The following is a 230686-nucleotide window of genomic DNA, read 5'->3' on the forward strand; positions in this document are numbered from 1 at the left end:
TCACTCACCGCTGTTTGGCACCCTAACCGGGAATTTCGACGGCGCCATGCTGGATTGCGTCTATTTCTCCTTTACTAATTATACGTCGCTCGGGTTCGGTGATATCGAGCCTCACGGCGCCCTGCGTTTTACCGCAGGACTGGAGGCTTTGACCGGGTTGGTCATGATTACCTGGACCGCTTCTTTCCTGTTCCTGAAAATGCAGCGCTTTTGGACGAGGCAATTAGACGAGTAATCGAATGCCGCAAGGGTGCGGCATATCCTGCGATCAGGCGGCGCTGGTTGCGCCCAGGCGGGTAACCTCGATCGCGTGCAAGGTGTCGTGTACCAGTGCGCGTAATTGCGCTATTGCGGTCTCGTCCACCAGTTTGCCGTCGACAAATGCAGTCATCGATGAAGGTACCGCCAGCATGGTCGGGGCAATCCAGGTACCCAGTGGCTGCAGAATGTCGCGCAGGTGATTCAGTCCGCGCATGCCGCCGAGCCCGCCTGGCGAGGTGGCGAAGAGTGCCGCGCGGCGGCCCTGAAATACCTCGGCTCGCCCAAACTGTCCGTCCGGGCGGGAGACCCAGTCAATCAGGTTTTTCAATGCCGCGCTTACCGAACCGTTGTACTCCGGGCTTGCGATCAGCAAACCGTCCGCAGAAGCGAACAGGGCTTTCAAGCGGCTCGCCGCCTCGGGTATGGCCGCTGCCTCGATGTCTTCATCGAACAGCGGCAGCGGGAACTCGCGCAAGTCAACTTCGGTGACTTCGGCGCCGGCCTCGCGAGCCAGCCTGGCTGCAGCGCTAGCCAGCTGGCGGTTCCAGGAATCCTTGCGCAGACTGCCGGCCAGGGCCAGCAGGTGGGGTTTACGTGGGGTGCTCATATTCGTTCCTCCGAAAGGTGATCCCGCTTGGGTGCTGGGGTATGGGGCTATTCTGGGGAAGCCACAAAGGAACAGAAATGCCGTGAGCGCAATGTTTCTGTGCAAATTTGCACAGAAGTCCTGGTCGGGCTAGAGTCTGCCGTGAATGGGCGTTGGGCTGGATAACCTAGGGGGGCCGCTTGTGGCGGGGAACTCGGTCAAGGACTGGAACAATCTGCATTACGCTCTGGCCGTCGCCAAAGCGGGCACCCTGTCCGGTGCCGCGCTTGAGCTGGAAGTGTCCCACTCCACGGTGTTGCGACGTATCGATGCGCTCGAAAAGGCGTTGAAAACCCGCCTGTTTATCCGCCACCCGCGGGGCTATGTACCCACCGAGGCGGGGCAGATGCTAATGGGGGCTGCGGAGAACATGCAGGACCAGCTGGATCTGCTGGTGGGTAAAATGCAGGGCGCCGAGGAAACACTGCAGGGGTCTCTGGTAATTACCACGGTGAATACCCTGATTCCGCTGTTGATGCCGGTGATCCGCGGTTTTCAGCGGGAAAACCCGTACCTGCGCCTGGAGCTGGTGGCAGACCGGCGGCACCTGCGGCTGGATCATGGCGAGGCGCATATCGGAATCCGTCCAGGCGCCAGGCCCACCGAGCCCGACTATGTGGTGCAACCGGCCACTTCCCTGAACAGCGCACTATACGCCTCGGCCGAGTACCTGCAGGAGTGTGGGCCGTTCAATGGGTTGGACGACCTGGCCGGGCACCGGTTTATCGGGCCCACCGAAGCCTACGACTTTATCCCGAGCCTCCACTGGATTACCCGACAGGTTCCGGACGAGCAGATCGTATTTCGTTGCAATGAGTTCTCCGGTTTTGAAGATGCGGCTCGCTGTGGTGTGGGTATCGCTGCCCTGAACCACTGGTGTGCGGAAGCGCGCCCAGGACTGCAGCGGTTAATTGAACCGCCGCCGGAGTGGTGCACTAACCTGTGGTTGGTTACCCACCGGGATATGCACCGCACGCGCAAGGTGCAACTGTTTCTCGACTGGATCAAACAGTCACTCGCCGGGCTTTCGCCGGAAATCGGGCGGGTGGAATTGCAAAGATAAATCACCATGGGAAAGACTATTGTGGATAAACGAATCGGTGCCGCGGTTGTATTCCTGCTGGCCATTTTTCAGTTCGCCTGTGACGGCGGCACGGAAAAAAAGACATCGGAGCAGCATCCGGTGGAGGCTTCCGGAGCTGAAAAGTCAGAATTGCAACCGGAGTCGCACAGCGATGCCGCGCTGGACGCACTGGCGGAGCAGTATGTGCGCCTGGTCCTAACGCTCGGGAATCACGATAAAAGCTACGTGGATGCCTACTACGGCCCGGCCCCCTGGAAGGCCGAAGCGGCAGAGGATAGTGCCTCGCCGGCAGAACTGGCCAACCGTGCGGAGCGCCTGCTCGCCCAATTACCGGACAGCGTTGAGCCCGCGGGAGACCTGAACACCCTGCGCCAGCACTACCTGAAAACCCAGCTGAAGGCCGTCGTTGCCCATGCGCACCATATCGCCGACGCGGGTTTTCGGAATTTCCAGAAAGAAGCTCGCGCACTCTACGACACCGAGCCACCGGTGCAGCAATATGCAGACTTTGACCCGGTACTGGCAGCGCTGAATCAGGCGCTCCCCGGTGATGAGCCGCTCCATCTTCGTGTGCAGGCATTCCGTGAGCAGTACCGGATTCCCGAAGACAAACTGGACAGCGTGTTCAAAGCTGCGATTGACGAATGTAAAAAACGCACTCAGGCCCAAATCCAGTTGCCGAAGAATGAAAGTTTTCGGCTGGAATATGTTCAGGGCAAACCCTGGAGCGGCTACAACTGGTATCAGGGTAAGGCCCACAGTCTGATTCAGATCAACAGCGGCCTCCCCATTCATATCGATCGCGCCGTGGACCTCGGTTGCCATGAAGGCTATCCCGGTCACCATACCTACAATGCGCTTCTGGAAGAGAAACTGGTCAATGATCAGGGCTGGGTCGAATACAGTGTCTATCCACTATTCAGCCCCCAGTCGCTGATTGCCGAAGGCAGTGCCAATTACGGTATTGAACTGGCCTTTCCCGGGGATGAGAAAACCCGCTTTGAAAAAGAAACCCTCTATCCGCTGGCAGGGCTGGATCCCGCCGGTGCAGAAAAGTATCAACAGGTTCTGGATTTACTGGCGCAGCTGAAGTTTGCAGAGAACATTGTCGCCCGGGAATATATTGATGGTGACATCGACCGCGACGAAGCCATCGAACGTTTTCAGAAATACACCGCTATGAGCCCGGAAAAAGCGGCCCAGCGTGTGCAGTTTGTGGATACCTACGGTGCCTACGTTATCAACTACAACTGGGGCAAACAGCTGGTCATAGACTACGTGGAAAAAGATGCGGGCTCGCAGGAACAGCGCTGGCAAAAATTCTCCCAGCTGTTGTCCTCGCCCCGCCTGCCTTCCTCACTGAACTGGTAACAGGACGCAACAACCCATGTGCAGCGTATTCGATGTCGACGACGATGCGGGTATCGAGCGCTTTCTCGATGAGTACGGTGTACATCACCCGCAGAATATGATCTTCGGGCGCCGTCGGCGCCCCACCAGCAAGGTCAGTATCGTCACCGGGCGCCACGGTGAGCCGGAGGTGGAAAATGCCATCTGGCACCTGTATCTGGAAAAGTCCGGTGACGGCTGGAAGCCACACAAAAAATACTGGTCCATCAACAGCAACTGGAAAAAGCTTGGCCAGCGCCCGGAGTATCGCAAGTCCCGCTGCCTGATACCCGCGACCGCCTGGGTGGAAAGCCAGCGCGGCAGGAACCCGGTAGAGTTTCGTTTCGACCGCCCTTTCTTTTTTTGTGGCCTGTACAAAACTTGGGGAGATTTACTGAGCTGCTCGATCATTACTCTGGCTTCACATCCGGAGACCGAGCGCTTCCATGAAAAGAGCTTCCCAATGATCGCGCCACTGGACTCCGGGTTTGTTAAGCAGTGGCTATTCGGCGGAGAAGAGACCGAACCATTCGAGCCATATCTGCACCCGGATATTTGCCTTGGTCAATCGGAATTGTTGGTGCAACCACTTAAAAAAGCCATGCAGATGGAGTACACGGGCGACGCGCAGCGAGTGGATCAGTATGTTCCTCCCAAGGGGGCGCAGGGTGATTGAGCGAAAAGTGATCGGGAAGTGTCGGGCGGGAAGCGCAAACTTCCCGGAATCGGGTATCATGCGCCCATTTATGGTCGCCCCGGCTTTCGACTGAACCCTGCGACCCGACAGCAGAATACGAGGAGTAGACGTGGAAGAGTTTATCGTCGATGTGACGGCACAGAATGCGCAGCAGGTACTGATTGAAGAGTCCATGAAGCGCCCGGTGGTGGTAGACGTGTGGGCCGAGTGGTGTGAGCCCTGCAAACAGCTGATGCCGGTACTGGAAAAACTGGCCAACGAGTACGCAGGCCAATTCCTGCTGGCGAAGCTCAATGCGGATACCGAACAGGCGCTTGCAGGTCAACTGGGTGTGCGCAGCCTGCCCACGGTCATGGTACTCAAAGACGGCCAACCGGTGGACGGCTTCGCAGGCGCCCAGTCGGAAAAAGAAATCCGCGAGATACTGGACAAGTACCTGCCCAAGGCCTGGGAGCTGCAGTTCCAGAAGGCGCAGAAACTGGTGGGTGAGGGCGAGCTGGACGAAGCGCTGCCGTTACTGCGCCAGGCTTACGGGGATTCCGGTGAGCGCGCGGATATTGCCAAGCAATACGCCGCCGTTCTGTTGGAGAAAAACCGCACCAAGGACGCGGAAGAGATACTCGGCAAGATCCTGATGGCCGATCAGGATTCGGATTATCAGCAACTGATGGCACAGCTCGAGCTGAAGCAGGCCGCGGCTGACTCTCCCGAAATCAAGGCCCTGCAACAGGCACTGGCGGCAAACCCCGAAGACAGTGAGTCCGCTTACAAGCTGGCGGTGCAACTCAGCCAGGCGGATCGCCACGAAGAGGCGCTGGAGATTTTGCTGAACCTGCTGCGCAAGGACCTGGGTTTTGCCGACGGCGCAGCCAAACAGGCCTACCTGGATATCGTCAAGGCGCTGGGTGCCGGCGACCCGGTGGCGACCACTTACCAGCGCAAGCTGATGACCCTGATGTTCTGATCGTCAACGCAGGCGCCATGTACAAACTCTGTATCTACATCCCCGAAACCCATCTGGAGCCGGTCAAACAGGCGATCTTCGCTGCCGGCGCCGGGCGTATCGGTGACTACGACAGCTGCTGTTGGCAGGTCCTCGGCACCGGCCAGTTCCGCCCGCTGGACGGCAGTCAGCCCTTTATCGGGCAGCAGGGTGAAGTGGAAAACGTGCCCGAGTTCCGGGTGGAAACCGTGTGTGCGGATGAGGTGGTGGATGGAGTGCTCGCGGCGATGCGCGGCGCCCATCCCTACGAGGAACCGGCGTTTGATCTGTGGAAGCTGGACGACCGCTGTAACTAGCTTTCTGTCATCCCGTCATCCCGTCATCCCGGCGAAGGCCGGGATCCAGTTCCAGGGCGCAAGCTCACAGCTTGCGCTCAATCACCCCCCGGTGCAGCCCAAAGGCCCCTTTTTCCCGATCGCTGAAATAGTGTTTCAGCGTCTGCGTCATCACCGGAAATGCCATCTCGTCCCAGGGGATATCCCCCTCGTCAAACAGTGCCACCTCCAGTGATTCCGGCCCGGCACCGAAGTTGGTGTCGGTGAGTTCGCCACGGTAAATCAGGTACACCTGGTTGATATGGGGAATGTCGTAAACGGAAAACAGCTCGTCCACACGCAGGTTGGCGCGGGCCTCTTCCCAAGACTCCCTGAGCGCCCCCTGCTCGCTGCTTTCACCATTTTCCATAAACCCCGCAGGCAGGGTCCAAAGTCCGTGGCGGGGCTCAATGGCACGTTTGCACAGTAAAACCTGATCGCCCAGGTACGGCAGAGTGCCGACAATGACACGGGGATTCACATAGTGAATGGCACCGCAATCGTGGCACAGGTGGCGGGGGCGGTCGTCCCCGGCGGGGATCTCGAAAACAACGGTGTGGCCGCAATGGCTGCAAAATTTCATGGCGCAAGTATACCCGCGGTCGCAGTGAGCGCCAGTCTGCCAGCCATCTTCCTTCTATAGTGGTAAGTAGGATTTTTGTGCAGTAGCGATGGCTGGTTTTCCATGGCGCGTATTCTCGTTTTAGTAATTGCCATTCTGGCGATGGCCTGCAGTAAGCAAGAAGAGCAGGCCAAGCCCAAACCGCCGCCGGTTGAGGTCCTGGCGGTGCGCGCGCACCAGGTGGTACCGCGCTACGAATATGTGGGGCGGGTAGAAGCTACGGATGAATACAAGGTGCGCCCACGGGTGGAGGGGTACATCGAGACGCGCAATTTTGTCGAGGGGCAGCTGGTTCAGAAGGGCGAGCTGCTGTATCAGATTGACCCCAAACCGTTTATTGCCGCGCTGGATAACCAGCGCGCCAATCTGGCGCAGGCACGCTCCGCGCTGCAGGTCGCACAGCGCAACTACCGGCGCGGTAGCGAACTGATTAAAACCGGTGCCATCAGCAAAATGCAGATGGACGAGCTGACCGGCAATTTCGAAGAGGCGGAATCCAAAGTTGCCGCCATGCAGGCAGATGTGGAAACCGCCCAGCTCAATCTTTCCTATACCGAAATTCGCGCGCCACTCACTGGTCTGATCGGGCGCTCGGAATATACCGAGGGCTCACTGGTCGGCCCGGGAACCGACCCGCTGACTTCCATCGTGCGCATGGACCCGATCTACGTCACTTTCGAGGTGCCGGAAAATCGCCTGTTTGCGGTACAGGAGGAGACGGAGCGGCGTCGTCAGCAGGGCATGGCGCCGGTAAAGAGGGAAGTGCGTATCAAGCAGCCGGATGGAAAACTCTATCCCTATCCTGGCATCGTGGTATTTGTGGACAACCAGATCGACCAGGCGACGGGGTCTGCGCTGGTGCGTGCCCGCTTCCCAAACCCGGAGCGCCTGCTGGTACAGGGGCAGTTTGCCCGCGTTGTCATCAGTGTGTTTGCCGGTGCTGAAGCGATAAAGCCACTGGTTCCGCAAGCGGCGGTACTCGAAGATATGCAGGGGCATTTCGTGTATGTCGTCGACGACAAGAATATTGCCGAGAAGCGCTTCCTCAAGCTCGGGCAGCGGGAAAACGCCTTGTGGGCGGTGGAAGATGGACTCAAGCCCGGTGAAAGAATTGCCGTGAACGGCTTACAACGGGTGACCAATGGGCAGCCAGTCGCACCGCAGAATGTCGCTTTGGATCCCTATAAAGGTATCAAGACCGAGCGCCCCCCCGCGCAGACCAGCCCCGTCACAGAGTTCCGCGAAGGCGATGTCTCGCCCGAGGAGCGCCGTCAGTCCGGGGCCTCTGGTACCGGTTCCGATCTGGAGCAGATTGAGGCGGAAATGCACGATGGCAGCGGACAAAAACTGCCCGATCCCAATAGTGAGCGCGGCGAGCCCCTGGGCCAGGAAAAGGAACCGGATGCCTATTTTGATGGCAAATGATATCCGCGGTCCCTGGGTGCAGGGCGTGATGCGATGATCAGCGCGACGTTTATCCGACGGCCGCGTTTTGCTCTGGTGATCTCTATTCTGATCACCCTTGCGGGCGTGCTGTCCCTGCCGCTATTACCCATTGCCCAGTTTCCCGACATTACCCCACCGACGGTAGTGGTTACGGCTTCCTACCCCGGTGCCAGTGCGGAAGTCATGCGCGACAGTGTGGCGGAACCTATTGAGTCTCAGGTCAACGGGGTGGAGGGCATGAAATATATGTCTTCCACCAGCAGTAACGACGGCACCTATACCCTGACGGTGACTTTTGAAAGTGGCTATGACGGGGATATCGCTCAGGTGAATGTGCAGAACCGGGTGCAGCAGGCCACCCCGAGTCTGCCGGATGAGGTGACCCGCAGCGGGGTCACCGTAGAGAAGAAATCCAACACCATTTTGCTGGTGGTCAATCTGCTGTCGAAGGACGATAAATTCGACACTCTTTTTCTAGCCAACTACGGAGATATTTTTCTCAAAGACGAGCTGTCGCGCATCGACGGCGTCAGCGATGTGCAGATCCTCGGCGCCCAGGACTACGCCATGCGCCTGTGGCTGAATCCGGACAAGATGGCCGCGCTGGATGTCACCGCCAATGATGTGATCGCCGCGATTCGCGCGCAGAACCTGCAGGTGGCCGCGGGAAAAATCGGTGCGCCGCCAATCAAGCAGGAACAACAGTTTCAATACAGTATTCTCGCCCAGGGGCGCCTGGAGAGCGTGGAAGAGTTCGAAAACATCAGCATCCGCTCCCGGCCGGATGGTGGCATCGTACGCATGCGGGATATTTCGCGGGTCGAGTTGGGTAGCCAGAGTTACAGTGCCTACGGGGAACTGGATGGCCAGCCGTCTGCGGTGATGGCGATCTACCAGCTACCGGATGCTAACGCACTGGACGTGGCAAACAATATTCGCGAAAAGGTTGATCAGTTGGGGCGCCATTTTCCAGAAGGGCTGGAGTCGGAAATTATTTACGACACCACTGGTTTTGTAAAAGCCTCCATCGCAGAAGTCGTAGAAACACTGATCATCGCCTTGCTACTGGTGATTCTGGTGGTGTTCGTATTCCTGCAGGACTGGCGTGCAACTCTGATTCCGGCCATTGCCATTCCCGTGTCGCTGATCGGTACTTTTGCGGTAATGCTGGCACTGGGGATGACCATCAATACGGTCACCTTGTTTGCCCTGATTCTCGCCATTGGCATCGTGGTGGACGATGCGATCATCGTGGTGGAAAACACCCAACGGCTGTTGGGCGAGGGGCTGGAGCCCAAAGAGGCGGCGATGGAGTCTATGCGCGAGGTCACCGGCCCGGTAATCGCCACCACCGCCGTGCTGTTCTCGGTCTTTGTGCCGGTAATGCTGATGCCGGGGCTGACCGGAAAAATGTACCAACAGTTCGCCCTGACCATTTCCATCGCGGTTCTTATTTCATCGGTGAATGCGCTTACCCTGAGCCCCTCTCTCAGTGCAGTTCTGTTACGGCCACCTCAGGGAGAGGGAGAACACGGTGAAAAGCTGACCGGGGTATTTGGCTTTTTCAATCGCTTTTTGCAGCGTGCTACCGGTTTGTATATGAGCGTGGTGTGCTTTTTTGTACGTATTCCACTGCTCGGCCTGGCCACCATTATCGGCGTCGGCGCACTTTGTTTTGTTTTGTTCAAAGTGGTGCCCACGGGATTTATCCCCGATGAAGATCAGGGATATTTCATGATGAATGTTCAGCTGCCTGATGGCGCCTCGTTGAAACGCACTGCGCCGGTGGTGGAAAAACTGAGCAGTGACATCAAAAAACTGGAAGGTGTTGCCCATGTGATGGCGGTACCGGGATTCAGTCTGCTGTCCAACAGTCTCGCATCCAACACCGCGTTTATGATCGTGATACTGCATCCCTGGGAGGAACGGCTGACTCCGGAACTCGATCAGTTTGCCATTTTGAATAAGGTACAGAAACTTGGGGCTGCGGTCCCGGAAGCGCAGGTGCGGGCCTTCCCGGTGCCCGCGTTGCCCGGGCTGGGAACCATTGGCGGTTTTGAGTTTGTGCTGGAAGATCTGCAGGGGCGGGAAATTCAGGAACTCGCTGGAGTGCTGTATGCACTGCTTGGCGCGGCCAATCAGCGCCCGGAAATTGCCCAGGCATTTACCACTTATCAGGCGGCCTCGCCGCAATTGGAGCTGGAGCTGGATAAAGACAAGGCACATATCCTCGGCCTGCAGCTTTCCGATGTCTATCTCACTCTGCAGACGTATCTGGGCAGTTATTACGTCAACGACTTCAATCGTTTTGGCAAGGTATTCCAGGTGCTTGCCCAGGCGGATGCAGAGTACCGGGACAGTGAAGAAGACCTCAGCGGCTTTTTTGTACGCGCCAACAGCGGCGGGCTGGTACCGGTCAGCTCAGTTGCCGAGGTGAAGCCTATTGTGGCCCCGCAAACGGTGCAGCGCTACAACCTGTACAACAGCGTCACCATTAATGGGGCCGCGGCGCCGGGCTACTCCAGTGGTGAGGCCATGCAGGCGATGGAGCTGTTGGGAAACCATTTGCCGGAAGGATATGGTTATGAGTGGACCGGCGCCAGCCTGGAAGAAATCAGTGCAGGGAACCTGGCACCGATTTTGTTCGCGCTGGCCATTTTATTTGCGTACCTGTTTCTGGTAGCGCAATACGAGAGCTGGAGTATTCCCATCGCGGTGTTGCTGGCAATTCCGATTGCCATCGGCGGTGGCTTACTGGCCTGTTTTGTTATGGGGCGCGACAGTGACCTGTACACTCAGATTGGCCTGGTATTGCTGATCGCGATGTCTGCGAAAACGGCCATTCTAATGGTGGAGTTTGCGGTACTGCAGCGGGACAGTGGACTGTCCATCGAGGAATCTGCACTACAGGCCACGCGCTTGCGGTTTCGTGCGGTGTTGATGACCGCGCTGGCATTCGTGTTGGGTATTTTCCCGCTGGTAATTGCCTCCGGTGCCGGTGCCGCCAGCCGTATCTCCCTCGGCTTGGCAGTCTTTGGTGGCATGCTTGCTGCAAGTATTTTTTCCACCTTTCTGGTGCCCATCTATTACGCGCTGGTGCAATCCCTGCGGGAAAGAGTGAAAGGTGGCCATCAACCGATGGACAAGGGGGAAGCAGCAAGCAAACCGGAGCTGAAGCCGGATGCGACCTGATCCCCTGAACCGTTTTTGGAGAAGGTGTATAGTGAAACAGGTACCGTGAGCTGGAGGCAGCAATCAAACAGCCATGTTGGAAACCATAGAAAAGAAGTTCTCTGCAGTCAGAGATGAATTGCAGGCGCAGGTGCCGCAGGGCCCGGATTTACACGGCCACGCGGCGGTGCTGCTGGCGTTGACGGACGAGCCAGACCCTCAGGTCATTTTGACGCTGCGCTCGCAGCAACTGTCCAGTCACTCTGGGGAAGTTTCCCTTCCCGGTGGCCGTTGGGACGATACCGATCCCTCCCTCGAATACACCGCTTTGCGCGAGACCCACGAAGAAATCGGCCTGCCCGCGGACCAGGTACGCGTGCTCGGCCCCCTGTGGACTCGCACTACACGCTGGCAGGTGGAAGTGACTCCATGGCTGGGGATTGTGCCCGCCGATGCGCCGCTGACGCCCAACCCCGGCGAGCTGGACGCCATCTTCCGGGTGCCGCTGGCCTGGTTTTTCGATGATCCGCGCGTCCGCACAGACCGTATCACCATCGACCAGCGCCGTATCTATCTGCCCGCCTATGAGTACGAAGGTTACGAGATCTGGGGATTCACCGCCGGGGTGCTGACGGAATTCCTGGTCCGTGTTCTGGACGCACCGATCGGGCGCAGGGATGACGTTCCAGTCAGGGCGCTGTCCTGATCCGAACGGTCGGGTCTGCGATTTCCCGCGCAGGTAACTCGGTCTGGTCAGGTATACTGCGCACCTGATTCACCGAGATTGACCATGCCCAGACCCAAATCCGCCGTCGCTCTGGAAGATGTCCACTGGAGCGCCCTCAAAACCCTGTTTCCCTATCTGCTCGAATTCAAGCGCCCGGTAATTCTGGCTCTGCTGTGTCTTATCGGCGCCAAGGCCGCCAGTGTTGGCTTGCCGTTCCTGCTTAAACACATTGTCGATGATCTGGATCAGGCCGGTGGTGCCGCGGCGGCCATCGCCCTGCCACTGGGCCTGTTGTTGGCCTACGGATTTGTGCGTTTTTCCTCGGTGCTGTTTGGCGAACTGCGCGACACGATTTTCGGCCGGGTCACTGAACGCGCCCAGCGCAGAGTCGGGCTCGCGGTTTTCCAGCACCTGCACAAGCTCGATCTGGATTATCACCTCAATCGGCGCACCGGTGGCCTGTCCCGGGATATCGAGCGCGGCAACGCTGGCATCGGATTTCTGATGCGCTTTATGGTGTTTAACATCGTCCCGACCCTGGTGGAAATCCTGATGGTGGTCGGGTTGCTGTGGTGGAATTACAGCGTCAGTTTCGCACTGCTGGTGTTGGGCGCCGTGGCCGCCTATATCGGCTTCTCCGTGGTGGCCACCGAATGGCGCACCCGCTACGTTCGGGAGCTGAATCAGGCGGAATCCCAGAGCAGCAGCCGCGCGGTCGACAGTCTGCTGAATTACGAAACCGTCAAATACTTCGGCAACGAGCAGCACGAGGCGCAGCACTACGACCGCGAACTGGCCACCTGGGAACAGGCGCGGCGCAAAAATCGCCTGTCGCTGTTCGGGTTAAACGCGGGGCAGGCGGTGATCATCGCCACCGCCATGTGCGGCGCCATGGTGATGGCTGCGGTCAATGTGACCAGGGGCAGCATGACCATCGGCGACTTTGTGCTGATCAATGCCGTGATGATGCAGATTTTTATCCCGCTCAATTTCCTCGGTTTCGTATACCGGGAGATGAAAGGCTCCCTCGCCAATATCGAAAAAATGTTCTCGATTCTCGATGTGAAGCCGGCCATTGAAGATGCGGAGGCCGCGGGCACCCTGGGTATCAAGCGGGGCGCCATCGAGTTTCGCGATGTGCAGTTTGGTTACAGCAGCGAGCGGGAAATCCTCAAGGGCGTCAGTTTTTCTGTCGCCCCGAAGCAAAAGGTCGCCATTGTCGGCGCCAGCGGCGCCGGCAAATCCACCCTGTTCAAGTTGCTGTTCCGTTTTTACGACGTGAACGGCGGCAGTATCCGGGTGGACGGGCAGGATGTACGCGAGGTGAGCCAGGACTCGTTACGTGCGGCCATTGGTGTGGTGCCCCAGGACACAGTTCTGTTCAATCAATCCATTCTGGAAAACGTGCGTTACGGGCGCGTGGATGCCACCGACGCAGAGGTGATGGCGGCGATTCGCCACGCGCAACTGGACGGTTTTATCGCGCAGTTGCCCGAAGGTGTGCACACCACCGTTGGCGAGCGCGGCCTGAAATTATCCGGTGGCGAAAAGCAGCGCGTGGCCATCGCCCGTGCCATTCTCAAACACCCACCCATCATGGTGTTTGACGAGGCGACGTCCAGCCTGGACAGCCACTCGGAGCAGGGGATCCTGCGCGCCCTGCAGGAAATATCCCGGGAGCAGACCACTCTGGTGATTGCCCACCGTTTGTCCACTGTGGTGGATGCGGATCAGATTCTGGTGATGGATCAGGGGCGCGTGGTGGAGCAGGGCAGTCACCGGGAGCTGATTGCCGCGGATGGCCATTACGCCGGGCTGTGGCGGATGCAGCAGCAGGAGCGCGCGCGAGAAACTGGTACAGAAGATCCGCAGCTGCTGTCCTGATGCGTACTGCCGGCAGGTTTCTATACACTCTGGCGCGATTTGTTTTTTCTGGCCGGAATTGCACCGCGTATTTTTCTATCCTTGCCCATAATTGCAGTCAAATATCCGGCACGTCTTGCGCACTGCGGGGTATCTGGACATCTTTCGTGCCCGCAATTAATGTGGCTCGCGCTATTCAATAAAACAACAGGCAGGAACCTGAATGAAATCTGCACTCTTTGCCGTATCGGCTCTGGCACTTGCCATTGTTGCCGGCTGCTCTTCTGATGAAAAAACCACCATCAACTCAGAATCCGCGCCCGTCGAAAATACTGCGCAACCGGGCGCCGAGGCTGAGCAACAAACCGCCCAGCCGGCCACTGGCCCCCAGGCGGGTGGTATTGCAAAAGGTGTGGACCCATCCCGGTTCGATATCTATGCGCCGGTGGAGTTGAATGCAGACCTTTCCTCCCTGTCCGACAACCAGCGCCAGATGATCGGCAAGCTGATCGATGCCAGTAAAATTATGGATCAGTTGTTCTGGCTGCAATCCTACGGTCCCGCCCAGGAACTGTTGAGCGGAATCGATGACAGCGCCGCACGCAAGTTCGCCGATATCAACTACGGCCCCTGGGATCGCCTGAACGACAACAAGCCGTTTATCGAAGGGTACAGCGACAAGCCCCTGGGTGCCGAGTTCTACCCGGAAGACATGACCAAGCAGGAATTTGAAGCCTGGAAACAGCCGGGTAAAGAAGGTCTTTATTCCCTGGTGCGCCGCGACAGCGAAGGCAATCTTGAACTGGTGCCATACAGCGAGGCCTACAAAGCGCAGCTGGAAAAAGCCTCAGCACTGTTGCGCGAAGCGGCGGAGCTGGCAGAAGACCAGGATTTCGCTGGTTACCTGAAACTCCGTGCCGACGCCCTGCTTAACGATCAGTTCCGCGACAGCGATATGGCGTGGATGGATATGAAAGACAACCGCATCGACGTGGTGATCGGTCCTATCGAAAACTACGAAGACCAGCTGTTTGCCTACCGCACCGCCTACGAATCCTATGTGCTGCTGAAAGATATGGCGTGGAGCGAAAAGCTGTCCAAGTTCGCCGCCTTCCTGCCGGAACTGCAGCGCGGCCTGCCGGTGGGTGACAAGTACAAGGCGGAAACCCCGGGAACCGATTCCGATCTGAACGCTTACGATGTGCTCTACTACGCGGGCCACAGCAACGCCGGCTCCAAAACCATCGCCATCAACCTGCCGAACGACGAAGAAGTACAGCTGAAAAAGGGCACCCGTCGCCTGCAGCTGAAAAACGCCATGCGCGCGAAGTTCGACCAGATCCTGGTGCCCATCAGCGGCGTGCTGATCGCGGAAGACCAGCGCAAGCACATCACCTTCGATGCCTTCTTCGGCAACACCATGTTCCACGAAGTGGCCCACGGTCTCGGTATCAAGAAAACCGTTACCGACGGTGCCAATGTGCGTCAGGCACTGAAAGAGACTTCCTCCGCGCTGGAAGAGGGCAAGGCGGATATCCTCGGCCTGTACATGATCACCGAGCTGCACGGCAAGGGTGAGATTGAAGAGGGCGAGCTGATGGACAACTACGTCACCTTCCTCGCCGGTATTTTCCGCAGTGTCCGTTTCGGTGCCGCCAGTGCCCACGGTAAGGCGAACATGATGCGCTTCAACTTCTTCAAGCAGGAAGGCGCCTTCACCCGCGACGAAGCCACCGGCCAGTACAGTGTCGACTTCGACAAGATGCAGGCGGCGATGACCAAACTGTCGAACCTGATCCTGACCATCCAGGGCGACGGCGACTACAAAAAATCCAAAGACTTGCTCGACAATATGGGCGTGGTTGGCGCAGAGCTTCAGGCGGATCTTGATCGACTGAAAGATGCCAGTATTCCGGTGGATGTGACCTTTATCCAGGGTAAGGAAGTACTGGGTATTCAGTAATCGTACGATCCTAACTTTTCTAGAGCGGGCCCTCATGGCCCGCTTTTTCGTTCTCCGGGGGCGAATAGTCAGCCAGTTCCGAATATGACTAGTTTGGAGGATATCCGGTCCGTACACTGGAGGCAGTACAAGCCACAGATCACCTGAACGTGAAACCTGACCCCGATATCTGCCACTCCGCCCGTCTCGCCCGCGATAAGCGGTTTGATGGTCGTTTCTACACCGCGGTGAAAACCACCGGCATCTTCTGTCGACCGATTTGCCCGGCGCGTCCGCCGCTGGAGAAGAACGTCGAATACTTCGCCACCGCCGCAGAAGCCGCGGCCGCGGGTTACCGCCCGTGCCTGCGCTGCCGGCCGGACGCTGCTCCCGGAAGTCCGGCCTGGGGGCTGGTATCCACGACGGTTCAGCGCGCGGTGAACCTGATGCGCGCGGAGCGGGAAGCCCAATCCATTGAGCAGCTGGCAGACCGCCTGGGGATTACCAGCCGCTATCTGCGCAAGCTGTTTGCGGAGCATATTGGCTTGAGTCCGCTACAGGTCTGGCAGACCGAGCGGGCGCTGTTTGCGTTCAGCCTGCTGCGCGATACCAGCCTGCCGGTGGGGGAGATCGCATTCGCCGCGGGCTTTAATAGCCTGCGTCGATTCAATGGTGTTTTTAAAGAGATCTATCAGCGAACGCCTAGTGAAGTTCGCCGCGAGTCGGCGACAGCACAGCCCCATGATCGCGGTGTAAAACCCATTCGGATTTACCTGAGTTACCGGCCGCCGTTCGATTGGCCGGCGCTGCTCGCGTTTTTTGCTGCGCGCACCCTGCCGGGCGTGGAGCAGGTCATTGCCGGTGATGATCCAGAGCAGGGGGAATACCTGCGCAGTTTCGAGCTGCAGGGCCTGCGTGGCTTGTTGAGAGTTGCGCACGAGCCGGATAAGGGGCGCTTGCGTGTCAGCGTGTATGGAGACGGTTGTGGAGCGGTGCTCTACCCCCTGCGGGAGAAACTGCGCCGCCTGTTTGACCTGGATGCGGACAGTGATGAGATTCGCGGCCATTTGGAAGCCGATCCGCTGCTAAAAAAAGTATTGAAAGTAGCTCCCGGCGTGCGCCTACCCGGTGCCTGGGATCCGTTCGAGTACACGTTGCGTGCGATTCTCGGTCAGCAGATTTCGGTGGCCGCGGCCACCACCATTGCCGGGCGGGTCGCGAGCCGTTACGGCGAGACGTTTACCGGACCCGAAGGCGAGTCGCTGCTGTTGTTTCCGACCGCGGAGCAGCTGCGCGATGCGGACTTCTCCGATATCGGCGTTACCCGCACCCGCGCCAAGACGTTGCAAACGTTCGTTGCGGCCACGCTCAATGGCGATATCGACTTTGATGCAGCGGATCTCGAGAGCTTCTGTACCCAGATGACCGCTCTTCCCGGTATTGGCGATTGGACCGCTCACTACACCGCTATGCGCGGTCTTTCCATGCCGGATGCCTTCCCGGCGTCCGACCTTGGAATCCTGATCGCGCTTGGCAGGGAAGAGGGCGATGGCGAGCGCAAGGCAACCCCGAAACAGGCCCTGGCCCGCGCCGAATCCTGGCGCCCCTGGCGGGCTTACGCTGCGTTGTTGTTGTGGCAATCCCTGAAAACCAAATCTAAACCCAAGCCCAAACTCAAGAAGAGGTCGATCAAATGATCTGCTATGAAATTTACCCCAGTGCGTTTGGCGAACTCGGCATCGCTGCCAGTGAATCGGGGCTGGTGGGGATCGATCTGCAGGGGGGCAAACGGCCGCTGCCGGTGAAGGAAGATTGGGTGCGCGGCGCGACCGAACTGACGGACGCAGCGGCGGAGCAGCTCGCGGCGTACTTCGGTGGTGAGATACAGTCGTTTGATCTTTCTATGGATGCCGCCGGCACACCGTTTCAGCAATCGGTTTGGCGGGCGCTCTGCGCCATTCCGTTCGGGGAAACCCGCAGCTACCGGGAGCTGGCGGAGGCCATCGGTAATCCCAAAGCGGTGCGCGCGGTGGCCCGGGCCAACGGAGCCAATCCGCTGTCCATCGTGGTGCCCTGCCACCGGGTAATTGGCGCAGACGGTACGCTGACAGGCTATGCGGGTGGGCTGGAGATGAAGGCGCGCTTGCTGGCATTGGAGGGGGCGTTGATTGGCTGACCTGTCCGGCTGGTCAGGGTGGTTCTAGGGTGGCAATCGGGGGCCTTGGGCGGGATAATGCCGGGCTGAATTTCACCCTTTATCCGCTTTTACTCACACCATCCCTGGGAGGTCAAATGCTGTACAGGTTGGGCGATAAGCTGCCGACCCTTGAAGGCGAGGGCCATTACATTGCGCCCGGTGCCCGGGTGATCGGCGATGTGCGGATGCTGCCCCACAGCTCGGTATGGTTCAACGCGGTGATCCGCGGAGACAATGACCTCATCACCATAGGTGAGCGGGCGAATATCCAGGATGGTTCTGTGTTGCATACGGACCCGGGTGTGCCACTGACGGTGGGCACCGGGGTGACGGTGGGGCACAAGGTGACGTTGCACGGCTGCCAGATCGGTGAGTATTCGCTGGTGGGTATGAATGCGGTAGTTTTGAATGGGGCCAGGATTGGCCGCTGCTGCATTATCGGGGCGAATGCGCTGGTGACGGAGAATGCGGAGATTCCGGATTTTTCGCTGGTGCTGGGGAGTCCGGGTAAGGTGGTGAAGACGCTGGATGAGTCGACGTTTGAGTTGCTGAAGGCGAGCAGTGAGATTTATGTGGCCAACGGCAAGCGGTTTGCGGAAGAGTTGGTCGAGGTCTGATTGATGGCCGAGAGTGATTGGAGCAAGGTGAAGAACAAAGAGCCGGAGGCTGCATTTGAGTTTCCGGTGAAGTCGCCCTGTGTTTCCGTTTGTGCGTTGAATCGCGACGATATCTGTGAGGGGTGTTTCCGTTCCGGGACTGAAATCAGTCAGTGGGGGCGGATGTCTAATGCCGAGAAGAAACAGGTTTTGGCTCGGTGCCATGAGCGGGCTGTTGCTCTGAAGAGGGTGTGGTGGACCGATTAGGTCTCGTTTTGTGGCGGCGGAGCACCGGGTGGAGGTTTTCAGGACCACTGTGAACCCATCCCTGGGCGTTGCGGCGCAAACATCCTGTTTGCGACGCTCCTGAAAACCTCCACCCGGCACTCCACCTTCGCATTCGGCCGCACTACTTCGTAAGTAACAACGAGCAAAAGATCTCTCGGGCTAACGAAGTAAAATATTATCAGAATTGCACTAAGCACCGAGGGGCGGTAAGCCCTTCCGGGACCTTCGCCGACAGGGATGTCGGCGCAGAGCTACATGGATGTACTCGCCGCGTGTCCCGGAAGGGCTTACCGCCCCTCGGTGCGTTCCCGGAACAGAGCTCCATAAAACCTCCGGGCTAAAATTAAATAGAACAGAATATGACCCAACCCTTCGTACATTTAAGAATCCACACTGAATATTCCCTGATCGACGGCCTGGTGCGTATCAAGCCATTGGTGGCGCGCGTTGCCGAGCTGGAGATGCCGGCGGTGGCGATTACGGATCAGACGAATTTTTACGGTCAGGTGAAGTTTTACCGGGGCTGTATGGGCACCGGGGTGAAGCCGATTACCGGGGCCGATTTCTGGTTGAAGGAGGGGGGGAAGAGCAGCCTACGCTGCTGACGCTGTATGCCATGAACACCACGGGCTACCGCAATATTACCGAGCTGATTTCCCGCGCCTGGATGGAAGGGCAGTACCACGGGCACGGGTTTGTGGAGCGGGAGTGGATTGAGCAGGCTTCCGAAGGTGTGTTGATGCTTTCCGGGGCCAAGTATGGCGATGTTGGCCGTGCCCTGATTGCCGGGCGGAATTCGCAGGCGGAGTCATTGGCGCAGGAGTGGGAGCGGATTTTTCCGGGGCGCTATTACCTTGAGCTGCAGCGTACCGGTCGTCCGGGGGATGAGGAGTATCTGCATGCGGCGGTGGGGCTGGCGGGGAAACTGAATCTGCCGGTGGTGGCGACCAACGATGTGCGCTTTATTGAAGACAGTGAGTTTGAAGCGCACGAGGTTCGGGTTTGTATCCGTGAAGGCCGTGCGCTGGATGATCCGCGCCGCGAGCGCCGCTATTCTTCCGAGCAGTATCTGCGTACGCCGGAAGAGATGCAGGCGCTGTTCAAGGATATTCCGGAAGCCCTGGAAAATACGGTGGAAATCGCGCGTCGTTGTTCTGCGCCGATCCAGTTGGGTAAGTACTTCCTGCCGCAGTTCCCGATTCCTGAGGGGATGACGGAGAACGAGTTCTTCGAAAAAATTTCTTTCGACGGCCTTTACGAGCGCCTCGAATTTATCCTCGACAAGAATGCGCCGGATTACGAAGCGCGTAAAAAAGTGTACGAAGACCGCCTGCGCTTCGAGCTGGATATCGTTATCCAGATGGGGTTCCCCGGTTACTTCCTGATCGTGATGGACTTTATCCAGTGGGCCAAGGATCACGATATTCCGGTGGGCCCGGGGCGGGGTTCCGGTGCGGGCTCGCTGATTGCCTACTCGCAGAAAATTACCGACCTGGATCCGCTCCAATACGATCTGCTGTTCGAGCGATTCCTGAACCCGGAACGGGTTTCCATGCCCGACTTCGACGTCGACTTCTGTATGGAGAAGCGCGATCAGGTGATCAGTTACGTGGCCGACAATTACGGCCGTAACGCGGTGAGCCAGATTATCACCTTCGGTACCATGGCCGCGAAGGCGGTGGTGAGGGATGTGGCGCGGGTGCAGGGCAAGTCTTACGGCCTTGCGGACAAGCTCTCGAAAATGATTCCGGCCGATCCGGGCATGACTCTGGCCAAGGCGTTTGAACAGGAAGAAGTGCTGCGGGAATTCCTCGAGAACGACGAGGAAGGCCAGGAAATCTGGGAGATGGCGCTGCAGCTCGAAGGCGTGGCGCGGAACGTGGGTAAGCACGCCGGTGGTGTGGTAATCGCCCCTACCAAACTCACCGACTTTGCCCCGCTCTACTGTGATGAGACCGGTGCGGGCCTGGTGACCCAGTTCGACAAGAACGACGTGGAAGACGCGGGCCTGGTGAAGTTCGACTTCCTGGGTCTGCGGACCCTGACCATCATCGACTGGGCCAAAGCGATGGTGGACGAGCAGCGCGCGATCGAGGGCAAAGAGCCGCTGGTGATTGAAGCGCTGCCGCTGGACGATCCCGAAACCTACAAGATGATCAAGCGCGCCGAGACCACCGCGGTATTCCAGCTGGAATCCCGCGGTATGAAGGACCTGATCAAGCGCCTGCAGCCGGATAACCTCGAGGACATGATCGCCTTGGTGGCCCTGTTCCGTCCGGGCCCGCTGCAGTCGGGCATGGTGGACGACTTTATCAACCGGAAGCACGGCCGCGCGCAGGTGGCCTACCCGGACGCCAAATACCAGCACGAAAAACTGAAACCCATCCTGGAGCCCACCTACGGGGTAATTGTTTACCAGGAACAGGTGATGCAGATCGCCCAGGAACTCGCGGGCTATACCCTCGGCGGCGCGGATATGCTGCGCCGGGCCATGGGTAAGAAAAAGCCCGAAGAGATGGCCAAGCAGCGGGAAACCTTTGAGCAGGGCGCCAAGGAGCAAGGAGTAGACCCGGATCTCGCGATCAAGATCTTCGACCTTGTGGAAAAGTTTGCGGGCTACGGCTTCAACAAATCCCACTCCGCCGCCTACGCACTGGTGTCTTACCAGACCGCCTGGCTGAAGGCCCACTACCCGGCACAGTTTATGGCCGCCACCATGTCTTCGGATATGGACAAGACCGATAAGGTGGTGACCTTTATCGAAGAGTGTCGGGCCATGAAGCTGGACCTGGTACCACCGGATGTAAACCTGGGCACCTATCAATTCTCCGTGCCTGTCTCCGAGAGCGGGGATAATCGCATCATCTACGGTCTGGGTGCGATCAAAGGACTGGGTGAAGGCCCTATCGACAACATTATTGCCGAGCGCGAGGCGAATGGGCCCTTTACGGATCTGTTCGACTTCTGTTCCCGTATCGACCCGCGCAAGGTGAACAAGCGCGCGCTGGAAGCCCTTGTGCGCTCCGGTGCCCTGGACAGCATTGGCCCGGATACCAACAGCGCCGACGGTCTGGATTACTCCCGCGCGGTGCTGTTTAACGCGCTGGATGAGGCGGTGAAGTCCGCGGAACAGCAGAGCAAGAACGACAGCGCCGGCATGATGGACCTGTTTGGCGAGGTGGTGCGCTCCGCGTCCGATGGCGATGTGTACGAGGATTTCCGCAGCGCGCGCCCGTGGAGTATTCGCGAGCGTCTTGAAGGCGAGAAGAACACCCTCGGCCTGTACCTCACCGGGCACCCCATCGATGAGTACGAGGATGAACTCAAGCACCTGGTGAATGCGCGCATTGCCGATCTGAAACCGGGCCGGGAAAACCAGAAGGTGGCCGGCCTGTGTGTGGGCATGCGGGTGATGAAGACCAAGCGCGGCGATTCCATGGCCATTGTGACCCTGGATGACCGCAGTGCGCGGATCGAGGCGGCGGTGTTCAGTGAGGCATTCGGCGAGCACCGGGAAAAGCTGGTGAAAGACGCGCTGCTGGTGCTGGAAGGCTCCATCTCCCACGACGATTACAGCGGCGGCCTGAAGATGAGCGTGAACAGCGTATCCACGCTGGATGATCTGCGCAGTGGCAGCGTGATCGGGGTGACCCTGAAGATCGACAGTGCCCAGGCGTTGCCGAAGATGGGGCAGCGCCTGAGTGCCTGCCTGCGGCCGTATGTGGGCGGCTCCTGCCCGGTGCTGGTGGAAGTGGAGCGCAGTGACGCCCGCGGTACCTTCCGCCTGGCGGATGAGTGGAAAGTGGAGCCAAATGACCAGCTGATCCAGTCCCTGCGGGAGGTGATCGGCCGGGATCGGGTGCAGCTCAACTACAATCAACGGCAGTAATTTTTCACTTGAGTCATTCGGTGGCGGTGGCGCTGCCGGGTGCGGTCTTGCGAGACACGCCGTGCACCCATCCCTGGGGGCTCTGCACCGCCATCCTTGGCGGTGAAGGTCTCGCAAGACCGCACCCGGCATCGCCACCTTCGCTCGAGGCTACGCCAAGCGATTTGTATTGCGCGACCAGCCTCCCGATTCAGGCTTTCTGTACTGTCGGAATCTAGTCAAGTGAACGCATGCACTCGACTGAGTGGTCCTATCCCGGTAAGCTAGCCGCCATTTTCAGTAGACGAGGCCTGTTTGCGACCGTTCGGGGTAGTTTGGTCGCATTTTCCAACATTTGGCAGGCCCACAGATTTATCAAGGCGCGAATTAAATGAACTTCAGTTTTCTCGAGTTTGAACAGCCGATTGCGGAACTGGAAAGCAAGATCAAGGAACTTCAGCACGTCGGGGATGACAACGACCTGAACATTGCTGAAGAGATCACCCGCCTGCGGGAAAAGAGCGAGAAGCTCACCGAGTCTCTGTATTCCGACCTCTCTCCCTGGCAGATCGTGCAGGTGGCCCGCCACCCGCAGCGTCCTTACGCCAAGGACTATATCGAGCGGATCTTCACCGACTGGGACGAGCTGCACGGCGACCGTCACTTCGGCGACGACAAGGCGATTATTGCCGGTATCGGCCGTCTGGAAGGCCGCCCGGTAGCGGTGATTGGTGAGGAGAAGGGGCGCTCCGTAAACGAAAAAGTGAAGCGCAACTTTGGTATGCCGAAGCCAGAAGGCTACCGCAAGGCCCAGCGCGTCATGGAGATGGCAGAGCGCTTCAAAATGCCGGTGCTGACCCTGATCGACACTCCCGGGGCCTACCCGGGTATCGATAGTGAGGAGCGCGGTATCTCCGAGGCGATTGCGAAGAATCTCGCGGTGATGTCCCGTCTGCGCACGCCGATCATCTGTACGGTGATTGGTGAGGGCTCTTCCGGTGGTGCGCTGGCGATTGGTGTGGGTGACCAGCTGAATATGCTGCAGTACTCCACCTACTTTGTGATTTCGCCGGAAGGCTGCGCGAATATCATCTGGAAAACCGTGGAAAAGGCGCCGCTGGCGGCCGAGGCCATGGGGGTGACTTCCAGTGTGTTGGAAGAACTGGGTATTGTGGATGAGACACTGCCGGAGCCCCTGGGCGGCGCGCACCGCGATCCGGATCTGATGGCGGGGCGCCTGCGCGATCGTCTGTCCGAACAGCTGGACAAGCTGACCGCTGTTCCTCTGGATGAACTGCTGGAGAAGCGCTACCAGCGTCTGATGAGCTACGGTAACGTCGTAGGCTGAAGCCAACACTTTTCCAGGACATAAAAAAACCGGCGTCTGCGCCGGTTTTTTTATGTCCGCGCATTCTTTCTCGTCCTCAAATAACCAGCTTCGGGCCCGGGACTACTGGGTTTGAAGCTGTCCTTACGGCTAGACTAGCCATCGCTCAAAAACCGATCGAATCACTGCTTGCATTACTCGCAGCGCTCGAGGTCGGCGCGATAATAATCACTGTTCAAAGCGTGGGGGTAGTCCTTGGCGGAGTTGGGTTCGCTGTTAAGCCTGATGCCAGACCAGAGCCCCGGCCTTGCCCTCGGGTTGCTGCTGCTTGTCTGCGTGGTCAGTGCGTTTGTCTCCGCGGTGACTGGCGGCGCCGGCGGTATTCTTATGTTCGCTGCGCTCAACGTGGTGATCCCCCTGCGCGCCCTGGTACCGATTCACGGCGCGGTCCAGCTGATGAATAACCTCGCACGTGTGGTTTATGTGCGCGAGCATATCCGCTGGGACCAGTGCATGCCGTTCTTTATCGGCTGCACCCTGGGCTCCGCGGCCATGACGCTGGGGCTGGCCAATCTCGATTGGCAACAACTGCCACTGGTGCTGCTGGCGGTTTTGATTTTCTACACGGTGTTCAAACCGAAAAAGCTCCCGGAAATCCGCCTCAAGCCGCGCAATTTTTTCTGGGTAGGCATTGCCACTGGCACCCTGGGTATTGTGGCCGGCGCCGTAGACCCGCTATTGGCCGCGTTCTTTGTGCGTAAGGATATGACGCCCAAAGAAATCGTGGCGAATAAATCCGTCATGCAGGCCTGGTGTCACGCGCTCAAGGTGCCTGCATTTATTTATCTTGGCTTCGCCTTTTCCGAACACCTGGGGCTGATTCTGCTGCTGACCGTTGCAGCGGTGATCGGTACCCGCATCGGTATTGCACTGCTGAACCGGATCAACAGTGAAGTCTTTTTCAATCTTATGCGCGCGGCACTCTTGATCGCCGGCGCTCGCATTATCTATCAATTAATTGCCCACGCAATTTAAGACGAATAAAAGTAGGTAGACACCATGGCCGACTATCAGATTATCAACCCGTATAACGGCGAGCAGATCGAAGCCTACGATTTCCACAGTAAAGAACAGGTGGAGCAGGCCATCCAGACCCTCGTTGCCGGTCGTAAAATCCAGCAGGCCACGCCCGCGTTCGAGCGCTCCAATATCCTGATGAAACTTGCCCAGCTGATGCTGGAGCGCAAGGAAGACCTGGCTCGCCTGATTTGCGAAGAGACCGGAAAAACCATCAGTGACAGCCGCATCGAAATCGACCGCGCTTACAACACCGCGCTCGCCAGCGCCATGGAAGCCCGCAACATCAACGGCGAAGCCCTCGACTCCGACGCCTTCCCGCCCATGCGCGAGAAAATAGGCGTAGTCCTGTGGAAACCGCTCGGCACCGTCCTGTGTATCACTCCGTTCAATTTTCCGATCAACATCGCCGTACATAAAATTGGCCCGGCCTTCGCCGCCGGCAACACCATCCTGTTTAAGCCCGGCCCGCAAAACAAACGCTCTGCGGAACTTCTGGTAGAACTCTGCTACGCCGCCGGCATGGACAAATCCGTTTTGCAGATGCTGATCCCCGATATCGAAGCAACAAGCTACGCCGTCTCCCACCGCGAAATCCAGGCCATCAACTTCACCGGCGGCACCGCCGCCGCCAACGCCATCGCGAAGAATGCCGGCTACAAAAAAATGCTGTTCGAACTCGGCGGCAACGACCCCCTCATCGTAATGCCCGACGCCGACCTCGACGCCGCCGTCAACGCCACCATCAACCAACGCTTCGCCACCGCCGGCCAACGCTGCACCGCCGCCAAGCGCCTGTTCGTGCACAGCGACGTATTTGACTCCTTCAGCAACAAACTCATTATCGCCACCTCCAATCTCAACGTCGGCGATCCAATGCAGGACGACACATTTATTGGCCCACTGATTCACACCGCCGCTGCCGACGAAGTGGAAGCACGCATCGAAACCGCAGTGAAAGCAGGCGCACGGGTACTTTATGGCCACAAGCGCGAAGGCAATATCCTCTGGCCAACCATCCTCGACAACGTCGCCGACAACGCCGAACTGGTTGCGGAAGAAACCTTCGGCCCGGTAGTACCGCTGCGGAAATTCGACGATGAAGCGGAGCTGATCTCGCTGATCAACAGCTCTCCATTTGGCCTGCAGGCCGGTGTATTCACCCAAAACCTCGCCCTCGCCAAACGCCTCTACAACCAGCTGGACGTAGGCCTACTCGCCGTAAACGACGGCCCGGGTTTCCGCGCAGAGCACTTCCCCTTCGGTGGTGTAAAAGAAAGCGGCGTGGGCCGGGAAGGTGTGAGCTACGCCATTCGCGAAATGAGCTACCAGAAAACACTGGTGATCTAACCACTACGAAGCCAGATGGTGAAATCGAAGTCAGAAATCTGAATCGAAGGTCGGGCGCTGGGTAGTAGCTTTCAGGAGCGTCGGCGACATGGACGTCGCCGACGCAGCGTACAGGGACGTATTTACAGCGGTCCTGAAAGCTACTACCCAGTGGCCGGGCGCCACTAGAAGTGCTACGAAGTACAACGGACCTCCCTGCCGCGACAAACCTAATTCAGGGCGCAGAACCACACCTCAAATTCTCTAAGACTTGTTCTTCCGGTCAAATTACCACTATACTCGGCCCCAACTTGTCGGAGTGCCTTTGGGCTGAGATCGCTGTTGCGAGATCCGTTGAACCTGATCGGGGTAACCCCCGCGTAGGGAACAAGATCTGAATTCGCTACTTTTTCGCGCGCTTGTTAAATGTCTTTGCGCCCGAACGCCTCTCTCCTCACTGGTACCCCCGGCAATCCACTCATGGATTAGATCGTCAAGCAATGACGCAAGGGGTTAGCATGTCTCAAGTCGCCGAACCGCAAAATAAAAACAGCAAAGTCGATAAAAAAAGCCGCGCCGCCAGCCGCGACAGTGCAAAACAGTTTCTCGACAACCTCACTGCCCAACAATTTCCCAACTCCCGTAAGGTGTATCTGGAAGGCGAGCATGCAGGTGTAAAAGTCGGCGTACGCGAAATCTGCCTCGGCCAGAGCCTCGTCGGGGGCGACGAAGAAAACCCCATGTTCGAGCCCAACGAACCCCTGCAAGTGTACGATACCGCCGGCCCATACTCCGACCCCGACTACACACCCAACGTCCGCGACGGCCTGCCCAAACTGCGCCAGCAATGGATCGAAGCCCGCGGCGACACCGAAATTCTCGACACCCGTCAGGCCGCCTACAGCCAGAAACGCATGGCCGACCAGGGACTCGACCATATCCGCTTCGACAACCTGCCCGCCCCGCGCAAAGCCAAGCCCGGTAAAAACGTCTCCCAGATGCACTACGCCCGCCAGGGCATCATCACCCCCGAGATGGAATTTATCGCCATTCGCGAGAATATGGGCCGCGCACAGCTGGTCGAACAGCTAACGGACAAGGACTACCAAAAAGCCCGCGAAGGTATCTACATCCCGCCGCAAATCACCCCGGAATTCGTCCGCCGCGAAGTCGCCGAAGGCCGCGCGATTATTCCCGCGAACATCAACCACACAGAACTGGAACCGATGATTATCGGTCGCAACTTCCTGTGTAAGGTGAACTCCAATATCGGCAACTCCGCGATCACTTCGTCTATCGAAGAAGAAGTGGAAAAACTCGTCTGGTCGATCAAATGGGGCGGCGACACTGTCATGGACCTGTCCACTGGCCAGAATATCCACGAAACCCGCGAATGGATCCTGCGCAACAGCCCGGTCCCCATCGGCACCGTACCGATCTACCAGGCCCTGGAAAAAGTCGACGGCATCGCCGAAGACCTCAACTGGGACGTATTCCGCGATACGTTGATCGAACAGGCCGAGCAGGGCGTTGACTACTTCACCATTCATGCAGGTGTACTGCTGCGCTACGTACCGCTGACCGCCAAGCGCGTCACCGGCATCGTCTCCCGCGGCGGCTCCATCATGGCCAAATGGTGCCTCGCGCACCACAAAGAAAACTTCCTCTACACCCACTTCGAGGATATCTGTGAAATTCTAAAAGCCTACGATGTCAGCTTCTCACTGGGCGACGGCCTGCGCCCCGGCTGTATCGCCGACGCCAACGACGAAGCCCAGTTCGGCGAACTGCGCACCCTCGGCGAACTCACCGAAATCGCCTGGAAACACGACGTCCAGACCATGATCGAAGGCCCCGGCCACGTGCCCATGCACAAAATCAAGGAAAACATGGACGAGCAGCTCGAACACTGTCACGGCGCCCCCTTCTATACATTGGGCCCCTTGACCACCGACATCGCCCCCGGCTACGACCACATCACCTCCGGCATCGGCGCCGCCATGATCGGCAGCATGGGCTGCGCCATGCTCTGCTACGTAACCCCCAAAGAGCACCTCGGCCTGCCCAACAAAGAAGACGTAAAAGAAGGCCTCATGGCCTACAAAATCGCCGCCCACGCCGCCGACCTCGCCAAGGGCCACCCGCGCGCCTACAAACGCGACGACGCCCTCTCCAAGGCCCGCTTTGAATTCCGCTGGGAAGACCAGTTCAACCTCGGCCTAGACCCCGAACGCGCGCGCATGTACCACGACGAAACCTTGCCCAAAGAATCCGGCAAAGTCGCCCACTTCTGCTCCATGTGCGGCCCGAAATTCTGCTCAATGAAAATCACCCAAGACGTTCGCGACTACGCGGCAAAACAGGAAGCAGAAGCCAACAAAGGAATGGAAGAAATGTCGATCAAGTTCAAAGAGCTAGGCGCAGAGATTTACCACAAGGGATAAGGAATCACTGAAAAGCTACTGCGCGTGCGCCTGGCGGCGTCCGGCGGTGCTCGCAATCCTCACGTACTGCAAGTACGCTCCGGTTACTGCGCTCCGGCGGCCACCACCAGCCACCCGCTCGCTACGCTTTTCAGCGATTCCTTCCGAAATAGCAGAACTTGATGCGAAGGCAGTGATGCGGGTAAGCCTTTGCCAGACCTTCTGCGAGAGGGACCTCGCAGTAGAGCCCCCATGGATGGGTTCACGGCGTGTCTGGCAAAGGCTTACCCGTAGCGCTGCCGCCCCGAGTTGCCCGAGCACGAACCCCGGAATTAAAACGTGGCACAAGCCAAATTAAAGATTGGAATTGCAGGAGCCGGCCTGATGGGCCGCCTTCTAGCCTGGCGTTTGTCTGAAAAAAGCCACCAAGTAACCCTGTTCGAATCCGGTAGCCTGGAAAAACCTGCGGGCGCCTGCCACACCGCCGCCGGCATGATCTCGCCACTTTCCGAACTGTTCCACTGCCCACTCCCAATCTACCAACTGGGCATGCAAAGCCTGCAGCACTGGCCAAGCTGGGTAACGCAACTGGAACAAACCACCGGCACCAATGTCGATTACCGCGAGAAGGGCAGTATCCTCATTGCCCACCCACAAGACCGCAACGAACTCCTGCAATTCCAGCAGGAACTCAACGCAAAACTGGGCCCAGAAAACCGCGACCAACTGCAATGGCTAGACAATAACGCCCTGCGAAATCTCGAACCCGAACTAGACCGCTTCGACCAGGGCCTCTACCTCTCTTCTGAGGCCGACATCGACAACCGCAAACTACTGCCAGCGCTGCACAAAGCACTCCAGCAAAACAACATCGAAATCCGCGAAAACACCCCGGTAGACTGCACCCCCGAAACTATCCAAACCGAAACCGGCAGCGAACACTTCGACCTGGTCATCGATACCCGCGGCCTCGGTGCCAAAAAACAGATCAGCGACTTACGTGGCGTCCGCGGCGAAGTCATGGTTGTAGAAACCCCGGAAGTGCAACTAAACCGCCCCGTGCGCCTGCTGCACCCCAGATACCAACTCTACGCAGTACCCAGAGCCAACAACCAGACCGTCATCGGCGCCACCGAAATCGAAAGCGAAGATATGAGCCCCATATCCCTGCGCTCCACCATGGAACTCTCCAGCGCCCTCTACTCGATTCATCCCGCCTTCGCCGAAGCCCGCGTGATCGAAACCCGCGTCAACTGTCGTCCGGCAACCATGGACAATCTGCCGGTAGTCGAAAGCGAGCCGGGCCTGATTCGAATCAACGGACTCTTCCGCCACGGCTACCTGCTAGCTCCCGCACTGGTAACCCAGGCCGAAAACGAAATTTCCAAATTAACCCAAGCGACAGAACAGGTGATCTGATGCAATTACTGGTCAACGGCGAACCCATCACTTTTGAAAGTGATCAATCATTGTCAGATTTACTGCAACAACTGGGCTATAGCGGTGAGACCTTCGCCGTTGCTTTAAACGGCGACTTCCTCCCCCGCGCCACTTACGAGCAGACAGCGCTGAACGCCGGCGACAGCCTGGATATCGTTGCCCCGGTAGTCGGAGGCTGAAAGGAGAGAGCACATGGCCGATAAACTGAAACTCTACGGCAAAGAATTCCATAGCCGCTTGCTGGTAGGCACCGCACTCTATCCGTCTCCCGCGATCATGCGCGAATCCGTCGCCGCCTCCGGCTCGGAAATCATCACCCTGTCCCTGCGCCGCCAGAATCCGGCACAGCAGCAGGGCAAAATGATCTGGGATTATATCCAGGAGTCCGGCTGCCAGTTGCTGCCCAACACCGCCGGCTGTAAAACCCCGAAAGAAGTCATCGCACTGGCGGAAATGAGCCGGGAAATTTTCGGCACCGACTGGCTCAAGCTGGAAGTCATCGGCGACGACTACAACCTGCAACCGGATCCCTTCGGCCTGATCGAAGCCGCGCGGGAACTGGTCAAGCGGGGCTTCAAGGTTCTGCCTTACTGCACCGATGACCTGGTGGTGTGCCGCAAATTACTGGACGTGGGCTGCGAAGTACTGATGCCCTGGGGTTCACCCATCGGCACCGGTCGGGGACTGATGAACAAATACAATCTGCAGACCCTGCGCGAGCGCCTGCCGGATACCCCGCTGATTATCGACGCTGGTATCGGCGCACCGTCCCAGGCCTGCGAAGCCATGGAAATGGGATTCGATGCGGTACTGCTCAACACCGCCATCGCCAAGGCCCAGAACCCGGTACTGATGGCGCAGTCCTTCAAGCTCGCCGTAGAGTCCGGCCGCGCCGCCCGCAACGCGGGTCTGATGCTCCAGCGCCAGACCGCCAGCCCCAGCACACCGACGCTGGATATGCCGTTCTGGCAACAGACTGTCAGTGCCCAAAATGGTGAGAAAAAAGGCGAAGGGGAAAAGGCATGAGCGGTACGGAACAAAGTCGTCCGATTGTATGGACCATTGCCGGCAGTGATTCCGGCGGCGGCGCGGGCATTCAGGCCGACCTGCTCACCATGCACGACCTCGGTGTGCACGGTTGCAGCGCCATCACCGCCAATACCGCCCAGAACACCCTTGGGGTACCGGCGATCAATGCGGTACCCGACGAGGTGCTGCAATCGCAACTGGGTGCGCTACTTGCTGATCTCAAACCCGCCGCCATCAAGGTTGGCCTGCTCGCAAACGCCGGGCAGGTTCGCCTGCTGGCGAAATTCCTGAGCTCGCTGAAATCCGCAGGCGAGAGCATCCCGGTGATCTACGACCCGGTGGCCGTTGCCACCAGCGGCGCGCAATTGACCGAAGACAGCACCGGCGCGGCCGTGCTGACGGATCTGCTGCCCCTGTGCGACCTGATCACACCCAACAGCATCGAGCTGGAATGGCTCGCGGGAACTGACATTGACAGCGCCGAGGCAGTTCTCGAGGCTGCGTATAAAGTGCGAGGCAATCACAGCGCTGCACTGCTGGTGACCGGTGGCCACTTTGAAATAGAACCCGGCACCACCGCAGACCTGCTGTGCTCAGGAGCCGGTGAGAGCGCTAGCAATGACTGGCTGATCGGCAAAAAAATCGATACGCCCAATGCCCACGGTACCGGTTGCACCCTGTCTTCCGCCATCGCGGCGTTACTGGCGTTGGGTTATCCACTGAAAGACGCCTGTGTGGTGGCCAACGCCTATGTGCGCCGCGGGTTGCGCCTGGGCGACTGCGATCATATCGGTGCGGGCCCCGGCCCGGTGGGGCACTGCGGCTGGCCCGCAGAGCTGCAGGACTTTCCCCAAGTGCTGGTTGCCGGCAGCGAGCGCGCAAAATCATTCGGAGTCTTCGATGAGAAAGCGGCGGCGACTTATGCCGCCGAGTTCGCGCAACCGGATTCTCATCAGCTCGGACTGTACCCGGTTGTGGAAACCGTGGAGTGGATCGAGAAACTGGCGGAACAGGGCGTGCGCACCCTGCAATTGCGTATCAAGCACCCGGGCAGCGATCTGAAAGCACAGATTGAGCGCGCCGTCGCCATCGGCCGCCGCTACGACCTGCGGCTGTTTATCAACGACTACTGGCAGCTTGCGATTGAGTGCGGTGCCTACGGGGTGCACCTGGGGCAGGAAGATCTGCAAACTGCAGACCTCAAGGCGGTCCAGCATGCGGGGCTCAAACTCGGCATCAGCACCCACGGCTTTTTCGAGCTGCTGTACGCTTACCAGTACCGGCCGAGCTACCTGGCCATCGGCGCCATCTATGCCACCAATACCAAGGATATGAGCGGCCAACTTCAGGGGCCCCAAAAGCTGGCGCGTATGGCGGCACTATTACCGGATTATCCGTTGGTGGCCATCGGTGGAATCAATCTTGAGCGGGCACCGGCAGTGGCCGCAAGCGGTGTGGGTAGTATTGCGGTGGTGACGGCGATTACCCAGGCCCCCGACTACCGCGCCGCTGTGGCACAATTGCGTGCAGTGATCGATCAATAGTCATTGATTAGCCAGAATACCGACCGAGAGAAGCCGAGCCGTGTTGAGTCGTAAACAGCTACAGCGTTACAGCCGCCAGATCATGTTGCCGCAGATCGGGGAAGCGGGGCAGGAGAAGCTGGGTGCTGCGCGGGTACTGATCGTTGGCCTCGGTGGCTTGGGTAGCCCGGCGGGGCTGTATCTGGCCGCGGCGGGCATCGGTGAGCTGCATCTGGTGGACGGCGACAAGGTGGAAATCTCCAATCTGCAGCGCCAGGTACTCTACAAAACCAATCACCGGGACAAGGACAAAGCCCAGGTGGCGGCGCAGCAGCTGACCGCTGCCAATCCGGAAATCCGCATTCAGGCCCACTGCCGCATGGCCGACGAAGGTTGGCTCACGGACTTGCTGTCCAAACAGCCATTCGACCTGGTACTGGATTGCACCGATAACCTCAATATCCGTCACACTATCAATCGCGCCTGTCGTACGCAAAAAGTACCTGTGGTAATGGCTTCGGTGCGAGGGTTCTCCGGGCAGCTGGTGAGCTTTGATTTTCGAGCGGAAGGTAGCCCCTGTTACGCCTGTCTGTTCCCGCCGGCAGCAGAGCAGAGCGATTTACCGGAAGCCGAGAACTGCTCCACCGTGGGTGTGATCGGACCGGCACTGGGCATGATGGGCAGCGCCCAGGCGCTGGAAGCGATCAAGCTGATTGTGGGTTTGCCGGTAAGCAGCCTGAATAAATTACAGCTATTCGAGGCGGCAAGCCTCGAGTGGCGTGCCCTGACCCTGCCAAAAAACAGCACTTGCCCTGCTTGTGGATAATCAGTACAACTGGCCCCCAGAAATAAACAATCGAACAAGAATGAGGGGCATATTTTGTCTGCACACACTTTTTCCCGCGCGTTTGCCGCGATCGTATTTAGCGCACTGGTTTTCGGTTGCACTGAAAAGTCTTCAGAAGTCGCGACGCCTGAACAACCGGCCCAGGAAGTCGCAGTTCAGGAAATGACGGATCAGGAAGTGGAGACGCAACCGGTCACAGAAGTGGACACCGTACATATTTCGCCGGAACTGCTGGAGACCTACCAGCAAACCTGTGGCGGTTGCCATGAGAAAGGTCTTGTGGGAGCACCCATCACCGGTGATGCGGAAGCCTGGAAGCCGCGTATGGCCAAGGGAATGGATATCATGGTCAAGCACGCCCGGGATGGCTTCAATGCAATGCCACCCGCCGGGCTTTGCTTCCACTGCTCCGATGAGGACTACGCCGCGCTGATCACCTACATGTCCACCGCAAAATAGTCCTGTAGGGCGCGGCCTGAAGCGCACATCTGCTGCGCCTTGCCTCTAGGAAAGGGGGCCACCCTGTCCGTCGAGGCAAGACACAACAGCTGCACGCTTCAGACCACGTCAAGAGTACTGTGGTTTGTTCGGCACCTGCTTGCGAACTCGCGATCAGCGGGCTGCAATTTCTACCGCGTTCAGTAACTGCGCATACTGACCGGTAATCACATTCATATTGCGCAGCATGATGTCGGTAGTGCCGGTGATCACATGGATCTGCCGGGCCTCCGACATCTGCATCTCTCCATCGAAGCCCCGACTGGCGTAACTCAGGTGGCCCTGGGTTTTCTGCAGATTGCGGGTGATATCCGGCGTGTTTAGCGGGCTTTCCAGCAGGAAGGTCAGTATCTGCTCGAATTCCGCCAGGTCCTCATACAGCAAGCGCGTGCCGTCGCTTCCCGCCACACCCCAATACTGGGCCACATAGTTTTTTGCAATGCGCTGGGACAGCATACGCTGGCGCCCGGATACATTTACCAGCTCGGCACTGCTGTGATTGGCCAGTGCCTGCAGGCGCATAACATACGTGTGAGCTGCCGGTAGCAGCGTGTTACTGCGTTGAAACAATTCGGCCGCGGTAAATTTTGTCACTGGCTGCCGGGCAATTTCTGCAAAGGCTTTCCATTCTTCCTGGACCAGTCGCAAGGTACTGGTGACCGGCGCCGCGAGCGCAAAATCGACGAGCTGGCCCAGGTTGCGCTCGAACTCCACCATGGAGCGCTCGAAAACCTGACGGTGCTTCTCCACCGATGGTTGCACCCCCTGCAGGATATAGGATTGGGTGATCCGCTGGGACAGCATGCGCTGACGTCCGGCGATATTGATGGCGTCACCCATACTGAAGCCGACGCTACGAATATCATTTGCTGTTTCCGGCTTGGCGGCGAAGACCTGTGAAGTGCCGAGTAGGAGCAACAGGAACAGGGGTAAGGTGTATTTCATACTCACTCTCCAGGCTGAGAAATGAATGAGAAAATAAAGTGATAGGAAAGAGGAAAAAGCCCCGGCCTTGCGGCCGGGTAAATACTCAACGAGTGATACAGGTTAAACCCTGTGAGTGGTTTCTTTCCGTTAGAATTTTGCTACGGCGGTGAGCCAGAGTTTGTCGGTGTCCACGCTGAAGTCGTCGGCACTGTATGCGCTGTATTTCATACTTAAGTTGACACCTGCCAGAGCTCCCGCAACCAGAAAGCCCGCTTCGCTGCCCAGTTTATCCATGCCGGATACCCCGCTGTCGTCGGAGCTCAGCTGATGGTAATTAAACGCAAACTTCACGCCGCCGAGGCTGGTGCCTACAGACAGGTAAACATCTTCAATACCGCCGGCAATGTTGCCGGTACCGCCGCCGAGGAACTTGTCGGTCCAGCCCTGGAATTTGTGCAAGGTGGCCAGCGGGGTAATGAACTGTCCGTCTGCGCCGTCGGCACCCAGCAATTCATAGCCACCGGAGATAGTGACGGTGCCCAGCTTGTAGCTACCTTCGGCCAGCAGGTAATCCGCATCGTAGTCTGCAGGGTTATTTGCCGCTGAGGACTGTGTGGCATATTCCAGCGCGTAGGAGAGACCACCCTGGCCACCGGCAAAGCGCACGCCGTAGGTGTCGGTTGAGAAAGCCGCGGCGTCTTCGTTGTCGATCAGGTAGGCGTAACTGCTCAGGGTACCGGCGGAAAGACCGGCGTATTTCCCGTTCAGCAGGTAGGTATCGTTGGTGTGATCACCCACCGGGCTGTCTTCACCAAAAATGCGGTTTACGTTGCTGACACGGGCCAGGAACAGGGTGGTATCGGCGAGGCTGGTATTGGTCACGCTGAAAGCATCGTAAGTCTGCTCGTTCTGGCGGAAGCCGACACCACCGACGAAGCGTTGATTGTCTAGCAGAATGCGCTGGCGCCCGTATTTGAAGGTGGTGGCACCGGTGGCGTAGGCGAGGTAGGCCTGGTTCACTTCGGTGCCTTCCGGGTCGCCGACACCACCTTCAAATTCAGTGATGTGGGTAACGTCGTCCATTTCGATCAGGGTGCTGAAACCCTCGTAGGCGGCGGAGGTGAAGGTCAGGCGGGTTTGCAGGCTGGTAAGGTCTACATCGCTACCGTTTACATCCACAAATTCCGAGCGGGCGCGGAAGCCCAGGGTTACATCGCCCTGAGACAGTGCGTCGGCGATACTGGTGACTTCGGGTGCCTGCTGCCCGGACATTTCCTGGGCAAAGGCGGGCGCTGTGGCAATGGCGCCAACGGTGAGTGCCAGCAGGTTTTTGCGCAGGGAAGCATGGGAAAATTGCTTTAGGTTTTTCATGTCGTTTTCCTGTTGCGGAGATTAAAAGTTGAGTCAGCAAGGCGCTGTAACATCAGGCTGCGTCTTCTAGCGCTTCTTTCTGCGTGTGGCCTGCTGTGGTGTTTTCTGTCGTCTGCACGGTTTTGGCAGCGGTTTTTTTGACGGGGACGTCGGGCTTACTGTGTCGTTCGTGCAGAAACTTCAGTACCTTGGAGCGATACTGGTTGTAGAGCGGGTCGTCTGCCAGTTCCAGGCGGTGGCGCGGGCGCTCCAGATCAACGTCGAGAATCTCGCCGATGGTGGCGGCGGGGCCGTTGGTCATCATCACAATGCGGTCCGATAACAATACGGCCTCATCCACATCGTGGGTGATCATGATGACGGTGTTGTTCAGCTCTGCCTGGATCTCCATCAGGGAGTCCTGCATATGCGCACGGGTCAGTGCGTCCAGAGCGCCAAACGGCTCGTCCATCAGCAGCACCTTGGGTTGCATGGCCAGGGCCCGGGCGATACCCACGCGCTGTTTCATGCCGCCCGAAATTTCACCCGGGCGCTTGTGCATGGCGTGGCTCATATGCACCAGATCCAGGTTGTGCTCGATCCACTCGCGCATTTCCGATTTGGATTGCGTTTTACCAAACACCTGCCTGACCGCCAGCTCCACATTCTCATAGGCGGTGAGCCAGGGCAGCAGGGAATGGTTCTGGAAGACCACCGCGCGCTCTGGTCCCGGTTCGATTACCTCTTTTCCATTCAGGATGACCCCACCGCGGGTGGCCTGGTAGAGGCCGGCAACCACATTCAGCACGGTGGATTTGCCGCAGCCGGAGTGGCCGATCAGGGAGACAAATTCCCCCTGGGCGATTTTCAGGTCTACATCCCGCAGGGCGGTAAACGGGCCCTTGGGGGTTGGGAATTCCATATCGATGTGGCTGATGTCGAGAAGTACGCTCATGGGTTCTTTCTCCGTAATTTAAATTCGTTCCGTTTTACGCTCGCGGACTGTCTTACTGATTGGCCGATTTGTCCCAGGAGACCACTTTCTGCAGGGCGAGCATGCCGCGGTCCAGCAGGAAGCCGATAAAGCCGATTACCAGTACCGCGGCCATAATGCGGGCGAGGGAATTGGAACTGCCGTTCTGGAATTCGTCCCACACAAACTTTCCGAGGCCGGGGTTTTGCGCCAGCATTTCTGCGGCGATCAGTACCATCCAGGCCACGCCCAGGGACAGGCGCATACCGGTAAAAATCATCGGTACGGAAGCGGGCAACACAATTTTCTGCACATGGCGCAGGGCCGGCAGACGCAGTACCTTGCTCACATTCACCAGGTCTTTGTCGATACCGGCTACACCCACCGCGGTGTTGATCACCATGGGCCACAGGCAGCACAGGGTGACGGTGATCAGAGACACCAGGAAGGATTTGGCCACCACTGGATCAGGTGTCGCGTATAAAGCGGAAACCACCATGGTGACCAGCGGCAGCCAGGCCAGAGGTGAAACCGGCTTGAACACCTGAATAATCGGATTGATGGCACTGCTCAGGGTTTTGCTGAGACCGATGGCGATACCCAGTGGGATGGCGATGGCGACGGCCAGCAGAAAGCCACTCATCACGGTTACCAGGCTGGTTACGATCTGGTCGAGGAAGGTTTCCTTGCCGGTATAGGCGCGGATCTTCGGCTCGTAGCCCGGGTCTTTCGCCACACGTTCTGCGTTGCGCTTTTCCTGGCGCTCGTAAAACGCCTGTTCTTTTTCCCGCGAACGCTGATGTTCGTCGTACAGGGAGTTGAACTGCTCCATTACGGCGGCCGGCCCTGGGAATTTACCCAGGGATGTGTCGATATTCTGTGCGGTAATGGACCACAGCAGCAGGAAAGCGAGGATGCCGGCCAGCGGTAGCGCGACCAGCCGAATGGCGCCGCTGACCAGGGTTCCGTTAAAGACTTCGCTCAGTTGCGGCAGTTTGAAGCCCGGTAATTTTTCGGCATTCACAGTGGTGGTATTCATTCCTGTTCCCTCTGCACACAGGTTAAGTTTTACAGCTTCTGTCCGGACTTCAGGCCAATGGGGAACTTCTCGATATATTCATTGGGATTCTGGCCGTTGTAGACGATGCCGTCGATAAAGTGGGGCTGCGGGTTGCGGAAGCCGTCTTCGGTATTGAAGTCCGGGAACTGCTCGGCAGAGGCCAGTTTTTCTTCAATCAGGGAATTGGCGGCGGCGGCATAGATGTCCGGGCGGTAAACCTTGGCTGCCAGTTCCTTGTACCACTCGTCCGGCTTGTCTTCAGAAATCTGGCCCCAGCGACGCATCTGAGTGAGGTACCAGATGGCATCGGAGTAGTAGGGATAGGTGGCGTTGTAGCGGAAGAAGACGTTGAAGTCGGGCACTTCGCGCTTGTCACCTTTCTCGTATTCGAAGGTGCCGGTCATACTGTTGGCGATCACGTCGTAGTCCGCACCCACATAGTTGGACTGGGACAGGATCTTCACGGCTTCCGGACGGTTTGCGTTGTTGTTCTCATCCAGCCACATGGCGGCGCGGATCAGGGCGCGGGTGACACGTACGGTGGTGTTGGGGTATTTCTCGGCGAACTCTTTGGTGATGCCGAAGACTTTTTCCGGATTGTCTTTCCAGATCTCGTAGTCGGTCACCACCGGAACGCCGATGTCCTTGAATACCGCCTGCTGGTTCCAGGGTTCGCCCACGCAGTAGCCGTAGATGGTGCCGGCTTCCAGGGTGGCCGGCATTTGCGGTGGCGGGGTTACCGAGAGCAGGGCGTCGGCATCAATCTGTCCTGAGGTGTCGCCCTTGTGCGGTGCGTAGAAGCCGGGGTGGATACCGCCCGCGGCCAGCCAGTAGCGCAGCTCATAGTTGTGGGTGGATACCGGGAATACCATGCCCATTTTGAAGGGCTTGCCATCGGCTTTGTATTTTTCCACGACGGGCTTCAGTGCATCGGCCTTGATCGGGTGCACCGGGCGGCCGTCTTCCATCTTGGGAATATTCGGCTTCATCTCTTCCCAGATGGCATTGGATACGGTGATGCCATTGCCGTTCAGATCCATGGAGAAGGGGGTGATGATGTCGGCTTTGGTGCCGAAGCCCATGGTGGCGGCAATGGGCTGGCCCGCGAGCATGTGTGCGCCGTCAAGTCGGCCGTCGATCACGCCGTCCAGTAGCACTTTCCAGTTGGCCTGGGCCTCGATGGTGACGTACAGGCCTTCGTCTTCAAAAAAGCCTTTTTCGTAGGCGATGGCGATGGGGGCCATATCCGTGAGCTTGATAAAACCGAAGGTGAGTTCTTCTTTTTCCGGATAGCCCAGTTCTTCCGCTGTAGCGGGTGTAATGCTGAAGCCCACGGCCAGTGCCAGCGAGGTGGCAAGTGTTTTAAACGGCTTGTTCCAGTTCATGATTATTTGCTCCAATTTTTAACGAGATATTTGGTCTTTTTTCTTCCGTTTGGAGCAGTCGATGCGGCGAGTGAAAAATTGCACCGCAAAAAAAAAGCGCTCACCAACATCCTGTCGCTAATGACGGGGTTGGTGAGCGCCTCTGCTCAAGGGCACACGCTTACGCGTTGCCAGACTGTTTTCTGTAAGGCCGTTGCCGGCTTAATCAATCAACGGAAATTATTCTATTTTGGCGATCTTTTCTGGTGCGGCGTCGTGCTGACGGAATTGATCGCTGTTGAATGTCGTATTGCAGGGTCCGTGCCAACTTTTCTGACGTGGTTGTGGGATGCGGTGTAGATCTCGCGTCCGGGATGTAAGGTGTTGGCAGGGGGAAAGAGCACATGAGGGTAACGTAAGTTGTTGTATTTCAATGTGCTTTTGTCTCTGTGCGAAGTATCAGGAAGTGTGTCAGGTGTGACCGTTGCCGTTTTTCACACAGTGGTAAGTCTTTTACTGTCAGGAGTTGTTTTTGACGCCGGAAGGGTGGTGATGTCGTCCGGCTGATGGCAAATCAGCGCGGGTTGCGATAGCGCGAGCACCTGCCAGAGTGCACATTCAGTGCGCGAACCGGGTTCGTTTTGGTGCGCAGGCATTACCGTGAAGCAACAAAAAAGGCCGGGTGTCGCCACCCGGCCTTTTCTGCAGCGTTTCTAATCCAGTGCTTCGGATCAGAAGCTGTAGTTCAGGCCTACACCTGCAATCCAGGCTTCAAGATTGGTGGTGCCACCGTCAAAGTAGGTGTTGAGTGCACCACCCAGTGCCGGTACCGGCAAGCTGGAGAATTCCTGAATGGGCGCGTCGTCACCCCAGATATAGGCGAGACCACCGTCGATGCTCAACTGATTGTTGAATTCGTAAGTACCGCCGAAGGTCACCCACTGGCGATCATTGTCCGGGATGGAGAGGGTGCGCCAGGTGATGTCGCGGCCCACCAGTTCGCTTTCTTCGGTGTAAAGACCGTCGCGAGCGGCACCCTCGTCATAGGCGTAGCCCATGCGCCAGGTCACTTCTTCGCACGGGTAGTATTCCAGGCCCACGCTGTAGCGCCAGCCGCTCTTGAAGTTTTCTTCCTTGATGTGCAGTGGGTTGTACGGCAGATAGGGCTCGCCGCCAACGGTCTGATCGGGGAAGAAGGCTTCCAGGCGTTCGAAGTCGTCCCAGTCGGTCCAGGTGGCGCCTACTGCCAGGCCCCACTCGTTGTTGAAGCGGTGGTAAAGACCAATTTCTGCGACATCTGGAAGGTCCAGGGTCAGGTCAGCAGGTTCGTTGTCGAACGTACCGATAATATTACCGGCGTTGTCCAAGGCTGGCAGAAGATCTGAATCGACATTTGCATCAAGCTTGGGATTGAACTCGCCTTGATAGGATATTCCGACGCGGGTGCGATCGGTAATGTTCCATAGAGCACCGATTGCCCAGCTGGTATCCCAGTCATTACCGTTGGCATGAAGGATCTTGGCATTGGAAAGTGATGGATCCACAGGAAAATCGTTAGGAACTTTGGTGTTCAGCGTGGCGTCCGCGTACAGAAAGTTTACAGATACGCCCACGCTGAATACGTCACGGTAGTTGTACGCCACAGACGGCGCGAGATTAACGGTCAGCAGTTCCGTTTTGTCGGAAATGTGCGTTACCAGCCAGTCGGAATCGAAGTCGGTTTCAAGACCGTAATCGGCGTTCATTGCAAAACCGAATGACCAACAGTCATCAAAAGGTACCGCAATGTAAGCGAATGGCACGAATGCATCGGTGGCGTAGTCTTTGGCCTGTTGGTAGAGCGGTTCAGTCAGAGGAAACTCGCCATTGGGCGTTTGGGCGAAAAACTGGGTGTAGCCTGCGGCATCGATATTTGGGTCAACGTAGTTGAAACCACCAGTGATGGTGATACGGTCGAACAGTGCTGAGCCTGCAGGGTTACGGGCGAGAATGGCGGCGTTGTCGCCGACGGTGTTTTCGGCGGCATAAGCGCGGCCAAGGCCGCTGACACTGGATTCCTGAAGTGCAAAGCCAGCAGCCATGGCGCCGCTGGATGCGGAACAGATTGCTGCCGCTAACGCGGCCTTGCGCAGAGTTTTGATAGTCATGAGATCCCACTCTTTTGCTGAAAATTATGCCAGCGGGAATTTGGCCCAATACTGGCGAAGAAGCTTTTCCAGAAAGTTTTTGCTTCAAGCAAACAAATTCCCAGTAGCTTGATTCTAGCAGTGCGAATTTTACGCACGGGGAGAATGCGACGACTTTATAGTGGCCTGTAGCGGAAAAATCTACGGGTTGTCGTAAATTTTTGTAGGAGATGTGAAAAAATTTTCTAATTATTTTTTTGCGCTGACTTCTTTCCCGTCGATGGATAATTTGGTCAGGGTGATCTGGTAGCTTTTGCCATTTTCTTCACGCTGCATCAGTTTTACCAGTGCGTAATTCCATTCCGGCGCAAACCAGATATTGGTGACGCGATCCGCATCTTTGCCACGCACTCGCTGAACCTTCACCGTTCTTACCTTGCCCATCGGGGTGTTGATGGTTTCTTCGCCCGCCACCTCAAACTCGTAGTCGCGAATTTTCTTGCCATCGGCAACCTGGTATTTCAGTGGCGTTTTTCCGCCGGCGACATCCATTGCCAGCTGCAGCTGGTAACTGATTTTGTCCTGAGTGTGGAGCGGGGCATTTTCGATGCTGCGGGATTTGTCGTAGATGTTCAGGATGCGTTTGCCACCGTCCTCAAAACTCAGCGCAGTGTGACGATCGCGGCCCAAACCGGATTTCTGATAGTCGTAGTGTTGTGGGGAGAGCTGCGTGCCCTGCTGTGCGAAGCGGGAGTACTCTTCGACCTTTGCGAACATGGAGTGCGCGGAGAAATCCAGGCGCCAACTTTGTGGGCTACCACTTAACTTGCGCTCGGCTTTAACCGCAAAGCCGCTGAACTCGGCTTCGTAGATGGCAGTAAAGGGAGTCAGTACCTGGGGGGCAGGTGGAGCGGCGGCACTCTGTTCACTTTCGGCGTGGCACAACAGACTGTAGAAAAGGGCAGAAACAAATAATGAAATTGAAGCAGTAACAGCGGCGATACGATTCAAGGGACAACCTCCGGCCTTATTTTCGACTTCCATACAGTGTGAGTCGGTTTCAGGCCGGAAGTGTAGTCCGCCTTACAACCGTTTTCCGCTGCGCGGTAGCAGCTCTCCATCCAGCTCGGCGCGATCGCCGATCATGCGCAGGCGGCCCTGGGCAAACCAGCTGGCCACCAGCGGATAGATTTTGTGTTCCTGTACCAGCACGCGCTGTGCAAGGGTTTCCGCGGTGTCACCGGCCTCAATGGGGACTGCGGCCTGCAAAATGGGTGGGCCGCCGTCCAGCTCCTCGGTAACAAAGTGCACGGTGGCACCGTGCTCCTCGTCGCCGGCATCCAGCGCGCGCTGGTGGGTGTGCAGGCCCTGGTACTTGGGCAACAAAGAGGGGTGAATGTTCAACAGGCGGCCACTGAAATGACGCACAAATTCCGGTGTCAGAATGCGCATGAAGCCGGCGAGAATCACCAAATCGGGCGCATAGCCGTCAATCAGCTTGACCATTGCCTGATCAAAGCTGTCGCGGTCGCTGAAATCCCGGTGGCTCAGCACCTCGGTGGGTACACCGGCGTTCTGCGCGCGGGTCAGCCCGTAAGCGTCGGCCTTGTTGCTGATGACGGCTTCCACGGAATAGTCGGCGTCACCGCCGGCCGCGGCATCGAGAAACGTCTGCAGGTTGCTGCCGCTGCCGGAGATGAGAACAACGGCGCGGCATTTCTGCGGTGGAGTTGATTTGTCGGTGGGCGACATGGTGCTGCTGGGCATCGGGGATTACAGGCCCGCCAGCTCGACAGCTTCGCCACCGTTAGCGGCTTCAATGCTGCCGACGATAAAGGCGTCTTCGCCCAATTGTTTGAGTTTGGCCACGGCTTTGTCGGCTTCGGCCGCGGGCACACAGATCACCATGCCCACACCGCAGTTAAAGGTGCGGTACATTTCGCGGCCTTCGATGTTGCCTGCTTCCTGGAGCCAGCGGAATACCGGTGGCAAGTCCCAGCTCTTGGTATCGATCACTGCACGGGCGTTGTCTGGCAGTACCCGTGGCAGGTTTTCCAGCAGGCCGCCACCGGTGATGTGGCTCAGCGCGTTGACCTGCACTTCCTTCATCAGCGCCAGCAGGCTCTTTACATAGATGCGGGTCGGTGCCATCAGTGACTCGGCCAGGGTTTTGCCTTCCAGGTCTTTGTTCAGGTCGGCACCGCTGATCTCCAGAACCTTGCGGATCAGGGAGTAGCCATTGGAGTGGGGGCCGGAGGCGCCGAGGCCGATCAGCTTGTCGCCGGTCTGGACCTTGCTGCCATCGATGATCTCGGACTTTTCCACAACGCCGACGCAGAAGCCCGCCAGGTCGTAATCTTCGCCTTCGTACATGCCGGGCATTTCCGCGGTCTCGCCACCCACCAGGGCCGCGCCCGCCAGTTCACAGCCTTTGCCGATGCCGGTTACCACGTCGGCGGCGATGTCCACATTCAGCTTGCCGGTGGCGTAGTAGTCAAGGAAGAACAGGGGCTCGGCACCGGCAACCACCAGGTCGTTCACACACATGGCCACCAGGTCGATACCGATGGTGTCGTGAATACCCAGATCCATAGCCAGGCGCAGTTTGGTGCCCACACCGTCGGTGCCACTTACCAGAACCGGCTGCTTGTAGCCGCTGGGCAGTTCGCACAGGGCGCCGAAACCGCCCAATCCGCCCATCACTTCCGGGCGCGTGGTGCGCTTGGCCACATGCTTGATACGCTCAACCAGGGCATTACCTGCGTCGATGTCGACACCGGCGTCTTTGTAGCTGAGGGAGGGGCTGGAGGAGTTCGGCTTGGAGTCGCTCATGGTTCAACCTGATAAGGGCCTAATTGGAAGGGCGCGTATTCTAGTAGAAAATTACCTGAATGTGCGAACTGAAGGCTGGGAGAAACAGCCGACACTGATACAATAGCCGGTAATTGACTGTCGGGGGTCCGTCTCCGGCGCAGGAACGCACCGTGTCATCGACCGCTGCCGGCCGTAATGCCCGGCCGAACCAGGTCTCTCCGGGCGTCAGATACATATAAAAGAGGTAAAAGGGGACTGAGAGCCAATGCCATTGACCATAACCCCCCGCGCACTGCTCTGTTTTGCGCTGTTGTTGGCAGTATTGTCGGCAATGTTGATGACCCCGCCCGCCAGTGCGCGGGTAATGCCGGATCTCTACGATGTGAGTGAGGCCGTTGCCAGCCGCGGCACAACCGACCGCACTGCTGCCACGGTGCGTGGCCTTGAGCGTGTTTTCGTGCGAGTCACCGGTGACCAGAACATCGCCAACAACCCCAAGGTCGCGCCAGTTCTTGCACAGTCCCAGAAGTTTGTGCAGAGCTACCGTTACGACAGCGACAACAACCAGTTGTACCTGCACCTGACCTTCGATCCGCAGGCGGTGAACGACCTGGTGCACAAGCTCCAGTTGCCACTGTGGCCGAACAACCGTCCGGGCACACTGGTGTGGATGGCGGTGGACACTCTGCAATCTGGCCGTGACACCCTGCGTCAGGAAGATTACCCCGAGCTTTTTGGGCTGCTAGACGGTCTCGCCATGGAGCGGGGCCTCCCCCTCGACTTTCCGGTCATGGACCTGAATGACCAGCGCAATATGCCCCTGGGCAGCCTGTGGGCCCAGGATGAGAGTGCGGCAGAGCGTGCCGGCGTACGCTATCGTCCGGATGCTACCCTGATGGGCCGCCTGTTACAGACCTCCGGGCAGCGCTGGCAGGCGAACTGGCTGCTGATCCACGGTGGCCGCAGCTACGCTTTTGATGCCAGCGGTATCTCCATGGAAGAAGTGGCCCTGCGGGGGGTGAATGAGGCAGCGAACCTGTTGGCAGAGCGTTACGCGGTGCACAGCTCCGATACCGGGGTGGCCAGTGCGGTTATGGTGGAGATTTCCGGCATTCGCAGCTTCGCCCAGTATTCCGATGCGACCAAATATCTACAGGGACTGGCCCAGGTCAGTAGTGCCGAGGTACTGGCGGTGGACGGTGATCGCCTAATGCTGGCGCTGACTTCCAGCACTCAGCTGCAGACCCTGCAAAATGTGTTGGCACTGAACCGCAATCTGCAACTGACGCGCGATGAGGGACTGGTTGACCTGAACGGTTATCGCGCGCCGCTCGGCAGCGCCCAGAACCCTCTGCGTTACAGCTGGCAGTAATAAACTGTGTCTGGTAGTAGCCAATCCGGCGGAGTTCCTCAGCAGTTACCCCTGGGTGTTTCCCTGAGGGACGACGCGACCTTCGCCAATTTTTTCCAGTCCCCCGATGACGGCAACCGCCAGGTCGTGGGTATGCTGCATACCTTTGCGTGCGGGCAGAGCCCCGAGCAGGTGGTGTATCTGTGGGGCGAGCCCGGAAGTGGCGTAACGCACCTGCTGCAGTCTGCATGCCAGGTCGCTGAGGCGAGCGGCCGAAGTTTCCAGTATCTCCCCCTGGTGGACCTGATCGACAACGACCCGGAAGCCATCGTCGAGGGGCTGGAGTGCCTGGATTTGGTCTGTATCGACGACCTGCAGCAGATCGAAGGGCGTACCGACTGGCAAACCGCCCTGTTTCACCTCTACAACCGCCTGCGAGACAGCGGCAAACAGCTGCTGCTGGGAGCGCGGCAGTCCCCCCGGGGATTGCCGCTGACCCTGGCCGACCTGAAATCCCGCCTGCAGTGGGGACTTACCTTTCAGTTACATCCCCTGAGTGATAGCGACAAGATTGCGGCACTGGTGCGTCGCAGCAAGCTGCGCGGATTTGATCTGCCGGAGGATGTAGCGCAATACATTCTGCACCGCGCACCGCGCAATACGCGCGCCCTGTTCACGCTGCTTGAGCAGCTCGATCGCGCTTCGCTCCAGGCTCAGCGCAAAATCACCATTCCCTTTGTCAAACAGGTGCTCAATATCTGAGTGCACCGTATCCATCGCACTGGCTGTCTACAGCGCCATTTTCGGGGGAAAAATGCCTGTCGAAACAGCGCGGCAGTGGCCAGCGCGGTTTTTGGATATTGAGTCCCTGAGCGGCGGGGCACGGCGCTCCGGACTCCGGGATACACCAACTATCGGGTTCCCGCTGCGGCGCGTTATTGCGGCTGTGTCGAAAATCCGATACTGCGTGATATACCAGTCGGCGTGCGCGATTCAGGCTGCCCAGTGGTTCCCATTCCCCCACTCCCCGCCAGGGGTTCATCGACAGGTTTTCGCAAAAGGCCTGTTGCGTCGCGTGGGTGAATTCCTGTGGCGGAATATGTATGCGCGCAACAGGAATAAACGGTGATGCCGATTCTTCCCAGATTGCCGTGCCGTCATCCAGGGGCATTTCTGACTCTGTGGCACCCTTCACTCGCGGCTGTACTAGAAAGTCGAAACAGGCACTTCCGGCTTCGAGGGCGCGGCCCATTTGTTCGGTAAGGTAATTTCCCCCTCTGTGTTCGTTGGCGCGTGCCCGCGAAAAATCGCTGCCAGCGCAGGGGCGTGTGGAAAACTTTAACGGTGTTTGGCCCAGGCGGTAGGGCAGCATGGAAAAGTACTGCTCGGCCAATGGGGTATCGATGGTGGATGATACCGTCTGGTAGGCCCGCCACATTTCTGTCGGGCGCAGGCGCGGCGGCCAAAGTCCGAAAAACCAACCGCTCCGGTCCAGCTTTGCCAGGTACTGCATGTTTTCGGCGTAGTCGAAAATGTTGCGATTAAAAAACGCCGGGGTGTTGGTCATGATGAAATCCTGGTTCAGGGTTTCATCCCGTCGTAACTCCGGAGCGATTGGTGCGCCGTCGGCATTCATCACCTTTATCGCCATTCCCCGGGCGTCCCCCTGGCCGTCGGGCTGCACCTGCATATCCCCATTGGAGAAACGGATCCAGGCCCGGTAACTGCGTCCGGGCGTAGAAAATACAGAGTGCTGAAAGCGCGCAGGGATATCGCCGTTAATCTCAAATTCGGCGCGCAGGCAACCGGTTGCCTTGGCGTGGGCATCGCGGCGGTAGTGATTTCCGTGCGCGGGACTGTTGAGCTTGTGAGCGGCTGCGGAAATTTCACGGGCCGACTGGATCGCAGAGGCAATGGCCGCTCGTTCGTCTGCGGAGATGTTCATTCCGAGGGTATCCAGTTCCAGTGTCGGGGGATCGGTAACCGGGAGCCCGGTATTCGCGGTTGGTTCACTTGCGAGAAGTGGCTGCGCGCACAGTGCCACCGCGGCGATCAAAATCTTATACGGCTTCACTGGCCCGCCTCCCCACTGTGGACACGGTCGGCCAGTAGCGGTTTGCTACTGTGGCGGTAGGGCTTGCACGCCTGCTCACCAATTGCACTGGCCGGTGGCTCGGGGTATTGGGCCCAATTCTGCGGATCTCCCCCGAGACGCTCAGAATAATCCGGGTTACCCATAATCTTCAGGTACTCGATGAGCGCCAGGCGTTCGCTCTCTTTAAAGCGCCTGCCGATACGCCCGGGCACATCTGCATCGGTGAACTGATGTCCGCTGTTGCTGTTGCCGGTTTCGCTTGTATCAAATTCAAAGTTACCCGGGCGCATGTCGGTAACGTAACCCAGTTTCTGTGGATTGAATTCCCGGTGGCCAACGCCAAATCGCACCGGTCGCGCTTCTTTGGGAGATAGCAGGTCGTATATGCTGGGAACCGATCCATTGTGTAAAAAGGGTGGCGTGGCCCAGACCCCGTGCAGTGGACGTGCTTTGTACGCCGCTTTGTTGACGATGCGGAAGGGTACGTTTAACCCGTCGTAGTCGGCGATTGCGTTGCCGTCACTGGAAATTTCGCGGTTTTCGTACAGTACCGGCACCAGCTTATTGATCAGTAGCTGCAAGCCATCTCCCGCGTTTACGCGACGGTTGCTGGCATCGTTCGGATCTGTCGGGTCGCGTGGGACCAGGGGGCCAGGATCGAAAGTGTGTTCAACAAAATTGTTCGCTGCGGTCGGGTCAGTGCCGATCACGCTGACATCAATCCAGGGGATGGCCCAGATGGACTCCCGCCAATCCTGGCGTACCGGGCGGTTATCTGCTCCGTAGTCCACCTGTCCGGACATATCCCATTGCCAGTTTACGTCGCGCTGGCTGGCCGGATTGTCGTCGGGGCCTGTGGCCAGCGCCCATTGATAGGGCTGGGAGATGTGGGGGCCATGGCAGTGGGCGCACTGATCGGCAAACAGGTCTTTACCTTCGCGGGCGCGGGCGATATCTATTTCCCCAAGCACATCTTCGGGCCACTTGGGTGGCCGCAACTTGCGCAGGGTAGTTTCAATACACTGCATTCCCTGCACATCAATCGTCGACTGACCGAATTCGCCTTCCGGTAACAGTGCCCCAGCTTCGTCGATCAGTTTGACCGGGGCCATAACGCCCAGGGCCTCTCCTACATTGCGGGCCATGGCCTGATTGGTAAACCCGGTGTATTGCACCCAGTCGAAGCGCCAGATGTCCCACAAAAAGGGGTAGCTGACCGGGGCGTTGGCCACTTGATAGTTCTGTTCAATTCCCAGGTTGTAGCCGAAGACCACGTTGCCGATTCGGCCCACCGCATCGGTGCGGCCGCGACCTTCTGCAACCGGGAAGTTTTTATCCCGGCCCGGTCCTTTGGCGAATTCGAAAAAGCGTTCTCGGAATGCGGAGAAATCTCTTCGCAGCTGCGCGCGCGCGTCTTTATCCTCGCCGGCGACCTCATCGGCGAAGCGGTTCCACTTCAACAGGTTGACCTGCATTTCAGCAGTAGTAGCACCGAGGGAGTGGATAAATTCACCGAAGTCGCTGGTAGACATGCCGTGAATAGCCTGGCCGCCGTCAATACGCAGGGCGGTGCCCCGGTAGTGCAGTTCGCCGGTATGGCAGAGAGCGCAGCCCAGGTCCAGACGCTGAGAATTGTCCTCGGGGTTCCTGTGGCTGCCCATTCCCACCGGGTAGACTGCGCCGGCATCGGACCTGGGGCTATGTGTAGGGTCGATGATAAAACCCCAGCCGCGCATGTTGTCTGCGCTCGCCAGTTTTTCTTTGGAAAAGGGAAGCTCCAGTGCCTGCAGCCAGGCGAAATGCAGCCCCTGGAGTTCTGTACCCTGGGGGGTATTGTAAAAAAGCTGGCGATCTTCAGCTGACCAACCCTGGTCCAGATAGCGCACCTCGACGATTTCTTCGCTGGTGATATTAGGTTCGAACAGCTTGTGCGCGAGCGTGCAACCGGTCAGTACCAGCCCGCCACCGGCAAGCAACCACAGGGGGAGTTTGAAAAGCCGAAAATCCATTTGCGTATTCCAGTCAGATCCAGTTCTTGTTGTTATCGCCAGCTATTCCCGCTTGCAGGCGCGGCACTATTGTAAATTGCGCTCGGTGAATTAAAAGAGCGCATAAAAGAAAAGCCGGGGCGTTACCGTCCCGGCTTGTCTCGGCTTTAGAAGTTCTTGGTTTCAGACTTGGGGTCAGTTTCCTTTTTTCTCTGCCACCCAGTTGTTTACCAGTTCCTCCAGTACATCCAGCGGCACAGCCCCGTTCGCCAGTACCACATCGTGGAATTCACGGATATCGAAGTCGTCGCCCAGGGCCTGCTTGGCATTTTCGCGCAGCTCCACAATCTTCATCATACCGATCTTGTACGCGGTGGCCTGCCCCGGCATCACGATATAACGCTCGATGGCTTTTACCACGTCCCCGTGGGGGTTGGGGCTATTTTCAGCCAGCCAGTCAATGGTTTCTTCGCGTGTCCACTTCTTGCTGTGCATGCCGGTATCCACGACCAAGCGGCAGGCGCGCCACAGTTCCATGGCGAGGCGTCCGAAGTCGGAGTAGGGGTCCTGGTAGAAACCGATCTCCTTGGGTACCAGCTCGGAGTAGAGTCCCCAGCCTTCGGTGTAGGCGGTGTAACCACCGAACTTGCGGAAGCTGGGTACATTCTCCAGTTCCTGCATAATGGACAGCTGCATATGGTGGCCGGGAATCCCTTCGTGGTAGGCCAGCGCCTCCATCTGATACACCGGCATGCTGCTCATTTTGTACAGGTTGGCGTAGTAGATACCCGGGCGTGATCCATCCGGTGCGGGGCGCTGGTAGAAAGCTTTACCGGCGGATTTTTCGCGGAACGGCTCTACCGCCTTCACGATCAGATCTGCTTTGGGCTTGGTGATAAACAGCTCGTCCAGGCGCCCCTTCATGGTGTCGATCAGAGCTGTGGCTTCATTCAGATAGCGTTGCTTGCCTTCTTCGGTTTCCGGGTAATAGAACTGTTCGTCGGTACGCATGAATTCGAAGAATTCCTGCAGGTTGCCTTCAAACTTCACCTTTTTCATGATCTCGCGCATTTCATTGTGAATACGCTCCACTTCCTCCAGACCTTTCTGGTGAATTTCATCGGCGGTCATATCGGTGGTGGTGTAGACGTTCAGGCGGTGCTGATAAAACTTGTCGCCATCAGGCAGTTTCCAGGCACCGTCGTCGGTGGTGGCTTTTTTCTCGAGCTCACCGAGGTAGCTGATCAGGTTTTCGTAGGCGGGTTTGACGCTCTCCAGCATGGCGGACTTCGCCGTTTCAATCAGCGCGGATTTCTCCTCATCGCTGATTTCCAGCTTGTCCACTTTGCCTTTAAAGTCGGCGTAGAGGGTGCTGTCTTTACCGTCGTCATACGGTGCACCGGTAATCAGGTTTTCCCCGTCACTGATAATGTAGGGGAATACGAATTTGGGAACGATCACACCTTTGTCGGCGCGCTCTTTCAGGTTTTCGATGAGCTGATCGAAATAAGCGGGCAAGCCGTTCAGGCGGGAGATGTAGGCCTCCGCATCGGAGACATCGCTAATCCGGTGTTGGTTGATCAGCAGCGATGCCACGCTGGTGTGAGCGGCGTACATCTGATTGACCGGGTAGGTGTGCAGGCGCCACTTCCAGCTTTCAATGTCCTGCTCCAGGTTGCGAACGGCCAGCTCAAGAGACAGGCGGGTGGCGTCGTCGAGCTGGTTCGGGTCAATTTTCTTCAGCGTTTCCAGTTGTCGCTTGTTGATCTCGTGGGTTTCTTTTTCAAAGCGCGGGGAAATGTCGTCCCACTTGCCGTAATCCTCTTTCATACCGAGGAATGTCTTGAATTCCGGGCTGCGTTTGAGGTGGGTCTGGAATTGCTCTTCAAATAGCTCATTGGTCTTGGCAATGACTTCAGCATTGCCTTCTGTTCCATTGACGCCGGATTGAGTATCGGTGGACTTATTCGTGGCTGGGGCTGCTTCCGTCGTTGCAGTGGACTGGGTCTCTGGCGTTTCAGCGGATTGTTTTTGGTCACAACCTGTCATGGCCAGCGCGCTTATGGCGGCTGCCAGCAGAGTCAACTTGAGCTTCATGGTGTTATCTCAGCGTCAGTGAATAATAAGGGCTTGGGCCCAGTGTTGTAACCAGAAGCGGCTGCGGTTGCAAATTTTACGGCGAGGCGGTCATTTTTTCGGCGCAGGGGAAGGGGGGAAGAAGCGACGGGCACAAAAAAGCGGGCCACCGGGGCCCGCTTTCGATGCACTGAGAAGATTCAGTGATCAGGCAAAGTTCTGGTTCACGAAGTCCCAGTTCAGCAGTGCCCAGAAAGCTTCCATGTACTTCGGACGCGCGTTGCGGTAGTCGATGTAGTAGGCGTGCTCCCAAACGTCACAGGTCAGCAGCGGAGTGACGCTGTCGTCGGTCAGCGGGGTTTCGGCATTGGAGGTGTTTACGATGGCGACAGAGCCGTCGGATTTCTTCACCAGCCAGGTCCAGCCAGAACCGAAGTTGTTCACAGCACTAGCGGTGAACTCTTCTTTGAACTTGTCGAAAGAACCGAAAGCCGCATTGATCGCTTCGGCTACTGCACCGGTGGCTGCGCCGCCGCCGTTGGGGCTCAGGCAGTTCCAGTAGAAGGTGTGGTTCCAGATTTGTGCAGCGTTATTGAAAACGCCACCGGAGGAAGACTTGATCACTTCTTCCAGAGTCTTGTCCGCTTCCGGGGTACCGTCCAGCAGGCCGTTCAGCTTGTCCACGTAGGTTTTGTGGTGCTTGCCGTAGTGGAATTCCAGAGTCTCTTTGGAGATGTGCGGCTGCAGCGCGTCCATAGCATAGGGGAGTTCGGGGAGAACATGTGCCATGTGATATTCCTTCCTTTGTCCGGGACCTGTACCGACCCAAGTACAGTAGCAGGTCAGTTATTGGTGGCACGCATTCTACACCCGCTTGATGTCATTATTAAGCCACTGGACAGACCAAAAACGATTCAAATGTCGTAAAGCTGCGGGTATCGTTCGCCATGTTTCGCGAATGATTATCAATGCCGGAACGGTCGCGGGCTGTCAGTGTCCTATTCTGATAACTGGACCCGCTTACTTTTTCGTCAATTTTTGGTATAACTGCCGCAGTTTTCATCCTTATTTTTCGCTCATTCACGCCGGGTGCCCAGCAGGTCACCGGCAGCGAGCCAACGCAGGACATCAGCATGCAACGCAGAGAGCCCACATTCGATGGCAGCAGTTCATCTTCTATGGACCCTCAGATCCCCAATGGCCCCATCGGTGGCCGCCGCCACGCGCCAGCCCAGCCGTCGGCGCCTGCACCCGTGGTGGAGCCGAGTAGTGGTGGTTCCTCTTTTCTGGCAATCGTCGCACTCATGCTGGCACTGGCCGGTCTGGGGGGGGCGGGTTTCCTGTATACCCAGTGGCAGGAAACCGCAGCTCAGCTGAAAGACGCGGATGCTCGCATCGTCCAGCTGGAGAAGCGCTTTGAAATGTCTGGTGAGGAGTCAGCGGCTTCGGTAGAGGTTCTCAACGCAAAAGTGAAAGAGAACTCCTCTGAGATCCGCAAATTGTGGGGCGTGTCTTATGACACCAACCGCAAGAGCATCGCTGCGAACAAGGCTACGGCAGAGGCTGCCAAGAAAGAGGTGGCCGCACTTACCAGTAAAGTGAAGGGCTTTGAGAGCAGCCTCAAAAAGGTTGCCGCGCTAGAGAGCGACATCACCAAACTGAAAGAGTCCACCGCGAGCGCGTCCCGCGAAACCAAAGACAAGGTGGCGAGCCTGGAGCGTCAGCTGAATTCAGTGCGAGCAGACCTGACCGCGCGCGTGGGAGCGAACGAAGAAGCCGTGCAGTCTATCGACAGCTATCGCCGCACGGTGAACAAGGACCTGGTCCAGCTGCGCGACGCGATTCGCAGCTTGCAGTCCAGTTCTGCCACCGCTTCCGCGCCCTAAAAAGGGGCGCTTTAAAGGAAGCTCGATTAGCGGCGACCAATGTCGCCGCTAATAATTCTCATTAATGATTACCGGCTCCCTCGAGTAAATTCTCACTGCCCTTCCTGTCGCCGAGCCCTACACCTCCTGTCAATTCGTGTAAAATCGCCGCCTTCGAGACGAGAGACAACCGGAGCCGGCAATGACGACAATCCGCCAGGACGACCTGATCGACAGCGTGGCCGACGCGCTGCAGTTCATTTCTTACTACCACCCTCAGGACTTTATCCAGGCCCTCAACAAGGCCTACGAGAAGGAAGCCAATCCGGCGGCGAAAGACGCCATGGCACAGATCCTGATCAACTCCCGCATGTGTGCACAGGGCCACCGCCCCATCTGTCAGGACACCGGCATTGTGACCGTGAAACTGAAAGTGGGCATGAATGTGCAGTGGGATGCGGAAATGAGCGTGACCGATATGGTCAACGAAGGTGTCCGCCGCGCCTACAACAACCCGGACAACGTGCTGCGCGCGTCCATTCTGGCGGACCCGGATGGTGCCCGTAAGAACACCGGCGACAATACCCCGGCAGTGATCCACTACGAAATCGTGCCAGGCGACAACGTCGATGTGTATGTTGCGGCGAAAGGCGGCGGCTCTGAAGCGAAGAGCAAATTCGCCATGCTGAACCCTTCCGACTCCGTCGTGGACTGGGTTCTGGAAATGGTACCTAAAATGGGCGCCGGCTGGTGCCCACCTGGCATGCTGGGCATCGGTGTGGGTGGTACCGCCGAGAAAGCGATGCTTTTGGCCAAGGAATCCCTACTCGACCCGATCGATATCCAGGATCTGCAGGAGCGCGGCGCCTCCAACCGTGCCGAAGAGCTGCGCCTGGAACTGTTCGACAAGGTCAACAAACTGGGTATCGGTGCCCAGGGCCTGGGCGGCCTCACCACCGTGCTGGATGTGAAAGTCAAAGACTTCCCAACCCACGCCGCCAACAAAGCCGTAGCCATTATTCCCAATTGTGCCGCGACCCGACATACTCACTTCACCCTCGACGGATCCGGCGCTGCGCGCCAGACTCCGCCGAAGCTGGAAGACTGGCCGGAAATCACCCGTGAAGCCGGTGGCAACACCCGTCGCGTGAACCTCGATGAAGTGACCGCAGAAGATGTACTGAACTGGCAGCCCGGTGACACTCTGTTGCTGAATGGCAAAATGCTCACCGGCCGCGACGCCGCCCACAAGAAGATGGTCGACATCCTTGCCAAGGGTGAAAAACTGCCGGTAGACCTGACCGGTCGCTTCATCTATTACGTGGGCCCGGTAGATCCGGTGCGGGAAGAAGTGGTTGGCCCCGCTGGTCCTACCACTGCCACCCGTATGGACAAGTTTACCCGCACCATGCTGGAAGAAACCGGCCTGCTGGGCATGATCGGTAAAGCCGAGCGCGGTCCAACCGCCATTGAGGCCATTCGCGATAACAAAGCGGTATACCTGATGGCCGTTGGTGGTGCTGCTTACCTGGTTGCCCAGGCGATTAAAGATGCCAAGGTCATCGCCTTCCCGGAACTGGGTATGGAAGCGATCTACGAATTTGAAGTGGAAGATATGCCGGTAACTGTTGCCGTGGACAGTAATGGCGAATCCGTGCACAACACTGGCCCGGTGATCTGGAAGCACAAGATAGAAGAGGGCGCGGTGTAACAAGCCCGCATCTTTTGGTTGAATGCAATAAGCCGGCTCCAATTTTGGAGCCGGCTTTTTTATTGCCTGCAGGTTTTTCCCGGAACTCAAGCCCTTTTCTCGAGAAATGCCGAGATCAGCAGCCTATGGCTTGTGTGCAAGGAATGGGATAGGCTAACCCTTTGATAAATATAATAATTGGTTTTCGCGAACAAGCCACTTTTTAAATTAAGAACAAAAGCCATAGGCATCTTTAGATGGTAGGGGAGCGGCACTCTAGCTTGTAGGTGGTTGATTCTAAATTGAATTTTCAAGTGGATGAGTATTGCGCCAAAGAATAATTACTACTGCAACAGAAGCCTATGGCGTATGAATAAAACTGTTAGAAATTTAAGTCACGTTGAATTGAAATGTACTCAAAAAAAGTATTATTTATTGCTGCAAAGTCTTCTTTCTATAGTGTGCTTTGGCCGGCACTCTTGATTGGTGCATTTAGCCTCTTCTTTGCAACTGATATACCTTTATCGATCAAAATCGGGCTGTTCGCAGGGATTCAGGTTTTCTGTTGGATCGCATTCTTCGGAGGTTGTATTCTTTTCCACCAATCTAAGATGCGCGATTCAGAGTTTAAGAGAGAATTTCTTGCGAAAGACGAGGAAGATCAAGGCCGTGAACTGGGTACATACATCGAAGGATGGTAGTGGCCCCAATTTCTAACAAGCAGCGGCAGAGCGACAGCCAACACTACGCACCTTTTGTGTTACTCGCTGTCGCTCAAACATTAACACAAAAGGCGCTCCGCGTTGGCTGCGCCTGCGCTGGGCGTTAAGCATAAAAACGATGAACCTAGTAAAGCGCTGGTGGAACAAAAGGAGAAAGCTTCGCAAGTTTCGCACTGTGTTTGTCTCTAAATTGAGAGATGAATATGGAAAGAGCAGTAACTTGAAATTCAATCAGGTAAAAACCGCTCTTTCACTCACAGGGTTAGAAGGCGACCATGAGGAATATGCATACGCACTCGCGTTATCTCCCGCGCAGTACAGGTATTATCAAAAAGTAAGTTCTATCGAATTTTCGCAAGAGGCACTAAGAATTGATCTCGGGGTAAGTAGTGCTCTTTTAGGTATGGGCTCCCAAGGCGCTGGCCCATGGTCCGAGTGAAAAGCTTAACAATCACGGGCAGTGAAGCTCCGGCCCTTCGGGCCTCCGTGGGACGGCTTACCTTATGCACGTCTTGCGCGGTCGCTTCGCTCCCATTTTCGCGCAAAACGCGCACAAGGTAAGCCGCCCCTGCCGTGGGCGTTAATGTTCAGGTTCATCATGCCGCCGCCTGAAAATTGCAGTGTGCTTGATGAGCGATTCGGCGGCCTCCAGCGTTGTAGATACGGCATCGCTAGCAGGGATTGACGGTTGATATAAAGATCCTTCGGTGGCTTCCCTTCGTTAGGGTGTTCACTGGCGGCGGAAAAAGTTGAGTGGGTTTTTCCTTTTGGGCGTGTAAGCCGCTCGAGGGAAAGCGTGGTATGGTACAGCCAACCGTGCCACTCGTAGTATGTTAGTTATTCGGGGCGTTGGGCTTGGTGGTCTTGTGCAGTATTAAATTGCTTTCAGGTCATCAAACATTAACAAGGCGAGGCAATTCGTTCCAGCCCTGCGGGCCTCCACCGGACAGCTTACTTTGTCCACTTTATTGCGCGGTCGCTACGCTCCCATTTTCGCGCAATAAAGCGCACAAAGTAAGCTGCCGCTGCTCGCGGCGTTATGCAATATGAATTCAGATAGATTTGCTCCACACTTTTTACTAGCAATTATTCTTTGCATATTTGGCTCTCTGTCATACTGTGCGTTTGAGCCAAGTAGAACGACATTCACATATATCCAGGCAAATGTATTTAATCATGTCGGTGGGCGTGGCAAGGCTTCTGCGGATCCGCATTTCCAAGTTGAATTGCCAAGTGGTATAAAAACTAGTGTGCGAGATTGGGGTTTCCTCCCAGAGAGCTATAGAGGCCCGATTGTTCTTGAAGTTAGAGAGGGTAACGTGAGTGGAAGGCCAATTTATCGCATTGATGAAGATCGCACTTCGGCCATGCATAACAATCACAGGCAGTGAAGCTCCGGCCCTTCGGGCCTCCGCGGGACGTCTTACCTTATGCGCGTTTTGCGCGGTCGCTTCGCTCCCATTTTCGCGCAAAACGCGCATAAGGTAAGCCGCCCCTGCTGTGGGCGTTAAGTGAGTAAAGGAGTACCGATGAAGTCATTTATATTTAACCTGGCGGGCCTTCTAGGTTCTTGGCAGTTTATAGAGCTGTCCTCAAATGATTTACTCAATTCAGTCTTTGCGCCAATCGTCTTTACTGGCTTTCTCATATCTAGCATTCTTTGGTTCATTGTGAAATTCGGTGTGAACCAACGTACTAATGGCGGAGTGTATTTCGGAGGGGATAGTGGCGGTCATGGTGGTGGCGGCGACTGTGGAGGTGGGGGAGATGGTGGGTGCTAGCCCCCCACTTAACAATCAGCGGCAGAGCGACAGCCAACGCTACGCACCTTTTGTGTTACTCGCTGGCGCTCAAACATTAACACAAAATGCGCTCCGCGCTGGCTGCGCCTGCGCTGGGCGTTAACTGCTTAGGCAAGCAAGTGAATTTTATCGGATCAATATGGGAGCTTCTTGAGCAGCGGACAACGTCTTGTCCATACTGTGATAAAGTAATCGTACATAACGAAATTGTCTGTCCGCACTGTGAAGCTGTGTATTCACAGGAAGAGAGAGAATATAATCAGCATAGCGCTAACCGTAAATTTAAATTGGGGATAGCTGCTGGGTTGATAATTATTCCCATGTTTTTATTCGCGGTCATCCTAGCTTTCCATTTGTTGTCGTAAATCCTATGCAACTACGTATCACCGCAGTTAACAATGCCAGGCAGTAAAGCTCCGGGCCTTCGGCCCTCCGCGGGACAGCTTACCTTATGCGCATTTTACGCGGGTCGCTTCGCTCCCATTTTCGCGCAAAACGCGCATAAGGTAAGCTGCCCCTGCTGGCGGCGTTATGCATCATGACATGTGTACCTATGAATCAGAAAATTGAAATAGATAAATCGCAGCTAACGGAATGGGCTGATTCACTTATTCATATGAATCATCATGGCACACTTGTAAAACGAGAAATCGAAGCCGGTAACTTTGATCGAGCCAGCCACCTGGCTGAGCGCGCAAGAAAAAGAGCGTGGAAAATGCTTAATGAGCTTTTCGAGATTGGTACTGAGAAGCCAAAGGGTTACTGCGAGCCAAGTCCGAAATCTTGTGATTAATAAAATGCATAACAAACGCAGGCAGTTTGCTCCGGCCCTTCGGGCCTCCGCGGGACGCCCAACGCTATGCACATTTTGTGCGGGTCGCTGTGCTCCCAGTTTCGCACAAAATGTGCACAGCATTGGTCGCCCCTGCTGCGGGCGTTATGGTGCCGGGTCATAGAAATTGTTGTTTGTGCCAGCGGCTAATTTTCATCACTGTTTTGGCATCCAGTATTAGGCATTTTGCCAAGGTGCTATTCATGCAGTTTCGTTCCTAGAGTGTTCGCTCTAGTGCGGTAGAATAGGGCAGTCCGCTGCAGTATCGTGGAGTGCAAGTAAGAAAGTTTTTGGTTGAGAGAAGGTTCGGTCTTCTTTCAATAGTACGGCGGGCAGCGTTGCCAAAGTGCCTTTAAGTATTCCGGAGCGCGTCAGCCATAACCAGGCCAGGCAGTACGCTCCGGGCCTGCGGCCCTCCGCGGGACAGCTTACTTTGGCCACTTTATTGCGCGGTCGCTGCGCTCCCATTTTTGCGCAATAAAGCGCCCAAAGTAAGCTGCCCCTGCTGGCGGCGTTAATTGCCAGTGTTACCCACAGAAAGTAGACACCCTGTATAGTTAGGTTTCGGCCTAACACGGAGGTGTATCATGGGTAAGAAGAAGGTTGCAGCATATACGGAAGAGTTCCGCCGGGAGGCGGTTCGTCGTAGTGATCAAGAGGGCGTAACGGCCGCTGAGGTCGCGCGTGAGCTAGGAATTCACCCGGGGCAAATCTATAACTGGCGGCGCCAGCTCCATCGCCTCTCTGATAAACAATTCAACTCACTGGACGGAGTAGATTATTCCAAAAAAGAGAGTGAGTCAGTACGGAAGCTGAGACGCGAGAATGAAACGCTCCGGAAGGAGGTCGAGTTTTTAAAAAAGGCGACGGCGTACTTCGCGAAAAACCAAGAGTGAAGTACGCACTGATCGAGCAGTGCCGGGAAGATTTCCCGCTGACGATGATGTGCCGTCTGATGAAAGTATCCACGGCTGGATACTATAAATGGGAAAAGCGTCCGAAATGCGCTTCAGCTTGCCGTCGAGAGCGACTGGAAGCCCAAGTTATTGAAACCTATGCAGCGTTTAAAGCCCGCTATGGGGCTCCTAGGATCGCTGATGAGCTCAATGCAGCGGGTATCCAGTGTAGCGTCAATTTTGTGGCGAAAATCATGCGTTCGAGAGGGATACGGGCCCGTAATGGGAAGGGCTTCAAGTACAGCCCGCCTGCAGAGGCTATGAGCAACGTGGCTGAGAATCTGCTGAGTCGCCAGTTTGTCGCCGAGAAGCCGAACGAGAAGTGGACCACCGACATCACGTATATCTGGGTGCGTGATCGTTGGCTATACCTGGCCACGGTGATGGATCTCTATTCGAGGGCGATTGTAGGGTGGGCCCTGGATACGAGCATGACTGAACAACTGGTAACTGACGCGCTGAAGATGGCTTTTCAGCGTCGAGAGATTCGGCCAGGTCTGGTTATCCACTCAGATCGAGGTGTGCAATATCGCGCACGAGATTATCGTTATTTTATCGAAAAGAATGATTGCAGACCCAGTATGAGCAGAAAGGGAAACTGCTGGGATAATGCGGCGATGGAATCGTTTTTTAGTCGACTGAAAGTCGAGCTAATATACGCAGAGCAGTACGAGAGTATCGAGGACGCAAAAAGCGGAATCTTCGAGTACATCGAAGTGTTCTATAACCGAGTACGTAGGCACTCCGCTATTGGTCATGTCAGTCCGGCGGATTTTGAGCGCAAACGCGCATAGTTAGGGTGTCTACTTATCGTGGGTAAGACCATTGCTCACTAAATTTGTTTGAACTGCGAGGAAAGGATGCTTCGAAAAGTTTTGATCAGCTCGGTGTGCGTATACCTTGGTTTGGGACTCGTGATCGGTCTATTTCTGTATAATCAGGATCTAAATACATTTGAATGCCTCGCTCCTGAAGAGCCACACGGATATATAACAATATTTAGGTCGAGTGGAGGAAACCCCGATCCAGAAAAATGCACATCACATGGAACTCGATTAAAGTCGCTCATAAAAATTCCAGCAGCAATGGCAATCGGGCCGCCATTGATAGTTTTTTCTGTTTTACGCAAACGTGCGGAGCGGGAACTAATTAATGAGCGAGGATCCGGCAATTAACAAGGCCAGGCAGTATGCTACGGGCCTTCGGCCCTCCGCGGGACGCCTTACCTTGTGCATTTTTTGCGCGGTCGCTACGCTCCCATTTTTGCGCAAAAAGTGCACAAGGTAAGTCGCCCCTGCTGGCGGCGTTATGTGAATACTAAAACAGAGAGAATGCATTGAGCAGTAAAGCAAAAATAGAAGAACCATTGACTGAGCGGGCTAGGGCGGGCTACATATTTGCCTGGATAGTTTATGGCCCAGTTATCAGATATACCCACCTAGGGCGAGGACGAAGTGTCGAATTAGTCGATATTTCATTTCAGATCGAACTGGTTTTGGCCGCATTACCAATCATCGTTTTATGTATATTTAATGTTCCGGAACTAGTGTCACCCGTAAATTTCTCCTACGTTGTGATCGCCTGGCATGTATCTTTGATGGTGGCTTCTTGGTCCATTCTCAATGAGGAAACTCTCAGTAGGTTCTATAAGCAATGTAAAGATATTAAAGAGTTACAAAAAGTCGTTGAGGTTTGTGAGTCTCAAAGTTACATGTGGTTCCTGTTCTTTACATCGTTCGTGATGATGTTTGTTGTATTGATAGCTTACCTCTATTTTTGGGCTTACGATGCATTAGAGATCGCCCTCACATAACAAACAGCGGCAGAGCGACAGCCAACGCTACGCACCATTTGTGTTACTCGCTATCGCTCAAACATTAACACAAAAGGCGCTCCGCGCTGGCTGCGCCTGCGCTGGGCGTTAATGGTCATCGCATGAATCGAGGTTGCGCGCTTAAAGCGATACAAGAATCTATTAGCAAAGGTACATCTTCTCCATTTCCAGGCGTCCAGGATAGAGATGCACGTGTAAGAGAAGAAATGGAAAAATTGGTGCAGTCGTTGATTGATCCAATAAAGGTTAATGTAACTGCAGCAAGCTATGAAGAGTACGGATTCAAAGAATTTTCAAAGAAAGAGGCATTCGCCATAGCTAAAGCAGGGTATCAGTATCTACTTTTCCAGCCTGAAACTGGCCTATTCGCACTTGGTTGGAGTAATGATTCTGGCAGCATGACCATGCTCGGCTTTGCTTCAACAGATGCTCTGGCAGAGTGGCGAGGGTAAAACCATTAACAAACGCAGGCAGTTTGCTCCGGCCCTTCGGGCCTCCGCGGGACGTCCAACGCCATGCACGTTTTGTGCGGGTCGCTGCGCTCCCAGTTTCGCACAAAACGTGCATAGCATTGGCCGCCCCTGCTGCGGGCGTTAAGTTTTTATGCGTAGTGAATCAAAAAATATATTACTAAGCCTGTTCGCAGCATTCTCAGTGCCGCTTTCGGGTGTGTTGCTACTTGCCGGGTTGGTTTACTTTGGTAAAGGCAATTATCTGGTCGCTACCTCTTTGTGGCTAATGGCGGTGGCAGGTGGAGTTCTCTGGGTAAAGCTGTCTGAGAGAAAGTCCGATAAGTCGTTTTCATGGAAAACGCTATTGGTTGGTATAGGCGCTTGCGGCGTACTATATGTGGCAAATTCTTACTTCTATGGGTAGTCCAAACTTAACAAACGCAAGCAGAATGCTCCGGCCCTTCGGGCCTCCGCGGGACGCCCAATGCTATGCACGTTTTGTGCGGGTCGCTGCGCTCCCAGTTTCGCACAAAACGTGCATAGCGTTGGTCGCCCCTGTTGCGGGCGTTAGGCATCAAATCAAAGAGAGTGCAAACTTGATAAAAGAAGAAAGAATAAAAATCTGGAGAGCACTATCTGATCTATTTCTAGATACTGAAATAGATGAATTAACGTTTAATTACATCGCTCGTAGCATATCTGAAAGTGATTTATCACTATCCGAGGCAGAGGAAATACTTTGGTACGAAGTGTATCCAGTTTTGGAAAGCAACCTTCGAAGTGTTGCTGGAGTTTGGGAGGGGTGGTCGGATGAATGGCTTCTTCAAAACCTGCCTGCACCCGTTCGTCCAAGTGCAATACACGGGGAGCCTTCGATTGTTAACGAGATAAAGCGCTGTTGGCAACAAGTTGCTCAGGCGCATGAAGGTCAAAATGCCTAACAAGTTTGTCAACAGGACATTTTTTGCTACGCTCCGTTTTGCGGTGGCTTCGCCACTTTACCGCAAAACTCCACTACACAAAAAATGCCTGTTACAAAGGCGTTAAGCGTAGTAAGTCTTGGTAGAGAAAGGTAATGCTTGTATTTTTTTGTGGAAAAATGGGCGCAGGTAAATCGACAAAAGCTTCCCAAATTGCAGAAGAAAGGAATGCTGTTTTAATTTCTGAAGATGATTGGCTTGAGTCGCTTTATCCGGGTGAGATTACGAGTCTGCAAGATTACGTAAATTACGCACAACGTATAAAGCCGATTGTCAAAGATATTGCACAGCGAATTCTAGCTTCCGGGGGTACAGTAGTGCTAGATTTTCCTGCAAATACTACCGGTCAGCGAGAATGGTTAAAAAATATCTATTCCGAAGTCGGTACAAAGCATGAGCTAGTTTATCTGGATCAGCCAGATGACGTTTGCTTGGCTCGTATAGCTCTGAGAAGAGCGGAAAATCCGGAAAGGCAGCGCTCTGATACCAAAGAAATGTTTTATCAAGTTTCAAAGTACTTTGAGGAGCCGTCTGAGAGTGAGGGCTTTAATATCGTTCTCAGTGGCGGCCACGCTTAACAAACAGCGGCAGAGCGACAGCCAACGCTACGCACCTTTTGTGTTACTCGCTGGCGCTCAAACATTAACACAAAATGCGCTCCGCGCCGGCTGCGCCTGCGCTGGGCGTTATGGTGCCGTGTCATAAAAATTGTTGTTTGTGCCGGCAGATAATTTCCGGCACTGTTTTGGCATCCAGTATTTGGCATTTTGCCAAGGTGCTATTCAAGCAGTTCCGTTCCTAGAGTGTTCGCTCTGTTGCGGTAGAATAGGGCAGTCCGCTGCAGTATCGTGGAGTGCAAGTAAGAAAGTTTTTGGTTGAGAGAAGGTTCGGACTTCTTTCAATAGTTCGGCGGGCAGCGTTGCCAAAGTGCCATTAGGTATTCCGGAGCGCGTCAGCCATAACCAGGCCAGGCAGTACGCTCCGGGCCTGCGGCCCTCCGCGGGACAGCTTACTTTGGCCACTTTATTGCGCGGTCGCTGCGCTCCCATTTTTGCGCAATAAAGCGCCCAAAGTAAGCTGCCCCTGCTGGCGGCGTTATGGTGCCGTGTCATAAAAATTGTTGTTTGTGCCGGCGGGTAATTTCCGGCACTGTTTTGGCATCCAGTATTTGGCATTTTGACACGGTGCTATTCAAGCAGTTTCGTTCCTAGAGTGTTCGCTCTGGTGAGGTAGAATAGGGCAGTCCGCTGCAGTGTCGTGGAGTGCAAGTAAGAAAGTTTTTGATTGAGAGAAGGTTCGGTCTTCTTTCAATCGTTTGGCGGGCAGCGTTGCCAAAGTGCCATCAATTATTCCGGAGCGCGTCAGCCATAACCAGGCCAGGCAGTTCGCTCCGGGCCTGCGGCCCTCCGCGGGACAGCTTACTTTGGCCACTTTATTGCGCGGTCGCTGCGCTCCCATTTTTGCGCAATAAAGCGCCCAAAGTAAGCTGCCCCTGCTGGCGGCGTTAAGAGCAAAGCCATGTATCAAGCATTTAATGATATGCCGACATTGTTAAAATTTTTGACAGCGCATGCACTTTTTTGTATTTACCTATTATTAGCAGTAGCTGTTCCAGGTATCCCGATAAATTTTAATGGCGTTACTATGGGCGCTGCGGAACTTTGGGAGTCCGGGTTGGCAATCCCAACAGCAACAGTAGGTCTACTTATGCCTGTTACTGCGGTGTTATTCTTAAGGCGTTGGCAATATTCAAGGCAGGTCTATTCTGTATTGTTGGCCGCTGTTATGATAATTCCATTCGGTTTAATGCAGCAAGTTCCGTCCATCATCTTTGGTGCTGCTCTCACAGCGGTGATTCTTGGCTATCTCTTTTTCAATGGTGGAGTCCGTGCGTACTTCCGCTCTTAACAAGGCGCTGCAGGCCGACAGCTTACTTTGCGCACCTTTTGCGCGGTCGCTACGCTCCCATTTTCGCGCAAAAGGCGCACAAAGTAAGCTGCGGCTGAGCGCGGCGTTATGTTTTTCATTAGGTGCCAAATGGAAATTCCAGAATCAATTCTTCGTGAGATCAAGTCTCGAATTGCGGAGTCTTGGGGTCATGATTCAGAAATGCAGGAATATTGCGAAAAGGCAGAAATAGAGGGATACAAGAAGTACCGATCATTAGATTTTGGTGAAATTGATGAAGCGCAAAAGAAAGAAATAGTAGATTTAGCGCATGATATATATGAAGGATGGGATGAGATAGCAGAGTTTCTTGAAGAAGAGCTTAGAGCACTAGAGAAGATAAAGACTCTTAGTGAAGATGGTTGTTATAAAAACCAATTTCAAGTTTGGCTTGAAGAAGCAAGAAAAGAAAGTGACTGTTTATTTTCGGGGCAACTTGAGTTTATTGAGAGAAAAATATCTATATGCCAGGCCGTACGTGAAACAAGAGCGGAAATTGACCCTATAAAAGCGCTACTCATCGACCTGGAAAAAATTGTCGGAAATGAGTGTTACAATGCCAATATACAGAATTATAGTAGTTGGGGAGAGCTGGAAAGCGAGGGAAGATCGTTTCGCTATCCTGTAGAGTTCTTGCAAGAAGATGGAAGTCAGAGGCGTAGGGTTGTAACGGAGGATATTCCTAGTGAGGAGCTAATTACGGGCTACTATCCTTTCGGCGCAAATGAGCTGAATATTTATCGAGCACTTTATAAAATTATTAAGCACCTTGAATCCAACTATGCCTTTAAGGTCCCCAAAACATAACAATCAGCGGCAGAGCGACAGCCAACACTACGTGCCTTTTGTGTTGCTCGCTGTCGCTCAAACATTAACACAAAAGGCGCTCCGCGTTGGCTGCGCCTGCGCTGGGCGTTATGCGTCTGAGATACTGAAAGTATGAGAGTAAAAAGTTGAAGCTATGGAGATGGGAAAAAGGTAGGCAAGAGACCGGGTACGAGAAATTCTTCGTACTTGGATCTAAATGGCCAATTCCTTTTGATTTCTATATTCTACGTTTCAGAGAGGGGGCTGAGATTCCGCCCCATACGGATAAAGTTGCTGCGGGTAATCACTACCGATTAAATTTTTTCGTAAAGAATGCAAAATCTGGCGGAGAATTTTTTTGCAGTTCTCCGATCTATGAAAACTCTAGGGTGAAGTATTTTCGTCCAGATCTTTCAGAGCATTCAGTTTCAAAGGTAGTCGCTGGTACACGCTACGTACTTAGCCTTGGGTGGGTGCGTAACGCATAACAAGCAGCGGCAGAGCGACAGCCAACGCTACGCACCTTTTGTATTACTCGCTGTCGCTCAAACATTAACACAAAAGGCGCTCCGCGCTGGCTGCGCCTGCGCTGGGCGTTATACGTCAGGAAGTCATGAATCAGGTTAAAATTGAAAGTCCATTATTTTATGGAGAGGAAGATGAAAATATCTTTTTCCTCTGCATTTATAACCTTCCTGATTTCAAAGAGGTAAAAGGAGTAGGGACAGCATTAACCATTTCATTTGATGGTGTGGTTTCTGAGGTTGCCAGCTCTCAAATCGAAGTATTGTGCCGGAGATGGAACACGAATATTTGCGGTTGAGTAGGTTTAGTATCAGAAAGTTTACAATGATAGTAAAGTTCAGGTTAGTGCAATGCGTCTACCTGCCCTGTTTTATGTAAGTGTGTTGCCTGGGCAGAGCAGTGGCGGCAACGTATAACAATCACGGGCAGTGAAGCTCCGGCCCTTCGGGCCTCCGCGGGACGGCTTACCTTACGCACGTTTTACGCGGGTCGCTTCGCTCCCATTTTCGCGTAAAACGCGCGTAAGGTAAGCCGCCCCTGCCGTGGGCGTTATGTGCTGAACAAGGTTCGTAGGGTTAAGTAAATCTGATTGAATACTACGGATTTAAGTGGCAATGATTTGGTTTGAGTTATGTCTAATGACGCTGTTTTAGCTTTTTCCGGATTAGCTGTTGTAATTCATATTGCTCTGATATTTTTTATCGCAATTGAGTTGGCTCACTATCCCATGAAAAGCAAGTGGGCAAAATTTGCATGCTTTGCATTTGTTGTTTTAATTCCGTTAGTCGGTTTTGCAGTTGTGCATAGAGTTCTAAAAATTGGTTGGGCAAAAGGCAATGGGCTGCAGGGGCATTCTGGTCCGATTGATCCCGGTAGTGGTGGCATGTAATGCAGGCACATAACAATCAGCGGCAGAGCGACAGCCAACGCTACGCACCTTTTGTGTTACTCGCTGGCGCTCAAACATTAACACAAAAGATGCTCCGCGCTGGCTGCGCCTGCGCTGGGCGTTACGTTTCATCCAGAGATAGTTTCAGATGAATATCGAAGTATTTGGTGATAGAGATTTTATAGAGTCTGTTCATAATTCAGATGGCATCTGGATTCTTATGGCAGGTCAAGCCGTATTCATGCTAAATGCCGAAAATGAACATGCACTGCCTGTCTGGGTATTAAAAGAAAGTGCGCAGAAATTTGCAGGCGGCCTAGAAGGTCAAAATCTGTCGCCTGTCTTTGTTCCATTAAGTAATTTTGTCGGCGCGGCCTGGTTGGGAGCGGAGGGCGCAAAGTTTACCGAAGTGCTCGCGGCACCAGTTCATGGGCGCGTTCCATTGGTTTATTCGGTTAGCGAACTCCGTGCAAAACTCAAAACGTAGCAATCAGCGGCAGAGCGACAGCCAACGCTACGCACATTTTGTGTTACTCGCTGGCGCTCAAACATTAAGACAAAATGTACTCCGCGCTGGCTGCGCCTGCGCTGGGCGCTAAGCCTACTGTAGTGGCACACTGAATTTGGCCAGTGCTCTGTAGCAAGATTGAACAATGTAATTTACAGTCTCAAGCGCGCCGCTGGCTCGAAAATTGATCGACGGAGAATCTACGGTTCGATATCCGCCAGCATCAGTTCCCGGATCACTGGAACAGGTGCGTTTCCGTAGCTCAGGAATTTTTCGTGAAATTGCTTAAGATTGAATTTTTCTCCCAGTTTTTGCTTTATTTCATCCCGTAACGCCATGATGTCCATATATCCCGCGAAGTAGCTGGTGAGCTGAACCTGACTTAATGTTGCACGGCGCCATTTCCCCAGTGCCTCTGTTTCTTGCTGGAATGCCTGTTTCATCATTAATTCCATTGCCTGATCTTCCGTCATGCCTTTGACCTGAATTGAGTAGTCCAGGATAGTGTTGACCACTGTGCGCAGGTTCCATTTGTAGTACATCATCCACAGCTCGGGCTGAAAATCCCCATAGCCGGCTTCCAGCATCATACGTTCGGTATACACGGCCCATCCTTCGATCATTGCGCCGTTGCCGAGGATGTTTTTAATGAGGCTGGGAGACTGGTTGGCATATACAAGCTGGGTGTAGTGCCCGGGTATCGCCTCGTGGATGTTCAGAATTTGCATCAAGTAGGTGTTGTACTCTCTGAGGAAGCTCTCTGCCCGATCATCCGGGAGCTCCTCCACAGGCATCACGTTGTAATAGGTGTTGGCATTCTTGTCGTAAGGACCTGGGGCATTGATTGATGCCACTGAAAATCCACGCATATACGCCGGTGTTGTGCGCACCACCAGTGGCTTTTCAGGGTCCAAGGAAAGGAGGTCATTCTCGTTGACGAAGGCTACAAGTTCCGGAATCTGTTTTTCTACTTCTGATTTGAAAGTTTCCTTGGTTGCGTGATTCAGCGAAAGCTTTTCCAGTACCTTGTGAATTTTCTCAAGTATGTCGTCCGGACGCTTTTCATTTGGGAAATATTTGGGCCACAGTTGGTCTGCCAGTTCGTCCATTTTCAGGTGTAGCCGGTCTTTTTCCTTCATGGCACGGTTATAGAGTTCTTCACCACTCATGCTGATTTGGATATCGAATTTGAACTTTTTCTCGTAGCGCTCTTTTCCGATACGAAAATCGCGGAAGCTGTCCGCTTGTTCCATCTGCGCGTGCAGAGTTTGCAGATAGACGACATATTCATCGATGGCCTGGCGAGCGGCCTGTAGGCGAGAGGTAAACTGTTCTTTTTCACGATCGCTGAGACCGCTTTGCGTCAGTTTTTTCTCGAGATCCTCACCAAATACAGATTGCGCACCTTCATTTTGCTGAATAGCGAGGATGAGCTGTGGAGAGGCTGGGTTGCTGAGGGTTTTTTCGGCGGCGGCATAGTAGGCCGGTACTTTTAACAGGCGTTCACTGAAGGTTCGAAGGCGCTCGTCCAGTGGTGCGTAATCGGTATTCAGGATCAGTGCGAACCCGTGGGAAACATTGTAATCCGCGGGGTTCCACTCATGGGACTTGAACTCTGTAAGTTTCCAGATGGTCTCATTCAGGAAGTTGATGATCAGAGCCAGGTCTGTGCGGGCACCCGGGCTAAGCTTTTCGGTATCGATGCCGGAAAATTGGTTAAGTGAGCTTCTGGCAAAGCTCAGGACTTCGCGTCGGTAATGTGTATCCGGTACCTCAAGTTCGGATGCAACCTTGTAGTATCCGTTGCTGATCGCCCACGATGGGAACAGGTGCCACATACGCTCAATCAGTTGGTTGCTGAGCCGCTCGAAAGTCTCTTCATTGATGGCGGATTTGCGCGTGGGTGCCTTGCTGGCATCAATTTTCTCGCTTCCCTGTTGTTCGGATAGCGGTATAGCGCTCCCGGTAACAGATTCTCCCTCCGTGTCGGGAGCGTCTTTTTGTCCACAGCCGTGAATGAAGGTGGCCAGAACTAGGGCTGTGGTCAGTCGTTTCATAATGTTCTCGAATTTCTGATGGAATCTGTTGAAAACCTAGCACAGTCGTCTTGTGAGTAACTTTTTATCCACACACTATTTTGTGTGATCCAGGTCGCCTTGTGCCATATCCGGGCGGCGGCTAAAGTGGCAGATCGCGAATTTGTGGCGGAGTGCCACGATTCGACCTTACCAATAAAGTACTGTGCACAGAGGAGTCAGATATGACCGAGCTGGCAGCGCAGGCCTGTGAGGCCTGCCGGGCTGATGCCCCCCTGGTATCCGATGAGGAGTTGGCAACCCTGATCCGTGAAATCCCGGAGTGGACCCCTATGGTTCGCGACGATGTGATGCAACTGGAGCGGGTTTTCAAGTTTCGGAACTTCAAGCAGGCGTTAGCGTTTACTAACCGTGTGGGCGCGATTGCGGAAGAGGTTGGCCACCACCCTGCGTTACTCACAGAGTGGGGCAAGGTGACTGTGACCTGGTGGAGTCATGAAGCCGGTGGTCTGCACAAGAATGATTTTATTATGGCGGCCCGCACGGACAAGCAGCTGGAGGCGGAGTAATCTATTTCGTGCCACAGACTTGCCGGCGCTGCCTGCCGATGAAGTAGTTGGCCCGTGTCCGGGATAACTCGGCTCACCGTGATGGCGTGGGCCGGGTACCGCTTTGACGTCCACAACCCTGGCAGCGGGCTATGAATTGCGAGTCTGAAGGATTACGATGCTGAAAATGAAAGCAAGCTGTGAACGATGCAGTGCGCCTCTGGGCCTTTCTGACCTAGCCTATATCTGTTCATACGAATGCACATTTTGCCCCGAGTGCACGGCAGCGTTGAATGAAGAGTGTCCGAACTGCCAGGGCAACCTCGTACTACGCCCGCCGCGCCGCACTTCTCCAACGGAAGTGCCCCGACCCGGCTTCAAGGCCAAGCTGGAAGCCATTTTGCGCTAGCAGAGTGGCAGGTTAGGGGGTATTAGCGGGTTGCCCAGAGCAAAAACTCCCGATTTCCATCTCCACCCGTGATCGGGCTTTCAATGTAATCCCTTACCTGTAAATCCAGTTGCGTACACAGGGCGTATATTTTTTCCTGAACACCGCGATATAAACTGGAGTCCTTTACAAGGCCACCTTTGCCAATGCCTTCAGGGCCTACCTCAAACTGCGGTTTTACGAGGCTTAGCAGCGCTCCACCCGGTTTCAGCATCGGGGGCAATTGGGGCAGTATCAGGGTTTGAGAGATAAATGACACGTCCATGACGATGGCGTCAAATCCGTTGTTCCCCCAGGGCGATACCAGCTCGCTGGTCAGGTGGCGGGCGTTCAGCCCCTCAAACAATTTCATGCGCGGGTCCTGGAGGAGGGCGGGGGCCAGTTGGTCGTGGCCGACATCCACGCCTACCACCAGCTCTGCCCCCCGTTGCAGCAGGCAATCGCTGAAGCCACCGGTGGAGCAGCCCACATCCAGGGCGTGCCACCCGCTGGGATCCAGGCCAGTATGATCGAGAATGCCGGCCAGTTTCAGGCCAGCTCTGGAAACATACTGGTCTTCCGGTAGCGGCTCAACGAGGATTTGTGAGTCCTCTCGCAGGGTGTGGCTGGGCTTTTTGACCGGTTGCCATCGCTGGCCTCCCGCATCGGCCACTTGTACCCGGCCGGCATCAATCAATTTGCGCGCATGGGTTCGGGAGCTGGCCAGGCCCTGCTGTACCAACAATATGTCGAGACGGATCATGGATCGCACTATAGTTTTGAAATTCTGGAGGAGGAAATGACTGCCATGCTAACCTCTGCCCCCACGACTGGGAAGGCGCGTGAAGCCTGTGCCCAGCCAATTGACATAGCGAAACTGAATATTAGGAGTTGGCGTTAGATGGCAAACAATGTGCTGAGCAAGTTCAGGGTTCGCAAGGGCAAAGTTTTTGAGGCGCCACTGGAAAGTGCGTTCGGGCGCCTGGTTACGCCATTCGAAGAGTTTATCCACCGCCAGAGTAGCAGTGGCGTACTGTTGATGCTCTGTGCAGTAGTGGCGTTGATCATCGCCAATTCTCCATGGCAGGAGGCGTACAAGCACCTGTTGCATTTGCCGGTCAGCTACAACTTCGGCGACTGGTCCCTGTCCATGAGCTTCCACCACTGGATCAACGATGGCTTGATGGCCATCTTCTTCCTGCTGGTGGGACTGGAGCTCAAACGCGAGTTTCTGGTCGGCGAGTTATCGGAACTAAAACACGCTGTACTGCCGATAATGGCCGCGATTGGCGGAATGGTAGTGCCGGCGTTTATCTTCTTTCTCCTTAACGGCGGCACCCCATCCGAGCGCGGCTGGGGTATCCCCATGGCCACGGACATTGCCTTTGCCGTAGGGTGTATAGCCATACTCGGGAATCGTGTACCGCGCGCCGTAGTGACCTTCCTGGTGGCACTGGCGATCGTGGATGACCTGGGAGCAATCCTGGTGATTGCCATTTGGTATACCGAAAGCGTCAATACCACTGCGCTGATGGCGGCCTGCGCCTTGGTGGGTGTGTTGTGGCTGCTGAAGTTTGCCGGTGTGCGCCGCTCTGCGGGCTATATCTTTGTGGGCATTCTGTTGTGGTACGCGCTGTACGTTACCGGCGTGCACGCAACCCTCGCCGGGGTGATTACCGCGATGGCGATTCCGGCCAAGCCAAAATACGACCCGGTGGCTTTCAGTACTTTCGTGAAGGATATTATTCGCAGTTTTGATCGCTGCTTCCGCCCCGGCGATAAAATTATTGCCAACGATGCACTGCGTGCGCGGGTAACCGCGCTGGACAATGGTATTCACCTGGTGCAGTCGCCACTACAGCGGATGGAAACCCGCCTGCATACACCGGTGGCTTTTATTGTGGTGCCGATTTTTGCGCTGGCGAACGCCGGTATCCCTGTCGACAGTTTTACCAGTACAGAAGCCGTGTTCAATCCGCTGACGCTGGGTGTTATCTGCGGTCTGGTCTTTGGCAAGTTGATCGGTATTGTTGGTGCTACCTGGATTGGCTGGAAGCTGGGGTGGGGTGAGCTGCCGAAATCCTCAACATTCCACCATATTACCGGGGTGGCGCTGCTGGGGGGCATCGGCTTTACCATGTCGATATTTATTGCCGAGCTGGCCTTTGCCGGGCAAACCGAAATGCTGATTCAGGCGAAGGCCGGGGTGTTGCTGGCGTCGCTTATCGCGGGGGTTTCGGGCTTTCTGATCTTGCGCCGTGCGCCCATCGAGGAGTCCACGCAAACTGCCGGGCACCATGTGGAAAAGCCCGAGGATATTCAGCAGGGTGAGAAAAAACTGCCCTGAGTTTGTGGGGGCAGGGACGACAGCAGTGCGTTCCCGCCCCCATTTACCAACTCCCGTTTCCGATTGATCCTCGCCTAACCAATCAGTGAGCTACGTGACGAGTCGATCGGCTTTTATTTCTCGCGTGGTTTCTTCGCTACTGTCGTTTTTGCCGCACCGTCTTCCTTTTTATCACTCCTCTCCGGCTCTCCTTTACCGGTTCCTTATCACCCTGTATCCCTTCTCCCCGCAAGTCCCTGGTGTTATCCCTCTATCCGGCAGCTTGCCGGTGGGAGCTTTGATATTTCGGTAAGGCCAAAATTGGCCCCGGAATATGAATAGGGAAAGGGTGTCTTGAAAGTCAGGTTCTGAATGCGTTATTTTGGTAAGTCCAAATTTCTTGGGTTCTGGGTGATTGGTCAGCCTTTTGATAATGAAAATAAATCGAGGTGATGATGAAAATAGTTAGACGGAATTTCGATCGCTGGGCGCTGATCGTGCTGTTTCTGATGGGTTGTTCACAAGCGTTGGCCGGTATCGACTTGGAGGGGGTTACTGGCTTCGGGATGGATACCCCTGGGGGCAGTGGCGGTAAGGTCATTCGGGTGGCAAACCTGCAGAATCGCGGGGAGGGCTCATTGCGGTGGGCATTGGGGCAGCCTGGCCCCCGTATCGTGGTGTTTGAAGTGGGTGGTGTCATCGACCTCGACCGGGAAAATATTGTGGTCACCGAGCCGTTTCTTACCCTGGCCGGGCAGACTGCGCCAAACCCGGGTATTACCTTGATTCGGGGCGGCCTGAGTATCCGCACACACGATGTGCGAGTACAACACCTCCGCGTGCGCCCTGGCGATGTCGGGCGACCGGCCCGCAGTGGCTGGGCTCCGGATGGCATTGGTATTTCGGGCAAAGATGCCTATCGAATCCATATCGATCATTGCTCCACCAGTTGGGCCGTTGACGAGAATATGTCGGCTTCTGGGGCGCGCACGGATGGGCCTGACGCCACCAGCCGACAAATTACGATCAGCAACTCAATCATCGCCGAGGGATTGGATTACTCCACCCACCGAAAAGGCAAGCATTCTAAAGGGCTGCTGGTACATGATTTTGTACGTGACGTTGCGGTGGTCGGCAATTTGTTTGCCAACAATGATCGCCGCAATCCGTATTTCAAGGCGCATACCACCGGTGTGGTTGTGAACAATTTGATTTACAACCCGGGCTCTGCGGCCATTCAGCTGGGTTATATCGAAGACGAATGGCGGGATGTTGACGCGGCGCCGGTGAATCCGCGGGTTGCGGTTGTGGGCAATGTCCTGCAGTACGGGCGCGACACTTACAGTGATCTCGCGCTGGTGTCCTATCAGGGGGATGTTTATCTAGAGGATAACCTGGTGTGGAACCTCGATGGCGAGCCGATGAATATCGTACAGGGGGATATTCGGCGGCTGGAGGAGAAACCACTTTGGCCCGAGGGCTTGCGCACGATACCTGCCGAGATGCTCTCTCGCGAGCTATTGAAAACCGTCGGTGCCCGGCCCGCCGAGCGGGGTGCCGTGGATCAACGAATTATCGCGCAGGTAATGGCGGGACAGGGGCGTATTATTGATAGTCAGGATTCGGTTGAGGGATACCCCAGGCAGGTGCCGGTATTCCGTTCCCTGGCGGTACCGGAAGATGTGGATGCCTGGCTGTCGAGGTTATCGCGCGAGTTGCTCGAGCAAGCCGAGCCGGCTGTCAGAATTTCGCTCGACGACTCGTTTAACGTTCAATCCGCCTTTAACAAAGCCCGCAAGACTTATCCAGACATTCAAGTTGCACGGGTGGCGCCTGGGCAGGGTACTGAAATCCTACGGGACGTGGTGTATCGCCGTGTCGGGTCGCGCGCTCTGCATCTGGATCTCTTCCTTCCTGAGGGGCGGCAGCCCGGGTCCGACCGACCGGCTGTACTGCTCGTTCACGGCGGCGGCTGGCGCTCTGGTAACCGCACTCTGCAGGAACCCATGGCAAGGTATCTCGCCAACCGGGGATTTGTCACCGCGACGGTAGAGTACCGCCTGTCGCCGGAAGCCCGCTACCCGGCGGGTGTACAGGATGTTAAGTCTGCGCTTGGCTGGTTGCGGGCGCAGGCGGGTCTTTACGGCATTGACCCTGAGCGCCTCGCCGTTATCGGTGCCTCTTCGGGCGCGCAAATGGCCACGCTCGTGGGGGTAACCCCGGGCTTGTCCATATTTGAAACGGTACAGTCCGCTGGTAAAGACTCGGTTCAGGCCATTGTCAATCTGGACGGCATTGTCAGTTTCACTACGCCTATGGCATTGCGACATGAAAATGATCCGCGCAAAATCCCTTCGGCGGCGGGCGCCTGGTTCGGTGGTCGTTACGAGAATGTGCCGGATCTCTGGCAACAGGCTTCTCCACTTGAGTACGCGGGTGCTGGCGCTCCCCCCACGCTGTTCGTCAACAGCAGCCACCCGCGCTTTCACGCCGGGCGGGATCAATATATAGCGCGCTTGAGTGGTGCCGGTGTTGTTACGGAAGTAATGACCCACGTGGATGCGCCGCACCCTTACTGGCTATTTGAGCCCTGGTTTACGCCGACTGCGGAGCGGGTTTACGGGTTTCTGACCCGGGTAATGCAGTAGCGTTAAAAAACGATCGCTCATTGGCGAAATTGCTGGATATACTCCGCAAATATCCCACGCCAGCGGGCGGAGCCAGCAGCCAATGCAACAGACTGAACATTTTATCGACCTGCTAAAACTGCTGGTGCGCAGCCCCAGTGTGGTAGGTGCAGAGCATTCGTTTTTCCGGGTATTGCAGCGCGAGCTTGAAGAGCGGGGCGCGCGCGTTACCTGGTACGAGGGCCTGCTGGTAGCCCAGGGGCAGCGTCCCAATAGTGCCAAGTTTTCCGCGCATATCGACCGCCATGGTTTGATTTGCACCGGACCCAATGAGTTTCAGTACGCCGCCTTTGTATCTGGTCGCCGCTCCGATTTACTGGGGAACTCTGTTTCCGAAAAGCTGATGACCAAAATCGTCGACCGCTTCCAGGGAGTTACCGTCACCGCTTACGAACCTTGGTCCGGTTCCTATTTCGGGTCCGGTGTCATCCGTCGAGCCTACGTCTGCGGTTACCGGAACAACCTGATATTCGAGGTCGCTGGCCTCGAACATGTGGTTGCCGGTACTCCGGTGGCTTTCACCGATCGTCTGGAAATCAATGACGGCATTCTGAGTGCGCAGCTGGATAACGTACTCACCGCAGCACACCTGGTCCACCTTTACAGCCTCGGCTTTCAAGGCACTGCTTTTTTTACCGCACAGGAAGAGTCCGGTAGTAGCTGGCGCTATTTGCTGGAGTGGTTCCGCCGCTTCAATGGCGGTACTGACAAGCTGATTGTGGTGGACACCAGCCCCTACCCGGACCGCACCAGTGCCGATGCACAGCAGGTGGTATTGCGCAGGCGGGATGCGAATGCACAGTTTCACGCGGGGACGACCGAGCGGTTGGCGGCGCTATGCGATACCCAGGGTATTAGCTATAGCTACAAAGACAGCTATATCGAAGCGCAAAACAAAAAGGCGGTGGCCGAAGGTCAGGAACCCCAGTCCTTCGGCAGTACCGAGCTCGGGCGGATTGCGAGTGCGTCGTCGGGCTTCGTGCAGGGCACCACGTTACAGATTCCCACCACGGGTTATCACACCATGGAGGAGTCCGCTTCCCTGGCGGCCAACAGCGCCTTCAGCGATCTGCTGTTTGCGATTGCCGCAGACGACTGATCCGGGGGCCTTTAGAACTCTTCACTTGCCTGGTAGCGGTTGCAGCGATTGTTGCAGTAAGGCCTGTCCGAACGAATCACGCCAGTTGCCGGGTGCACCGTCAGCTGGCGTTTTTTATTGCCGTGATAGGCCACCACATTCCAGTATCCATTGCGGAACTGTACGCGATCGAACGAGTGAAACCCGAGCCGTTGCAGACGCACCCGCACTGCACCGGCGCTCAGATCGATTTCCGACGGTGTGCTTCCATCCAGATCCGGGCCGTACAGGTTTGGTGGTATCTGCGGACCTGAGGAAGGTCCGGAAAACTGGAAGTCATTGGCCGTGAATGGACCTGGCTGCTGGGCGTAAAGTGGCGTTGCGGTGAACAGTGTCAGCGCGGCTACAAGTGAAGCACAGGCGACGACTCTGACGCGGGCGGCGGCATACTGCATGGCGTTCCCCAAATTACCTTTATCCGCTTATTGGTAATGTGGGGAGCGCCCAATTCAAAGGAATACTTGCGGCTACGGCGGCGGGCGCTCAGCCGCAATTACAGCAGCGCCGGTGCTTGTCGGTTTTACCGATGCCCGGGTTGAAGGTGTTGGTGGGGTCGAGTTTTTCGAAGAAGGCTTTCTGTGTATCGGGGGCCTGGTAGAGATGGCCGACATTGTGTTCCGCGGGATAGCAGGCGCCTCTCTGGTCGAGCAGTTGTAACATGGCTTTCTTAACCGCATCCGGGTCGGCGTCTTTCTTCAGGATGTAGTCCTGATGGAACACATTGCACAGGAAGTGGCCGTAGTAGAGCCTGCATTCCAGCTGGTCCGCGATTTCTGCCGGCAGCTTTTCTTCCCAATCCATGTCGTTGCGCCTGAGCGCGATATCCAGCGGCAGCAGCTCCCCGACTTTTTTACTGTGCACGGCCTGATAGCGCATGGCGGCGCCGGCGGAGACAAAACGGTGCAGCATGGCCTTGCTGGCTTCGGCCGCGTCGCAGGCAAAAAACTCTCCCGAGTTTTTTTCGTTCGCAAAGAATGTCTGCAGCCACTGATGTGCGGGCTCTACGCCCTCGTCAGCCATTTTCACGATCAGGTGGTGCTGGTACTTCTCCCGGTACTCCAGCATGCGCTTGGGCAGGTGCTGGGGGAGTAGTGTGCTGATCTTCTGCAATAGCCGGTCGCTGAAAAAACGGGGCAGCCAGGCCTGCTTTTCGAGCCAGGCGTCCACGCGACCCTTGAGGGCGAAGAAGTGGGGCATGCGGCCGGTGCCGAGCTTTTCGATGGTATAAAAGCTGTCTTTGCCGTAATCCGCTGCCAGGTCAAACATATCCCGGTGCAGGTATTCACCGAGTACCGGAATGCTGGGCAGTTCGCTCAATAAACCTCGACGCAGCCGCGCGAAGACGTTGGCGTCGTTACTGCCGATGTAAAACGTCTGGGTGTGCTGGGGGATGGGGAAAGTGTCCAGGCGCACCGCAAAGACCGCGACCTTGCCGGCGCAGCCGCTGGTTTCGAACAGGCGCCGGGGGTCGGCATTAAACCTGGCGGGGCTGTCCGCATCCACGTCCCGCACCCGCTCCACGTATTCCCGGTCCGAGGCCATACGCGGCCGTTCGAGGTTGTCCGGGTGGGGAAGCTCTCGTACCTGAATAAAGGTGCCGTTCTCGAGATTGGTTAGTATTTCCTGTGGGGTTTCCCCGAGTTCAATACCCAGGTGGTTGATCAGCTGCAATTGGCCTTGCGCACTGACTTGGGCGTACAGCGCCAGCTCGGTATAGGCGGGGCCGCGCTGGCACAGTGCGCCGCCGGAGTTGTTGGCGATACCGCCGACAATGGAGGCTCCGAGACAGGAAGAGCCTATTTCCGAGTGGGGCGAGCGTTGCAGGGGCGAGAGTAGTTTGGTCAGGCTATGCAGGGTCGCGCCGGGGAGGGCGACAATCTGTTCACCGGTTTGTGCGCCGTCACCGAGCAGGTGAATGCGGTTCATCTGCAGGGTATTGATAACAACAACCGGGCGATCATAGTCATTGCCACTGGGGGTGGAGCCTTCCGTAAGGCCAGTGTTCGCGGCCTGCAGAATGATAATGGCCCCAGCGTCCACGCAGGTCTGTAGAATCTCCCACAGCTCCAGCAGTTTGCCGGGAAACACCACCGCGAGTGCCGCGCCTTCTCCGGAGCGAAATCCCTTGCGATAGTGCTCATTGCGTTGCGGGTCTGTCAAAACGCGTTCACGGCCAAGAAACTGCTCCAGTTGTTGGAGCAGTGCCCGGCTTTCGACAGAATCCCTGGAGGCTGTTTTCACGTTACTGAGGTAAGGCGTCGTCAGTCTCTGTCCTCTTTCACTTCCAGAATTTCGCCACTATTGGGATCCACCTCGAGATCCCACTTCCGCCCTTCTTTGTAGGCTTCTACTTCCCAGCGGCCCCTATCGAGGGAGACATCGACGACGGGGGTATAACCCTGTTGTTCGAGTTTGGTGATGAGACTCGACAGTGCCATGGCCCCCGGAGGCGGCATTTCTTCTTTGGCACTGGCCTGTGCTGCGGCTACCGCGGCGATGCCACCCAGGGTGACCGCAAGGAGAGAGTTTTTTACATTCTTCATTTGAGCTCCCGTGTGTAACTGAGACGGCGCTAACTGCTGTAGAAGTGTTTTAGTCGGTGTTGCCGAGGCGTTGTTGCATCATAAAGCACCACTCGTCACTACCGCCGTCTGGGCCGTGTGCGCCATCGCCGCCGGTGAGTTTATCCATGGCGGTAAACCAGTCTTTGGAGCCCACAAGCGGCAGTCCCGAAGGATAGTGCTCGGCTATGGCTTCGGTCTGGGTTGCCATGACCTGTTTGTTGACCCATTCAAACCACTCGGCGTTGCAGATCAACTGGCCCTCGCTATTGGGGCTTTCTGCAGGGGTAGCGCTGTCGCCGTTGTTGTCGGCAGCCGCGTCACCGGTCGATGACGGAGAGTCATAATCCGGCGCGCTGGTATCTTCCTCGACAACAGTCGTCTCTTCCACGACCTCGGTTTCTGGTTTGGCTGAAGCGTCGGGCTCATGGGTGTCCGACTTGCGACTACAACCGGTGATCGCAATGGTAGCCATCAGGCTGGCGAGCAACAGGTGACGAATCATAGAGGTTCCTCGTAGTGATCTATGGCTGGCGCCGAAATGATCGGGCCACTGGAGATAAGCATAGGAGGAAAATGGTGACTTGCACGGTGAGGCAGTGGGTTTTGTGATCCGGAGCTCAGCCGAATACCAAAACAGGCGACCTGTGGTCGCCTGTTTTGGTTGCAAACCGCGGAGCTTTTACAGCGCGGACTGGGATGCCGCGGCCTCGGCAGCCGGAATGTCTGCCAGTGTTTCGCCGTCGTCATTGGCGGCGGCAGCTGCCAGGCGCTGCTCTTCGATGCGGCTGGTCCAGGTCAACAGAGCCTGGTAGTGACGGATGTTCTGCACATAGGTGACCGGCTCCCAGCCGCGTGCATAACCGTGCTTCAGGTTCTTGTAGTACTGCCGTTTGGCAAGCAGGGGTAAGTGGTCGCGCACGTCGGACCAGCGGTCCGGGTTGCCCCCCAGTTGTTGCGTGAGCACGCGCGCATCTTCGAGATGGCCGTAACCGACGTTGTACGCGGCGAGCGCCATCCAGGTGCGATCCGGCTCGCGGATGCGCTCGGGGATCTTGTCCCGCACCTGCAGGAAGTAGCGCGCACCGCCATCAATACTCTCCAGCGGGTCCAGGCGGTTTACGCCCATCTCGCGGGCGGTGGCACGTGTCAGCATCATCAGGCCGCGCACCCCGGTGGGGGATTTGGCGCGGGGGTTCCAGTGGGATTCCTGGTAACTCAGTGCCGCCAGCAGCTCCCAGTCCAGCTCGTATTTATCGGCGGCCTTCTGCAGTTCTTCCCGCCATTTCGGCAGGCGGTCGCGGGTGAGCTGGGCGAAGGTCTTGGCGCCGCCCACGTTCATTTTGCTTACGTGGCCGAAGTAGAGTTCACGCAGTTCCGCCACCAGGCCACTGGTATTGGCACGCAGCATAAAGTTGCGCGCGGCGCGGTAGAGGGTGTCGTCTTCGCCCTTGGGGAAGGCCCAGGAAACCGGTTGGAACTGGGTCAGGTTAAAGGCGATATGGGTATTCGGGTAGAGGCCGCGGTGCACCGCGTAAGCGTTGGAGTCCACTACGGCGTAGTGGTACTTGCCCTCGTTGACCATTTCCACCAGTTCCATGGCGTCCACGTCGGAAATCTCTTCCCAGCTCAGGCCTTCATAGCGATGGGAGAGCTTGCGCAGCTGCTCGGCGTGGGCGCTACCGGCGATAACGGCAATGTTCTTGCCCTCCAGGTCGGCGACACTACGCGGGCGCCGTTCGCCCAGGCGGTAGATGATCTGCTGGCGGATCTCAAAATAGGACGGGGCGAAGCGGACCTGTTCGCGGCGCTCGGAGGTGACGGTAAGGCCCGCCGCAGCCAGGTGCGCGCCGGACTCCGGATTTTCCAGTTCGCTGAACAGGTGGCTCAGGTCGTGTACGTCGCGGATTTCCAGCTCGACGCCCAGCTCGCGCGCGAACTCGCGCAGCATGCCGTATTCAAATCCGGTGTAGTGACCGTTGGCATCTTCGTAATAGGTGGTGGGTCCGTTCTGGGACAGTACAACCAGCTTGCCGGACGTCTTTACCCGCTCCAGCAGGCTGGGCGCTTTGCTTGCCACCAAAAGAGAAGCACAACAGGCCAAGGCCACCCCCTTCAACAGGCGGCGGCTGTATCGCAACAGTCGGCTTTTCATGATCATAGGCGGTCCCCTCGAATCCTTTCGTTAGCATTATTGATACGCAGAGCGGAGCCCCTTCATCCGGTTGGTCCTGGGCCGGTATCCTTGCTCTGCTGCGGGCGCGATCCGCTGCGCCTCGCGACTTTCCTCTGTGGTCTTCATTCGTGGCGTATCGACTTGCCACCCTTCCTGAAAACCGCACGTGCTGCCGGGCTTTGCCTATTATTTGAACAGGGTCAGGCGAAAGCGCGGCAATTTTACCTCATACATGGGGAGTCTGACCAATTGTGACCAGAGTTGCCCTCTGAGTTTGTGATTGATCGGGTTGTTTCGATCCACTTTTCAGTGTAGTGGACGGTGTCGGATTGGTTGCGGTACTCGTTAATTTGGGGTTGCCGCCAGCGCCAATCCGGCCACATTCGCTTTGCGATCGAGGGTACTGACAGTGTTTCACCGCCGGATGCCCGCTTGACAGTGTTGGAGCGGCGATGCTTCGGGTACAATGCGCGCGCTCCGATTCCCGGTGTACCTGCGTGGCACGTCCTAACCGATCTGATGCTTCCGCCCGCAGGCGCTCAAATCCAGACAAGAGGCCAACTCCCGCGATGCTAGTTCTGCGTGGTGCTCCCGCACTGTCGAAATTCCGCCATCAAAAACTGCTCACCCAACTCCGCGCCCTGCTGCCTGCAGTAGAGGATGTCTACGCCGAGTTTGTGCACTTTGCCGACAGCAAAAAGCTCGGCAAAAAGGATCAGGCGCTGCTGGAGCGTCTGCTGCAGTACGGCCCCACCGAAGAGAAGCACCAGCCGGAAGGCGAGCTGCTGTTGGTCGTCCCGCGCCCGGGCACCATCTCGCCCTGGTCGTCCAAGGCGACCGACATCGCCCACAATGCGGGCCTGACCGAGATCCACCGCCTTGAGCGGGGAGTTGCCTACTACCTTACCGGGGTCAAATTAACCGACGCTGAACGCAAGCTGCTGGCGGCAGAGCTCCACGATCGCATGGTCGAGAGCGTCTACACCGAGCTGAAGCAGGCTGAAGCGCTGTTCCAGGTGGAAAAGCCGCGCCCCATGGGCACCGTGGATGTGCTGGACGGCGGCCGCGAAGCCCTGGCCGAAGCCAACGTCACCCTGGGCCTGGCCCTGGCGGAAGACGAGATCGATTACCTGCTCACCAGCTTTGAAGAGCTGGAACGCAACCCTACCGATGTGGAGCTGATGATGTTCGCCCAGGCGAACTCCGAGCACTGCCGCCACAAGATCTTCAATGCCAGCTGGACCATCGACGGCGAAGACATGCCCAACTCCCTGTTCGGCATGATCAAGAACACCTACCGCAAGGGCGGCGAAGACGTACTGTCCGCCTACGCGGATAACGCCGCGGTGGTGGTTGGCCACAAGGCCGGCCGTTTTTACCCGGATCCGGAAACCAAGGAATACGGTTTCAGCCAGGAAGCCATTCACCTGCTGATGAAGGTGGAAACCCACAACCACCCCACCGCGATTGCGCCTTTCTCCGGTGCCGGCACTGGCGCCGGCGGCGAGATCCGCGACGAAGGCGCCGTGGGCCGTGGCTCCAAGCCGAAAGTGGGCCTCACCGGCTTTACCGTTTCCAACCTGCAGATCCCCGGACACCTGCAACCGTGGGAAGTAAATTACGGCAAGCCCGAGCGCATCGTCACCGCCCTCGACATCATGATTGAAGGGCCGATTGGGGGGGCTGCCTTCAATAACGAATTCGGCCGCCCGAACATCTGCGGTTATTTCCGTACCTTTGAAGAAGACTTCAACGGCGAGCGCCGCGGCTACCATAAGCCGATCATGCTGGCCGGTGGCTACGGCAACATCCGCGAAGAGCACGTGGACAAGCCGGAATTCAAACCCGGCGCCAAGCTGATTGCCCTGGGCGGCCCGGCCATGTTGATTGGCCTCGGTGGCGGCGCGGCGTCCAGTATGGCGAGCGGTTCCAGCTCCGAAGACCTGGACTTCGCCTCCGTACAGCGCCAGAACCCGGAAATCGAGCGTCGCTGCCAGGAAGTGATCGACCAGTGCTGGCAGCTGGGTGATAAGAACCCCATTGCATTTATCCACGATGTGGGTGCCGGCGGCCTGTCCAACGCCTTCCCGGAACTGGTGAAAGACGGCGGTACCGGCGGCAACTTCCAGCTGCGCAACGTGCCCTCCGACGAGCCGGGCATGAGCCCGCTGGAAATCTGGTGTAACGAATCCCAGGAGCGTTACGTACTGGCGGTGATGCCGGAAGACCTGGCGCGCTTCGAGAAAATCTGCGAGCGCGAGCGCGCGCCTTTCGCGGTAGTAGGTGAAGCCACCAGCGAAAAGCACCTGACCCTGAACGACACCCAGTTCGACGCCAAGCCGGTCGACCTGCCCATGTCCGTGCTGTTCGGCAAGCCGCCGAAGATGCACCGTACTGCGGAGAAGGTGGAAGCAAAAACCACCGCCTTCGATACCAGCAATATCAAACTGGAAGAAGCCGCCGAGCGCGTACTGCGCCTGCCCACCGTCGCCAGCAAGAACTTCCTGATCACCATCGGCGACCGCACCGTTACCGGCCAGGTTTCCCGCGATCAGATGGTCGGCCCCTGGCAGGTGCCGGTGGCAGATTGCGCGGTGACTACCGTGGCCTACGACAGCACCAAAGGGGAGGCCATGTCCATGGGCGAGCGCACCCCGGTAGCGTTGCTGGACGCGCCGGCCTCCGGTCGCCTGGCGGTAGGTGAGGCGATTACCAACATTGCCTGTGCGCCGATCAAACAGCTTTCCGACATCAAGCTCTCCGCCAACTGGATGTGTGCCGCAGGCCACCCGGGTGAGGAAGAAAAGCTGTACCGCACCGTGGAAGCGGTGGGTATGGAGCTGTGCCCGGAGCTGAATATCACTATCCCGGTGGGCAAGGACTCCATGTCCATGCGCACCGCCTGGAACGATGGCGGTGAAGACAAGGCGGTTACCGCGCCTCTGTCCCTGGTGATTTCCGCCTTCAGCCCGGTAAGCGATGTACGCAAAGTGGTTACCCCGCAGCTGCGTAAGATGAAAAAAGGCGAGAGCGAACTGCTCCTGGTCGATCTGGGTGCTGGCAAAAACCGCCTCGGTGGTTCCTGTCTGGCTCAGGTGTACAGCCAGCTGGGTGACCTGCCCGCCGACCTGGACGACGCCAAGCGTCTGAAAGGCTTCTTCGATGTGATGCAGGAATTGCTGGAAGAAGAAAAAGTCATCGCCTACCACGACCGCGCTGACGGTGGTCTGTTTGCGACCCTGGCGGAGATGAGTTTCGCCGGCCGTGTGGGTGTCGATGTGGAAATTTATGATCTGGGCGACGACGCCATTGCCGCACTGTTCAGTGAGGAGCTGGGTGCAGTCCTGCAGGTGCCCAGTGCCGACGCGGATATGCTGGCGATGCGCTTTGCGTCCGTGGGCGTACCTGCGCACCGCATTGGTGAGCTGAATGAAAATGAACACCTGCGTATCACCCGTGAAGACCAGGTGATTTTCAATCGCAGCCGCGCGGAACTGCAGCAGATCTGGAGTGAAACCAGCTATCAAATCCAGTCCCTGCGTGACAACGCCGATTGCGCGAAGCAGGAATTCGACGCTATTGCCAAGACAGCAGAGCAGGATCCGGGTCTGTCCGTGAGCCTGAGCTACGACGTGAACGAAGACATTGCGGCTCCCTACATCAAGAAAGGTGTGCGTCCGAAGATTGCCATCCTGCGGGAGCAGGGTGTCAACAGCCAGGTGGAAATGGCGCACTCCTTCCACCGCGCGGGCTTCAATGCTGTCGACGTACATATGAGCGATATTCTTGCCGGCCGTGTGGAACTGGATCAGTTCAAGGGCCTGGTGGGCTGTGGTGGCTTCTCTTACGGTGACGTGCTTGGTGCCGGTGAGGGTTGGGCGAAGACCATTCTGTTCAATGACCGCGCGCGCGATCAGTTTGAAGGCTTCTTTAACCGCAAGGACACTTTTGGCCTTGGCGTGTGTAACGGGTGTCAGATGTTCTCGGTGATCAAGGAGCTGATTCCTGGTGCCGACCACTGGCCGCGTTTTGTCCGCAACCTGTCTGAGCAGTATGAGGCGCGCTTTGCGCTGGTGGGCGTGGAAGACTCTCCGTCTGTACTGTTCAAGGGGATGGCGGGTTCCTATATGCCGGTGGCGGTTGCCCACGGTGAAGGACGTGTGGAGTTTGCGGATCAGAAGGCGCTGGAGACTTGCGAGCAGTCTGGCACTATTGCGATGCGTTACCTGAACAACAATCAGCAGATTACCGAGACTTACCCGGCCAACCCGAACGGTTCGGTCAACGGTATCACTTCTCTGTGTTCTGAGGACGGCCGCGTGACCATCATGATGCCGCACCCGGAGCGTGTAGCCCGCGCGGTCAGCAACAGCTGGCGCCCGGACGATTGGGAAGAGGATTCCGGCTGGATGCGCCTGTTCCGCAATGCGCGAGTGTTTGTGGATTAATACGCCCAATCCCCGTAGGAGCCTGCTTGCAGGCGAACCCAAAGCCCCGGTACCCCCGGGGCTTTTTTGTGGCTTCGAACTTCTTCCGTGGCGGCTGCGCATCGGGTAAGGGTTTTCAGGATCGCTGTGAACCCATCCCTGGGCGCTGCGGCGCAAACCTCCTGTTTGCGACGCTCCTGAAAACCCTTACCCGCTACGCAGCCTTCCCTCTTGATTCATGCGGTTCGATCGTGAATCTTGCTTGTCGCCAAATTCGTCTAGACTGAAATTAGCTCCTCACAGGGTGGCCTTTCACGCCAATGCCGTCCGATGGTAATAACCACGCCGGCACATTTTTTTCAGCGGACTCGATTATGTGCAATGAACCGAATCGCTCGAGCATCCACAAAAAAACTTCCTCGCATCCCGGCTATCGCGCCGGGGCCAGTCGTCGACAGGCGCTGAAAGGCGCGCTGACGGCGGGGCTTGCCGGTATGGCGGCTGGGGCGGGGTTGATGAGTTTTTCGGGTGTCAGTTTTGCTGCGGCCTTGTCCAAGGAGCAGAGGGATGCGATGAGCCCGGATGATGTGATTGCGATGATGCAGCAGGGCAATGAGCGTTTTCGCTCGGGTAAGATGCAACAGCACGATTACCTGGCGCAGAAGCGCGCGAGTGCCGCGGGGCAGTTCCCGGCGGCGGCGATCCTGAGTTGTATTGACTCACGTACGCCGGCGGAAATTCTGCTGGATATGGGGCTGGGTGAGTCTTTCAATACACGGGTGGCCGGCAATATCTGTAATGACGATATTGTGGGCAGCCTGGAGTTTGCCTGTGCGGCCGCGGGTGCCAAGGTGATTCTGGTGATGGGGCATACTGCCTGCGGTGCGGTTAAAGGTGCCATTGATGACGTGAAGCTGGGCAAGTTGACCGAGCTTCTGGATGAGATCAAGCCGGCAGTAGAAGCGACCAGGTATGACGGTGATCGCTCGAGCAAGAACGCCGAGTTTGTCGACCTGGTGGCGGCGAACAATGTGCGCCGGGCGATGGAGGAGATTCGCGATGAAAGCGGGGTTCTGTCGAAGATGGAGAAGGAGGGCAAGATCAAGATCGTTGGCGCCATGTACCACTTGAATGGCGGCCGGCTGGAGATGTTGGCCTGATACCCTGGCGCTTGTTTTTTCCTCGGCAGCGCGGGCGGTAGTGGGCCGGTTGGAATAATAGTCCCTGACTGACCGGGCACTTTTTGATTTCTTTGCTACACTGTAATCAATAAGCGCAATAACATTTTACGCATGGACACACCATCGCAAACCACGTCAGATTCCATCCCGCAGCTTCTGGCCGAGTACGTCAGCGAGCTTTCGACCAAGCGTAGCGAGCGCGTGCAAAAGCTCCACAATCTGGTGATTGCCAACTTCCCCGACGTCACCCTCTCAATGAAATACAAAATGCCTACCTATGCGCTTGGCGATGGTTGGGTGGCGCTGGCGAGCCAGAAGAGCTACCTGTCGCTGTATACCTGTGCGCGGGAGCACATACAGCCATATCTGGAGAAGCACCCCTCGGCGAAATGCGGCACCGGTTGCCTGAACTTTCGCGATAGCGACGATATTGTGTTTGAAGACCTGAGGCCGGTAATAGCCTCTGCCCTGCAGAAGCGTACCCCGGTGAAGTGATTGGGGTAAGGAATTGATATAAAGAGCAAGGAGTTAACCATGTCGTACAGTGAAGAGCTGGTAGAAAAAGTCCGCGGAGTACTGCAAGAGGAAGATGGACTGAGTGAGAAGCAGATGTTTGGTGGGCTGGCCTTTATGTTAAATGGCAATATGGCCTGTGGCGTGGTGGGTGAGGAATTGATGGTGCGCGTGGGGCCGGACAATTATCAGGCAGCGCTCGGCGAGCGTTACACCCGGCCCATGGATTTCACCGGTCGCCCGCTGAAAGGTATGGTTTACGTTGAGGAGGATGCAATCGCCGCCGACCTGGACGGATGGGTGACCCGCGGTGTCGAATTTGCGGGAACGCTCCCACCCAAGTGAAGCCGGAAACCGCAGTACGTCAACTATTTGAGGCACTGCGGTTTTACAGCTGTTGGATATCCAATGTGTTGTGTATATGAAGCCGTATTTTAGAGCGGCTTCTCTCTCAACCGCTCCGGTACATCCAGCTTCGATGGTGGCGCTATACCATTGATCTCGATGGTCAGATGAAATACCCGCGTGCAGCGCTGCTTTAGTTCCGCCTCGAGCTCATCGATTAACTCTTCGGTTGCTTCCAGGGTTGCCTGTACGATGGCCCGCGTCTCGGCATACTCGAGTACGGCGTCGGTTCTGCGGTGTTCGGCGACTCGGTCAAGCAGTTGTTGCTCATGTCGGTCTATGCGTTCGTTCATGCCCCGCATCAGGACCTCCTCGCGCACTTCAATTTCCGCAACGACGACCGTGTGGGTGTCATCCACAATTACCGATCTCAGGTCGTGGTACCGCTCTACCTCCCGGTGATGCTTGACGATGTCGTGAAATGCCCGCTCGGCGTCCTTGTCGCGGATATTTGTCAGGTAGCGCATATTGATCTTGCCGAGGAAAATCGCGGTCAATCCCAGCATGACGGCAATTGAGACCGAGAAGCCGATATCCCACATGGGGTTGCCCGTAGTCTGGGTCAAGCCAATGCCTGTAGCGGCGAGGATTACGCCAGTTACCGCGATGCTGTCCTCAAGCAGTACGGCAATAAGTGTGGGGTCATCTGCATCCGCCAGATAGCGGAACGGGTTTTTCTTACCTTCTGCACGCATGCGTGAAAAAAATTCTTTTCCCGCGACCATCAGTACATAGCCCTCGAGAACGAGGGCGATAAACAGCACCACACCGGATACCCAGATCGGCGCGATATCAAATCCGAGAATCGAAATGGCCTCCGGGCGGTCCACATGACCGAGGTTTTGCCAGGCGTGCCAAGCATGTGCAAGGCCGAGGCCACAGCCGATGGAGAACAGGCCGATGGCACTCCACAGGTTCCACAGGTACTTCTTTTGCCCGTGACCGAATGCATAGTGACTGTCGGCCGGTCGGCCACCGCGTTTCAGCCCGATCAGCAGAAAAATCTGGTTCAGGGTATCCATCAGGCTGTGTACCGCTTCATTCATCATTGCGGCGGAATGAGTCGCGAGAGCCGCCACTCCCTTCAGAACGGTGATGATGGCGTTTACACAGATGGCGTATAGAACAGCCTTTCTCGAGCCCTGGGCCATGTTACCCCCATAAAACGGTAGTGGTGTGCGGATGGTGCGGTGCTGTGTGTGTGGCAGATTATTCACACTGACGAACGGGAAGATTATAGAAGCCGGAGGAGGGCTTCGACGCTCCGGGAACAGAATCTTCTGCGTCACCTATCTGGAATTCGCCAAATTAGTCGCTGATACGGCAGAAAAGAGGGCCCATACCGTAAGGTATGGGCCCTCTTCGTTGGAGCCGAGAAAAGTCAGTTACTGCCGCCCGCACCGGCCTTCAACTGTTCCTCGATCTTCTTGAGATTAAATGAGCCCGGTGTTTGGCTGGGTGGGTATTCCTCCATGGATTTGAGGAAGCGCGCCGCCATGCCCTGCATGGGTACCAGTACAAAGGCTCTGTCCAGGAACCAGTCGTTATAGGTGTTGGAGTTGTGTTGGGCGCGCTCGAAAGGGTCGCGGCGCAGATTGAATAACAGGGGTACACGCAACTCGGTAAACGGCTCGCGCCATACTTCGAAGGCCTGTCCGCGGTTTTCGAGAAACACCGCTTTCCACGCATCGTAGCGCATTGCCACAATCTGGCCATCGTCATTTACATAGATGAATTCACGGCGAGGGGACTCTTCCGTTTTACCGGTAAAGTAGTCCAGCATATTGTAACCATCGATATGGTTTTTATAGCTGCGACCATTGAGGCTGACGCCTTTGAGCAATTTGTTTTTGATGTCCGGGGCACCAGCTACGGCAGCGAGGGTTGGCAGCCAGTCCTCGTGGGAAACGATGCCGTTGAGCATTTTCCCTGCGGGGAATTTGTTGGGCCAGCGCACAAACGCGGGCACGCGATAGGCGCCTTCCCAGTTGGAGTTTTTCTCACTGCGGAAGATGGTGGTGCCGGCATCGGGCCAGGTATTAAAGTGTGGGCCGTTGTCGGTGGAGTAGAACACAATGGTGTTGTCGGCAATTTTCAATTGATCCAGTAAGTTAAGTAGCTGCCCGACATGTTGATCGTGCTCGACCATTCCATCCTGATAATTGTTTCCGGTAGGGCCGGAAAGGCCTTTGTGCGCTTCTTTTACGTGGGTCCGGAAGTGCATCCGGGTTGCGTTCCACCATACAAAGAAGGGCTTGCCGGCCTGTACCTGTTGTTTGATGAAGTCCATGGCCGCGGCAAGGGTTTCCTCGTCCACGGTCTCCATCCGTTTTTTGGTAAGCGGACCGGTGTCTTCGATCTTGCCGTCGGCACTCGCTTTGATGACACCGCGAGGACCATATTTCTTGCGGAATTCCGGATCTTTCGGGTAGTCCCGGTTCTCCGGCTCTTCCTCGGCATTGAGGTGATACAGGTTGCCAAAGAACACATCAAAGCCGTGATTGATTGGCAGGTGCTCGTCGCGGTCGCCCTGGTGGTTCTTGCCGAATTGCCCAGTTGCGTACCCCTGGCTTTTCATTACGGTAGCGATTGTGACATCGGTTTTCTGCCAGCCTTCTTTAGCGCCGGGCAAGCCTACTTTCGTCATGCCGGTACGCACAGGCACACTACCGCCGATAAAGGCCGCGCGCCCGGCAGTACAGGATTGCTGTCCGTAGTAGTCGGTAAACGACAGCCCCTCTTTCGCAATCCGGTCAATATTGGGCGTCATGTACCCCATCATGCCGCGACTGTTCGCACTGATGTTCCATACACCAATATCATCGCCCCAGATCACCAGAATATTTGGTTTGTCCTGGGCCTGTACGGCGGAGTGACAGACACAGAGGAGTGCAGCCGCAGCTACGGAAATAGGCACTTTCAGTAAGCTTCGTAAACCAAGTTTTCTCATGATTCCCTCCGGGTGTGGGATAGTGTTTTAGAGCGCGTAAGCCCGCGGAATCGGCTCTCACGGTTGGTCAAAAGGGAATACCTTGTTCCAGTCACTCTTCATGTCGATGACGGTCCAGCCCTTTTTGCTGGCGTCGTCCAGGGCCTTGTTCAGCTGGCCGATATGGGATTTGCGATCATAGGCCCACTCCCCCTTTGCATCGGTGTGATGCAGCAGCAGGCCGAAGCGAGGGCCGCTACCGGCGGTGGCCCACTCCAGTATCTGGTAGTCTCCGTCGGAGTTCCCAACGGAGGCAAAGGGTTCCTGCGTTTTCCACTCCGGATGTTGGGAGGCCATCTTCTTGACCTGGTCCAACGCGTAAATCAGCTGGAAATAGGCCGGTTGTTCTGCCCAGAGATTGCCATCGTTATCAAAGGTGGCGATTCGCTGGTTTACCTCGACAAAGTCCGAGGAGCCTTTTCGGGTCACCTTTTCCACGAAATCGACGATGGCGGTTTTGGTCTCACCGTCATTCCACGAGGGGAGTGGATCGGCAAGCCCCAGGGTAGGCGCGCAAAACACAAGAACCGCGGTCGCGGCCAGATTGCGAAGCCTGTTCAGAAATTTCATAGACCTTCCCAAAGTACTGCAGTGAAGTTCCACTCTGAAATTGGTGCTCCCTAAACCTTAGTTCGTGTTTTTCATCGGGGCCGCTGGCGCGCGATAATTTTTTTTCATATCGGGGCGGGTTGGAGCAAGACTCCCCGGTTTTGGTTCACCTGACGTTCAGGTCGGCTCTTCCCGGGACTCACGGAGTGCCGGTCGGGTTGAGCGGCGGCAGCGACCGTCGGTGCTTTTCGCGCTTGCGGGAAGCGGCGTAGGCGTCTGCTGCCAGCTCAAGCGCTTGCCAGAGCGGCGTGGCACTCGCGGCGGCCGGTGTATTGCCGTACTGGGCCTGCCCCAGAGCGAGCAGAGCCTTTGGTATGTCGGAGTGCGCATAGTCTGCCTGCGGGCGTAATTCCATGGCTGCACTGAGAGCCGAGGAGTACTGCTGCTGTTTGATCGCGGACTGAAGTCGCCGCAGGGCTTCGGTGCCACTCGCTTTTCGCTTTTCTGTGTAGCGCTGATGCATACGCCTGCCAGCAGCCGGCAGGTACTGCCAGGCGAGCCAGACAAGAGCGCCGAGCAGCGCCACCGTCGCCAGCCAATACTCGGGAGAAAGGGGGCGGAGTGCCGCAGCGCCTTTCACGCGCACCTTGACGGGGTCCAGTGTGGCCGTTCGAATGCTGCCCTCATCCAGGTCGTACCACTGCAGTGTCACGCCGGGCAATTCACCTCTGGTTGCTGCTTCTGCAACATACGTGATTTTCTCCACCCTGGTGCCGGACTCTTCCCCACTGTCTTCGGCTTCGGCGGTGTCCGCGTAGGCCGCGAGCCCGTTCGGTGTACTGGTGTTCAGTATCTGTGGCACGAACATGACAGTGGACCCCTGAATTCGGGCGGTCACGGTGCGGCTGAAGCTGTCGCCGGGATTGAGGTTCTCGGAATCGCCGTCAATTTTCTGCTCCAGGGTCAGGTCGCGCGCGGCGATATAGGGGGTCAGATTTTCCGCGCCTTTGGGTGCGGTGGCCGTGAGCGCGAGAGGTTCCGTTGCAAGTGCGACTTCGGTTGCCAGGTCGTCACTGCCGTTGGGGTCGCGGTAGTGTATTTCCAGTTTTGCGGAGGGAAGCCGGAATATGCCTGGGGTAAGCGGAACCAACTGATACTCGCGGATTACCCCGGACCATGTGCTGCCATTAATGGTCTGGCTTGTGGAAACGGTGGATCTATCGGCTTGTGTGACCGAGAGGTTGGGGTGGTCGAGTGAAGGCAACTCTACTGGTTTGGTAAGCCAGGTGGGTGCCAGTACGGTAATCTGCAAGGTGACTGCTTCACCGGGAACGACTTCGGTTTGAGACAGCTTCACCTCTACCTTTGGCCTGTTGGATTGACCCGCAGGCGGGGTGGTATTGAATGACGGTGATTCTTGTGCCCGGGAAACTAACTCCCGATCGTCTGCACTCTGCGGGTTGGCAGCGCCTGCAGCGGCTAACCAGAATAATGCGCAGAGCGGGCAAAAAACACGCTTGATCCAGGTTTTCACGGCGCATCGCTCCCGGCATTTTCCGTCGCGGCCTCCACGGCAAATCGCTGTTTCATAAACTCCCCGGTGCTGGTGTCGAGGGTAGACATCCACTGATCCGGATTCACCGGTTGTTGATTGGTGGGCCTGTCCGGCGCCTGCACTTCCTTTTGCTGCTCTTTGTCGTAACTGTCCTCATCACTTTTTGTTTGCTCGTCTTTCTCCTCCTCGTCACCGCGGGACTTTTCCATGTAGGCGAGAATCTCTCGCGCGAGCTGCAGGTTCTTTTCTGCCCCGGGGAAACTGGGGGCCATCTGCAATACCTGTTCGAAGCCGCCGATAGCATCCTGATACTGGCCGCTTTTTACCTGTGCCATCGCCCGGGTAAACACCGCTTCCGGGCTGTCCATGGGCGCCAGGGTATTGGCGGCATCCTCATAGAAGCCGGCCTGATACTGGGCGTAGCCTCGTCGGTAGGTGTCGGTGAAGGCGTCTGCTGCGCGGGCGTACTGTTTGCGTCCCATTCGCCATTGCCCCAGCTGGTCCGGGGTGAAGAGGTGGCTGAGAACAGGATTATCCGGGGCCGGGTCCTCGTGGGCCACGGCAGATGTGGGTGACTGTGCGATGGCGACTGGCCCGGTGAAATGCAGCAAACAGGCAAAGCCGGACAGTATGAGCAGCGCATTCGCGGCACGCTTGGCCTGCATATGCTGAGCGCGCGCTGCACTTGCCGACGGCAGTACCCAGCCGCGGCGAAACCACAGCAGGGCAAGTAGCGCCGCGGGCCAGGCGAGCCACCAGCCGCGGTCGTCCCACTGCAGATTCTTGTCCCGGGCCTGCGCGTGGCTGAAGCGGCTGTCGAAGTAGCGGATAAACCCGTCGACATCGCGGGTGTCCGGGGTAACCCGAGTAACGCGGGCACCGCTGATTTGCTGCGTGCCGGGAATTGCGGTGTTGCCTGGCAGCAGTATCAGAAAGCCGAGTCCATTGCCCTGGGGGCGCCGGTCAAATGCCGGGAGATCCCGGGACTCGATGCCGTCGGTGAGAAACAGGATGCCGCCAGCGGATTCTTCCTTTTTCAGAATATCGCTGGCCAGTGTCAGCGCCGCGGCGGCGTTGTTGCCGTCCCGGGGCATCACCTCTGCTTCCAGTCCTTCCACGTAGGGGCGCAGCAGATTCTGGTCGTCGGTAAGGGGGACCACACGGTGGGCGGTACCGGCGTAGGCAACCAGCGCGGTTGGGGTACCATCGCGGCGCTCCAGCAGATCGTAGACCTTCTGTTTTGCGCGCTCCAGGCGGCTGGGGGCAACGTCTCTTTCCGTCATGCTCTGATTTACCTGCATGACAATAACCAGCGGGGCGGTGCGTGCCATCAGTGGATCCGGCAGGCGTGTCCAGGTGGGCCCTGCGGTCCCCAGGGTAAGCAGGGCCAACAGCACGGCGAGGGTGTCGATGGGCAAAATACGTGTTTCGTCTGCACCGTGTCGGGTACCCACACTGAGTGCTCGGGCGAGGTGCGGTGCTATGTAATCTGAAACAGAGTGCAGGCCCCGATCGACGGGGCGCCGCAGCCACCACCAGGCCAGCAGAGTAACAGGTAGTAGCAAGAGCCACAGCGGGCGCAGAAAGTGGAAAGCAGAAAGAAAGCCGGAGATTTCGCTAGTGAGTCCGTTCACAAGGTCACCTCCGATCCCCGGGCACTGTGGCGCAGCAGTTGTAGGCCGAGCCCCACCAGCGCGGACAGTAATGCCAGCGCCAGCGGCCAGTGGGCGAGGCTGCGATGTGGGCGGTAGGTTTCGCTGTCCACTTTCTTTGGTGCCAGTGCGTCAATCTGCCGGTAAACCCGCGACAGAGCCGGTTGGTCGTTTGCGAAGAAAAATTCTCCACCAGTACGTGTCGCAATTGCCGTCAGGGTTTCTTCGTCCAACCTGTTTTCCGATTCCCCTTGTGGGTCGCCAACGCCAACGGTAAGTATTTTGACCTGTTGTTGCGCGGCAATGGCTGCCGCGTTGATCGGGCTCATGCGGCTGGCAGTATCGCTGCCGTCGCTCAACAGGATCAGCAGCCGCTGCTGTATGTCACTGCTTTCGAACTGGCGGATTGCAAGGCCGATGGCATCGCCGAGTGCAGTATGGGGGCCGGCCATACCAACTTCTGTCTGTTGCAGTAACTCCAGTACGGTATCCAGATCGGTGGTTAGTGGCGCCTGCACAAATGCCTTGGAGCCGAACACAATCACTGCGACCCGTTCACCTTCGCGACCTTCGAGAAACTGAGCGAGCACGCTTTTTACGCCGGCCAGTCGCTGGGTTCGTGCACCCGTGCCATCTACAAAGTCTTCCTGCTCCATGGACCCGGAGATGTCCACCGCGAGGATCAGATCCCGCGCCGGCTTCTGAATGGTCACGGCTTCGCCTTCAAGTTCGGGCCGTGCTAGTGCGGTAGTCAGCATAATCCAGGTGAACGCACCGATAATCAGTTGCCACAAGTGGCGACTGCGCACGATCGAGCCCGCACCTGGCGTCAGCCCCAGGCGCTCGCTGATGCGCCGGAAGAAGGGCACGCGAATGGCGGACACCCTCTCGCGGTGGGGCGGGGCCAGCCACCACACAAGTAGTGGCAGCGGAAGCAGAATAAACGCCCAGGGCGCCGCGAAACTAAGGCCGGTGAGCAGGTCGCTCATGATGTGGCCTCTGCTTTTTCCGGCCCGGATTCGTGCGGAAGGAGTTCGCGGCGGTGACGGCGAATCCAGTTGTTTGCGGCGCGGGTCAGCGCGGCGCTCCCCTGGCAATTTTGGTAGGCGCCGCGCAGTAGCCGTTCGCCGGTGTCACCGTGGAATTCGTCGCCGCCATACTGATGATTGAGAAATGCCAACCAGTCTTTGCCTGTGAGCCCCGCCGCCTGAGCGCGCGGATATACGGCCAATGCTGTGCGTCGAATGATCTCGGCAATCGCGCCAGGGTCGCCGTCTGCCTTGGCCAGCGCCTTGAGTGCGGCGCGCCGATAGGCATTTGCCCGGTAGTGACGGTAGGCACGCCATGCCATGAACAACAGCAGCAAAAAAAACAGGGAGAGGAGCGCTTTTGCCAGTGGTGTCTGCGGCCAAAGGGACACGGCCTCCGGCACCGGCGGTGGTACCAGTTCTGCAATCAGGCCTGGCAGTGTGGTTTCCGTCTGGGGCGAGTTCTCAGTCTGCATCGAGTGTCGCCTCTTTGGCGGGAGCGGCGAGTCCCAGCAGCCGGCACACTTGCGACAGTGCGGGCGCACTTGCCGAGAGTGGCGCGAGGGGAATGCCGTAGCGGCGGTGCCAGCGCTCAATGGCCTCGCGTCGTTCACGATTGAAATGATTGAGCGCGGTGTGAATTTCGCCAATTCCCGTATCGAGGGTTGCCTGCTGGTCGCCATCGGAAATTGCGCTGACAAATCCTTTGGGCATGACGACGCCGCTGGGATCTGTCACCGGCATCAGGATCACATCATTGTGGCGGGCAAGGCCGGCCAGCAGGCGGTCAGAGGACGGGCCAATCACGTCAAAATCGCTGATCAGCAGAATCAGGTGATCGCGACGCGCGATATTTGCCACGGCCTGTAGCACTTTATCCAGTGAGGTGGGGGCGGTAGGGGGAGCATCCGCGTGCAGTGCGCAGTTTGCGCGGGCAACTTCGGTGAGAAACCGGGTCAGTGCCTGGCGACTGCGCTTTGGGCGCTGGGTATAGAGTCCGTCATCTTTTATCACTATACCGCCCACGCGGTCATCCTGATTCAGCACCGCAAAGGCGGCGAGGGCAGCCACCTCGGCGGCGGTGACGGATTTCATTGAATACCGGGTACCGAAGAACATCGACATGCGCTGGTCCACCACAATCAGTGTGGGGCGGTCGCGCTCCTCGGTGTAGACGCGCACGTGAGGCTCACCGGTTCGTGCGGTGACCTTCCAATCGATTGCGCGAACGTCATCGGACGGCCGGTATTCTCGCAGCTCTTCAAAATTGAGCCCGCGCCCACGCAGGCGCGAGGCGTGATGTCCAGCCAGCACACTGCGGGCCGGCTGTCGCGGCAGCAGGTTCAGGGTTTGCGCGGGACCTTCCAGGGATTGCAGGTGAGCGAGGTCCACGTGAATACGCGAGTCAACGCTGGTTGTGGGTGCGCTTTTGTCACTGACGTCTGCCCGGCTTCGGTTGCGGCGGCGTGTGAAGAAATTGAACATGGCGTGTCAGTGGTGAATCACGGCAGGGCGACGTTTTTCAGTAGCAGGTCGATGACCTGGTTGGCACTGATGCCCTCGCCCTGGGCCTCAAAACTCAGACCCAGCCGGTGGCGCAGGCAGTCGTGAATGATCGCGTGGATATCCTGCGGATCCACATAGTCGCGTCCTTCCAGCCATGCGTTGGCGCGTCCGGCCTTGTCCAGTGCAATGGAGCCCCGTGGACTTGCGCCAATCTCGATCCAGCGCGCAAGTTCTTCGGATAGTTTTGCCGGATGGCGGCTGGCGTCGATCAGGTCAGCCATATAGCGCGCCATTGCATCGGAAACGTGAATGGCAGCGATCTCCCGGCGGGCGTCGAATACCGCCTGCTGAGGAATAACCTCTATCGACTGTTGCGGCGCTGAGGGGGTCGGTTCTGCAACGGTAGCCTCGGCCGCAGCAATTTCCTCGCCGCGTACCATTTCAATCACTTCCACCTCATCCTCCACTGGAGGGTAGGTGATCAGTACATGCATCAGGAAGCGGTCCATCTGTGCTTCCGGCAGTGGATAAGTGCCTTCCTGTTCGATGGGGTTCTGGGTGGCCATCACCATAAACAGCGGTGGCATCTTGTGGGTCTTGCCAGCTACGGTGACCTGACGCTCCTCCATCGCCTCCAGCAGTGCCGACTGTACCTTGGCGGGCGCGCGGTTGATCTCATCGGCCAGGACAATATTGGCGAAGATAGGACCCGGGTGAAAACGGAACTCCGATTGTTGTTCGTCGCGATACAGCATATCGGTGCCGGTGACGTCCGCGGGCAGCAGATCCGGGGTGAACTGGATGCGACTGAAGTCCGCCTCCAGATTTTTCGCCAAGGCTTTAATGGCGCGGGTTTTCGCAAGCCCGGGCAACCCTTCCACAAGCAAATTGCCGTTGGCCAGCAAACCGATAATCAGGCGCCGGATTACTTCTCGCTGGCCGACAATGGCACGGCCCATGCCCTGCTCCAGTGCGTTGATCTGTTCCCGTGCCGACATAGGTGCCCCGAATTATTACTGCTCTAATAACGCTAGCAGATTCGAGGCTGAGGAAGAACGCGTGAAAAGCTATACTCGGTGCCAATTACAAGCATAATCCGGAGCAACCATGCGAACCCTGATCATCCCTCTGTTGATTGTCCTGCTGACCAGCGGGCTCAGCGGCTGTGGTAATAGCGAGAGAGAAAAGGGTGCTGAATCCGTAAAAGGCGCGGCGTCTTCCTCCGGTGGAGGTACGGACGTGGAACTGTCATCTGTGGGGTCTTCCGAAGCCGGTGAAGGCCAGGTACAGAAAAAATCTGGCCATACACCGGCAGCCGATGACAGTAAGAATTATGTGGGTGCTGAAACCTGTGCCGGTTGCCACCAGCAGGAATATGACGACTGGCACAAGTCCCACCACGATCTCGCCATGAAGACCCCGGGCGCTGATACGGTGGTCGGAAATTTCGATAATGCCACTTTCGACTATTTCGGTACCGAGTCCAGTTTTTACCGGCGCGACGACAAATATGTCGTGCGCACCGACAACGCGGAGGGCGAGTTACAGGAGTTCCCAATTGCCTACACCTTTGGTGTCTATCCGCTGCAACAGTATCTGGTGGAGTTACCCGGTGGCCGCCTGCAGGCGCTGAGCCTGTCCTGGGATTCCCGTCCGCAAGAAGAGGGCGGACAACGCTGGTTCCACCTGTACCCGGACGAGGAAATCAAAGCGGGTGACCCGCTGCACTGGACCGGAATCAATCAAAACTGGAATTTTCAGTGCGCCGATTGTCACTCCACCAATCTGCACAAAAATTACGATCCGGAATCCCGGACCTTTGCCACACAATGGTCGGAAATCAACGTGGGCTGCGAAGCCTGCCACGGACCGGGGGCTAAGCATGTACAGTGGACGAACTTGGCGGAAGGTGAAAAATCCGCCTGGAAAAATAGCGGCTTTGAAGTGCGCTATGGTGAGCGTTTACAGGCCCACTGGAAGATGGATGCGGACACGGGTATCGCGTACCTCGAGAACAAGGCGGTAAACACCCAGCAGGAAATTTCTACCTGTGCCCAGTGCCACTCGCGTCGTGGCACCCAGTTTCCGGGGGCGCAGCCTGACAGTAATTTCCTGGACTTTTTCCACCCGGCACTGCTGGATGAAAACCTGTACCACGCGGACGGTCAGATCGATGACGAGGTGTATGTGTGGGGCTCCTTTGTTCAGAGCAAGATGCACGGTGCCGGCGTCACCTGCAGTAACTGCCACAATCCCCACAGCCTGGAGACGCGTATTGAGGGGAATGGGCTCTGTGCCCAGTGTCACTTGCCCTCGAAATTCGATACGGCAGAGCATCACCTGCATCCCGAGGGCAGTGAGGGCGCCCAGTGTGTCAGTTGCCATATGCCCAGCAAAACCTATATGCAGGTGGACGCCCGCCGCGATCACAGTTTCCGGGTTCCGCGGCCGGACCTGTCCGACAATATTGGCTCGCCCAACGCCTGTGTGGGCTGCCACACGGATAAGTCCAATCAATGGGCCGCGGATACTCTGCTGAAGAAGTTTGGCGAACCGGATCCCCACTACGGCGAAATTATTTTTGCTGCCCGCCAGGGCTACCCCGGCGCAGATCGGCCACTGCAGGCACTGGCCCTGGATGATTCGCAGCCGGCAATCGTACGGGCCACGGCGGTGTCGCTATTGCCTCGCTACCTTTCTCGCGCCTCTGCGCAAATGTTACAGGTAATTGCCCAGGGGGATGACGCGCTCCTGCATCTCGGCCTTGCGCAAAACCTCGATAGCATACCGCAGCAGGTGCGACCGGCGCTGGCCATACCGCTGTTGTACGAAGACGACCGCGTAATTCGCGCGCTCGCCGCCAATGCGATGGTGGGCGCGCCCATGGATGCCTACCCGGCAGAAGTGGGGCAGCGCTTCCGGCAGGGACTGCAGGAATATGAAGAGACGGCGCGCTTTAACGCAGACCGTCCCGAATCGCTGGTAAACCTGGCCGGTGTTCGCTTGCGTGAAGGCAAGCCGCAAGAGGCAGAGTCTCTGTTGAAGCAGGCACAGCGGCTGGCGCCACACTATTTACCCGCAACCATCAATCTGGCAGATCTTTACCGCAGCTCCAATCGCGAGCGCGAAAGCGAGGCCGTATTGCGCAATGCACTGGACAACGCATTTGAGAAGGGGCCGCTTCAGCATGCCCTGGGGCTGTCGCTGGTGCGTCAGCAGAAGCTTCCCGAGGCCATGCCCCTGCTGCAGGCCGCCGCCGATTCCCAGGGGGCGCCCCCGCGCTACGCGTACGTCTACGGTATTGCGCTCAATTCCCATGGCGATAGTGCGGGTGCCATCGCCTATCTCGAGCAGGCACTGAAGCGCTACCCCGGTGACCGGGAAATTCTGTCTGCTCTGGTATCTCTGCACCGGGAGGCGGGCAATACGGAAATTGCGGAGCAGTACCAGGGGATGATGCACTAGTGATCCACGGGGGAAGTGGCGTGACAGCCCTACGGAGCACTAGCGTTTGAGGTTTCCTCGAATGCTGTCCTGAAAGTTCTGGCCCTTCCCCGGGGCAATACCGGTACACTGTGCCTTCAACAATAAAAACAGCAGTCAGCGGCTATGAGCAACCAGCATTTTCACACCCTGATTATCGGCGCGGGGCTGTCCGGTATTGGTACCGCCTGTCATCTTGTACGGGAGTGTCCGCATGCCGATTTCGCGATTCTCGAGCGTCGTCAGCGCATCGGTGGCACCTGGGACCTGTTCCGCTATCCCGGCGTCCGTTCGGACTCCGACATGTTCAGCTTTGGTTTTCGTTTTCGCCCGTGGAACGGACTCAAGACAATGGCGGACGGGGAGTCGATTCGGCAATATATTCAGGAAACTGCTGCGGAGTATCAGGTCAGCGACCGGGTACAGTTCGGTGTCGATCTCCAGGAAGCCAATTGGGACAGCGCGCGCGGAGTGTGGCAACTGCAGGGCGAATACACCGATGACCAGGGGTGCAAGCCGGTGTCCTACACCTGCAATGTGTTGATCTCCTGTACCGGGTATTACGACTATGCCGAGGGTTACCAGCCTGATTTTCCCGGCAGGGCGCGTTTCCACGGGCAATGGATTCACCCGCAACACTGGCCTCGGGATCTGGACTATCAAGGCAAGACTGTTGTGGTGATTGGCAGCGGGGCCACCGCGGTAACCCTGGTGCCGGCCATGGCTCAGAAGGCCGCCCATGTCACCATGCTGCAGCGCTCGCCCACCTATGTTCTGTCGGTACCCGCGGAAGACAAACTGACCAACTGGTTGAAACGTTGGATTCCCGAAAGAGTCGCGTACGGCCTGGCCCGACGCCGCAACGTTACGTTACACCGCTGGATGTTCAAGGCCTCCAAACGTTGGCCGGGGCTGATGCGCAAATTGATGTTGCGCGGCGCGCGCAAATCCCTGGCTAGTGCCGAGGTCATGCCGCACTTTACACCGACCTACAATCCCTGGGATCAGCGGCTGTGTGCCATTCCCGATGGAGACCTGTTCAATGCCATCAATGAGGGAAGCGCTTCGGTGGTTACCGGTGAAATTGCGGAGATAAATGAACGGGGCGTTACACTGAAGTCCGGAGATCAGCTGGAAGCGGATATCATTGTGTCCGCCACCGGCCTGAAGCTGCAAATACTCGGCGGTCTGACCCTTAAAATGGATGGCGAACCTGTCGATACCCGCAACCGCCTGACGTATAAGGGGGTGTTAATGGAGGGTGTGCCGAATATGGCCTGGGTGTTCGGCTATACCAATGCGGCCTGGACACTGAAGGCGGATCTTGCGGCAATGTATATCTGTCGCTTGCTGAACTATCTGCGGGAGCGTGGGCTGCGGCAGTTTATTGCTCTCGACAAGCACAATAGCGTGGCAGAGGAATCGGTGATGGCGGCCCTGCAATCCGGTTATGTGGCACGGGCTGATGCACTGTTGCCGCGGCAGGGTACACGGTACCCATGGAAGCTTCTGAACGACTATCCCAAAGACCGCAAAATAATGACAGAGGCGCCGATCGAAGACGGAATTCTGGAGTTGTCGGACATCGACTAGTCTAGTAGTCATCAATGTACCGTGAGATGACGTCACAATGCCCGATGCGCGCACCGTTCGCCCATTTCTGTTGTGCGCGGTTCTCGCCATCGCCCTGGTGATTTTTTGGGAAGCCATGATGGGGGATACCCAACACTCGTATATGCAAGCACCCAGCATATCCAAAAGCCTGCCTCCGGCCACCGAATCCCGTCTGGCGCACGCCGTGCGTCGGGATTCAGCACAGCACAATCCAACAGATACGGGATTCCATTTACTGGAGGATGGCCTCTCCGCATTTGTTGCACGCGCGGCACTGATCGAGGAAGCCCGGGTATCGCTGGATCTGCAGTACTACATCTTCGAAGGCGATACCGTCGGTCGTATCCTTACCAGTCTGCTTTTACAGGCGGCAGATCGCGGTGTACGAGTACGCCTGCTGGTCGATGATCTGGGAACGCGATTGGATAATCCCTGGATTGCGACCCTGGACCAACATCCGAAAATTGCCATTCGTGTTTTCAACCCGGTGGAAGGGCGCTCGGGTATCGGTCGGGCACTGGAGCAGGTGTTGAACTTCGGTCGTATCAATCACCGCATGCACAATAAATTGTTTGTGGCCGATGGCCTGGCGATGATCACCGGTGGACGCAACATCGGTGATGGCTATTTTTCCCGCGCGGATGTGGAATTCCTGGATGTCGATGTTCTGGCAATTGGAGCGGTGTTGTCGGATGCGACCAGAATATTTGATGACTACTGGAACAATAAAGTCTCGGTGCCCGTCGTTGAACTGCCCCTGAGTGCGAGCGAAGATCAGTCACTGGATCAATTGCGCAGTGAGGTCAGTGAGTTTCTCGCCTTCGAGGCCAAGTCGGAATTTACCGAGGCGCTCAGGCATTCGAAGTTGGCCGGAGAACTCCTGGCCGGGGACATACCTTTTCACTGGGGGCCGGCGACACTGTATGCAGACCCACCGGATAAAGCGTTGCACAGAGACCGGGTGCCGGTGAGCGAGTATCCCGGCTATCAACTGGAAAAGATTATTCGCGGCGCTCGCGAGCGGCTGTGTATCACTGCGGCCTATTTTATTCCCGGTAGCGTCGGTACGGAATTGTTCACCGGAGTGCAACAGAGCGGCGTTGATGTGAATATTCTGACCAACTCGCTTTCAAGTAACGACGTGGCAATCGTGCACGGCGCCTACGCCCGCTACCGGAAACGCTTACTGCAAAGTGGTGTGAATCTGTTTGAACTGCGCACGGAAGCGGGGCAGGAAAAGCGTCGCCACTGGTTTCACGGCGATTCCCGGGCCACGTTACATGCCAAGACCTTTGTTATTGATCGAGAGCTGGGATTTGTCGGCTCTATCAATCTCGACAGCCGCTCCATTATCCAGAACACCGAGATTGGCCTGCTGATGGAGCACGCTGAAATCAATGCACAGCTGCGAGCGCTGTTTGATGAATGGGTGGCTCCGGACTCCGCCTGGCAACTGGCATTGAACGAGCAGGGGAAGTTGCGCTGGAAGGCGCGGGACACCGACGGAAATCCAATAGAGACCGCCACCGATCCGGAAACCACCTGGTGGCAACGTACTCTGAGCTGGCTCTTGTCCTGGCTGCCCATCGAGTCGCAGATATAGAAAATAAAGGCCGCGAGCAGTTCTCAATGTACTCTCGAGAGTCTCTTAAGTAGTTCTCAAGTAGTTCTCAAGTATCTTTGCCTGTCCGCTGCGGCCATATAATTTGTTAATCGCTACTTCGCTGGACGTGGATTGGGGGTGGAGATATTCCACCAGAACTCGAAAGTATCCAGCATTCCCAGTAATTCGTTGAACTTGTCTCCGTTACCATCGATCTTGGCCGAACCGTCTTTTACTTTTTCATCGAATTTCGCGGTGCCCATGATCACATCATCCAGCGCACTGCGATTGACCGAAATGGTAGCGTCGGGTTTATCTACCGGCGGGCCATAATTCAGTACGCCGTTTTCAAGAACCAGCGAGTAATTGCCCTTGATGTCAGGTAGCGAAATATTGAAAGCCATTTTCTTTCCGGCGGCCTTGGGACCATTCAGTCGAATCCCCAAAAAATCGAAGAACATCTCGATGGGCATATTGGCAATGGTGTCCGGGCTGGCGGTAACCGGCACGGGTAACTTCTTCACCCCTTCACGCAGTTCTTTTGCGCCGCTCAGAAAGAAGTTGCGCCAGGGGCCGTTTTCCTGCTGATAGCCCAATTGCTCCAGCGCATTGGCCAGCAGGTTTTTGGCTTTCTGGTTGTCCGGCTGGGCGGATACCAGATTGTCCAGTACCTGCGCCACCCAACGGTAGTTCCCTGCTTCGTAGTCTTTCTGGGCTTTTTGGAGAAGGCTATCTGCGCCGCCCATATACTCCACAAATTTTTTACCGGCTTCGGTGGGGGGGAGTGGATAAAGACGGGCGGGGTTTCCATCGAAAAAACCCAGGTAATAATTCCACACTGCGCGGGTATCGTGGCTGACGCTGCCGTAGTAGCCGCGGTTGGCCCAGTACTGGTCCAGTTCCTCCGGGAGTTCCATCATCTCCGCAGTCTCGACCATGTTGTAACCCTGATTGGCCATGCGCAGGGTCTGGTCATTCAGGTATTTGTACAGGTCGCGTTGCTTTTTCAGGTGGTTGACAACATTTTCGTTGCCCCAGGTCGGCCAGTGGTGGGGTCCATATAAAACTTCTGATTTGTCGCCCCAGCGTTGCAGGGTCTCGTGCAGATAATTTGCCCAAGCCTTGGCATTGCGCACTTTAGCACCGCGTAGGGTATACAGGTTGTGCAGTGTGTGCGATGCATTTTCCGCTGCGGTAAGCGCTTTCAGTTCCGGGATATAAAAATGCATTTCGGCGGGTGCTTCGGAGCCTGGTGCCATCAGGAATTCAAACGTAAGCCCGTCCACTTTGATCTGCTGGCCGGTTTTGGTGACGACATCAGTAGGGGGAATGATAGTGACGGTGCCCGGCGAAGTGCCGAGACCGAGGCCGGTACCTAGGGTGCCCTTAGGATCTTTGGGTAACAGGTTGCCATACATATACGATGCCCGGCGGCCCATGGTGTTTCCGGCGAACACGTTCTCACTGACCGCCTCCTCGAGAAATCCTTCCGGCGCAATAATCTTCACCTTGCCGGATTTGACATCTCTCTCGTCCACCACACCGCGGACACCACCGTAGTGATCCACGTGGCTGTGGGTATAGATCACTGCGACTACTGGTTTATCACCTCGGTGCTTGCGGTACAAATCCAGTGAAGCTTTGGCGGTCTCCGCAGAAATAAGCGGGTCCATCACGATGATGCCGTTATCACCTTCAATAAAGGTGATGTTGGACAGGTCGGCACTGCGCACCTGATAAATGCGAGGGGATACCTCGTAGAGGCCACCCTCTGAGAGCAGCTGTAATTGCCGCCATAGGCTTGGGTTGACGGTATCGGGTGCTTCCTTGCCTTTGGCAAAGCCGTAGGCACCCAGATCCCATACTGGCTCACCTTTGTCATTCTTGATGATACCGTTGTCCGGAAGCGGAGCAATAAAGCCTTTTTTGACGTCTTGAAAGTCCTGCTTGTCGTTAAAGGGTAACTGCGACTTTACCGCAGCATTGGACTTCCTGGTTGTGTCCGTCGCTGCGTTCTGTGACAGTGCAGATGGTGTCGCGAGCGCAATAGTACAGGCGCTGATAAACACGATAAATGGCTGATTCAGTTTCATGATATTCCCTTTTACTTCCCTGTGTTCCGCTGTCGCGTCCGCTGGACCGGGATGACTTTAGAGCTCAAAACTCAAACTGTACGGAGCCGCCGAGGAATTGCAGGTTGGTATCCTTGTAACTGCCTTCGAGCCGCGGGCTGAAGGGCGGGCGCCCGGTCTGGTCGATATCAATGTCGCCAGACCATAGCAGTGTATAGCCGACATCCATGGTCACACCGGGGCACAATGTCTTTCCGGCCCCGAGACCGAACCGGTAGGCTTTTCCGGTTACCAGATTGGCAGTGAGGTTGGATTCATTTTGCATTGAACTGTCAAATGCTAAACCTGTAGAAAGACTCCACCCCTGCAAAACCCCCTGTGAAAAGGTATGCCTTATACCGAGGGCGAAATGGCCAGTATCCTTATACCCCTGATCGACAAATACGGATATCTGATTTGGGTTATCCAGGGCCAGTCTCATTCCGGCAAACTCAGACCAGTCCTGCCAGCCCAGATTCGCGTATAGCGTCGTAGCCGGGCTTAGTCTTTGCTGTAGACTCGCGGTCATCGTTGCTGGCACTGTCATGTCTATTTTTGTGCGAGCGCCATTGAGTCTTTCGACTGCTGGTTCAAAAAAGGGGCCAAATCCATTCAGGCGTAAATTGTCTGTGAATGTCAGATCCACTTTAGAGGTGTAGGAAATGCCAAAGGTTGTGGTTTCTACCGGGCGGTAGATAATACCTACATTACCGCCGTATCCCACGTCGATATCTTTGTACTTGAGGCGCGCGTCGTCGGGATTGATTCCCGCTCTCGGTGCGGAAACATATTTGAAATATGTGCCCATAATATTGACGCCCGCACCAATCGAAAGGCAATCGTTCACTTTCCAGCTGAGGGAAGGGATGATACTCATCCCGATCAGGTCGGTTTCCTGTACGAAACGCCGACCGGCCCAGTCGTCGTCGTAGTCCAGCCCAAGGCCGAAGTTGCCAGTCATGGCTACTCCCCAGCCAAGTTGATCGGAAAAAACACCAGCGGCGTGGGCCCCGGCGCCCGGAAACCATTCCACCGGGTTGCCGCCATCGTTACCGGGCACATTGCTTTCTCCCCCATTGGAGAATCCAATGTCGCCGTAGAGTACCTGGCCGGCTACGCGCAGCTCGGGGGTGTCCCGCCATACTGTGCCCGCAGGATTGGTGAACGCAGTGGATGCATCTTCGGGCATAGCTGCCCAGCCTGCACCTGCGGTACCTAGCGCAGGTGTGCCAATTTCAGATACCAAGAGCCCTCCCGCCCGCACCAGAGGGGACATCACTACGATCAGTATTGGTAAAATTTTTAGCGTGAGGTATTTGGTGTGCGCACACTGGCACTTCATGACCGGGTTCCTCTCGGTGTCACGAGGCAGAAGTTATCAACGGGTGGGGCAGCACTCAGTGCTCACTTGCCTTTTTCAGGGAATAGCATCACCCAGTTAAGGCGGAAGCCCCAATTGTGACCGCCACCTGCAGGGCTATCAGCGTAATAGCGCGGACCTGCCTGTATCTGGTATGACTGCTTTCCAACTTTGAAAACTTTGGCGACCAGGAAATGGATTGGCACATTCCATTGTTCCGTTTCCCAGTCATAGGTGGACTCTGACTGCAGTGTGAAAGTCCAGGCTTTGGGCGTGTTATAGGCGAGAAATGGCTGAATGAAAGAGCTATTTACATCTGCGCGATTGTCGCTGCCGGCAAAGGACCAGATTTGATTCGCGAGAGTTCCGATGGTCCAGGGCCCGGTTTGTCTCAGAACCACGGCCGTTGGGCCGGCTCCCCATTTTTCGGTGCCGAGTAAAGGCTCCGTACCGGTAGGAAGTAGGAAAACAGGTCCAACCCCCCAGGTGACGCCGCTCGCGGTTGGTTTCTTTGGCGAGAAAAACAGGCTTTGCGTGGTGTCGCCGAGTCCACTTTGGTCACCACTACCTGGAAAAATATTTTCCTGATTCATTACCGGTAGAATGGTGCGACTGATCAGGTTCCAGTCATCACTGATGGAGATTGGGATTACCGGTTGTATGTTCAAAGTGTATTTCCGACCGCCATCTACCGGTCCAACTTGGTTATCCCAGTTGTTCTGGAAGGGAACGCTGATCAGACTGGAGATTGGATTGCTCAACTTTTTGGCGAGCTCGGTGTCACCTCGGGCATCGCTGCTATTGAGGGATACAAAAGGCGTTAGGATAAGCGCTAGTAAGGGGACGAAACAGCGGTACATCTTTTTCACCAATTCAGGTCAGTTGTAAAACAGCTTTCCTCAGTCTAGATGCACCTGGCGATATTTGTTTTGTTGGGTCGTGAGGGACCACCCCGGCAAGAAAAAGGTGATGTTTCAATGCACTCGGGCAGCGCTTATCGTGAAATAAGCGCCGCCCGTGCAGATTGATATCGAAGATTGTAACTGGAGTCTATTTGGCTGCCACCGCCAGTGCGACAGTGCCGGGCCCGAGATTGATGCCGCCGGAGAGGCTCATCACCGAGCGGTACACTTTTACTTTGTGCCTGGTCGCTGTTTCGATAAACGCCTTGAATCCGGGGACTTTTTCCAGGTCGCTCAATGGACCGGCAATACTGACCACCACGGCGGGCATCAGCAGTGCATTGTCGGCCATCTTTTCTTCTGCCAGCTGGAAAAGGCGGCGGGTACAACCATCGTAGGTTTTTACCGTGTCGGCCACGGCGGAGCCCTGATACGTCATGGAAATGATGGGGTGCAGATTCAGTGAGCGCGCCATAAAGGCCTTCAGCCAGCTCACGCTCTTTTCATTTTTCTGACGGCCGCGTTCGCGCAGATAGTAAACATCCTGAATGGCGGCAAAGCCGACAATTTTGCGACCGAACTCTTCGGTGCGGGATTTGACCTGTGCGCCGGTAAGACCCTTCTGGATCAGCGACAGTGTGTAGAGTGCCAGCAGTCCCTGCCCGGAGAACAGGGTGTGGGAGTCCACGGTGTGGACCTGGACGGTGTCGCCACTCAATTTGCGCGCGACCTTGAGGGCATTGGCATAGGTAGGGCTATTGGCGCCGTTGATAGTCTGCACCACAATGTCTGTCTTACCCTGACGGACCAGTTTGGCGATCACCTGCTCGATTTCATGCTCTCCGGCGGGCCCGGAATTCACGATGCGGGATCGGTCTACCAGTGAGCGGGAGTAAAAGTGGCTCATTTGCGCTGGGTTGCGCTGGTCACCAAAGGAGTCTTTGCCCACGCTTACGCTGTGCGGCAGAACCGGAACATTGTATTTGCGCAGAAATTCATCGGGTAAATCGCAGCCGGAATCGACGACTAACTGAACCATGATGGGGTACCTCTTATTGTCTGGTCCACTGCCGAGGGCAATTGGCCGCCAAATCTAGCACTTTGTCACAAGTTCGCACAGTTTCCCTCACTACAAATCACCTGACTATTTGTGACTGTTTGGTTTCAGGTGGGGTGTGCGGGAGAAGTGCCGCTAGTGGTCCATGCGGAAAGTTCGGTAACTAAGGAGCACAGCCAAAGTGTTCAGATCAAGGCGAGAAAGCGCAGGAATAGTGGTTCTATTTCAAGCTTTCTCAACGCAGAGCTGGGCACTTTGGCGAAGCGAACAGTTACACAACTTTCCGCATGGACCACTAGTAGACAGCTGGCAGAAAAACGCCGCAGAAGACCGCGGCGAAATGTTACTCAGGATGTGTAGACGAGGTGAACAAATTAGCCATTCAAATCGAATCGCCGAAGGGATCAGTCGCTGGTGAACGCATTCAACTGGTCGCGGGCAAAGGCCAGCAGCGCCGCTGATTCCGCTTTAACATCAATAGCGCTCGGGATCGGGATAATCAGCCAGTCAACGCCCCATTGGAGCTGCTCCCCTTGGCGCAGGGGGCGGGCCGCACTTTGCACTTCCAGTTCCAGGTAGGGAGACTCACCACTTAAATAGAGTTCGATATCCCCCTCGTTAGTGGCCATCTGTTCAGCTGCGACGGGGGGGTAAACCTTCAGGTACAGAAGCTGATCCACCGCGTAGGCCAGCCATCCTTCACTGCCGTTGGCAATAACCTTGCCTTCCACCAGGGGCGTGGAGTCATCCAATGGTAGCCAAATTGCACTTTGGCCCAGGGTGTAGGAAATTTTTCCGCGCACGGTTTCGACGGTTTCCGAATTTACCGGTGCAAACGCCAGCCCGCGGTTGGGAACCCGGGTGATTTCCCAGGCAGCGACCTCCGGGAAATCTTTTTGTGCCTCTATGCGGTAGTGCATCGCGACACGATGGGCGCTTTCGATCGAGATGGTTTTGCTCACCCTGGCGCCAGCGCCGAAGGCACTGGACATAGTGATGGAGTCCGTGTCCCGGGCTGTTACCGCGTACGGTGCGTGATCATGCTCCGGAACAGGCGGCCAATGCCAGAGAGATTGAGGGCTGAGCCAAAATGTGGAACCAAAATTATTGCCACTGGGTTGAGGCAACGACAGGAGGTCGCTATCGCCGTAGCGCAGCTCGGTAATCCGGCCTCCGTAGCTCGGATTCAGTGTTAACTTGAGTTTGTCTTTAGTGAACTGAATGCCGCCGTCATTTGCAGCGCTACTGCTGGCACTAGCCAGCAGAGTACCGAAGCCGAGAATTGCCGACGTTTTTTTCAGGCTGTTCAACGACATGGTTGTCAGCTCCCGCAGCGAATCTGTGCCTGTTCCGCCGCGCCGGGCACAAACTTGATGTTGGCCACAGCCATGGCCAGTTTGCCCTCACTGTGCAAAGACAGGCCCTGGGAAACTTTCGAGAAATCCGCCCCGGCCTTGGCAAAGCATTGCAGGTCGATGGTGACCTGGGACCAGTCCCCTTGGGGCAGGGCCTGAAGTGTACTTTGCAGGGGCAGAGCACCATTGCACGCTTCACCGGCGCAGGAAATCTGTGCGAATACCGGCGCTACCGGCGCTTCATCGATGCGGATGTCCATGGTGAGAGCGGCACCTTCATTCAGGTAACGGCTGAGGTCCTGGGGTTTCTGGGTTTCCAGTACCACGCTACCGGCGCGCAGTCCTTTCCAGGTGAGGGCGCGGGCATCTTCCTGAGACAGCATATCGATGGAGGCCACGGTGATATTGTCATCGGCGCTGCTGGCGAGGTTGCCGCTGACCCAGACCGGATCCTGTTCGCCATCGGCAATAAACAGTTTCCACGGTGCCTGTGGGCGCGACACCATCAGCCAGGCGTCTTCCAGTGCACCATCTACGTAGGACTCACCATCTTCATTGAGATTGTTGGCCAGTTGCACATCGCTGGCGTAGTCGAGGCCGTAGTCGTAGCTGAACAGCGGCGCATATTCTTCGTCGTCACGGTTGATGACGGTCTGGTGTACCAGCTCCGGCCAGCTGAACGAGAGGCGGCCGGTGAAGTCGTAGCGCTTGTTGCCCTCGGCATCGGTCAGCAGCACATCGGCAACCCCGGCGCCTTCCGAGCCCGGCAGCCAGGCCGCCACGAAGGCATCCGACAGGTTCAGCTCCTTGTTGACCCACAGGGGGCGGCCGGATAGGAATACACTGATGACCGGAATATTTTGCGCTTTGATTTTCTGCAGCAATTCCTGATCCTGTTTACTGCCCAGCTGGAATTCGATGCTGGCCAGGTCCCCGTGCCACTCGGCGTAGGGATCTTCGCCAAATACCACGATGGCCACGTCGGGCTTCTCGCCCGCAAAGTCTTCTGGTGCCAGCGCGCCATTTTCTCTCAAGACAACCTGGCCACCGGCGGCATCCACCGCCTGTTTGATACCGGTATAAATGGAGGTGGCACCGGGGAAGTCTTCGGCGGTGTTGCCGGTTCCCTGCCAGGAGATGGTCCAGCCGCCGCTCTGTTTGGAGATGTTGTCGGCACCGTCACCGGCCACCAGAATTTTCTGACGCGCATCCATCGGCAGCAGTTGATCATTGTTTTTGAGCAATACCAGGGACTTGCGCACGGCCTCGCGGGCGATGGCACGGTGCTCCGGACTGCCGAGAATACCGTTTTTACCCGCCAGCGGGCGATCCCGCTCAAACAGCCCCGCGCGGATTTTTACCCGCAGGATACGGCTGACCGCATCGTCGATGCGGCTCATGGGAATCTCCCCACTCTTGACCTGGGCGAGGGTGTTTTCCAACAGCGCCTTCCACTCGGAAGTGATCATGAACATATCCAGACCGGCATTGACCGCCGCGGCACAGCTGTCGATGGAGCAGCCATCCACGAAGCGGTGGCCGTTCCAGTCGCCCACCACAAAGCCGTCAAACCCGAGGCGCTCTTTGAGTACGTCGGTGAGTAGGTATTTATGTCCGTGCAGACGTTTGCCGTTCCAGCTGTTGAAGGAGGCCATCACCGATTGCACGCCGGATTCCAGTGCGGTGAAGTAACCGGCGGCGTGGATCTCGGCCAGTTCTTTTTCACTGACCTGGGTATCGCCCCGGTCAATTCCGCGGGTGGTGCCGCCGTCGCCAACAAAATGTTTGGCGGCGGAAACCAGGTGGCGGCCGTCGAGAAATTCTTCGGTGTTTTTATCTCCCTGGATTCCCTTGATCATCTCCCGGGCGTAAGCGGCGACGATTTCCGGGTCTTCGGAGTAGCTTTCAAAGGTGCGCCCCCAGCGGTCGTCGCGCACCACGGCAATGGTGGGCGCAAAGGTCCAGTCGACACCGGTGACCGCCACTTCGCGGGCGGTGGCTTCACCTATGCGGCGGATCAGTTCTGGATCGCGCGCGGCGCCGAGGCCGATATTGTGCGGGAACAGGGTTGCGCCGATCACATTGTTGTGGCCGTGGACCGCGTCACTGCCCCAGATGATCGGAATCGCAACGCCGCCGTCAGAGGTGTCCATGGATGCGGCAAAGTAGGCGTCGGCCAGCTGTCGCCAATCGTCGGGTGTGGCGAACTTGTCATTGTTCGGAAAGGTACCACCGCCGTTGAGAATGGAGCCGATATGGTATTTTTTGACTTCTTCCGGCGTGATGGATTTGATTTCTGCCTGCATCATCTGGCCGACTTTTTCTTCCAGTGTCATCTGAGACAGCAGGTCGGCAATACGGGCTTCGAGTTTTTCGTCTTTGGGGAACGCCGGCGCCAGTTTGGGCCAGTTTTCCAGGGAATACTGTTCGGTTTGTATCGGCTGATTTTCCGTTGCCTGCGGTGAATGGGTGGCGTTATCGGAGCTGTTTTCAGGCTCGCTGCAGGCAGTAAGGGCCGTTGCCAGCATGATGCTTGCTGACAGGGATTTCAGGTAAGACATGGGCACTCCGTAACGGGTCCGGTGCGGAACGTCGCTAATTCAAAAAAGGCGGGGGCCTTGAGAAAGGGTGATCAAGGCCCCCGCAATCACTACATGTGAAACGTGTGTTTCTTACACGTCGAGAGAGCAGGGGAGTCATTTACCGGGCCCGCCGCGCAATGAAAGCGTGCCCGGCTTACAGCAACCGCTTAGAAGTTCACCTTGAAGCGCGCGCCGTAGGTGCGCGGCAGGTTGGTAAACCGCAAGTTGTTGCCGTGATCAATGATTCCCTTATTAGAGACGGTTACGTCGGTCAAATTCGCCCCATAAAGTTCGACGCGGTACTTGCCTGAGTTGTCGGTGAAGCCGATACCCGCGTCGACGTTCACATAGCCGTTTACCTGATCGGCGTAATCCGGATCGCTACCAATGACGGTTTCACCATCTACCAGGTCGTAGTCGGTGTTGTTCCAGATGCTCAGGTAGTAATCGCTGCGGTACATGGCGGAAACAGACCAGTCGAAAGTACCCGCAGAGGTATCCAGCTGCTGAGACAGAGCCATGGTCATGGTGAAATCAGAAGAAAGCGGCAGCTGCTTACCGGAGATATCCACAATCGGCAGGTCAGTGCCCCAGCCCTGGCGGGTATCCGCCATGGTCCCTTCTTCAATTTCCGCGTTGAGCCACAGAGCGGTCATATCCAGCATCAGGTCTGCGGGCAGCAGGAATTTGCTTTCCAGCTCCAGGCCGGTAATGGCACTGTCGGCAATATTGCGGTTCTGCAGGGAGCTCGCGCTGTCGTCTTCACCAGTGGCCACAATCATCTGGAACACCTGATCGGTGTAGTCGTAGAAAAAGGCGGAGGCGTTGAGGCGAGTGGGCACATTGCCGAGGGTGAGTTCGTTCTTGCTGCCCACTTCATACATCACCAGTTTTTCCGGTGCGTACGGCGCTGCAACAAGGTTCCCATCTGGATCGACGAGGGTGTCGTTGAAACCACCGGATTTATGGCCGGTGGCGATACTGGCAAACAGCATATTGTCTTCGGTCAGCTGGTAAGTACCGCCGATACGGAAGTCGCTGTAGGTATCTTCGTAGTCACCCTTTTGTTGTACCGGCGCGCCGACCGTCCAGGGCATGGTGATGTCGGTGCAGTCGGGACTGGTCACGCACGCAATCTGATCGTCGAGGTTGTCATCCACACCCCAGCTGCCGATGCCGTCCAGCAGGTAAGCGTATAGCTGCTCGGGAGTGGCGCCGACGATATCGTAATTGCTGCGGCCGAGACCATCGTATTTGAAGCCCGGGGTACCGATGCGGGAGGGGAGTGCGGTGCCCCATTCGTCGCCGGCTTCAAAGAAAGCAAAGGCCCAGTTGCCACCGGTACCGAAGCGCGCTTTTTCTTCACTGGTGTGACGGTAGCCCGCAAAAGCGGTCAGTTTGTCGGTGAAGTCATAGGAAACATCCACGTACCCGGCCACAGAAGCACCGTCCACATCGGGCATTACCCACTCGGTGCCGGTGTACCAGGTGCCGCCGTCGGTCAGGCTGAACAGCGCGGCCTGCTGGTCTTCCTCAAACTGGAAAATACCGGTGGTCCAGGACAGGGGGCCGTCGCCGTTGGAGAAAAGGCGCAGCTCGTTCACCATGGACTCCGACTGGGTGTTCCAGTACTGGCTGCTGTAGTTCTCCTGGTTCACTTCATTGTGACCCGGGAAGTAGACACCGTCGTTGGACGCATTGGTCTGTTTGAAATCCAGATCCCGGTAGCTGCTCGACAGTTCTACGGAGAAGCCGTCAAAGTTGTGGGTCAGCACCGCCATGATACCGGTGTGGGTGGAATCCAGGTCGCCCTCGGTGCCGCGATAGAGCACCGCACGCGGATCGTCCAGGTCATCGAAATCGTAGCCGGACTGCAGCGCCTGCTTGATCTGGGCGCCTGGGTAGCCGGTGCCAGCTTCCTGGGTCTGGTCTGCCACCACGTAAAGGGTGGTGTCTTCGCTCACTTCCCACAGGGCGGAGAGACGGAAGGACTGGACGTCTTCACTGCCGGCGGCATCCAATGTGCTGTTGGCGCTGGCATTGCTGAAGTAGGGGTCGTGTTGCTCGGTGTAGCCGGCAAAGCGCAGGGCGAAGGTATCGGTGACCGGCAGGTTCACGGCACCGCGAGCGCCGAAGTTGTTGAAGTTGCCAGCGGAGACTTCCAGGTCTGCACTGGTGCCATCCAGGTCCGGACGGTTGGCCACAATGTTGAGGGTACCAGCGGTGGCGTTGCGTCCGCGCAGGGTGCCCTGAGGGCCTTTTTTCACTTCGACCCGTGCAATATCGTAGAACATGGCGCCAACACCGCGGGGGCGGGGGATGTACACGCCGTTGAGGTGAGTGGCGGCGGCCGGATCACCCAGCTCGGTATTGTTACTGGAACCTACACCGCGGATGTAGATCTCCATATTGCCTTCCTGATCGGCAATATTGAGGCCGGGAACCACGTTTTGCAGGTTCTGGAAGTTGGTACCTACACCGAGACGGTCGAGGCTGTCCTGATCGAAGGACTGCGCGACACCGGCGACGCTTTGCAAGGTCTGCTCGCGGCGTTCAACGGTGACTACCACTTCCTCCAGCACTTGTGACGTGGTGGCTTCTTCGTCGGATTGGGCTAAAACCCCGTTGCTGATAAACCCAGCCAGAACTGCGGTCACAGCCGCAGCCAGTTGATCTCGCTTGAATCGCACCATCGCTGGCACTCCTTTTTATGTTTGTGATTATTTCTTGGTCGTCAGATTGAGTACTTCTCAGTCTCCCGAGAATACTGACTGCCGAGCGCACTGCGAGTCGTCTCACTTAAGACATTTGCACAAAATTGAACGTCCAGATATCGGGTGTGCATAAAGTCATACGTTGGTTATGGCGCCATTCTGGCTGTTATTTAAACATTCTGGTAGTCTCCCCTTAAAATACTGCGGCTGTCTCCTGGGCTTATGGGACAATCGCTTCTGCGTTCAAAGCAGACAATAACAATACCGAGAGAAGCGCCCCTCCCATGGATATCCTCCTGTTTAATGTCCACGACATCGTCCTGATGATGACGAGTTACCAGTGCCTGCTTTTCGCATTGCTGCTAACGGCGGTGCGCAGTGAGCAAAAATTCAGCTTCCTGCTGTTGGCCGCGTTTCTGGTGACCCAGGCCATGATTCCGATGGATACGCTGATCAGCTATGGGGCCGGTGTGCGTCAATGGGCGATCGATACCTCGCCGAACCTGTTTTACGTGTTCGGCTTCGCCTACTGGCTGGAGGGGCCGGTACTGCTGTGGTACACCCGCTCGCTGATCTATAAGGACTACCGTCTGGCCCGTTCGGACCTGGTGTATCTGCTTCCGTTTCTCGGCTACGCCCTGTACGAGTACTTCACCTACTTCCGCTTCGATAGCGCCACCAAAATTGCCATGCTGGAGGGATATACCCCCTACGGCGAAACCCTGGTGAACCTGATAATCGGCTTTGGCCGCGAGTCTTTGCGCCTGCTGTTCGGGGTCTTCTGCCTGATCGAGATTCGCAACTGCCGACGCCAGATGCGCGATACTTACTCCAATGTGGAGCGCATCGACTTCAAATGGCTGCTGATTCTGGTGTGGGGCTTTGTGCTGCTGCGTGGTTGGGCGGTGCTGGTCAATGTTGCCCTGACTCTGGCTGCACAAACTGACCTGCCGGTGGACTTCCGGATCATGGGGCTGGCCAGCAATTACACGGTATTTATCCTGATCAGCGCGATGATCTTCTTCAGCCTCAGCTACGCGTCCATGTTCGAGGGGATCGATCGCAAGCAGGACGGGAGCGAGGCACCTGTTCCAGACAACGATGCCGGGGAGATAGCGGAAGAGGTCAAGCCGGCGGTGGACACCGCGTTGGCAAATCGTATCGCCGGATTTATGGAGTCAGAAAAGCCTTACCTGGAACCTTCGCTGACTCTGGAGCAGTTGGCCAGCAAGCTGGACGTGCCCAAACGCAGCGTATCCAGCACCATCAACCGCCATTTTGAGCGGAATTTCTTTGAGTTCGTGAATCAGTATCGGATCGAAGAGGCTAAAAACAAGCTGGGTGATCCGGACTGCGCGGATCTCACAGTCATGGATATCCTGCTGGACAGTGGCTTCAACACCAAGGCCACATTCAATGCTTTCTTCAAGAAGTTGGTGGGTATGACGCCGACGGAATATCGGAAGAACGCGCTCCGCGGGCAGAGCCTGCCGGAAAAAACTGCATCCGTGCAGTGAGTAAGGCGGCTTCCCTGCCGATTCAGCCAAGGTGTCATCCAGTGTCGGATGGAGGGAGATAAAGCTGTCGATTGCGTAGTCAGAGACCCGCTGCCCGGATACCCGTGCAGCGGGTTTTTTGCGATGCGGGTTAGCCGCGCATCTGTTCCAGTTCCAAACCTTTGGTCTCGTGCACCATATACAGTACAAAGGCCACCGAAAGCAGGGCGAACAGGGTGTAGATGCCGTAGGCGCCCGCAAGGCCGATGCCGGTCAGCATAATCGGGAAGCTCATGGTGATGGCAAAGTTGGCCACCCACTGCGCCAGACCGGAAACCGCCAGGCCGGAACCGCGAATCTGGTTGGGGAACATTTCACCGAGCATGGTCCACATGGCTGGGCCCCAGGAACCGTTGAAGAAGAACACGTAGGCGTTGGCCGCGATCAGTGCCAGCAGGCCCATACTCTGGGAAAGCTGCAATTTGCCGTCCACCAGGGAAGAGTTGGCGAAAGCAAAGGCCACCAGTCCGAGGGTAACCGCCATACCGATGGAGCCCACCAGCAGCAGCGGTTTGCGGCCGATTCTGTCGATCAGTGCCATGGTGATCAGGCAGGCCGCGATACTCACGCCGCCGGAAATGATATTGATCAGCAGTGCGTCGGACTCGGAGAAGCCCACCGCCTGCCACAGCACGGCGCCGTAGTAGAACACCACGTTGATGCCCACCAGCTGCTGGAATACCGCCAGGCCAATACCCACCCAGACGATTTTGCGGACCTTGCCGACCCGTTGACCGGCACTTTCCAGCAGATCAGACATACGCGGGCGGTGATCCGCTGCGACAGACTGGCGAATACTCTCCAGCTTTTCGTTCACAGCGGCTTCGCCATACAGTTTGCTCAGTACCTCGCGGGCACGGGCCGTCTGCTTCGACAGCACCAGGTAGCGCGGGCTTTCCGGAATCATCAGAAGCGCGAGGAAGAACAGGGTGGCGGGGGCGATTTCGATCCAGAACATCCAGCGCCAGGCGGTAAAGCCCATCCACCACTCGTTCACGGCTGAACCGGCAGTATTGGCCAGCCAGTAGTTGCTGACAAATGCAGCGAACAACCCGGAAATAATGGCGATCTGGTTGATAGTGATCAGGCGTCCACGAATCGCCGCCGGGGCTATCTCACTGATATAGGCCGGCGACATAACGCTCGCGGCGCCCACCGCCAGGCCGCCCAGAATGCGATAAACCACGAACTCCTGCGAACTGGTGGCGATACCAGAACCCCAGGCGCTTAAAATAAAAAATACCGCGGAAATCAGCAGCAGGGTTTTGCGCCCCCAGCGGTCCGCCAGGCGACCGGCAAAAAAGGCACCCACCGCGCAGCCGAGCAGCATGGATGCCACATTGAAGCCGGTCCCAGCGGTATTGGAGTTGAATGCCTGCTGCAGTCCGGTGACGGTGCCGTTGATCACGCCACTGTCGAAACCGAACAGAAAACCACCGATTGTGGCGACACCACAGATCAGCACGATAAAGGGTAGGGGAGGTGCGTCTTGACGGCTCTGGGCGGCGCCCTGAATGCCATCGACGGAGTTCTCAATCGCTTGCATAGTTACTTCCTGCATTTTTTATTTTCGGTGATCGGGTAGCGGGTATCCGCCCGAGTCTGTGAGTAAGTGGTTCTTCTTGTAATCGATGCACCCGCAAGGGGGCAGTCTTAATAGTGACGTGTGGGTGGCGTAAAAGCGTCCTACTTTAGGAAAATACCTAAAGTTGGACGCCGAGATGCCTGAGCGAGTGTCCCAGTTTTAACACCGGAGGTGGGACTGGAGCCGGGAAAGCGAGCAGGGAATCTTACCCTGCCCACTTTTATGGGTGTTGTGCTGCGCTGCCCCCGGCTATTGCCCCAGCAGTGCTTCCGCAACTCCCTCCAGTGCGGGTTTTTCTTCATAGGGGCCATTGGCGGGGCCGCTGAATAGCAGTGGCCAATCATCCGCACCCTGCCAGTTTTCGAAGTCCAGTATCCAGCTGTCACCGTCCCAGAGCCCCCAGACAGAGATGCCCCCACGCAATGCCGGCGGCACTTCCTCGAGGTAGGTCTGTACGATGGCCTTGTAACGGGCTTTCTGTAAGGCCGCGACTTCCGGCGTGAACTCGGTATGTTGCGGGAATGGCGCGGAGGAGTAGGGATTGTTCACTGGTACATCCAGTTCGGTGATTTTGACCTTGAGTCCACGTTCCACGATAGCCTGGAAGGCACTGCGTAAATGATCGGTGGTGGGCCAGTCGATCTGTATATGCATCTGCAGGCCGACTCCGTCGATGGGTGCACCATCTGCCTGCAATTCGTCCAGCATGGTCAGCAGGCAGTTGAACTTGGCGCTGTTGCCACCGGAAATGCTGTAATCGTTGTAGTAGAGATCCGCAGCCGGGTCTGCACTCTCTGCAGCAATAAATGCCTCACTGACGTAGTCCCGCCCCAGCCGCTGGTAAAACAGCGTATCCCGGTAGCAATTGGACTGGGTCTCATCCAGTACTTCATTTACCACGTCCCAGCTCACCACGCGGCCCGCGAAATGGTCGGCAATGGTGGCCACGTGGGTATTGAGCATGGACTGGAAATCGCCGCTGTAGCTTTTCATCCAGCCGGGTACCTGGTACTCGTGATGCCAGATGAATGTATGACCGTGCACGCTCAGACCATTGGTGAGTGCCCAGTCCACCATCTGATCGGCATCGGTAAAGTCGTAGGTATTTTCCGCCGGGTGCAGAAAACGCATTTTCATGATGTTTTCCGCAGTGATCTGGCTGAAGTGCTGGCGAATGGTGATTTCTTGCTGAGGGATTTTCAGAAAGCTGCGCGCACTGTCGCCGGCGGCGACCGCGACGCCGATCGGAAAAGACGCCAGGCTGTACAGGTGTTCCGTGGTGCCGCCGGAACTGGACGAGCTACTGGAGCTGGACGACCCGCCCGAGCTGGATGAGCCACTGGAACTGGAAGAACCGCCGGAGCTGGACGAAGAGCTGCTGGAAGAACCGCCCGATGACGAACCGCCATCGCACAGGGCGCCACTCACCGCAGGGGTTTCAGCGAAACTGCTAGAGGTTCCCTGAAAGCCGAATTCCACCGTCTGCCCCGGCTGTAGGCTGCCGTTCCACGAGACATTGCTGGCGGTATAGGGGTTGTCACCCTGGACTTCGGCATTCCAGGCATTGGTCACTCGATTGTCTCCAGAGTACTGCCACTGCACCTGCCAGTCCTGCACTGGAACGGAGGAATCGTTGGTGACACGCACATGTGCGACAAAGCCGGATCCCCAGTCGTTGCTGACGCTGTATTCACAGCCCGCAAACGCATTGCCCGCTGCGCTGGTGCAAACCGCCAGCAACAGTGGCGCAAGCCGCCGGATCCGGTGGGTATGGCGATGGCGACCCGGTTGGGAGGTGTTACGCACGCTGCCTGCTTCTTTATGTATCTGCATCGCTATTCTGTTCTCTTGGTTTTCTCTTGGTGTTCTCTCGGTATTGTCGATCTCGATTTAGCCGGTTGATTGGCTGTGCCCGGGAACGCTGGACACATGCTGGTGACGTGTGAATAACGTGGCTCGGGCCGCCCGCGGTACCGGTTTTGTGCACCAGATCTCTGATTGGTCGCCTGCGGTATCTTTTCCTGGCAGTACTGGCGGTGCCAGACGGGTGCGGGCAAGGTGTGGTTTGGCTGGGTATAATTGCCGCAAATCTCGTCTGGAATCCTTGAGTGACACCGCCCTCTGAGCGATTGAACGACCTGCTGAACCGCTCCCTGAAGCGATACCCCGCTTCGGGGCAGTTGTGGCTGGGATATTCCGGTGGCCTGGATTCGTCCGTATTGCTGCACCTGCTGGCAGGAGCACAGGTGCCGGTGACGGCGGTGTACATTCATCACGGTCTGAGTACGGATGCGGGCGCCTGGCAGGATCATTGCCAGGCTGTGGCGGCCCAACTGGCGGTGCCATTTGTTGCCTACCGTGTGCAGGTGGATCACGGAGATGGAGGGCTGGAGCAGGGCGCGCGGAATGCCCGCTACCGCGCATTTGACCAGTTGATGGGCGCGGGGGATCAGCTTCTCCTGGCACACCACAGTGATGATCAGGCGGAAACCTTTTTATTGCGCCTGTTGCGCGGCGCCGGGGTGCGGGGGCTGGGGGCCATGCCTGAATACCGTGTCTTCGGTGACCGGTCGACGGAGAAGAGCCTGTTGCGGCCACTACTGAAGGCGACGCGATCGGAACTGGAATCCTACGCCCGCGTGCACGAGCTGACCTGGATCGAGGACGAGAGCAATACAGACCTTGCAATCGACCGAAATTACCTTCGTAACCGGGTGGTTCCTTTTATTAATGAACGCTGGCCCGTTCAGGCCCGTGTGGTGCAGGCATCGGAAAACCTGCGCGAGGCCGCAGATCTCTTGCAGGACCTGGCAAATGAGGACCTGCAGCGGTGCGGATACCAGTGGGAGTCATTTGGTCACAGTGTCGACCTGGTTAGCTTCTCCTCACTCACCGAGGTGCGTCGCAAGAACCTGTTGCGGGGCTGGCTGGCACTTCTGGGATCCAGAATGCCGGAAGCCTTGCACTTGGTTCAGGCGTTACAGCAGGCTGGGGCGGACGGTGACTCCGCTCCGGAAGTTGTGCTTGGTGAGCGGGTGCTGCGCCGCTATCGCGATCGCCTGTTTCTCACACCACAATTGCAACCTTTCCATGGTAATGATGGGGGCGAGATCCAGTGGGATGGATCTGGCGAACTGGACCTGCCAGGCAACTGGGCGCTGCTACCCAGCCAGGGTTGGCCCGTGGCGGACTATCGGGTCCGATTCCGTATTGGCGGCGAACGGGCCAAACCGCGCGAGCGCCGTCATTCCCAGACCCTGAAAAAGCTGCTGCAGGAGTATGGCCTTCCTCCGTGGCTGCGAGATCGGGTGCCGCTGGTCTATCGGGGCGAGACCCTGGTGTCCGTGGGCGATCTTTTCGCCACCGGGGAAGGGCCGCCGCAACCGCCAATCTGGCGGTTTTTAGATTGAGCAGAAACGGCCTTTCTGGTAGTCTGGCGTCCCATCTCAAAGGCACCGGGTTGCGCGAGCTGCGCCCCCAGAGCCAGTCCCGCACGCCCGTACCCGTCGGGCATTCAACTGACCAAGGTTTTGCATGACGCGCTATATATTTGTCACTGGCGGCGTGGTTTCCTCATTGGGGAAAGGTATCGCCTCCGCTTCTCTGGCTGCTATTCTCGAAGCCCGTGGCCTCAAGGTCACCATCCTGAAGCTAGACCCTTATATCAACGTTGACCCGGGCACCATGAGCCCCTTCCAGCACGGCGAGGTCTATGTGACCGAAGATGGCGCCGAGACGGATCTGGATCTGGGGCACTACGAGCGCTTCATTCGCACGCGCATGTCCAAGCGCAACAACTTCACCACCGGCCGTGTGTACGAAACCGTACTGCGCAAAGAGCGCCGTGGTGACTACCTGGGTGGCACCGTACAGGTGATCCCGCACATCACCGACGAGATCAAGCGCCGCGTGATCGAAGGCGGCCGCGATGTGGATGTCGCCATTGTCGAGATCGGCGGTACCGTGGGTGATATCGAATCCCAGCCATTCCTGGAATCTGTGCGCCAGCTGCGTGTGGAAATGGGCACCAACCGCGCGCTGCTGATGCATCTGAGCTACGTGCCCTACATCGCCACCGCTGGTGAAACCAAAACCAAACCCACCCAGCACTCGGTAAAAGAGCTCCGCTCTATCGGCCTGCAGCCGGATATCCTGCTGTGCCGCTCCGAGCGCGCCATCGACGACGACTCCCGCCGCAAAATCGCCCTGTTCACCAATGTGGAAGAGCGCGCGGTAGTGCCATTGCCCGACGCCAAGACCATTTACGGCGTGCCGCGCATGCTGCACGAATACGGTCTGGATGAGATTGTGGTGGAAAAACTCCAGCTGGAAACCGATGCCCCGGATCTGTCCGAGTGGGACGAAGTGGTGGATGGAAAACTGAATCCGCAGCACGAAATCAAGATTGCCATGGTCGGCAAATACATGGAGCTGCTGGACGCCTACAAATCCCTGATCGAATCCCTGGTGCATGCAGGGATTAAAAATCGCACCAAGGTCAACATCGACTTTATCAACGCGGAAGATGTAGAGGGCGAGAACGGCCTCGATCTGATCAAGGGTGCCGACGCGATTCTGGTGCCGGGCGGCTTTGGCGAGCGCGGCCTGGAAGGCAAGCTGGAATCTGTGCGCTACGCCCGTGAAAACAATGTGCCCTTCCTCGGCATCTGTCTCGGCCTGCAGTCTGTGGTGATCGAATACGCGCGCAATGTGCTGAACCTGGAAGGCGCCAACAGCACCGAGTTCGACGCCAAGAGCCCGCACCCGGTAATCGGCCTGATCACCGAGTGGATCGACGCTGAAGGCAAAGTCGAGAAGCGCGATGAGAAATCCGACCTCGGCGGTACCATGCGCCTCGGTGGCCAGGAGTGTCGCCTGGCGAAAGATTCCAAAGCCCGCGATATTTACGGCAAAGACGTGATTGTCGAGCGTCACCGTCACCGCTACGAAGTCAACAACAACTACGTCGACCGTTTGCAGAAAGCCGGCCTGAAAATCGGTGGCTGGTCCGCGGATGACACCCTGGTGGAAATGGTTGAACTGCCGGAGCACAACTGGTTTGTAGCCTGTCAGTTCCACCCGGAGTTCACCTCCACCCCCCGCGACGGCCATCCGTTGTTTGAAAGCTTTGTTGCCGCTGCGCTCAAGCACAAGCGGGCCTAAGGAAGCAGGCTGAATACAATATGAAGACAATTGCTGTGGGCAACCTGCAGGTTGCCAACGACAAACCGTTCACCCTCTTCGGTGGCATGAACGTTCTGGAATCCCGCGATATGGCCATGAAAGTGGCCGAGCACTACGTCAATGTGACGGACAAGCTGGGTATTCCTTACGTTTTCAAAGCCTCTTTTGACAAGGCCAACCGCTCCTCCATTCACAGCTACCGTGGTCCGGGGATGGAAGAGGGGCTGAAGGTTTTTGAAGAAATCAAAAAGACCTTCGGCGTGCCGCTGATCACCGACGTGCACGAGCCTCATCAGGCTGCACCGGTTGCGGAGGTGGTGGACGTGATTCAGCTGCCCGCGTTCCTCGCCCGCCAGACCGACCTGGTTTCTGCCATGGCCGCTACCGGTGCGGTGATCAACGTGAAAAAACCGCAGTTTATGAGCCCGCCGCAAATGAAAAATGTGGTGGAGAAGTTCGCGGAAGGTGGTAACGAAAATATTATTTTGTGCGAGCGCGGTGCCTGCTTTGGCTACGACAACCTCGTCGTCGACATGCTCGGCTTCCGCACCATGATCGATTCCACCGGTGGTGCCCCGCTGATCTTTGACGTGACCCACTCGCTGCAGATGCGCGACCCGGGTGGCGCAGCCTCTGGCGGTCGCCGTTCCCAGGTCACCGAACTGGGCCGCGCCGGCCTCGCCATCGGCATTGCCGGCCTGTTCCTGGAGTCGCACCCGAATCCGGACAAGGCCCTGTGCGATGGCCCGAGTGCCCTCCCGCTGGAAAAGCTGGAACCGTTCCTGGCGCAGATGAAAGCGGTGGACGACCTGGTGAAAAACTTCGAGCCGCTGGATACGAAGTAAAGACTGAATAACTAGAAAGAGCGGCCCAGAGAAGGCGGCCGCCAACCCCAAACCTCACAGAAATAAATTCCGACTAACAAGGAGCCCGTTGTAAACATGAGCAAGATTGTTGCTGTTAAAGCTTTTGAAGTATTGGATTCTCGCGGTAACCCCACCGTAAACGCCGACGTGATTCTGGAATGCGGCGCGGTAGGTTCCGCCTGCGCACCGTCCGGCGCCTCCACCGGCTCCCGCGAAGCCCTGGAACTGCGCGACGGCGACAAAAGCCGTTACCTGGGTAAAGGCGTACTGAAGGCCGTTGAAAACATCAACGGAGAAATCGCCAGCCTGCTGGTAGGCAAAGACGCCACCGACCAGCGCGCCCTCGACCAGATCATGATCGACGCCGACGGCACCGACAACAAAGCCAAACTGGGTGCAAACGCCATCCTCGCCGTCTCCCTGGCTGCTGCCAAAGCTGCTGCCATCTCCAAGGGCATCCCACTGTATCAGCACATTGCGGAAATCAACGGCACCGCCGGCGAATACACCCTGCCGGTACCGATGATGAACATCATCAATGGTGGTGAGCACGCCGACAACAACGTCGATATCCAGGAGTTCATGATCCAGCCGGTGAAAGCCAAAACCTTCGCCGAAGCCCTGCGCCAGGGTGCTGAAATCTTCCACGCCCTGAAAAAAGTACTGTCTTCCCAAGGCCTGAACACCGCCGTCGGTGACGAAGGTGGCTTCGCCCCCAATCTGCCGTCTAACGAAGGTGCACTGAAAGTCATCGCCGAAGCCGTTGAAGCCGCAGGCTACAAACTGGGCGACGACATCACCCTGGCCCTGGACTGCGCGTCCTCCGAATTCTACAAAGACGGCAAGTACAACCTGTCTGGCGAAGGCAAAGAATTCGACAGCGAAGGCTTTGCTTCCTACCTGCAGCAACTGTCCGAAAACTACCCGATCATCTCTATCGAAGACGGCATGGACGAAAGCGACTGGGACGGCTGGAAAATCCTCACCGACAAAATCGGCGAGAAAGTACAGCTGGTGGGCGACGACCTGTTCGTAACCAACACCAAGATCCTCAAAGAAGGCATCGAAAAAGGCGTGGGCAACTCCATCCTGATCAAGTTCAACCAGATCGGCTCCCTGAGCGAAACCCTGGACGCGATCAAAATGGCCAAAGACGCCGGCTTCACCGCGGTTATCTCTCACCGCTCCGGTGAAACCGAAGACACCACCATCGCCGACCTGGCCGTTGCCACCGCTGCTGGTCAGATCAAAACCGGCTCCCTGTGCCGTTCCGACCGCGTAGCCAAGTACAACCGCCTACTGCGCATCGAAGCCGAGCTGGAAGGCAAGGCGCCTTACCGCGGCATCGCTGAGTTCAAGTAATTCAGTTAGCCCGGTAAACTGGCTAGAAGTCGTATCGGAGCTCTAACACTGAACTTCGATGCGAAGGCACTGATGCCGATGCCCCTTCTCGGGACCTTCTGCGACAGGGACGTCGCGGAAGAGCCCCCATGGATGGGTTCACGGCGTGTCCCGGGAAGGGGCATCGGCAGCAGGGCCGCCACGAAAGGTCATTCGTGCGAACCCCGAAAGCCAGATAGAGAACAAAACAAATGAAATGGCTGCTGGTAATCCTCACCGTAATGCTGCTGGTCACCCAATATCGATTATGGGTGGGCGAGGGCAGTTTTGCCGATGTGACCAGACTTGAACGCCAGCTCGAAGACCAGCAGCAAAAAAACGCTGCACTGGAGCGGGAAAACCGCCACCTCCTGCGGGAAGTCCGCAGCTTGAAAGAAGGCACCGACGGCGTCGAAGCCAAAGCCCGCTATGATCTCGGCCTTATCAAAGAAGGCGAAACCCTGTTTATTTTTCTCGACCAGGATAAGCACAAAAATCCTGCGCAGTCACAACGGGAAAAAGAATGACCACCGCCAGTAACCCAGTTGAATCAAATTACTGGGTCATCGTCCCCGCAGCCGGTTCCGGCAAACGTATGGGCGCCGAAAAGCCCAAACAATACCTGCCATTAAACGGCAAACCCCTCATTGCCCACACCCTGGAAAATATCCTCCAATGGCCGGGCATGAAAGGCATCGTCGTCGCCATCGCCGCCGACGACACAGAATTCAAAACACTGAACTGCGCACAAGACCCAAGAATCCACACCGTCACCGGCGGCGCCGAACGCGCAGACTCGGTACTCGCCGCCCTTAAATTTCTGAGCGAGCGTGAACCCGCGGAAACCCCCGTATTAGTCCACGACGCCGCCAGACCGTTAGTAAGCACTGACGATATTCAGCAACTCCTCGCCGCGTCCCCCATGGCCCTGCTCGCGCAACCCGCCAGCGATACGGTTAAGCAGGGCGCGCAATGCGAAGGAAAGAGCACCGTCCAGCAAACCCTGCCCAGAGAGAAAATCTGGCTCGCGCAGACACCACAAAAAGCGCCGTTAGGCATTTTGCTGCAAGCCCTGCAGCGTGGCCTGCAGGAAAACCCCAGCGCCATCACCGACGAAGCCAGCGCACTGGAACTGGCAGGCCACACCCCCGAACTGGTAGCCGCCTGCCGCAGCAATTTTAAAGTTACCCATCCCGCCGACCTGATTCTGGCGGAGGCCCTGTTAAAGCACCGACTTCGGGACAGGGCCACTGAATCCACCTCTGGAAACACACTATGAGCCTCAGAATTGGCCAGGGCATCGACGTACACGCCTTCGGCCCCGGCGATCACGTCGTCCTCGGCGGCGTCACCATCCCCCATGAGAAGGGCCTCGTAGCCCACTCCGACGGTGATGTCCTGTTACACGCTCTCGCAGACGCATTGCTCGGTGCCCTGGCGTTGGGCGATATCGGCAAACATTTTCCGGATACTGACGAAGCCTACTCTGGTGCCGACAGCCGCGTGCTGTTGCGCCACGTGGTCAACCTGATCCACGAGAAGGGGTATCGGCTCGTCAACGCCGACGCCACCCTGATTGCCCAGGCCCCGAAAATGGCCCCCCATATCGACGCCATGCGCACAAGAATCGCGGAAGATTGTCAGGTGAGCGCCGACGCCATCAGTGTCAAAGCCACCACCAGCGAAAAGCTGGGTTTCACCGGTCGAAAAGAAGGTATCGCCGCGCAGGCGGTTGTATTGTTGGAAGCCTTGTCGTGACTGAATTACCACAAAGCTGGGACCTGAACTGGCCCCGCGCTCTCGGCGGCACTCCGATTCAGGCCGAATTCCGCACAGAGCCAGAAGATTTCGTAGTGGACGAGCTTGCCGCCCCTGAGGCCGGCGAGGGTGAACATGTCTATCTACATATCCGCAAACGCGGCGCCAATACTGGCTTTGTCGCCCAACAGCTCGCCCAAATGGCGGGTGTGCAGAGTAACGATGTCGGATTCTTCGGTCTCAAGGATCGCCACGCGGTCACTACCCAATGGTTCAGTGTATGGCTTGCGCAAAAGCCGGAGCCAGACTGGAAGCAACTGGATAACGAGGAGTTCCAGGTACTGAATCACTTTCGCGGTGCCCGCAAACTGCGTCGCGGCGAGCACCTGGGAAACCGATTCCAGATTCGCCTGCGCAATGTCACCGGGGATACCGCGGCCGCGGAGCAGGTGTTAAATCAGGTTCCCAATGGCGTGCCCAACTATTTTGGTGAGCAGCGCTTTGGCCACAATGGCGGCAACCTGGATCTGGTAGAAAAGGCGGTCGCCGATCAGCAAACTGGCCAGCGCCGGCGCATGCCGCGCAACCAGAAGGCCTTTGCATTGTCTGCAGCACGCAGTTGGCTGTTCAATCAGGTGCTGGCGGCCAGAATCGGGCAGGGCAACTGGCTCGATTCCATTGATGGTGAGCCGGAGGCTGAACCCAGTGGCCCGCTGTGGGGGCGGGGACGAAATACAGCCGCCGGTGAGCAGTTGGCACTGGAAGAGGGCGCCATGTTTCCCTGGAAGCCGTGGCAGGATTGGTTGGAACACGGCGGACTAAGCCAGGAACGGCGCTCGCTGGTGCTCGTGCCTCAGGGATTCACGTGGGAATGGCAGCAGCAGGAGGGGCGCAAGGATCTGGTTCTCTCCTTCGCGCTACCGCCTGGCACCTTTGCCACCGCTCTTCTGCGGGAACTGGCGGATCTGGCCAATCAAGTAGCCGTGGCCATAAAATAAAACACAGTTTAACGACAACAAAAGTGACCGGGTCTGGCTTGCCATTCACCAGTCAATCGCCGGAAAAAGCAGTATTTGGGGGCCGGCGATCCGCTTGTAGGGAGACTTACCGTCCTTATGGATCGATTTAGACACGAAGGCCTGGGCATGACATCCCAGCGTACCCGCAATCGCCTGATTCAGCGTCTGCGGGAAGAGGGGATCAGTAGCGAAGAAGTGCTGGATGTGATGGCATCCACACCCCGTCATCTGTTTCTGGACGAGGCCCTGGCCATACGCGCCTACGAAGATACCGCTCTACCAATCGGGTACGGGCAGACCATCTCCCAACCCTATATCGTCGCTCGTATGACCGAGTTGCTGATGAGCCGTGCGCCGTCAAGGGCGCGGGTATTGGAAGTGGGGGCCGGTTCGGGGTACCAGACCGCCATTCTCGCGCGCCTGGTGGACAAGCTCTATTCCGTGGAACGGGTTGAGCCTCTCCTGGTTAAAGCCCGCCAGCGCATGCGCGAGCTGGGAATCTTTAACGTCGAGATGCGCCTGAGTAGTGGTGGATTCGGCTGGCCGGAGCAGGGCCCGTTTGACGCCATTCTGTGCGCTGCAGCTCCGGCAACAGTTCCCGATGAGCTGCGCGAGCAACTCGCTCCCGGTGGTGTACTGGTGATGCCCGTCGGTAGTGAAAGCCAATACCTCACAATTGTTACCCGTCGGGAAGAGGGTGACCGGTACGACGTCGAAAAGGCCGAGCCTGTGCGCTTTGTTCCGTTATTGAGTGGAGTGGTGCGTTGATGCGTGAAGATGCGCAAGATATGAAACCGGGCAGCGAGACTCATCATCGCGGCTCAATTTGGCAAAGCCGCTATTGGGGTATTGGTGCGCGAGGCCTTGCGATGGGTGCTGCGGATGTTGTGCCCGGGGTTTCTGGAGGCACGATTGCCTTTATTACGGGCATCTATCAGGAGTTACTCGACAGCCTGAGCAAAATCGGTCCCCAATCGGTAGCCACACTATATAAGGAAGGAATCGCCGCGACCTGGCGGCAAATGAATGGCAGCTTCCTGCTCGCGCTGTTCGCCGGCATTCTCGTCAGTATCTTTAGCCTCGCCAAGCTGATCAGTTTTCTGCTGGAAAATTATCCCATCATGGTATGGGCGTTCTTTTTTGGTTTGATACTCGCTTCAACAGTACCCATTGCGCGCCGCGTATCGGATTGGCACTGGCCCAGTTGGGTTGCTTTGGCGCTTGGTATTGCTCTTGCGGTATTGGTCAGTGAAATGCGGCCTACTGAGATTGCTGCAACCCCCTATACCCTTTTCTTTTCCGGTGCCCTGGCGATCTGCGCCATGATTCTGCCGGGCATCTCTGGTTCTTTTATTCTGTTGATGATCGGTATCTACCCCCAGGTCATCGCTGCGGTGCACCAGCTACAGGTCAATGCGCTGGTCTGGTTCGCTGCCGGCGCTGGTTGTGGTCTCCTGTTGTTCAGTCGCCTGTTGTCATGGTTGATGCACCGATTTCCCTCCGTCACCCTGTCATTCCTTGTAGGAGTGTTACTGGGCAGCCTGAAAATCGTATGGCCCTGGAAGCTCGCAGACAGTGTCGCCGGAGGCCTCGGGAACGCTAAACTGGCGCCGACACTTTCCAATGTTTTGCCCTGGGACTTTGCTGCCGCCAGTGGGCTGCCTGCATATCTGGCCGGCAGTACCCTGGCTGCGCTTACCGCGGTGGTACTCGTGCTGTCGATCGAGTGGTTCAATCACCGCCATGTAGGAAAAAGCTTACAGGGCTAAGTGGCAATTTCTTACCGTGGGCACAGCCGCAGATTACAGGGAATTGCCACCGGACTTCGGGGTCAAAATAACGGGAAATGGGTAAAGATCGCCAATTATTCGGTGATGCGGAAAAAGGCAGATTTAATGGCCTTCAACCGGCGACGAAATATCAGTTTTCTTTAGACACTTTTTCCATAAATGCCCACCTTTGATGTAAAAAGAGAATAATGAGACGGCGCAATAATCGACAACCTGAACACTGTTTTTTCTCTCCATGCGGAAGAATTTTGCGCCTTTGTCCGTTTTTTCAGGGGGCCAAACTGCCCTTGCTTTTCGCTACTCTTTTGATCGTTTCCTGCGCCACTAACCTGGCTCCCACGTCATCTCTCAACCAGCCACCCAGCCAAAAGATTCAGCACCATACCGTGAGTAAAGGCGAGACCCTTTATTCCATTGCGTGGCGATATGGTAGAGATTTCAAGGACTTAGCGGCTATCAATCGTATCGCCGCTCCTTACAGAATTTTTCCGGGGCAACGCCTGGTTCTGACTGGGCGGGTACCTACACCACTAAGCGGGCCGCAAGACCGGCAAGTGCAAGTACCGAAAAAAGTCACGCGCAAGACTGCGGTTGTCCCTCCCAAAGCACCACCCAAGGTTATCAGGACATCGTCAATTTCGGACAGAAACAAATTTGACATAAAGTGGCAGTGGCCAGTGCGGGGGCGGATCCTTTCCCGCTACCAGGCAAACAACCCCTTGCGAAAGGGTGTTGATATCGCCGGGAAAAAGGGGGAATCTGTTCAGGCAGCAGCGGATGGCACAGTGATTTACGCCGGAAGCGCACTGAGAGGTTACGGCAAGCTTTTGATCATCAAGCACAGCAAGGAGTTCCTCAGTGCTTACGCCCACAACGACAAGTTACTTGTTGGCGAGGGAGCGAAAATCAAAGCGGGGCAACGGATAGCGGAACTGGGTTCGAGTGGTACCGACCGCGATATGCTCCACTTCGAGATTCGCAAGAATGGTCAGCCGGAAGATCCACTGGTTTATTTACCTTGATCTCCCGAGCTTACTGTCCTGCTTGGTCGGCGCATTGAGCTCCCTGTCTTTAAGCTGTTGTGTAATAAAAATGGACTTTTATTTATAACCACTTGAGGTAGTCACCGGGATCGGCAGTAACTGCCCTGCAGTGACCCTACTCACCGATAGGTTGCCAAACGAGGGTAACGTCGGTGAGTTGCCGGGAACGGAGGCTGTCGCACAGACAGCGACCGATTCAGCGATCGCGAGTTGTCATGCGGCTGATACAGGCAAAGTACAAGGAGTTGGGGAAATGGAAGCACAACGTCACGATCACCTGGACATTGGTGCAAGAGCGGAACTATCACCCGAAGCAATGGATCAGGAAGAATCCATTAAAGAAACCAAAACAAGCCGTAGCCGGAGCAAAACGGCAAAAAAAAGCTCCGAAACGATCTCTCATAAATCATCCACGTCTACAACAGCAAAAAGCGCCTCACAGAAAACATCCACCCGTAAGCTCGAAGATTCTCACGGACAGAAGAATCTGGATGCTACTCAGCTGTATCTCAACGAAATCGGTTTTTCCCCTCTGCTGACTGCAGAAGAAGAAGTTTACTACGCACGCAAAGCGCTGCGCGGTGACGCGGCTGCGCGTAAGCGCATGATTGAAAGCAACCTGCGACTGGTTGTAAAGATCGCCCGCCGCTATGTTAGCCGTGGCCTGGCGCTGCTGGACCTGATCGAAGAGGGTAACCTCGGCCTGATTCGTGCCGTAGAAAAATTCGATCCGGAGCGTGGATTCCGCTTCTCTACATACGCCACCTGGTGGATTCGTCAGACCATCGAGCGCGCCATCATGAATCAAACGCGGACCATCCGTCTGCCCATTCATGTGGTTAAAGAGCTCAATGTATACCTGCGCGCTTCCCGAGAGTTGGCCCAGAAACTGGATCACGAGCCAACGGCAGAAGAAATTGCAAACCTGCTGGAAAAGCCGGTAGAAGATGTTGAGCGGATGCTTGGTCTGAATGAACGCGTTACTTCGGTAGACACTCCTATCGGTCCGTCGTCGGAAAAAACACTGGTAGATACTATTCCGGACCAACAGGAGTCTGACCCGGCAGAGCTGCTTCAGGACTCAGATCTGTTCGACAGCATTAACCGCTGGTTGGGTGAGCTGCCTGACAAGCAGTGTGAGGTAGTATCCCGTCGCTTCGGTCTCCGTGGTTACGAAGCCAGCACTCTTGAAGAGGTAGGACGTGAAATTGGCCTCACCCGCGAACGTGTACGTCAGATTCAGGTGGATGCACTGAAGCGGCTGCGCGAAGTCATGGAGGGGCAGGGGCTGGATGGTATGTCTCTGTTTGCCAACTTGTAACGGCTAATCTAGACCCCCCTCCATTAAAAAAACCCGCAAACCAGTTTGCGGGTTTTTTTGTTTCCAATACCAACGGATAGTGGGTAACGGGTGCTGAATCGTACGGACTATTTTTGCTTCCAGCGCCCGAGGTTGTCCTGGTAGTACTCACCTTTGGAAAGGCGTGCTTCCAGTTTCTCCGCGGCGCGGGCAGCTACTTGATTGATGTCAATATTATTGCGCTTGGCAATCGCGGCGTATTCCTGTTTGCGTTTATTGTTCACCTCCGCGACCAGTTTATCTATTTCGGGTGTGCCGCCCTGGACAACGGCGATATAACCACTGTTTGCCTCGCCAACGAGCCCCTTGGATTGGGCCTCCTTCAGTGATATGGCTAAGGCGGGCAGGGCAATCAACAGGGTCAGGCCAATCAGGCCGCTGAATAGCTTCTTCATGGACATGCTTCCGGACATGGTCTCAACTCCTTCTCTCATTCGATACAGGTGATTCTATAGCCAGCCGGCTTCAGAAAATCCCTTCCTTGTCTTCAAACAGGTCATCGAGCTCTTTATCCACTCTGACACGGATTTCATGCTCGATCTTTACGTTCAGATTTACGGTTATCGGCTCACTGGGTGCCTGAACCGCTACCGTTGGTGTACAGGCGGCCAGTGTCACACCACCAAACAGTAGCATCACACACACGGTGACCCTCTTGAACATTCCCGATTGCTTCACTGATGAACTCCTGTGTCTCTCAGGTTAAGTGTCGCCAGGCTTCTGTACCGCAATTCGGCCCGAACCGAGTCACCTGGGAGCAGTTGATGATTACTATAGATATTGCCCGATTAACCGTACCTGAACGGGTCGATAAACCGACTCAAACCGGCGCAGAATACACTCCCTGTTCGATATTCTGTACCTTGAACTATTGAACCTGGCGCTCAAGTACATCGGTGAGGTCCCGGCTCGCCTGAAGCGACCGGAGCATCGAGGGCACGTTGTTTTCGAGATTCAGGTTGATGATCAGGTCCCGGTTGGCGTCAATGGCACTACTGCGGCCTGTAAGTTTCAGGTTTAGCATCAGGTCACCACTTAACGGGTAGTTTATGGTGCCACGAATGTCGCGGTAATTGTAATCTTCCAGTGCGCCAGCCAGGAGTTTGAGTTGCGGGTTGCTGCCCAGTATGGCCGGGGAAAATGCTCCGTAGTAGCGCAAGCGGCCACCGGGAGGGCGAGACTGAACCGAGCCTCCCTCGACGGTTATGCCCTGGCTGTCACTGGTAATCGGAATTTTCGCGTCCAGCAGTCCGCTAGCGGCGAAATTGGTCGACTCCATTTCACGGGCGAGAGCGCCAATGGCCAGCCCTGTAAATTGAAGGTGTGAACGGTGTTCCTTTCCGTTGATATTCCATACCAGATTGTCGGACGTCAGCGCTCCCTCCAGCAGCTCGGCTGAAAAGTTTTGCAGCTTCAAATCGCCATTGTCGGCAAGCGATACATCGAAATTCAAATTTTTGATCGCAATCCCTGCGTCCACCTGTTCGATGGAAAGTGGGCTGGGATGCAAGGTAACCCACTGGCCATTGACGGATTTCAGCGCGATCCTGGAATCGATGCCCACGACGAAACTGCTGTCATACTGCAACGATGTATTTTTCAGCGCGATATTGATTTGGTCACTGTCGGATTTTGGCCAGTGCAGCACTCCGTCGGCCTTCACTGTGCCCCCGACCAGATCTGCGGGTATTCCTTTTATCGCCTTAGATAAGGTGTTCTGTGGGGAAAATTCGGTTTCCGGCACGGTCACTTGCAGGCTTCCTCGCCCATCGCCGATATCGTGATGCCAGCTGGCACTGATGGCCAGGGGGCCCGCAGTGACTTGGCTACTTCCAGATATCGTTTGATTCTCAAAAGAGAGCTGTCCTTTTGCCCCGAGGCTTCCTTGATATTGATTCTGGGCGCGGATGTTCAGGCTTTCACTGCTAAAGGCGGACGCGATGTGGAGTTCATGGGGATTATCCTGCTTGTGCGTCAAAGTTAGATTGTCGAAAATCACAACGCCTTCCAGCTTGTTGTCCTCTGCTTGCAGTGGGGCCAGGCTGAGTGCGATTTGTGGGACCGCGCATTTCGTTAAGCCATTGCTCCGCTCACATTTGGCCTGCTGGGTGAAAAGCTCCGGCTTTCGGACAGAAAGCTCACCCGCTGAAGCCTGATCTGCACCGAAGTTAAAGGCTTTGACCTCGATGGTGAGCGCGTCGTCCTTTGTTGAGGCAACTCGCAACTCATCCAGTGACAAACGGGCATTCTGCAATGCATTCATTGGTTCGCCCAGCTCGACATGCCCGATGTATGCCTCAGCTTTTAGCGAGCAATTTAGTAAAGGAAGCCCGGTGCAACGGACATCCGTGAGTTGACTCGCAAGCGCTGCCTGAGGTGGGGGCGAGCCTGTGAAGCGAGTTTCCTGCGCGTGCAGCGATAGTGTAGGAATGGAAAGATCGACCGACCCGGGGATTTTTAGCGCTGTAATTTTTATGGCATTTTCGCTGAGAGCCCGTATCCAGGCACTTTCCCAATGGATGGACTGAAGTGGATTCTGGCTATCCGGTAGGTCTAGGCGAAAAGTGACGGGGTTATCCAACTCTACGTCAGCGAAAAAGTTACGGATTTCCAGCTTTTCGGTCTGGGCGATCAAGCTATCCATACCAGGAAGAGAAAAGCCACCCGTAATACTTTGATCACCGTGAACGTCAGATAACGATACCTGCGCTCGAAACTTCTTCCATTTTTCCGCTTCAAGCAGGCGTGATACTTCAGCCAATCGCATCTTTGCGTCAAATTGAACCAGAGGAATTCCCTCTTTGGTGGATAGAGCAAGCCTGCCATCCACCATTGGCAGTGTGGTAGCGATGGGATTGGGCTGCGAGTAAGCTCGAAATTGCATTCCGCCATCCACCGAGGCGACGGAAAGAGGGGTTATGGAATGTAGTCGTACTTCTACGGGCTGCTCGGTTGAAATACGCACCCTACTGGGCAGACCCAGCGTTTCCTGTGGTAGTTCAAATGACAGTTCGGAAGATCTAATGGATGCTTGAATCTGGCCGAAATCACGTATCTCTGCGAACTGATCTGGCACCTCGCTGGCCAGTTGAACGGAAATGTCACCTTCCGCTACCAGTGGGTATGCGATCCAACTGGGTAGGTTCCTGCTGTATATACCGGTTTCCTGCAACAGCTCGGGCAGTCGCTCCGCGGTAACTTCAAGGTGACTGGCGACTTGCCAACGGGCCTCGCGGTTTTCAGACTCTGGCTGTTCAGCCGGGCGAAGGCTCGCGTTCAATCGCACAATGGAATCACTGCTTTTCCGCAAATCCAGTGTAAAGACTGTCGGCGCAGCGGTATTCTCAATGCGCATTTCCAGCCTGCACTCAACACATTGTGAGCTCTGAAATGTGCCGGTGATTACCCCCTTAGCCGGCTGATCTGCGGAAAATGAAAAGCGGCTCGCCGATATGTCTTGCCACTGGATATCTGCAAGCGTGAGCTTGCCCACGGGCAGCTGGCGCAGCCGGTCCAGCAACTGCCCGATCGCCAGCCCATGTCCCTCAGACAAGTCACTTACAGCAGGCTTATCCGATTCGGCCGAGCTCGTCTCTTCGTTGTTCTTTTGCACCGCTGGTGCTGGATTACCTTGATCACTTGCCGACACGTCAATCGAAGGCGCCATTCTGGTGATGGCAACCTGTTCCACATATAGCTCAGACTCAATAGGTATCACTATTGCAAGGGAGCTGAATAGTCCGCGGGCAAGGGAAACCAGATCGGTGATGCGGATTTGCTTCAGATCGACGGCGAATTGTGTGCCTGACTCAAGCCTGAGCTGATCAATATCTACACGAATTCCCTGTTCGGATCGCGACACATTCAATCCGCTAATCTCTGTCAGGTCGAACGTATCCGATTGGGCGCTCACAACCTGGGGAAGCCAAAAATGCCGGGTTGTCCAGGCGCTCGCTGCCAATATGATCAACGCGGCCAGTGAAATGGCTGCAATACTAAGGAAGCGGGAGACAAAGCGCACAAACACCTCGGTTGACCGACCTGGCTATTACGGAGAGACTTGCTCTGAGAATAACGATAGGGGCTGTAATTGTGAAATTCGAGATGACAGATTTTTTCTCCCGCTGTGTGGACGCAGTATCAGCGGCATGTCGCCGCGTCCATAATGCCGGTGTGATACAGGCTTCTGGTGCTTTTGTCGCCACCCTGGCTTTCACTGCAACTACGTACGCCTATGACCGCGTTAACGGTGAGGGGTTCGCAAGCCGCTCTCCGGTGTTGGCTACACAGGGGATGGCTGCGACCAGTCAGCCACTGGCGACTCAGGTGGCGCTGGATATCCTGAAGCAAGGGGGCAGCGCAGTCGATGCCGCCATTGCCGCCAACGCAGTACAAGGGCTGATGGAGCCTACAGGAAATGGAATTGGCGGCGATCTTTTCGCCATTGTCTGGAATGCGAAAGACAAAAAGTTGTACGGCCTGAACGCCAGCGGGCGATCGCCAAAGTCACTGCCATTCAGTTATTTTGCCGACAATAATCTGGACAAAATACCTTCTCACGGTCCCTTGCCGGTTTCCGTACCCGGTGCCGTAGACGGTTGGTTTGAACTGCACGCGAAATTCGGAAAATTGCCAATGGAGACACTGCTGGCACCGGCGATCCGCTACGCCAATGAGGGTTTTCCGGTCACCCAGCTGGTTGCCTACTATTGGAATCGCTCAGTTCCCATCTTGGAAAAATTCCCCGGATTCCGCGATACCTATATGCCTGATGGCAAAGCGCCGGCGGAGGGCGATCTGTTCCGCAATCCGCGATTGGCCAGTACGCTAGAGAAAATCTCCGAAGGTGGGCGCGACGCATTTTACAAAGGGGATATTGCGCGAGAGATTGACCGCTATATGAAACAGAATGGCGGTTTCCTTTCATATGAGGATATGGCCAGCCATACATCTGATTGGATCGAGCCCGTTTCCACGAATTATCGGGGGTACGATGTGTGGGAGCTGCCGCCAAACGGACAGGGTATCGCTGCGCTGCAGATACTGAATATTCTGGAAGGGTTTGACCTGAAGAAAATGGGGCGCACCAGCCCGGAGTATGTGCACCTGTTTGCCGAAGCAAAGAAACTGGCCTTTGAGGACCGCGCAAAATATTACGCCGACCCCGATTTCAACCGGCTTCCAGTAAAAGAGCTGATCTCCAAGTCCTATGCGGACGAGCGTCGCACACTGATCAACCCCGATAAAGCGGCAAAACGCTATGATGCAGGTAATGTAGCTTTGCGCCACGGCGATACCATCTACCTCACTACCGCGGACAAAGACGGAAACATGGTCTCCCTCATTCAGAGTAACTACCGGGGGATGGGCTCTGGGATGACGCCCGGAGAGCTCGGCTTCATCCTGCAGGACCGGGGAGAGATGTTCAGTCTGAAAGAGGGGCATTTTAATCAGTACGAGCCCGGTAAACGTCCATTTCATACAATTATTCCCGCCTTCGTTACCAAAGACGGTAAACCATGGCTGAGTTTTGGCGTTATGGGTGGCGCCACTCAGCCTCAAATGCACGCGCAGATTGTCATCAATATGGTGGACTTCGGCCTGAACGTGCAAGAGGCCGGGGATGCACCGCGAATATTGCATAGTGGTTCCAGCCAGCCCACAGATGAATTGATGGAAGATGGCGGCTACCTCAGCCTGGAAGACGGCTTTCCAATGGAGACTCGGCGCAAGTTGGTGCAAATGGGCCACCAAATTCGCTTTGAAAGTGGCCCCTACGGCGGATACCAGGGAATTTTGAAGGCGGGTAATGGTGTATATCATGGCGCGTCGGAGAGTCGTAAAGACGGCCATGCAGCTGGCTATTAATCCCCTGGCCTAATTGAGCGCACAAAACACTAAATGGAAGTCGGGCGCCGGTGCGCGATAGCACTCCCGGTTTGCCCGCAGGTTTTACAAGAGATTGACTGGAATGAAAGACACGCAGCCGCGAACCATTTACCTGAAGGACTACCAGGCTCCCGAGTATCTGATCGATCGTACAGAACTTACCTTTGACCTGGACCCGCACGCCACACTGGTGAAGTCCCGCCTGAGTGTCCGTCGCAATCCAGAGGCGGGAACGGGCGAGGTACTACCTGCCTTGTGGCTCGATGGTGTCGACCTGGACCTTCTCTCGATTGCTATCGATGGTGAGCTGCTTCCTGCGCAGCGCTACACGGAAAAGCCTGGTGGCTTGTTGCTGAGTGTCGACAGGGAAGTGTTTGAACTCGAAGTCCAGACAAGAATTGCACCGGAAAGCAATACTTCACTGGAGGGGCTGTACCTGTCCAATGGCATGTACTGCACTCAGTGCGAGGCCGAGGGGTTCCGTAAAATTACCTTTTATCCGGACCGCCCGGATGTGATGAGTGTGTTTACCACCACGATCGTGGCACCAGCGACTTATCCGGTGCTGTTATCGAACGGGAATAAAATGGACAGTGGCACTACGGAGGATGGCCGCCTGAGGGTGACCTGGGAAGACCCTTTCGCCAAACCCTCGTATCTTTTTGCCCTGGTCGCCGGGGACTTGCAGTATACAGAGGACCGGTTTACGACGTGTAGTGGCCGAGAGGTCACCTTGCAACTGTATACCGAGCCAAAAAATATCGGTAAGTGCGAACATGCCATGACCTCGCTGAAGCACTCCATGAAGTGGGATGAAGAGACGTATGGCCGTGAGTACGATCTGGATATTTTTATGATCGTGGCTGTGGATCACTTCAATATGGGGGCAATGGAAAACAAGGGACTGAATATTTTCAACTCCGCCTGTGTCCTGGCTAGCCCGGAGACAGCGACAGACGCGGCATTTCAGCGTATCGAAGCGATTGTCGCGCACGAATATTTCCACAACTGGTCCGGCAATCGTGTCACCTGCCGAGACTGGTTTCAGTTAAGCCTGAAAGAAGGCTTTACCGTTTTCCGTGATGCAGAGTTCTCCGCAGATATGAATTCCCGTGCGGTAAAGCGGATAGAAGACGTTACCCTGCTTCGCACTGCACAGTTTGCCGAAGATGCGGGCCCTATGGCCCATCCGGTGCGTCCGGACTCCTATATGGAAATCTCCAATTTCTACACCCTGACTGTCTACGAAAAAGGTGCGGAGGTTGTGCGGATGATTCACACCATTCTTGGAGCGGAGGGATTCCGTCGCGGTAGCGACCTGTATTTTGATCGTCATGACGGTCAGGCGGTGACCTGTGAAGACTTCGTGGTGGCTATGGAGGATGCAAACGGGGCCGACCTGAAGCAATTCCGTCGCTGGTACAGTCAGGCCGGTACGCCGATACTGGACGTGGAAGACGCCTACAATACAGAAACCCAGGAGTATCGCCTGACCATTCGCCAACACACGCCGGATACACCGGGACAGGCAAACAAACTACCGTTGCATATCCCGGTGACGATTAGCCTGCTTGACCAGGATGGCAACGCGTTGATTCTGGGGGAGGCTCGAGATACAGAGCGTGTTTTGCACCTCACTGAAGCCAAACAGGATTTTGTTTTTAACAACATTCCCGAGCGACCACTACCATCGCTGCTGCGAGGCTTCTCTGCACCGGTGAAGTTGCGCTATGGGTACACCACCGAGCAATTGCTGTTTTTAATGCAGCACGATACGGACCCGTTCAATCAATGGGACGCCGGTCAGCGTCTCGCGTTCGATGCACTGACTGACTTACAGCGAGCATACCGTGAAGGACGATCGCTGGATGCCCCCGACTCTCTGATTCAGGGCTATTCGGCGGTCTTGGATAACACCCAACTGGATCCTGCGCTGGTGGCGAAAATGCTGGCCCTTCCCAGCGCTCAGGAGTTGGCGGAGCAAGGTAGTGAAATTGATGCCCAGGCGATTATCGTCGCCCGGAAATTTGTGCGAGACACGCTAGCCAAGGCTCTCAAATCCAAGTTCCTCGCACTCTATAAGTCTCTGAATCATGCCAAGTCCTATTGTCCCGCGGCCGCCGACATCGCCGAGCGAAGCCTGAAAAATACCTGTTTATTCTATATCTGTGCATCCGGGGAATCAGAAGCACTGGCACTTGCGGAGGCGCAGCTTGCGCGCGACGACAATATGACTGACAGTGCTGCTGCGTTGGCGGCGCTGGTCGAGTTCGGCACAACAGAGAGTGCGCAGAACCATCTGGATACATTCTATGAGCAATGGCAGCAGGACACACAGGTTGTGGAGACCTGGTTTGGCCTGCAGAGCAGTAGCCCCACTTTTGGCACACTGGATCGCGTTCGCGCTTTGATGGAGCACGATGCCTTTGAGTTTAAGAATCCAAATAAAGTGCGCGCGGTAATTGGCGGTTTTGCTATGCGCAACTTTTCCCAGTTTCACGCTGAAGATGGAAGTGGGTATGAGTTTCTTGCGGATCAGGTAATTACTTTGGATAAACTGAACCCACAGGTGGCGGCGCGAATCGTGACTCCACTCACCCGCTGGCGCAAGTATCGCGCGGAAGAGTCCTCGCAGATTCAACGTGCCCTAGAGCGGGTTCGCGACAGCGGGGAGCTCTCCCGGGATCTTTACGAAGTGGTTAGCAAAAGCCTCGCGGGATGATATGAAGGGTGAGCGGCGACGGGTGGCTACTGGATCTGGTTCCGGGATGTCCGCTCGTGCCCCAGGGTGATGATGTTCAGCAATTTATTGTCCGGGTTTAGGCCCAGGCGAGTCTGCGATGTGTAATCGGCAAGAAACTGAGTGACACGTTCGTCATTTCGGATAGCTGCCACCACGGTATTGATAACCATGAAGTGGCAGAACACCAGAGTGGTCGATACCTCTCTGTCAGCCCCCAATTGCCGTAGAAAATCGATAACTCCGCTACGCCACACAGCCTGTGCTGGCGTCATGCTATCCCACCTCTTGTCCAGAAATGTTTGAATCCATTTTCCGCGTTGTTCCAGAGGTACCCCCTGTGGAGAAGGGATTTCGATAACTTCCTCTGACTGTTCAATCGGCTTTTGCCAAAGGGTGGAAACCGGTATCGCGGTCTGCAGGGCACGAGCCTTCGGGCTGCTGATAAGTCGAATCCCCGTGCCATCTGGAAATTGCTGCTGGAGGACTTCTGCCAGTTTTGCAGCTTGTTGCTGACCCAGTCTGGTGAGACCCGGGTCGCTGTCAGTCGGTGATTTGGCTGCCTCGCCGTGGCGGATCAAAATGATTTCGTGCAAAGTCAGGTGCTCCATTTAGCGATATGAGCCCCGATTTTACGTCTTTTACAGAAAACCGCGTAATTGCAGGTCATCGAGGCCCTCCCAAAGCGCCTGCAAGGCTTTCGGGTCGAGTGCTCTATCGCGCTGGTCTCCGAATTGGCGGCTAAGCCCCTGCTCATATTCCGGCCAGTCTTTGCCGGGCTCGCCGGATTCGGCAAAGTTCAGCCACGCGTCTCGCATTGTCTCGCTGAGAATATGAGGTTCAGGCTCTCCGCCATAAAAGTGTGCGAGATCTTCTGCACTGTGTGTCCCGAACACATATCCCAGCTCTGCTGCGTGGCATGCCCCTAACAGGGGCTGCGCGCTTAGGGGGTGGGTAAAGTGGTAGTGGTAGCGCTTGCCCTGGTGTGCACCCAGTAGTCTCAGCCCCGGAACGGTAAATACCATATCGGTCAGCATCAGGTTCCAGGTGCGGCTCCAAATTGGCCACGGGTTGTCCTGCATCGATTCCGCACGGTTCCGATAGTGATCGAGAAGGGGGGATATCAGCGGGCTGGGGATAATAGCTTCCAGATGTCCGCGAATTTGCTGGTCATCGAGCGTGTAGCTTTCCGGGCGCGCGGCGCTGAACAGGTTCCACTCGTCACTGTTACTGCCAACCATCATGGCTACCTGAGCCGCGGCCGGATTTTTGAGCGCATTCACAGGGGATTGCAGCAAAAATTGCCCGTCTTGCACGGGCTTGAATGGAAGGTGTCCCCACCGAGTATCGGTCTGCGGACTATCCAGCACTGCCGCTTGCGCTTTCAAAATCTCCGCAACTGAGGTCTCGCTTACAGGTGTGCGGGTGTCTCTCTGTAAGTTTGACATGAACTCTTCTGCCAGCAGGCTGGCGCGCGCTGGTTGATGAAAAACGCCTGGGTTACCGCTCTGAACAATGGCCTTGTGAAAGAGATTGCCGCAGATGGGCTCGCGTTGTTGCGGGCAGGCAGAAAATAGGGACGCGATGCTCATTGCGCCGGCGGATTCGCCAAATAGGGTGATGTTGCCTGGATCTCCCCCAAATGCATCAATATTTTTCTGTACCCAGCGAAGGGCCGCCAGTTGATCCATCAGCCCCTCGTTTCCGCTGGCGGGAAGGTCGCTGATATCGCATAACCGCAAGAAGCCAAAGGCGCCCAATCGATAGTTGAAGGTCACAACAATGGCGCGTCCGCTTGCGGCGAGATACTTTCCATCGTAAAGCGCCTGGCTGCCGGAGCCCAGATAAAAGGCTCCACCGTGAACCCAGACCATAACTGGCAGTTTGGCTTGACGGGGCTCCGCCGGCGCATAGATATTCAGATAGAGGCAGTCCTCGCTGTCAGGATCCTCCCCATTCGGGCCGCGGATTTCAAACAGGTGTGATGGGTTTTGCGGTGCGGGCATGCCGTATCGGGTTGCCTCGTGTACACCTTTCCATCTCGGTAGTGGGCGTGGTGGGTGCCAGCGGAGTTCGCCCACTGGTGGTTGCGCATAGGGGATTCCCAGGAATTGCTTTACCGAATGATGCCTGTCGAGTTTGCCATTTATCGCTCCACAGGGGGCTTCTACTAATAAGCGTTGGTTCCCGGTGTTTTGCATCTAACTCACATCCTAATCAATAGAGCCTGGTCGAATTCAGTCGGTGAAGTTATCGAGTCGACCCTGAACAAGGCCGCCATACAGCCATTTTCAGAGCCACTTCTCTCAGTATAGAAGCTGTCATATTCAGAGCGTTTTCAGTGCCGTTTATGACTGGAATGTTTCCAGGTTTTATTTCGCGAATTCGGTTGCATCGATGTCTCGTTGAGATACTATTAAAAGGTTACTGTCCTGTTTACTTTCGCTGTTTGCGTACACGCCATCGAGCGATCGGTTTCTAACCAGGTTTCTAACTAGAGTATTTTCCTGATGCTGATCAATGTTTTAGGCACTGTCCCGATGTGCTTGCGGAGTCTTCTGATGTCCGCGGGTACTGCTGTGTCTGATGATCAGGGGAGTACTCTATGTGGAACTGGCGTATGCGCTATGCCAGGTGTTTCCTTGTGTGGTCTGCTATGTGCTAAATCTGCCCACACCACCTGGTCCGTAGTGGCTCATGCGTGGGCTGCTATTGCGTGTAAAGCGCGCAAAGTGCGTAAGACCCGTTACTTGTTAACCTGACAGTCGAATTGAATTGTGCTGGAGGGTTTTCCCAAGACCCTCCACGGAAAACCCGGAGGATCTTGGCCTCCGGGTTTTTTTTTGCCGCTAATTTGGGAGAAACCGGCATGGACAGGCAGTGGTGGCAATCACTTTATGGCTTACCGCCTTTGATTTGGATCGTATTGATTGGCAGTTTCTTTGGCCGAGGCACCTACTTTATGGTGTGGCCTTTTCTTGCTGTCATGCTGCATGAAAAGTTCTCACTCAGTCCCGGTACTATTGGTGCGGTACTCAGTATCTCTGCTATGTGCGCAGCGATTCTTGGCTTTTACACCGGTGCTTTGTCCGATCGATTTGGCCGAAAATTCTTATTGTTAGCGGGCACATTTACCAACGTCATTGCCTTTGCGTTGCTTGCTGTGGCAGACAGTATTGAAGCCTTTGCTTTGGCAATTACCTTCAGTGCTATCGGGCGCTCAGTATGGGAGCCGCCTGCGATGGCGATGTTTGGTGACCTTATTTCTGACACCGGCGTACGCGAGCTTGCGCTGCAATTTCGTTATTTCCTGATCAATGTGGGAAGTGCTCTGGGACCAATGATTGGAGTATGGGTCGGAATCAGTGCTCAGCAGGCAACGTTCAATATAACCGCGCTGAGTTTCCTCGGGCTTTTCGTCGCTTTCCTGTGGGCGTTCATTCGATTAAGGCCTGAGTCTGAAAAACGGAAAGGTGAGTGTGCGAATGGAGGGTTTTCTGCGACCTTACGTGTGCTCGCCCAAGATAAGGTATTCATGGTAACCGTGTCGGCGAACATCCTCGCGTTATTTATTTACGCGCATATGGACTCAAGCTTGGTACAGTACTTGACGGTTAATGATGCGCCTGGCGTGGTTTCGCTTATTTCCAGCATGATTCTGGTGAATGCATCGACCATTGTATTTCTGCAGTTTCCATTACTGCGGCTGATGCGTACCCTGGATGTCAATCATCGAGTTTTTATCGGGCTTGCGGTGTTGGCACTGGGGCAGATCTGGTTTGCATTCAATCCGATTCACTGGTTTTACGGGTGGCTGGGGGCAACGTTTCTGATCAGTGTGGCCGAAGCGATCCTGTTTCCTAACATGAGTGTTCAAATAGATCGCATGGCTCCTGCAAATCTGCGTGGGAGTTACTTTGGCGCGACCAGCTTGTACGCATTTGGCTGGTCGAGTGCGCCATTGGTCGGCGGGTTTATGATTCAGTATTGGGGCGGTCAAGTGTTGTATCTGTCGATGTTCGCGTTGTCTCTTGTGGTAATACTGCTTTATGTTTTTGCCGAGAAATTGACGGTAATACCGCCGAGCGAAGCGTCGGTTCCAGGAACCGCCGAAGCTCGTTCACCAGGTGAGGTGGACGATGAGGTTAGTGTTAATACGGCATGTTGATTTGTAGTCAATTTTCTTCCCGTCTCAATCCCTTACGGCTTTCGTTTATGAAAGCCGTTTTTTTTCATCAAACTTCCTCCTCGCTCAAAAAGGTCAAGCTTCTTCCGTCCGAGCCAACTTCCAACTATTTAAGTGACAATGGGGAGTCGCGGGCACTCAACTCAACTGGTTGGCGGGCCTCTCGACTGCCCACTGATGTTGTTCCGCACAAAATGTGAACAGCATCAAAAGTGTCGGCGCTGAAAGTACTCTTCTGGCGCATAATTTTTTGAAACGAGCATATATTCATTTTTACAGTCATCGCCCTTTAGCTTGATAAATCTGAATAACTCAGCCATACCAATGTATGTGTGATTAAAAATTGCACATATTGTGCAGGTGGTGATCGCCTCAAGGTGTGGCAGTCATCAGATTCTTTGGGGTCCATCAGAGGATGATGGAAAAAAGAAGGTATGCAGGATGCAAACCCAGGTAGTCGACAAGTCTAGCGGCACCTTGAGTTCATTCGATTCCACCCATGTGGTTTTAGATGCACCAGGGTTCGTGAAGCTCCAGCTAGCGCAGGATGAAATACGGTCGCTCTCAAGAGCCGGGGACGATCTGATAGTCCAGCTAGCAACTGGCGAAATCATCACGATTGAGAATTTCTATCTCGCGGATGCGGCAGATACTCAAAGTGATTTGTTTCTGGAGGATCCGGAATCCGGCAACGTTTTGCTGGCGCAAAAGGGCGTTGACGGTTCCATATTTTCCATGGCTCAAGTTAGTAGTAGTACTGACTTGGCGGGTGTTGTCCCGCCCACTGGCGAAGTCGTTTGCCCTTGGGTTTGGGCGGGGCTGGCCGCATTGGGAATCGCGGCCATCGCTCATGCGGTTGATGACGATGACAATGACAATGACCGCGGCACATTCGAGCCTTTCCTGAGACCTACCCCATTTTCTGCCCCTCCACCGGCACCACCGCCCGCTCCTCCGCCCGCTGAGGAGCCTCCGGTTATTAATCCTACCGGAGAGGAGCCTCCGCCCGCACCGCCACCCCCGCCGGATGGTGATGCTGATGCGGATTCTGATGCCGATGCCGACGCCGATGCCGATGCCGATGCCGATGCCGATACAGATGCCGATGCCGATGCCGACGCCGATGCGGATGCCGACGCCGATGCCGACGCTGATGCCGATGCAGATGCAGATGCAGATGCAGATGCAGATGCAGATGCCGACGCCGACGCCGACGCCGATGCCGACGCCGATGCGGACGCCGATGCGGATGCCGACGCCGATGCCGACGCTGATGCCGACGCCGACGCCGACGCCGACGCCGACGCCGACGCCGATGCGGATGCGGATGCGGATACGGATGCGGACGCCGATGCGGATGCGGATGCCGATGCGGATGCCGACGCAGATGCCGATGCCGATGCCGATGCGGATGCGGATGCGGACGCCGATGCGGATGCCGACGCAGATGCCGACGCGGATGCTGACGCTGATGCCGATGCCGATGCCGATGCCGATGCCGATGCCGATGCCGATGCCGATGCCGATGCGGACGCCGATGCCGACGCGGATGCCGATGCCGATGCGGACGCCGATGCGGACGCCGATGCCGACGCGGATGCCGACGCGGATGCCGATGCTGATGCGGACGCCGATGCCGACGCGGATGCCGATGCCGATGCGGACGCCGATGCGGACGCCGATGCCGACGCGGATGCCGACGCGGATGCCGACGCGGATGCCGATGCTGATGCGGACGCCGATGCTGATGCCGACGCCGACGCCGACGCCGACGCCGACGCCGACGCCGACGCCGATGCCGACTGTGACAAGCACTGCCATCACGGATGCGATATTAATGTCGACGTAGATGTGGATATCGATATTGACTGCAAGTCAGATGACAATGACGCAGATGCCGACGCCGACGCAGATGCCGACGCAGATGCCGACGCAGATGCCGATGCAGATGCCGATGCAGATGCCGATGCGGATCATGATAGTGATTGGCACTTCGAATATGACCTGGCGCTACACGGGTACGATATAGATATAGATATCGATATCGACTTCGAGAAAGTGATAAATCACGACCCGGACCATTGCGGAAAAGACTGCGAGATAAATCTTGATGTAGATATTGACATCGATATTGAGAAAGACTGCAAAATGCCGCCTGACGATGATGGAGACGCGGATGCCGACGCGGATGCCGACGCGGATGCCGACGCGGATGCCGACGCGGATGCCGACGCGGATGCCGACGCGGATGCCGACGCGGATGCCGACGCGGATGCCGACGCGGATGCCGACGCGGATGCCGACGCGGATGCCGACGCGGATGCCGACGCGGATGCCGACGCGGATGCCGACGCGGATGCCGACGCGGATGCCGACGCGGATGCCGACGCGGATGCCGACGCGGATGCCGACGCGGATGCCGACGCGGATGCCGACGCGGATGCCGACGCGGATGCCGACGCGGATGCCGACGCGGATGCCGACGCGGATGCCGACGCGGATGCCGACGCGGATGCCGACGCGGATGCCGACGCGGATGCCGACGCCGACGCCGACGCCGACGCCGACGCGGATGCCGACGCGGATGCCGACGCCGACGCCGACGCCGACGCCGACGCAGATGCGGATGCGGACGCCGATGCGGATGCCGACGCTGATGCAGATGCAGATGCAGATGCCGATGCCGATGCAGATGCCGATGCCGACGCCGATGCCGATGCGGATGCCGACGCAGATGCCGACGCGGATGCCGACGCGGATGCCGACGCGGATGCCGACGCCGATGCCGACGCGGATGCCGACGCGGATGCCGACGCGGATGCCGACGCAGATGCTGACGCCGATGCCGATGCCGATGCCGATGCCGACGCGGATGCCGACGCGGATGCCGACGCGGATGCCGACGCCGATGCCGACGCGGACGCCGATGCGGATGCCGATGCAGATTCGGATGCGGACGGCGATGACGACGACGATGACGACGACGACGATGATGACGACGACGACGACGATGATGACGACGACGACGACGACGACGACGACGACGACGACGATGACGATGATGACGATGATGACGACGACGACGACGACGACGATGACGACGACGACGACGATGACGATGATGACGATGATGACGACGATGACGGCATCAATTCAGTCATTGGCTTTGATGGCGAGATACCTTACGTCGCGTTTCGACTGGAAGGCGAAGGCGGTGTTGACATCGGGTCAAGCACCTTGGCTTCTGGCACGTTAGAAGCAGGTGCAACGAACTTCGCTACAACCCATCTGCCACCTCTAAGTGGCTCGGTTGGTGGCTCTATGAATCCTGATACTATCGATCTGACTGATCTGAGTCACGGTCAGGATTCTCAGAACCAAGCTGTGCCGGGCTCAGCCATGACGGCGCCTCTTGATGAACTCCTTGACAGTGAGCTAAGTGGTAGCAGCCATGACCATGATCCTCTGGATGTGGAGGCGTTGGAGGCGTTAATTGAGGCGAAGATCGAGCACATTCTGGAGTACACCCTGGAACTGATGTTGGGTGGTAAGGGAGATGATTGTGGATGTCATGACTCGCATCATTCTGGTGAGAGTGAACCACCACCGACCCTGGAAGAGCTTCTGAGCGACTACATACAAGGTGATCACCTCCCTGGTACTGGGATGAGTGAATTGCTTGGTGAGGCACTCTCGGAGCATCTCTCACTAGCTGTCGGTCCGGAAATGTCGCCTCCGGAGGCGGATGATCCAACTCAGGATTTGTGGCAGCAGGGCGGTACTTACGAGTTCTAGTAAGTCTCGCTGAATTTGCCTGTCAATTGGGGCGCCACAAGCACCGGGCTAAAAGCCCGGTGCTTTTTTATTGAGCTAAACTTTATGCGGCAATAGGAATAATTTCCCGCATTGGACCTTTGGGTCACGGAATCGCCAGGAAGCGATTCGGGTGCGGCACAAAAAAAGTGAATAAATGTGAGCCAGCGATACGATCACCGCAAGCTAAGGATGGCTGAGCGTCGTAATGCCCACCAGTCCAGTATTCTCAAACTCTTATTCATAACCGGCTTGAATGTGGTTGCGCCACTTTCAATGGCGGATAGCGCGAGAGATCTTCAGTCTGAGTCGATAAGCCCAAGCCAGTTGCAGGGTGAAGTCGGCGCCAGCCCGCTATTTTCTGCACAACCGTTAAACCCTGCGATTTCTTCCAGTAGTGCCACTATTCAGGTCGGCATGTCAAATGCAGTGCAGCAGGCCGTAGGCTGGCACCCGGCCATTGGTCAGAGCGTTGGTGAGCTACATCGGCAGCAGGAAAATATACGTGCGGCGCGTGCTGGGTACTTCCCTCAAGTAAGTGTTGGGGTTGTGGGAGGTTATGAAACGGAAAACGAGGGGAATGGCGACGGTCATGCGGTTCAGTTGTACGTATCGCAAGTCATTTATGATTTTGGAAAAATTTCCGGGAGTGTGGACGCAGCAACGGCCGGCGCTCGTGCTTCACAAGCCCGTGTTTTACAACAGATCGATACTATTGCTCGCGACACGGCGCAAGCCGCCATCGAAGTTCTGCGTTATCAGGCTCTGGTGGAATCTGCAGATGCACAAGTGGAAGGGGTCTCGGCAATTTCCAATCTGGTGACCATGCGTAATCAGCGTGGTGCCAGTTCCCGCTCTGATGTACTTCAAGCGCAAGCGCGAATTGAATCGGCGCGCGCTAACCGACAACAGACGATCGCCCAGCTGAACCGATGGCGCAGTGTATTGCAGAATCTGATGGGTATAGAGCAACCGGTAGTACTGAATAATGGGGTTCCCCAATCGATCGTAAACGGCTGCGCGGTAGATCCTCTTCAAGCGAATACCGCGCCCGCTGTACTGATAGCCGAAGCCGAACGCGCAGAAGCTGTCGCCCAACTGAAAGAAGCTCGGGCGCAATCGTGGCCAACATTATCGTTAGATGGCAGTGTTAATAGTTACCTCGATCAAGAGTATGTAGATGTCAATGCGCTAAATGACCATGAAAGTGCAATATTCCTGAATTTATCCATGCCCATATACCAGGGTGGGAGATTGTACGCGAACCGTGATGCGGCAAACTTCGCAATGCGTTCCGCCGAGGCCGCCAAAGATACCGCTCGCCTCGCGGTAGCAAGAGATCTTCGTATCGCGCAAAGCCAGAGCGTGGGACTGGAACGGAGCCTGAATATTCTCGACACCCGCCTCAACGCGATCGAGGAAACACGAGACTTGTACCGGAAGCAGTATTCTGCATTGGGAACCAGAACGTTGGTTGAACTACTCAACTCCGAAGAGGAAGTGCAGCAGGCGCGTATCGAAAAGAGCAATACTCAATATGACCTATATAGTCTACAAGTTGACTGCCTTTATACCGTTGGCGAGATTCGTGGCGCATTCAATCTTGATGGTCGGCAGATACAAGGTGTAGAAATCCTGCCTTGATAATAATCTTTCTGAAAATCAATTATCAGGTAGTGGCTGTGCGAAGATGGATGTCAGTAATATGAATAGTTCCGATAAGTTGGATATGGATTATACGCCCTGGCTTTCGGCGGTACTCTCTGTTGCAAAGTATTACCGATTGGACTTTTCTGCGGAGAACGTTCGCATTGCAGGAAACTGGAGCGGTGAAGAATCCACGGAAAGCGTGATTCGCAGTATGGCCAGGCAAGCTGGATTGGTAGCGCGGTTTACCAAGTTTAATGAAAGTATGCTGTCTCCCTGGCGTTTGCCGCTTGTGGTGCAGTTAAAGGGAGGGCAGGTAGGCGTAGTTCAGGCCATTGATGGCGATGGTAAAGTTGCTATCACCTTTAGCGGTGACGAGGGGGCAACTACATCTGTCCGGTCGGCTGTGTTGACGCGCGAAGTGACTTCCCTAGTGGTGTTGCGCCCATCAAATAATGTTTCTGATGTCCGGGTTGACGACTACATCAAGCCGCCGGAAAAGCACTGGTTTCGCTCAATCATCTTGAGAGACCTGAAACCATATGGCCATGTGGTTATTGCGACTACCGCCGCAAATATACTCGCTCTCGCCGGAATTCTGTTTTCCAAGCAGGTTTACGACCGCGTAATTCCCGCCGAGTCCATGCCTACGTTGTATGTACTGTTTATTGGCGTTGTAATTGCAATTCTGTTTAGTTTTATTCTGCAAGTGACGCGGATTAAAATTACGGATTTATTGGGTAAACGGGCAGATATTCGCGTTTCCGATCTGGTGTATGGACATGCAGTTAGATTGCGTAATAGTGCCAAGCCAAAATCTACCGGTGTTTTCATTTCGCAAATAAAAGAGTTAGAACGGGTTCGCGAGATGGTAACCTCGACGACCATTCTCGCTCTGGCTGACTTCCCATTTTTCTTTTTGTTTTTGTTTGTTATGTGGTATGTGGCGGGTCCGCTTGCGCTGGTTCCCCTTGGTGCACTGGTGCTACTAATTGTTCCCGGCCTACTTGCTCAGAAAAAGCTTTCTAACCTCGTAGCAGAGGCTAATCGCGAATCGGCCCTCCGAAATGCCATGTTGGTGGAAACTATTCAAGGTATGGAAGATATCAAGGCGCTACAAGCCGAGCAGAGATTTCAGCAGCAATGGAATCATTACAACGCGGTCACTTCTGAGGCGAACTTGAACCTGCGAAATTTGATAGGCCGCCTAACGACCTGGACGCAAAACATACAAACTTCAGTGTTTGCTGTAGTTGTCTTGATTGGCGCGCCCATGGTTATGGCCGGTGATATGACAACCGGTTCTCTAGTGGCGGCTTCAATTCTGGGTTCTCGGATGATGGCGCCGATGTCGCAGATCACACAGGTGCTGAGTCGGTGGCAGCAAGCGAAGTATGCATTAAAAGGTCTGGATCAGATCATGCAACTTCCGGTGGACCACCCTCAAGGTAGTAAGCGCGTACATATTCCTAATATTTCTGGAAACTACGCCTTAACACAGGCCGCATTTAAATACAGTGTAGATTGTGCACTGCCCGCCCTTACCGTATCGAAACTCAATATTCAGGCGGGCGAGAAAATTGCGGTGTTGGGGCGGAACGGCGCCGGCAAGTCGACGTTGCTACAGGGTTTGTCGGGGATGCTAGAGGCAAGTAGTGGTGAAATCACGCTGGAAAATGTCAGCCTTGCACATATTGACCCGGCAGATACTCGAAGAGATATTGGAATTCTGACACAAAATTCAAGCTTGTTTCACGGTACCCTCCGGGAAAATATTACGCTCGGCGCGCCGGGTGCAACGGATCGGGAGATTGTTGCGGCGCTGGATATGTCCGGGGCGCTGGAGTTCGTACGCAAGCTTTCTAAAGGATTGGACCACACAGTACTAGAGGGAGGGCTAGGAATGTCTGGGGGGCAGCGCCAATCGTTATTGTTAGCGCGCCTTTTCATTCGTGATCCAAGTGTTGTGCTTTTAGATGAGCCTACCGCGTCACTGGACGACATGACTGAGAAGCGATTTATTGCAAAGCTTCAAAAATGGGCGATCGGTCGCACGCTGATCATTGCAACGCACCGCAGCAGTACATTGCAGTTAGCGGATCGTATTCTCGTTGTTGAAAATGGTGATCTCATTCTCGATGCACCAAAAGCAGATGCGCTGAATCGTTTGTCGCAAGCCTCCTCCCGGGGAGCGCGTACTAAGGAGGTGGTAAGTTAATGAGTGCAGACAACAAATCCTCCAGGGGAAATCTTGCGGCGGACGCAGGTGGCGATCAGGGAATGATCCCGCCGGCAACGTCGATAGGTAGTGTTGATAACAAAGCAAACAGTGCAAGTAGCGTCGCGATTCTAGAGGCAGACTTTCAGAATGCCGGGGCACATTTTAATGCGGAGCTTGATGATGCTCGGTTGACGAAGTCAACTCGTATCGTCTGGATATTTCTACTGCTCTTGGTCTCTCTGATTTCCTGGTCATACTTTGCGGAAGTTGATGAGGTTTCAAGGGGTAGTGGCAAGGTAGTTCCAACATCAAGAGCCCAGATTATTCAGTCTTTGGAAGGCGGGATTCTCGCAGACCTTAAGGTAATGGAAGGCGATATTGTTGAAAAAGGCCAGGTAATCGCTCAACTCGATCCGACCAAAATTCGATCAAATGTCAATGAGAGTGAGGCGCGATTTCGAGCCGCGCTAGCCAGCGCCGCGCGGTTAAGTGCCGAGGTAAGTGGAGGAAAACTGGAATTCCCCGACGAGCTCCTTGGGTATGAGAGCTTGATCGCAAAAGAGCGAAAGCTATATGCCATACGCCAAAATGGGCTATCGGATGCACTTGAAAGCCTGCAAGAAGCTTTGAGCCTGGTTAAGAGCGAGCTGAAAATAACCAAAGATCTTGTTGAATCAGGAGCAGCGAGTAGTGTGGAAGTGCTCAGACTCAGTCGTCAGAGATCAGAACTCGAGCTCAAAATCAAAGAAGCTAAATCTGAATATATGGTGCAGGCGAGGGAAGAGCTTTCTAGTGTCAGTGCCGAAGTCGAGGCCTTGCGTTCTATCATTGAGGGAAGGTCAGATTCGCTAACGAGGCTCACATTGAAATCTCCCGTACGCGGAATCGTAAAGGATATTGCGGTAACGACTATTGGTGGTGTGATTCCCCCAAATGGACATCTTATGGATATTGTTCCTTTGGATGATCGGCTTTTGGTCGAGGCAAAAATCTCCCCTCGCGATATTGCCTATATACACCCGGGGCAGAGTGCGAAAGTTAAAATAACAGCCTACGACTATTCGATTTTTGGTGGCCTGGACGGGAAGGTCGTGACTATATCCCCCGATACCATTCAAGATGAGAATAAACCCGACGAATACTATTATCATGTGACGATTCTTACTGACGCCCCAGCGCTAATTAACAAGTCAGGAAAGAAGTTTCCTATAGTTCCCGGGATGATCGCATCTGTTGATATAAAAACAGGAGCAAAAACTATTTTCGACTATCTTGTTAAACCAATAAATCAAGCTGGAGAAGCCCTTCGAGAGCGGTAGAGTTATAGTTTTACTGTCATTTTTTTCGTTTTCGGGGATGCGCTCACCGGACTTTGTCTCTGCTTCGTCTCCATTTAAAGATTTCTGTCGGGCAGTAATGTTTCCCAAAACGATCGCTTTGCGATATCTCTATTCTAATTCGGCACTCAAGTAAATAGAGCTTCGGGTGCCCTTAACGCCTATCTGATGTATTAAGTGTCAATCGTTCGACCTGCCAGTTTTCCCGTCTAATTATTTACTAGTCTGTTAGAAATCTGACTTTGCGGTACAGAGCTTCTGGTGTTGCCCGCTAAAAATGTGCATTGAGCTCGCTGTCGATTTTTACAAAGAAACAGTTTCAGACGTGGCTTTCGGTTTTGCAGTACTTAGGCTATTTCGAAAAATAAGGTTCCTAAGCTAGGTGATGAATATGAAGGTGCAGGTAGTCGCGAAATCCAGTGGCATAGTAGAGGAATTTGAGGGTTCAACCTTGGCATTGAATGAGCCAGGGGTGGTCAAATTGTCTTTGGCCGAAGATGAGATACAAACATATATCCGGTCCGGAAACGACCTGATCGTGCAATTGGCGTCAGGGGAAATCGTAACGATTCTAGGGTTCTTTTCGTTAGATAAAGATGACGTTAGAAGTGACCTTTTTCTAAAAGACCCGGAAACCGACGATGTGCTACTCGCACATTTCGGTGATGAGGGCGCATTTCTTTCGACTTCACTTGTGAGCAGCAGTGCAGATCTGGTTGGCGTAGTTCCAGCGAGTCAACAGGTTTGCCCCTGGGTTTGGGCCGCATTGTCGGCGATTGGTATTGCCGCTATTGCTGATGCGGTCGATGATGACGACGATGACAGAAGCAATGGCGAAGGAAGGGAACGTAGGGATACCTTCGAGCCGTTCAGACCGACCACCTTTTCCGCTCCACCTCCTGTAGATAGCCCACCCGCCGTCGACGGCCCAACACCCGTAGATCCACCCCCGCCGCCTCCCGAAGGTGATGCTGATGCCGATTCAGATGCGGACGCAGATGCCGACGCTGATGCGGATGCGGATGCTGACGCAGATGCCGATGCGGATGCGGATGCGGATGCGGACGCCGATGCCGACGCTGATGCGGACGCAGATGCCGATGCCGATGCCGATGCGGATGCGGATGCCGATGCCGACGCCGATGCCGACGCCGATGCCGACGCCGATGCCGACGCCGATGCCGATGCGGATGCGGACGCCGATGCGGACGCCGATGCGGATGCCGACGCAGATGCCGACTCTGATGCGGATGCCGACGCCGATGCGGATGCCGACGCAGATGCCGACGCAGATGCCGACGCCGACGCCGACGCCGACGCCGATGCGGATGCGGACGCCGATGCCGACGCCGACGCCGACGCGGATGCGGACGCCGATGCGGATGCGGACGCCGATGCCGACGCCGACGCCGATGCCGACGCTGATGCGGACGCCGATGCGGATGCCGACGCTGATGCCGACGCTGATGCCGATGCCGATGCCGATGCCGATGCCGATGCCGATGCCGATGCGGATGCAGATGCAGATGCCGACGCGGATGCCGACGCGGATGCAGATGCCGACGCGGATGCCGACGCAGATGCCGATGCCGACGCAGATGCCGACGCAGATGCCGATGCGGATGCGGACGCCGATGCGGATGCCGACGCCGACGCTGATGCCGATGCCGATGCCGATGCTGACGCGGATGCAGATGCAGATGCAGATGCAGATGCCGACGCGGATGCAGATGCCGACGCGGATGCTGATGCAGATGCCGATGCCGATGCCGATGCCGATGCCGATGCCGATGCCGACGCCGATGCCGATGCGGATGCGGATGCGGATGCGGACGCCGATGCCGACGCCGACGCCGATGCCGACGCCGATGCCGATGCCGATGCCGATGCGGATGCGGACGCCGATGCCGACGCCGACGCCGACGCCGATGCGGATGCGGATGCGGACGCCGATGCGGATGCGGACGCCGATGCGGATGCGGACGCCGATGCCGATGCCGATGCCGATGCTGACGCGGATGCAGATGCAGATGCAGATGCCGACGCGGATGCCGACGCGGATGCAGATGCCGACGCGGATGCCGACGCAGATGCCGATGCCGATGCCGACGCGGATGCCGACGCAGATGCCGATGCCGACGCAGATGCCGACGCAGATGCCGATGCGGACGCCGACGCTGATGCCGATGCCGATGCCGATGCTGACACGGATGCAGATGCAGATGCAGATGCCGACGCGGATGCAGATGCCGACGCGGATGCTGATGCAGATGCAGATGCCGATGCCGATGCCGATGCCGATGCCGATGCCGATGCCGATGCCGATGCCGACGCCGATGCCGATGCGGATGCGGATGCGGACGCCGATGCCGATGCCGACGCCGACGCCGATGCCGACGCCGATGCCGATGCCGATGCCGATGCGGATGCGGACGCCGATGCCGATGCGGACGCCGATGCGGACGCCGATGCGGATGCCGACGCAGACGCCGACTCTGATGCGGATGCCGACGCAGATGCCGATGCCGATGCGGATGCGGACGCCGACGCTGATGCCGATGCCGATGCCGATGCCGATGCCGATGCCGATGCCGATGCCGATGCCGATGCCGATGCTGACGCGGATGCAGATGCAGATGCAGATGCAGATGCAGATGCAGATGCCGACGCGGATGCAGATGCAGATGCAGATGCCGATGCGGATGCGGATGCGGATGCGGACGCCGATGCGGATGCCGACGCGGATGCGGATGCGGACGCCGATGCCGACGCCGACGCCGATGCGGACGCCGATGCCGACGCCGATGCGGATGCCGATGCCGATGCCGATGCAGACGCTGATGCCGATGCAGACTTCGAGCTAGTCGACGTAAACGATGATGCAGTTCTGGAATGTGAGCTGAGCTATGTCCCTGAGGAAGTGCCGGAAACGGATAGTGACACTCAGTTTGATCTGGCGGGAATCAGCATTGCCGACTTGGTGAGCCTGGATATCGGTACCGGTCATCCGCTAGTTGAATTCGGACTTGATGAAGACACGAACGAAACAGTATTTGATCTGGATATCGATGGATTAGTCGGTATCGGAGTACTGAACGACTACGTACTGGTCGTCGAGCGCTTTGAAGACGGGTCCTGGGTGCGAGTAGACGACGCCGAGAACAATCTTGACGGCGGTCTACTTTCCCTCAGTGTACTAGGGCTGGGTGGAACATCGGGTCAGGTAACACTTGAGAATCTCGACCCGGGAGAGTACCGCGCAACCTTGGTTCCGGATCCTGACTTGATCAATGTGGGTATCGCGATTACCCGAACAATTGATGTTACTGCCACAGATATGGTGGAAGTGGAGACCATTGTTGGAAGTCAGAACGCGGACGGTAATTTTATCGACCAATCCGCCAGTGGCGACACAAACAACCTGGAAATCCAGTCTGTAACCTTCGACGGCAACCTGGTTACCCCAACCGGTGGTGAAATCGAAATCGAGGGTGATTACGGCACCCTGGTTATGCAGACCGACGGCAGCTACGTGTATATGCCGGATGAAGAAACAGGCAGCGCGGGCACCGACACCTTTGTGGTAACGGTGGTAGACACCGAGACAAATGAGGCTCTGTCGGCAAATCTGATCATCGAAGTGACGAAAGAAGTTGTGCCTGACGATGGTGATGCGGACGCCGACGCCGACGCCGATGCGGATGCTGACGCAGATGCCGATGCGGACGCCGATGCTGATGCCGACGCCGACGCCGACGCCGACGCCGACGCCGATGCGGATGCTGACGCAGATGCCGATGCGGACGCCGATGCTGATGCCGACGCGGATGCGGATGCGGACGCCGATGCCGACGCCGACGCCGATGCGGATGCGGACGCCGATGCGGATGCGGATGCGGATGCGGATGCCGACGCTGATGCCGATGCCGATGCCGATGCCGATGCCGATGCCGATGCTGACGCGGATGCAGATGCAGATGCAGATGCCGACGCGGATGCCGACGCGGATGCAGATGCCGATGCGGACGCCGATGCGGATGCCGACGCCGATGCCGACGCCGATGCAGACGCCGATGCAGACGCCGACGCGGATGCGGACGCTGATGCGGACTTCGAGCTAATCGACGTTAACGATGATGCAGTTCTGGAATGTGAGCTGAGCTATGTCCCTGAGGAAGTGCCGGAAACGGATAGTGACACTCAGTTTGATCTGGCGGGAATCAGCATTGCCGACTTGGTGAGCCTGGATATCGGTACCGGTCATCCGCTAGTTGAATTCGGGCTTGATGAAGACACGAATGAAACAGTATTCGACCTGGATATCGATGGGCTCGCCGGTATCGGAGTACTGAACGACTACGTACTGGTCGTCGAGCGCTTTGAAGATGGGTCCTGGGTACGAGTAGACGACGCCGAGAACAATCTTGACGGCGGTCTACTTTCCCTCAGTGTACTTGGACTGGGTGGAACATCAGGTCAGGTAACACTTGAGAATCTCGACCCGGGAGAGTACCGCGCAACGTTGGTTCCGGATCCTGGCTTGATCAATGTGGGTATCGCGATTACCCGCACAATTGATGTTACTGCCACAGATCTGGTGGAAGTGGAGACCATTGTTGGAAGTCAGAACGCGGACGGTAATTTTATCGACCAATCCGCCAGTGGCGACACAAACAACCTGGAAATCCAGTCTGTAACCTTCGACGGCAACCTGGTTACCCCAACCGGTGGTGAAATCGAAATCGAGGGTGATTACGGCACCCTGGTTATGCAGACCGACGGCAGCTACGTGTATATGCCGGATGAAGAAACAGGCAGCGCGGGCACCGACACCTTTGTGGTAACGGTGGTAGACACCGAGACAAATGAGGCTCTGTCGGCAAATCTGATCATCGAAGTGACGAAAGAAGTTGTGCCTGACGATGGTGATGCGGATGCGGATGCAGATGCGGACGCCGATGCCGACGCCGATGCGGATGCCGATGCCGATGCCGATGCAGATGCAGATGCAGATGCCGATGCCGATGCCGACGCGGATGCGGATGCGGATGCGGATGCGGATGCGGATGCGGATGCGGATGCGGATGCCGACGCTGATGCCGATGCCGACGCTGATGCGGATGCCGATGCTGATGCCGACGCTGATGCTGATGCTGATGCCGACGCCGACGCCGACGCCGACGCCGACGCCGACGCCGATGCGGATGCAGATGCAGATGCTGACGCGGATGCCGATGCAGATGCAGATGCGGACGCTGATGCCGATGCCGATGCCGATGCAGATGCAGACGCAGACGCAGACGCAGACGCAGACGCAGACGCGGACGCTGACGCCGACGCAGACGCAGACGCCGATGCGGATGCAGATGCGGATGCCGATGCCGATGCCGATGCCGATGCCGATTTCGAGCTAGTCGATATCGCGGGGAATGCTGCGGTTGAATGTGAAATTACATACGAGGCGGAAGAGGTACCTGAGACAGATAGTGACGATCAGTTTGATCTCCTCGGGTTGAGTATTGGTAACCTTCTCACCTTGGATATCGGTTCCGGTCACCCATTGGTTGAGTTCGGTCTGGACGAAAATACCAATGAGACAGTGTTCGACCTTGAGATCACTGGTGCGTTGAGTATCGGTGTGCTGAACGACTACGTATTGATCGTTGAGCGCTTCGAAGGCGGAAGCTGGGAAAGAGTTGACGATGCTGAGAACGACCTTGAAGGTGGCTTACTTTCTCTGAGTGTGCTTGGTCTTGGCGGTACATCCGGCCAGGTAACTCTGGAAAATCTGGATGCAGGCGAATACCGTGCGACTCTGGTTCCCGACCCGGGACTAATCAGTGTTGGTGTTGCGCTTACCCGTAGTATCGATGTTACGGCGACGGATTTACTGGAGGTCGAAACCGTTGTTGGCAGCCAGGCAGCATCTGGTAACTTCATCAGTGAATCTGCAAGTGGTGATACAAGCAATCTCGAAATACAGTCAGTCACTTTCAACGGTAATGAGGTGACACCCACTGGCGGTGAAATTGAGATTTCAGGTGATCATGGTACTTTGGTCATACAGAGTGATGGCAGCTACGTCTATACGCCGACCGAAGCACTTGGTAATGAGGGTACAGATAGCTTTACGGTGGCAGTAGTCGATACTGATACCAATGAAGCTCTGACTGCTGACCTAAGCATTGAAGTCACGAAAGAGGTAGTCGCCTCTGGTGAAATGGCGACGAACACGTTCGCTATGGACGCGGAGGGCGGTTCCGATACCTCCTCAGATGACGATTTCGTTGTGCAAACCAATGAGTCCGGTCTGGAAACCTTGCAATGGCAAGGTGGAGAGGATGTCATCGCGCTGGGCGACTACAGCGAATCCTTCACAGGAATAGAAGCTATTGACCTGGATCAGGACAATGCAGTAACGCTGTCTGTCGGTCTGGAAGATCTGCTCGCTATCTCCAGTGGTGACAGCAACTTCTATATCAATGGTAATGAAGAAGATACGGTAGACATAGTCCTCGCCGAGTGGTCCGCCAACAGTGGCGGAACTGCGCATGGCATAGACTACAACGTTTACGTATCGATAGATGATCCAAGCCAGGAGTTGTGGGTCGAAACAGGTATCACGGTAGTATGATGATATAGATCTGTGGATTAATCGTTAGCCGGGCCTTTGGTCCGGCTTTTTTTTACGTGGCCATCGGCGAATTTAATAGGCGACAGATTTTTTGCGCGGAGTGATCTGGGGACTGGTGAGTTACTAGGTGTGATAACGGGAGAGTAAATATACTCAGTACTATTCAGATAGTGGGGGCTGTAAGGGCGATGGCTCAATAGATGTGGTCGAGCGTCCAAAGTCGACAAGCGAAAGATAGTCGTTGTACCGATCTTGTACTGTGGGAGAGCCGGCGGTGATGGTGATTAGTTGCTTACGAGGGTTTACATCTGAGATTGCCGCGAGATTGAAATAAGACGGCCATAAGGTGCCAGATTTCCCACCCCGGAAGTAGGGGATGTGGAGGCTGGGAACGGCAGCCAGAGTCGAAAAAATGAAGATAGATTGAATATCTAGATCGCGAGCGTTCTTTCCTTGAACGGAGATTTTGTAACATGGCTTCCCCCAAAGTCCACGAATTATTACGTTGTCTGAGCATTTCCTTACCAGGTGGTAGAGGTCGCGAGTAGTGGATCGCTGCGCCTTGTCGGGGAGGCCGTGAGGGTTGACGAAGTTGGACCTCCTCATATTCAGTCGTCTGGCGACCGTATTCATTTCTACAATAAATCGATCAATTGGGCCTCTGGCAATAGCTGGGTTTCTGTTGTGAAGAATGGTACCAATTTCTCGTGCGATCACATTGGCACTGATATTTGACGAAGAAATCAAAAGATTTGCGAGGCAGTCTAATAACGAGAGCTGATCGCCTGTTTTTAGGTTTCTGCCTGACCCTTCTACATCGTCCGAGTCGATAACCTTCAGGGAAGTAACGGGGGAAATATTATTATGAAGGACGATTTTGATTGCGGTTAAAGCCGTCAATAATTTGGTTATCGATGCTGGTGCAATCGAAATGTCCGCACTTTGTTCGAAGATGAAGTTAACTTCACTTTCTTTTTCTGTATCAATAATCGCCGCAAGCGCGCTCTTTGCGGTTACGACAGGAATTGTCGGGGATGTTCTATCTTCCACTTGAGCTATTCGATCTATTGGGTTGGCTCGAGATTGATGAAAACTTATGTGGTACTTTCGGGCTCAAGTATTTCCTTGACGAGTAGGTGTAGACCGCTGCCATGTGAACCCTTGAATAGAAGGAGATCATCTTGATTGATAGCGCTGGTCAACGCGTCTTTTAATGCAGATGAATCAGTGAAAAAACTGCAGTCTATGCCATTTTCCGAGAGTTTTGGATTAAGGCTCTTCATCTGCTCACCAAGAAGATATACCTTGTGAGCACCGGATTGTGTGATGTAGGGGGCGAGCGTTTCGTGATAGTACTGTGATTTATCACCCAGTTCCAGCATGTCACCCAGTACAAGGATCTTCTTTGCGTCACTGTTTTCTAGCGGCGTATCTCTGATTAAGTTTAGTGCGGCCTGCATTGATGCCGGGTTGGCATTGTAAGCCTCGTCAATAAGGTTAATCTGTTTACCGTGAAGGTTTGCTCTTGAGAGATTTCCACGGCCAGGAAGCGGCGCGAAGAGTGGAAGCAGCGGGAGAGATATCCGGTAGTCGAGTCCCAGTGCATGGATACACGCCAGGCAAGCAATGCCGTTCATAGCCATGTGAGTACCGGGTGCCCCTGTGTCAAACGAAAAGCTCTCGCCGCTGTGCGTAGCGGTTGCTGTTCTGGTCTGGGAGGTGTATCTGACTAATTGGAAATCACTTTGTGGGTGCTCGCCAAAAGTAATGATTTTCAATCGGAATTTCTGCGCTTCCGCCACAATTATGGGCCACTCATCGATATCCCGATTAATGACCGCAATGCTTCCAGGGTTCATGCCGGAGAATATTCGACTTTTCTTTCTGGCGATTTCTTCTGTGTTGTGGTGGTACTCCAGGTGCGCCGGATGAATATTGGTGATAACGGCGACGTCGGGGCGTGCGATGGATGAGTTTAACTGCATATTCCCGATTGCCATTTCGAGCACAGTAAATTTTGTGCTCCATGGAATAGAGGCAAGATTCCAGGAAATACCCAGTGGGAGATTGGCATTATGCTCTGTTCTTCCAATGGTTCCCCAGGGCCTGAGCATATGCTGGAGCATCGCAACGCTGGTGGTTTTCCCCGAGCTGCCTGTAATACCGATGATTTTCCCTTGAAGCTGCGCTCGAGAGTAACGGCCTATATCCAAGATGGCTTTGCGCACTTCGCTGACTTGCAAAATGGGAGTGCCATTCTTTGAACGATAATCGGGGTTGTCGGTAATTATCGCTTGCGGGGTATAGCGTAAATTGCGAATCTGAGTGGGGTGTATAAAGCGCTTGTCGTTTTCGGGCCGGAGAATAACCATGTTGCCCGGGCGCATCCCTGGAGAGAAGATACACAGCCCGGTAGATCGCCAGTTTGGTTTTGGAGGAGAGGACCATTTCCCCGATGTCGCCTCTAGCACGTTTTCCATATTCCAGTTGTCAGCAACCGGTATAGGTCTGATCTCTTCAGGGCTTTTGATGCCGTTTGCGCCACCGCTTTCAACGTGTGGATTTTTAGGGATTGTCGAGGTTTTTTCTACCTCGATTGATTGGGAAACGTTATTGGGTTTTTCAATCAAGAGTTTCCGATAGGCGATAAATCCCGAGAGGTAATGTTCCACGTCGTCAATACGTACACGAAATGCGTGATGGCGGATGAAAAAGCTACCGGTTATCCTCTTGGGGTTCTCGAAGTACATGGCGTATTCAGGCCAATAGTAACCATTCAGCAGGTACTTCGCGCGAGTGTGGAGTGCTCTATAGAATTTTTCAAGATCTAGCTGCTTAAGAAGGTGGCTGAATGCCGTCTGATCCTTCAGTCGAGATACCATTCTCTCGGCCGCCATCATTAGCTCAAGTAGCGTCGGGAATGTAGTGATTCTATCGAGCACGAAGTCCAGGTATCCCGATACATTTTGAATACCGAACTGGTAGTACTTTTCTTGTGGACGGTATAGCGTGAGCTCGTTGACGCAGTAGCTGAGCCAGTGGTCATGTGCTTGCCAGTGTTTGTTTTCAATAAAATAATCAAAAGCCTTCTCAACGGTCTGTAGCCATCGATCGTCTTTCGTGAGTCCATACAGGCGCATCAATCCAAAAGCGGCCTCGCCATCGTAGTAAATAATACGAAACTCTTCTTTTACAGATAGCTCCGGGTATTGGAGGACATGGACAAACTTCCCGGATACAGGGTTCTGCATGAACTGGATTCCCACAGCCAGTTCTTCGAGCAACTCCAGATATTTCGTGGTGCCGGTAAGTTCGCTGTATTTGGTGAGTGCCAACAGGCATACCGCATTACCCCCCAGTTTGATCTCGCCATTGGCCTCGATTAAAAATGCGGCTTTCTCACCGGATGGGAGCTGTGTGCGTTGAATCAGTTTTTCTGTAAGGTGGTGCAATGCACGGTCGATGGCACGTTTCATCCCTGGGTCTTGCGTTACTTCCCAGGCTTCGGTTAAGGCGTAAGTTGAACTGGTATGGCGAAGTGTGTTGTAGGTATTGATTGGGCGATCAAAGCAGCAGTGCCAACCGTAGTTAAACCGACCGCTGGCTTTGACTTGGCTTGCCAGATACTTACCACTGGAATCTATAAGTCCGTAGGTCGATTTGTCGTCGAGTTGCTCAATTACTCGACGGCCAGCATTTCTTCCTGGGCCGTATAGTAATTGTGGTGGTGTTTTCGGGTCGAGGAATATTCCTTCAGTACTCAGTACCACAACGGGAGAGTTTTTGTCGAAGTCGAGTGGTGTTTGTGGGCTAAATCGAGAATCGGTATAGGCTCGAAATTTTTGTCGATTGATAACCACATGATGGATTTTATTTCCACCATAGAGCATCGCGTTTCCATTCAGTTCCTGCTCAAGGAAGGCGATTTTGCATTCTGGATCCAGCGCCAGTCCATATCGGAAATAGCCGCGTTTGGTGTTCTGGAATCGTTTGTTGAGTGTTTCCCAGTTAATCGGTTCTCTTTTGGTAACCCAGTCCACACGGAACCAGCTGGGTGATATTTTTGCGCTCTTGATCAGTTTGCGTGCCTGACTGGCGAGCTTAAGCCAGAGTGCGTCAATATCTTCCGCTGTCTCGTGGCAGACCTTGGCTCTTTGCGCACCATCGCTGATCGAAAAGAAGACGGTGTACGGGGGGCTCTGCTGTGCGAGCTGTGTCAGGACCCGGGGTTTGGCCCGCACTAATAACTCGGAAAATGAAACGCTGGTCGCACTGGTTGCCATGCTCGAGACTATCCCTGTTGATCATTATTTTGGGGTTATGGAACAGTTGGCCTTAAGGGGGCTCGCGCGTTAGCCCAGGCACGTGCCCGCTTCCCTGGCGGACTATTCCGTACGATAGAGTATAGTCAGCCTTTGCAATTTTGCTGTTTTTGGGAGGGGGAGAGTGCGTCGAATCAGGGGATGTGAATATTGAAGTGCAATAAGCGCATGGAGATAGCGCTAGCACTTAGGGCGGGATGATGTGAGCCGGTGAGCGGTAACTCACTCGTAAGTCACAGGTAAGTATCAGGGTGCCGTTTCGGGCACCCTGGAGCAGTTCGGCTGCGAGTGAAAGTTTAAATCGCCGCCGCCAGTCGAGAGCCTTGGTCGATCGCCCGTTTGGCGTCGAGTTCAGCGGCCTCAAAAGCTCCGCCAATCAGGTGACTCGTTTGACCCCGCGCTTGCAATTGGTCGTGCAACGCACGCAGGGATTCCTGGCCGGCGCAGACAATCACGTTATCCACTTCCAGTATCTTTTGCTCTTCGCCCAGACGGATATGCAGCCCCTGGTCGTCGATCTTTTCGTAAGTCACGCCAGCGAGATTCTGCACCTTGCGGTGCTTGAGGCTGGTGCGGTGGATCCAGCCGGTGGTTTTACCCAGGCCCGCGCCCACTTTTGAGGTTTTACGCTGCAGCAGGAAAATCTGGCGCGGGCTGGTCACTGGCTGTTGTGGTTTCAGTCCGGCGCGGTGTTCCAGTGCGATATCCACACCCCATTCGTCGAAGAACTCTTCCTTGTTGCTGGCGATCAGCTCGTTGGCGTGGTCTTCGCTGTGGGTCAGGTATTCCGCCACGTCGAAGCCGATACCGCCGGCACCGATAATCGCCACGGATTTGCCCACTGGCTTTTTGTCTCTGAGCACGTCCAGGTAGGTCAATACCTTGGCGTGATCGATACCGTCGATCGGCGGTTTGCGTGGGGAAATGCCGGTGGCGATGATGACTTCGTCGAACTCCGCCAGATTTTCCTCGGTAGCGACGGTATTCAAGCGTACTTCCACTCCGGTCAGTTCCAGTTTGCGCTTGAAGTAACGCAGGGTCTCTTCAAATTCCGCCTTGCCGGGGATCTGCTTGGCGATATTGAACTGGCCGCCCACCTTGTCGCTCGCTTCAAACAGTGTCACCTGATGGCCGCGTTCTGCGGCAACGGTAGAGGCGGCGAGGCCGGCAGGGCCTGCGCCCACCACGGCAATTTTCTTCGCGCTTTCTACCGGCAGGTAGTTCAGCTCTGTTTCATGACAGGCGCGCGGGTTGACCAGGCAAGAAGTGAGTTTGAGCTCGAAGGTGTGGTCCAGACAGGCCTGGTTACAGCCGATACAGGTATTGATTTCGTCCGCGCGGTTTTCTGCTGCCTTGTTGACGAACTCTGCGTCCGCCAGAAATGGCCGGGCCATGGAGACCATATCCGCCTTGCCGGCAGACAGCACGTCTTCGCCTACCTGCGGCATATTGATGCGGTTACTGGTGACCACCGGCACGCTCAGGTGCTGTTTCACCTTGGCGGTTATATCCGCAAACGCCGCGCGGGGTACGCTGGTGGCGATAGTCGGTACCCGCGCCTCGTGCCAGCCGATACCGGTGTTGATGATGGAGGCACCGGCCTTTTCGATGGCCTGACCCAGCGCGACCACTTCATCGAAGTCACTGCCGCCTTCCACCAGGTCCAGCATGGACAGGCGGTAGATGATAATGAAGTCTTCACCCACCGCCTCGCGAATGCGGCGCACGATCTCGATGGGCAGGCGGGTGCGGTTTTCGAAACTGCCGCCCCAGCGGTCGCCCCGGTGGTTGGTGCGGGCAACGATAAACTGGTTGATGAAGTAGCCTTCGGAACCCATCACCTCCACACCGTCATACCCCGCTTCCTTCGCCAGGGTCGCGCAGCGCACATAATCGTCGATCTGCTGTTCGACTTCCGCGTCACTCAATTCCTTTGGCGTAAACGGATTGATCGGCGCCTGAATCGCGGAGGGAGCCACCAGGTTGGGGTTATAGGCATAGCGGCCCGCGTGCAGGATCTGCATACAGATCTTGCCACCTTCGTTGTGCACCGCGGCGGAAATCGCCTTGTGATCCTCGGCCTCCTTCGCCGTGGTCATCTTCGATGACCCCTGAAATACGCCACCTTCCTCGTTCGGCGCAATGCCACCGGTCACTATCAGGCCAACCCCACCGCGTGCGCGCTCACCGTAAAACGCCGCTAAGCGGTCAAAGCCACCCGGGTGCTCTTCCAGATTGGTGTGCATGGAGCCCATCAGGACGCGGTTCTTGAGGGTGGTAAAGCCCAGGTCCAGCGGGGCCAGGAGGTTGGGGTAGGCGTTTGTCATGGTGGTCATTCTCTTTCTGTCTGACTCTTGTGGCTTGGCTCGGTGCTGACGGGCCTGCTGTAAATGTTCTGTTTATGAAGAGATATATGCAAAAAGTTGCATATCTGAGCTCAAGAATAGCAAGCCTCAGAATAGGCTGGCATTGACCAATCCGACCGAATCCTTATCCAAACAGTGAATTGATCGGCGCCCGCAGCTAGTTATGTGCGCGGTCTTCGCCCTGGCTGCGGTGCCACAATAGGTGCCGGTCCATCTGTGGGGTCTGGAAAGGCAGCTCGAAGCAGCGGGCGGAGTGCTGGCTGGCTCAAACCGCCGGTTGGGTGATATGCAGCCGCTCTGCCGCACGGGTCAGCTTGCGGCTGCTATAGATGGCGTCCAGCACCCGGAAGAGATTCATTCCGATCTGTTGCGGCTACACGGTCAATGCGCCCCTCGGGGCTGGGTTTGGGTATCACCGAGGTGAATGTACGAATATTTACATAATAAACTTTGATGATCTGCGGCGAATCGCTAGCCTTATCTCCCTGTCACGCCGCCGTTTGAATAACCCGGTGCCGCCTGCGCAGATTACTACCGCTGTCTTGAAATGGCCTCAAGTGGTGAAATGGCAGTGTCTCCAGTAAAGACGTGGCAAACTCGGTGCTTTTCTCTGGCCTCTCGCTGCGCTGTCACTAGACGTAAACAAAAAGAATCCTGAAATCAAAATACATTCAAAAAGACAACGAAATGACTGTTGGGAGAAATATATGGCGACCAATCTTTTTGATCTGAGTGGAAAAATTGCCCTGGTTACTGGTGCGAGCCGCGGTATTGGCGAGGCCATTGCCAAACTCTTGGCGGAGCAGGGCGCACATGTGCTGGTTTCCAGCCGCAAGATTGAAGGCTGTCAGGCTGTGGTGGACGCGATTAACGAAGCGGGTGGCAAGGCCGAAGCGCTGCCCTGCCATATCGGTAATATGGAAGATATCGAGCAGGTGTTTGCGCATATCCGTGCGCAGTACGGCAAGCTGGATATTCTGATTAACAATGCCGCAACCAACCCGTACTTCGGCCATATTCTGGATACGGATATCGGCGCCTTTGAAAAAACCGTGGCGGTGAATATCCGCGGTTACTTCTTTATGTCTGTGGAAGCGGGCAAGTTGATGCGGGAAAACGGCGGTGGCTGCATCGTCAATACAGCGTCCATCAATGCGCTGCAGCCGGGTGTGGGGCAGGGCATCTACTCCATCACCAAGGCGGCGGTAGTAAATATGACCAAAGCCTTTGCCAAGGAGTGCGCCCAGTTCAATATCCGTGTTAACGCCCTGTTACCGGGTCTCACCAAAACAAAGTTTGCCGGCGCACTCTTCTCCCACGAAGAAATCTACAACACCGCCATCGGTCATATTCCTATGCACCGCCACGCCGAACCGGAAGAAATGGCGGGTACCGTGCTGTATCTGGTTTCCGATGCCGGCAGTTATACCAACGGCGAGTGCGTGGTGGTGGACGGTGGCCTGACGTCCTGTGGGGGCCTGTAATTATGACCCAACTATCCAGGGAACAGTTTCAAAAAGACCCGATGCTGGATTTTACCGGCAAGGTTGCGCTGATTACCGGCGCAGCCAGCGGCTTTGGTGCATTAATCGCCGAAGAGTTGGGGCGCCGCGGTGCACGGCTGGTGCTGGGTGATATTAACGAGGCTGGTCTGGAGGCGGTGGTGGAAAAGCTTACCGCACAGGGCGTCGAAGTACAGGCGATGGCCTGTGATGTCTCCTCGGAGATTGATTGCGCGGCTATGGTGGCACTGGCACGGGAAAACTTTGGCGGGCTGGATATCGCCATCAACAACGCCGGCATCGCCCCGCCTTTGCGGTATTTTGAGGAAGTGGATGAAGAAACTTTCGACCTGCAACACCGGGTGAATGTGAAAGGGGTTTTCTTCGGCATGAAACATCAGCTCAAGGTAATGCGAACCCAGGGCAGCGGCGTGATCCTGAATGTGAGCTCCATGGCCGGTATCGGCGGCGCACCCAAGGCTGCCCCTTACTCTGCCGCCAAGCACTCGGTGGTAGGCCTGACCCGCACCGCAGCGGTAGAGTATGCCCGCCACAGCGTGCGCGTGAACGCCATCTGTCCTTTCTACACCCTCACGCCAATGGTTGCCGATATGCAGGCTCCCGAAGGCGCTACAGTAGATCAGGTGCACGCGATTTTTGCGTCCGGATGCCCCATGAAGCGATTGGGTAAACCGGAAGAAGTGGTCAGTGCCATGTTGATGCTGTGTTCGCCGGCGCTCACCTATGTAACGGGGCAGACACTGGCCGTCGACGGCGGTGTTTCGGCGTTCTAAACGCTGGATCATCCGCTTATTTACGTAGATCCGGAAGCTGCTGCCAAATCGCCTTTCGGTAGCACCATCGCCCACAGGCCTGCTGCCCCTTTCCACACGATCATATTGTGCCGAGCAACTGGAAGACGTGATGGAAGGGGGTTAAAAGGGGTGTGAAATACTAACTCGACGTAACGTAGAGAACCATGGTTCAGGCCGAGTGTTGATCAGGGCAAAATACGGCAGTGTTGCCGGGCCTTGTTGGCTAAATCCGTGGGCAGGGTATCCGCGGTACCAGAACGCTGCTGACGACGCCACTGAGCGCACAGTTGCATATAGCTTCCCGCATTTACTTCTGTTCTGAGTACGTGCCACTTGTCTGTTACGTCGTGCGCGGCAGCAGTCTTCGACCGATAGCGTTCTGGTCCTGCGGCCGGAATTTGGCCTTTATCGACTAGTCCAGATTGGCCGGGAGCTGCGCCGATATACTGCGCCGGGTGCAATAGCACCACTACAATGGCGAGCGCGCTGAAGCTGGATGCAGCCTTCGAGAGCAGGCCACTGCGCTCGCGCTGTGGGCGCACAGGGCGGATAGGCTTCACCCCCCTAATACTGTTGAGCACCCTGTCGTCCAGAGCGGTCGGAGTATGTATCTCCGAAATGGCGCTCCGGTACGATTTTTCCCAATGCTTGCTGCTCATGCTCGCGCTACCTCAGCAGGTGTATTCGTCGTGGAAGGATTGTCAGAAATTGATTTGCCATTAACCTTTTTCTTACCCCACGGAAAGCGTGACCTGGGCTTTTCGGTTTCAGTGACAGTTGGGGATTGTGACTGTGTGCCGGTTTCCTGCTCCGCGGCTTCCCTCGCAAGAGTGACGCTGGATTTCCAGGGCTTGCGGGCACTTCCGTGGAGGTTGAAGGCTACTGACTGTCGCCCGTCTGCCAGCTCCTGGCGGCACAGAGCGAGAGATATCCGCTCAATATCAGCGACGGTCGCCAGTGACAGGTTGCACTCGTTGAACAGCAAAAAAATATTGCGTTGACGCCGCGGTAACTGCTGGACCGCCTTGAGTACTTCGGAGCCGTCGATCGCCGATTGCAGGGATGCTTCGCCTTGAACGCAAGGATCTGGGGCTGTGGTATTGATTGAATTCAGTAGTCGATTCAATCGGATAAACAGCCAGTTCCTTAGACGCTGGCCGTGTAGCGCAGGCGGCTCCTGGAGCAGGTTTAACCAGAACTCTTCCATCAGGGATGTACAGCGGCCCAGGTCCATCTGAGCACAGTAGCGAAACAGAGGGTCTCTGTACCGCTGGTAGATTTCCCGAAAGGCTTTCGGATTGCGAGTGTTGTAAAACTTTTGCAATAAGTCTTCATCACTGAGACTGCACAACTTGTCCGCAAACATGGGATTTGCCTCCTTGGCTCCAATTCCCATTGTCACTTACTCGGTTGCACACCCCCCGAAGATTCCGTTTCGGGAGTACATCGATGAACCAGTAAATTGTCTGTTAACGTTATTTCGCCGCAGCATTCACGCGGCGAATACCACTCTCTGACTCAGTGTTTTCCGTATTTTGTTTTTCCTGCAGGCGGCGCATATGCGCTGCTTTTCGGCTCCGGGGCCTTTTCTGTGGTCCCTTTTACGACGCTTTCCTCGCGCTCAGGTGGGTCTCTCAGTTCTTCGCGACTTTTGCGCCATGAGCCTAGAAAAATCGTTCCAAGCCCCAAAAGAATTTCATCTACAAATGGCACGAAATCGGGAATGATCAGGTCGATCAGAAACAGGGCACACATCCACTTGAATAACTGTGGGTGCTTTAGCTTACGCGCGTAATTGAGAAACCAACCGACAAAAGCACTGGGGAGAACACGCTTCATAAACTGTGTGAGGCTGCTTTGAGGACCGTGTTGGCAGTATAGCCCGGAGGGGGCAGACCGGTATCTTGTGAAAAGGTTCCGTGTTTGAAAAGGCGCAGGGGCTGGCGTTCCATCCTTTTTTCTGCGGCCCTTCTCGTGACATGCGAGGCGCGGCAGTAGACTGAAAATTGAGCAATTTCAGGTGTTGACGGGGGACCGGTAGCGGAGGGGTAGCGGCAACTGTTCCGGGCCCAATTCGGCGCGTAAGTCCTTGAGTTTGATGCCGACCCCGAGTAGCCGGATGGGGTCGCTGCGCTTGTCCCAGCACTCTTGCAATAGTTGTTTAAACTCGCTGATGCGACCCGCTTTACTGGTTCGCTCGTGCGTGGATTGGGTGAAATCGGCATATTTAACTTTGACAATCGCGCCGGCTATTTCATAGCGGTCACCTAGTTTTTCAAGGCGCTCCTGTAGGCGGCCATACAGGTCCACCATTTGTTCCTGCCAGGCTTCTTGCACCGCGAGATCTTCGTTGAATGTGCACTCGACACTGACGCTTTTCCGGGACCCGTCGTTACTGACTGCCCTATCATCGATGCCTCGACACAGGTGATACAGGCGATTGCCGAACTTGCCGTATTTCTGCACCATTTCCACTAGACTAAACCGCCGCAAATCACTGCAGGTACGTATGCCCTCACGTTGCATCTTTTCCGCTGTTACTCGTCCGACACCGTGGATTTTCTTAATCGGAAGTCGCAGAACAAAGTCTTCCACAGCATTGGGCGGAATGACGGTAAGTCCGTCCGGCTTCTCCCAGTCACTGGCGATTTTCGCCAGGAATTTATTCGGTGCTACCCCAGCAGAAATAGTAATTCCGAGGTCTTCGCATACCCGTGCGCGAATTTCTTTGGCGATCAAAGTTGCGCTGCCACTGCAGTGAGCACTGTCAGTAACATCGAGGTAGGCCTCATCAAGGGATAGCGGTTCTATGGAGTCCGTATAGAGTAGGAATATATCCCTGATCTGTGCACTCACTTCCCGATATTTTTTCATGTTTCCCGGCACTACAATCAGATCAGGACACAGCTTTTTGGCGTGTGCTGTCGGCATGGCCGAGCGAACCCCGAAGCTGCGTGCCTCGTAGTTACAGGTAGAGATAACGCCCCTGCGATCACTGGCTCCGCCCACGGCAATGGGGCGCCCGCGTAAATTGGGGTCGTCCCGCATCTCTACCGAGGCGTAGAAGCAATCACAGTCGCAGTGGATGATTTTGCGCATGCTGGGATTATATCCAGTATTCAGGCGCAGCCAACCAGAATCTGTGCCGCCTGCGGCAGAGACGGAGGTGGATATGAGCAACATGCCATTGGTTAGCAAAACGACTGGAATACCGAATGAAGCGCAGGTGACCGCGGTGCTCGACGATGTGCGCACACAGCTGGGTTCTGTACCGAATCTGTTCCGCGCTTATGCCAACAACCCGACGATCCTGACCCAGCTCTGGGACCGGTATCAACATGTGATGCTTACCGGGCACCTGTCACCAAAGCTGAAGGAGGGGATTGCCCTGATGATCGCTGCAGATGAACATAGCGATTACGGTATTTCACAGCACAGCGCTTTGCTGCAAAAGCTCGGTGTAGACCCCCATGAGATTCTTCGCATTCGGACTGATCCGGATCACGCCCATTACAACCGGAAAGAGCACGCTCTACTGGAAGTCGCGCGCCACGGAAATAGCAGTCCCCATGATCACGGTGACAAGGTGGTTGATGCTGCCCGGGAGGCGGGTGCCAGTGATGCGGAAATCCTGGAAGCCCTGGCAGTAGCGGGACTGGTGGCCGAACTGTGCCACGCCGCCTCATTCTTACATGTGCCCGTGGAGTAGGCTCCCTGCATTAGCGCTTCACTTCTGCTTGTTTTTTGACCGGGTAGAGAGTGGCGACGAAGTCATGGAGGCTGATGTGTCTTGTGTCACGATTCGAGGGGAATAAAGTCCCATAAATTTTGCCGTGTTTTTTTCAGATTGTCAGCGCAATGCGAGCCCTACATAATCGGTCGTTTGTTCGACGACTTAATAATAATTTGGGGGTTGTATGGAGCTGTCCAAGCTCGGCGCAGTAGTCCTGCTCAGTCTATTACTTTCTGCTTGTGGCGGCGGGGGAGGTTCCGATGGTGGTGCATCGGGTAGCTCGTCCAGCAGCAGCTCGTCCAGTAGTAGCTCGTCTAGTAGTTCCTCAAGTAGTTCTTCTTCCAGTAGCGGCAGCTCTTCTGGTAGTGGTTCTTCCAGTGGAAGCTCCTCCGGCGGAACTGAACCGCCGGTGCAGGAGTTCGAGGTTACTGCTCAAGCCAGCGAGGGCGGTTCCATAGACCCGCTGCAGTTGATGGTAGAAGAGGGAGCCACCGCGGTATTTACACTTACTCCCGATGAGGGGTATGCCATTGATTCTGTTTCTGGTTGCGATGGCGTTCTGAATGAGCTTCAGTACGAAACGGCCGCTGTAGATGGTGTGTGTGAAGTCATCGCTACCTTCAAGATGGCGGACGTCGTGGGGCCCAGCGCGCGTATTTTGTTCCCCTGGAAAGTATCCCGCACAGAGAGTGGACTCATCCTGGTAAAAGGCACAGCGAGTGATGATGCCGGGGTTGCATCCGTCAAGGTCAATGGTGTTGAGGCGGAGATCAACCCAGTTGCGTCCCCCTTCGCAGTGAACCGCTCCGCCCCCGCTGCGTTCAGCACGGGCGTGTCCAGCAATACTCCTGCCGCTGAAGAGTCTGCGACTACCCAGGTTACGTGGGAAATCACACTGCCAGTGGAGGCCGGAGACAGTACTGAGCTCGTGGTGAGTACCGAAGATGGACTGGGGAACGTGGATGACTCCGCAGGTTTTGCGGAAGTGATTACCCGAAAAGTGCCCACCCGTTTCGCTATCGATGACGTTAATCGCCGGTTGGTGGGGCAGGCCCAGCGTGACCAGCTGATTTCCTATGGTCTCGATGATAATCAGTATCAGCCACATGATGTGGCGGAGCTCGGCTGGTGTGATGTGCTGACTTACCGCGGAGATACCGATAGCGTTGTCTGCGGAACTTTGAATGGAAGTTGGTTGTTGTTGTCTGAAGTTTCTCTGGAAACCGGCAGTAAATCCAGTCTAGCGCTGCGCGACCTCTCCTATGACACGAGTGAATGGAGCTTTGTACATTTGCAGGAAATGCGATCCTCAGCCGATAACGCGAGTCTTTACCTGCTATTCAAATATTTTTCTGCAGACAGTGATGTATCACATAAATCACAAGTCCTTCGATATGACTTTGGTGGTGACTTCACCTCGGTTTTCGATGGTGAAACAACCGATGGAAAGGTCGTAGCCTCAAATACTTTTGAGTTGCTGTCCGATGGTTTACTGGCGTTCACTGGCTATTGGGGGGAAAGCGATGCGGATGGATTGCGCAAGGTTGCCCTCGACGGGTCCGTGACGACGGAGATTGCCCCATCACCAAACCTCCTCTTGGCCGGTATTGCCGCAAATGCAGCGGAAACAACGGCCTATTTGGCGGGTTATGAGGGGATTGCCAGGGCTGACCTTGCTACCGGGGAAATCCATACGTTGTCCCTGGAGGTTGATGAGCTGGAAATGAACATCGATCAGATTCGCTCTGTTGGCCTGGATGAAGCCAATAACCGCTTGTTGATTGCCGATTCCGGGTTTGACTATGTAATGGCTGTGAACACCGAGACCGGTGAAAGGTCAGAATTCGCCGGCAACGGGGTTGGCAGCGGCAAACGTATGCTTGCTCCACGCGGTGTAGCGCTTTACGAAGAAAAAGGTAAAGCGTATTTGTTGGACGATGGCGGAAATGCTGCGGAGTATCTAATTGAAGTGGACCTGGATACCGGTGACCGGAGTATCCTGACCGGGTTTGATATGGAATGTAACCATACTGCCCAGGATGTAGTTCTGGATAAAACCGGCAATCGAATTTACGCAGTATTTGGCAGTACTATTTATAGCGTGAGCCCGGATGATGGCAGCTGGACCAGGTTTGTTAAAGGATATTCAGGATCTGACTGCAGTGGTGGGTCTGTGTTTGCTTTTACCGGAGCGACACTCGACGAGGAAGGGCGCCGTCTGCTGGTATCGGATACCAAGTTTAACGGCGTGCTGGCGTTTGACCTGGCGACAGGGGGCACGGATGTGCTGGTCCAGTCCGCCGAGAAGTTCGATGTGCCGGTAGACGTCGCCATTCACCCGGATTCCGGCCTGATCTACATATTGATGCAATCCGCAGATGGGCTTTACAGCTACAACCCGGAGTCTTCGGAAATCGTCGGGCTACTGGATAATTGCACGAATGCCCGAATCAATAATGAGCTTGATCCCGAACAAGGCGCTGTGCAAAGCCTGTTACTGGATGCCGAGCAAAACACATTGTGGATTTCTGGTGGCACACTCGGGAAGGCGGATCTTAATGGAGATGCCTGTAACGCCGAGTTTTGGAGTGTGAGTTCGCTGTTCGATATCGATATCACCAGCGACAAGCAGTTGTTGGGTACGTTTTTCAATGAGTTGAAGCAACTGGATTTTGATAGTGAGCAATCTGTCACCATTTCAAAGTAAGTAGTACCCGATTCTCTCGAGGGGCCGCGAGGCCCCTTTTTAGTACCCGTAGAATAGTGCCCGGAGAAACCGGATTTCTTTCACGCACAAAAAAGCCGTCTCGAAAGACGGCTTTTGGGGAAGTGTGTGCAGCGGGTTTATCGCTCCAGGTACTGCAATTTCCCTGTCTTCCCATCCCACTCTTCCGCATCCGGCAGAGGGTCTTTTTTCTCGGTGATGTTTGGCCACACCTCAGAAAGCTCGGCATTGAGCTCGATATATTCCTGCTGATCGTCCGGCACCTCGTCCTCGGAGAAGATGGCGTTGGCCGGGCATTCCGGCTCACACAGGGCGCAGTCGATGCACTCGTCCGGGTGGATTACCAGAAAGTTGGGGCCTTCATAGAAGCAGTCTACCGGGCAAACTTCCACGCAATCCGTGTATTTGCACTTGATGCAGTTTTCCCCAATTACGAATGTCATGCTTGTCCCTCGATAATGCTGATGCGTTGCCGCTGCCCGGTCGGCTCCGCATGCCGGAACCGGACCTTATTCTTGAAAGCTGCGGATTTTAGCAATAACTGGCGCGAATTGTAGTGGCTTTTGAGTCGAATTGGTTGGGTGCTTATAACAGTTTGCGCAGGGCGTAGAGCTGTTCCAGCGCCTGGCGCGGGGTCAGGTCGTCGGGGTCCAGTCCTTCCAGGGCTTCTACCGCCGGGTGCGGGGCACTGCCGAACAGGTCGACCTGTGCCGGAGCAGCGGGTTTTGGTTGCGCAGTCGGGGCTTCTGTCTCTGGTGCAGGAGTCGGAGCAGGAGCTGGCGTGGGAGCGGGCTCTGCAACCGGTTCGGTAACCGCTTGCTGTTGCGGGGCGCCCGGACCAGAGTCGCGAGTGGTGTGCCCGGCTTCCAGTGCCGCCAGCCGTGCCTTGGCTTCCTCCAGAACTTCCTGCGGAATCCCCGCCAGTTTGGCCACCTGCAACCCGTAACTCTTCGACGCCGGCCCCTCCTGGATGCGGTGCAGGAACACGATGGAGTCGCCGTGTTCGGTGGCATTCAGGTGAATGTTGACCGCATCCGGGCATTGCTGGGGCAGTTCGGTCAGTTCGAAATAGTGGGTGGCGAACAGGGTAAAGGCGCGCACCTTGTCGGCGAGGAAGTGCGCACAGGCCCAGGCCAGGGAGAGGCCGTCGTAGGTACTGGTACCGCGGCCGATCTCGTCCATCAGGATCAGGCTGTGCTCGCTGGCATTGCGCAGGATATTTGCAGTCTCGGTCATTTCCACCATAAAGGTGGAGCGGCCGCCGGCCAGGTCGTCGGCGCTGCCGATACGGGTAAAGATACGGTCCAGCAGGCCGATGCGCGCGCTGTCTGCGGGTACGAAGCTGCCGCAATGGGCGAGCAGGGCGATCAGCGCGGTCTGTCGCATATAGGTAGATTTACCACCCATGTTCGGGCCGGTGATGACCAGCATGCGGCGGCTCTCGTGCAGCTCGATATCGTTGGCCACAAACGGGTCGTTCAGCACCTGTTCCACCACCGGGTGGCGGCCGCCTTCCACGTGAATGCCGGGCTCTTCGCTCAGTTCCGGCTGGATCAGGCGCAGTTGATCCGCGCGCTCGGCCATATTTGCCAGTACATCCAGCTGGGACACTGCGGCGGCGGCGGTCTGCAGTTCCGCGAGGGATTCGTTCAGGGTGGTGAGCAGCTCCTCGTACAGGAACTTCTCCCGGGCCAGGGCGCGGCTCTTGGCGGAGAGTGCCTTGTCTTCGAACTCTTTCAGCTCCGGGGTGATAAAACGCTCGGCGTTTTTCAGGGTCTGGCGGCGGATATAGTCCGCCGGTGCCTTGTCACTCTGGCCGCGGCTGATCTCGATAAAGTAGCCGTGCACCCGGTTGTAACCGACCTTTAATGTTGGGATACCGGTGCGCTCTTTCTCGCGCACTTCCAGCTGTACCAAATAGTCTCCGGCGTTTTCACTGATTCCGCGGAGTTCGTCCAGCTCCTCGTCAAAGCCATCGGCAATCACCCCGCCATCGCGTAGCACCACCGGTGGATTCTCCACCACCGCGCGCTCCAGCAGCTCCACGGTTTGTGGCCACTCACCCATTTCCTGGCTGAGTTGTTTCAGCAGGCCGGCATCGGTTTCAGACAATTGGCGCTGCAGTTCGGGGAACTGGGACAGGGACATGCCCAGGCGCGACAGGTCTCGCGGGCGCGCGGAGCGCAGGGCCAGTCGGCCGAGAATGCGTTCCATATCGCCGATGGGCTTCAGCGCTTCGCGCAGGGGTTCGAAGCGGTAGTCCTCGATCAGTGCGGTGATCGCCTGCTGGCGTTGTTGCAGGGTATGCAGGTTGCGCAGGGGATTGTTCAGCCAGCGTCGCAGCAGGCGGCTGCCCATAGCGGTTTTACAGGCGTCGAATACGGATAGCAGAGTGTTGTCGTCGCCGCCGTTGAGATTAGTATCGATTTCCAGGTTGCGACGGCTGGCGGGGTCGAGGGCGACAGTGTCTTCGCTGCGCTCGGTGCGCAGGGTGCGAATATGGGGCAGTTCGGTGCGCTGGGTATCGCGGGCGTATTGCAGCAGGCAACCGGCGGCACAGAGTGCTGCGTGCATATGGCTGCAGCCAAAGGCCTCCAGGTCCATGGTGCCGAACTGACGGTTCAGCAGGCGCAGGGCGCTTTCCAGGTCGAACTCCCAGGGCGCGCGGCGGCGCATGCCCGGGCGGCGCTCTATTTCATTGGGCAGGGTCAGGTCTTCAGACACCAGCAGCTCGGTGGGGCTGTAGCGCTGCACCTGTTCTGCGAGCGCTTCCAGGGTTTCCACTTCCTGTACCGCAAACTGGCCGGTGCCCACATCCAGCAGTGCTAGGCCGAATTTCTCGCCGACGAGCACCGTCGCTGCCAGCAAATTGTCCCGGCGCTCGTTCAGCAGCGCCTCATCAGTCACCGTGCCCGGGGTGACGATGCGCACCACCTTGCGCTCCACCGGCCCTTTCGAGGTAGCCGGATCGCCAATCTGCTCGGCGATGGCCACGGAGACACCGGCCTTGATCAGCCGCGCCAGATAGCCCTCCGCCGCGTGATAGGGAATCCCCGCCATGGGAATCGGCTGACCGCCGGACTTGCCGCGGGCGGTCAGGGTCACATCCAGCAGCTCCGACGCGCGCTTGGCGTCGTCGTAAAACAGCTCGTAGAAGTCGCCCATGCGGTAAAACACCAGCTCCTGGGGGTGCTCCGCCTTGATCTTCAGGTATTGCACCATCATCGGTGTATGTTCGGGCTTGGCGGTTTTGGCGGCTGTTGCGGGCATTTGTGAGAAATTCTTGTTAAATCAGTGGGTTATCTAGATGGCTCGGGCGCGAATTACCCCATTGCAGGGTGCCGCGAGCAAGCCGCTAAGGATACCAAAGCGCCATGGATCAGACTATCGGGATGAGGAAGCGCAGAGAGGGGACTTCTCGGTCATAGAGGTGGTCGACGTGTTGGCGTCCACTGTTCTGACGTTCAGGAAGGGAAATTCGAACAGGCTCGGTTTTGTAGGCAGTTCCTGTATATTGGCCGTCTTTCTATTTCCCTCACGGATAGCGATCAGAAAATGAAATACATCTTAGGTGCCTATGCCACCGCCCCAATCACCGAATCCTGGCAGCCGGAAGTTCAGGAGGAATACCTGAATGGCATCAAACAACTGAAGAATCTTCGGGGCCTTGAGCACCCATTTACCGGTCAGTTGCACGGCCATGATGATGACTGGTTTCTGCGTAATATCGATCCCAATTGGGATTTTGTCTTTACCGGTGTACCCGGGGTGATGGGGCGTCTGGGAAAGAATGCGGCCTTTGGTATTGCCTCTGATGATGAGGCGGGTCGTGCAGAGGGTGTCGAGTTTTATCGCCAGATGCATGCCGCTGTGCTGAAACTGAATGCGCACCTTGGCCGCAATGCGGTGGAAGCGGTGCAGCTGCATACCAGCCCCAACCGCACTGCGGCTCAGTCTTCCACTGCCGCGTTGAAGCGCTCGCTGGAGGAAATCACGTCCTGGGATTGGCAAGGTGCGAATCTGGTGATTGAGCACTGCGACGCGTTTGTTGACGGTTTAAAGCCGGAGAAAGGTTTCCTTTCCCTGCAGGAAGAAATCGAATGCCTGCAGGAAATCAATCAGCGTAGCGAGCGCAAACTGGGCATCTGTATTAACTGGGGCCGTTCGGCACTGGAAACACGCAATACGGAAGGCCCACTGGAACACATTCGACTGGTGCGCGAGGCGGGGCTGTTGCGCGGGCTCATGTATTCCGGAATTTCCGATACCGATACCCCTTACGGTGTTTGGCGCGATACCCATATGCCACCGGCCGAAGTGTTTGAGGGCGGCCAGTTTGCCGAGGGTTCGCTACTCACGCGGGAACAGTTGGCGCTGACGCTGGAAGCGGCGGACTGGCAATCACTGGATTATCTGGGGGCAAAAATCGGCGTGCGCCCGGCGGATCTGGATGCTGCCGCGCGGGTTGCCTTTAACCGGGATTGTCTGGCGGCATTGGACTTGCTGACGTCGCAGTGATGTCGTTAACCTCATCGGTTTGTGGCTGACCACTGTTATCAAAATATTCTTGAAGTTGTTTCCTTGGCTACCTCGTTTGTCGCCTGGAGCGCACTAGTAGTAGTTCTGGTGGAGGGATTCTAGAGCGGTATTTGATAGCTCGGAGAATGTCTTCCTTGCCCTGGGGGACCATGTGGTAGGCTGGCAGCCAGTACTCGGCTTGTGGTTGTGCACTTCTATGGAACAGATCTTCTCAAATCCCATGGCCATGCTGGTACTGGTCGGTATCGTTTCGATTGCCTGTCAGTACCTCGCCTACATGCTCAAGCTTCCGGCAATTCTGCCGCTTCTTTTGGCTGGTCTGGCATTGGGTCCCATGACCGGTGTACTGGACCCGGATGCACTGTTTGGCGATCTGCTGTTCCCACTGGTTTCCCTGGCCGTCGCAATTATTCTGTTTGAGGGGGCGCTGACCCTCAAGCTTTCCGATCTTGCCGGGCACGGCACTATGGTGCGAAATCTCTGTACCCTCGGTGCTCTGGTTACCTGGCTGATCGCGACACCCGCTGCCTACTATATCCTCGGTATGCCCCTACAGTTGGCCGCGCTGTTCGGGGCCATTGTGACCGTCACCGGGCCGACCGTGATTGTGCCCATGCTCCGCACAGTACGCCCGAACACCCGGATTTCCAATATCCTGCGCTGGGAAGGGATCGTCATCGATCCAATCGGTGCACTGCTTGCGGTACTCGTCTACGAATACATCGTTGCCGCGCAGAACCCGTTTGAACACTCACTCATTTTACTGTTGAAAGTGGTGGTGATCGGTTTTGGGTTGGGTTCCCTGATGGGACATTTTCTCGGAACCCTGCTGCGAAAAAACTGGGTGCCACACTACCTGCGCAATACGGCGGTGCTGACATTGATGCTCGGCGCCTATGCGGCTTCCGATCTGATGGCCCATGAATCCGGGCTGCTCACGGTGACGGTGATGGGCATCTGGATGGCCAATATGAAAGGCCTGGATGTGGACGATATCCTCGAGTTCAAAGAGACTCTGAGTGTTCTGCTGATTTCTGCGTTGTTTATTTTGCTGGCGGCGCGGGTAGAGTTGTTTACGCTTGCCCAGCTGGGTTGGGGGGCACTGCTTGTGCTGGCCGCAATCATGTATATCGCCCGCCCGCTATCGGTTTTTCTGTCGTCGCCGGGATCCGGCCTCAACTGGCGGGAGCTCGCGTTGCTGAGCTGGATTGCTCCGCGAGGCATCGTCGCGGCCGCGGTCTCTGCGCTGTTTGCCCTGAAAATGGAATCCTTCGGATTGCCGAAATCCGAGTTGCTGGTGCCGATGGTATTCCTGCTGATCATCACTACGGTGGTTATCCAGAGTCTTACCTCAAAACCGATCGCCAAAGTGCTGGGGGTGAGGGCGCCGTATCCCAACGGATTCCTGATTTTCGGGGGTGGGAAATTCGCCCGCATGCTGGCAAAAGATCTGGTGCAGAAGGATGTGCCGGTCCGAATTGCCGATACCAACTGGGACACCATCCGCGAGGCTAGGATGGATAACATTCCTACCTACTACGGCAATCCGATTTCAGAACACGCCAGTCTTACCATGGATACTTCTACCATTGGCAAAGTACTGGTGCTATCGCCATACAAGCAGCTCAATCCACTGGTGACTTATCATTTTGAACACCTACTGGGGGACGATGCGGTATTTGGCCTGAGCCCCGGTGCACAGGAAGGACGAGCCAGCCATCAGATATCCGAGGAATATGCGCGGAAGTTGACCCTGTTTTCGGAGAATGCGACTTACAGCCGTCTTGCAAGCCTAACGGCGAAGGGTGCGACTATCCGGACAACGCGACTCACAGAGGAATTCACCCTGGACGACTACCGGGAAACCTACGGCAATCGTGCCACGCGACTTTACGCCGTGGACCCACAGGGGAAAATCCATATCTGCACCATAGGGCACGAGTTTGAGATAAAAGAGGATTGGCAGATTGTCAGCCTGATTGCTCCCGAGGAGGAGGTGGAAGCAGCTGCAAACGGTGCCGAAGCGGAAATGAAAACCGCCACCTGAACAGGTGGCGGTAAACGTTGATAAAAGGTTCGTTAGTCCGTAGCGATGGTGTAGCAGGGTTTGTACGCTTTCCCCGGCAGTTTCATCCGCTGCTGTTTTACAAAGGAATTCAGCAGAGTATCCATGCTCCGCATCAAGGCCGGATCACCGCGTAGCTCGTAGGGTCCATTATTTTCTACGTTGCGGATCCCTTCGTCCTTTACGTTCCCCGAAACAATTCCCGAAAATGCACGGCGCAAGTTGGCGGCGAGCAGGTAGGGTTCCTGGTTATTGTGCAGGGCCAGGTCGCGCATGTTTTCATGGGTTGGCATAAACGGGCGCTGGAACTCCGTGGAAACCTTCAGCTTCCAGTTGTAGTAGTACGCATCTCCCGTGTCCTTCCTGTATTGACGTACCTTGAGAATTCCCGCAGACATCTGCCGGCCCACTTCCTGCGGATCATCAATGATGATCTGGTAGCGCGACTGCGCCTCTTCTCCAAGGGTTTCCCCAATGAACTGATCGATCTGCTCGAAGTACTCCGCTGCGCTGGCGGGCCCGGTAAAAATGACCGGGAAGGGCTGGTCCCGATTGTCCTGATGCAACAGAATGCCCAGCAGGTACAGAATTTCTTCTGCAGTGCCTGCGCCACCGGGGAACACCACAATACCGTGGCCGGTACGCACAAACGCTTCCAGCCGTTTTTCAATATCCGGCATGATCACCAGCTGGTTCACGATCGGATTGGGCGCCTCTGCGGCAATGATTCCCGGTTCGGTAATGCCCAGGTATTGCCCGTGGCTATCGCGCTGTTTGGCGTGGCCGATGGTGGCGCCTTTCATCGGGCCTTTCATGGCGCCAGGCCCACAACCCGTGCAGATATCGAGGCTGCGCAGGGCCAATTCATAACCGACTTTCTTGGTGTAGTCGTACTCTTCGCGTGAAATGGAGTGGCCGCCCCAGCACACCACAAGGCGCGGTGCGCGAGTGCGGTCGAAAGTGCCCGCATTTCTCAGGATATGGAACACCGCATCGGTTACCCCCTGTGCAGAAACCAGATCGTAGCGAGGGTCGCCGGTGATTTCGCTGCGTACGTAAATGATGTCCCGCAGTACGGCGAACAGGTGTTCTGCAATACCCTGGATCATCCGGCCATCCACAAAGGCAGTGGCCGGTGCATTGCAGACCTTGAGTTTGACAGAGCGCTCGGTAGGAATGACGGAGATGTCGAAGTCGGAAAATTTTTCCAGTAGCTCCTTGCCATCATCCATATAGTTGCCGCAATTCAGAACGGCGAGGGCGCAGTTGCGGAAGATGGTGTTTTGCGGGCCGCGGCTGGTGTCGGTGAGTTTGTGGATCTCGTACTTGGAAAGAATATCGAACTGCCCGGTCGGGGAGACTCGTGCATCCACGAGTTCGATAAGTTCTGTGGTCATACAACCCCCAGTAATGCTTGTCGTTCAATGCCCGCTGTACAGGGGCATTTGATTATCAGATTGCGTCTGGCGGAAAAGGTTTTATTTGCCGGTTCCTGACTAAGGATAGCTGACGGGTGCGTCGAGATTGGAAATTCCGGGGGAGGAAGAAAAGAAAAAGCCCCGAACTCTTGCGAGATCGGGGCTTTTCGATATGGCGCACTCGGAAGGATTCGAACCTTCGACCGCTCGGTTCGTAGCCGAGTACTCTATCCAGCTGAGCTACGAGTGCGTCGTTGTGGTTGCGAACTATAGTGACTTGCCTTGGCTTCGTCAACTGTTTTTTTAAAGATTTTTTGAAAAACTCTTTAAAAATCCGCAAGTTACCGAGCTTTTGCTTGTGGCCGAAACCTTTGCTTCAGCTCGATAGGGCGCGCATTCTGCCGCGGCTTCTGACCCAATGCAAGCAGTTTTTTGAACTTTTCTCAGGAAGCCAGCTGAACCGGGGAATCCGCTTCTGAACCGTCTAAATGCTGAGCAAACGCCCGCTCCAGAATCTCTGGGTCCCGGTGGCGTTTGATCTGCTCGAAGAATAGCTGTGCCTGGGGAAAACTCAGCTTCAGATAGGCTAGCCACTGCTTGACCCGGTTGCCCAGGTATTTGGCGGGGTAAATATCTTTGGTGGTGGTGTAGTACTCGTAAAGGATGGCGGCGACCTGGGGCCAGGGGAGGGGGTTCACTTCCTCTCCGGCGCACAGTGCGCGGATCTGCAGGCCGATATCCGGGCGTGCCAACAGGCTGCGACCAAACATGTACGCGTCGCAGCCGGTCACCTCCCGGCAGCGTTGAAAGTCCGCCAGCGTCCACAGGTCACCATTGGCGATCACCCGAATGCCCAAAGCCTCACGAATCTCGCCAATGTATTCCCAATAGGCGGGTGGACGGTAGCCATCCACCTTGGAGCGGGCATGCACCGCCAACTCTGAAGCGCCGCCGTTCTCGGCCGCGCGGGCGTTGTCCATATAGGTGCTGCGATCTTCAAACCCGAGACGGATTTTTGCCGATACCGGAATATGATCCGGGACCGCATTTCGCACCGCCGCCACAATGCCTTCCACTCTGGAGGGAGACTTCAAGAGGCAGGCGCCGCCATCACTGTTGTTGACCTGCTTGGCGGGGCAGCCGAAATTGAGGTCGATCGCCGTAGCACCGGCTTCCACTGCGCGGATGGCGTTAAACGCCATGGCATTGGGGTTACCCCCCAACAGCTGCAGCTTCACCGGTGTTCCCGTAGGCGTCACTGCACCCTGATCCAGCTCGGGGCATAAACGGGTAAATACCCGGCGTGGAAGTTTGGTGTGGGTGACGCGCACAAACTCCGTGACACAAGTATCCACGCCACCAATCTTCGACAACAACGCTCGAACGTGGTGATCAATCACGCCTTCCATCGGTGCCTGATAGATCAATGGCGTTTTGCTCGTGGTGAAATCTGTGCTCATGGACTGTGAAGCTGGCCGTCAGTACTACTTAAGAAGGGTTTGGGTGCGCATTGTACGAGAAATTATTCGGCCTGGTTAGTTATTGTTCAGTTTCCGGCTGGAGAGGCGGAAAGTCACTGCTGATGGGCGCGGGAGGCTGGGGGAGTTTATTGCGGCTTGGTGAACTGGTCGGATCTGGCAGGGAAAATGGTCGAAATTGGCGGTTTTATAGGGGTTCTTGGTTGCTTCTGTAACTAATAAGTGTTTGATTTTGAAAGGTTCTTTTATTGATAATATCGCCCGCTGAATTGCAGGTTAACAAAATCTGCGCAATATCCTGGTGACGCTATGCCGGCGACCCACCGGAACCCGGTGGACTGCCAGGGCAAGAATCAGAGTAATAAAAAGCAACGAAGCGAGGGGATTACCGTGCGAGACGCACTTCTACAGCAAGGCCTGGACATCACTTTGTTCGGCATGGGTATCGTTTTTACATTTCTGCTGTTGCTGGTGATCTGCACCACCATCATGTCCCGCGTGATGACCCGCTTTTTCCCTGAGCCAGAGCCTGTTGCGGCTCCCGCTTCTGCGCCCGCCCCGCAATCTGCCGCTGGTAACCAACGCCTGCGCAAAATCATTGAAGCCGCCATCGAGCAGCACCGCAATCGCCGCAAATAGTTATCACATCAGTATTTATCTGATTTTATGACACTCTTTGCCGGTCTTTCCCGTGCGATTTTTCGGCGCGGGTAAGCGGATAAAAAACATCACCCTTTTTCATTTGCCAAGATCAATTTTGAAGAGAGACCACCCATGACTGAGGTTAACTCTTTAGTTAAAAAGTCCCCCCTCGGGATTACCGATGTAGTTTTGCGCGACGCTCACCAGTCGCTGTTCGCCACCCGCCTGCGGCTGGATGACATGCTGCCGATTGCGGAAAAACTGGATAAAGTCGGCTTCTGGTCTCTCGAATCCTGGGGCGGCGCCACATTTGATGCCTGTATCCGCTACCTGGGTGAAGATCCCTGGGAACGCATCCGCGAATTGAAAAAGGCCATGCCCAACACGCCGCAGCAGATGTTGTTCCGCGGCCAGAATATCCTGGGCTACCGCCATTACGCGGATGACGTGGTGGAAAAATTTGTCGAGCGCGCAGCCACTAACGGTGTAGACGTTTTCCGCGTGTTCGATGCCATGAACGATATGCGCAACCTGCAGACCGCACTGGCGGCCGTGAAAAAACAGGGTAAGCATGCGCAGGGCACCATCTCCTATACCGTCAGTCCAGTGCATAACATGGACATGTGGGTCGACCTGGGTCGCCAGATTGAAGATATGGGTGCGGACTCCATCGCCATTAAAGATATGGCCGGCCTGCTGCGTCCGTACGAAGGTTACGAGCTGGTTTCCAAACTGAAGGCGGCGGTGGATATTCCCATCCACATGCAGTGTCATGCCACTACTGGCCTGTCTACCGCGACTGCGCTGAAGTGTGTGGAAGCGGGCATCGACAATATCGATACCGCAATTTCCTCCATGTCCATGACCTACGGCCACAGCCCCACCGAGGCCGTCGTGGCGATTCTGGAAGGCACTGATCGCGATACCGGCCTGGACATCAACCTGCTGGAAGAAATCGCGGCTTACTTCCGCGAGGTACGCAAAAAGTACGCGAAGTTTGAAGGTTCTCTGCGCGGCGTTGACTCCCGTATCCTGGTCGCCCAGGTGCCCGGCGGTATGCTGACCAATATGGAAAATCAGTTGCGCGAGCAGGGCGCTGGCGATCGTCTGGACGAAGTGCTGGAAGAAATTCCCCGAGTGCGTAAAGACCTGGGATATATCCCACTGGTAACACCGACTTCGCAAATCGTTGGTACCCAGTCTGTATTGAATGTTCTGACTGGCGAGCGTTACAAATCCATCTCCAAAGAAACTGCCGCAGTATTAAAGGGCGAATACGGTGCGACGCCGGCAGACGTCAACAAAGAGCTGCAGGACAAGGTTCTGGAGGGGGGTGAACCCGTGACCTGCCGCCCGGCTGACCTGATTGCGCCAGAGCTCGACAAACTGTCCACAGAGCTTAAACAGAAATCTTCGGAAGACAGCATCCCCCTGACCAGCGGCGAAGGTGAAATCGACGATGTGCTCACCTACGCACTCTTCCCGCAAATTGGTTTGAAGTTCCTAAAAAACCGTGGCGACGCTTCGGCCTTCGAGCCAGTGCCCACCGGCAACGAATCCACCGAGGTCAAAAACGATCAGGGTGATTGTGTCTACACCGTCTCCGTGGAAGGTGAAAGCTACACCGTTACCGTGGCCGACGGTGGCGATGTGACCGGCATGGTGAAAGTGGGTGGTGAAGCCCCGGCTGGCGCTGCCTCCTCGCCTGTGGCAACGGGCGGTGGCGAACCGGTAAAAGCGCCGCTGGCGGGCAATATCTTCAAGGTTTTGGTAAAACCCGGTGACCAGGTCACCGAGGGCCAGAGTATTGTGATTTTGGAAGCCATGAAAATGGAGACCGCAGTCAGCGCACCGCGCGCGGGTAGCGTGACCGGCGTGACCATTAAAGAAGGCGACTCCGTGGCGGTGGGCGACGACCTGCTGACCATCGCATAACGGGGGCCACAGTGGAAAATTTAACCAACCTCTGGCTCTCGTCTGGCGCAAACCAGATGACCATCGGGCAGTTCTCGATGATCGTGGTGTGCCTCGGTCTTCTGTTCCTGGCGATCCGCAAAAACTTCGAGCCGCTGCTGCTGGTACCGATTGGTTTTGGCGGTATTCTGGCGAATATTCCCGGTGCCAATCTGGCAATACCGGCAGTAGAAGCGGCGATTGCCTCTGGCGATGCCGGTGTATTGGCGCAACTTTCCCAGGTGCTTGGCTTGGGGGCCTTCGAATCCGTCGAAGGCCTGAAAGCGGCACTGGAAAGCGCGCCGGCAGCGGCCGCGGAGCGGGCATCTCAGGTGGCCGCAGATGCGGGTTTCTCCAATGGCATGTTGTACAACTTTTATAACGTGGCCATCGCTTCCGGTGTCGCACCCCTGGTGATCTTTATGGGCGTTGGCGCCATGACCGATTTCGGTCCGCTGCTGGCCAACCCGCGCACCCTGTTCCTCGGCGCCGCTGCGCAGTTCGGTATCTTCGCAACGGTACTGGGTGCGGTGGGCATGTCGGCCGCTGGCATTATGGATTTCTCCATCGCCGACGCCGCCGCCATCGGTATCATCGGTGGTGCAGACGGCCCCACCGCGATCTACGTGTCCAGCCTGCTGGCACCGGATCTGCTGGGTGCCATTGCGGTGGCTGCCTATTCCTATATGGCACTGGTACCACTGATCCAGCCGCCTATCATGCGCGCCCTGACCACGGAGCAGGAACGCCGTATTGAAATGGTGCAACTGCGCCCGGTGAGCAAGCGCGAGAAGATCGTTTTCCCGCTGGTGCTGTTGATCCTGGTTGCGCTGTTCCTACCGGACGCGGCGCCACTGCTGGGTATGTTCTGTTTCGGTAACCTGATGCGCGAGTGCGGCGTGGTGTCCCGCCTGTCCGATACTGCGCAAAACGCACTGATCAATATCACCACCATCTTTCTGGGGCTTTCTGTTGGCTCCAAGCTGGCGGCGGATAAATTCCTCGACCCGAAAACCCTGGGAATCCTGGCGCTGGGTATCGTGGCGTTCGCGATTGGCACCGCGGCCGGTGTTCTGATGGCGAAGCTGATGAACGCCGTCAGCAAGAACAAGGTGAACCCGTTGATCGGCTCTGCCGGTGTATCCGCGGTGCCGATGGCCGCGCGGGTATCCAACAAGCTGGGTCTGGAAGCTAACCCGCACAACTTTCTGCTGATGCACGCCATGGGCCCGAACGTGGCCGGGGTGATCGGCTCCGCGGTCGCCGCGGGTGTCATGATCACCATGGTGCGGGCAATGACCGGCTGACCTTTGTCCTCGCGCCCAAAATAACCCCGCTCCGGCGGGGTTTTTTGTGTCTGAAATCAATCGTGTGACTAGTGAGTTCTGTTCGGTATGCGTGAAATAGGGGAGTGGCGCGCCTCGTGGTAATATGGCCGCCGTTTTACTATCAGTGGCACCAGTGCGGGTGTCCGGAAGGAGTAGATATGTCCTGGTTGGGAGCGGGTATCGGTGCCGGTATCGGCATGATGTTTGGCGGTCCTATTGGTGCAGCCCTGGGCGCGTGGGTAGGCAGCTCCTTTGGCTCTGGCCTGAAGAGGCTCAGCGAAGCGGGAATTACCCTGAATCGCGACGGCGCCCAGGCGGTATTTATCGTTGCCCTGTTTTCCATGCTGGCGAAGATGGCCAAGGCGGACGGCCAGGTTTCCAAGGCCGAAGTACAGCTGGTTGATGACTTTATCAACAACAATCTGCGCTTAAATGCCGAAGACCGTCAGCAGGCGATCAAGATCTTCCAGAACGCGAAGACGGACGAGTACTCCATCTACGATTACGCCCGTCAGTACCGCCAGCTGATTCGCAACCAGGCCATGCGCGAGATGGTGTACCGCCTGCTGTTTGCCGTGGCCTTTGCCGATGGCGAACTGCACCCGGCAGAAGAGCAGATTCTGCGCAAGATTCCGGAAGATCTTGGACTGCACGCTTCCATTTTCACCGCTATGTTCAACGAGTTTGCCCGCGGTGCCGGCCCAGTGGCCAGCGGCGATAGCCTTAAGGCACATTACGACGTGCTGGAGTGCAGCCCGGATGTGAGCGACCGGGAACTCAAACTGGCCTACCGTCGCAAAGCGGCGGAATTCCACCCGGACAAGATTGCCTCGAAGGGCTTGCCCGAGGAGTTTATGCGTCACGCGGAAGACCAGATGAAAAGTGTTACTGTCGCTTACGACACCATTGTTGCCGCGCGCAAGCGCCAGGCGGAAGTCAATTAGGGCTGACCCGGTAATTGAATATGGTAGTGGGATATAAAGAGGGAAGTTGGAAATGTCTTTAGCGCAACACATCCAGGAAAAGCTGGCCGAGGCATTCGGCCCGTCTCATATTGAGGTGGAGTGCGAAAGCCATATGCACAGTGTGCCGGAAGGGGCTGAAATGCACTTTCGTGTGGTACTGGTGAGCGAGGCTTTCCATGGGCTGCGCAAGGTGCAGCGTCATCAGAAAGTGTATGGCGTGCTGGCGGATGAAATGGCCGGCCCGATCCACGCACTGGCGCTGCATTTATATGATGCAGACGAATGGCAGGGGCAGGCTCCGGCCAGTCCGCAGTGTCTTGGAGGCGGAAAAGGCTAACTCTCACTGGTTCAATTGAAGTTTATCCCGCCAATTTTTCTCCGCTCAACAATTCTTTACGCTTGCAAAATTTCCGTCAGAGGGACCTGAATGTCGCCTGAATAACTGACGGAAATTTTCCTATTTTGATTTCCTTCCCGAATAAGTCGGAGGCTTCTCTGGCGCACTAATCTCTCCGTCACCCTTCTATGGCGCATGAATTCCCCTTCGTGTCGCGAAATGCCTTCTTCTGCAGTCTGAAAATCACAATGAAGAAATTTGCGCCTGGCGCATGTGTCATTTTTTCGGAAGAAACGTGCGACGAATTTGCACAAAAGTTCCACAACTAAAGATTTTTTTTGGTTGTTTTTTCTACAGCCACTCACAGGCCTGTCTAGACTGACAAGTGATTGGGTTAATTGCTGTTTAATTTGCCGAATACGATGGAGTTCTCAATGAAAATGACACGCGTTCTGACACCGCTTGCGATCGCTGTAGCTGCACTGGTCAATGCCCAACAAGCTTCTGCCGGTTGGTTGAGCGATGGAGATTTTATTGTACGTGTAGGTGCCAGCTGGGTAGATGCTAATGATGATCATGATCAGTTTCGTCTGAGCGATCGATATAGCACTGCGAAGTTTGACGTCGATTCCGACACCACCTGGAATATCTCCGGTGTTTGGCTGCCGGTAGAACACTGGGGTGTCGAACTGATGTATATCGGTTCTACCCAGCATGATCTGAAAGCGGAAGATATTCGTTTCGGCGATATCACGTACGACACAGATCGCTACCGTGTAGGTGACTTTGACGCTAGTTACGCCAATGCGTTCTTGAACTGGTATCCGCTGAGCCGCGACTGCCTGGGTCAGCCATACATCGGTATTGGTGTGAACTACACCGATTTCAGTGATGAGCATCTGCGCGGTCAATTCCGCGACGATATCAATAACTGGGATCCGGATCTGGGTATTCGCAATGTGCAATACGGTCTGGGACATTCCTGGGGTATTGCCGGTCAGCTGGGTGTGGATTTCCGCTTTGGCCGTGACAGTGCTTTCCTGGTAAATGCCGCGGTACTGTACATGGATGCTGACACCAATATGACCACTTACTTCACGGATACCACTCTGCCGCGTAACCCACGCTTGAGTGTATCCGACGACGTAGATTACAGCCCCTGGGTATTCAACCTGGGCGTTGGTTACTCCTTCTAATCACACCTGGTGATTTAACGAGTAGCGTTCAAGGAAGAACGGAAAAAGGCACCCTCGGGTGCCTTTTTTCTTTTACTGGTAACTAATGGGAAGTGGCAATCGTCCATGGAGTACCACGATTACTATCAGATTCTGGGTGTTGAGCGCACTGCCTCTCAGGATGAAATCAAGAAGTCGTACCGCAAGTTGGCGCGCAAGTTTCACCCGGATGTGAGCAAAGAAACTGATGCGGAAGAACGCTTCAAGGAAGTCAATGAGGCTTACGAAGTGCTGAAGGATCCGGAAAAGCGGGCGGCGTATGACCAGCTCGGAAAAAGCTGGAATAGTGGAGAGGATTTTCAGCCACCACCGGACTGGGAGCAGGGGTTTGAGTTCCGAGGCGGCGGCTATACGGAAGCGGACCCGGAGGCGTTTAGTGACTTTTTTGAAAGCCTGTTTGGGCGCGGCGGTTTCCAGCAGGGCGGCTTTCAGCAGGGAGGTCAGCGATTCCACGCTCAGGGGGAAAACACGCATGCGCGTATTGCGATCGATATCGAAGACAGTTATCGGGGCAGTAAGCGCCAGATTACGCTTAAACATCCCGAGCTGGGTGCCGACGGCCGCCCGGTGGTGAAGGAGCGCACGCTAAACGTGACCATTCCGAAAGGAGTGACCGAAGGCCAGCAAATACGCCTGGCGGGGCAGGGTCAACCTGGTATTGGCAATGGAAAGGCGGGCGATCTGTACCTGGAAATCGTGTTCAACCGGCACTCACGCTATAGCGTTGAGGGTAAGACAGTCTATCTCGAGCTGCCGGTGGCACCCTGGGAGGCAGCACTGGGTGGCAAGGTCCCGGTGGTTACACCAGATGGCACGCTCAACCTTACTCTGCCGGCGAATAGTAAAAACGGGGGAAAACTGCGCTTGAAAGGAAAGGGGCTGCCGGCAAAAAAGCCGGGAGATCTCTACGTGGTTCTGGATATTGTCACGCCGCCTGCAAATACCGAAGAAGAGCAGCAGGCCTATCGGCAATTTCGCGATAGCTTTCAGTTTGACCCCCGCAACGCAAGTAATGGAGGAGGTGTCTGATTATGCGGTCACAGAATAGACCCGAGAGCGCTCTCGTCGAAGTGCTTGACGAGCACAGCATACTGACCCTGCGAGAGCTTTGTGTAGCCTGCAACCTGACGGCCGAGCAGGTTCTGGCGATGGTTGATCACGGGGTCATTGATGCGCAAGGAGAGGGGGCTGGATTGCGCTTTAGTGGAATTTGTGTGCGCCGGGTGCGCCGCGTTTACCGCCTGGAGCGGGATCTCGGGGTGAATCACGCGGGCGCTGCGTTGGCACTGGAGCTGCTGGAAGAAATTGAACAGCTCCGAGCGCGCGTGCGGCGCCTCGAGCGGCGCTAGCGGGATGGCTTGAGTGGTATTGAATTACCCGGCGGTTGCCTTACTGGTGATTTCGTATACCAGGTAGGTGGTGTAGGCCACGTAGGCGGCAAGCAAAGCAGCACCTTCGAAGCGATTGATACGGCCCTGGCGTTTGCCGAACCCAAAACCGAACACAAACAGGGCAATGGTCAACCCCATAACCATCGGCCAATCCCGGGTGATTAGCTCGTGCGGTACGTTGGGCATGGGTGCAATTACGCCGGCGATACCGACGACCGCCAGCAGGTTAAACATGTTTGAGCCCACCACGTTGCCGATGGCGATATCGTGCTGGCCTTTTTTGGCGGCTACCAGTGTGGCCGCGAGTTCAGGGAGTGATGTTCCCAGTGCGACAATGGTAAGACCGATAATCAGGTCGCTTACACCCAGCTGGTGCGCGATGGTGACGGCGCCCCACACCAGTAGCCGCGAGCTGACGATCAGCAGGATCAGGCCCGCGACCACCCAGAACAATGCTTTCCCCAGGGGCATATCGTGTTCATCGAGGTTTTCCTCCATACCACTTTCGATCAGGTCGCCCTTGCCTTTGATCGCCGAATAGATGGACCAGCCAATTACCCCAAAGAAACCGGCCAGCAGAATCATACCCTCGGCTCTGCTTAACGTGCCGTTCCAGAAAAAGGCCGCAGTCAGTATGGTGATAACCAACAGCAGCGGCAGTTCTTTGTGGATGATCTTGCTGTTGACCGTCAGGGGAATTATCAGGGCGGTCACGCCCAGGATCAGACCGGTATTGGCAATGTTGGAACCGTAGGCATTGCCCAGCGCCAGCCCTGGGCTACCGTCCAGCGCTGCCATGGCAGATACCACCATTTCCGGTGCCGAGGTACCGAAGCCCACGATCACCATGCCAATTAACAGTGGCGGCATACCCGCGTGTTTGGCGGTTGCGGCGGCGCCATCGACAAATCGATCGGCACTCCACATCAGCAGGAGGAATCCGGCAACAATGGCGAGCGAGGCAAAAATCATGGGCGTCCTTAGTCAATATGGATGGCCATTCACCACAATCGCGCGGTGCGGTGAATGCGGTGAGACCGAATTTGGGGGCCGATTGTAACGGCAATACAAGCCGCTTGCAGCGTTCAAACCCCACTGCGGTGTAGTTGGTGGCTGAATCCCGCGGACCCTACAGTTTGGTCTGATTTTGCACCGAGTGCTGGGCTGTCGCGCAGACCACAAACTGGAGAGCCGGACGATGAACAAGAAGTTACTGCTGGGCGCCCTGATCGGCGCGGGAATGTCCATGTTGAATAAAAAGATTCGTCAGCAATCGGCCCCAGCACCGGGTACACCTCCGCCGGATTTTTCCAAGGTGCCGCCGCCCCAGCAGTCGGATAACTCCGGTGGCGGGCCGAGTCTGGATGACATCCTCGCCCGTGCCGGCCAGCCGGGCGGATTGAACCCCGGCGGTAGCGTTGGTGCCTCGCCCCAGGGGGGGGCGGCGGGCGGTGCGTCTGGTGGCGACATCTTTGGAGGCGCCATTCCTGCAGGTGCTGGCGCCGGCGGTGCTGCTGTGCTGATGGAAATCGCGCGGCGGATTTTCGCGCAGATGCAGCAGGGTGGCGGCGCGATCGGAGGCACTTCAGGCGGCGGTGCCGGACAGGGAGGCGCAGGGGGAATGGGCGGTCTGGGCGATATTCTCGGTCAGATTTTCGGTGGAGCCGGCGGTAAGTTCGGCCAGCAGGGATCGAAAGGTCCCCAGAACAATCCCGACAGCTGGCAGAATATGCAGCCGCGAGGCAAAGGCGGTTTGTTCGGGTTCGTGAATTCCGAGGCTGCGGGCGATGCGCTCAATGCCGAGGGTGACGAGCAGGCCGAGGCCATGTTGAAAGCGATGGTGGCCGCCGCCCAGGCGGATGGCCGCATTGATGAGACGGAACAGAAAAATATCATGCAGGCACTGGACGGGCAGGTCGATGGCTCGCAGCTGGATGAATTGCGTCAATTTCTCACCACGCCCATCAGCATGGATGAGGTGGTTGCCGCGGCGGATGATCCGGCCACGGCATTTAACCTGTACCTGGTGTCCGTGATGACGTGTAATCCGGATAACCCGCAGGAGAGGGCGTACTTGTCGGGGCTGGCAGAGAAACTGGGGATTTCCCCTCAGGCGGCACAGGTAATCGAATCACAAGTGCCGCACTGAATTGCCGGGGTGGGGGGAAAAGCTTAGGGCAGAAGCTGGGCGAAGTTGGGTCCGGTGGGGTAGTCGCCTTTGGTCCAACCGAGGCGGACCACGACAGTATTGGTGGAGGGTGAAATCATCACCGCCTGTTCGCGGTTGCCCAGCATAAAGTAACTGTCTTCGGGCAGCTCCGGGTAGCGCAGCGCCTCGCCGCCGCCATTCAGCCAGAACTGGTAGCCATAGCGCGGCTCGTTCTGGCTTTTGTTTGGCTTGCTGGCCGCGTTTACCCAGTTTTCAGGCAGCAGTGCCACTCCTTCCCAGTGCCCGTCGTTCAGCATCAGCAGGCCGAGCCGCGCCCAGTCCCGGGCGGAGGCGTAAATGTAGGAACTCCCCACGAAGACACCACTGGCATCGACCTCAAAGGTGGTATTGCGCATCCCGAGTGGAGCGAGAATCTGCTGTTGAAAGAAATCCACGTTGGCCTGGGGATTGGCACCTACCCGGTCGTAAACCCAGCGGGCCAGTAGGTTAGTGGTACCGGAGGAGTATGAGAAATGCGTTCCGGGAGAATGTGCCAGAGGACTTTGCAAGGCGACATCGGATGCGCTGTGGGCGCCAAACAGCATCTTCGTTGCATCACTACCCGGGGCATAGGTTTCGTCGAAATCGAGCCCTGAAGACATTTGCAGCAGGTTCTCAAGGCTGATTTTGCTGCGATCGTCGCTCCATTGCGGGAACAGCGGTGACGATGTGTCTAGTTGTGGTTGTACTGCTTGCAGGCGCCCCAGCAACATTGCCGTCAGGCTCTTGCCCATCGACCAGCCCAGTAGTTGCGTCTGCGGAGTAATTTGATCGCCGTAGGACTCCGCCACCAATTTGCCATCCTGCACGACCAGCAAGGCGCGGGTGTTGAGCCCGGCACTGTTGTCCTGTGTGACAATCTCGTCGAGGATTTTCTGTAGCGCGGGGTCGATATCCGGGGCCGTATTCCCCGTTGGCCAGGGCGCAGAGGACTCGGCAACCGGTGCGACGGTTACCTGGGCCAGCGCACTGGTATCGCCAATATCCAGCGTGCAGCCGAGCCCCGGCCGAAAGGTCGCGCTGGTTTCGCCCATCCCCATCAGCGTGGCGGTAACCCTTTTGGCCTGGTCGTCATAGTGCAGGTCCAGCAGACGGTTCGCCGGAGAGTACGAGGCGAGATCGTTCAGGTTGCGGGTGTGGTCAAAGCCGGAAAGGTAGCGCCCGGAACAGGCGAGCTTGGCACCCATGCCGGTGGAAACACGCACCGCATTGCCCAATTCGGTAATGGAAAACCCCAGCAGTCGCGGGGCGAGTAGCGCGAGCGCGAGTATTAATACCGCGATAACGGCGAGCAGACTCAGAATTATTTTTTTCATTCGATCTCGGCACCTTGAATCAATGGCTCTTCAATTTAGCCGTAAATCATTGCCGATGCGCCAGTGGATGGACAGGTTATTAAGTGTCAGCCTCGGTGACGTTTTCAAATTCAGACAACAGTTTCAAAAACGGTTTGCCAAATTTTGCCAGCTTGCTGTCTCCGATTCCGGAAACCGCCAGCATTTCCTGCTCGTTGCGCGGTCTTGCGCTGAGCATTTCCCGCAGGGTGGCATCGTGGAATACGACGTAGGGCGGAACCCCAAGGTCTTCCGCCAGGGACTTGCGCAGGCCGCGCAGGGCATCCCAAAGCGGTAAATCGTCCTCGGCAATTTCCACCGTGGCGCGGGTGCGTCCACTTTCTGATTTTCCGGAACCTTTTGCGGCTTTTGGCAGTGTTCGCAGCTGTACCGATTCTTCAGCGCGCAACACCGGGCGGCACTGCTCGGTAAGTTGCAGGGCGTTGAACGCTTCCGCGTTCACGCGCAGGTAACCGCGTACTACCAACTGGCGGGCAACCGCGCGCCACTCATTGGAACTGAGATCGGCACCTATACCGTAAGTGGACACCTGGTTGTGATTGAACTGGCGGATTTTTTCCGTATCCGCGCCGCGTAAAACGTCGATCACATGGGCGGCACCGAAACGCTGGCCGGTACGGTAGATACAGGACATGAGTTTGCGGGTGGCATCGCTGGCATCCCAGGTAACAGGTGGGGTCAGGCAGGTGTCGCAGTTTCCGCAATCCGCGGCGAGCGTTTCATTGAAGTATTGCAAGAGCGCACGGCGCCGGCAGCTGGTGATTTCACATAAACCCAGCATGGCATCGAGACGCTGGCGCTCCTGACGCTTATGCTCCTCACTGCCCTCTGAGGTGCTTGCCATCTGGCTCAGCTTGACCACGTCTTCCAGGCCGTAGAGCAGCAGGGCGGATGCCGGCTCGCCGTCGCGTCCCGCGCGGCCGGTTTCCTGGTAATACGCCTCGATACTTTTGGGTAGATCCAGATGAGCCACAAAGCGTACATCGGGCTTGTCGATCCCCATACCGAAGGCAATGGTAGCCACCACGATGACGCCTTCCTCCCGCAGGAAGCGGCGCTGGTGATCCGCGCGGGTGTCTACCGCCAGGCCGGCGTGGTAGGGCAGGGCATTGAACCCCTGCTGTTGCAACCAGGCTGCGGTGGTTTCTACCTTGTTGCGTGACAGGCAGTAAATGACCCCGGCGTTACCCTGGTGCTCTTCTTTGAGAAAATGCAGAAGCTGGCGCTTGGGGTTGTCCTTGGGGGCAATGCGGTACTGGATATTGGGCCTGTCGAAGCTGCTGACGAAATGGCGCGCGGATTCCAGGTCGAGACGGCGGGCGATCTCTTTTTGCGTGCGCTGGTCGGCGGTGGCGGTCAGCGCTACCCGCGGCACATCGGGGAAGCGCTCGTGCAGGCAGGACAGGTGCAGGTAATCCGCACGGAAATCGTGGCCCCACTGGCTCACGCAGTGCGCTTCGTCGATGGCAAACAGGGAGATATCCGCCTGATCCAGCAGCTCCAGGGTGCGCGGTTGCAGCAGGCGCTCCGGGGCCAGATACAGCAGGTCCAGTTCGCCCCGTAGCAACTGCGCTTCCAGCTCCTGTGCCTCGTGGAACCCCAGGGAGGAATTCAGGAATGCCGCGGCGACGCCCACCGCACACAGCGCCTCTACCTGATCCTGCATCAGCGCGATCAGGGGGGATATCACCACGCCGCAGCCCGGGCGGGCGAGGGCGGGGATTTGATAACACAGGGATTTGCCCCCGCCGGTAGGCATCAGGACCAATGCATCCTGCCCGCTGACCAGCGTGTCGATAATGGCTTGCTGGTCACCCCGGAATTCGGTGTAGCCGAAGGTGTGTTCGAGGATGTAGTGGGGCGAATCTGAGGAGGGGGCGGCGTCATTCATGGCGGGCAGTATACCGCCTGAATTTGACCGAAGGCGAACTGGTACGGCCATTCGAGGTCATCAAAGTTGGCGCGCTTTGCCTTGGGGGTGGCGTGCAAGCCCTCCATATTTTGAGAACTTTAGCTATAATCGCTGCACCGCTGACATAGACAGGGATAAAGCTATGCGCGCAAAGACAATGAAGTCTATGACCACTACTCGCATTGGGGTTGCTGCTTTTTTGATCGGTCTTGCCGGTTGTATGAGTCAGGCGCCCGAGCCCATCAATCCGCGCAATCTCGCTCAATCCGCGGTGGCTGATACCCATCTTGGCTGGAAGCCTGCGCCCGCCCACCAATTGAATTATTCGCTCGCGACCTCTTCTGGTATTGCGCGCATGGAGATGCGGCAGTTACCTGAAGATTTGCAGGCAGTGACCATCGAGTTACCCGGCATGCGGAATATCGAGGGGATTCAATGGCGCGCATTCAATGGTGAGCATGCCATGCTGTTCGATGGCGACAGGGGTTTGGAGGGGGTGACCGTTGAGCGCCAGCAGCGAGGCTACCTTTTGCAGGTTCGCGGCGCGGCCCTGGAATCTATTCGCCCCGGAGGCTTTTTGACGGTCATCGACTACTACCGGAATTGAACCGGTACTAGTGGTCCTGTTCCATATCTGGAGCAAGTTCGTCAAACCCGAATCCCAGGGGCCGGATAAGATAGAGCTTCGGCCACAGCTTTCCTGTTACCCAGAGGCCATTGCGGGCCTTGTCCCAGGCGATGCCGTTGGCCACGGCATCCACATGCCGCCCCCCGGGCAGGCTGTCTTTCTTCAAGTTCTTCAGATCCACCCAACCCTGCACCTCTCCCGATTCCGGGTCAATGGCGATAATCCGGGTGTCCTGCCAGATATTGGCCCAGATCAGTCCGTTCACATACTCCAGTTCGTTCAGTCGCGACCACTGCTGTCCGCCGCCGGTGACCTTGAGTTGGCGAGTCACCTTGAAGCCGTCCGGGGTGCGGAAGGTGAGGGTGTCGCTGCCGTTACTCATGATCAGTGACTTGCCATCACTGGTCAGTCCCCAACCCTCTCCGGAATAGTGCAGCAGGTGTACCAGCTGGAAGTTGTTGCGATCGTAAATCTGCAATTCGCCCGCGCGATAGGTGAGCAGGTACAGGTAATCCCCAAATACGGCGAGCCCCTCCGCAAAGCGGTTGCCCGCCAGCCACTTGCGTCTTACGGGATTGCCACCGGGGTCGGTATACTCCGCCAGCCATGAACGACCGTAGAGGCCGCTGCTCTCCAGCCACCGCTCGCCATCGAAATAGAGTCCCTGGGTGAAGTGGTCCGCGGGGCGAGACTTGCTCTCCAGAAGCTGATATTCCACGGGTCCTGGAGCAGTCGTGGCAAAGGCGGGATTGCACAGTGTGAGCAAGAGCAGAGCGGTGAGGGCGGCTTTCATGGTCTGATTCGGGCTTCCCGATGTTCGCCGGCGAAGCGCCGGTGTTCCTTAACGATCAATGCAGTGTTTGCTAGAAACCAAGATGACCAGAATTAAAACATTTATCACCCTGACCCTGTTAGGTGGCCTGGCGGTTGTACTGCCCATCGCTATTTTTATTTTGCTGTTCCAGTGGCTATTCGGCCAGATCAGCGAGCTGGTGGCGCCGGCGACCGAATGGATGCAGGCGCATACCGAATTAAAGGATAACTTTGCCCGCCTGATCGTCATAGCGCTGATCCTGGGCATCTGTTTTGTGATCGGCCTGCTGGTGAAAACCAGTGTGGGGCGCTGGGTACACAAGCACCTGGACCACTGGCTGGGCAAGTTGGCGCCGGGCTATAACACCATCAAGGAACTGGTGCTGCAGTTTATCGGTGGCGGTGGTACCGAGGGTGTACTGTCCGGGCCGGTAGCGCGAGCGCGGATTCACGGTGCGGACAATCCGCTGTCGGTGACTGCGATTGTCACATCCACCCACGCCGATGGCCATTTCACGGTATACGTACCCACTGCACCTGTGCCGACCTCCGGTTTTGTTTATCACCTGCCACCGGAGTGCGTGGAGATTCTGCCTCACGTTACCGTGGAGGCGGCGATGAAATCCATCGTCGCCTGCGGTTCGGGCAGTGGGCAATTGCTGGCGCAGCCCAAGCTGGAAGAAAAAGCTTAAATGTCCCGGTTTTTACCCAATGCGCGAATCGCAAATCGCATTGGGTGCAGTGCCTTCACCAGATCTTCTGAAACCGGCATCACCTCGTTATTGATCCAAGCGGCCAGTACCTCTGCGGCCAGCGGTGCATAGGTAAAGCCCCGCGAACCCAGGCCGGCGAGCACATACAGGTTGTGCTGGTAAGGCGTGCGCTGAGAGATCCGTTGCTTACGATTTTTTCTGAGTGCACTGTAAGTGCTTTCCAGCGCATCCCACTGTGCAACGGGTCCTGCCATAGGCAGGTAGTCCAGTGTAGCGGCGCGCAGTGCGGCGCGGCCCTGAAGAGGTTGGTCTGCAAACTCTTTTTTAAATTCTGGAAGCAGGGTGCCGAGGGTTTCCAGGTTTTCCCGGTGCTCCTCTTCGCGAATTTCCGTTTCCATTTGCTTGAGTTTAAAGGTGGCGCCGAAGCTGTGCTGCGAGGCCTTTGGCCCGTCCATGTCCTTATCGCCGGCATCCGTTGCCGGTGCGATATAGCCTTCGCCGCACAGGGCAATCTTCAGCTTTTCTGTAGCTGCGGTTGCCTGGGCAAAAGAGACCTGGCCGCGGATTGGTTGCAGGGGCAGGGGGGCGGTTTGCGGGAACTGGCGATTGAAGTTGGCGGCACACAGAATCAGTGCATCAAAGCATTGCGTCGGTTTTTCGCGGTCCAGTTGCAAATGCCATTGATCTTCCAGGTATCGAGCCTCGGTGACCCGGGTATTGAACCGGGCGTGAATATTGTCGTGCTGCAGTAAGCTGCTACAGACCTGCCTGGGTTGTAGCCAGCCCGCGTTTGGAAAATACAGGCCCGGATAATCCAGTGCTACGCCAGCGAGTTCAGCGGCCCGCTCTGCGGTCACCGGCTGCGCCAGCAGGCTGTTGCTCTCCAGATCCGAATACAAATCCAGCTGCTCGCAAATCTGCTGCTGCAACTGCCGTTCTTTATCTGTTTGCGCCAGTTGCAACAGGCCGTCAAAGTGCGCTGCCTGCGGGCAGGTGTTCGGGTAAAAGCGCTGGGCAAACTGCAGTGCCTGCAGATTGAAATCCCCGTTGGGGCCGGGTTTGGGGGAGAGCTTTGCGTACAGGATACCCTGATCGTTTCCCGAGGCCCCGCTGCCAGGTTGAGCACCTTCCTCGAAAACCGTGACTTTATAGCCCCGTACCGCCAGTGCCTGTGCGGTAGCGGCACCGGCGATACCGGCACCGACTACCGCGATGGTATTTGGTTTTTCAATGGAAGAGGGCGGCAGGTGCCAGGGGGTGGCGGAAAAAGTTTGCTCGTTGCCGTTTTCCTGCTCAGGGGCAAACTGCCCGCGCAACATTTCCCGCTTGCGCCCAAACCCCGGCACTTTTTCCAGGGCAAAGCCCACGGATTTGAGCCCGCGTTTCACAACCCCTGCACAGGTAAAAGTGGCAAAGGTCGCGGCCGGTGCACTCAAGGCTGCGATGGACCTGAACAGTGCCTCACTCCACATATCCGGATTCTTCGACGGCGCAAAACCATCCAGAAACCAGGCATCGATCTGCCGGTCTCGCTGAGGATCTTCCAGAGCAAGGGATTCGAAACCATCACTGGCTTCACCGATCACCAGCGTCAAATGCACATTGCCCGGAAAATTGATCCGGTGCACGCCGGGCGCGAGATACACCGGGTAATTCGCAATCAATTGCGCACTCAGTGCTTCGAGCTCCGGCCACATTGCCAGCGCCCGCGCCAGGTCCTGGGGGTGCAGGGGAAACTTCTCCACACTGACAAAGTGCAGGTGCGCGGAGGTCGGGGCGGCACTCTGCCAGAGCTGCCACGCCGCGAGGAAATTCAGCCCGGTCCCGAAGCCGGTTTCACCAATGGTAAATACAGAATTTTCCGCAAGCGCCGCCCAGCGTTCGGGCAAGTGGTTCTGTGTGAGAAAAACGTGGCGGGTTTCTTCCAGCCCGGAAGCGGTGGAAAAATAGATATCGTCAAAAGCGCTGGAAACCGGCTGGCCGTTGTCACGCCACTCCAGCTGCGCGTGGCGAACAGAGCTTTGTTCTTGTGAAGGAACTTGCGGCTGCTCGCCGGGCTGCCTGTCGACTTGGTTGTCGGGGGGGAGGTGGTCGCTCATGTACCGGGCGTTACCTTAATCCGCAAGGCCAAATTCGCGCATAACCTGCGCGCACCACTGATCCAGGCGTTCGTCGCTGCGATCAAACTCGTTCTCTTCATCCAGCGCCAGCCCCACAAACTGACTGCCATCCGGCGTCAGCCCCTTGGACTCTTCAAACTCGTAGCCGTCCGCAGACCAGTAACCCACCGCCTTGGCCCCAACCGCCACCACCTGCGCATGCAGATAACCCAGCGCATCCTGATACCACTGCGGGTAACCTTCCTGATCGCCAAGCCCGTAGCAGGCCACTTTCTTGCCGCTCAGATCCAGTTCCGCCAGCTGATCCCAGCAATTCTCCCAATCTTCCTGCAGCTCACCATAGTCCCAGGTCGGGATACCAAGGATCAGAAAATCGTAGTCCTGCATTAGCGCCACATCGTCCGTCGCCACATTGTGCAGATCGATCCACGCCTCACCGAGTCGCTCGCGAATCTTCTCCGCAGCCATCTCCGTGTAACAAGTGCTGGAACCGTAAAACAGCCCGATCGGGGCCAGGGAAGTGTCTGTTGTTTGCATGATTTACTGAGCGTTCACATAGCCCAGCTGACGCCAGGCCTCATAAATAACGATGGCTGCCGCGTTGGACAGATTGATACTGCGGCTGTTGGCACACATGGGAATCCGCAGCGTATTCTCCGGCCCCGTCATCGCCAGAAACTCCGCCGGCAAACCCCGCGTCTCCGGCCCGAACACAATCGCATCATCCGCCTCAAACACCACATCCGAGTGTGGCTTACTGCCCTTGGTGGAAAGCGCCAACACCCGCTTCGGCTGCTCCGCCTCCACAAACGCCTCCCAATCACGGTGACGCACTACACGGCTGTACTCCGCGTAATCCAGCCCCGCACGGCGCAGGCGCTTGTCATCCATCGCAAACCCCAGGGGCTCGATCAGGTGCAGCTCCGCGCCGGTATTGGCGCACAGGCGGATGATATTGCCGGTGTTCGGGGCAATTTCTGGTTGGTAGAGGACGATTTTGAACATGTATGCAGACACTGAACGAATGACTGGCGAGTACAGAAGGGTTTGTCTTCAGGTGGTTCGCCGTAGGTGCCGCTACCGGGTATTGCCTTGTGAGACGTTGATTCGGGCCGAGGCCCTCACCCTTCGGGCGCCTGCGGCGTCCAAATCCGGGTACGGCTTTGTCAAAAAAGGATGTTTTTGCTGAGCCCCCATGGATGGGTTACCGGGGGGGCGCCTAGCTCGTGTCTCACAAGGCAATACCCGGTAGCGGGACCGCCTCGTGACTAATTCTGAGCCCCAAAAGCCAAGACGTTACACGGCCATGGAGCTGAAAGGCGCGGATTATAACGCGGAGGACGTCTCTTCGCAGTCTATCTCGACGCCCAGCTCATCGGCGATCTCGTCGAGCTCATCGTGCAGGCCATCGATACTCACATCCTCGGCCACGCTGATCGTGCATTCTGCAGAGAACAGCGGCTCACCACTCCACGGCGTACTTCCGTAACGGGTATCCAGCGTCTCCACATTGATCTTGCGGGCCGCCAGCGCCCGGGAAATCTCCTTCACAATCCCCGGTCGATCATTGCCCACCAGCTTCAACTGCAACGTCTGACGACTATCCGCCGCCACAGCCAGCGCATCCTCAATCTGCAGTTTGAAATCGTTCCCCGCCAGGTTCTGCAGCGCCTCCCGCAGGCGGGCACTATCCTCCGCCGTCACGCTAACGCGCAGAATACCCGCGAACTTGCCGGCAAAATGCGCCATTCGGCTGTCTTCCCAGTTGCCACCGTTCTCCGCTACCGCAGCGGAGAGCATCTCCACCACACCGGGTTTATCGTCGCTGATGATCGAAATGACGAGGTGCTGTTGCATAGGGGCATCCTTCCTGGCACAGATAACAATGTGGTGAATTGTAGCCAGTGAGAGCCTCGGTGGGGAAAAAACGTGAATAGGCCTCAACTAGCCGAGAATGCCACTCAGTAGCCTTTACATGGCGTCGGCCAACGTGTTGAATCCGTGAGTGCAGAAAATAATTCCAACCACCTGAATCACTTGGGAGATTCTTGATGAAACTGACTCACTGGCTCGCCGGTATGGCCTGTGCCATGACCATCGCAGGTACCGTACAGGCCGATCCCATCAAAGACGCCGTCGCCAACGACAAGCGCACGGAGAAGTACACCCAGCGCGACCAGCACCGTCATCCCGCGGAAACCCTCGAATTCTTCCAGATCAAACCCGATATGACCGTGGTGGAAATCTGGCCGGGCGGTGGTTGGTACACGGAGATTCTGTCCCCGCTACTGAGCGATGAGGGCAAGCTGTACGCGGCGCACTTCCCCAAAGACACCGATGTGGGCTACTTCAAACGCTCCCGCGAAAGCTTCGAAAAGTGGCTGGCGGACGAGAAAGAAACTCACGGCAAAATCGTACTGACCGAATTTGCACCGGGCAAAGACACTGAAATCGCCCCTGCAGGTACTGCCGACGCAGTTCTGACCTTCCGCAATGTGCACAACTGGATGCGCGGCGACAACGAAGCAGCGGCCTTCAAGTCCTTTTACAAGGCCCTCAAACCCGGTGGCGTTCTGGGTGTGGTCGAGCACCGGGCCAAGGTCGGCACCGAGCGCGATGCCATGAAAACCAGCGGCTACATGACCCAGGATTACGTGGTTGAGCTGGCTACCAAGGCCGGGTTCGTACTGGAAGAAGCCAGCGAGGTGAATGCAAACCCCAAAGACACAGCAGTACATCCGAAAGGCGTCTGGACCCTGCCGCCGTCTCTGGCGCTGGGTGATGAAGACAAGGAGAAGTATCAGGCCATCGGCGAAAGTGACCGTATGACCCTGCGGTTCCGCAAGCCCAAGTCCTGATCTGCAGGGCGAATGCCTTTGCACTGATTCAGACGGTAAAATGCCTCGAGCCCGAACGCTCGGGGCATTTTTCGTTATTGAATAGCCAATCCAAATTTACGCATTTATTGAATCGCACTTCATGATCATTCCCTACAAGCAATTGGACCCGGAAACCCTGCAAAACCTGCTGGAGGAATACGCCACCCGCGACGGCACCGATTACGGCGAGCGGGAAGTGAGTCTCACCGACAAGGTCGCCAACCTGCGTCGCCAGCTGGACAACAAAACCGTGGTGATCTGGTTTGAGCCCGGGGAAGAATCCATCAATCTGGTTCTCGCGGAAGATATTCCCAAAGACGGGGATTACTGATGGCTGTGCCTGTGAATTGGCTGATTAATCGCCCCGATGGCGATCCCATCGCCTGGTTCCTGTTCGCCCACGGCGCCGGCGCGCCCATGGACAGTGATTTCATGCAAGTCATGGCCGAGTTACTGTCGGAGCGGGAGATAGGTGTCATTCGTTTCGAGTTTCCCTATATGGCGGAGCGCCGGCAAACCGGCAAGCGGCGCCCCCCGAACAAGATGGACGTTCTGCTGGCATCGTTTCAGGAACAGATCGATCGAGCGGAATCGGAATTTCCAGGTGTGCGGCTGACTATCGGTGGCAAATCCATGGGCGGACGCGTGGCGAGTATGCTGGCTCAGGAGAATGTCGGCCGCGGTGCGGTTGCTGGCACTGTGTGCCTGGGCTACCCGTTCCACCCCTCGGGCAAACCGGACAAGCTGCGCACCGAGCACCTGGCACGGATGACTTGCCCCACGCTGATTATCCAGGGCACCCGGGACAAGCTCGGATGTCGGGAAGAAGTAACCGAATACCCGTTGGGATCAGGTATTCAGCTGCACTGGCTCGAAGATGGCGATCACGACTTCAAGCCACGCAAAGCCAGCGGCTTTACCCAGAGACAACACTGGCAGACGGCTGCTGACCAGGTACACCACCAGATACGCCAATGGCTGCGTCCTCAAGGATCGTAATTCTTTCCTCACTGGCCATCATGGGTGACAGCTGGGCCATCTGATCCCGCCGTTCCTCACTGTCGTACCATTGCTGCCAGTGCAGCACCGATTTCCAGCGGGAGAGCGTAAAGCGGCGCAGCGGATTGCCCAGCTCGGTGTAGGTGTGCCCGTCCACAAACCCGGTGGTCTGGTAGGCATTGGTCAGCAGCTTGCGGGCCGCGTCTTCGTAGGTGGTTTCCAGGTCTTCCGCGATTTCTCGCTCAATCAATACGTAAATCATTTTGCGTTTGAATCCTGCTAGCTCTGGATTGGTGGTCTCGGTGTACGCAGTTTAGCCTTGGGCGCCGGTGGTCGCTCTTCAAACCTAGACCCACCAACCAAGACCGCCAAACCGAAACCAATCGGTCCTACCATACCAGATGACGCGCCCGTGCAAATCCCCGACAATAGCCCGATGAAGTCACACCATACCCTCGATGCCCGCGGCCTCCTGTGCCCGGAACCCGTCATGATGCTCCACACCGCCGTGCGCAACGTCGCCGCCGGCGAAGTGCTGCAGATGTTCGCCACCGACCCCTCCACCCAGCGGGATGTGCCCAAGTTCTGCCAGTTTTTGGGTTATGAGCTTGTTAAGCACGCCGAGGAGAATGACGAGTTTGTTTATTGGATCAAAAAGGCCGACTGACCCACAGATGCCAGAAGCGAAGGCCGAGCACCGGGTATAGGTTTTCAAAACCGTCGGTGCCATGGACGGCACCGCCGGAACATACAGGGACGTACTCGCTGCGATTTTGAAAACCTATACCCGGTGATTGGCCGCCACAATAGAACGAAAGAATCCAGAAATAACAAGGGCGACCACTGGCCGCCCTTGTTTTACATGTAAGAGAGGGAAGTAAGTTAGGGCGAAGTGACAAGCGCCGCGATCGCAGCCAGGGCCTCCGGGTCCTCAGATTTGATCTTGTTGGCGATGTGGTGTTGGAAGAAGTAACGGAAACACTCCGACTCCTGAGCGGGGTACAGACAATCGTCCCCGGGGAGTACAGGCGTAGTCTCCACACTATTGTGATCAATCAGCATGCCGTGGATCTCACCACTGGCAAATAGACGCCAGCTTACGACTTCAGTAAGGGTCAGATTCTCCTTATCCGCATCCATAAACACCGCATGAGTGCCAATGGTATCGGGGATCTCCTGAACCACTTCATCTGCTTGATTGCTTTCGTACTCGAAGTATTCCGCCGCAGTCTCCAGCTCGACGATCTTATGGATGGGCGGCTCGTGGAAAATTTCCTCGATGCCAGAGTCGTAATAGCCTTCAAACCGTCCATCCAGGGGATCCTGAATATCCGGACAGGCGACGATGGAGTTCAACCAGGGAACCAGCCCGACCACCTCACCGTTGGCACGAAGCCCCCAGCAAAGGATTTTCAGACTGTAGAGATCCGTTCCACTGGAACTGTTGGAGTAGAGCATTTCCAAGCCATCCAGCTCCGGAGACAGACGGATAAACCGCAGATTCTCTGAAGTTTCGATAGGCTTGCCGGTGAAGAGGTCAACCACGTTGTTAGTACTGTGGTCGGTCATAGAGCACCTCCTTGCAGGGCCGGTAATAGGGCGGAAGGTCTTGTACTACTTTTTGTGAGGGCCCTGAAAGAGCAGCTTCAGTCCCCTAAAGAAGCAACCGGCGTAGGGATACTGTGCGAAGGCCTGCTGGCCATCGCCAAATCCAGACTCCGGGAGCAACTTTTTTGCCTCCCTGGGAAGCCGGTACCGCAACCGAAAACAACCACCCAAGGCGCTCGTGAATGATGGCATTGAGCAGCAGCAGGTTTCCGGTATCCCTATATTCAAAGGTATATTCTGATCCGCAGAAATACAACCAGCGGAGCAGGGTTCTTTGCCTCTAAATGCCTCCTTTTTGCGTGAATGGGTAGGGTGCAGTCGCGGACTCCGTATTCGGCGCCCGTGTGATAGCCATGTATTCGCCATATGAGAGAAAGGCGGTATCAAAGCCTTCCGACCTTGATCCCCCCATTCTCGCTGATATAGTCCGCGCCAACCGGGCACACTGCCTGTTGCCCACCACCGACAGTGACAACACGTTTTGCCGAATACAGCGACAGCTTTAGAAGAAGAGCAAGTTCCGTACCATTCTGACCCCGCCAGGGGCGGGAAAGTCCCTGTGCGCGAAGATTCTGTGACTGAACGAATAGTCACCGTCTTCGATAGCTGTTTTTCCGCCCGGCAAGCCCTTAATACCCGCCTGGTGGGAGGCCACTCCGAGCCTTTTTACCGCCCGGCGACTACCGTCGGCGGATGCCACCGGGTGGAATTCACGTTCGACTACCCGGCCAGCGCCCTGCACGAGGCCGCCCACTGGTGTGTGGCCGGTGAGATGCGACGCCAGCAGCCGGATTACGGCTACTGGTATGCCCCGGACGGACGCAACGAGGTACAGCAGGCGGAATTCGAGCGGGTGGAAGTCAAACCTCAGGCTCTGGAGTGGATATTTTCCAGGGCCTGCGGTCTGGGCTTTCGGGTCAGTGCGGACAACCTCGACGCGGGCCTCGGCCCCAGTGATGCCTTCAAGCGGGCCATCTGGCAGCAGGTGCAACGGAACTGTACGGAGGGGGTGAATTCGCGGGCGCGTCAGTTTGCACTGTCTTTAGCGGTGGCCTTTCGCCAGCCCGACCCCTTTCAGTCCCGGGACTATCGCCTGGAGGATCTCGGGTGAAGCAGATCTATCTGGTAGATGCCTCGGTCTACATCTTCCGCTACTACTTCGCGTTGCCCCCCAATTGGGAAAGTCGCTCCGGCTACACCACCGAGGCGGTCTACGGATTCACCAATTTTCTCCTCGACCTGCTGGCCCGCCGACCGGATGGCATAGCCTGCGCGTTTGACGAGTCTCTGGGCAGCTGCTTTCGCAACGAGATCTATCCAGACTACAAATGCAGCCGGGTACTGCCGGATGAGGCACTGGCTTTCCAGCTGGCTGCCTGCCGGGAAATGGCCGAGGCGCTGGGGATTGCCAGCTTTGCCAGCGATCGCTATGAGGCGGACGATATCCTGGCGACCTTGACCCGGATCTGTGCGGAGGCGGGGGAGGCGCCGGTGGTTGTCACCCGCGACAAGGATCTCGGCCAACTACTGGACCGCGGCGCTGCCAGCCTGTGGGATTTTGCTGCGGATGATTTCATCGCTCACGGCGAAATCGAAAAGAAATTTGGTGTGCGCCCGTCGCAGATTGCCGATTACCTGGCACTGGTCGGCGACAGTATCGACGATATTCCCGGTGTGCCCGGTATTGGCGCCAAGACCGCATCGCAATTGTTAGGCGCATTCGACTCGGTGGATGAATTGATCGCGAATTCCGAGCAGATCGCGACGCTGAAAATTCGCGGCGCTGCCAGCCTCGCGAGAAAAATCGACGATCACCGTGAGCAGATTACGATGTCCCTGAAACTGGCGCAACTGGCTTACGATGTGCCGCTCAGGTTGACAGTCCCTGATTTAAGCTGCGCGGGCATTGAGCCAGATCTTGCGATTGCGCTGGCAGAAGAGTTTGGCATTGCCGGACTCGCGAGCAAGATCAATCGTACATTGAGTGCCGAACACGCAGCTACCTGAACCCTCCTGATTTAAAACGGAATTGTCCCTCTGTATGAATAGTTCCCCCGTTGTGCCGCTTCTGAATATCGTCGCCGACGAAAATATTCCCGGCCTGGATCGCTGGTTTGGCGATCTGGGCACTATTACCCGCGTCCCCGGCCGCACCGTAAGCCGGGAGCAGTTGGCAAGTGCGGATGTTCTGCTGGTACGTTCCGTCACGGAAGTGAATGAAGCGTTGCTCACGAACACGCCGGTGCAATTTGTCGGCAGTTGTACCATCGGCACCGATCATCTGGATATCGGGTGGCTGGAGGCTCAGGGTATTGCCTGGAGTGCGGCGCCCGGTTGTAACGCCAACTCTGTTGTGGAGTATGTGTTCTGTGCTCTGGCAGCGCTGGATATTGACTGGCGCGCGCGCAGCTTCGGTATTATCGGGTGCGGCAATGTCGGCGGCTCCCTGCAGCGCAAGCTGCATGCACTGGGTATATCCTGCAAAATTTATGATCCTTGGAAAACCGACAATCCGGATAGCGCAAGCCTCGATACGGTGCTGCAACAGGACGTGATCTGCCAGCATGCACCGCTGGTGAAAGGCGGGCCGCATCCCAGCCTGCATATGCTGGATGGCCAGGCACTGGAAAGTATTCGCCCAGGCTCCGTACTGATCAGCGCCGGCCGCGGTGCCGTAATTGACAACCGAGCCCTGCTGACACTGCGCGAGCGTGAGCAGAAATTCACCACGGTTCTGGATGTATGGGAAAACGAGCCGGATATCAGTCTGGGTCTACTGGATTCCGTCGACCTGGGCAGCCCGCATATCGCCGGCTACAGTCACGATGGCAAACTGGCCGGCACGCGTATGGTGCGTGAAGCGCTCGACCGTGCGCTGGGTTTGCCGGGTGTGACTGCCACTGAGTCATCGCAAGCGGATACGACCCCGCTTGCCACGGAGCAATCGGGATTCACCGCGATCCGCGAGCTGCTGCTCTCCATGTATGACCCGCGGGAAGACGACGCCCGCCTGCGCGCTGCGGCAAATGAAGCCGATAGTGGTGGTGAGCCCATACAGAGCGCGTTTGATCAGCTGCGCAAGCAGTACCCGAAGCGCCTGGAGTTTTCCCACTACCAGCTGGCGCAAGCGCCCAATCTTGACGACGTCACACGCAATCAACTGGCCATTCTGGGGCTCAAGTGAAACTGAAAAAACTCGGACTCATTATCAACCCCTGGGCGGGTGTCGGCGGTCCCGCAGGTCTGAAGGGCAGTGACGGCGCCGAGACCGTGGCGCGCGCACTCGCCGCCGGTATTGAACCCCAAGCGCACAAGCGCGCTGCCATTGCGCTCGCGGCGCTTCAGCCATTCAATAATGCGCTGCAAATTGTCACCTTCGCCGGTGATATGGGAGAGCAGCTCGCGACCGGGCTCGGGTTCAATGTCGAAGTGGTCGGCGAGGCTGCGGGTGATCGCTCAACGCCCGAAGATACTGAGCGCGCAGCAACGGCGATTCGAGAAGCCGGTGCAGACCTGATTGTATTTGCTGGTGGCGATGGTACGGCGCGCAATATGGTCAATGCCCTTGGCGATGCCTTCCCTGTGCTGGGGATTCCCGCCGGCGTCAAAATGCATTCCGCCTGTTTTGCCATTTCTCCCCGCGCCGGCGGCGAAGTGTTGCGCCGGTTGATGGCCGGTGAGCTGGTGGACCTGCATCAGCACGAGGTGCGGGATATTGATGAAAAGTCTTTCCGCGAGGGCAGGGTAAGCACCCGTTACTACGGTGAGCTTCTGGTGCCGGAAGAAGGCCATTTTCTGCAGGCGGTAAAAAATGCCGGGCGCGAAGTAGAGGAGCTTGCAGTTGCGGATATCGCCGCGCAAATCGTGGAAGAAATGGACGAGCTGGATCCCGATACCCTCTATGTTTTCGGCCCCGGTTCCACCACCCTCGCGGTGCTGGGCGAGCTCGGCGGTGATGGAACCATAGAAGGAACCCTGCTGGGGGTGGACCTCTGGCGGAAAGGCGCACTGCTCGCCGCCGACGTCAATGCGCCGCAGATCAATGACGCGATAACCCGGCACCGCGAAAGCGACCATGAGCGCCCGGTAAAAATTATCCTCACCGCTATCGGCGGCCAGGGGCATCTGATTGGCCGCGGTAACCAGCAGCTGAATCCGTCCGTGCTGAAGGCGGTGGGTCGCGACAATCTGATGGTGATCGCCACCAAAACCAAAATAACCGAACTGGGCGGCCGCCCGCTGTTAATCGATAGTGGCGACCCGCAACTGGATGAGGCCTGGAGTGGCTTTGTGCGTATTGTGACTGGCTACCGCGACGAAATTCTTTACCCGCTATCTGGCGATGGCAGTGGCGAAGCGCCCGCAAATTCAACCGTGAGTGATTGATATCTTGAATTGGGAATCTCTGCTGCAGGAAGTGCGCAGCAAACTGACGGCATCGGACCCGGGTAAAACGACCGACAGCCGCCGCTTGTTTCATGGCCGTGGCAACTGTTACCCGGGACTCGAACGCGTATGTGTGGATAGCTACTACCCCGCCATACTGGTGACCCTGTTCGATGAGCACGAAGGGGAAGATGCGCTGGCTGAGGCCTTGTGGTCTCTGGTGGAACCAGCCGGGTACTCCGGGGTGGCGGTGCAGCGGCGCTACGTGCGCAGGTCTCCGATTGAGTGGCACTGCGGTGAGCCCGTGGATGCACCGGTAGCGTACCGCGGTGATCTGAAGTTCCCGCTGACCTTTGATCACCAGAATGTGGGCTTTTTTCTGGATATCGAGCCTGGCCGCCAGTGGTTGGAGCAACAGGTGCAGGAAAAATCCGGCAAGGTAGGAAACCTGAAGCTGTTGAACCTGTTTTCGTTTACCTGTGCGTTTTCTGTGGTGGCCCGGGCGGCAGGCGAGCTGGAAGTGCTGAACGTGGACCTGAATAAGGGTGTATTGAAACGGGGACAGGCCAATCACCAGATCAACAATCTGGCGAGCAAGGGTATTCGCTTTCTGGCGATGGACGCACTGCGGGATTTCAGGCGCTACGACCGCCGTGGACCTTTCCAGTTGGTTGTCGTGGATCCACCCACGCGCCAGCGTGGCAGTTTCGATGCGGCGGAAAACTATCCGCGCCAGCTGGAATTGTTGCCAGGGTGTCTCGCGGACGAAGCGGATTTGCTGTTGGTGCTGAATTCGCCCGCCCACAGCGAACAGTATTTCAGGGATTTAATTGAGGCGGCGAATCCCGGCTACTCTGTGGTGGCACGCCTTCCACAAAGCCCGGATTTTCCCGATAGCGACCCCGATGCGGCGTTGAAAATGCTGCATGTAAAGTTCAGACGGGGGTAAATAACAAACGTGGGGAAAGCTTAGAGCGAGCGCATCAGCTCAACGACCAGTCCTTCGAGTTGGGGAGAAGAACCACTGCGCACCACCTGGTCCAGTTTCTCCGCATTACTCAACCCATCGTCCCCCCTACTCACCAGCAGCAAAAAGCTGCGGTGGGACAGGGTGGCATCTTCGATCGCTTCCTGGCGCACCAGCTGGGTGAAGTTGATATAGCCACACTCTTTCAGCCAGGTCATGGCGCCCAGGCAGGCCAGGTGCCGGGGCGAGTGCAGGCCGAATTCATCGGGCGTATCCGGTCCGGAAATATCTTCTACATAGATGGTGGCCGGAGCGGGAAACTGCTGGAACAGAGCCAGCAGTGTTCTCCCCGCATCGCGGTAAAAGTCGTGAATGTGCAGATCGTCCAGCATAGGCTCAAGTTTACAGTAGTTCTGTTTGCGCCAATTAGCGGGTGTAGCGCTCGAGGAAGTCGCCCAGTCGGCTCACCGCGTGGGACAGGTCATCTGCGCGGGGCAGGAACACAATCCGCAGGTGATCCGGTGCGTCCCAGTGAAACGCACTGCCCTGTACCAGAAGGATTTTTTCCTGGCGCAGGAAGTCGAGCACGAAGCGTTCATCGTTTTCAATCTTGTGGCGGTCCAGATCGATCTTGGGGAACATGTAAATTGCACCCTGCGGTTTTACGCAGCTTACCCCAGGGATATCGTTCAGCATGCGCCAGGCTAGGTCCCGCTGCTGGCGCAGGCGGCCGCCGGGCAGTACCAGATCCTTAATACTCTGGTATCCACCGAGTGCAGTCTGTACGGCGAACATCGCCGGAACATTGCCGCACAGGCGCATGGACGACAGTATATCCATGCCCTCGATAAACCCGCGCGCGCGCTGCTTGGCACCGCTTACGATCATCCAGCCAGAGCGAAACCCGGCCAGGCGGTAGGACTTGGAAAGTCCGTTGAAACTCAGGCAAAGCACGTCATCGGCGAGTGACCCCATGGGAATAAACTCGGCGTCGTCATACAGGATCTTGCTGTAAATTTCGTCGGCAAAAATGACCAGATTGTGCTGGCGCGCTACTTCCACGATCTGTTCCAGCAGCTCGCGCGGATAGACAGCACCGGTTGGGTTGTTGGGGTTGATCACCACGATGCCGCGGGTGCGCGGGGTGATCTTGGATTTGATGTCATCAATATCCGGCAGCCAGTCCGCCTGTTCGTCGCAGCGGTACAGCACTGCCTTGGCTCCGGTCAGGTTGGTGGCGGCCATCCACAGTGGGTAGTTGGGCATCGGCAACAGCATTTCATCGCCGTTGTTCAGCAGTGCCTGGGTGGACATGGAGATCAGCTCGGAAACGCCATTGCCCAGGTAAATATCATCGATGTCGACGTTGGGGACACCGAGATTCTGGCACTCGTGCATGATGGCCTTGCGCGCTGCAAACAGCCCTTTGGATTCCACATAGCCCTGCGCCTGGGACAGGTTGTAGATCACATCCTGGAGGATTTCATCTGGCGCGTCGAAGCCAAACGGGGCCGGGTTGCCGATGTTCAGCTTCATGACCCGGTGGCCTTCTTCTTCCAAGCGTGATGCCTGTTCCATGACCGGTCCGCGAATTTCGTAACAGACCCCGTGGAGTTTTTCCGACTTGTGAATATCCTTCATTGCTGTGTTCTTTGTGTGGGCTTCTTCTAAAAAGGGTTTGTGTCAGTCAACCAGATGGTCTCGGGAGGACGATCGGGCAGGCAAAATCGTTTCTACCAAACGCTCGGACCTAGTAGGCTGTGCTACATCTAGGCGGGTAACCGGCCGGACGAAGGGTGGGCACCTGGATATAGGGGTGCTGCCGCAAAGCGTTTTGCCGGGCAGGGTAATGCCGCTGGGTACTGACTTATCAGGCAAAAAAGGAGTCACAGTATGGCAAAAGAAAAAGATGATAACTACTGGCGCGAACACCTGACCCCGGAAGAATTTCACGTTTGCCGGGAAGCCGGGACTGAGCGTCCATTTAGCGGTGAGTACTGGGATACCTTTGAGGATGGAAAGTACCACTGCCGTTGCTGCGGCGAGCTATTGTTCCGCGCGGAGTCCAAATTCGACGCCGGCTGTGGCTGGCCGAGTTTCGATGCCGAAGCGGAGCAGGGTGTGGTGGAAGAGCGCGTGGACAGCAGCCTCGGTATGCAGCGTACGGAAATCGTCTGTGCCAGCTGCGGTTGCCACCTCGGGCATGTCTTTCCGGACGGCCCTACAGAGACCGGCTTGCGCTATTGTGTTAATTCACTGTCGGTAAAACTGAACCCGGACGAGAAACCCGAATAGCGGGTAGCACCGGGCCCTATAGGGGAGTTCGAACATGCTGCGATCCGGTCGTCCGCGCCATTGGAGCCGCTGGCTGTACCGATTCCAGTGGCTACTGCTGACCCTGATAGCGCTCACTGTGGTGGCGGTGCGGGTGGGCGTGCTTCACCTGGATACCTCATTCTCGGTGTTTGCGAGTCTGGGGCTCGCCATGGTGGCGCTGGCACTGTTATCAATGCTGGTTTTCCTCTGGGGCCTGATCCAGCGTCACTCCGAAGCGAGAACGGCGGCCCTCTGGGCCATGCTTATGGGCGTGATTCCTGTGGCGCTTCCCCTGTTTGCGGTGGGGCAGCAGAACCTGAGTGCGCCAGCACTGTACGACATTACCACCGACCTGAAAGACCCGCCCCAGTTCGACCTGCTGTTGTCGTTGCGCAGGAAGGGGGACCACAGTCCCGACTACCCGGGGAACACCGCGGCCGAGGTGCAGAGCAAAACACCATCCTATGCGGATATCCAGCCCCTGGTCTTGACCGCCCCGCCCTCTGAAGTCATTTCTCAGGCGGAGCGGGTCGCCCGCGACCTGGGGTGGCGTATCATTGCGGTCCAGGCAGGGAAGGGACAGCTGGAAGCCGTGGTGCGGACACCGATACTGGGCATCACTCAGGATGTGGTGGTGCGTATCCGGCCTGAGGGAGTACAAGGCGATACTCAAGCGGGGGAGGGGAAGGGCGCGTCAAACGGGGGCAGCAATGGTAAAGACGCTGCCGCTGCCGCAGCACCGGCCACCACTCGAGTGGATATGCGTTCAGCCTCGCGAACCGGCAGCCGGGATCTGGGCAGTAACGCGGACTCGATTCGTACCTTTATGCGGCACCTGAAGGAACGGGTGACCGATGGTGCCCAGGTGGCGCAGTAATAGTTGGCCAATCCGGCTGGCCATTTCTGCGGGTTTTGTGCACAGGTTATGTAAGTGCCTGTATGGAAAGGAAAAATTTGTAAAAAAGTTTTCAATCGGGTGTTGACAGCCCCCCGGCCCGTCCATAGAATGCGCACCACTTCTGAGGCACTGCTGATCTTTCTTCACCGAAACAGCGGCACCGAAAGAAGCTTCTGGGTCCCCATCGTCTAGAGGCCTAGGACACCGCCCTTTCACGGCGGTAACAGGGGTTCGACTCCCCTTGGGGATGCCACGCGGGAATAGCTCAGTTGGTAGAGCGCAACCTTGCCAAGGTTGAGGTCGCCGGTTCGAACCCGGTTTCCCGCTCCAATTTCCTACGTGTTGTTACAAAACATCCGCGTTTTGTAACAACACGTCGCGAAGGAAAAGCTGGCGAAGAATGTGATTCTGCTGGTTTTTCTCCGCTCGCGCCGGCAAGCCGGCGGTGGTGCATACATGCACCGCAAGGGTGCCGCCAAATTATTAATTTGGTGGCACGACAGAAAGTTTCTGTCCCCATCGTCTAGAGGCCTAGGACACCGCCCTTTCACGGCGGTAACAGGGGTTCGACTCCCCTTGGGGATGCCAATGCTGTGAAGTTGCCAAGGCAGCTTTACCACAGGATTGCGGGAATAGCTCAGTTGGTAGAGCGCAACCTTGCCAAGGTTGAGGTCGCCGGTTCGAACCCGGTTTCCCGCTCCAATCTTAAAAGCCGCTCAACGAGCGGCTTTTTTTTGCCTGTTTTTCGGCGAGTTTTTTCTTCAATGCTTTTCGGTTGCTTCCCCGCGGTTGAAATGTTGTCGCTGCGGGCGTTGAATAGCGCCTACCTTTTTCAGATTCAGTACTATCTATGACTGCCGCACTTTCCATTCGCGACCTCCAGAAGACCTACGACAATGGCTTCGAAGCGCTGAAAGGCATCAGCTTCGATGTGCAGCCTGGTGATTTCTTTGCCTTGCTTGGCCCCAACGGCGCGGGCAAGTCCACCACCATCGGTATTCTCTGCTCTCTGGTGCGCAAGACCGGTGGCAAGGTTTCCATCTTCGGTATCGACATTGACGAGAACTTCCCGGCCGCCAAGCAGATGCTCGGTGTGGTGCCACAGGAGTTCAATTTCAGTCAGTTTGAAAAGGTGTTCGACATTGTCTGCACCCAGGGCGGCTTCTACGGTATGCCACGCAAGCTGGCCGAAGAGCGTACGGAAAAATACCTGCGCAAGCTGGGGCTGTGGGACAAGCGCAGCACCCAGGCGCGGATGCTCTCCGGCGGCATGAAGCGCCGCCTGATGATTGCGCGCGCACTGCTGCATGAGCCCAGGTTGCTGATCCTGGATGAGCCTACCGCTGGCGTGGATATCGAATTGCGCCGCTCCATGTGGGAATTCCTGCAGGAAATCAACGCGCAGGGCACCACCATTATTCTCACCACCCACTACCTGGAAGAGGCCGAAAGCCTGTGCCGCAATATCGCCATCATCGACAAGGGCGATATCGTCGAAAACACCTCCATCAAGTCCCTGCTTAAAACCCTGAGTCGCGAAGTGTTTATTCTGGATACCCGCGAGAGCCTGATAAGTCCACCTGACTTTGGTGGCTTTGCGGGGCGTGTGCTGGATGAACACAGTCTGGAAGTGACTATCGAAAAGGGGCAGTCCCTGAGTGATCTGTTTGTGCAGCTGAGCGCGCAGAATATTGCGGTCACCAGTATGCGGAATCGTGCCAACCGGCTGGAAGAACTGTTTGTCTCTCTGCTGGCAGAAAATCAGCAGTCGGCGGCTGAAAAGGAGGTCAAGTAATGAGCCCGCAATTAATCTGGACGGCCTTTTCTACAATTTTCCGTCGTGAGGTGCGCCGCTTTACCCGCATCTGGCCGCAGACCCTGGTGCCTCCGGTAATCACCATGTCCCTGTATTTTGTGATTTTCGGTTCGCTGATCGGCAAGCGTATCGGTGAGATGGGCGGATATTCCTATATGGAGTTTGTGGTGCCTGGCCTGATCATGATGGCGGTGATTACCAACTCCTATGGCAATGTGGTGTCTTCGTTTTACAGTGCCAAGTTTCAGCGCAGTGTCGAAGAGCTTCTGGTATCGCCCACACCCAACTGGGTGATTATGGCCGGGTATGTGCTTGGCGGCGTGGCGCGGGGCCTGATTGTCGGTCTCATCGTAACCCTGATCGCACTGGTGTTTACTTCACTCAAGGTCCAGCATATCGGCATTACCGTCCTGATCGTGTTCCTGACTTCGGTGTTGTTCGCACTTGCCGGTTTTATCAATGCGATTTTCGCCAACAGTTTTGATGATATCTCGATCATCCCGACGTTCGTGCTGACACCTTTAACCTACCTGGGCGGAGTGTTCTATTCCATCGAGCTGTTGTCACCTTTCTGGCAGGCGCTGTCAAAGCTGAACCCCATTTTGTATATGGTGAACGCTTTTCGCTACGGTGTGCTGGGTGTGTCGGACATCAACGTGGGGTGGGCGTTTGCCGGAGTGCTGGCGTTTATCGCGGCCCTGTCTGCGTGGGCACTATACTTGATGAGCCACGGTAAGCGCCTGCGTCACTAATTGAAGTATTGAGTGTTCGCTCGCTTGCAAACGAGCAATGTTGGATCGAGAAACATGAACCGAGAAGATTGGCAAAACCTGCCGCTGGGGCAGGAAACCACCTATGAAGCCAAGTACAACCCTAATCTCCTGCACCCCATACCCAGAGCGGTGTCTCGCGCGCAGTTGGGGCTGGATGGTGACGCTCTGCCGTTCAGTGGTGCCGACGAGTGGTGGGGCTTCGAGCTTTCCTGGCTGAACCCGAAGGGTGTGCCTCAGGTTGCGGTGGCCCGGTTTCGCTTCGCCGCGTCCAGTCCGTTCATGATCGAGTCCAAGTCGTTCAAGCTGTATCTGAATTCATTCAACCAGAGTGAGTTCGAGTCCCGGGGCGCTGTGCGCGAAGTACTGGAGCAAGATCTGAGCGCCGCCGCCGGCAGCGATGTTGCGGTGACGCTTTATGACGTGGAGAGTCCGGAACTTGCGGTGCACAAGCCCCAGGGGACCTGCGTCGATCACCTGAATATCGAAGCCCGACAGTATCAGCCGGATGCGAAACTGCTGAAATTGGCGGGCGTTGGTGAATCGGTGAAGGAAACCTTGTACAGCCATTTACTGAGAAGTAACTGTCCGGTTACCGGGCAGCCAGACTGGGCGACGGTGAGTATCGAATACGCCGGGCCAGCACTGGATCAAGAGGCGTTGCTCGCCTACATCATCTCGTTCCGGGAGCACCAGGATTTCCATGAGCACTGTGTAGAACGCATATACTGCGATCTACAGCAGTTGGCAGACTTCCAGCAGCTGACCGTGTGCGCGCGCTATACCCGGCGTGGAGGGTTGGATATCAACCCGTTGCGTACCTCTAGCGGTGAGATTCACTTCCCAGGCCGATTCGCTCGCCAATAACTCCTCTGGGGCGCTGTTGCCGGTTGGCAGCAGCGCCTGCGCGCCGCGAACAATTTTCAAGGTTTTCACCTCACCCGATCCCGCCATCTATATACCCTGTTCAGGGGTATGTCCTTCGTCCAACTGACTTCCTGTTGGCGCTTTACCAAAAAATACAGATTTCTTATTTCCGGTTTGAGGGGATTACCCCTCCGGTTACGTATGTATCTATTGTGCCAGGAATGCAAACGTAAATTCGCGCCGTTCCCGTGCCTTGATCAGAACTCCAAGACCGAATAAAAGAGCTGTTGGCAATGCCGTTGATAAAAAATGTGATCGGGTGTTTTTTCCTTAAGTGGATCGTCGCCGTTGGTTTCCTGCTTTCTCTGGGGCAGGCCCAGGCGGAAAGCGGCCGGTCGGATTACGACCTGGACAACGATGGTCTTATTGAGATCAACGATCTCGCGGACCTCAATGAGATTCGCAATGATCTGACGGGAGCCAGCCTTTACGGAAGTAGCAGTGGCTGCCCTGGATCGGGCTGTAACGGCTATGAGTTGACCACAGACCTGGACTTCGACACCGATAGCGACGGCAAGTTGAATGACGAAAGCTATTACAACAGTGGTAGTGGCTGGAGGCCAATCGGGGCCAATGATGATGGCAGCTACAGCTGGTTTAGCGCCATTCTCGAAGGCAACGGATACAGTATCCGGAACCTGTATATCAACCGCGGCAGTACCAATAATGTTGGCCTGATTGCGATAGTAAAAGGCGCGACCCTGCGCAACCTCCATATTTCCGGGAGTCTCACCAGTATCACCGGTGGCGTTTTTACCGGCGGACTTTTCGGCTTCTCCCAGGGTACCCCCGACTCGACCATCAGTAACTGCAGTATCAGCGGCACGATCAGCGGTAACAGCTTTGTCGGCGGATTTGGCGGTCAGGCTTATATCAGTAGCGTAAGCGACAGTTACGTGGATGCGTCGGTCACTGCAAGTGGCAGTTACTCAGGCGGCCTGTTCGGCAGCTTGCCATCGACTTCCGGCAGCACGATCGAGCGCACGTTTGCCCGTGGCAGTGTGTCTGGCGGCAGCTATACCGGCGGTCTGATTGGTTTTGTACCGAGCACTCTGACGCTGCGCGACAGCTACGCAGGTAACAGTGTTTCCGGTGGCCAATATGTGGGCGGCCTGGCAGGGGCTCTGAATGATGATGCAACCCTGCAGCGCCTTTATGCGCGCGGCAGTGTCACCGGCTCCGGCGATACCGGCGGGCTGCTAGGCAGTGCCTCCGGTACGGTGAGTGTGACCCGAATCTACTGGGACACTGAAACCACTGGGCAAAGTGGCAGCGCCGGCGACTACGGCAGTGGCCTGACCTCTACTCAGCTGCAGTGTCCAACTTCACCGGGCGACTCCAGTTGCCAGACTTCGGTCTACGCTGGCTGGCCTGCTACGCATTGGGATTTTGGTACCAGCAATCAATACCCGGTATCCATCCTCAATGGCTTGACCTTTCGTGATACGGATGGCGACGGCGAATACGATCCCTACGACTCCGACATTGATAACGATGACGTCGAGAATGATAGCGATGCTTTCCCCTACGATGACTCGGAATCGTCTGACAACGACGGCGATGGCATCGGTGACAATGCGGACACCGACGATGACAACGATGACGTAGAAGATGCGCAGGATGCGTTCCCGTTCGATGACACAGAAACTTCCGACGCCGACGGCGATGGCATCGGAGACAATGCCGACCCGGACGACGATAACGACAACGTAGAAGACGCGTTGGATGCGTTCCCCTACGACGAAACCGAAAGTGCCGACAATGACGGTGACGGCATCGGTGACAATGCCGATACTGATGACGACAACGACAATGTGAACGACGACGAGGATGCCTTTCCCTTCGACCCCACTGGCTCTTCGGCATCGGATGATGTGGACGTTGATGATAACGGCTTGATCGAAATCGATTCCCTCGTGGATCTCAATGCGATGCGCGATGATCTGAGCGGTAGCTCACTGTCTGGCATTACCGCCGGTTGCCCGGAAGAAGGCTGTATCGGATATGAGCTCACTCGGGATCTCGATTTCGACAGTGACACCGATGGCGATCTCTCAGACGAGGTTTACTGGAATAGCGGGAACGGTTGGAGCAGTGTCGGAACTTACAGCGCTCCGTTCGCCGCCGTGTTTAACGGCAACGGCTATCGAATTAGCAACCTTTATCTGGATCGCAATTCAGATTACCAGGGGCTGTTCGGGTACACCCAGAGCGCGACACTACTGAATGTCGGCCTCAATGGCGCTCTGATGAGTATCTCGGGTCAAAATTCTACCGGTGGGCTTGTGGGCTTTGCGGGCAATACCGTGATTGCCAGCGCCTACAGCACCGGGCCGGTCACTGGACACGACAGGGTGGGCGGACTTGTCGGCACCAGTAGCTTGTCGCAGATCCAGGATTGCTATGCCACTGGTGACGTTCGTGGAACCAGTGATGATGTCGGTGGCCTGGTCGGTGTTGTAGGCAACAGTCAGGTCAGCGGTTGTTATGCGACTGGTCAGGTTTCCGGTACCGGAGAGGACTCCTTCAACGCCGGTGGTCTGATTGGCAGCCTGATCGCCTCAGATATATCGAGCAGCTTTGCCACCGGTAAGGTGTCTGCATCGGAAAATGCTGGTGGCCTTGTTGGCTATGCCGCTACTAATGCGAGCATCGCTGCTACCTTTGCAGTGGGTTCCGTGTATGCCAGCGCGGATGCCGGTGGCCTGATCGGTTTAAATCAAAGTAACTCCGTAACCTACAGCTACTGGGCAACAGACACCAGCAGTCAAAGCAGTAGCGGCAATCAAATTGTCGAGAACGGCTACTTCGGAAAAAACCTGGTTGAACTGCAATGCGCGACGACGGCTGATGATTTCTCATGTACCAGCGATACCTTGTACAGTGGCTGGAGTAGCTACCTTAGTACTGGCGATGCCCTTTACTGGGATTTCGGCACCGAAACGCAATTACCGGGCCTGCGAATTAATGGTGTTGTGCACCGCGACAGCGACGGCGATGGTGTGCTCGACGGTGATGATAGCCGGCCGTCAGACCACGATAACGACGGAATTCCAGATGCTGTCGAAGTCGATGCCGGTCTCAATGTGGCCGATCCGACCGATGCGGAAGGTGATCGGGATGGCGATGGCCTGAGCAATCTGTACGAGTACGAAAACGGATCAGATATCACCACAGACAGTGTCGCTCCTGTGATTACCCTGTCAGGCGATGCCAGTGTGATGCTGACATTCGGTGACAGCTACACCGATGCGGGTGCTACTGCAGAAGATGGCGTTGATGGTGACATCACCGGCAGTATTGTCGTAGTCAGCACTGTCGACACTTCGGCAGCTGGTATCTACAGCGTCACCTACGACGTGAGCGATGCAGCCGGGAATGCGGCCGACACCGTGATTCGTTCGGTAGCCATCGAGAAAGCCGTGCAAACAATCACGTTTTCCGCACTCGAGAATAAAACACTAGGTGATGTAGATTTCTCCATCAGCGCCACGGCAAGTTCTGGCCTGGATGTAAGTTTCGCATCGACTACCGCATCAGTGTGTAGTGTGAGTAACACCACCGTCACCCTGACTGGCTACGGTGAATGCTCGATTGCTGCTTCCCAATCGGGTAATGACAACTATCTTTCCTCGGAAGCTGTGACCCAGAGCTTTACTGTCAGCGACATGGATTCCGATGGAGATGGAATCGAAGACTACCTGGACGCTTACCCATTCGATTACGACAACGACGGTGTCAACGATAGCGACGACGCTTTTCCTTACGACGCGAGTGAATCGGCAGATAGCGACGGCGATGGCACTGGTGATAACAGCGATCCAACTCCCAACGGTGATGACGCTGACAGTGATAATGACGGTATGCCGGATGCATACGAAGTGGAAAATGGTCTGGATATCGACGATCCCAGTGATGCCGACAGCGATCTGGACGGCGACGGGCTCAGTAATCTGGCTGAGTATCTGGCTGGCAGTGATATCAATGTCGACGATGTACCGCCTGTATTGATGGTGCCGGCAGATATTGAAGTAGTGTCGACTGGTGCAACCACCGCAGTGGAATTGGGCAGTGCCTTCGCAGAGGACGCGAAGGACGGAACGATCATTCCTGTCGCCGATGATATTGGCCCTTTCGTTCCCGGCCGCCACCGAATTATCTGGACCGCAGAAGACGCTGCTGGCAATAGTATCAGTGCCGAGCAGATAGTGGATGTGATTCCCCTGGTGAGTATGGCAGCCGCGCAAACCGTGGAGGAAGGTACTTCAGGTTCAATAGAGGTACTCCTGAATGGTGCGCCGGTGACATATCCGGTTCGCGTAACTTACCTCGTAGGCGGGACCGCGGATGGCAGCGACCATGGCCTGTTGTCGGGGAGCGTCGATATTACCTCTGGGCTGTCGGGCAGTATTCCGTTTGAAACCTTGAGTGACGAAATTTTCGAAGGCGACGAGACGTTGGTCGTCACTCTGGAAAACGCGAGTAATGCTGCTTTGGGCTCAGCAGCCGAGCAAGTGATTACCCTGATTGAGGGGAATGCAGCGCCCACAGTTTCCATCAGTCTTTTACAGGGTAACTACGCCGTATCCACCGTTTATTCGGACGCTGGTATGGCGACCGTGATTGCTGAAGTAAGCGACCCCAATCCGTCAGATAGCCACACTTTCAGCTGGAGTAGTGAATCCCTCGCCCCCGTAAATGGCTACACCAGCGAGAGCTTTACCTTTGATCCCAACGGTTTGTCCGGTGCCTTCCGCGTGCAGTTGTCAGTGGTTGATGTGGCCGGTGAATCTGTCAATGCCAGCCTACTGTTGAGTATTGAGGAAAATGCACCCGACTTGAGTGCGTCAGAAGATTCCGATAACGACGGTGTTAATGATGTGATCGAGGGCTATGGCGACAGTGACGGCGACCGTATCCCCGACTATCTGGACGCGAATGACGCGACGAACCAACTGCCCATGGATGGACTGGGCGCGCTGATTCAAAGTGATAGCGGTACAAGCCTGCGGCTTGGCGATGTTGCTTACGTTGCGGGTTTCAGCATCGCCCAGATTGGCCTTGACGATATCGACGTGCTGTACGGTGAAAGCCTGGCTGGCTCCAGTGGCTATCAGTTCTTGCATGGGATTTTTGACTTTGAAGTACATGGAGTTGTAGCCGGAGCCAGCACGCGCGTTGTATTGCCGCAGACAAGCGCGTTGTTTGCCGGTGCCCAGTACCTGAAATATAAGCAAGGTATTGGTTGGGTAGCGTTCAGTGAAAATGCGGGCAATAGCGTTTCCTCCGCCCCAGGTGAGCTGGGCGTCTGTCCTGCACCGGGAAGTGCCGACTACCAACCAGGTCTCGCTGAGGGGCATTTCTGTGTGCAACTTACCATTGAAGACGGTGGCGCAAATGACGCTGATGGTGTTGCTAACGGCATAGTCGTCGACCCTGGTGCGGTTGGTACGCTCGCCGTTTCACAACCTGTTGTGTTCGTAGCCGTAATCCCATTGGAAGAGGCTCAATTTTCTGCAGGGGATGGCGAGAAAGTTGTGCTTGCCTTTACCCTGGAAAGTGATTCCAGTGATGCCGAATTGAAGTCGCTTGCGCTCCAGGCCACTGGCGAAATGGAAGAGGGTAGTGAAGTCAGCGAAGTGCGACTGTATCTCGATAAAAATGAAAACGGCCAGGCGGACGCTTCTGAGTTGATTGGAAGCGGCAGTTTTACCCGAGACGATGAGACTTTAATCGTTGATCTACCTTCGGCTATTCAGTTGCCCGCAGGGCAGATCAAAATACTTGTTACTTATCAGTTTTAGATCGCGGTGACAGGTTTAGTTTTCGTGGGTTCCCAACCCCTTTTGGGGAAACAGTCCCCCAACTGATTTCCCATTTTTTATTCAATGTTGCTCCGGGTTGTGCTTCTCAGCCCGGTAGCAGATTTCTTATCAGGAATTTCTAATGTGCTCAATTAGATCTGTTCGTGTGCCTGCACTTTTCTTCAGTTTAATCACTCTTGTATTGCTGGGTGGATGTGGTGGTGGCAGTGGTAGCTCCGGCGGGGATGGCAACGGTGATCCCGATCCAGCACCAGAGCCAGTGGTGAAGACATTTGGGGTGAAACTCAATGCTATCGAAATCGTGCAAGTCAGTAGTGGGGAGGTGATCCCTGTCGAAGTAGAGGATGTTGACAGTGGTAGCCTGGAATTTACGCCGTAACTGAAAAATGAAATCTATTAAAAACCAAGCGAGATAAATAATGAATTTTACTTTTAAAGCGATGGCGATCGTTGCCATCACCTGTGCCCCCTGGATTGTTTCTGCTGAGCAGGATTCAGCAAGCGCAGCCTCCGTCGTGGCTGCTGCACAAGTGACACTGGATGGTGGTGAGCTCACGATTGGCGCTGCCGGTGAGGTTTATGAGCTAAATGGACCCGGAGGTTTTTTCTATTCATCAGATAAGCCCTATTTCGATTTTGAAGGCGATATTCCTGATGGTGTTTACACCTTTCATGTGTACAAGTCGGTGGGCGTGCAAGGGAAAATAATTTCCGAGGGGAGCAATGTCAGTAACGGGCGCCAGTCTGGAACTGTGCCAGGTCAGATCATGGAAACAGTGATCAGCGGTAGCTTTGAGATTTCAAACAATACGATTTCCATCGTCAATCCGTAAACAACCAAAGGCCGTTAAAAGGCCAATTATCAAGAGTAAGATCATGAAAATTCAAGCAAATATAACCCGCCTCTGCGCAGCTATCGCTCTGGCTGGCGCCACGGCCAATGTTCACGCAGCTAAAGTGCATGCGGAGGATGTCATTGTTCAGGGTAGTGAATGTGTTGGGTCAGATTGTACCGCCAGTGAAACATTTGGTTTTGATACTCTGAGAATCAAGGAGAACAACCTTCGCATTCACTTCGACGATACCAGCAGCTCGGGGAATTTTTCGAGAAATGATTGGCGCATAGTCATCAATGACAGCAGCAATGGTGGCGAGAGCCATTTTTCCGTTGAAGATAGTACTGCGGGGAAAACTCCTTTCCGAATAGAGGCAGGGGCAAAGAACAATACGCTTGTGCTGGATAGCACCGGCAAGTTAGGGGTTAACACCGATTCACCTGCGACGAGCGTGCACTCAGCCTGGGGGGATACCCCGGCACTGCGTCTTGAGCAAGATGGCTCCAATGGCTGGACGCCTCAGATTTGGGATCTTGCGGGCAATGAGTCGAATTTCTTTCTGCGCGATATGAGCCACAACCAGAAATTGCCTTTCCGAGTTACACCTGACTCTCCCACCAGCTCGCTTTGGATTAAACCTCAGCATATCGCTATTGGAAATCAAACTTACATCAAAGTTAACAATGACCAGTTGGAGCCCAGCCTTGTTGCGGAAAATACCAATGGCGTAAATTATGAAGCCATCCGTATTACCACGCCGCTGGATAGCATCGATTTGGCCAGTTCGGCCGATGAATTCCAGGTGAACTTTGTAAACACCGGTATTTCGGATGTACCAGAGATGTCTGTCGATAGTACCGGTACCCTGACCATTCCAGGAAACCTGGTGGCGAATGGTATTACCTACACCTCCAGCCGTTCGGCAAAAGCGAACTTCTCTCAAGTGGATTCGAACGATATTCTGGAAAAAGTAGACGCGTTGGATGTTCTGTCCTGGAACTACAATCGAGACCCAGAGTCCGTGCGCCACATCGGTCCGATGGCTGAAGACTTCCACAAGCAGTTCGGTTTAAATGGTGATAAAGACGGCGTTATTTCGGCGTCCGATATGAATGGTGTGGCTCTCGCGGCGATCAAGGCGTTAAAAGTGCGTGGTGATGCCCTGGAACAGGAGCTTGCGGAGAGAGATCAAGAGGTTGAGGCGTTGCGCCAGGCAGTGAACGAGCTGCGCGGTATGATCGCTCGTTAATGTACTGAAGTTTGTCGAAAACACGGGTGACCTTGACGGTCAGCTTACGACTTGGCGGCGTAGCCGCCAAGTCTAAATGATTACTTTGCTTTTCAATTGTGCCTGCGCTTTCTGGAGCGCCTTCAGCACTTTTTCCTTGTCGTAATTTCTGACCTTTTCCAGGTCCAGGTGCATGGCAAAACCCGGTGCGTGCTCTTCCAGGTAACTCTGTTGTCCTCCAAGGTTTTTACGCAGGTCAGAAACCGAGTACACCTTAACCGGAGTGCTAAAGCCTTTTACCGTGACATGGCCCTTATCCCGGCACATTACCGTCTGTTTGATCATTGCCCAGGTTTCATGGCTGATTAAAATTTCGCCTGGATCCGCGGCGCTTTCCAGTCGTGCCGCAAGGTTTACGTGGGTACCCATTACCGTATAGGTCTGGTGATCAGCGGTGCCGAAAACACCGACCGTACAGTAACCGGTATTGATGCCCATACGAATCTGCAGGGGGTGAGATATGCCCTGGTCGTACCATTCCTGCATCATTTCCCGAACGCGCTTGCGCATGGCCAGTGCCATAGCCACACAGCGCAGGGCGTCTGATTTGGGGCCCTTGCTCTGGTCGTCACCG

General features: G+C 56.2%; 184 protein-coding genes, 5 tRNA genes, 1 pseudogene and 1 riboswitch (2 of these 191 only partly in view). Of the genes and pseudogenes, 118 read left to right on the forward strand and 72 right to left on the reverse strand.

Annotated features, from left to right (window positions below):
- On the forward strand, window positions 1-235 hold the 3' portion of the coding sequence (locus ACYX4K_RS03080) for an ion channel (protein ID WP_475093570.1). The gene continues 200 nt to the left of window position 1, outside the view; only the last 235 of its 435 coding nucleotides appear in the window; its start codon lies off the left edge, out of view; its stop codon occupies window positions 233-235.
- Between the two features lie 33 nt (window positions 236-268).
- Here the strand turns inward: ACYX4K_RS03080 and ACYX4K_RS03085 are convergent, their stop codons facing one another.
- Entirely contained in the window at window positions 269-868 is a 600-nt protein-coding gene (locus ACYX4K_RS03085) for an NADPH-dependent FMN reductase (protein ID WP_475093569.1), read from the reverse strand.
- 181 nt (window positions 869-1049) lie between these two features.
- Between ACYX4K_RS03085 and ACYX4K_RS03090 the strand changes: the two genes are divergently transcribed.
- The 5 genes from ACYX4K_RS03090 (at window position 1050) to ACYX4K_RS03110 (ending at window position 5376) form a co-directional block, all read left to right on the forward strand.
- Entirely contained in the window at window positions 1050-1970 is a 921-nt protein-coding gene (locus ACYX4K_RS03090; protein ID WP_475093568.1) for a LysR family transcriptional regulator, read from the forward strand.
- Between the two features lie 6 nt (window positions 1971-1976).
- Window positions 1977-3362: a hypothetical protein gene (locus ACYX4K_RS03095; protein WP_475093567.1), complete on the forward strand. Its 1386-nt coding sequence runs from the start codon at window positions 1977-1979 to the stop codon at window positions 3360-3362.
- Between the two features lie 16 nt (window positions 3363-3378).
- Window positions 3379-4056 carry an SOS response-associated peptidase family protein gene (locus ACYX4K_RS03100; protein WP_475093566.1) on the forward strand — a complete coding sequence of 226 codons (678 nt, stop codon included), beginning with the start codon at window positions 3379-3381 and terminating at the stop codon, window positions 4054-4056.
- A 130-nt stretch (window positions 4057-4186) separates the two neighbouring features.
- Window positions 4187-5041, forward strand: a complete 855-nt coding sequence (gene trxA / locus ACYX4K_RS03105) for a thioredoxin (protein WP_475093565.1) — start codon at window positions 4187-4189, stop codon at window positions 5039-5041.
- A gap of 17 nt (window positions 5042-5058) precedes the next feature.
- Complete coding sequence (locus tag ACYX4K_RS03110) at window positions 5059-5376, forward strand: YqfO family protein (RefSeq protein WP_475093564.1); 318 nt, start codon at window positions 5059-5061, stop codon at window positions 5374-5376.
- Window positions 5377-5440: 64 nt separating this feature from the next.
- Here ACYX4K_RS03110 and ACYX4K_RS03115 read toward each other — a convergent pair whose 3' ends face one another.
- Complete coding sequence (locus ACYX4K_RS03115; RefSeq protein WP_475093563.1) at window positions 5441-5977, reverse strand: NUDIX hydrolase; 537 nt, start codon at window positions 5975-5977, stop codon at window positions 5441-5443.
- A 75-nt stretch (window positions 5978-6052) separates the two neighbouring features.
- On the opposite strand from ACYX4K_RS03115, the gene ACYX4K_RS03120 reads away from it, so the two are divergent.
- The 20 genes and pseudogenes from ACYX4K_RS03120 to ACYX4K_RS03215 all read left to right on the forward strand — a co-directional run bounded on the left by ACYX4K_RS03120 (window position 6053) and on the right by ACYX4K_RS03215 (window position 33568).
- Window positions 6053-7441, forward strand: coding sequence for an efflux RND transporter periplasmic adaptor subunit (locus ACYX4K_RS03120; protein ID WP_475093562.1), 1389 nt, complete (start codon window positions 6053-6055; stop codon window positions 7439-7441).
- A 33-nt stretch (window positions 7442-7474) separates the two neighbouring features.
- A complete protein-coding gene (locus ACYX4K_RS03125; protein WP_475093561.1) occupies window positions 7475-10654 on the forward strand; it encodes an efflux RND transporter permease subunit in 3180 nt (1059 codons plus the stop codon).
- Between the two features lie 73 nt (window positions 10655-10727).
- Window positions 10728-11339: an NUDIX hydrolase gene (locus ACYX4K_RS03130; RefSeq protein ID WP_475093560.1), complete on the forward strand. Its 612-nt coding sequence runs from the start codon at window positions 10728-10730 to the stop codon at window positions 11337-11339.
- 84 nt (window positions 11340-11423) lie between these two features.
- Window positions 11424-13244: an ABCB family ABC transporter ATP-binding protein/permease gene (locus ACYX4K_RS03135; RefSeq protein ID WP_475093559.1), complete on the forward strand. Its 1821-nt coding sequence runs from the start codon at window positions 11424-11426 to the stop codon at window positions 13242-13244.
- 202 nt (window positions 13245-13446) lie between these two features.
- Window positions 13447-15186, forward strand: coding sequence for a dipeptidyl-peptidase 3 family protein (locus tag ACYX4K_RS03140; RefSeq protein WP_475093558.1), 1740 nt, complete (start codon window positions 13447-13449; stop codon window positions 15184-15186).
- A 149-nt stretch (window positions 15187-15335) separates the two neighbouring features.
- On the forward strand, window positions 15336-16862 hold the full coding sequence (locus ACYX4K_RS03145) for an AlkA N-terminal domain-containing protein (RefSeq protein ID WP_475093557.1): 1527 nt from the start codon (window positions 15336-15338) through the stop codon (window positions 16860-16862).
- Window positions 16859-17341 carry a methylated-DNA--[protein]-cysteine S-methyltransferase gene (locus tag ACYX4K_RS03150; protein WP_475093556.1) on the forward strand — a complete coding sequence of 161 codons (483 nt, stop codon included), beginning with the start codon at window positions 16859-16861 and terminating at the stop codon, window positions 17339-17341. The genes ACYX4K_RS03145 and ACYX4K_RS03150 overlap by 4 nt, the downstream gene beginning before the upstream one ends.
- Window positions 17342-17457: 116 nt before the next feature.
- A complete protein-coding gene (locus ACYX4K_RS03155) occupies window positions 17458-17979 on the forward strand; it encodes a gamma carbonic anhydrase family protein (RefSeq protein ID WP_475093555.1) in 522 nt (173 codons plus the stop codon).
- 3 nt (window positions 17980-17982) lie between these two features.
- Window positions 17983-18225 (forward strand): DUF1289 domain-containing protein, encoded by a 243-nt coding sequence (locus tag ACYX4K_RS03160; protein WP_475093554.1) that lies wholly within the window; start codon window positions 17983-17985, stop codon window positions 18223-18225.
- Between the two features lie 380 nt (window positions 18226-18605).
- Window positions 18606-22135, forward strand: a pseudogene (gene dnaE / locus ACYX4K_RS03165) (DNA polymerase III subunit alpha).
- A gap of 370 nt (window positions 22136-22505) precedes the next feature.
- Window positions 22506-23462 carry an acetyl-CoA carboxylase carboxyltransferase subunit alpha gene (locus ACYX4K_RS03170; RefSeq protein WP_475093553.1) on the forward strand — a complete coding sequence of 319 codons (957 nt, stop codon included), beginning with the start codon at window positions 22506-22508 and terminating at the stop codon, window positions 23460-23462.
- Window positions 23463-23696: 234 nt separating this feature from the next.
- Window positions 23697-24476 carry a sulfite exporter TauE/SafE family protein gene (locus tag ACYX4K_RS03175; protein ID WP_475093552.1) on the forward strand — a complete coding sequence of 260 codons (780 nt, stop codon included), beginning with the start codon at window positions 23697-23699 and terminating at the stop codon, window positions 24474-24476.
- 24 nt (window positions 24477-24500) lie between these two features.
- Window positions 24501-25868 carry a sulfoacetaldehyde dehydrogenase SafD gene (safD, locus tag ACYX4K_RS03180; protein ID WP_475093551.1) on the forward strand — a complete coding sequence of 456 codons (1368 nt, stop codon included), beginning with the start codon at window positions 24501-24503 and terminating at the stop codon, window positions 25866-25868.
- 284 nt (window positions 25869-26152) lie between these two features.
- Window positions 26153-26251, forward strand: a riboswitch (TPP riboswitch).
- A gap of 114 nt (window positions 26252-26365) precedes the next feature.
- Window positions 26366-28291 (forward strand): phosphomethylpyrimidine synthase ThiC, encoded by a 1926-nt coding sequence (thiC, locus tag ACYX4K_RS03185; protein WP_475093550.1) that lies wholly within the window; start codon window positions 26366-26368, stop codon window positions 28289-28291.
- A 318-nt stretch (window positions 28292-28609) separates the two neighbouring features.
- Entirely contained in the window at window positions 28610-29689 is a 1080-nt protein-coding gene (thiO, locus tag ACYX4K_RS03190) for a glycine oxidase ThiO (RefSeq protein WP_475093549.1), read from the forward strand.
- Window positions 29689-29889: a sulfur carrier protein ThiS gene (thiS, locus tag ACYX4K_RS03195; protein WP_475093548.1), complete on the forward strand. Its 201-nt coding sequence runs from the start codon at window positions 29689-29691 to the stop codon at window positions 29887-29889. Before thiO ends, thiS begins: the two co-directional genes overlap by 1 nt.
- Window positions 29890-29902: 13 nt before the next feature.
- A complete protein-coding gene (locus tag ACYX4K_RS03200; RefSeq protein ID WP_475093547.1) occupies window positions 29903-30736 on the forward strand; it encodes a thiazole synthase in 834 nt (277 codons plus the stop codon).
- On the forward strand, window positions 30733-32283 hold the full coding sequence (gene thiE, locus ACYX4K_RS03205; RefSeq protein WP_475093546.1) for a thiamine phosphate synthase: 1551 nt from the start codon (window positions 30733-30735) through the stop codon (window positions 32281-32283). The genes ACYX4K_RS03200 and thiE overlap by 4 nt, the downstream gene beginning before the upstream one ends.
- 40 nt (window positions 32284-32323) lie before the next feature.
- Window positions 32324-33088, forward strand: coding sequence for a HesA/MoeB/ThiF family protein (locus tag ACYX4K_RS03210; protein WP_475093545.1), 765 nt, complete (start codon window positions 32324-32326; stop codon window positions 33086-33088).
- Window positions 33089-33142: 54 nt separating this feature from the next.
- On the forward strand, window positions 33143-33568 hold the full coding sequence (locus ACYX4K_RS03215; protein ID WP_475093544.1) for a c-type cytochrome: 426 nt from the start codon (window positions 33143-33145) through the stop codon (window positions 33566-33568).
- A gap of 153 nt (window positions 33569-33721) precedes the next feature.
- On the opposite strand, the gene ACYX4K_RS03220 is transcribed toward ACYX4K_RS03215, so the two are convergent.
- The 5 genes from ACYX4K_RS03220 to ACYX4K_RS03240 all read right to left on the reverse strand — a co-directional run bounded on the left by ACYX4K_RS03220 (window position 33722) and on the right by ACYX4K_RS03240 (window position 39302).
- Window positions 33722-34552 carry a type IV pili methyl-accepting chemotaxis transducer N-terminal domain-containing protein gene (locus ACYX4K_RS03220; protein WP_475093543.1) on the reverse strand — a complete coding sequence of 277 codons (831 nt, stop codon included), beginning with the start codon at window positions 34550-34552 and terminating at the stop codon, window positions 33722-33724.
- 129 nt (window positions 34553-34681) lie between these two features.
- Complete coding sequence (locus tag ACYX4K_RS03225; protein ID WP_475093542.1) at window positions 34682-35905, reverse strand: alginate export family protein; 1224 nt, start codon at window positions 35903-35905, stop codon at window positions 34682-34684.
- Window positions 35906-35957: 52 nt separating this feature from the next.
- Window positions 35958-36839 carry an ABC transporter ATP-binding protein gene (locus ACYX4K_RS03230; protein ID WP_475093541.1) on the reverse strand — a complete coding sequence of 294 codons (882 nt, stop codon included), beginning with the start codon at window positions 36837-36839 and terminating at the stop codon, window positions 35958-35960.
- 52 nt (window positions 36840-36891) lie between these two features.
- On the reverse strand, window positions 36892-37896 hold the full coding sequence (locus ACYX4K_RS03235; RefSeq protein ID WP_475093540.1) for an ABC transporter permease: 1005 nt from the start codon (window positions 37894-37896) through the stop codon (window positions 36892-36894).
- 29 nt (window positions 37897-37925) lie between these two features.
- Window positions 37926-39302: a CmpA/NrtA family ABC transporter substrate-binding protein gene (locus tag ACYX4K_RS03240; RefSeq protein ID WP_475093539.1), complete on the reverse strand. Its 1377-nt coding sequence runs from the start codon at window positions 39300-39302 to the stop codon at window positions 37926-37928.
- A gap of 78 nt (window positions 39303-39380) precedes the next feature.
- On the opposite strand from ACYX4K_RS03240, the gene ACYX4K_RS03245 reads away from it, so the two are divergent.
- The gene (locus ACYX4K_RS03245; protein WP_475093538.1) at window positions 39381-39641 is read left to right on the forward strand and encodes a hypothetical protein; all 261 of its coding nucleotides are present in this window, start codon (window positions 39381-39383) and stop codon (window positions 39639-39641) included.
- Window positions 39642-40012: 371 nt separating this feature from the next.
- On the opposite strand, the gene ACYX4K_RS03250 is transcribed toward ACYX4K_RS03245, so the two are convergent.
- The 4 genes from ACYX4K_RS03250 to purM form a co-directional block, all read right to left on the reverse strand.
- On the reverse strand, window positions 40013-41428 hold the full coding sequence (locus ACYX4K_RS03250) for an OmpP1/FadL family transporter (RefSeq protein WP_475093537.1): 1416 nt from the start codon (window positions 41426-41428) through the stop codon (window positions 40013-40015).
- A 228-nt stretch (window positions 41429-41656) separates the two neighbouring features.
- On the reverse strand, window positions 41657-42418 hold the full coding sequence (locus ACYX4K_RS03255) for a DUF3108 domain-containing protein (RefSeq protein ID WP_475093536.1): 762 nt from the start codon (window positions 42416-42418) through the stop codon (window positions 41657-41659).
- Between the two features lie 72 nt (window positions 42419-42490).
- The gene (gene purN, locus ACYX4K_RS03260; protein ID WP_475093535.1) at window positions 42491-43174 is read right to left on the reverse strand and encodes a phosphoribosylglycinamide formyltransferase; all 684 of its coding nucleotides are present in this window, start codon (window positions 43172-43174) and stop codon (window positions 42491-42493) included.
- Window positions 43175-43180: 6 nt separating this feature from the next.
- Window positions 43181-44239, reverse strand: a complete 1059-nt coding sequence (gene purM / locus ACYX4K_RS03265; protein ID WP_475093534.1) for a phosphoribosylformylglycinamidine cyclo-ligase — start codon at window positions 44237-44239, stop codon at window positions 43181-43183.
- A gap of 247 nt (window positions 44240-44486) precedes the next feature.
- On the opposite strand from purM, the gene ACYX4K_RS03270 reads away from it, so the two are divergent.
- The gene (locus ACYX4K_RS03270) at window positions 44487-45593 is read left to right on the forward strand and encodes a DUF2066 domain-containing protein (protein WP_475093533.1); all 1107 of its coding nucleotides are present in this window, start codon (window positions 44487-44489) and stop codon (window positions 45591-45593) included.
- 6 nt (window positions 45594-45599) lie between these two features.
- Window positions 45600-46334, forward strand: coding sequence for a DnaA regulatory inactivator Hda (gene hda / locus ACYX4K_RS03275; RefSeq protein WP_475093532.1), 735 nt, complete (start codon window positions 45600-45602; stop codon window positions 46332-46334).
- Here hda and ACYX4K_RS03280 read toward each other — a convergent pair.
- From ACYX4K_RS03280 to ACYX4K_RS03295, 4 genes are all read right to left on the reverse strand, one after another.
- The gene (locus ACYX4K_RS03280; RefSeq protein ID WP_475093531.1) at window positions 46324-47646 is read right to left on the reverse strand and encodes a catalase family protein; all 1323 of its coding nucleotides are present in this window, start codon (window positions 47644-47646) and stop codon (window positions 46324-46326) included. The two genes, hda and ACYX4K_RS03280, sit on opposite strands and share 11 nt — an antisense overlap.
- Window positions 47643-49676: a di-heme-cytochrome C peroxidase gene (locus ACYX4K_RS03285; RefSeq protein WP_475093530.1), complete on the reverse strand. Its 2034-nt coding sequence runs from the start codon at window positions 49674-49676 to the stop codon at window positions 47643-47645. The genes ACYX4K_RS03280 and ACYX4K_RS03285 overlap by 4 nt, the downstream gene beginning before the upstream one ends.
- A gap of 174 nt (window positions 49677-49850) precedes the next feature.
- A complete protein-coding gene (locus ACYX4K_RS03290) occupies window positions 49851-51752 on the reverse strand; it encodes a DUF885 domain-containing protein (protein ID WP_475093529.1) in 1902 nt (633 codons plus the stop codon).
- A 186-nt stretch (window positions 51753-51938) separates the two neighbouring features.
- On the reverse strand, window positions 51939-52520 hold the full coding sequence (locus tag ACYX4K_RS03295; protein ID WP_475093528.1) for a superoxide dismutase: 582 nt from the start codon (window positions 52518-52520) through the stop codon (window positions 51939-51941).
- 344 nt (window positions 52521-52864) lie between these two features.
- On the opposite strand from ACYX4K_RS03295, the gene ACYX4K_RS03300 reads away from it, so the two are divergent.
- The 17 genes from ACYX4K_RS03300 to ACYX4K_RS03380 all read left to right on the forward strand — a co-directional run bounded on the left by ACYX4K_RS03300 (window position 52865) and on the right by ACYX4K_RS03380 (window position 67519).
- A complete protein-coding gene (locus ACYX4K_RS03300; protein WP_475093527.1) occupies window positions 52865-53617 on the forward strand; it encodes a hypothetical protein in 753 nt (250 codons plus the stop codon).
- Window positions 53618-53798: 181 nt separating this feature from the next.
- Entirely contained in the window at window positions 53799-55307 is a 1509-nt protein-coding gene (locus ACYX4K_RS03305; RefSeq protein ID WP_475093526.1) for a fumarate hydratase, read from the forward strand.
- A gap of 389 nt (window positions 55308-55696) precedes the next feature.
- Window positions 55697-55987 carry a hypothetical protein gene (locus tag ACYX4K_RS03310; protein WP_475093525.1) on the forward strand — a complete coding sequence of 97 codons (291 nt, stop codon included), beginning with the start codon at window positions 55697-55699 and terminating at the stop codon, window positions 55985-55987.
- Between the two features lie 139 nt (window positions 55988-56126).
- A complete protein-coding gene (locus ACYX4K_RS03315) occupies window positions 56127-56447 on the forward strand; it encodes a hypothetical protein (protein WP_475092264.1) in 321 nt (106 codons plus the stop codon).
- Window positions 56448-57537: 1090 nt separating this feature from the next.
- Window positions 57538-57789, forward strand: coding sequence for a hypothetical protein (locus ACYX4K_RS03320; RefSeq protein WP_475093524.1), 252 nt, complete (start codon window positions 57538-57540; stop codon window positions 57787-57789).
- Between the two features lie 574 nt (window positions 57790-58363).
- The gene (locus ACYX4K_RS03325; RefSeq protein WP_475093523.1) at window positions 58364-58603 is read left to right on the forward strand and encodes a hypothetical protein; all 240 of its coding nucleotides are present in this window, start codon (window positions 58364-58366) and stop codon (window positions 58601-58603) included.
- A 626-nt stretch (window positions 58604-59229) separates the two neighbouring features.
- Complete coding sequence (locus ACYX4K_RS03330) at window positions 59230-59538, forward strand: transposase (protein WP_475091450.1); 309 nt, start codon at window positions 59230-59232, stop codon at window positions 59536-59538.
- Window positions 59535-60392, forward strand: coding sequence for an IS3 family transposase (locus ACYX4K_RS03335; RefSeq protein WP_475091449.1), 858 nt, complete (start codon window positions 59535-59537; stop codon window positions 60390-60392). Before ACYX4K_RS03330 ends, ACYX4K_RS03335 begins: the two co-directional genes overlap by 4 nt.
- Before the next feature lie 542 nt (window positions 60393-60934).
- Entirely contained in the window at window positions 60935-61411 is a 477-nt protein-coding gene (locus ACYX4K_RS03340) for a hypothetical protein (RefSeq protein WP_475093522.1), read from the forward strand.
- Window positions 61412-61638: 227 nt separating this feature from the next.
- Window positions 61639-61884, forward strand: coding sequence for a hypothetical protein (locus ACYX4K_RS03345; protein ID WP_475093521.1), 246 nt, complete (start codon window positions 61639-61641; stop codon window positions 61882-61884).
- A gap of 596 nt (window positions 61885-62480) precedes the next feature.
- Window positions 62481-62825 (forward strand): DUF7079 family protein, encoded by a 345-nt coding sequence (locus ACYX4K_RS03350; RefSeq protein WP_475093520.1) that lies wholly within the window; start codon window positions 62481-62483, stop codon window positions 62823-62825.
- 134 nt (window positions 62826-62959) lie between these two features.
- A complete protein-coding gene (locus ACYX4K_RS03355; protein ID WP_475093519.1) occupies window positions 62960-63442 on the forward strand; it encodes a P-loop nucleotide/nucleoside kinase family protein in 483 nt (160 codons plus the stop codon).
- Window positions 63443-64382: 940 nt separating this feature from the next.
- Window positions 64383-64772 carry a hypothetical protein gene (locus tag ACYX4K_RS03360; RefSeq protein ID WP_475093518.1) on the forward strand — a complete coding sequence of 130 codons (390 nt, stop codon included), beginning with the start codon at window positions 64383-64385 and terminating at the stop codon, window positions 64770-64772.
- A gap of 129 nt (window positions 64773-64901) precedes the next feature.
- Window positions 64902-65618, forward strand: a complete 717-nt coding sequence (locus tag ACYX4K_RS03365) for a hypothetical protein (protein ID WP_475093517.1) — start codon at window positions 64902-64904, stop codon at window positions 65616-65618.
- Window positions 65619-66231: 613 nt separating this feature from the next.
- Entirely contained in the window at window positions 66232-66441 is a 210-nt protein-coding gene (locus ACYX4K_RS03370; protein WP_475093516.1) for a hypothetical protein, read from the forward strand.
- Window positions 66442-66774: 333 nt separating this feature from the next.
- Window positions 66775-67032: a hypothetical protein gene (locus ACYX4K_RS03375; protein ID WP_475093515.1), complete on the forward strand. Its 258-nt coding sequence runs from the start codon at window positions 66775-66777 to the stop codon at window positions 67030-67032.
- Window positions 67033-67180: 148 nt separating this feature from the next.
- Window positions 67181-67519, forward strand: a complete 339-nt coding sequence (locus ACYX4K_RS03380; RefSeq protein WP_475093514.1) for a DUF2750 domain-containing protein — start codon at window positions 67181-67183, stop codon at window positions 67517-67519.
- A 221-nt stretch (window positions 67520-67740) separates the two neighbouring features.
- Here the strand turns inward: ACYX4K_RS03380 and ACYX4K_RS03385 are convergent, their stop codons facing one another.
- Window positions 67741-69597, reverse strand: coding sequence for a DUF885 domain-containing protein (locus tag ACYX4K_RS03385; protein ID WP_475093513.1), 1857 nt, complete (start codon window positions 69595-69597; stop codon window positions 67741-67743).
- Between the two features lie 203 nt (window positions 69598-69800).
- On the opposite strand from ACYX4K_RS03385, the gene ACYX4K_RS03390 reads away from it, so the two are divergent.
- The gene (locus ACYX4K_RS03390) at window positions 69801-70145 is read left to right on the forward strand and encodes a 4a-hydroxytetrahydrobiopterin dehydratase (protein ID WP_475093512.1); all 345 of its coding nucleotides are present in this window, start codon (window positions 69801-69803) and stop codon (window positions 70143-70145) included.
- Window positions 70146-70311: 166 nt separating this feature from the next.
- Window positions 70312-70533 (forward strand): DUF1272 domain-containing protein, encoded by a 222-nt coding sequence (locus ACYX4K_RS03395; protein WP_476178823.1) that lies wholly within the window; start codon window positions 70312-70314, stop codon window positions 70531-70533.
- Between the two features lie 22 nt (window positions 70534-70555).
- Here ACYX4K_RS03395 and ACYX4K_RS03400 read toward each other — a convergent pair whose 3' ends face one another.
- Window positions 70556-71314 (reverse strand): TlyA family RNA methyltransferase, encoded by a 759-nt coding sequence (locus tag ACYX4K_RS03400; RefSeq protein ID WP_475093510.1) that lies wholly within the window; start codon window positions 71312-71314, stop codon window positions 70556-70558.
- A gap of 138 nt (window positions 71315-71452) precedes the next feature.
- On the opposite strand from ACYX4K_RS03400, the gene nhaA reads away from it, so the two are divergent.
- From nhaA to ACYX4K_RS03415, 3 genes are all read left to right on the forward strand, one after another.
- On the forward strand, window positions 71453-72898 hold the full coding sequence (gene nhaA / locus ACYX4K_RS03405; protein WP_475093509.1) for a Na+/H+ antiporter NhaA: 1446 nt from the start codon (window positions 71453-71455) through the stop codon (window positions 72896-72898).
- Between the two features lie 434 nt (window positions 72899-73332).
- Window positions 73333-75525 carry an alpha/beta hydrolase fold domain-containing protein gene (locus ACYX4K_RS03410; protein WP_475093508.1) on the forward strand — a complete coding sequence of 731 codons (2193 nt, stop codon included), beginning with the start codon at window positions 73333-73335 and terminating at the stop codon, window positions 75523-75525.
- Between the two features lie 82 nt (window positions 75526-75607).
- Window positions 75608-76663 (forward strand): peptidase M42, encoded by a 1056-nt coding sequence (locus ACYX4K_RS03415; protein WP_475093507.1) that lies wholly within the window; start codon window positions 75608-75610, stop codon window positions 76661-76663.
- Between the two features lie 11 nt (window positions 76664-76674).
- On the opposite strand, the gene ACYX4K_RS03420 is transcribed toward ACYX4K_RS03415, so the two are convergent.
- The 5 genes from ACYX4K_RS03420 to mltF form a co-directional block, all read right to left on the reverse strand.
- Window positions 76675-77097 carry a hypothetical protein gene (locus ACYX4K_RS03420; RefSeq protein ID WP_475093506.1) on the reverse strand — a complete coding sequence of 141 codons (423 nt, stop codon included), beginning with the start codon at window positions 77095-77097 and terminating at the stop codon, window positions 76675-76677.
- Window positions 77098-77185: 88 nt separating this feature from the next.
- On the reverse strand, window positions 77186-78943 hold the full coding sequence (dld, locus tag ACYX4K_RS03425) for a D-lactate dehydrogenase (protein WP_475093505.1): 1758 nt from the start codon (window positions 78941-78943) through the stop codon (window positions 77186-77188).
- 20 nt (window positions 78944-78963) lie between these two features.
- On the reverse strand, window positions 78964-79245 hold the full coding sequence (locus tag ACYX4K_RS03430; RefSeq protein ID WP_475093504.1) for a PepSY domain-containing protein: 282 nt from the start codon (window positions 79243-79245) through the stop codon (window positions 78964-78966).
- A gap of 49 nt (window positions 79246-79294) precedes the next feature.
- A complete protein-coding gene (locus tag ACYX4K_RS03435) occupies window positions 79295-79768 on the reverse strand; it encodes a hypothetical protein (RefSeq protein WP_475093503.1) in 474 nt (157 codons plus the stop codon).
- A gap of 177 nt (window positions 79769-79945) precedes the next feature.
- Window positions 79946-81424 (reverse strand): membrane-bound lytic murein transglycosylase MltF, encoded by a 1479-nt coding sequence (gene mltF / locus ACYX4K_RS03440; RefSeq protein ID WP_475093502.1) that lies wholly within the window; start codon window positions 81422-81424, stop codon window positions 79946-79948.
- A 584-nt stretch (window positions 81425-82008) separates the two neighbouring features.
- Between mltF and purL the strand changes: the two genes are divergently transcribed.
- From purL to ACYX4K_RS03460, 4 genes are all read left to right on the forward strand, one after another.
- Complete coding sequence (gene purL, locus ACYX4K_RS03445; RefSeq protein ID WP_475093501.1) at window positions 82009-85887, forward strand: phosphoribosylformylglycinamidine synthase; 3879 nt, start codon at window positions 82009-82011, stop codon at window positions 85885-85887.
- Between the two features lie 353 nt (window positions 85888-86240).
- Window positions 86241-87026 (forward strand): carbonic anhydrase family protein, encoded by a 786-nt coding sequence (locus ACYX4K_RS03450; RefSeq protein WP_475093500.1) that lies wholly within the window; start codon window positions 86241-86243, stop codon window positions 87024-87026.
- A 132-nt stretch (window positions 87027-87158) separates the two neighbouring features.
- Window positions 87159-87542 (forward strand): iron chaperone, encoded by a 384-nt coding sequence (locus tag ACYX4K_RS03455; protein ID WP_475093499.1) that lies wholly within the window; start codon window positions 87159-87161, stop codon window positions 87540-87542.
- Window positions 87543-87581: 39 nt separating this feature from the next.
- Window positions 87582-87905, forward strand: a complete 324-nt coding sequence (locus ACYX4K_RS03460) for a TfoX/Sxy family protein (RefSeq protein ID WP_475093498.1) — start codon at window positions 87582-87584, stop codon at window positions 87903-87905.
- A gap of 89 nt (window positions 87906-87994) precedes the next feature.
- Here the strand turns inward: ACYX4K_RS03460 and ACYX4K_RS03465 are convergent, their stop codons facing one another.
- The 9 genes from ACYX4K_RS03465 to ACYX4K_RS03505 form a co-directional block, all read right to left on the reverse strand.
- Complete coding sequence (locus tag ACYX4K_RS03465; RefSeq protein ID WP_475093497.1) at window positions 87995-89116, reverse strand: cation diffusion facilitator family transporter; 1122 nt, start codon at window positions 89114-89116, stop codon at window positions 87995-87997.
- A gap of 230 nt (window positions 89117-89346) precedes the next feature.
- Window positions 89347-90915 (reverse strand): arylsulfatase, encoded by a 1569-nt coding sequence (locus tag ACYX4K_RS03470; RefSeq protein ID WP_475093496.1) that lies wholly within the window; start codon window positions 90913-90915, stop codon window positions 89347-89349.
- Between the two features lie 57 nt (window positions 90916-90972).
- Window positions 90973-91524, reverse strand: coding sequence for a hypothetical protein (locus ACYX4K_RS03475; RefSeq protein WP_475093495.1), 552 nt, complete (start codon window positions 91522-91524; stop codon window positions 90973-90975).
- Window positions 91525-91702: 178 nt separating this feature from the next.
- Window positions 91703-92860, reverse strand: coding sequence for a BatD family protein (locus tag ACYX4K_RS03480; RefSeq protein ID WP_475093494.1), 1158 nt, complete (start codon window positions 92858-92860; stop codon window positions 91703-91705).
- 173 nt (window positions 92861-93033) lie between these two features.
- Window positions 93034-94692 carry a VWA domain-containing protein gene (locus ACYX4K_RS03485; RefSeq protein ID WP_475093493.1) on the reverse strand — a complete coding sequence of 553 codons (1659 nt, stop codon included), beginning with the start codon at window positions 94690-94692 and terminating at the stop codon, window positions 93034-93036.
- Entirely contained in the window at window positions 94689-95699 is a 1011-nt protein-coding gene (locus ACYX4K_RS03490) for a VWA domain-containing protein (RefSeq protein WP_475093492.1), read from the reverse strand. Before ACYX4K_RS03490 ends, ACYX4K_RS03485 begins: the two co-directional genes overlap by 4 nt.
- Complete coding sequence (locus ACYX4K_RS03495; RefSeq protein WP_475093491.1) at window positions 95696-96214, reverse strand: DUF4381 domain-containing protein; 519 nt, start codon at window positions 96212-96214, stop codon at window positions 95696-95698. The genes ACYX4K_RS03490 and ACYX4K_RS03495 overlap by 4 nt, the downstream gene beginning before the upstream one ends.
- On the reverse strand, window positions 96204-97223 hold the full coding sequence (locus ACYX4K_RS03500) for a DUF58 domain-containing protein (protein ID WP_475093490.1): 1020 nt from the start codon (window positions 97221-97223) through the stop codon (window positions 96204-96206). Before ACYX4K_RS03500 ends, ACYX4K_RS03495 begins: the two co-directional genes overlap by 11 nt.
- A gap of 17 nt (window positions 97224-97240) precedes the next feature.
- Window positions 97241-98242: an AAA family ATPase gene (locus tag ACYX4K_RS03505; protein ID WP_475093489.1), complete on the reverse strand. Its 1002-nt coding sequence runs from the start codon at window positions 98240-98242 to the stop codon at window positions 97241-97243.
- A 109-nt stretch (window positions 98243-98351) separates the two neighbouring features.
- On the opposite strand from ACYX4K_RS03505, the gene ACYX4K_RS03510 reads away from it, so the two are divergent.
- From ACYX4K_RS03510 to ACYX4K_RS03520, 3 genes are all read left to right on the forward strand, one after another.
- Window positions 98352-100709 carry a tetratricopeptide repeat protein gene (locus ACYX4K_RS03510; RefSeq protein ID WP_475093488.1) on the forward strand — a complete coding sequence of 786 codons (2358 nt, stop codon included), beginning with the start codon at window positions 98352-98354 and terminating at the stop codon, window positions 100707-100709.
- Window positions 100710-100853: 144 nt separating this feature from the next.
- Window positions 100854-102320 carry a flavin-containing monooxygenase gene (locus ACYX4K_RS03515; RefSeq protein WP_475093487.1) on the forward strand — a complete coding sequence of 489 codons (1467 nt, stop codon included), beginning with the start codon at window positions 100854-100856 and terminating at the stop codon, window positions 102318-102320.
- Between the two features lie 37 nt (window positions 102321-102357).
- On the forward strand, window positions 102358-103944 hold the full coding sequence (locus ACYX4K_RS03520) for a phospholipase D family protein (protein WP_475093486.1): 1587 nt from the start codon (window positions 102358-102360) through the stop codon (window positions 103942-103944).
- A gap of 113 nt (window positions 103945-104057) precedes the next feature.
- Here ACYX4K_RS03520 and ACYX4K_RS03525 read toward each other — a convergent pair whose 3' ends face one another.
- From ACYX4K_RS03525 to ACYX4K_RS03555, 7 genes are all read right to left on the reverse strand, one after another.
- Window positions 104058-106037 (reverse strand): alkyl/aryl-sulfatase, encoded by a 1980-nt coding sequence (locus ACYX4K_RS03525; protein WP_475093485.1) that lies wholly within the window; start codon window positions 106035-106037, stop codon window positions 104058-104060.
- A 64-nt stretch (window positions 106038-106101) separates the two neighbouring features.
- Entirely contained in the window at window positions 106102-107397 is a 1296-nt protein-coding gene (locus ACYX4K_RS03530; RefSeq protein WP_475120150.1) for an OmpP1/FadL family transporter, read from the reverse strand.
- A gap of 62 nt (window positions 107398-107459) precedes the next feature.
- Window positions 107460-108275 carry a transporter gene (locus ACYX4K_RS03535; protein WP_475093955.1) on the reverse strand — a complete coding sequence of 272 codons (816 nt, stop codon included), beginning with the start codon at window positions 108273-108275 and terminating at the stop codon, window positions 107460-107462.
- Between the two features lie 190 nt (window positions 108276-108465).
- Window positions 108466-109356 carry a DegV family protein gene (locus ACYX4K_RS03540; RefSeq protein ID WP_475093484.1) on the reverse strand — a complete coding sequence of 297 codons (891 nt, stop codon included), beginning with the start codon at window positions 109354-109356 and terminating at the stop codon, window positions 108466-108468.
- A gap of 422 nt (window positions 109357-109778) precedes the next feature.
- The gene (locus ACYX4K_RS03545; RefSeq protein WP_475093483.1) at window positions 109779-110690 is read right to left on the reverse strand and encodes a DUF4380 domain-containing protein; all 912 of its coding nucleotides are present in this window, start codon (window positions 110688-110690) and stop codon (window positions 109779-109781) included.
- 5 nt (window positions 110691-110695) lie between these two features.
- Window positions 110696-113290 carry a glycoside hydrolase family 3 protein gene (locus tag ACYX4K_RS03550; protein WP_475093482.1) on the reverse strand — a complete coding sequence of 865 codons (2595 nt, stop codon included), beginning with the start codon at window positions 113288-113290 and terminating at the stop codon, window positions 110696-110698.
- A gap of 188 nt (window positions 113291-113478) precedes the next feature.
- Entirely contained in the window at window positions 113479-116004 is a 2526-nt protein-coding gene (locus tag ACYX4K_RS03555; RefSeq protein WP_476178764.1) for a TonB-dependent receptor, read from the reverse strand.
- Window positions 116005-116309: 305 nt separating this feature from the next.
- Here ACYX4K_RS03555 and ACYX4K_RS03560 point away from each other — a divergent pair, with 305 nt between their 5' ends.
- The gene (locus ACYX4K_RS03560) at window positions 116310-117542 is read left to right on the forward strand and encodes a helix-turn-helix domain-containing protein (protein WP_475093480.1); all 1233 of its coding nucleotides are present in this window, start codon (window positions 116310-116312) and stop codon (window positions 117540-117542) included.
- 130 nt (window positions 117543-117672) lie between these two features.
- Here ACYX4K_RS03560 and ACYX4K_RS03565 read toward each other — a convergent pair whose 3' ends face one another.
- Both ACYX4K_RS03565 and ACYX4K_RS03570 read right to left on the reverse strand, forming a co-directional pair.
- Window positions 117673-119127, reverse strand: coding sequence for a sugar porter family MFS transporter (locus ACYX4K_RS03565; protein WP_475093479.1), 1455 nt, complete (start codon window positions 119125-119127; stop codon window positions 117673-117675).
- Window positions 119128-119415: 288 nt separating this feature from the next.
- Window positions 119416-120999 (reverse strand): endo-1,4-beta-xylanase, encoded by a 1584-nt coding sequence (locus ACYX4K_RS03570; protein WP_475093478.1) that lies wholly within the window; start codon window positions 120997-120999, stop codon window positions 119416-119418.
- 275 nt (window positions 121000-121274) lie between these two features.
- Between ACYX4K_RS03570 and tilS the strand changes: the two genes are divergently transcribed.
- The 12 genes from tilS (at window position 121275) to rpoS (ending at window position 133527) form a co-directional block, all read left to right on the forward strand.
- Window positions 121275-122576 carry a tRNA lysidine(34) synthetase TilS gene (tilS, locus tag ACYX4K_RS03575; RefSeq protein ID WP_475093477.1) on the forward strand — a complete coding sequence of 434 codons (1302 nt, stop codon included), beginning with the start codon at window positions 121275-121277 and terminating at the stop codon, window positions 122574-122576.
- Between the two features lie 124 nt (window positions 122577-122700).
- Complete coding sequence (locus tag ACYX4K_RS03580) at window positions 122701-124329, forward strand: CTP synthase (protein WP_475093476.1); 1629 nt, start codon at window positions 122701-122703, stop codon at window positions 124327-124329.
- Between the two features lie 20 nt (window positions 124330-124349).
- The gene (kdsA, locus tag ACYX4K_RS03585) at window positions 124350-125195 is read left to right on the forward strand and encodes a 3-deoxy-8-phosphooctulonate synthase (RefSeq protein ID WP_475093475.1); all 846 of its coding nucleotides are present in this window, start codon (window positions 124350-124352) and stop codon (window positions 125193-125195) included.
- A gap of 96 nt (window positions 125196-125291) precedes the next feature.
- Window positions 125292-126578: a phosphopyruvate hydratase gene (gene eno / locus ACYX4K_RS03590; RefSeq protein WP_475093474.1), complete on the forward strand. Its 1287-nt coding sequence runs from the start codon at window positions 125292-125294 to the stop codon at window positions 126576-126578.
- Between the two features lie 230 nt (window positions 126579-126808).
- The gene (locus tag ACYX4K_RS03595) at window positions 126809-127123 is read left to right on the forward strand and encodes a septum formation initiator family protein (RefSeq protein WP_475093473.1); all 315 of its coding nucleotides are present in this window, start codon (window positions 126809-126811) and stop codon (window positions 127121-127123) included.
- On the forward strand, window positions 127120-127875 hold the full coding sequence (gene ispD, locus ACYX4K_RS03600) for a 2-C-methyl-D-erythritol 4-phosphate cytidylyltransferase (RefSeq protein WP_475093472.1): 756 nt from the start codon (window positions 127120-127122) through the stop codon (window positions 127873-127875). Before ACYX4K_RS03595 ends, ispD begins: the two co-directional genes overlap by 4 nt.
- On the forward strand, window positions 127872-128354 hold the full coding sequence (gene ispF, locus ACYX4K_RS03605; RefSeq protein ID WP_475093471.1) for a 2-C-methyl-D-erythritol 2,4-cyclodiphosphate synthase: 483 nt from the start codon (window positions 127872-127874) through the stop codon (window positions 128352-128354). Before ispD ends, ispF begins: the two co-directional genes overlap by 4 nt.
- Complete coding sequence (gene truD / locus ACYX4K_RS03610; protein WP_475093470.1) at window positions 128351-129352, forward strand: tRNA pseudouridine(13) synthase TruD; 1002 nt, start codon at window positions 128351-128353, stop codon at window positions 129350-129352. Before ispF ends, truD begins: the two co-directional genes overlap by 4 nt.
- A gap of 117 nt (window positions 129353-129469) precedes the next feature.
- On the forward strand, window positions 129470-130141 hold the full coding sequence (locus ACYX4K_RS03615; protein WP_231756863.1) for a protein-L-isoaspartate(D-aspartate) O-methyltransferase: 672 nt from the start codon (window positions 129470-129472) through the stop codon (window positions 130139-130141).
- A complete protein-coding gene (locus ACYX4K_RS03620; protein ID WP_475093469.1) occupies window positions 130141-131142 on the forward strand; it encodes a DUF368 domain-containing protein in 1002 nt (333 codons plus the stop codon). The genes ACYX4K_RS03615 and ACYX4K_RS03620 overlap by 1 nt, the downstream gene beginning before the upstream one ends.
- Window positions 131143-131549: 407 nt before the next feature.
- Complete coding sequence (locus ACYX4K_RS03625; protein WP_476178765.1) at window positions 131550-132185, forward strand: peptidoglycan DD-metalloendopeptidase family protein; 636 nt, start codon at window positions 131550-131552, stop codon at window positions 132183-132185.
- 274 nt (window positions 132186-132459) lie between these two features.
- The gene (gene rpoS, locus ACYX4K_RS03630; RefSeq protein WP_475093467.1) at window positions 132460-133527 is read left to right on the forward strand and encodes an RNA polymerase sigma factor RpoS; all 1068 of its coding nucleotides are present in this window, start codon (window positions 132460-132462) and stop codon (window positions 133525-133527) included.
- A gap of 107 nt (window positions 133528-133634) precedes the next feature.
- On the opposite strand, the gene ACYX4K_RS03635 is transcribed toward rpoS, so the two are convergent.
- The 3 genes from ACYX4K_RS03635 to ACYX4K_RS03645 form a co-directional block, all read right to left on the reverse strand.
- The gene (locus ACYX4K_RS03635) at window positions 133635-133979 is read right to left on the reverse strand and encodes a YdbL family probable chaperone protein (RefSeq protein WP_475093466.1); all 345 of its coding nucleotides are present in this window, start codon (window positions 133977-133979) and stop codon (window positions 133635-133637) included.
- Window positions 133980-134031: 52 nt separating this feature from the next.
- A complete protein-coding gene (locus ACYX4K_RS03640; protein ID WP_475093465.1) occupies window positions 134032-134244 on the reverse strand; it encodes a YnbE family lipoprotein in 213 nt (70 codons plus the stop codon).
- A gap of 190 nt (window positions 134245-134434) precedes the next feature.
- The gene (locus tag ACYX4K_RS03645) at window positions 134435-137587 is read right to left on the reverse strand and encodes an intermembrane phospholipid transport protein YdbH family protein (RefSeq protein ID WP_475093464.1); all 3153 of its coding nucleotides are present in this window, start codon (window positions 137585-137587) and stop codon (window positions 134435-134437) included.
- A gap of 83 nt (window positions 137588-137670) precedes the next feature.
- On the opposite strand from ACYX4K_RS03645, the gene ggt reads away from it, so the two are divergent.
- Window positions 137671-139434 (forward strand): gamma-glutamyltransferase, encoded by a 1764-nt coding sequence (ggt, locus tag ACYX4K_RS03650; protein ID WP_475093463.1) that lies wholly within the window; start codon window positions 137671-137673, stop codon window positions 139432-139434.
- A gap of 103 nt (window positions 139435-139537) precedes the next feature.
- The gene (gene pepN / locus ACYX4K_RS03655) at window positions 139538-142177 is read left to right on the forward strand and encodes an aminopeptidase N (protein WP_475093462.1); all 2640 of its coding nucleotides are present in this window, start codon (window positions 139538-139540) and stop codon (window positions 142175-142177) included.
- A 26-nt stretch (window positions 142178-142203) separates the two neighbouring features.
- Here pepN and ACYX4K_RS03660 read toward each other — a convergent pair whose 3' ends face one another.
- Together ACYX4K_RS03660 and ACYX4K_RS03665 are read right to left on the reverse strand one after the other, a co-directional pair.
- Window positions 142204-142791, reverse strand: a complete 588-nt coding sequence (locus ACYX4K_RS03660; RefSeq protein WP_475093461.1) for a histidine phosphatase family protein — start codon at window positions 142789-142791, stop codon at window positions 142204-142206.
- A 45-nt stretch (window positions 142792-142836) separates the two neighbouring features.
- A complete protein-coding gene (locus tag ACYX4K_RS03665; RefSeq protein WP_475093460.1) occupies window positions 142837-144396 on the reverse strand; it encodes a carboxylesterase/lipase family protein in 1560 nt (519 codons plus the stop codon).
- Window positions 144397-145064: 668 nt separating this feature from the next.
- On the opposite strand from ACYX4K_RS03665, the gene ACYX4K_RS03670 reads away from it, so the two are divergent.
- The 6 genes from ACYX4K_RS03670 to ACYX4K_RS03695 all read left to right on the forward strand — a co-directional run bounded on the left by ACYX4K_RS03670 (window position 145065) and on the right by ACYX4K_RS03695 (window position 162033).
- Window positions 145065-146363 (forward strand): MDR family MFS transporter, encoded by a 1299-nt coding sequence (locus ACYX4K_RS03670; protein WP_475093459.1) that lies wholly within the window; start codon window positions 145065-145067, stop codon window positions 146361-146363.
- Between the two features lie 459 nt (window positions 146364-146822).
- The gene (locus ACYX4K_RS03675) at window positions 146823-150176 is read left to right on the forward strand and encodes a BapA/Bap/LapF family prefix-like domain-containing protein (protein WP_475093458.1); all 3354 of its coding nucleotides are present in this window, start codon (window positions 146823-146825) and stop codon (window positions 150174-150176) included.
- A gap of 177 nt (window positions 150177-150353) precedes the next feature.
- Window positions 150354-151838 carry a TolC family outer membrane protein gene (locus ACYX4K_RS03680; protein ID WP_475093457.1) on the forward strand — a complete coding sequence of 495 codons (1485 nt, stop codon included), beginning with the start codon at window positions 150354-150356 and terminating at the stop codon, window positions 151836-151838.
- 61 nt (window positions 151839-151899) lie between these two features.
- Entirely contained in the window at window positions 151900-154059 is a 2160-nt protein-coding gene (locus ACYX4K_RS03685; RefSeq protein WP_475093456.1) for a type I secretion system permease/ATPase, read from the forward strand.
- Window positions 154059-155381 carry an HlyD family type I secretion periplasmic adaptor subunit gene (locus ACYX4K_RS03690; RefSeq protein ID WP_475093455.1) on the forward strand — a complete coding sequence of 441 codons (1323 nt, stop codon included), beginning with the start codon at window positions 154059-154061 and terminating at the stop codon, window positions 155379-155381. Before ACYX4K_RS03685 ends, ACYX4K_RS03690 begins: the two co-directional genes overlap by 1 nt.
- Window positions 155382-155790: 409 nt before the next feature.
- On the forward strand, window positions 155791-162033 hold the full coding sequence (locus ACYX4K_RS03695) for a BapA/Bap/LapF family prefix-like domain-containing protein (protein ID WP_475093454.1): 6243 nt from the start codon (window positions 155791-155793) through the stop codon (window positions 162031-162033).
- Between the two features lie 159 nt (window positions 162034-162192).
- Here the strand turns inward: ACYX4K_RS03695 and ACYX4K_RS03700 are convergent, their stop codons facing one another.
- From ACYX4K_RS03700 to ACYX4K_RS03715, 4 genes are all read right to left on the reverse strand, one after another.
- Window positions 162193-163083, reverse strand: a complete 891-nt coding sequence (locus ACYX4K_RS03700) for a D-alanyl-D-alanine carboxypeptidase family protein (RefSeq protein ID WP_475093453.1) — start codon at window positions 163081-163083, stop codon at window positions 162193-162195.
- A gap of 44 nt (window positions 163084-163127) precedes the next feature.
- Entirely contained in the window at window positions 163128-166316 is a 3189-nt protein-coding gene (locus tag ACYX4K_RS03705) for a UDP-N-acetylmuramoyl-tripeptide--D-alanyl-D-alanine ligase (RefSeq protein ID WP_475093452.1), read from the reverse strand.
- A gap of 335 nt (window positions 166317-166651) precedes the next feature.
- Window positions 166652-168682 carry a 2,4-dienoyl-CoA reductase FMN-binding domain-containing protein gene (locus ACYX4K_RS03710; protein ID WP_475093954.1) on the reverse strand — a complete coding sequence of 677 codons (2031 nt, stop codon included), beginning with the start codon at window positions 168680-168682 and terminating at the stop codon, window positions 166652-166654.
- 304 nt (window positions 168683-168986) lie between these two features.
- Complete coding sequence (locus tag ACYX4K_RS03715) at window positions 168987-169079, reverse strand: helix-turn-helix domain-containing protein (RefSeq protein WP_475093451.1); 93 nt, start codon at window positions 169077-169079, stop codon at window positions 168987-168989.
- A gap of 349 nt (window positions 169080-169428) precedes the next feature.
- Between ACYX4K_RS03715 and ACYX4K_RS03720 the strand changes: the two genes are divergently transcribed.
- Window positions 169429-170205, forward strand: a complete 777-nt coding sequence (locus ACYX4K_RS03720) for an SDR family oxidoreductase (RefSeq protein ID WP_475093450.1) — start codon at window positions 169429-169431, stop codon at window positions 170203-170205.
- A gap of 2 nt (window positions 170206-170207) precedes the next feature.
- Window positions 170208-171017, forward strand: coding sequence for an SDR family NAD(P)-dependent oxidoreductase (locus ACYX4K_RS03725; RefSeq protein WP_475093449.1), 810 nt, complete (start codon window positions 170208-170210; stop codon window positions 171015-171017).
- 206 nt (window positions 171018-171223) lie between these two features.
- Here ACYX4K_RS03725 and ACYX4K_RS03730 read toward each other — a convergent pair whose 3' ends face one another.
- The 4 genes from ACYX4K_RS03730 to dinB form a co-directional block, all read right to left on the reverse strand.
- Entirely contained in the window at window positions 171224-171697 is a 474-nt protein-coding gene (locus ACYX4K_RS03730) for a hypothetical protein (protein ID WP_475093448.1), read from the reverse strand.
- Window positions 171694-172404, reverse strand: coding sequence for an RNA polymerase sigma factor (locus tag ACYX4K_RS03735; protein WP_475093447.1), 711 nt, complete (start codon window positions 172402-172404; stop codon window positions 171694-171696). Before ACYX4K_RS03735 ends, ACYX4K_RS03730 begins: the two co-directional genes overlap by 4 nt.
- A gap of 152 nt (window positions 172405-172556) precedes the next feature.
- Complete coding sequence (locus tag ACYX4K_RS03740; RefSeq protein ID WP_475093446.1) at window positions 172557-172877, reverse strand: DUF6116 family protein; 321 nt, start codon at window positions 172875-172877, stop codon at window positions 172557-172559.
- Between the two features lie 177 nt (window positions 172878-173054).
- Entirely contained in the window at window positions 173055-174137 is a 1083-nt protein-coding gene (gene dinB, locus ACYX4K_RS03745) for a DNA polymerase IV (protein WP_475093445.1), read from the reverse strand.
- A gap of 73 nt (window positions 174138-174210) precedes the next feature.
- Here dinB and ACYX4K_RS03750 point away from each other — a divergent pair, with 73 nt between their 5' ends.
- Window positions 174211-174747 (forward strand): carboxymuconolactone decarboxylase family protein, encoded by a 537-nt coding sequence (locus ACYX4K_RS03750; RefSeq protein ID WP_475093444.1) that lies wholly within the window; start codon window positions 174211-174213, stop codon window positions 174745-174747.
- A gap of 208 nt (window positions 174748-174955) precedes the next feature.
- Window positions 174956-177478 (forward strand): InlB B-repeat-containing protein, encoded by a 2523-nt coding sequence (locus ACYX4K_RS03755; RefSeq protein ID WP_475093443.1) that lies wholly within the window; start codon window positions 174956-174958, stop codon window positions 177476-177478.
- A 137-nt stretch (window positions 177479-177615) separates the two neighbouring features.
- Here the strand turns inward: ACYX4K_RS03755 and fdxA are convergent, their stop codons facing one another.
- The gene (fdxA, locus tag ACYX4K_RS03760; protein ID WP_043317038.1) at window positions 177616-177939 is read right to left on the reverse strand and encodes a ferredoxin FdxA; all 324 of its coding nucleotides are present in this window, start codon (window positions 177937-177939) and stop codon (window positions 177616-177618) included.
- Between the two features lie 142 nt (window positions 177940-178081).
- Window positions 178082-180766 carry a DNA mismatch repair protein MutS gene (mutS, locus tag ACYX4K_RS03765; RefSeq protein ID WP_475093441.1) on the reverse strand — a complete coding sequence of 895 codons (2685 nt, stop codon included), beginning with the start codon at window positions 180764-180766 and terminating at the stop codon, window positions 178082-178084.
- A 285-nt stretch (window positions 180767-181051) separates the two neighbouring features.
- Here mutS and ACYX4K_RS03770 point away from each other — a divergent pair, with 285 nt between their 5' ends.
- Both ACYX4K_RS03770 and ACYX4K_RS03775 read left to right on the forward strand, forming a co-directional pair.
- Window positions 181052-182014: a DUF4862 family protein gene (locus tag ACYX4K_RS03770; protein WP_475093440.1), complete on the forward strand. Its 963-nt coding sequence runs from the start codon at window positions 181052-181054 to the stop codon at window positions 182012-182014.
- A gap of 217 nt (window positions 182015-182231) precedes the next feature.
- Window positions 182232-184082, forward strand: coding sequence for a cation:proton antiporter (locus ACYX4K_RS03775; protein ID WP_475093439.1), 1851 nt, complete (start codon window positions 182232-182234; stop codon window positions 184080-184082).
- A gap of 32 nt (window positions 184083-184114) precedes the next feature.
- Here the strand turns inward: ACYX4K_RS03775 and ppnN are convergent, their stop codons facing one another.
- From ppnN to ACYX4K_RS03790, 3 genes are all read right to left on the reverse strand, one after another.
- The gene (gene ppnN, locus ACYX4K_RS03780) at window positions 184115-185497 is read right to left on the reverse strand and encodes a nucleotide 5'-monophosphate nucleosidase PpnN (protein WP_475093438.1); all 1383 of its coding nucleotides are present in this window, start codon (window positions 185495-185497) and stop codon (window positions 184115-184117) included.
- Between the two features lie 194 nt (window positions 185498-185691).
- Window positions 185692-185768 (reverse strand) — tRNA-Arg (locus tag ACYX4K_RS03785).
- Between the two features lie 193 nt (window positions 185769-185961).
- Window positions 185962-186978, reverse strand: coding sequence for a tRNA dihydrouridine synthase (locus ACYX4K_RS03790; protein ID WP_475093437.1), 1017 nt, complete (start codon window positions 186976-186978; stop codon window positions 185962-185964).
- A 327-nt stretch (window positions 186979-187305) separates the two neighbouring features.
- On the opposite strand from ACYX4K_RS03790, the gene ACYX4K_RS03795 reads away from it, so the two are divergent.
- The 8 genes from ACYX4K_RS03795 (at window position 187306) to ACYX4K_RS03830 (ending at window position 194805) form a co-directional block, all read left to right on the forward strand.
- On the forward strand, window positions 187306-187635 hold the full coding sequence (locus tag ACYX4K_RS03795; RefSeq protein WP_475093436.1) for an OadG family protein: 330 nt from the start codon (window positions 187306-187308) through the stop codon (window positions 187633-187635).
- Between the two features lie 135 nt (window positions 187636-187770).
- Entirely contained in the window at window positions 187771-189573 is a 1803-nt protein-coding gene (gene oadA / locus ACYX4K_RS03800; protein ID WP_475093435.1) for a sodium-extruding oxaloacetate decarboxylase subunit alpha, read from the forward strand.
- An 11-nt stretch (window positions 189574-189584) separates the two neighbouring features.
- Window positions 189585-190898 (forward strand): sodium ion-translocating decarboxylase subunit beta, encoded by a 1314-nt coding sequence (locus tag ACYX4K_RS03805; RefSeq protein WP_475093434.1) that lies wholly within the window; start codon window positions 189585-189587, stop codon window positions 190896-190898.
- 179 nt (window positions 190899-191077) lie between these two features.
- The gene (djlA, locus tag ACYX4K_RS03810; RefSeq protein WP_475093433.1) at window positions 191078-191863 is read left to right on the forward strand and encodes a co-chaperone DjlA; all 786 of its coding nucleotides are present in this window, start codon (window positions 191078-191080) and stop codon (window positions 191861-191863) included.
- 52 nt (window positions 191864-191915) lie between these two features.
- Window positions 191916-192221 carry a BolA family protein gene (locus tag ACYX4K_RS03815; protein WP_475093432.1) on the forward strand — a complete coding sequence of 102 codons (306 nt, stop codon included), beginning with the start codon at window positions 191916-191918 and terminating at the stop codon, window positions 192219-192221.
- Between the two features lie 434 nt (window positions 192222-192655).
- The gene (locus ACYX4K_RS03820; protein WP_475093431.1) at window positions 192656-193417 is read left to right on the forward strand and encodes an OmpW/AlkL family protein; all 762 of its coding nucleotides are present in this window, start codon (window positions 192656-192658) and stop codon (window positions 193415-193417) included.
- 105 nt (window positions 193418-193522) lie between these two features.
- Window positions 193523-194485, forward strand: coding sequence for a DnaJ C-terminal domain-containing protein (locus ACYX4K_RS03825; RefSeq protein WP_475093430.1), 963 nt, complete (start codon window positions 193523-193525; stop codon window positions 194483-194485).
- 2 nt (window positions 194486-194487) lie between these two features.
- Window positions 194488-194805, forward strand: a complete 318-nt coding sequence (locus ACYX4K_RS03830; RefSeq protein ID WP_475093429.1) for a chaperone modulator CbpM — start codon at window positions 194488-194490, stop codon at window positions 194803-194805.
- 24 nt (window positions 194806-194829) lie between these two features.
- Here ACYX4K_RS03830 and ACYX4K_RS03835 read toward each other — a convergent pair whose 3' ends face one another.
- Window positions 194830-195819, reverse strand: a complete 990-nt coding sequence (locus tag ACYX4K_RS03835) for a calcium/sodium antiporter (protein ID WP_475093428.1) — start codon at window positions 195817-195819, stop codon at window positions 194830-194832.
- A gap of 226 nt (window positions 195820-196045) precedes the next feature.
- Between ACYX4K_RS03835 and ACYX4K_RS03840 the strand changes: the two genes are divergently transcribed.
- Complete coding sequence (locus ACYX4K_RS03840; RefSeq protein WP_475093427.1) at window positions 196046-196996, forward strand: DUF533 domain-containing protein; 951 nt, start codon at window positions 196046-196048, stop codon at window positions 196994-196996.
- A 23-nt stretch (window positions 196997-197019) separates the two neighbouring features.
- Here the strand turns inward: ACYX4K_RS03840 and ACYX4K_RS03845 are convergent, their stop codons facing one another.
- Together ACYX4K_RS03845 and recQ are read right to left on the reverse strand one after the other, a co-directional pair.
- Window positions 197020-198372, reverse strand: coding sequence for a serine hydrolase domain-containing protein (locus ACYX4K_RS03845; RefSeq protein ID WP_475093426.1), 1353 nt, complete (start codon window positions 198370-198372; stop codon window positions 197020-197022).
- A 79-nt stretch (window positions 198373-198451) separates the two neighbouring features.
- Window positions 198452-200302 carry a DNA helicase RecQ gene (gene recQ, locus ACYX4K_RS03850; protein WP_475093425.1) on the reverse strand — a complete coding sequence of 617 codons (1851 nt, stop codon included), beginning with the start codon at window positions 200300-200302 and terminating at the stop codon, window positions 198452-198454.
- 163 nt (window positions 200303-200465) lie between these two features.
- On the opposite strand from recQ, the gene ACYX4K_RS03855 reads away from it, so the two are divergent.
- Window positions 200466-200930 carry a hypothetical protein gene (locus ACYX4K_RS03855; RefSeq protein ID WP_475093424.1) on the forward strand — a complete coding sequence of 155 codons (465 nt, stop codon included), beginning with the start codon at window positions 200466-200468 and terminating at the stop codon, window positions 200928-200930.
- Window positions 200931-200937: 7 nt separating this feature from the next.
- Here ACYX4K_RS03855 and ACYX4K_RS03860 read toward each other — a convergent pair whose 3' ends face one another.
- On the reverse strand, window positions 200938-201744 hold the full coding sequence (locus ACYX4K_RS03860; RefSeq protein ID WP_475093423.1) for a glutaminyl-peptide cyclotransferase: 807 nt from the start codon (window positions 201742-201744) through the stop codon (window positions 200938-200940).
- Window positions 201745-201826: 82 nt separating this feature from the next.
- Here ACYX4K_RS03860 and ACYX4K_RS03865 point away from each other — a divergent pair, with 82 nt between their 5' ends.
- Complete coding sequence (locus tag ACYX4K_RS03865) at window positions 201827-202456, forward strand: DUF502 domain-containing protein (RefSeq protein ID WP_475093422.1); 630 nt, start codon at window positions 201827-201829, stop codon at window positions 202454-202456.
- Here ACYX4K_RS03865 and mnmC read toward each other — a convergent pair.
- The 4 genes from mnmC to ACYX4K_RS03885 form a co-directional block, all read right to left on the reverse strand.
- Window positions 202453-204576: a bifunctional tRNA (5-methylaminomethyl-2-thiouridine)(34)-methyltransferase MnmC2/FAD-dependent 5-carboxymethylaminomethyl-2-thiouridine(34) oxidoreductase MnmC1 gene (gene mnmC / locus ACYX4K_RS03870; RefSeq protein WP_475093421.1), complete on the reverse strand. Its 2124-nt coding sequence runs from the start codon at window positions 204574-204576 to the stop codon at window positions 202453-202455. The genes ACYX4K_RS03865 and mnmC overlap by 4 nt on opposite strands.
- A gap of 15 nt (window positions 204577-204591) precedes the next feature.
- Window positions 204592-205134: a flavodoxin FldB gene (gene fldB, locus ACYX4K_RS03875; protein WP_475093420.1), complete on the reverse strand. Its 543-nt coding sequence runs from the start codon at window positions 205132-205134 to the stop codon at window positions 204592-204594.
- A 3-nt stretch (window positions 205135-205137) separates the two neighbouring features.
- On the reverse strand, window positions 205138-205602 hold the full coding sequence (trmL, locus tag ACYX4K_RS03880) for a tRNA (uridine(34)/cytosine(34)/5-carboxymethylaminomethyluridine(34)-2'-O)-methyltransferase TrmL (RefSeq protein ID WP_475093419.1): 465 nt from the start codon (window positions 205600-205602) through the stop codon (window positions 205138-205140).
- Between the two features lie 321 nt (window positions 205603-205923).
- Complete coding sequence (locus ACYX4K_RS03885) at window positions 205924-206454, reverse strand: glycine cleavage system transcriptional repressor (RefSeq protein ID WP_475093418.1); 531 nt, start codon at window positions 206452-206454, stop codon at window positions 205924-205926.
- A gap of 194 nt (window positions 206455-206648) precedes the next feature.
- On the opposite strand from ACYX4K_RS03885, the gene ACYX4K_RS03890 reads away from it, so the two are divergent.
- From ACYX4K_RS03890 to ACYX4K_RS03900, 3 genes are all read left to right on the forward strand, one after another.
- Window positions 206649-207455: a class I SAM-dependent methyltransferase gene (locus ACYX4K_RS03890; RefSeq protein ID WP_475093417.1), complete on the forward strand. Its 807-nt coding sequence runs from the start codon at window positions 206649-206651 to the stop codon at window positions 207453-207455.
- Window positions 207456-207576: 121 nt separating this feature from the next.
- Window positions 207577-207807 (forward strand): YheU family protein, encoded by a 231-nt coding sequence (locus tag ACYX4K_RS03895; RefSeq protein WP_475093416.1) that lies wholly within the window; start codon window positions 207577-207579, stop codon window positions 207805-207807.
- Window positions 207807-208475, forward strand: coding sequence for an alpha/beta family hydrolase (locus ACYX4K_RS03900; protein ID WP_475093415.1), 669 nt, complete (start codon window positions 207807-207809; stop codon window positions 208473-208475). Before ACYX4K_RS03895 ends, ACYX4K_RS03900 begins: the two co-directional genes overlap by 1 nt.
- Here the strand turns inward: ACYX4K_RS03900 and ACYX4K_RS03905 are convergent.
- Complete coding sequence (locus tag ACYX4K_RS03905; RefSeq protein ID WP_475093414.1) at window positions 208393-208737, reverse strand: antibiotic biosynthesis monooxygenase family protein; 345 nt, start codon at window positions 208735-208737, stop codon at window positions 208393-208395. The two genes, ACYX4K_RS03900 and ACYX4K_RS03905, sit on opposite strands and share 83 nt — an antisense overlap.
- A 174-nt stretch (window positions 208738-208911) precedes the next feature.
- On the opposite strand from ACYX4K_RS03905, the gene tusA reads away from it, so the two are divergent.
- On the forward strand, window positions 208912-209142 hold the full coding sequence (tusA, locus tag ACYX4K_RS03910; protein WP_475093413.1) for a sulfurtransferase TusA: 231 nt from the start codon (window positions 208912-208914) through the stop codon (window positions 209140-209142).
- A 215-nt stretch (window positions 209143-209357) separates the two neighbouring features.
- Here the strand turns inward: tusA and ACYX4K_RS03915 are convergent, their stop codons facing one another.
- Complete coding sequence (locus tag ACYX4K_RS03915) at window positions 209358-210044, reverse strand: hypothetical protein (protein WP_043316907.1); 687 nt, start codon at window positions 210042-210044, stop codon at window positions 209358-209360.
- Between the two features lie 613 nt (window positions 210045-210657).
- Between ACYX4K_RS03915 and ACYX4K_RS03920 the strand changes: the two genes are divergently transcribed.
- From ACYX4K_RS03920 to ACYX4K_RS03940, 5 genes are read left to right on the forward strand one after another with little or no spacing between them, the layout of a single operon-like run.
- Entirely contained in the window at window positions 210658-211194 is a 537-nt protein-coding gene (locus ACYX4K_RS03920) for an elongation factor P hydroxylase (RefSeq protein ID WP_475093412.1), read from the forward strand.
- Window positions 211191-212090, forward strand: a complete 900-nt coding sequence (locus ACYX4K_RS03925; protein WP_475093411.1) for a 5'-3' exonuclease — start codon at window positions 211191-211193, stop codon at window positions 212088-212090. Before ACYX4K_RS03920 ends, ACYX4K_RS03925 begins: the two co-directional genes overlap by 4 nt.
- 34 nt (window positions 212091-212124) lie before the next feature.
- The gene (locus ACYX4K_RS03930; protein WP_475093410.1) at window positions 212125-213267 is read left to right on the forward strand and encodes a 4-phosphoerythronate dehydrogenase; all 1143 of its coding nucleotides are present in this window, start codon (window positions 212125-212127) and stop codon (window positions 213265-213267) included.
- Window positions 213264-214469: an ATP-NAD kinase family protein gene (locus ACYX4K_RS03935; RefSeq protein ID WP_475093409.1), complete on the forward strand. Its 1206-nt coding sequence runs from the start codon at window positions 213264-213266 to the stop codon at window positions 214467-214469. Before ACYX4K_RS03930 ends, ACYX4K_RS03935 begins: the two co-directional genes overlap by 4 nt.
- A gap of 4 nt (window positions 214470-214473) precedes the next feature.
- Window positions 214474-215418, forward strand: coding sequence for a class I SAM-dependent methyltransferase (locus tag ACYX4K_RS03940; RefSeq protein WP_475093408.1), 945 nt, complete (start codon window positions 214474-214476; stop codon window positions 215416-215418).
- Window positions 215419-215438: 20 nt separating this feature from the next.
- On the opposite strand, the gene ACYX4K_RS03945 is transcribed toward ACYX4K_RS03940, so the two are convergent.
- Both ACYX4K_RS03945 and ACYX4K_RS03950 read right to left on the reverse strand, forming a co-directional pair.
- Window positions 215439-215828 (reverse strand): hypothetical protein, encoded by a 390-nt coding sequence (locus ACYX4K_RS03945; protein ID WP_475093407.1) that lies wholly within the window; start codon window positions 215826-215828, stop codon window positions 215439-215441.
- A 34-nt stretch (window positions 215829-215862) separates the two neighbouring features.
- Window positions 215863-217077 (reverse strand): pyridoxal phosphate-dependent aminotransferase, encoded by a 1215-nt coding sequence (locus ACYX4K_RS03950; protein WP_475093406.1) that lies wholly within the window; start codon window positions 217075-217077, stop codon window positions 215863-215865.
- A 252-nt stretch (window positions 217078-217329) separates the two neighbouring features.
- Between ACYX4K_RS03950 and msrB the strand changes: the two genes are divergently transcribed.
- The 6 genes from msrB (at window position 217330) to ACYX4K_RS03980 (ending at window position 219352) form a co-directional block, all read left to right on the forward strand.
- Window positions 217330-217731, forward strand: coding sequence for a peptide-methionine (R)-S-oxide reductase MsrB (gene msrB, locus ACYX4K_RS03955; RefSeq protein ID WP_475093405.1), 402 nt, complete (start codon window positions 217330-217332; stop codon window positions 217729-217731).
- Between the two features lie 34 nt (window positions 217732-217765).
- Window positions 217766-218629 carry a DUF1499 domain-containing protein gene (locus ACYX4K_RS03960; RefSeq protein WP_475093404.1) on the forward strand — a complete coding sequence of 288 codons (864 nt, stop codon included), beginning with the start codon at window positions 217766-217768 and terminating at the stop codon, window positions 218627-218629.
- A gap of 198 nt (window positions 218630-218827) precedes the next feature.
- Window positions 218828-218903 (forward strand) — tRNA-Glu (locus ACYX4K_RS03965).
- Window position 218904: 1 nt separating this feature from the next.
- Window positions 218905-218980 (forward strand) — tRNA-Gly (locus tag ACYX4K_RS03970).
- A 182-nt stretch (window positions 218981-219162) separates the two neighbouring features.
- Window positions 219163-219238 (forward strand) — tRNA-Glu (locus ACYX4K_RS03975).
- Window positions 219239-219276: 38 nt separating this feature from the next.
- Window positions 219277-219352: transfer RNA gene (locus ACYX4K_RS03980), tRNA-Gly, on the forward strand.
- Window positions 219353-219355: 3 nt separating this feature from the next.
- On the opposite strand, the gene ACYX4K_RS03985 is transcribed toward ACYX4K_RS03980, so the two are convergent.
- Window positions 219356-219520, reverse strand: coding sequence for a hypothetical protein (locus ACYX4K_RS03985; protein ID WP_475093403.1), 165 nt, complete (start codon window positions 219518-219520; stop codon window positions 219356-219358).
- On the opposite strand from ACYX4K_RS03985, the gene ACYX4K_RS03990 reads away from it, so the two are divergent.
- The 7 genes from ACYX4K_RS03990 to ACYX4K_RS04020 all read left to right on the forward strand — a co-directional run bounded on the left by ACYX4K_RS03990 (window position 219501) and on the right by ACYX4K_RS04020 (window position 230073).
- Complete coding sequence (locus ACYX4K_RS03990) at window positions 219501-220445, forward strand: ABC transporter ATP-binding protein (RefSeq protein ID WP_475093402.1); 945 nt, start codon at window positions 219501-219503, stop codon at window positions 220443-220445. The genes ACYX4K_RS03985 and ACYX4K_RS03990 overlap by 20 nt on opposite strands.
- Window positions 220445-221218, forward strand: coding sequence for an ABC transporter permease (locus ACYX4K_RS03995; protein WP_475093401.1), 774 nt, complete (start codon window positions 220445-220447; stop codon window positions 221216-221218). Before ACYX4K_RS03990 ends, ACYX4K_RS03995 begins: the two co-directional genes overlap by 1 nt.
- 54 nt (window positions 221219-221272) lie before the next feature.
- On the forward strand, window positions 221273-222103 hold the full coding sequence (gene queF, locus ACYX4K_RS04000) for an NADPH-dependent 7-cyano-7-deazaguanine reductase QueF (RefSeq protein WP_475093400.1): 831 nt from the start codon (window positions 221273-221275) through the stop codon (window positions 222101-222103).
- 293 nt (window positions 222104-222396) lie between these two features.
- Entirely contained in the window at window positions 222397-227967 is a 5571-nt protein-coding gene (locus ACYX4K_RS04005) for an immunoglobulin-like domain-containing protein (protein WP_475093399.1), read from the forward strand.
- A 142-nt stretch (window positions 227968-228109) separates the two neighbouring features.
- On the forward strand, window positions 228110-228367 hold the full coding sequence (locus ACYX4K_RS04010) for a hypothetical protein (RefSeq protein WP_475093398.1): 258 nt from the start codon (window positions 228110-228112) through the stop codon (window positions 228365-228367).
- Between the two features lie 40 nt (window positions 228368-228407).
- A complete protein-coding gene (locus ACYX4K_RS04015; protein WP_475093397.1) occupies window positions 228408-228821 on the forward strand; it encodes a hypothetical protein in 414 nt (137 codons plus the stop codon).
- A 43-nt stretch (window positions 228822-228864) separates the two neighbouring features.
- Window positions 228865-230073, forward strand: a complete 1209-nt coding sequence (locus tag ACYX4K_RS04020) for a tail fiber domain-containing protein (RefSeq protein WP_475093396.1) — start codon at window positions 228865-228867, stop codon at window positions 230071-230073.
- Between the two features lie 72 nt (window positions 230074-230145).
- Here the strand turns inward: ACYX4K_RS04020 and ACYX4K_RS04025 are convergent, their stop codons facing one another.
- A protein-coding gene (locus ACYX4K_RS04025) for an adenylate/guanylate cyclase domain-containing protein (protein ID WP_475093395.1) crosses the window boundary here: on the reverse strand, window positions 230146-230686 show its 3' portion. Its footprint extends 854 nt past the window's final position; 541 of the gene's 1395 nt are visible here — the last part of the coding sequence; the start codon falls outside the window, past its right edge — the gene reads right to left on this strand; it ends in the stop codon at window positions 230146-230148.

It is taken from the genome of Microbulbifer sp. ABF4_107 (assembly GCF_056312215.1).

Bases quoted from the DNA above. Each gene is read 5' to 3' on its own strand.
- ACYX4K_RS03085 (WP_475093569.1), bottom strand. From the start codon at position 868: ATGAGCACCCCACGTAAACCCCACCTGCTGGCCCTGGCCGGCAGTCTG.
- ACYX4K_RS03095 (WP_475093567.1), top strand. From the start codon at position 1,977: ATGGGAAAGACTATTGTGGATAAACGAATCGGTGCCGCGGTTGTATTC.
- ACYX4K_RS03100 (WP_475093566.1), top strand. From the start codon at position 3,379: ATGTGCAGCGTATTCGATGTCGACGACGATGCGGGTATCGAGCGCTTT.
- ACYX4K_RS03110 (WP_475093564.1), top strand. From the start codon at position 5,059: ATGTACAAACTCTGTATCTACATCCCCGAAACCCATCTGGAGCCGGTC.
- ACYX4K_RS03115 (WP_475093563.1), bottom strand. From the start codon at position 5,977: ATGAAATTTTGCAGCCATTGCGGCCACACCGTTGTTTTCGAGATCCCC.
- ACYX4K_RS03125 (WP_475093561.1), top strand. From the start codon at position 7,475: ATGATCAGCGCGACGTTTATCCGACGGCCGCGTTTTGCTCTGGTGATC.
- ACYX4K_RS03130 (WP_475093560.1), top strand. From the start codon at position 10,728: ATGTTGGAAACCATAGAAAAGAAGTTCTCTGCAGTCAGAGATGAATTG.
- ACYX4K_RS03135 (WP_475093559.1), top strand. From the start codon at position 11,424: ATGCCCAGACCCAAATCCGCCGTCGCTCTGGAAGATGTCCACTGGAGC.
- ACYX4K_RS03140 (WP_475093558.1), top strand. From the start codon at position 13,447: ATGAAATCTGCACTCTTTGCCGTATCGGCTCTGGCACTTGCCATTGTT.
- ACYX4K_RS03150 (WP_475093556.1), top strand. From the start codon at position 16,859: ATGATCTGCTATGAAATTTACCCCAGTGCGTTTGGCGAACTCGGCATC.
- ACYX4K_RS03155 (WP_475093555.1), top strand. From the start codon at position 17,458: ATGCTGTACAGGTTGGGCGATAAGCTGCCGACCCTTGAAGGCGAGGGC.
- ACYX4K_RS03160 (WP_475093554.1), top strand. From the start codon at position 17,983: ATGGCCGAGAGTGATTGGAGCAAGGTGAAGAACAAAGAGCCGGAGGCT.
- ACYX4K_RS03170 (WP_475093553.1), top strand. From the start codon at position 22,506: ATGAACTTCAGTTTTCTCGAGTTTGAACAGCCGATTGCGGAACTGGAA.
- safD (WP_475093551.1), top strand. From the start codon at position 24,501: ATGGCCGACTATCAGATTATCAACCCGTATAACGGCGAGCAGATCGAA.
- thiC (WP_475093550.1), top strand. From the start codon at position 26,366: ATGTCTCAAGTCGCCGAACCGCAAAATAAAAACAGCAAAGTCGATAAA.
- thiS (WP_475093548.1), top strand. From the start codon at position 29,689: ATGCAATTACTGGTCAACGGCGAACCCATCACTTTTGAAAGTGATCAA.
- ACYX4K_RS03200 (WP_475093547.1), top strand. From the start codon at position 29,903: ATGGCCGATAAACTGAAACTCTACGGCAAAGAATTCCATAGCCGCTTG.
- thiE (WP_475093546.1), top strand. From the start codon at position 30,733: ATGAGCGGTACGGAACAAAGTCGTCCGATTGTATGGACCATTGCCGGC.
- ACYX4K_RS03220 (WP_475093543.1), bottom strand. From the start codon at position 34,552: ATGAAATACACCTTACCCCTGTTCCTGTTGCTCCTACTCGGCACTTCA.
- ACYX4K_RS03225 (WP_475093542.1), bottom strand. From the start codon at position 35,905: ATGAAAAACCTAAAGCAATTTTCCCATGCTTCCCTGCGCAAAAACCTG.
- ACYX4K_RS03230 (WP_475093541.1), bottom strand. From the start codon at position 36,839: ATGAGCGTACTTCTCGACATCAGCCACATCGATATGGAATTCCCAACC.
- ACYX4K_RS03235 (WP_475093540.1), bottom strand. From the start codon at position 37,896: ATGAATACCACCACTGTGAATGCCGAAAAATTACCGGGCTTCAAACTG.
- ACYX4K_RS03240 (WP_475093539.1), bottom strand. From the start codon at position 39,302: ATGAACTGGAACAAGCCGTTTAAAACACTTGCCACCTCGCTGGCACTG.
- ACYX4K_RS03250 (WP_475093537.1), bottom strand. From the start codon at position 41,428: ATGACTATCAAAACTCTGCGCAAGGCCGCGTTAGCGGCAGCAATCTGT.
- purN (WP_475093535.1), bottom strand. From the start codon at position 43,174: ATGCCCAGCAGCACCATGTCGCCCACCGACAAATCAACTCCACCGCAG.
- purM (WP_475093534.1), bottom strand. From the start codon at position 44,239: ATGAGCGACTCCAAGCCGAACTCCTCCAGCCCCTCCCTCAGCTACAAA.
- ACYX4K_RS03270 (WP_475093533.1), top strand. From the start codon at position 44,487: ATGCCATTGACCATAACCCCCCGCGCACTGCTCTGTTTTGCGCTGTTG.
- ACYX4K_RS03285 (WP_475093530.1), bottom strand. From the start codon at position 49,676: ATGGATTTTCGGCTTTTCAAACTCCCCCTGTGGTTGCTTGCCGGTGGC.
- ACYX4K_RS03290 (WP_475093529.1), bottom strand. From the start codon at position 51,752: ATGAAGCTCAAGTTGACTCTGCTGGCAGCCGCCATAAGCGCGCTGGCC.
- ACYX4K_RS03295 (WP_475093528.1), bottom strand. From the start codon at position 52,520: ATGGCACATGTTCTCCCCGAACTCCCCTATGCTATGGACGCGCTGCAG.
- ACYX4K_RS03300 (WP_475093527.1), top strand. From the start codon at position 52,865: ATGCAACGCAGAGAGCCCACATTCGATGGCAGCAGTTCATCTTCTATG.
- ACYX4K_RS03305 (WP_475093526.1), top strand. From the start codon at position 53,799: ATGACGACAATCCGCCAGGACGACCTGATCGACAGCGTGGCCGACGCG.
- ACYX4K_RS03310 (WP_475093525.1), top strand. From the start codon at position 55,697: ATGTACTCAAAAAAAGTATTATTTATTGCTGCAAAGTCTTCTTTCTAT.
- ACYX4K_RS03315 (WP_475092264.1), top strand. From the start codon at position 56,127: ATGAACCTAGTAAAGCGCTGGTGGAACAAAAGGAGAAAGCTTCGCAAG.
- ACYX4K_RS03320 (WP_475093524.1), top strand. From the start codon at position 57,538: ATGAAGTCATTTATATTTAACCTGGCGGGCCTTCTAGGTTCTTGGCAG.
- ACYX4K_RS03325 (WP_475093523.1), top strand. From the start codon at position 58,364: ATGAATCAGAAAATTGAAATAGATAAATCGCAGCTAACGGAATGGGCT.
- ACYX4K_RS03330 (WP_475091450.1), top strand. From the start codon at position 59,230: ATGGGTAAGAAGAAGGTTGCAGCATATACGGAAGAGTTCCGCCGGGAG.
- ACYX4K_RS03345 (WP_475093521.1), top strand. From the start codon at position 61,639: ATGGAAAAATTGGTGCAGTCGTTGATTGATCCAATAAAGGTTAATGTA.
- ACYX4K_RS03355 (WP_475093519.1), top strand. From the start codon at position 62,960: ATGCTTGTATTTTTTTGTGGAAAAATGGGCGCAGGTAAATCGACAAAA.
- ACYX4K_RS03360 (WP_475093518.1), top strand. From the start codon at position 64,383: ATGTATCAAGCATTTAATGATATGCCGACATTGTTAAAATTTTTGACA.
- ACYX4K_RS03365 (WP_475093517.1), top strand. From the start codon at position 64,902: ATGGAAATTCCAGAATCAATTCTTCGTGAGATCAAGTCTCGAATTGCG.
- ACYX4K_RS03370 (WP_475093516.1), top strand. From the start codon at position 66,232: ATGAATCAGGTTAAAATTGAAAGTCCATTATTTTATGGAGAGGAAGAT.
- ACYX4K_RS03375 (WP_475093515.1), top strand. From the start codon at position 66,775: ATGTCTAATGACGCTGTTTTAGCTTTTTCCGGATTAGCTGTTGTAATT.
- ACYX4K_RS03380 (WP_475093514.1), top strand. From the start codon at position 67,181: ATGAATATCGAAGTATTTGGTGATAGAGATTTTATAGAGTCTGTTCAT.
- ACYX4K_RS03385 (WP_475093513.1), bottom strand. From the start codon at position 69,597: ATGAAACGACTGACCACAGCCCTAGTTCTGGCCACCTTCATTCACGGC.
- ACYX4K_RS03390 (WP_475093512.1), top strand. From the start codon at position 69,801: ATGACCGAGCTGGCAGCGCAGGCCTGTGAGGCCTGCCGGGCTGATGCC.
- ACYX4K_RS03395 (WP_476178823.1), top strand. From the start codon at position 70,312: ATGAAAGCAAGCTGTGAACGATGCAGTGCGCCTCTGGGCCTTTCTGAC.
- ACYX4K_RS03400 (WP_475093510.1), bottom strand. From the start codon at position 71,314: ATGATCCGTCTCGACATATTGTTGGTACAGCAGGGCCTGGCCAGCTCC.
- nhaA (WP_475093509.1), top strand. From the start codon at position 71,453: ATGGCAAACAATGTGCTGAGCAAGTTCAGGGTTCGCAAGGGCAAAGTT.
- ACYX4K_RS03410 (WP_475093508.1), top strand. From the start codon at position 73,333: ATGAAAATAGTTAGACGGAATTTCGATCGCTGGGCGCTGATCGTGCTG.
- ACYX4K_RS03415 (WP_475093507.1), top strand. From the start codon at position 75,608: ATGCAACAGACTGAACATTTTATCGACCTGCTAAAACTGCTGGTGCGC.
- ACYX4K_RS03420 (WP_475093506.1), bottom strand. From the start codon at position 77,097: ATGCAGTATGCCGCCGCCCGCGTCAGAGTCGTCGCCTGTGCTTCACTT.
- ACYX4K_RS03430 (WP_475093504.1), bottom strand. From the start codon at position 79,245: ATGAAGAATGTAAAAAACTCTCTCCTTGCGGTCACCCTGGGTGGCATC.
- ACYX4K_RS03435 (WP_475093503.1), bottom strand. From the start codon at position 79,768: ATGATTCGTCACCTGTTGCTCGCCAGCCTGATGGCTACCATTGCGATC.
- mltF (WP_475093502.1), bottom strand. From the start codon at position 81,424: ATGATCATGAAAAGCCGACTGTTGCGATACAGCCGCCGCCTGTTGAAG.
- purL (WP_475093501.1), top strand. From the start codon at position 82,009: ATGCTAGTTCTGCGTGGTGCTCCCGCACTGTCGAAATTCCGCCATCAA.
- ACYX4K_RS03450 (WP_475093500.1), top strand. From the start codon at position 86,241: ATGTGCAATGAACCGAATCGCTCGAGCATCCACAAAAAAACTTCCTCG.
- ACYX4K_RS03455 (WP_475093499.1), top strand. From the start codon at position 87,159: ATGGACACACCATCGCAAACCACGTCAGATTCCATCCCGCAGCTTCTG.
- ACYX4K_RS03460 (WP_475093498.1), top strand. From the start codon at position 87,582: ATGTCGTACAGTGAAGAGCTGGTAGAAAAAGTCCGCGGAGTACTGCAA.
- ACYX4K_RS03465 (WP_475093497.1), bottom strand. From the start codon at position 89,116: ATGGCCCAGGGCTCGAGAAAGGCTGTTCTATACGCCATCTGTGTAAAC.
- ACYX4K_RS03470 (WP_475093496.1), bottom strand. From the start codon at position 90,915: ATGAGAAAACTTGGTTTACGAAGCTTACTGAAAGTGCCTATTTCCGTA.
- ACYX4K_RS03475 (WP_475093495.1), bottom strand. From the start codon at position 91,524: ATGAAATTTCTGAACAGGCTTCGCAATCTGGCCGCGACCGCGGTTCTT.
- ACYX4K_RS03490 (WP_475093492.1), bottom strand. From the start codon at position 95,699: ATGAGCGACCTGCTCACCGGCCTTAGTTTCGCGGCGCCCTGGGCGTTT.
- ACYX4K_RS03495 (WP_475093491.1), bottom strand. From the start codon at position 96,214: ATGCAGACTGAGAACTCGCCCCAGACGGAAACCACACTGCCAGGCCTG.
- ACYX4K_RS03500 (WP_475093490.1), bottom strand. From the start codon at position 97,223: ATGTTCAATTTCTTCACACGCCGCCGCAACCGAAGCCGGGCAGACGTC.
- ACYX4K_RS03505 (WP_475093489.1), bottom strand. From the start codon at position 98,242: ATGTCGGCACGGGAACAGATCAACGCACTGGAGCAGGGCATGGGCCGT.
- ACYX4K_RS03510 (WP_475093488.1), top strand. From the start codon at position 98,352: ATGCGAACCCTGATCATCCCTCTGTTGATTGTCCTGCTGACCAGCGGG.
- ACYX4K_RS03515 (WP_475093487.1), top strand. From the start codon at position 100,854: ATGAGCAACCAGCATTTTCACACCCTGATTATCGGCGCGGGGCTGTCC.
- ACYX4K_RS03520 (WP_475093486.1), top strand. From the start codon at position 102,358: ATGCCCGATGCGCGCACCGTTCGCCCATTTCTGTTGTGCGCGGTTCTC.
- ACYX4K_RS03525 (WP_475093485.1), bottom strand. From the start codon at position 106,037: ATGAAACTGAATCAGCCATTTATCGTGTTTATCAGCGCCTGTACTATT.
- ACYX4K_RS03530 (WP_475120150.1), bottom strand. From the start codon at position 107,397: ATGAAGTGCCAGTGTGCGCACACCAAATACCTCACGCTAAAAATTTTA.
- ACYX4K_RS03535 (WP_475093955.1), bottom strand. From the start codon at position 108,275: ATGTACCGCTGTTTCGTCCCCTTACTAGCGCTTATCCTAACGCCTTTT.
- ACYX4K_RS03540 (WP_475093484.1), bottom strand. From the start codon at position 109,356: ATGGTTCAGTTAGTCGTCGATTCCGGCTGCGATTTACCCGATGAATTT.
- ACYX4K_RS03545 (WP_475093483.1), bottom strand. From the start codon at position 110,690: ATGTCGTTGAACAGCCTGAAAAAAACGTCGGCAATTCTCGGCTTCGGT.
- ACYX4K_RS03550 (WP_475093482.1), bottom strand. From the start codon at position 113,290: ATGTCTTACCTGAAATCCCTGTCAGCAAGCATCATGCTGGCAACGGCC.
- ACYX4K_RS03555 (WP_476178764.1), bottom strand. From the start codon at position 116,004: ATGGTGCGATTCAAGCGAGATCAACTGGCTGCGGCTGTGACCGCAGTT.
- ACYX4K_RS03560 (WP_475093480.1), top strand. From the start codon at position 116,310: ATGGATATCCTCCTGTTTAATGTCCACGACATCGTCCTGATGATGACG.
- ACYX4K_RS03565 (WP_475093479.1), bottom strand. From the start codon at position 119,127: ATGCAAGCGATTGAGAACTCCGTCGATGGCATTCAGGGCGCCGCCCAG.
- ACYX4K_RS03570 (WP_475093478.1), bottom strand. From the start codon at position 120,999: ATGCAGATACATAAAGAAGCAGGCAGCGTGCGTAACACCTCCCAACCG.
- ACYX4K_RS03580 (WP_475093476.1), top strand. From the start codon at position 122,701: ATGACGCGCTATATATTTGTCACTGGCGGCGTGGTTTCCTCATTGGGG.
- kdsA (WP_475093475.1), top strand. From the start codon at position 124,350: ATGAAGACAATTGCTGTGGGCAACCTGCAGGTTGCCAACGACAAACCG.
- eno (WP_475093474.1), top strand. From the start codon at position 125,292: ATGAGCAAGATTGTTGCTGTTAAAGCTTTTGAAGTATTGGATTCTCGC.
- ACYX4K_RS03595 (WP_475093473.1), top strand. From the start codon at position 126,809: ATGAAATGGCTGCTGGTAATCCTCACCGTAATGCTGCTGGTCACCCAA.
- ispD (WP_475093472.1), top strand. From the start codon at position 127,120: ATGACCACCGCCAGTAACCCAGTTGAATCAAATTACTGGGTCATCGTC.
- ispF (WP_475093471.1), top strand. From the start codon at position 127,872: ATGAGCCTCAGAATTGGCCAGGGCATCGACGTACACGCCTTCGGCCCC.
- ACYX4K_RS03615 (WP_231756863.1), top strand. From the start codon at position 129,470: ATGGATCGATTTAGACACGAAGGCCTGGGCATGACATCCCAGCGTACC.
- ACYX4K_RS03620 (WP_475093469.1), top strand. From the start codon at position 130,141: ATGCGTGAAGATGCGCAAGATATGAAACCGGGCAGCGAGACTCATCAT.
- rpoS (WP_475093467.1), top strand. From the start codon at position 132,460: ATGGAAGCACAACGTCACGATCACCTGGACATTGGTGCAAGAGCGGAA.
- ACYX4K_RS03635 (WP_475093466.1), bottom strand. From the start codon at position 133,979: ATGTCCGGAAGCATGTCCATGAAGAAGCTATTCAGCGGCCTGATTGGC.
- ggt (WP_475093463.1), top strand. From the start codon at position 137,671: ATGACAGATTTTTTCTCCCGCTGTGTGGACGCAGTATCAGCGGCATGT.
- pepN (WP_475093462.1), top strand. From the start codon at position 139,538: ATGAAAGACACGCAGCCGCGAACCATTTACCTGAAGGACTACCAGGCT.
- ACYX4K_RS03665 (WP_475093460.1), bottom strand. From the start codon at position 144,396: ATGCAAAACACCGGGAACCAACGCTTATTAGTAGAAGCCCCCTGTGGA.
- ACYX4K_RS03670 (WP_475093459.1), top strand. From the start codon at position 145,065: ATGGACAGGCAGTGGTGGCAATCACTTTATGGCTTACCGCCTTTGATT.
- ACYX4K_RS03675 (WP_475093458.1), top strand. From the start codon at position 146,823: ATGCAAACCCAGGTAGTCGACAAGTCTAGCGGCACCTTGAGTTCATTC.
- ACYX4K_RS03685 (WP_475093456.1), top strand. From the start codon at position 151,900: ATGAATAGTTCCGATAAGTTGGATATGGATTATACGCCCTGGCTTTCG.
- ACYX4K_RS03690 (WP_475093455.1), top strand. From the start codon at position 154,059: ATGAGTGCAGACAACAAATCCTCCAGGGGAAATCTTGCGGCGGACGCA.
- ACYX4K_RS03695 (WP_475093454.1), top strand. From the start codon at position 155,791: ATGAAGGTGCAGGTAGTCGCGAAATCCAGTGGCATAGTAGAGGAATTT.
- ACYX4K_RS03705 (WP_475093452.1), bottom strand. From the start codon at position 166,316: ATGGCAACCAGTGCGACCAGCGTTTCATTTTCCGAGTTATTAGTGCGG.
- ACYX4K_RS03710 (WP_475093954.1), bottom strand. From the start codon at position 168,682: ATGACAAACGCCTACCCCAACCTCCTGGCCCCGCTGGACCTGGGCTTT.
- ACYX4K_RS03715 (WP_475093451.1), bottom strand. From the start codon at position 169,079: ATGAATCTCTTCCGGGTGCTGGACGCCATCTATAGCAGCCGCAAGCTG.
- ACYX4K_RS03720 (WP_475093450.1), top strand. From the start codon at position 169,429: ATGGCGACCAATCTTTTTGATCTGAGTGGAAAAATTGCCCTGGTTACT.
- ACYX4K_RS03725 (WP_475093449.1), top strand. From the start codon at position 170,208: ATGACCCAACTATCCAGGGAACAGTTTCAAAAAGACCCGATGCTGGAT.
- ACYX4K_RS03730 (WP_475093448.1), bottom strand. From the start codon at position 171,697: ATGAGCAGCAAGCATTGGGAAAAATCGTACCGGAGCGCCATTTCGGAG.
- ACYX4K_RS03735 (WP_475093447.1), bottom strand. From the start codon at position 172,404: ATGTTTGCGGACAAGTTGTGCAGTCTCAGTGATGAAGACTTATTGCAA.
- ACYX4K_RS03740 (WP_475093446.1), bottom strand. From the start codon at position 172,877: ATGAAGCGTGTTCTCCCCAGTGCTTTTGTCGGTTGGTTTCTCAATTAC.
- dinB (WP_475093445.1), bottom strand. From the start codon at position 174,137: ATGCGCAAAATCATCCACTGCGACTGTGATTGCTTCTACGCCTCGGTA.
- ACYX4K_RS03750 (WP_475093444.1), top strand. From the start codon at position 174,211: ATGAGCAACATGCCATTGGTTAGCAAAACGACTGGAATACCGAATGAA.
- ACYX4K_RS03755 (WP_475093443.1), top strand. From the start codon at position 174,956: ATGGAGCTGTCCAAGCTCGGCGCAGTAGTCCTGCTCAGTCTATTACTT.
- fdxA (WP_043317038.1), bottom strand. From the start codon at position 177,939: ATGACATTCGTAATTGGGGAAAACTGCATCAAGTGCAAATACACGGAT.
- mutS (WP_475093441.1), bottom strand. From the start codon at position 180,766: ATGCCCGCAACAGCCGCCAAAACCGCCAAGCCCGAACATACACCGATG.
- ACYX4K_RS03770 (WP_475093440.1), top strand. From the start codon at position 181,052: ATGAAATACATCTTAGGTGCCTATGCCACCGCCCCAATCACCGAATCC.
- ACYX4K_RS03775 (WP_475093439.1), top strand. From the start codon at position 182,232: ATGGAACAGATCTTCTCAAATCCCATGGCCATGCTGGTACTGGTCGGT.
- ppnN (WP_475093438.1), bottom strand. From the start codon at position 185,497: ATGACCACAGAACTTATCGAACTCGTGGATGCACGAGTCTCCCCGACC.
- ACYX4K_RS03790 (WP_475093437.1), bottom strand. From the start codon at position 186,978: ATGAGCACAGATTTCACCACGAGCAAAACGCCATTGATCTATCAGGCA.
- ACYX4K_RS03795 (WP_475093436.1), top strand. From the start codon at position 187,306: ATGCCGGCGACCCACCGGAACCCGGTGGACTGCCAGGGCAAGAATCAG.
- oadA (WP_475093435.1), top strand. From the start codon at position 187,771: ATGACTGAGGTTAACTCTTTAGTTAAAAAGTCCCCCCTCGGGATTACC.
- djlA (WP_475093433.1), top strand. From the start codon at position 191,078: ATGTCCTGGTTGGGAGCGGGTATCGGTGCCGGTATCGGCATGATGTTT.
- ACYX4K_RS03815 (WP_475093432.1), top strand. From the start codon at position 191,916: ATGTCTTTAGCGCAACACATCCAGGAAAAGCTGGCCGAGGCATTCGGC.
- ACYX4K_RS03820 (WP_475093431.1), top strand. From the start codon at position 192,656: ATGAAAATGACACGCGTTCTGACACCGCTTGCGATCGCTGTAGCTGCA.
- ACYX4K_RS03825 (WP_475093430.1), top strand. From the start codon at position 193,523: ATGGAGTACCACGATTACTATCAGATTCTGGGTGTTGAGCGCACTGCC.
- ACYX4K_RS03830 (WP_475093429.1), top strand. From the start codon at position 194,488: ATGCGGTCACAGAATAGACCCGAGAGCGCTCTCGTCGAAGTGCTTGAC.
- ACYX4K_RS03835 (WP_475093428.1), bottom strand. From the start codon at position 195,819: ATGATTTTTGCCTCGCTCGCCATTGTTGCCGGATTCCTCCTGCTGATG.
- ACYX4K_RS03840 (WP_475093427.1), top strand. From the start codon at position 196,046: ATGAACAAGAAGTTACTGCTGGGCGCCCTGATCGGCGCGGGAATGTCC.
- ACYX4K_RS03845 (WP_475093426.1), bottom strand. From the start codon at position 198,372: ATGAAAAAAATAATTCTGAGTCTGCTCGCCGTTATCGCGGTATTAATA.
- recQ (WP_475093425.1), bottom strand. From the start codon at position 200,302: ATGAATGACGCCGCCCCCTCCTCAGATTCGCCCCACTACATCCTCGAA.
- ACYX4K_RS03855 (WP_475093424.1), top strand. From the start codon at position 200,466: ATGCGCGCAAAGACAATGAAGTCTATGACCACTACTCGCATTGGGGTT.
- ACYX4K_RS03860 (WP_475093423.1), bottom strand. From the start codon at position 201,744: ATGAAAGCCGCCCTCACCGCTCTGCTCTTGCTCACACTGTGCAATCCC.
- ACYX4K_RS03865 (WP_475093422.1), top strand. From the start codon at position 201,827: ATGACCAGAATTAAAACATTTATCACCCTGACCCTGTTAGGTGGCCTG.
- mnmC (WP_475093421.1), bottom strand. From the start codon at position 204,576: ATGAGCGACCACCTCCCCCCCGACAACCAAGTCGACAGGCAGCCCGGC.
- fldB (WP_475093420.1), bottom strand. From the start codon at position 205,134: ATGCAAACAACAGACACTTCCCTGGCCCCGATCGGGCTGTTTTACGGT.
- trmL (WP_475093419.1), bottom strand. From the start codon at position 205,602: ATGTTCAAAATCGTCCTCTACCAACCAGAAATTGCCCCGAACACCGGC.
- ACYX4K_RS03885 (WP_475093418.1), bottom strand. From the start codon at position 206,454: ATGCAACAGCACCTCGTCATTTCGATCATCAGCGACGATAAACCCGGT.
- ACYX4K_RS03890 (WP_475093417.1), top strand. From the start codon at position 206,649: ATGAAACTGACTCACTGGCTCGCCGGTATGGCCTGTGCCATGACCATC.
- ACYX4K_RS03895 (WP_475093416.1), top strand. From the start codon at position 207,577: ATGATCATTCCCTACAAGCAATTGGACCCGGAAACCCTGCAAAACCTG.
- ACYX4K_RS03900 (WP_475093415.1), top strand. From the start codon at position 207,807: ATGGCTGTGCCTGTGAATTGGCTGATTAATCGCCCCGATGGCGATCCC.
- ACYX4K_RS03905 (WP_475093414.1), bottom strand. From the start codon at position 208,737: ATGATTTACGTATTGATTGAGCGAGAAATCGCGGAAGACCTGGAAACC.
- tusA (WP_475093413.1), top strand. From the start codon at position 208,912: ATGAAGTCACACCATACCCTCGATGCCCGCGGCCTCCTGTGCCCGGAA.
- ACYX4K_RS03915 (WP_043316907.1), bottom strand. From the start codon at position 210,044: ATGACCGACCACAGTACTAACAACGTGGTTGACCTCTTCACCGGCAAG.
- ACYX4K_RS03930 (WP_475093410.1), top strand. From the start codon at position 212,125: ATGAATAGTTCCCCCGTTGTGCCGCTTCTGAATATCGTCGCCGACGAA.
- ACYX4K_RS03945 (WP_475093407.1), bottom strand. From the start codon at position 215,828: ATGCTGGACGATCTGCACATTCACGACTTTTACCGCGATGCGGGGAGA.
- ACYX4K_RS03950 (WP_475093406.1), bottom strand. From the start codon at position 217,077: ATGAAGGATATTCACAAGTCGGAAAAACTCCACGGGGTCTGTTACGAA.
- msrB (WP_475093405.1), top strand. From the start codon at position 217,330: ATGGCAAAAGAAAAAGATGATAACTACTGGCGCGAACACCTGACCCCG.
- ACYX4K_RS03960 (WP_475093404.1), top strand. From the start codon at position 217,766: ATGCTGCGATCCGGTCGTCCGCGCCATTGGAGCCGCTGGCTGTACCGA.
- ACYX4K_RS03990 (WP_475093402.1), top strand. From the start codon at position 219,501: ATGACTGCCGCACTTTCCATTCGCGACCTCCAGAAGACCTACGACAAT.
- ACYX4K_RS03985 (WP_475093403.1), bottom strand. From the start codon at position 219,520: ATGGAAAGTGCGGCAGTCATAGATAGTACTGAATCTGAAAAAGGTAGG.
- ACYX4K_RS03995 (WP_475093401.1), top strand. From the start codon at position 220,445: ATGAGCCCGCAATTAATCTGGACGGCCTTTTCTACAATTTTCCGTCGT.
- queF (WP_475093400.1), top strand. From the start codon at position 221,273: ATGAACCGAGAAGATTGGCAAAACCTGCCGCTGGGGCAGGAAACCACC.
- ACYX4K_RS04005 (WP_475093399.1), top strand. From the start codon at position 222,397: ATGCCGTTGATAAAAAATGTGATCGGGTGTTTTTTCCTTAAGTGGATC.
- ACYX4K_RS04010 (WP_475093398.1), top strand. From the start codon at position 228,110: ATGTGCTCAATTAGATCTGTTCGTGTGCCTGCACTTTTCTTCAGTTTA.
- ACYX4K_RS04015 (WP_475093397.1), top strand. From the start codon at position 228,408: ATGAATTTTACTTTTAAAGCGATGGCGATCGTTGCCATCACCTGTGCC.
- ACYX4K_RS04020 (WP_475093396.1), top strand. From the start codon at position 228,865: ATGAAAATTCAAGCAAATATAACCCGCCTCTGCGCAGCTATCGCTCTG.